Here is a 230686-nt window from a genome sequence, read left to right on the forward strand (position 1 = left end):
CGGGAGCGGCCGCAGGCGACGCGGCGGGGGCCGGGGCAACCGGCCCGGTCGCCGCGGCGACCGCCGCTGCCGCGGCCTGGTGCAGCGACACGGAGGTCTCCGGGACCGGAGCCGACGGGTGGGTCAGTGCGGGTTCGGGCTCGGAAGCCGCTGCGGGCCGGGCGTAGACCGACGCGACGGGCGCGGGGTCGCTGGCGGGGACATCCGCTGTCGCTGTGGGAACAATGGTGGGAATAGAGGCGGTCGCGTAGCCGCCCTGGCGCTCATCACGCACGATCTCGCCGTTGACGAGTTCGATCACTCGGCGCTGCATCTTGTCGACGATGCCGGCCTCGTGGGTGGCCATGATCACCGTGGTGCCGCCGGCGTTGATGCTCGCGAGCAGCGACATGATCTCGGCGCTCGTGGTGGGGTCGAGGTTGCCGGTGGGCTCATCGGCCAGCAGAATCTGCGGCTTGTTCACGATGGCGCGGGCGATGGCGACGCGCTGCTGCTCACCACCGGAGAGTTCGTGCGGGAGGCGCTGGGCCTTTTCGGCCAGGCCGACCATCTTGAGGGTGTCGGGCACGGCTTCCTGGATGAAGCCGCGGCTCTTACCGATGACCTGCAGGCTGAACGCGACGTTGTCGAACACGGTCTTGTTCGGCAGCAGGCGAAAGTCCTGGAAGACCACGCCCATGTTGCGGCGAAAATAGGGCACCTTGCGGTTCGAGATCGACCGCAGGTCCTGGCCCAGGACATGGATGCTGCCGCTGGTCGGTTTCTCCTCCTTGAGCACGAGCCGCAGGCAGCTCGATTTGCCCGATCCGGAGGCGCCGACCAGAAAGACGAATTCGCCTCGCAAAATCTCGACGTCGATCGAGTTCAGTGCCGGCCGAGAGGTGCCGGGATACTTCTTGGATATGTGATCAAAACGGATCATAGCTCTTAGAGCCTAGGCATCCGCGGCCGTTTTCCCTACTGCGACATGCCCCGCGGTGCGCAAGCCCCAGCAACCCTTTAGTCTTCGGGAGCTTTCTTGCGCCAGCGGATGCCGGCCGAAATGAATCCGTCCAGGTCACCGTCGAACACGTTGCTCGGGTTGTTCACCTCGTACTCGGTGCGCAGGTCCTTGACCATTTGGTACGGCGCGAGCACGTAGCTGCGCATCTGGTCGCCCCAGCTCGCCGTAATATTGCCGGCGAGTTCCTTCTTGGTCGCGGCTTCCTTCTCCCGCTCAAGTACCAACAGGCGCGACTGCAGCACACGCATCGCGGCCGCCCGGTTCTGAATCTGGCTCTTCTCGTTCTGGCAGCTCACTACGGTGCCGGTGGGCAGGTGGGTGATGCGCACGGCGGAGTCGGTGGTGTTGACCGACTGGCCGCCGGGGCCGCTGGAGCGGAACACGTCGACACGAATGTCACCGTCTGGCACCTCGATCGACTCGGTCTGTTCGATCAGCGGCACAACTTCGACCGCGGCGAAGGAGGTCTGGCGTTTTCCGGCCGAGTTGAACGGGCTCATCCGCACCAGGCGGTGCGTGCCGGCCTCGACGCTGAGTGTGCCGAAGGCGTACGCGGCGTCGACCTCGAAGGTCGCGCTCTTGATGCCGGCCTCTTCGGCATAACTGATGTCGAGCACGCTCGTGCGCCAGTTGTGCTGCTCGGCATAGCGCAGGTACATGCGCAGCAGCATCTCGGCGAAGTCGGCGGCATCCACTCCCCCGGCGCCGGCGCGAATCGTGATCACGGCGTTGCGTTCGTCGAATTCACCGTTGAGCAGCGTCTGCACCTCGAGCTCACCGAGCAGCTTCTGCAGGCTCGCGAGTTCGACGGCCGCCTCATCGGCCAGTTCCTGGTCGCCCTGGCCGTCGTTGGCCATCTCCACGAGCGTCTCGAGGTCGTCGAGCCTGGTGGTGATGCTCTCGATGCGCGCCAACTGCGACTGACGGTGACTGAGGTCGCTCGTCACCTTCTGGGCGTGCTCGGTGTCGTCCCACAAATCGGGCATTCCGGCCTCACCGCTGAGCTCGTCGATGTCCGCGCGCAGTCGATCGATGTCGATCACCGAGCGGATGTCGCCGAACGTGGTCCGCAGCGCGGCGATCTGTACTGAGAAATCCAAGTCAATCATGTTCTGTTCAGCCTACCGGGCTGGCGTAGCATCGACTCTGATGAGCAATACGCAGCGCCCCCTCAACCTGCGATCCATCGCCCTGACGGCGTTCCTGCCCACCCTGCTATTCTCGGTCGGTGAGGGCGCGATCATTCCGCTGATTCCGCTGGTCGCCAACGATCTCGGCGCCACGCTCGCCATCGCCGGGGTGATCGCCGCCATGATCATGTTCGGCGAACTCGTCGGCGACATTCCGAGCGGCTGGATCGTGGCCCGCATCGGCGAGCGCACCTCGATGATCTACGCCTCGCTGGTCACGATCGGTGCCGTCATCATCTGCATCGTCGCGCCAAACCCGCTCGTGCTCGGCCTCGGAATCTTTCTGATCGGCATCGCCACCGCCGTCTTCGCCCTCGCCCGACACGCTTTCATGACGAGCTACGTGCCGCTCGTCTACCGAGCCCGCGCCCTGTCGACGCTCGGCGGAGTGTTTCGGGCCGGCTGGTTCGTCGGCCCGTTCCTGTCGGCAGCGCTCATCCACCTCACCGGCAGCACCCAGGCGGCGTTCTGGGTGTTCATTGTCTGCTGCGTGCTCGCGGTCACCGTGCTGCTCCTCCTGCCCGATCCCACCCGTGACCTCGCGGCTCCGAGTGCTGGGCCCGAGCACGCCGGGTCGGCGGCGGCATCCGCTTCACCAGTGGATGCCGCACCCACGGATGCCGCCCCGCCCAGCACCGCCGCAGGTCTCTTCCAGACCATCCGCGCCCACCGTCGTGTGCTCGTGCGGCTCGGCACCGGCGCCGCTCTCGTCGGCGCGATGCGGGCCAGCCGCACCGTCATGCTCCCGCTCTGGGCGGTCAGCATCGGGGTGAGCGCACCCGACACGGCCCTGATCATCGGCATCGCCGGCGGTATCGACTTCGTGTTGTTCTACGTCAGCGGCCAGATCATGGATCGCTTCGGCCGCATCTGGAGCGCGGTGCCCTCAATGATCGGCCTCGGCCTCGGCCACGTCGCGCTCGCCTTCACGCACGACCTGCCGAGCAACGTGGGCTGGTTCATCGGCGTTGCGATGTTCCTCTCCCTGGCCAACGGCATCGGCAGCGGCCTGCTCATGACGCTCGGTGCTGACCTCGCTCCGCAGCGGCATCCGGCGCCGTTCCTCGGGGCCTGGCGGTTCACCGCCGACTTCGGCAGCGCCGTCGCGCCGCTCGCCGTGGCGGGCATCACCGCGCTCGCCTCCGTGGCGATCGCGAGCGGCATCATCGGGGTGTTCGGTCTGTTCGGCGCCGTGCTGCTCGGCCGCTACATCCCCCGCTTCGCCCCGCACCGCCCGCGCAGCCTGCTCTAGGAATGTTCCCGACGACCGTGACGTTAGGCCCCGTATGCCCCTCATCGGAGAATACGAACCAAGCACCGCCCAGTGGGTGCGCGACCAGGTCGATCTGTACGAGAAGTCCGGCGGTATCGAGGGCACGACCCTGCGCGGCATGCCGGTCATCGTGTTGACGACGCTCGGCGTGAAGAGCGGCAAGCTGCGCAAGGCCCCGCTGATGCGGGTCGAGCACGACGGCCGGTACGCCGCCGTCGCCTCGCTCGGCGGCAGCCCCAAAAACCCGGTCTGGTACGCCAACGTCGTGGCGCACCCCGAGGTCGAGTTGCAGGATGGCCCGAAGAAGTGGGACATGCGCGCCCGCGAGGTCACCGGCGACGAGAAGGCCGCGTGGTGGGAACGCGCCGTGGCCGCCTTCCCCGATTACGCCGCCTACCAGGTCAAGACCGACCGCGAGATTCCCGTCTTCGTGCTCCAACCCATCGCCTAAGGGTGGCGAAGACCAGCACGCGCACCCGCCACGCATCCATCGACCGCATCACCCTGCCCGACCTGTCCGATGATGACGGCGCACTGCTGCGCTCCGGCGATGGCCGTGAGGCCGAGCGGTACACGGACGTCAACCTCGACGGCCGCGACCTCACCGGCATCTCGTTCGGGGAGTGTAAATTCAACAAGGTCTCCCTGCACGAGACCAGGCTGCGCGGGGCATCCTTTTCGGAATGCCTGGTCACCGACCTGCACGCCCCGGTGTTCAGCGCGCCGCGCTCGAACTGGCGTGACGTGCGCATCGAGCACGCCCGACTCGGCTCGGTCGAAGCGTATGAGGCGACACTACGGTCGGTGCACATCGACGGCTCCAAACTCGACTTCGTGAACCTGCGCAACGCCACCGTCACCGACGTACTCATCAGCAACTGCATCATCGAGGAACTCGACCTCGGCAGCGCCACCGTGCAACGACTCGAACTGCAGAACTGCCGCATCGGCACGCTCGATGTCGGAGGCGCCAAGCTCAAAGACGTCGACCTGCGCTCGAGCGATTTTTCGGCCGTGCACGGCCTCGAGGGCCTGCGCGGTGCCACGATCGACGACGCCCAGCTGAGCCTGCTGGCCCCGCTGCTTGCCGCCCACCTCGGCCTGAAGGTCGAATAGCCCCCGCCCTACAGGATCGCGGTCGCGGTCAGCTCGAGGTCGGATATCGGCCGGTCGCGCTGCGTCGCGATCGCAGCCCCGGCGGCCACGCACACGACGACGATGGCAATCTGCTGCAGCAGGGTGAAGGTCTCGCCCAGCACGAGCGCGCCGAAACCGGCCGCGATCACCGGGCCGAAACTCGTGATGATCGCATACAGGCGCGGGCTGATCCGTCGCAGAATATAGGTGTCGAGCGTGTAGGGAAAGGCCGAGGAGACGACGCCGACGAGCAACAGCAGCCCGACCACTCCCCAGGTGAAGACCGAGAGATCGAGGGTGAACAGCGCGATCGGCACGACGATGACGAGGCTGACCACGCTCGCGATCGAGATGCCCTCGAGGCCGGCGAATTCCGTCGCGACCCGGCGGGTCAGCACGATGTAGCAGAACCACGCGGCTGCCGCGGTGAGCGCCAGCACAATGCCGAGCACGTCGAGCGTGCCGTCTGACCAGGTCAGCAGGAACACTCCCCCGGCGGCGGCCGCTGCGCAGACGAAGTCCAGGATGCGGCGGCTGGTGACGAGGGCCAGGGCGAAGGGTCCCAGAAATTCGATCGTCGCCGCGACGCCGAGTCCGAGCATGCTCACGGCCTGATAGAAGCTGAGGTTCATGACGGCGAGTACGAGGCCGAGGCCGAGGGGAGGCCAGATTCGGGCCCAGGTCAGGTTTTTCAACCGGGGCCGGGCCAGCGGCAGCACCACGATGACCATGACAATCTGGCGAGCCGCGACGACGATCGGCGAGCCGACGACCGGAATGAGCAACCCGGCCAGTGACGACCCGAAATTGATGCTGACCTCGGTGGCGAGCTGGGCTCCCGCGCCGCTCAGTTTCTCCCGCTGCGTACGCACACTGCTCCTGTCGGCGCCGTCCGGGCACCTCTCGACAGTACCGCTCGCGGCATCCGCTCTGAAAATACCTGCGGAGGGCGCCTACAGCTGCAGCGGAACGAACTGGTATTCGCTCGTGAGGTGCTCGTGCTGGCAGGCGCCGCAGTAGAGCACGCCGGATACCCGCATGGCGTCGACCCGCGAGCAGCACTGGATCACCTTGGGACCACAGCAGGGGGAGATCACCAGGTAGCCGCCCGATTCTTCCGGGTCGTGTCCGCTCAATCCGCGATCGTGATGCACGCCCTCGCAGGGCAGAAGAGACTCGAAGTCGAGCTTTTCCACAATCTCATTGTCCAGTAGTACATCCATGATTTCACAGCCGATCTCGGTGGTTCTCAGCCGCCATGCTGGGCCACGTCAACCGGCGGCGACCTTTCCGGATGAACGACGACCAAGATCGTCGGCACTACCAACCGGGGACCGGGGCTGGCACGGTCGACTTCGGTACAAAAGCGTGAAGCCCCCTACGAGGTAGGAGGCTTCCATGTCGACTACGTGTCTGTGCATAGTACGCTTCCATCCTGAAATTACCAGTGCGACTTTGCGCGCACCCGTTTCGCAGAATGCGGCCGGCTAGTGGAACACCGCCCGCGAGACCACCGTCACCTCGAGCGGCACCCCGTCGGGGACCACGAGCGTGAGTACCGGCGGGCGCCACCACGAGCGCAGCGTCACCGACGCGCTCTGCCCGTCAGCGGATGCCGCGCTCGTCACCGACAGCGCCAAGAACGAATCGTGGGGAACGAGGCGCAGGTACTCATCGACCGCTGCCGACACGTCATCCGAGCGCAGTTGGGGCCGCGGCCCGCCGACGCCGACCTGCACCGCCTCCAGGGTGAATGCCTCGGACCCGGCGAGTGAGGCCCCATCGGCCAGGCTCAGCAGCCGCTTGTGTTCGAGATAGAGCGATGTCGCCGACAGGCCCACGAGTACGAGGCTCAGTGCCAGAAAGCCGTAGAAGATGATGAGCAGCAGGGTGGAGCCGTCTTCGTTCGATGCGTGCGGCCGGCGCCTGGTCATCCGCGGCCGCCAAACCGGGAAACGATCTGGGTCGACGCCGCCGCCATCGGAACACTGGCACTCTGGTTCAGGGCGAGTAGGTCGGGAACCAGTGGCAGGGCAATGCTGATGCGCACGGTGACCGTCACGAGGCCCTGGCGGGTCAGGCAGTGACTCGCACCGAAAGCGCATTCGATCTGCACCTCGGCATCACCCGGGTCGAGGCCGTAGTCCTCGAGCGCGAACGCGACTGCGCGGTGGGCCCGCGCGGTAGCGGTGACCGCATCCGGAGACTGCACGTAGACCCGGGCCGCCTGTCGGGCGGCGCCCTCGACGGCGAGCGCACCGCCCTGCAGCGCCGACAGTGCGAGCACCAGGTAGACCAGGGGAACCAGCAGGATCAGGCCCGCCGTGATGAACTCGAGCGACGCCGAACCCGATTCCGAGCCGCTACTCCAGCGTTTCGACCGCGGCACGAGCGACCACCTCCAATCCGCGCGGGGCACCGAGCAATCCCATGAGCGGCAGTGGTGCGGTCACCCGCACTTCGACGGTGGGATACCCGGCGCTCACTCCGTGCTGCGCCACGACATCGGTGGCATAGGTCGCTCCGATGGCCGTCGTGATCAGGTCGCGCGTGCGCTGGGCCCCCGCGGGCAGGCTGCTGTCGGCGAGCGTGGCATAGCGGGCGCCCTCGGCAGCGGCGTCGAGCACGGTGTTGCGAATGTGCAGCGCGAGGGCGAGCTGCATGACCATGAGCGTCAAAAACGTCAACAAGGACACCACCATGACGAATTCGGCCACGGCGGAACCCGACTCGCCGCTGAGCCGCTTGGCGCGCGGCCAGGCGAGGCGGCGCATCCGCTTGCAGTGCGAGTGCATGCCGAAGGTCAGAAGGTGCTGACGCGGTCCATGGCCTGCTGGAACACCCCGCTGAGGGCTGGGCCGGCCAGTCCCCAGATGATCAGAACCAAACCGGCCGTCATCAGGGTGATCAGCACCCAGCCGGGCACGTCGCCCGTTTCATCGCGGAGCAGGTTCTTGAAGCGGAGCATGATTCGGGTCATGTCATTCTCTTTCTCGTGGTGGGACGTGGATGGTGCAGTGGAACGTCAGAACCCGGCCTGAAGCACGACGAGCCCGGGAAAAACAGCGAACAATACGGTCATCGGAAGAATCAAAAAGACCAGCGGCACGAGCATCGCCACTTCTTTCTTGCCGGCCAGTTCGAGCAGCGTGCGCTTGGTCTGGTCGCGGGAATCCTGCGCCTGTGCCCGCAACACCTCGGCGAGCGGCGACCCCCGGTCCAGGGCACCGGTCACCTGGTCGACGAACCGGGTAACCTCCGGTAACTGGATGCCCCGTGACAGCGTCTGCAACGCCGCCCCGATCGGAACCCCGGTATGCACGTCAGCGACCACCCCGGCGAATTCCCGCGACAACTCCCCCGAACTCGTGCGCGACACCCGGCGGATCGAATCCAGGATGCCTTCCCCCGCCGACAGCGACAGGGTGAGAAATTCCAGAATGGTCGGCAGCTCACTGCGCATGCGTGCGAGTCGCGCGTTCGCTGCCCGCTGGAGGAGCCAATCCCGCAGCATGGCGCCGCCGACCCCGGCTACGAACGGCACCACGAGTCGGGCGGGCAACAGCAGCTCGGGCAGCGCCACGATGGTGATCACCGTTCCGATCGCGAAGGCCAGCAACGCCCAGACGAGCTGGACCGAGCGGAATTCCAGGGAAGTTTTCGCCGACCCGGACTGGTGCAGGCGCCGCGCAATGGTGTCGCTGCCCCCGAGAAGACTCGACAGCCCCCGCGTCAGCGCACCCAGCAGTGGTGCGAACAGGCTGCCCAGTACCGGAATCGGGTTCACCGTTCGCCGGGCCACGATGCTGCGCGCTTCCGGGGAGATATCGAGGATGTACGGCACCACCCGGTCCATCAGGCGAGGCCGGGTCAGCCGCGGCGTCAGGCTCACGAGCGACCACAGCCCCACACCGAGGCCGCTCCCGCACAGCACGGCCCAGCCCAGAGCAGACGAACTCAGTGCCGCGCTCATCGGCTGCACCGGTTCACGAGAACCACCGGCGTTCCTCCGGCAGACGGCCGAGGGCGATCATGATGCGATACGCGATGACCGACAGCGCGAGGCCACTCGCGATCACGACGACACCGGCCGGTGAGTTGTACGCGATGGCCGCTTCGGGGCGTGAGGCGAGCAGAACGAGAATGATCCACGGCGCCGCAACGCCGAGTCGGGCCGCGTTCACCACCCAGGACTGGCGGGCTTCCACTTCGAGTCGCACGGCGGCATCCTGGCGCAGCCAGGCAGCGAGGCTGCGCAGCACGACGGTGAGGTCGCTGCCGCCGACTTCCCGCGCCATGCGCAGGGTCTCCAGGATGCGATCGGCGATCGGGTCGGCGAGGGACCGCTTGAGTTCGTCGACGCAGTAGCTGAAGTTGCCGGTGGCCCGGTACTCGCGCTCGAACTGCGCGAACGCCGTGCGGGTCGCGGCCGGACCGGCCTGCGCGAGGCTGCTCACACTGTCGGGCAACGCCAGCCCGGAACGCAGCGCCGATACCAGGTGGTCGACGACATCGGGCCACACCGTGCGATTGGCCCGGCGCCGCGCCGCAGCCCGCCACGACACGATCAGCCACGGCAGCAGCAGCCCGGTCAGTCCGGCGACCGCGCTGAGCGCGAGAACCGCGAAGATCCCGTGCACGAGGGCAGCGGATGCCACCCCCACGATCGCCGACAGCGCCAGGAAGGCGGGCACCGGCACCGACCGCAGCCCGCCTTGAACCAGGCGCACCCGCATCCGTTCCCCCACTCCGGCCCGACGGGCTGCGGAATTCGCCGGCCAGAGGAACGGCGCGAGAACCAGTACCAGCCCGCTCCCGAGCACGCACCCCAGCACGAGTGTCACGCGGCGCCCTGCCGCAACACCGACGCCGGGTCGACGCCGGCCGCACGAAATTTCGCGAGTTTGGTGGGGTGTGAGCCGGTCGGTTCGAGGTGGCCGTGCGGGGAGAGGAACAGGGGGCTCGCCTCGATGGTCGAGCCAGCGAGCTGGCCGCTCGGTGCGATGATCTCGGTGACGCGCCTTCGGCCGTGCCGGTCGATCTCGCAGTGCACCACGATGTCGATACAGCCCGCCACTGTCGGCAGCACGAACGACGAGTCGATGTTGCGGCCGGCCAGCAACGGCAGCGTCGAGAGCTTCGCGAGCGCGTCCCTGGCACTGTTGGCGTGGATCGAGCACATGCCGGGCAGCCCACTGTTCAGGGCGATGAGCAGGTCGAGACTCTCCGCCTCGCGCACCTCGCCGACCACGAGCCGGTCGGGCCGCATCCGCAGGGACTCCTTGATCAGCCGGCGCAGGGTGATCTCCCCTGTGCCCTCGAGGCTCGGCTGACGGCACTGCATCGCGACGACGTCACGGGCCGACAGGTCCAGTTCGAAGGTCTCCTCCACCGTCACGATGCGTTCGCCCGGCCGCGTCGACGAGAGCAAGGCGTTGAGCATCGTGGTCTTGCCGGTCTGGGTGGCGCCGGATACCAGGATGTTCTGGCCGCCGAGCACACAGATCCGTAGAAAGTCGGCGGCTTGTTGGGTGAGGGCGCCGAGCCCCACGAGCTGGTTCAGATCACGGATGCGCCGGGTGAACTTGCGAATATTCACGGCCCAGTATTTGCGCGTTATGTCCGGGATCACCACGTGCAGACGGGAACCGTCAGGCAGCGAGGCGTCGACGAAGGGCGACGAGAGGTCGACCCGGCGACCGGAGGCCTGCAGCATCCGCTCGACCAGGTCACGAACGTCTTGTTCGCCGAGCAGCAGCGTGGTCAGTTCGGGTACCCCGTCGCGGGCCACGAACACCCGAGCGGGGCCGTTGATCCAGATTTCTTCGATCTCGGGGTCGTCGAGAAACGGCTGCAGTACGCCGAATCCGGTGAGCGCTGCCACGACCTCGCGGGTGGCCTGATGCTCGTCGGCGATCATCGGCGCGCTCCCGCCGAGCGCCCGCTCACTGTACCGGCGCAGTTCGTCGCGCACGTACTGCTCCACCAACGCGTCGTTGGCCGCGAGGTCGACGCCCTCGCGGCGCACCCGCTGGCGCACCTGGTCTGTGATGATACGAACGGCTTCGGTCATCCCCGCATGATGGCCTCTTTTGCCGATCTCCGCGCGATCTACTCACAGGGCTTGCTTTTTAGGCCCCTGAACAGCAAAAATTCCGTACAACAAAAGGATCGCAACGGATGCCGGGGCATCCGTTGCGATCACCAGCAGTCTCTCCTGCTAGCGGGCCGACCAGCCGCCGTCCATCGTGTAGCTCGACCCGGTGACCATCGCCGCGTCGTCGGAGGCGAGCCAGGCCACGAGCGAACCGACCTCTTCCGGTTCCACCAGTCGCTTGATCGCACTCTCGGTGAGCATGATCTTGCTGAGCACCTCTGCCTCCGGGATGCCGTGCACGAGTGCCTGGTCGGTGATCTGCTTCTCGACCAGAGGCGTACGCACATAGCCGGGGGCGACACAGTTGCTGGTGACCCCGTGCGCGCCACCTTCGAGGGCCGTCACCTTGGACAGGCCTTCCAGCCCGTGCTTGGCCGATACATAGGCACTCTTGAACGGCGAGGCGCGAATGCCGTGCACCGACGACACGTTGATGATGCGCCCGAACTTCGCCGCGTACATCTGCGGCAGCGCGGCCCGAATCAGCAGGAACGGCGCCTCGAGCATGAGGGTGAGGATGTTATGAAAATCGGCCGGCTTGAAATCCTGGATCGGGTTTATTCGCTGGATCCCGGCATTGTTGACCAGAATATCGACGCCGCTCATCGCGGTGGCGAGTGCGTCGTCGGTCAGGGCGTCGGTATCCATCAGGTTGACGGTCCAGATTGACCCGCCAACCTCCTCGGCCAGGGCGGTAGCGCCCGCCGTGTCGATGTCGGCGACGACGACGTGCGCGCCGCGGGCGGCGAGGGCCCGAACGACGGCGGCGCCGATGCCGCTCGCACCGCCGGTGACGAGGGCGCGACGCCCGGCGAGGGGTTGTCCTTCGGTGCGGCTGTTCGAGGCGGCAGTGGTGAGATCAGTCATGGTGTTCCTTTGGTTGCGCGATCGCTGCGGGGCAGGTCGGCGAGAGGCGGGGTGCCATCGCCACCCCGCCTCTCGCGACCCGCGTTACTGAAGCCGAGCTACTGAAACCGGGTCAGTTGCCGGTCCCCACGGGCTCCAACCCGTGCTTGCGGGCATCCACGGCGTCGACCTCGCGCAGCGACACTCCCTTGGTCTCCTTGAGGGTGACCACGGCGACCACGGTGATGGCGCAGGCGATCATGATGTAGATCGCGACGGGAACCCAGGTGTTGTACTGCTGCAGCAGTGCGGCGGCGATGATCGGGGCCATCGACCCGGCCAGAATCGACGTGACCTGGTAGCCGAGCGATACACCCGAGTAGCGCATGCGGGTCGGGAACATCTCAGCCATGATCGCGGGCTGACCGGCGTACATCAGGGCGTGGAAGCAGAGCCCGACCGTGACGGCGAGAATGATGAGCACCGGGTTCAGCGTGTCGAACAGGGGGAAGGCGAAGAACGCCCAACTGGCACCGAGCACGGCTCCGGCGAGGTAAACCGGCTTGCGGCCGAGACGGTCGGAGAGCCGGCCGACCTGCGGGATCACGATGAAGTGCACGACGTGGGCGATGAGCAGGGCGATCAGGAGCTGGCCGGTGTCGTACTCGTGCACCGTCTTGAGGTAGACGATCGAGAAGCTCACGATGATGTAGTACAGAATGTTTTCGGCGAACCGCAGGCCCATGGCTCCGAGGATTCCCTTGGGGTACTTCTTCACGACCTCGAGCACGCCGTAGTTGACGGCCTTCTCGGCCTCAACCTGCGCGCGGGCCTCGAGGAAGATCGGGGCTTCACTGACGTGCGTGCGGATGTAGTAGCCGATTACGACGATGACCGCGGAGAGCCAGAACGCCACGCGCCAGCCCCAGCTGAGGAACTGATCGGGGGGCAGGATCCAGGTCATGGTGAGCAGCACGAGAGTGGCGAGCAGGTTTCCCACCGGAACGGCGGCCTGTGGCCAGCTCGACCAGAAACCACGGGAGGCGTTCGGGCTGTGTTCGGCGACGAGCAGAACGGCGCCGCCCCATTCGCCACCGACAGCGAAGCCCTGAATGAAGCGGAGGGCCACGAGCAGTGCAGGCGCCCAGTAGCCGATGGTGTCGAAGCCGGGGAGGCAGCCCATGAGGAAGGTGGCGACACCGACCATGATGATCGTCACCTGCAGGGTGTGCTTGCGACCGAGCTTGTCACCGATCTGGCCGAACACGATGCCACCGAGCGGGCGGGCGATGAAACCCACCGCGTAGGTGAGGAAGGCGGCGATGATGCCGTCGAGCTCGCTGCCGGCATTCGGAAAGAAGACGGTGCCGAAGACCAGGCTTGCGGCGGTGGCGTAGAGGAAGAACTCGTACCACTCCACGACGGTTCCGACCATGGAGGCGGCCACGATTTTCTTGAGGCCGGATTTTTCGGTTTCGCTACCGATGCTGCGAGTGGCCTTACCGGAGTCGGCAGCCCCCACGCGTTGATTGACACTCATTGTCTGTCTCCTTTGTGTCGGCGATGACACGTACTTGGCCTGAGAGGTGTGCGGGAAAAAATCGGTCGTCTTAACAGAAGCACGACTTGACTGAGTATTCACGCAGGACGGGCGGGCAACAAGAGCCAAAAAGACAGAGCCCGTGTGCATAATTGCAGATATGACCTTTCCGCCGGCTGGCACCGCCCCCACTCCCGATGATCTGCTCATCTTTTTGGCCGTCGCCCGCACCGGCCGGTTCACGACCGCGGCGGAGAGCCTGGGGCTCAACCACACCACCGTGTCCCGGCGCATCGCCGCCCTCGAAAAGGCCCTCGACGGTCGCCTGCTGGCCCGCGCCGTAGGCGGCTGGGAGCTGACCGAGCTCGGGCATCGCGCCCGGACCGCGGCGGAGGGGGTGGAATCTGCCGTCACCCTGCTGCGCGGTTCCGAGGCTGACGCCCAGCAGCTGTCCGGCGTCGTGCGCATGTCGGCGACGGACGGCTTCAGCGCCTACATCGCTGCGCCGGCCGTGGCCGCCCTGCAGCGACGGCATCCGCTGTTGCGGGTCGAAATCGTCACCGTCACCCGGCGCGCCCTGCAACACCGTTCGGGACTCGACATCGAAATCGTCGTGGGTGAACCGCAGGTGCACCGGGCGGAGTCGATTCTGCTCGGCTACTATAACCTCGGCATGTACGCCTCCCGCCAGTACCTGCAGTCCCACGGTACGCCGACCACGATTGGCGAGCTGACCGAGCATCCGCTCGTCTATTTCGTGGATTCCATGCTGCAGGTCGACGACCTCGACGCTCCGCGGCGATTGGTGCCGCAGATGCGCGAGTCGCTCAGTTCCACCAACGTGTTTGTGCACGTGGAAGGCACCCGGGCGGGCGCCGGAATCGGTTTTCTGCCCTGTTTCATGGCCGACCAACACGCGGATCTGGTGCGTCTGCTGCCGAAGGAGTTTCAGGAGCGGCTGCCGTACTGGATGGTCGTGCGCAGCGAGTCCTTGCGACTGCCGGCGGTGGCAGCGCTCGTGGGGGCGATCCGCGCCCAGATGGAATCGTTCACGGCGGCGCTTCTCGGCCGCGACCCTGCCATCTAGACTGGGTACACACCGGCGGGAGTGGTGGAATTGGCAGACACGCAGGATTTAGGTTCCTGTGCTTTCGAGCGTGGGGGTTCAAGTCCCCTCTCCCGCACATGGTCCAGATTTCAGCACTAGACAGCACGTTGAACGACGTTCTCTCGCACACGGGCGCCGTTCTGTTCTACCTGCTCATTTGGGGCCTGGTCTTCGCCGGAACGGCACTCTTTTTGGGCGTATTCATTCCCTTCATCACCGGCGACTCGCTCCTGTTCGGTTCCGGCCTGGTAGCCGCCTCCACCGGCAACATCAACATCGTGATCCTGGTGATCGGCACCGGCATCGCGGCGTTCCTCGGCGACCAGGTCGGATTTCTGCTCGGCCGTCACTACGGACGCGGCTATCTGGAACGGCACGGCGGCCGACGCACCCAGGCCGCCATCATCAAAACCGAGTCGTTCTATCGCAAATTCGGCTGGTGGTCGGTGGTCATCGCCCGGTTCATGCCGTGGGCCCGGGTGTTCGTTCCCGTCGTCGCCGGGGTCGGCCGCATGAACTACTACAAATTTCTCTCGAGCAACCTGCTCGGCGCGCTGTCCTGGGGTGTCGGCCTCACCCTCACCGGCTACTACGCGGCAACGATCCCGGGCGTCAAGAGTGCGGCCTACATCATCGCGGGGGTACTCATCACGGCCTCGATCGTGGTCGGATTTCGCACCTGGCGCATCGACCGCGCTCAACGCAGAACGGATGCCGCCGCCGGCGACCACGAACGCCTCCCCCATCCCCTGACTACCCCGACTCCGGGGGCGTGACGACCGGCACTTTCTCACGATTAGGCGATACCCTGTGTCTCGGCACCCGCCGTCGCAACCCGATCGTCTGCCCGCACGCCAACAGGAGTTGTCCACGTGATTCACACCGCCTTGATTCCCTGGCTCGACCCGACCCAGATCATTGAATCGGCCGGCCCGTGGGCCCTGCTCGTGGTCTGCGCGATCGTCTTCGCCGAGACCGGCCTGCTCGTGGGGTTTCTTCTGCCCGGCGACACCCTCCTGATCATCACCGGTCTGCTCGCCTTCCCCGCCGCCGGCGTTATCCAGATCGATATCTGGTGGGTCGCCCTGGCGATTGGCTTTGCCGCATTCCTGGGCGGTGAAGTCGGCTATCTCATCGGGCATAAATTCGGTCCACGCGTCTTCGAGCGCAAGGAATCCGGCCTGTTCAGCATCCAGAACGTCGACCGTACCAACGCGTTCTTCGTGCGCTTCGGCGGTGTCGCTGTCATCGTGGCCCGGTTCGTGCCGATCGTGCGCACCTTTGCACCGGTGGCCGCTGGCGTCGGCCACATGGACTACCGCAAGTACACCCTGTACAACCTGATCGGCGCCCTGATCTGGGGTGCCGGCCTCACTTTTGCCGGATACTTTCTCGGGTATATCCCGCCGGTAGCCGATTTCGTCACGACGTACATCGACCTGATCCTGATTGGTGCGGTCGTCGTCACCCTCATTCCCACGGTGTACCACTATGTGCAGTCGGCCGTGAGATCTCGCCGACTGCGCGAACTTCCCGCCACCGCGACGGGCAGCCACCTGCTCGACCCGGAGACGTTCAGGACCAACCATGACGGGCGTCACGAGGTCTGAGCAGGTCAGCCTCTGAAATAGTCAGCGGTGCTGGTGGTCTTCGTGTTCCGCGTGCTCGGCGGGTTCCAGCTGAAAAGTGGAATGCGCGACGTCGAAGTGCACGGCGAGGCACCCGGACAGCTCGTCAAGGAGGGCGTCGGTGCCGGCAGCGAGCACGGCCGGCTCGACGACGATGTGCGCGGTGAACACGTGGGCACCGCTCGTCATGGCCCACACGTGCACGTCGTGTACGGCGACAACGCCGGCGGTACCCAGCAGGTGACGCCGAATCTCACCGACGTCGGTGTCGGCCGGGGTCGCCTGGCTGAACACCCGCAGGACGTCCCGCAGCAGAAAGTAGGCGCGCGGCACGATCATTCCGGCGATCACGAGCGAGGCGACGGCATCCGCTTGGGCGAAGCCGGTGGTCAGAATGATGATGGCGGCGACGATGACGGCGACCGATCCCAGCGCGTCGCCGAGCACCTCGAGGTACGCGCCGCGCATGTTGATCGACCCGGCAGCGGCGGGGCGGAGCAACACCATCGCGGCCAGGTTGGCGGCCAGCCCGATGACGGCGACGACGAGCATCGGGGTGCCGAGCACCTCGGTGTCACTCGGACTGATCAGTCGAAGGATCGCTGCGACCGAGACCACACCGGCCACGACAAGGAGGATCACCCCGTTGATGAGGGCACCGAACACCTCGGCGCGTTGAAAGCCGAAGGTGGCCCGGTCCGTGGCCGGCCGAGCCGCCACCATCGTCGCGGTCAACGCGACGATCAGCCCCAACAGATCGGACAGCATGTGCCCGGCATCGGCAAGCAGGGCGAGCGATCCGGTCAGCCAGGCGCCGATCACCTCGAGCAGCAGCACCGCTGCCACGATGCCAATGGCGATCGACAAACGCCTCCGGTTCGATCCGGTGCCGTGCGCGTGATCGTGGCCCATGGCTCAAGATTAGGGCTGTGCCGGGCCGCTCGCCAGCCGCGCGGCTAGTTGGGAATGAGTGCCGTTCTCAGCATTTCCGTGGCTACGAGCCGAGCACCTCGCGCAGCACCGGAACGAGACCCTCGAAAGCGACCGCCCGATGGCTGACCTGGTTTTTAACGTGCGCCGAGAGCTCCGCGGCCGAGATCGCGTAGCCCTCGGGCAGAAAGATCGGGTCGTAACCGAATCCGTTGGCGCCGACCGGTTCGAAGAGAAGCTGCCCAGGCCATTCACCGGTCACGGCCCGCTCGGTGCCATCGGGCAGGGCCAGCGCCGCGACACAGGTGAAGTGGGCGTCGCGGTGCTGCTCGGGAACGTCGCTGAGCTGCCACAGCAGCAGGCGCAGGTTCTCGCCGGCGTCCTTGGCCGGTCCCGACCAGCGCGCCGAGAAGATGCCGGGGGCCCCGCCGAGGATGTCGACGCAGATGCCCGAGTCGTCGGCGATCGCCGGCAGCCCGGTGTGCGCCGCGGCGGCGCGCGCCTTGATCAGGGCGTTCTCGGTGAAGCTGGTGCCATCTTCGATTGGTTCGGGGCCGTCATAGGCGAGCACCTCGACGCCGGGAAGCTGGGGGGCCAGGATGCGGCGCAACTCCTCGACCTTGTGGGCGTTATGCGTGGCGAGAACGATCTGCATGCTCAACGCTCCCGGGCAGCGGCCAGCGCGCTGGTCTGGAATTCGGTCAGCGTGACAGCGCCTTTCAGGGCGAGGTCGAGCAGCGCGTCGAGTTCGCTGCGGTCGAACGGCGCGGCTTCGGCGGTGCCCTGCACCTCCACGAACTTGCCGCGCCCGGTGACGACGACGTTCATGTCAGTGTCGGCGCGCACGTCTTCGGTATAGGCGAGGTCGAGCATCGGAACCCCGTCGATGATCCCGACGGAGACCGCCGAGACGCTGTCGAGGAGCGGCTGCGCCTTCTGCGAGATGAACTTCTTCGTGCGTCCCCACTCCAGGGCGTCGGCGAGGGCCACATAGGCGCCGGTGATGGCCGCGGTGCGGGTGCCGCCGTCGGCCTGCAGCACATCACAGTCGAGTACGAGCGTGTTCTCGCCGAGCGCCTTCATGTCGACGACGGCGCGCAGGCTGCGGCCGACCAGGCGGCTGATCTCGTGGGTGCGGCCGCCGATCTTACCCTTGACCGATTCGCGGTCCATGCGGCTGTTGGTCGAACGCGGCAGCATCGAATACTCGGCGGTGACCCAGCCCTTGCCCCTACCGCTCATCCAGCGCGGGACACCGTTGGTGAACGACGCCGTGCAGAGCACCTTGGTGCGGCCGTAGGAGATCAACGCCGACCCTTCGGCCTGGTCGCTCCAGCCGCGCTCGATGGTGATCGGGCGCAGTTCGTCATTGGTGCGCCCGTCGGCGCGCAGGGTCTCGGTCACAATGTACTCCTAGTGGTTCGGGTGCAGCGGGGAAAAGGTAGGGGTTGCCAGCGCACTGAGGTTGAGAGTGCCGGTCTCGATCAGGTCGACACGACTGACCTCTGGTCCGATGAGGCGGTGGGCGAGGGCCAGAAAGTCGTCGGCACTGTCGCCGGTGGCCTCGTAACGGTAGCTGGGCGGGCTCGTGCGTGCGCGCTCCAGGCCCTGGCTGACCAGAACCCGGTAGACGTCGTTGGCGGTTTCGGTGTCGCTCGAGACCAGGGTGACGCCTTCGCCCATCACGTACGAGATGGCGCCGCGCAGAAACGGATAGTGGGTGCACCCGAGCACAAGGGTATCGACGTCTGCGGCGCGCAACGGAGCCAGGTATTCTTCGGCAACGGCGAGCACCTCGGCGCCGGTCGTGACGCCGGCCTCGACGAACTCGACGAAACGTGGGCAGGCTGTGCTGAACAGGGAGATCTGCGGCGCTGCGGCAAAGGCATCGTTGTAGGCACGCGAGTTGACGGTGCCGAGGGTGCCGATGACCCCCACCCGCTGGTTGCGGGTGGTTGAAACGGCGCGCCGCACAGCCGGCTGGATCACTTCGATCACGGGCACGCTGTAGCGTTCCCTGGCATCCCGCAGCATGGCCGCGGACGCCGTGTTACACGCGATGACGAGCATTTTGACGTCTTGCGCCACGAGTTCGTCGAGCACATCGAGGGCGAACCCCCGCACGTCGGCGATCTTCTTCGGTCCGTAGGGCGAGTGGGCCGTGTCACCGATATAGAGAATGGATTCGTTGGGCAGCTGGTCTTTGATCGCCCGGGCGACGGTCAGGCCGCCCACTCCGGAATCGAAAATACCAATCGGTGCATCCGTCACGGAAATCAAGCCTAGCCCGACAAGCGGATAAGCTGTGCCGGGTGACCCCGTCCCCCGCTTTCTCCGTGCCGGCACCCCGTGGCGCGGCCGCCCAAATACCCGCACTGCGCACACCAAAGCTGAGCACACCAGCACTGCGCACCGACCGGTATGAGCTCACGATGGTAGACGCCGCCATCCAGAGCGGTACCGCCGGTCGCGAATGCATGTTCGAGGCCTTCGCCCGGCGACTGCCCACCGGCCGTCGCTACGGCATCGTTGCCGGCACCGGTCGTCTGCTCGAGCTGATCCGCCAATTTCGCTTCGAGACCGAGGAACTGACCTGGCTCGCCGAGAACTCGGTCGTGCGCACTCCGACCCTCGATTACCTCGCCGACTACGCGTTCAGCGGCAATGTCTGGGGATACCAGGAGGGCGAAGCCTACTTTCCCGGGTCACCCCTGCTGCTGGTGGAGAGCACCTTCGCCGAGGGCGTCATTCTGGAGACGCTCATTCTCAGCGTGCTCAACTACGACATCTCGGTCGCCAGCGCCGCGGCACGCATGGTGTCGGTGAGTCTCGGCCGTCCAATCGCCGAGATGGGATCACGCCGCACCAACGAGCATTCAGCCGTCGCCGCCGCTCGCGCAGCGTTCATTGCCGGTTTCGCCTCGACGAGCAATCTCGAGGCCGGCCGCCAGTGGGGTCTGCCCACCATGGGAACCGCCGCCCACTCATTCATCCTGCTGCACGACAGCGAGGAAGAAGCCTTCCAGGCGCAAGTGGATGCCTTCGGTTCCGCCACGACCCTGCTCGTGGACACCTACGACGTGCCGGCCGGCATCGCCCTGGCGGTCAAGGTCGCGGGGCCCGAACTCGGCTCGATTCGCATCGATTCGGGAGATCTGCCCACCGTCGTCGCTGCGGCACGCGCCCAACTCGACGCCCTCGGCGCGGTCAACACGAAGATCACCGTCACGAGCGACCTCGACGAGTTCGCCATAGCGGCCCTGTCGGCCAGCCCGGTGGATGCTTTCGGCGTCGGCACCTCGGTCGTCACCGGATCGGGCGAACCGGCTGCCGGCCTGGTCTACAAGCTCGTCGCCCACAAGGGACACGGCGACGACTGGATTTCCGTCGCCAAGACATCGACCGCGAAACTCTCCATTGGAGGCCGCAAAAGCGCACTGCGCCGAGTGGATGCCGTCGGCACCGCCCAGGAAGAGATCGTGGTGCTCGGCGACGGTCCCGACGCCCAATTCGATTCCCGCAGCGGACTGGAACGTGCTCTCCTGGTGCCCCTGATCGTCGACGGCGCCGTGGACGACCGTTACCTGGGATCGGCGGGAACGCTGCGCGCACGCGCGCACAACGCATCCGTTATGCAGGAACTGCCGATCGAGGCGTTTCGGTTGGGGCGTGGCGAGGCCGTCATTCCCACGACCTACCGATAACCGACTACTTGGCCTTCATCTTCTCGTAGATGGCCTTGCAGGTCGGGCACACCGGAAACTTCTCCGGGTCGCGGCCCGGCAGCCATTTCTTGCCGCACAGCGCCTTGACCGGCTTGCCAGAGATGGCCGATTCGAGAATCTTGTCCTTGGGTACGTAGTGCGAAAACCGTTCGTGGTCGCCGGGCTCGATCTGCTCCTGACCCAGGAGTTCTTCGAGTTCACGGTCGAGCGTGGACGTTCCGCCGCCGGGCTGGCCGGGTTCTGCAATGCTCGCACGAAATTCAGTCATGGCACCAGTCTAAGCACTCTGCCCGTTTGAGTCAGGCGCGCTGAGCGGAAGCGATCATTTCCGGTCCGCGCCGGTCGAAGGCGCGCGAGCCGACCCAGATGCCCACGACGACGGCCACCAGCCCGAGGCCGAGGCCGGCGCCGAGTGCGCGCAGATGCCAGACCGGGTCCTCGACGATTCCCAGGTAGGCGAAGACGAGCGCCGGCAGTGCCACGACGATCGATCCGGTGAAGGTGAGCGACTGTACGAGTGCTGAGGCGGTATCCGAGGCCTGCGGCTGGGCGAACGGGCTGTCACCGGGTTTGGTCACTGGGTAGGGAAAGCGGGTGGAGGTGAAGCTCGAGAAGCCCAGACCCGCCAGGAGGATGCACGTGCTCACGCCCAGCATCGAGGGAAGTACCGACCAGTCCCCGTAGACCGAAATGCTGATGGCGGAACCAATGCCGATGAGCGGGATGCCCATGAAGAGCGCGGGAATGAGTCGGCCGATGCGGTCGGCCACGCCGCGCGTTCCCGACGCCACGTGCAGCCAGATCGCGGTGCTGTCATAGGCGACGTCGTTGTGCATGGTCCAGCCGAGAAAAAGACACATGAGTGGGACCGGCACCAGAGCGAGGTAGTGCAGCGGCACCCCGACGAAGCTCAGCGGCAGAATCGCGATGATCGGCACGATCGGAATCATGATCAACGACACCCAGTACCGAGAGTCGCGCGCCCAGTACGTGAAGGTGCGGGCTGCGATCGCGCCGACGGAACTATGCGGCAGCCGGTCGAACCAGCCCAGCCCGGAATACTGCTTCGCCACCGCCTCACGACCGGGCGAGACGAGCATGCGGGCCACGACGAATTGCCAGATCAGCCAGAGGGTGTAGGCCGACACAATGGCAATGAGCAGCTTCAGAATCGCCGCGCCCCAGGCGCCGGTGGAGGCATCACCCGGGACGGCCCACGCTGCGCCGAACGGGGTCCAGCCCAGAATCGCGGCCAGGGTGCCGAGCAGGGTACGGCCGTGACGGCCCCAGTCCGTGCTGAGCAGCACCACGACGACCGGGGAGATCAACACGAGCAGTACGACGCCAATCAGCCCGGTGAACTCGCGCGAACGCCTCGTCGACAGGAGGAAAGCGGCAACGGATGCGCTCACCCGGGACAGCAGGATGCAGGTCACGAGGATCAGCCCGGCAGATATCAGGGCGAGCAGTGTCTGCCCGACGCCCCGCGACCACGTGACAACGGTGCCGAGCAGCACGATCATCAGCGTGAGCGCCGGAACTCCGATCAAGGCCGAACCGGCCAGGCCCAGCGAGAGGGACCGGTTCGGAATACCCAGGAAGGCAAACTTGCGGGGGTCCATGCTGTCGTCGATGCCGACCACGATCGGTATGACCAGGAAGCCAAGTATCACGATGGATCCGGCCACCGTGAGCGCATCACGAATGATGACGGGGTCCCCGACGAACCGCAAGCTGATCAGGGCGATCAGCAGGGCAACGGCAACGCTGAGACCGTAGATCAGACCGATGACGAGGCCGACGACCTGCCAGGGACTACGACGAAACAGATTGGCGAGCAGCCGGAGTTTCAGTCCGAAAAATTGTGCAACCATTCCATGCCCTCCGCGACTTTGCGTCCACCGGCGAGCTCGACGAACCGATCCTCCAGTGTTTTCTGGCCACGAACCTCGTCGATGGTGCCCGCTGCGAGCACGCGGCCCTGCACGATGATGGCGACGTGATCGCACACTCGTTGGATCAGGTCCATGCCGTGGCTGGACAGCACGACCGTTCCCCCGGCTGCCACGTACTTCTGCAAAATCTCGGTGACGTTGACCGCCGATACCGGGTCGACCGACTCGAACGGCTCGTCGAGCACGAGTACGCGGGGGGAATGAATCATCGCGCAGGCCAGAGCGATCTTCTTGGTCATGCCTGCGGAGTAGTCGGCGACGAGACGGTTGAGTGCATCCTCGAGGCCGAACGCCGCGGCAAGGTCAGTAGACCGGCTGCGCACCGTGTCGTTGTCGAGGCCACGCAGGGTGCCGGCATAATACAGGAGCTGTGCGCCGGTCAGACGGTCGAAGAGACGAAGCCGGTCAGGAAGAACACCGATCACTCGCTTGGCCTCGTTGGGCCTGGCCCAGACGTCGATGCCGTGCACCAGGACGGTTCCGGCGCTCGGACGCAGGAGCCCGGTGATCATCGACAGGGTCGTGGTCTTTCCGGCACCGTTGGGTCCGACGATGCCGTAAAATGATCCGGCCCGTACGGTCAGGTCCAGATTCGACACCGCGACATTGTGACCGAAGCGCTTGACGAGGCCGCGAGCTTCAATGACGATCGGTGCGAGCACAACGGGCGTGCGCACAACCGGGGCGACCACGACCGGTACGGCGTACGCTGCCGGCTTCGTCACCGGCTCGGCTGCTGCCGAGGGGCCGATCTTCGGCGTGGCTGCCGGCACGTCGGCCGGTTCCAGCGGAGGCGCAGTTTTCGCGCCCCTCGCGGTCACTACTAGGGCGTCGCGAGTCGCGTACGGCCGAGTCGTCTCGTCGGTCGCATCCTCGGCGAGCACCCGGGCCGTGGCCCTGGCGGCGACAGGTGGCGCTGAAGGGGATGGGGTTGTTGTTGCCGGCGACTTAGGCGCGGCCGGTTTGCGCACGGCTGGTTTGCGAACGGCCGGCTTGGTAATTCCAGCTTCAGTGGCCGCCTTCGCAGCAGCGGGCTTCGCTGTGGCCGACTTGGCCGCAGTCGGCTTGGCCACAGTTATTGTGCGAACGGCCGGTTTGCGGACGGCCGGTGTGCGAACGGCCGGTTTGCGGACGGCCGGCTTGCGAACGGCCGGCTTATCGACCGCCGGCGTGCTGACCGCTGGCTCGGCGGCGGGCGGAGCTTTTGATTCGGCAGCGCGGTCCGCGACGGAGTCGTCGCCGGGTTCGGGGTGGGGCGGCACAAAAGTCACTCCGCTAACCTACCAAGGACCGCTGACCGGGGGGCGCGGACGGGCCGGCAGCACCGGTCTCAACCTGTGAGTACGCTCCACGCCGAGTCACGAAATGGACACGTGCTGAGCCGATTCTCCCCCCGGAACGGCCCGACAGGTTATGGTGAGATTGACATAACGGTGTGTCTTTACGTGAACATGTGGGTGAATCCTAGGCAAACTCTTCAGTACTGATGGGGTTTTCAGGCCTAGCCCCAACCATTCTTGAGGAGATAATCGTGACGACGCACGCAGTCAAAGCGCGGGCAGTTAAAACGCAGGTGGTCATTCTCGCGGCCGGCATGGGCAGCCGCCTCGGGCGCTCCCTCCCCAAGCCGCTCACCGAACTGAACGACGGCCGCACGATCATGCAGCAGCAGTTCGACAACATCGCACACGCCTTCGGCAAAGCCGCCAAGGTCACGATCGTCGTCGGATACAAGCTCGAGCACATCATCGAAGCCTTCCCGCAGGCATCTTTCGTCTATAACGAGGAGTACGACCAGACCAACACCTCGAAGAGCCTGCTGCGTGCCTTGCAGGCCTCGAAGCCCGGCGGTGTGCTCTGGATGAACGGCGACGTGGTTTTCGACCCGGCTATCCTCGATCGCGCTGCGGCGATGATGGCCCGCGACCAATCCTTCGTCACCGTGAACACCGACAAAGTGTCTGATGAAGAGGTCAAGTACACGACGAGTGCCGAGGGTTACATCAAGGAGCTGTCGAAGACCGTCAAGGGCGGCCTCGGTGAAGCTGTCGGCATCAACTACGTGTCGAGTGCCGATAAAGCGACCCTGATTCGCCAGCTGAGCAAGGTGGCCGACCAGGACTACTTCGAGCGCGGCATCGAACTCGCGATCGAACAGAACCGCATGCTGGTGGAGCCGGTCAACATCTCCGACTTCTACGCCGTCGAAGTGGACTTCGCCGAAGACCTCGAGCGCGCCAACCTGTTCGTCTGACCGATACCACCCTGCACCACCCGAAACCCCTGCGCCACGGCGTGGGGGTTTCGTCATCCGCCCCGCCTGCGCGGAACGCTCCCTGCGCTCCCATACGATAGACCGCGTGAGTAGTTACGCCCAGGTGCGCCCCGAACAGCGCACGCCGCTGGCCCGGTACCGGCATTCGTTGTGGTTGCTGACGCAGCGCGACCTGCGGGTGCGCTACTCCACCTCGGTGCTCGGCTACTTCTGGTCTATCCTCGATCCGCTCGTGATGGCCGGAATCTACTGGTTCGTCTTCACCCAGGTCTTCGACCGCAGCGTCGGCAACGAACCATACATCGTGTTCCTGCTGGCGGCCCTGTTGCCCTGGATGTGGTTCAACGGCGCGATCTCTGACTGTACCCGGGCGTTTCTGCGCGAGGCGAAGCTCATCCGCTCGACGCGGATTCCCCGCACCATCTGGGTAAACCGCCTGGTGCTGTCGAAGGGCATCGAGTTTCTCGCGTCCATCCCGGTGCTGGTGTTGTTCGCAATCCTGTACGGCGCCGAACTGGGCATCGACGCCTTGTACTTTCCCCTCGCCATTGTGATTCAGGCGATGTTGACGGCCGGCGTCGGACTGCTCGTCGCCCCGCTCGTGGTGTTCTTCCGCGACCTGGAACGGGCCGTCAAGCTCATCTTGCGCTTTCTGTTCTATGCCTCCCCCATCATCTACGGCACCACCGACTTACCGCCCAACCTGCATTTCTGGGCGGCTTTCAATCCGCTCAGCGGCATTTTCAGTCTCTATCGGGCGGCCTTCTTTCCCGAACAACTCGACTGGTTCGCCGTCATCATCAGCGTGGTCATGTCGCTTGTCTTCCTCGGGCTCGGGCTGCTGGTCTTCCGCCGCACCGAGAGCGCCGTTCTGAAGGAGATCTAGTGGCCCACGTGACAGCGACCCCGCTGACAGCCGCACCCCCGGCACCGGTGATCTCACTGCAGGATGTCGGCATCCGCTTTCGCAGGAATCGGCGTGGGCGTCGCAATTTCAAGGACCTGTTCGGTGCGAGCAGGAGGCGCAGCCGGCCGGGCGAGTTCTGGGCCCTGCAGCACGTGACCTTCACCGTGCAACCGGGCGAGGCCATCGGTGTGGTCGGCCGCAACGGTCAGGGCAAGTCCACCCTGCTCAAGCTCGTCACCGGGGTCGTGCTGCCCGATGAAGGATCGGTACACGTCACCGAGGGTGTTGCGCCTCTGATCGAGATCACGGGCGGGTTCGTCGACGACCTGAGCGTGCGCGACAACGTGTATCTGACGGCGGGGCTGCACGGTATGACGCGAAGGCAGATCACCGAACGTTTTGACGAGATCATCGAATTCGCCGAAATCGCCGATTTCATCGACACTCCGTACAAGCATCTGTCCAGCGGGATGAAGGTGCGGATCGCTTTCGCCGTGATCTCCCGGTTGGAAGAACCGATCCTGTTGGTCGACGAGGTTCTGGCCGTCGGCGACAAGGCTTTTCGGGAGAAATGCTACCGTCGCATCGAAGAACTCCTGGCCGGTGGTCGCACGTTGTTCATCGTTTCCCACAACGAGCGCGACCTGCGGCGCTTCTGTACCCGGGGTCTCTACCTCGACAAGGGCGACCTGGTGCTCGATGCGCCGATCACCGACGTGCTCGCCCGGTACAACGCTGACTACGGCGTCAAACCGGCCGCCTGACCCTGATCGAGCCGTCGCAGGCCTTCCTGGGATCGACGAAATTCAATCGCGAGGTAGCTGTCTCGGGTCGGCGGCAGCTGCTCGACGTCCAGTCCGGCGACGAGTTCGCTGATTTCGAGTTGCAGCACGGCCGCAACTCGAATGAGGGTGTACATCGTCGGGTTGCCACGGCCCCGGTCGATTCGGGCGTAATTGGACACGTTGAGCCCCGCACGCAACGCGACGTCCTCCTGGTTGAGAGCGAGCGCCAGGCGGCGCTCCCGCAGGCGGAGTCCGAGCAGTCGGGACGCTTCTGACTTAGGCGAAAGCATTCCTCAGTTGTAGCGGCACGGGTGAGTCCTGACTAGCGGGTGGACATTTTGCGAAAGATAGTATTTGTAGACGGGCGCGAGGAAGGCGACTAATGGCCAGGAAGAGCACACCGATGCTGTCGTCCACCGGCGGCACTCCGCAGGGCGACGCACTGCCGACCGGGTTCGTCAAGGGAATCGACCGGGTTCTGGCCATTCACCGGCCCGTTGTGCTCGCGCACATCCGCAGCATCCGGCGTCGCAATCCCTACGCTTCCCCCGAACAAATCGTGCGCATCCTGGAGAAGCGTTACCTTGCAATGGTCACGACCGGCGGTGCGGCCGTCGGCGCCACCGCGGTCATTCCCGGCGTCGGTACCGGAATCACCCTCGCGCTGTCGGGCGTGGAAACCGCCGGATTTCTCGAAGCGACGGCACTGTTCACCCAGTCGGTGAGCGAAGTCCACGGCATCGCCGTGGAGGACCCCGAACGTGCCCGCGCCCTCGTCATGACCATGATGTTGGGCCGGGAGGGCAGCGACCTGGTGCGCCAGCTCGCCGGTCAGGTGACCGGCTCGGGAACGGCACGAACCACGTACTGGGGTGAGCTCATCACCAACAATCTGCCCCGGGCAATTCTCGGCCCCCTCACCGACCGGCTGAAGAGTGTTTTCCTGCGTCAGTTCGCCACCCGTGGCAGCGCCAGCCTGCTCGGCAAGGCCTTGCCGTTCGGTATCGGAGCGGTGATCGGCGGTGCTGGAAACCACATTCTGGGCAGCAAGGTTATGCACGCGTCACGGCTCGCGTTCGGTCCGGCACCGGCCGGGTTCCAGCCGAATCTGGACCCGCGCGTGCGGGAGATCTCGGTTCGGGAAAAGCGAGGGGGCAAAGCGGTGCGGGCCGCATCGGCCGAGCCACCGGCCTCCGCTTCATGGCCGCCGGAGCCGGCAGCGACCTAGCGACGCGCGCCCAACTGCTGCACGCGCTGTGAGCGGATGCTTGCGCTAACGGCCTGCCAGGCGCGCGCGCGATTGAGTGCCGCGCGTGCAGTGCACGGCCGCGCCGCCGTTACTTCGCGTCGCCCGTATTCGACGTGGGATCGGGCACAATCGCGATATCGGCGTCGTGCACGGCCGCGAATCTGTCCCACTCGTCCATCAGATGCTGCACGGCCGCGTGCAGTCGTTCCGTCGCGACGCCAGGGGTTGTGTCGCCGAAGTAGCGCTGCACCCAGCCCTGCAGGCGTTCCACCGCCGCGTCATCGTGGGTGAGGCGTTCGACCTGCCCCGCGATGTCGGCGGCCTGCTCGGTCGGTAGCCACTCGCAGTCGGAGAGGTAACCGCTGGTGTCGATCACGGCCGTTGGGTTCACCGGTCGGGTGATGATGAGAGGTTTGCCTGTGGCGAGGCGGTCGTAGACCATGGCGGAGATGTCGACGATGGCGACATCCGCTGCGGCGAGTTGCCAGCCGAGATCGGGGCCGGAGTCGTAGACGTGCTGCGCGCTCGGATCGCGGGCGTTGGCCGCCGCGATGGCAGCGATGATGGTCTTGTTGGCCGCACCGTAGCGGTGGTCGACGACGCCGCTGCGCGGGTGCGGTCGGTAGATGACGCGGTGCGCGCCCGTGGCCAGCAGTGCGGTGACGAGCGCGATCCCGTGGGTCGCGACGGAGCCATAGGCGGCGGCGGCCCTGTCCCCCTCCCAAGTGGGGGCATAGAGCACGACCTGGCGTTGATCGGGCGTGTAGGGCAGCTCTCCGCTGAAATAGTCGGCCTGGGGGCGCCCGATCTTGATCGCGCGCTTGTCGAAGTCGTAGTCCCAGAGCACCCGATCGAGTCGGGCCAACGCGGCGTCCCCGGCGACGAACGAATAGTCGTAGGCCTTGAACTGGTTGGTGATCATGTACATCTTGTCGCTCTCACCGTGGTTGATGAAAACGTGCCAGCAGCGCCCGTAACGCATCATCTGGAAGTTGCGCGGGTTCTGGTTGACGTAGAACACGATGCGGATGTCCTGCTCGGCGACGATCTGTTCGAGCTGGGGTACCGTGCGCGCGTAGGCGACCGGGATCGGCGACTCGTCCATGAGCTGGAGGGTTCCGCCGCCGGTGCGGCTGAGCACGAGTACCGGCCACGTTGTGGCGAGTGTGGCGAGCGGCTGGTACCACTGGCGCATCTGGTACATGTTGACCGGTCCGTCGGCAAAGTACACGGCGATCTTGAAGTGGTTGTCTGCGCGCAACTCCCGCGCTTTCAGCGGGCCGCGGAGCCTGTGCTGGGCCTTGCGGGAGGCCACAACATCCCGGACCAGTTTGACTGCACGCCTGACGTCTTTCCGAATTACCACCGAACAAGACTACCTTTCGTTAGATGATCGGCGGGCGCCCCGCGCGGGTCATGCGCCAGACCGTGCGCGCGCGCAGCGGATGCCGCGGCCCCGGGTCGCTGCGCCACCCTTCGCGCCAGCCGCCGAACCAGGCGCGCAGGGCCGGGCGATTGTTCAGGCCCCAGCGCAGCACCTGGATCGCCGTCCAGGAGCCCACATAGAGCGGCACGAACAGGACCGGCAGGTTGCGGCGGGCCAGCCAGACCCGGTTGCGGGCGTTCAGGCGGTAGTAGTCGGCGTGCCGCGTGGGCAGGATCACCGGATGGTTGGCGACGAGGTCGCCGGCATACCAGGCGACCCGGCCCTGATCCCAGACCCGCCAGGCCAGTTCGATGCCTTCGTGGGCGTAGAAGAACGGTTCGGCCCAGCCGCCGGTGGCGTCGAAGACGGCGCGGGGCAGCAGCACGGCACCCTCCCAGACCGAGAACACGGGTCCGGGCGTGGTGGCCTCGCCCTTGCGGATGCGGGGAATCCACCGCCGGGGTGACTGAACCCCCATCGGGTCTTCGACCCGCGGCTGCAGCAGTCCGATTCGTGGGTCGGCGCGCAGCTTGTCGATCGCCGTGATCAGAAAGTTCGAATCGGGAATGCTCGCATCGTCATCGAGGAAGAACAGGTATTCTCCGGTGACGAGAGACACCCCGCGGTTGCGGCCGGCCGGAATGCCCAGGTTGGTCGGCAGTGCGAGGGCCTGCACGCCGACGGGCAGGCCGGTCGGCTGCCAGCCGTTGCCGACACAGACCACGTCGAGTGTGACGTCCTGCTGGGCCAGCACCGAGCGGATGCCCCGATCGAGATCCCCCGGCCGGGTGCCCTGGGTGAGCACCACGACACCGACCGTGGGCCTGCCGGGCTCAGGAACGGACACGCTTGGACGCCATGATGGCCACGAAATGTCCGATCAGCGACAAAAAGGCGAGCGGAACCAGAACGATGAGAACGGAACGGTCAACGAGCGGCTGACCGACGAACAATCCGATGACCGCTGCGGCGAAAATGACCATGGTCAGTTCGACCGAGTGGTACAACCGGTGGAAGGGCACGAAACGGGCGAGTCGGCGCACTCGGGCGATGACACTCGAGGTCGGTGTCTTCTCACCGTGGGTGTCGGCGAGCTTCGTCAAGCCGGCGTTGGCCCGGGCGACGTGCACCATATCGTTGAGGGCTTTGTTTAGCACGATGATGAGGGCGAGGAGCAGCGCCAGGCTGGTCCACAGAAAATCGTCGGGCGACTCGAACGGGTAGGCCGCCGCGCGAATGCCGAGGGTGATGGGAATGAGCGACTCGGTGGAATAGTGACCGACCTTGTCGAGGAACACCCCGGCGGGCGAGGACGTGCCACGCCACCGCGCCACCTCGCCGTCGCTGCAATCGATGAGCATCTGCACCTGGCTGAGCGCAAGGGCGAGCAGGGCGCCCCAGATTCCGGGGATCAGCAGTGCGGCGGCGGTCGACCAGCCGGCCAGGATCATCAGCGCGGTCACGCCGTTGGCCGAGATACGGGTTTTCAGCAGCATCCAGGTGAGGTACGGCGACAGATCGCGCAGGTACAGGCTTGCCGTCCAGTGCTCTGCGTTGGCGCGCAGGCGCACCTCGGGGGGCTGCGCGACGGCGCGCAGTTGGGCGATCGATTCCGGTCGGGCCGGCCGGTTGGGCCAGACCTGGGGCGAACTGGTCATCTGCTCACCTTCCCGTGTGTGCCGTGATGTTAGTGGTGAGCTTGAGATAACCGAGTACGAACCCGATTCCCCAGCAGAAGTGAATGCAGGGCAAGACTACGAGAAAGTGCAGGGACGCACGAAATCCATCCGGCCGGGCCACCGCGATCGTCGCGATAATGACGATGAGCAGGTACCCGGCGGGAACGACCAGGCCGAGCAGCAGCCACGGCGTAGCACCGAACGCGGCCTGCACGAGCCCGCCGATACCCAGGAGCAGCCCCACAGCGACACCGAGCACCATAGCGGGCGGCGCAAAATAACGGATGCCGTTGGCCGCCGGATAGCGCCGCGCCAGCTCACCGCGCCAGAGCCCGGTAGAGAGCATCTGCCGTGCCAACTGGACCAGGGTCGGTCTGGGGCGATAGAGCACGCGCAGGCGAGGGGTGAACCAGACCTGGCCACCGGCTTCGCGGAGGCGACGGTTCAAATCCCAGTCCTGGCCGCGTTTGACGCCCTCATCGAACAGTCCGACGTTCAGGATGCTCTCGGTGCGGAAACAGCCCAGGTACACTGTTTCGGCGGAGCCTTCCGCGCCGCCAACGTGGTGCGGCGTGCCGCCGAGGCCGATGCGGGTGCCGTAGGCGCGGGCTACAGCCCGCTCGAAAGCGCTGATGCCGCGGGCATCCATGATGCCGCCGACGTTGTCGGCGCCGGTGCGCTCGAGCGTCTCGACCGCGATGCGCGCATAGTCGGGGGGCAAAACGGAGTGGGCATCCACCCGAATGACGACCGCATACCGGGAGGCGCGAATGGCTATGTTTAGGCCGGCCGGCGTCGAGCCGACATCGTTGGGCACCACGCGGATGCGCGCGTCGACGGCGGCCATTTCCTCGACCAGTTCGGTCGTGCCGTCAATGCTCGGTCCGAGGGCGAGGGTGACCTCGAACGGTCCCTGAAAGTCCTGAGCCAGGAGGCTCTCGACAGCGGCACGTACGTGCGTCGCCTCGTTGAGCACGGGCATCACATACGACACTCCGGGAAGAAGTCCTGTACCACGTTGGTGCACCTGGCTGGCCAGCCTTCCGGTTATTTGGGTAGGACGATCGAGCCTACCAGCCCGCCAAATGGCTGTAGCCCCGGTTGCACACGCGCAAAACGCGCCGCCGGCTTGCCGGCGGCGCGTTTCGCGCGATCGTGCTGGAAAGGAGCAGAGGATGAGGACGCGGTTAGCTGGCGAGCTCGCCGACCGTGACCGAGACGGTGATCGACTTGCCGTCGCGCACGTAGGTGAGGTCGGCAGTGCCGCCGGCCGGGAGCACCCGAACCTGCGCGGTGAGGTCGATCGAATCCGTGATCGGGACACCGTTGAAGTTGGTGACCACGTCCCCCGCGGCCAGACCGGCCTTCTCGGCCGCCCCACCCGGGGTGGCTTCGACGATGAGGGCGCCCACCGTGCTGCTGGTGGAACTCGAGGCGTCCTTGACGCTCGCGCCGAGCAGGCCGTGGGTGGCAGTACCGTTGGCGATGATCTCATCGGAAATGCGCTTGGCGAAGTTCGACGGGATGGAGAACCCGACACCGATGCTGCCCGCGGCCGACGATGCGGTGGTGGTGCCGGCACTCGCGATGGCGACATTGATGCCGATCAACGCGCCCTCGCCGTTGAGCAGGGCGCCACCGGAATTGCCAGGGTTGATGGCGGCATCCGTTTGAATGACGGGGAGCGCGATGCTGGCGGTGGCCGACTGGGAACCCTGAGACTGTTCACCGTTCTGGTCGGGGAAGTCGAAGAAGAACGGATTCTGGCTCTCCCCCTCGTCGGGCACCGTTTCGTCGGGCGAACCAGGCGCGGCGGAACTCGCGACGGTGATGCTGCGGTTGAGGGCGCTGACAATGCCGTCGGTGACCGTGCCCGAGAGGCCGAGAGGGGCGCCGATGGCGATGGCGCTGTCACCGACGTTGAGCTCGGACGAGTCACCCCAGGTGATCGGGGTGAGGCCGCTCGCGTCGGTCAGCTTGATCACGGCGAGGTCGGAAATGGGATCGGTTCCGACCAGTGTGGCGGTGTACAGCTTTCCGTCATTGCTCTTGACCTCGATCGTCACGTCCGACGCTGCACCGTCAAGGGTGACGACGTGCGTGTTGGTCAGTACGTAACCGTCCTCGGTGAGGATGACACCCGAGCCGGTGCCGCCGGACGAACCGTTCGCTACGTCGATGGTCACGACGCTCGGCGAGGCCTTGGCGGCGACGGCGGTGATCTGGTTGACGCTCGTGCTGTCATTCACCACGACGTTGCTCGGGCCGGAAGCCTGGCTGACCGGTACGCCGTTGTTCTGGTTGCTCATCATCAGGGCGGTGATGCCGGCCCCGGACGATCCGCCGACGAGTGCGCCGATGGCGAGCGCGGCGATCAGCGCCACGCTGCCCTTGCGCCGACCGGACTCCTTGGGCTTGGCGGCGGCGAAGGGCTGTCCGGGGTAGGCATCCGTCGGGTAGGAATCGCTGGGGTACGTGTTCGCGGTGGCGTAGGCCTGCGGCGCGACGCTCGGAGCGTAGGCGGACGTCGACGCTGCGGGGGTCTGGATCGGGCGGCCGAAGGCATCCGTCGGGTAGGCGACGGTCTGTGCCTGGTCCGGCTGTGCCTGCTCTGCCGCTGATGCGGCCGGCATGGCCGGTGCGTTCACGACCGGTACGTCATCGACCGGCTGTGCATCGGCCGGTTGTGCATCGACCGGTTGTGCGGGCGGAGCCGGCGAGTCTGTCGGTGTGGCCGGCGGGGTGGCCGGCGAAGAGGGTGGGGTCGCCTCGCCGGACTCATTCACGGCGAAGGCGGCGGCATCATCAGCCGGATCGGGGGTGGTGCCGGAATCTTTGTTGTCGGTCATCGGGTGCTCCTTCCAAGCGTTGCCAGCTTTGCGCCCGAACCTGAACGTTCGGTATGTACGTCCTGAGAGCATTCAATGATCGAGCCGAGACCTTGCCGAGGCGATAGTTTGGAACCCATGCGGGACTCAAGACAATCAGGGCAGGACATGACGGGCAATTCAGTGACGATGTCCGGCGCCTGGCGACGCACAGCGCGCGGGGCGGGGCTCCTCGCCGAGGACGGCAGCGTTGCACCAAGTATATTCGCCGAGATGAGCGCGCTGGCCCTGCGCACCAATGCCATCAACCTGGGCCAGGGCTTTCCCGATGAAGACGGGCCGGCCCTGGTGCTCGAGGCCGCCCGCCGGGCGATCAGCGACGGGGTGAACCAGTATCCGCCTGGGCGCGGCCAGCCGGTGTTGCTTGACGCGATTTCCCGGCACCAGCAACGGTTCTACGGCCTGACCGTTGATCCGGGCAGCGAAGTTCTCGTCACTGCCGGGGCAACCGAGGCCCTCGCGGCCACGATTCTGGCGTTGATCGAACCGGGCGACGAGGTCGTCACCTTCGAACCGTTCTACGATGCCTATGGCGGACTGATCGGCCTGGGCGGCGGCATCCATCGCACCGTGCCGCTGCGTGCCCCCGACTTTCAGCCCGACCTCGATGCGCTGCGCGCCGCCGTCACCGACCGCACCCGGCTGATCATCGTGAACGATCCGCACAATCCCACCGGCGCGGTCTTTCCCCTGGCCACCCTTGAGCTGATCGTGGAGCTCGCCCACCGATACGACGCGATCATCGTCACCGACGAGGTGTATGAGCACCTCACCTTCGGGGCGCCGCACATTCCCATCGCGACCCTGCCGGGCGCGTGGGAGCGCACGGTCACCATCTCCTCGGGCGGAAAAACGTTCAGCCTCACCGGCTGGAAGGTCGGCTGGCTCAGCGCACCCGCCGCGATCGTCACGGCCATTCTCGCGGTCAAACAATTTCTGACCTACGTGAATGCGGCGCCGTTCCAGCCGGCCATCGCCGTCGGGCTCGACCTTCCGGACGCATACTTCGCCGGAATCGCCGCGGATATGCAGCGAAAACGCGACGTGCTCGCCACCGGGCTGCAGGCGTCCGGATTCGACATCAGCATGCCGCAGGGCTCGTATTTCATCGTGGCGGATGCGACGCCGCTCGGCTTCACCGACGGCGCCGAACTCTGCCGCCGACTGCCCGAGCTGGCGGGCGTGGTCGCGGTGCCGATAGCGGCGTTCTGCTCCCCCGCCCACCGGGCCGAGTATGCGGCCCTGGTGCGGTTCGCCTACTGCAAGAAAGTAAAGCTCCTCGAGCAGGCGTCGACCCAGCTCGAGGCCCTCTCCCGTGCATAACTCCTGCAATTTCTGCGACCGCGGGTTCTGAACGCCGCAATGACGCGGAACTTTCGCTGACGGCATACGAATTGCAGGAGTTATGCACCCCACTCGCATGGAGGGGGGACGCCGGGTTAGGACGCCAGAGCGGGGTAGTCGGTGTAACCCCGGGCGCCGTCGGCGTAGTAGGTGAGCGGGTTGGGCTCGTTCACCGGCAGGTTTTCCCGCCAGCGACGCACCAGGTCGGGGTTGGCGATGGCGGCACGTCCGATGACGACGGCGTCGGCGACGTCGTCCCGCACAAGGCCGAGGGCCTCGTCGCGGGCGGTGATGGCGCCGAATCCGCTGTTGACGAGGAAGACCCCACCGAATCGGGCTCGCAGGTTCTGCACGAGGTCGCCGCGCGGGTCGGCGTGCAGCACACTCAGGTAGGCCAGGCCGAGCGGGGCGAGCCCATCGACGAGGGCGCCGTAGGTGGCCGTGAGGTCGTCGGAATCCGTTTCGAGGGCGTCCTGGATGTTGTGTTCGGGTGAGATGCGCAGGCCCACCTTGTCGGCGCCGACGGCTTCGGCGACCGCTGTCACCACGTCGATGACGAACCGGGCGCGGTTCGCCGGCGAGCCGCCGAAGGAATCGTCGCGCACGTTGGAGGCCGGCGACAGGAACTCGTGCAGCAGGTAGCCGTTGGCGCCGTGCAGCTCGACACCGTCGAATCCGGCGGCGATGGCGTTCCGGGAGGCGAGCACGAACTCGGCGATGATGCCGGGCAGCTCGTCTTCGGTCAACGCATGCGGCACGGGATAGTCCTGCTTGCCGTCGTAGGTGCGCGTGGTGCCGTCGATGGCGATCGCGCTCGGTGCGACGACCGGGAACCCACCGTTCGTGGCCTCGTGGGTGACACGACCGGCATGCATGACCTGGGCGACGATGCGCCCGCCGGCAGCATGCACCGAATCGGTCACTGCCTTCCAGCCAGCCAGCTGTTCGGGCTCGACGAGCCCGGGCTGCCCGGGGAAGCCCTGGCCGGCATGGCTCGGGTAGGTGCCTTCGCTCACGATCAGTCCGAGCGAGGCTCGCTGCGTGTAGTGCAGGGCTACGAGTTCGCCGGGAACACCCGACTGGCCGGAGCGGATGCGGGTCAGCGGCGCCATGACGAGACGGTTGGGGAGTTCGAGGTCACCCAGGTTCAGCGGGGAAAACAGTTTCACGGGCACTTCTTTCTCAATATTCAGCCGGTCGGTCCGACCGGACACGTTCGTTGGGGAGGCAACAGGTGTCTGCGCCTTCACAGGCGGCAACGGACAGGAGACGCACGATATTCCTGCCTGCCAATCGGCTGCGCGTTTGTCGCCGCGCCGGTAATCCTCATCGGGAACTTCTGGCGGGCAATCCGCTGCGGCTGCGGCAACGAACTACCGGCATGAGCATTTTGATGACCCGACCAGCGATCCGAAACCGCTCGACCCCGGACCGTTCGACCCCGGACGTGGCCGTCGCGTCCATCGGCGCACCGGACTCTCCGAAGCCGGCTCCGACGCCTCCCCGGCCGAAACCGGCTCCGCCCGCGACCGTGCTGGGCTACAGTCCGTTTCCCCTCGATGCTGACGCCCGTCACTTCGGCCTGACCACCAGTACCATGCGCCTGAAGGGGGGAACGGTGCGGGTGCGCCACGGTCGCCGCACCGCCAGCGAGACCGCGACCATCCTGTTGCACGGCGCGGCCGGGTCCTGGACGACGTGGACTCCCCTGCTGCAGGCCGGCGATGCGACCGCCCGCGAACTGACCGATCTCATCATTCCCGACCTGCCGGGGTGGGGCGACTCGCCCACGCCCGCCGACGTGTCGGTACTCGGCGTTGAATCGATGGCCGAGTTGGTGGCCGATCTGGCCCGTTCGCTCGGCTACGAGCGATGGGACGTCGTGGGCCATTCGATGGGCGGGTTCATCGCGCTGCAGCTGGCGGCGAGCGAAACGCGCGCCACGGCATCCGTCGGCCTGGTCTCGGCCACGTCGTTTTCGATCATCGACAGCGTTAGTCATCCGATTCGCCGATTCTCGGTCCTGCCCGCATTCACGGCGCTGCTTCTGACCATGCGGATGCTGCGCGTCGCCGGCCCGATCGGCCGCGGTCTGGTGCGGGCCGTCGCGGGACTCGGTCTTCTGCGCGGGCTGGTCGCTCCCCTCTTCAGCTGGCCGACGGCGATCGACGCCACCGTGGTCGCCGCCCTCGGCGCCGAGGTGCGACCGGCCGGCTTCGTTCTGGCGGCTCACCGTGCCGGCACCTACGACGCTGCCACCCGTTGGGCCCAGATTCGCTGCCCCGTGCGATCGGTGCACGGTGACCACGACGTTTTCGTCACGGCCGACGACGACGAGCGGCTACTCGCCGCGATCTCGACCTGCCGGATCAGCACCATTCCTGGGGCCGGTCACTTCAGCCAGATCGAACGCCCGCTGGAAGTGCTGATCCGGCTGGAATTCACTGTTTCCCAGCCGATACGCACTGCCGCGCGTCTGCTGGGTACTTGCTGAAATCCTTGTATTTGTCCCCCAAACAGTGGACAGTAAGTAGCACTACCCGGTTCCACGCAAAAGTGCAAGCTTCGCTTTCATTCGTTCCGGCTCCAGTGTTTCTGATCGTCAGCGGTAACTGGCGGCAGAGCGTCCGATCGAAGGCAATTATCATGGGTTCTCTCACGTACGACCGTGTCGTCGTGGAATTTGAAGACCGAATGCTGGCCCACCTGCAACTAGTGATCATTCAGAAGCTGCGTCGCGGCGAGAGCTTCCTGCTGTCCTGGCGTGATGCCGCCGTGGTCGGCGACGGTCGAAGCTCCGCCTGGCTGCACCCGGCCATTCCGCTGTACTTCAAGTTCGCTGGCGGCCACGCGCCGACCATCAACCCGAACTGGGTCGCCCAACTCACCCGCTCGGCGAACAGCTCTCAGGGTCTCGTCGTCACCGCCGAGGAGAGCGCCGCGGTTGACGCGAATCTGCCGCCCAAGGTAGAACCGGCTATCGGAATCCGGGCGGCAGCGCAGACCCGCGCGACCAAGGCGAGCGTCACCGAACGCTAGCCGGATCGCAGCCTGGCCGGATCGAGCTCTGGCTCGATCAGCGCGGAACGACCGTGAACCGCCGAAGCGCGAGTGCTGGGTTGATCGCGCGCACCGCGGTGACACGGGCCGGCGCCAGGAACGCGACCGCGACATCCGCTGCCTCGCCGAGGCTTGCCAGTGCAACCCCCATCGGATCGATGATCATGCTGGCACCGACACCGACTGGTGGCGTGTGATCGGCGGCGGCCACGAAGACGGTATTTTCCAGGGCCCGGGCGGTCAGCAGGGTGCGCCAATGCTGTTCCTTGAGCGGGCCGCGCACCCATTCGGCCGGTACGAGCACCAGGGTGGCTCCGGCATCGACGAGCCGACGGGTGACTTCGGGAAAGCGGATGTCATAGCAGGTCTGCAGCCCCACTCGCAGACCGCCGACGGCGAAGGTTTCGGGGTCGGTCACGGTGCCGGGTAGCACCCACTCCGATTCGCGGTCACCGAACGCATCGTAGAGGTGCAGCTTGCGATAGGTCGCCACGAGGTGACCGGCCGGATCGACGGCGACGATGGTGTTCGAGAAACGCGTCGGGTCCTCGCCTGTTTCGAGCATGCCGGCCACGATATGGATGCCGAGCTCGACGGCGAGTTCGGCGAGCGCCGTCACGAACTCTCCATCGAGCCCCTCGGCTGCGGCGACAAAGGACGGCCCGAGTTTCGGCTCGAAGAACGCCGAATACTCGGGAAAGACCACGAGCCGGGCTCCGCGCGCGACGGCTGTGGTGGCCAGCTGCCGCAGCACGGCACGATTGCGGGCACGGTCGGCTGTCGGGGCGAACTGGGCAATGGCCACGCCAACCGCGTCTGCGTGGTCCGGGTCAACGACTGGAGTCATGGCGAAAGCCTAGCTGGCCTCCCGATGCCGGTGCCGATCGGCGACCGGATTGGTGTTTGCAGGCAACTCGGGGCGTTTCGAAGGCTCCCGTTAACCAATGCTGGGTAGGTTGGCAAGGTGACCTCCGTTATCGCTCCGCACCTCGCCGCACCCGTCGTGATGGGGCGACGCCGGATGCGGGTCCTGACACCGGGGCTTTCAGCCGGGCTGGTCGGCCTCGTGGCCTTCCTGGTGTCGTTCGCGTGGTCCTGGCAGCCGTCGTACTGGGGCGACGAGGCGGCGAGCATCATGTCCGCCGAGCGATCGTTAACCTCACTGTCCGGCCTGCTCGACAACGTCGATGCCGTGCACGGCCTGTACTATCTGTTTCTGCACGGCTGGATCGACCTGTTCGGCGCCTCCGAACTCTCCACCCGACTGCCGAGCGCGGTCGCGATCGGGGCCGCCGCGACCGGGACGGTCGTTCTGGCACGGTTCTTCATGGGGACGCGGGTGGCCATCGGCGGCGGACTGATCTTCGCCCTGATTCCCCGGGTCACCTACATGGGCGCCGAGGCGCGATCCACCGCCATCGCAACGGCTATCGCGGTCTGGCTCACCGTGCTGCTGGTGCACTCGCTGCGCAGCAGCACCGCCTCGCGCCGGCGACAGGTCCTGCTGTGGCTGGGATATTCCCTCCTGCTCGCCCTCGGAATCTACGTCTTCCTGTTCCTGGCACTGCTGCTTCCGGTGCACGCGGTGGTGGTTGTGCTGGCGGCGCGCCGGCATCCGCTGTGGCGCAGCGTCGTCGCCTGGTTGGGGGCGAGCGCCCTCGGGCTGCTTCTGGCCGCCCCGATCCTTCTGGCCGGAACCTCGCAGCGTGAACAGATCGCGTTCATTGGCCGACGGCCGACGGTCACGGTCACCGAGGCGGCCGTGATGCAGTGGTTCGATACCATTCCGGTGGCGATCATGGCCTGGTCGCTCATCATCGTGGCCATTCTCGCGGTGTTCCTGCGCCAATCCGGCACGCATCGAACGGCTGGCCTGCCCGGTCGCGCCGGACTGACGATCTTTCTGGCCTGGATGGTCGTACCGAGCGCGATCCTGCTGATCGGCACCCAGCTGGTCACCCCGATGTACGCCCTGCGCTATCTCTCGCTGTGCGCCCCCGCCGTGGGCGTGGTGATCGCGGCAGGCGTGGCGGCGCTCGCCAACAATTGGCTGCGGGCGGCGAGCGTCGTGGCGCTTGTCGCCGTGATCGTGCCGGCCTACGCCGTGCAGCGGGGTGACTTCGGCAAGAACGAGGGAAGCGACTGGCGGCAGGTCGCCGATGTAATCGCGGCCAGGGCCATACCCGGCGACGGCGTGGTGTTCGACCAGAGCGTGCGGCCCTCGCGGGTGCCGCGGCTGGCCATGCACGTGTACCCCGACGCGTTTGTCGGCCTGCAGGACGTGACGCTGACCCGGTCCTATGCCGAGACGGGGTGGCTCTGGGACGACGTCGCACCGCTGACCGACGTGCTGCCGGCCGTCACGGACCTCGACCGGATCTGGCTGCTGCAATACTCAGGCAGTGGGGATTCGCGCCGTGGAACGGATGTCCAGACGCTCACGCTCCAGGGATTCCACGTCGCCGAGACGACACTGGTGAATCGCACCCGCATCATTGAAATGACGAGGTAACCCCATGCCCATTCCCGTGCCGACCACCCTGGTACTGGTTCCGACCTTCAACGAGGCCGAGAACATCACCTCGATCGTGGAACGACTGCGGTCGAGTGTGCCCGCGGTGCACATTCTGGTCGTCGACGATGCCTCCCCCGACGGCACCGGAGCGCTGGCCGACAGCATCGCGGCCCGGGATTCGAGCGTTCACGTGCTGCACCGCACCGAGAAGACCGGCCTCGGCGCGGCGTACCTCGACGGATTCGGCTGGGGGCTCGATCGGGGCTACACCCAACTGGTGCAGCTCGACGCCGACGGCTCCCACCTGCCAGAGCAACTCGCGAGCTTGCTGGCGGCTGCCGCCACGGCCGACGTGGTGATGGGGTCGCGCTGGGTGCCCGGTGGGGCCATCGAGAATTGGCCGTGGCATCGCCGCGCCCTCTCCCGCGGCGGATCCCTGTACTCCCGCCTGCTGCTCCGATTGCCGCAACGGGACGCCACCGGCGGTTACCGGGTCTACTCGGCTCGGGCCCTCGAGCGCATGGACCTCTCGAACGTGGACAGCCTCGGGTACTGCTTTCAGATTGAGATGCTGCTGCACGCCGTACGAGCCGACCTGCGCGTCGTCGAGGTGCCGATCACGTTCGTCGAGAGGGTTCGCGGGTCGTCCAAGATGAGTCCGCGGATCGCCGTCGAAGCGATGGCCCGGGTGACGCTGTGGGGGGTCACGGGCATGGGCATCAGCCGGGCCGGCGCCCGCGCTGCGGCCGCAGCCGCGCGCGAGGCGTAATCGGTTTTCGTCACAAACGGTGTTTGAGTCAATTTGACTATATGATGGGTCCAGCAGTTAAAGTCACCTCGACCTTTACGACTGGACCCCCGTGCTGGACCACCACCTGACCGAGCAGAGCCCGCTCGAACGCGGCAGCACTCAGGCGACCCTGGCCGTATCGACGGTGATCTTCGCCCTGCGACCCGACGACGAGTCGCGGCTCATGACCCTGTGGCTGCCGCTCGTACGCCGCACCCGCGACCCTTTTCTCGGCCTGTGGGCCTTGCCCGGCGGCTGGTTACCAGCCGACGAGGAACTCGCCTCAGCCGCAGCACGCACCCTGCGGGAAACGACCGACCTCTCCCCCCGCTACCTCGAGCAGCTGTACACCTTCGGCGATATCGACCGCTCCCCCGGTGTGCGGGTGGTCTCCGTGGTGTACTGGGCGCTGGTGCGGTCGGAGGTCGCGGAGCGGGCATCCGTTGGTGAGAATGTGCGCTGGTTCGCGGCCGATTCGCTGCCGCTGCTGGCTTTCGACCACAACCGTGTCGTGGAATACGCCCTCTGGCGGCTACGCACCAAGGTGGAATATGCCCGCATCGCGCACGCTTTTCTCGGCGACACGTTCACCCTCGCCCAGCTGCGCGAGGTACACGAGGCCGTGCTGCAGAAGGCACTCGACCCGGCCAACTTTCGCCGGTCGATGGAAGCGTCGGGCAGCGTGATCAGCACCAACCAGCACGTGGCCGGGGCCCGGCATCGGCCCGCCCGGCTCTACCGGTACGACGAACGGGCCGCCGAGCACGACCCGCCGGAACCCACGCTCTAATCTCCTCTTTTCCCTTTCACTCTCTAGGAGCACGACCATGATGATTCCCTCGGTCGAGACCACCATCCGTCTCATCGGTACCGGCAAAGCCGCCGGCAGCACGTGCAGCCCCGACCTGGCGACGCCGCCGTGGGAGTTCGACGCGGGCACTCCCGGCTACGGCCCTGGTTCGTCGATGGGCGACGTGATTCCGGCCGGATCGCCCCGCCAGGGCGCGCTGCCGGAGCGGTACCGCACCGCCTCGCCGGAAGAACTCAGCGCCCGCATCGTCGAAGCCAAGAACGTGCTCGGCGACTCGGTGGTCATTCTCGGCCACTTCTATCAGCGCGACGAGGTGCTGCGCCACGCCGATTTCGTCGGTGACTCCTTTCAGCTCGCCCAGGCTACCCAGAGCCGCCCCGACGCGGCCGCGATCGTGTTCTGCGGCGTGCACTTCATGGCCGAAACCGCCGACCTGCTCTCCGGGCCCGAGCAGGCCGTCATCCTGCCGAACCTCGCCGCCGGCTGCTCCATGGCCGACATGGCCGACATCGACTCGGTCACCGAATGCTGGGAACAGCTCGAAGCGCTCTACGGCACCGAAGCGGATGCCTCCGGCCGGGTTCCGGTGATTCCGGTCACCTACATGAATTCCTCCGCCGCGCTCAAGGGCTTCTGCGGTGAGCACGGCGGCATCGTCTGCACCTCGTCGAACGCGCAGACGGTGCTCGAGTGGGCCTTCGAACGCGGGCAGCGGGTGCTGTTCTTTCCCGACCAGCACCTCGGCCGCAATACCGCCAAGGCCATGGGCGTACCGCTCGATGCCATGCCGATGTGGAACCCGACCAAGCCGCTCGGCGGCAATACGGCCGCCGAGCTCGAAGCCGCCCGGGTCGTGCTCTGGCACGGCTTCTGCAGCGTGCACCGCCGCTTCACCGTGCCGCAGATCGACGCCGCCCGCGCCGAACACCCCGGCGTGCAGGTCATCGTTCACCCGGAATGCCCGATGGCGGTCGTCGACGCCGCCGACTCGGCCGGATCGACCGACTTCATCGCCAAGGCCATCGCGGCCGCCGCGGCCGGAACGACCTTCGCCATCGGCACCGAGATCAACCTCGTGAACCGGCTCGCCGCCGCGCACCCCGAGCATGAGATCTTCTGCCTCGACCCGGTGATCTGCCCGTGCTCGACCATGTACCGCATCCACGCCGGCTACCTGGCTTGGGTGCTCGAGGCCCTCGTCGGCGGCGGTGAAGCCCCTTCCCAGGTGCTCAACCAGATCACGGTGTCGGCCGATGTTGCCGGGCACGCCCGGGTGGCCCTCGAGCGGATGCTGGCGGCCCGGCCGCCGATCCTGGTCGGCGTCTGACATGGCATCGATCCTCGTCATCGGCAGCGGCCTCGGCGGTCTGCTCGCCGCGGTGCGCGCAGCGGACGCCGGCCACCGTGTCGTGCTCGTCACCAAGTCGGTGCTGCCAGAGAGCAACACTCGCTACGCGCAGGGCGGCATCGCCGCTGCCCTGTTCCGTGATGACTCCGTCGACGCGCACGTGCTCGACACCCTGCGTGCCGGCGCCGGCCTGTGCGACCCGGCCGCCGTTCGGGTGCTCTGTGAGGAGGGACCGGCGCGAGTGCGCGATCTCATCCGCTTCGGCGTGGACTTCGACCGCGACGAATCCGGAATGGCCCGCGGGCTTGAAGCCGCCCACTCCCGCTCGCGGGTCCTGCACGCCGGCGGCGACGCGACCGGGGCCGCGGTCGAAGCGGCGCTCGTGGCGACCGTGCGACGCCGGGCCGCCATCGATGTGCGGGAGCACACCATGCTCGTCGACCTGCTGGCCGACGAGGGCGTGGTGCGCGGTGCCCGGGTGCGGGGCCCGCACGGTGTGCAGCACGACATCGGCGCCGACGCCGTCATCCTCGCCACCGGCGGGGCCGGCGCCCTGTACACGCACACCACCAACCCCGCGGTCGCTACCGGAGACGGAGTGGCGGCGGCGTATCGCGCCGGGGCATCCGTTGTCGATCTGGAGTTCTACCAGTTTCACCCGACCGCCCTCGCTGTGCCAGGCACCCCGCTCGTGTCGGAGGCGGTGCGGGGCGAAGGCGCCGTGCTGCGGGGTTCCCTCGGTGAGCGCTTCATGCTCGCCGAGCACCCCGACGCCGAACTCGCGCCGCGCGACGTCGTCGCCCGCGCCATCGCCCGCCAGATGGAACGGCAGGACGGCGCCCCGGTGCTTCTCGACGCGACCGCGCTCGGGCGCGAGCTGCTCGAAACCCGGTTTCCCACCATCACCGCTGCCTGTCGCGCAGCCGGACTCGACTGGGCGGTCGACGCCATTCCGGTAGCGCCGGCCGCGCACTACTGGATGGGTGGCGTCGAAACGGATGACTGGGCCCGCACCACCCTGCCCGGTCTCTTCGCCGTCGGCGAAGTCGCCCGCACCGGAGCCCACGGCGCCAACCGGCTCGCCTCCAACTCCCTGCTCGAGGCGGCCGTGTTCGCCGACCGCGCGGTGCGAGCGCTCGGGACGCCGTGGCCGACAGGCGCTGGTCGAGCCGCTGACCGAGCCGCCATCGAACGGCCAGCCGATCTCGGCACGCTGGCGCCGGATCGAGCCTGTCGAGATTTCGACCGCTCCACGCTCCAACAGCTCCTCTGGGACTTCGCCGGCGTGCACCGCTCCGCCGCCGGCCTGAACCGTGCCGCCGCCACCCTCGCCGAGTGGACCGCGCCGCCGGCGACCAGCACCTCGGTCGCCGCCCTCGAAGATCGCAACCTGCTCGACCTCGCCCGGCTGCTCGTAGCAGCCGCCCTGGCCCGCGAGGAATCCCGCGGCGCACACCACCGCTCTGACTTCCCCGACACCCGGCCCGAACTGGCCCGCTCAGTCTCGCAAGCACGACGCGCACAATCACTCGAACTCGTTCCCCAGGAGGCCATCGCATGCTGACCAGCCACTCCATCACCGTCGTCGTGCAGGCCGCCCTAGATGAGGACGCCCCCTGGGGCGATCTCACCTCGGCCGTACTCATTCCCGAAGACGCCGTCGCGACGGCCAGTCTCGAAGCGCGCGAACCCGGCGTGTTCAGCGGCGGGGCCGTGTTCGCCGCAGCCTTCGCCCTGACCGACCCCCGCATCGAGGTGCACCAGTTCGTCGCCGACGGCGCCCCGTTCTCCCAGGGCGCCACGCTCGCCGAAGTGACCGGCCCGGCCCGCGGCATCCTGCAGGCGGAGCGCATCGGCCTCAACTTCGTGCAGCGGATGAGCGGAATCGCCACCCTGACCGCCCGGTACGTGGCCGAGACGGCTGGCACCCAGGCCCGCATCGTCGACACCCGCAAGACCACGCCCGGCCTGCGCGCTCTGGAGCGCCAGGCCGTGCGCGATGGCGGCGGCCAGAACCACCGGTTCAGCCTCTCCGACACCGTGATGGCCAAGGACAACCACCTCGCCGTGCTCGCCGCCGGACCGCACTGCCTCACCGAGGCGCTGCGCGCCGTGCGCGCACAGCTCTCGCACACCACCCACTTCGAGGTGGAGGTCGACCGCCTCGACCAGATCGAAGACGTACTCGCCGCCGGCATCGATACGATCATGCTCGACAATTTCAGCCCGGAGGATCTGCTGAAAGGCGTCACGCAGGTCGCCGGTCGCGCGATCGTCGAGGCGAGCGGCGGCGTGTCACTGGCGACGGTGCGTGAGATTGCGGCATCCGGTGTCGATGTCATCTCGGTCGGGGCGCTCACGCACAGCGTGCACTCGCTCGACCTCGGCCTCGATATCGCCATTCGGGTGAGCACGCCGGCTGGGTTCGCACTCTAGGCCCATGATCTATCTGGACAATGCCGCGACGACCCCGGTGCGTCGGGAGGCGCTCGAGGCCCTGTGGCCGCACCTGACCGGCAGTTTCGGCAACCCGTCGAGCCACCACCAGGTCGGCGAGGCGGCGGCTGCCGCGCTGCGGGAGGCGCGCACCAGCGTGGCCCGATCGCTCGGGTGTCGCCCCGGCGAGGTTGTGTTCACGAGCGGCGGCACCGAAAGCGACAACCTCGCAATCAAAGGGATAGCCCTTGGCGCACCGCGCGGCCGCCACCTGGTCACCACCAAGATCGAGCACGAAGCTGTGCTGGAATCCTGTGACTACCTGCGCCGGCTGCACGGTTTCGAGATCACGCTGCTGCCAGTGGATGCGGCCGGCCGCGTCGACCCCGCCGGCCTGGCCCGCGCACTCCGCCCCGACACGACCCTCGTCTCGGTGCACTACGCCAACAACGAGGTCGGCACCGTGCAGCCCCTCGCCGAGCTCGCCTCAGAGGCCCGCGCGGCCGGCGTGCCGTTCCACACCGATGCGGTGCAGGCCGGCGGCTGGCTCGACCTCGACGTCACGAGGCTCGGCGTCGACGCGCTGAGCCTGTCCGGCCACAAGCTCGGCGCTCCCCCCGGCATCGGAGCGGTCTTTCTGCGCGGTCGCCTCCCCATCGAACCGCTCCTGCACGGCGGCGGCCAGGAGCGCGGCAAACGCAGCGGCACCGAGAACGTTGCCGGGGCGGTCGCCCTGGCCGTGGCGCTGCGCCTTGCGGTCGAAGAACGCTGTGACGCCGCGAGCCGCACGAGCGCCCTCCGCGACGAGTTCATCGGGACCGTGCTGCGCCAGACCCCGTCCGCCCGGCTCACCGGTCATCCGAGCGAACGCCTGCCGGGTACCGCCTCGTTCGTGTTCCCGGGCACGAGCGGCGAGGCGGTGCTGCTCGAGCTCGAACAGCGCGGCATCGTCTGTTCGAGTGGGTCCGCCTGCGCGGCCGGAAGCAGCGAGCCCTCGCACGTGCTCACGGCGATGGGCATTTCGGCCGACGTCGCCCAGACCGCGGTGCGGTTCACGCTGGGCGCTGGTACGACGGCGGCGGAGGCGGCCGCGGCCGCGGCATCCGTTCAGGCCGCCGTTACCGCGGTTGCCAGTCTCGGTGCCTGAATTACTGACAACGAGAGCATGACCTGATATTGTCATGACAACTGGCCAAAGCTCTTGGCTTTGTCGGCGAAGGGGTCACATGAGCGTGCAGGACGAAAAGACCTTACCCATGGGAATGTTCATGGACCTGGAGCGATCCGGCCCGATTCCCCTGTATTTTCAGGTTTCCCAGCGCATCGAGAAGGCCATCCTCAGCGGCGAACTGCCCGCCGGGTCACGTCTGGAGAACGAGGTCGCCCTCGGCCAGCGGCTGGGCCTCAGCCGCCCCACCGTGCGCCGCGCCATCCAGGAAATCGTCGACAAGGGTCTGCTCGTGCGTCGTCGCGGCATCGGCACGCAGGTCGTGCACGGCCAGGTGACCCGCAAGGTCGAACTGACGAGCCTCTACGACGACCTCACGAACACGCACAAGGTGCCATCCACCCATCTGCTGACCCTGGAATCGCAGCCAGCGGATGCGAAAACCGCCGAGCGCCTCGGAGTCGACGAGGGAAGTCCCACGCTCCACCTGCGCCGGGTGCGCCTGGCCGATGACGTACCGGTAGCCGTCATGGAAAACTGGCTCCCCGAAGACTTCATTGGTATCGAACCCCATGATCTCGTCGAACACGGCCTGTATCAGGTACTGCGTTCGCGCGGTGTGACCATGCGCGTGGCCCGCCAGCACATCGGAGCCCGCAAGTCCACCAACGAAGAATCCGCCCTGCTGGAGATCGAGAAGAACTCGGCCCTGCTCACGATGGACCGCACCGCCTTCGACAACTCCGGTCGCGCGGTCGAGTTCGGCCAGCACTGCTACCGTCCAGACCTCTACTCCTTCGAAGTGACCCTGGTCGAGAAGTAGCAGGATCCAGCATGCGCATCGGAATCGTCGGCTACGGCACGGGCGGAAAACACTTTCACGCACCCTTCATTCAGGCAGCACACGGCATTGAACTCGTCGGCGTTGTCGCCCGATCGGCTGCCGCCCGCGCTGCGGTCGAAGCCGACCTGCCCGGCGTACCGATCTACTCCAGTCTCACGAGCCTGCTGGCAGCGGGAGTTGACGCCGTCACCATCACGACACCGCCGTCGACTCGCCACGAACTGGTCCTGGAAGCGATCGATGCTGGCGTCAGTATCGTCGCCGACAAACCCTTCGCGCCGAACGCGGTCGGCGGGCGCGAGCTGGCCGAGGCGGCCGCCCGCGCCGGCGTCATGCTCAACGTGTACCACAACCGCCGCCGCGACGCCGATATCCTCACCCTCGCATCCGTGCTCGCCTCGGGTCGACTGGGTCAGGTCTGGCGCGTGCACTCGTTGATGGACTTGGACGATCCGGCCACCATGGAGACCGGTCCGACCGGGGGCCTGCTTCGAGATGTTGGCAGCCACCTGATCGACCAGATGTTGTGGCTGCTGGGCCCCGCCACGCACGTCCACGCAACCCTGGACCTGACCGACCGATTCGGAGACGTCACCGACTGCGGCTTCATCGTGACGCTCACCCACTCATCCGGAGTGACGTCAACGGTCTCGTCCAGCAAGCTCAATCACGTATCGACGCGTGAGTTTCGCGCCTACGGGAGCGAGGGCAGCTACGTGTCATCGGGCACGGATGTGCAGGCACAGGCTCTCTTTGCCGGCCACCGTCCCGCGGATTTGCCCCACACGTGGGGATTCGATGCCCCCGAGTATTGGGGCACCCTCGCCACCGCGACCGCGACCCTCACGGTTCCGTCCGAGCAAGGCAACTACGCCGACTTCTACACAGAATTCGCGCGGGCTGCCCGAGGCGACGGTCCCGAACCCGTGCCAGCCAGTGAAGGCGTTCGCACGCTGGAAGTCCTGGATGCCGCGTTCCTCAGCGCCGAGCGAAACTGCATCATCACTCTCTGAGCGGATGCGCCTCGGCGGCGATGGCGATGTGGAGCGTGTCGACCGCGACCCGCAGCCCCTCGAGCCGGCCCAGGGACGCATCCTCGTGTTCGATGGCCAGGTCGGTCTCGGGAGCGACCCGGGCGAGCGTCGCGACGAATCGATTCCAAAATTCCTGGTCGTGGCCCAGTCCGACGGCCACGAAATCCCAGGCTGAGTCCTGCGGCCACTCGCACAGCGTGTACTTACCACCGAGAGACAGTGGATGCTCCGCCGCGGGTACCCGACGGAACCGGTCGTCGAGCACACCGTGGATCGCGACGGCTTCGTTGATTCGGATGTCTTTGGCGGCAGCGCAGTAGACGAGCTCACCGAGGTATTCCATGGCTTTGATCGGATCGATCTGTTGCCAGAACAAGTGTGATGGGTCCATTTCGGCCCCCACGTGGGTCGCATCGATGGCGTCGACGAGGCGCACCAGCGTGGAGGGATTGAAGACCACGTTCTGCGGGTGCATTTCGATGGCCACCCTGACGTCGTGCGCTGCGGCGAACTCGTTGACGCGGCGCCAATACGGAATCACGACTTCCTGCTACTGGTAGTCGAGCGTGTCCATGTCCACACTGTTCCACGGGTTCACAGCCCACGAAGGGTGCAGTCCCCCGGCGTGGGCAGCCGGCAGCCCCGACATCGTGATCACGCGTTTCACGCCGAGTCGATGTGCCACAGAGATTGAGGTGAAGACGTCCTGCCCCTGGACCAGGCCGACTTCGGGATCGGGATGGAGCGGGTTGCCGTTGGAGTTCAGGGCGGTGAGCGTGAGACCGCATTCGTCGAACAATTCCAGATAGTCGTCCCTGGCGCTCTCACTCGCCATGAGGGCGTCGATCGGCAGGTGCGGCGGCGGCAGGAATCCGCCGGAGTTGATCTCGGCACCGTTCTAGCCCAGTTCTACCAGGGCGTCGAGCGCCTCTGGCAGGTCGCGGTCGTGCAGGATTGCCGTGTAGACGCCGAGTTTCATCATCTTCTCCAGAAGTAGTTGTGCGAGCAGGAACAGGTACTGAGAACGCCCAATCGACTGTGGCCCCGGCGTTTCCGCCGGGGCCACAGTCAACAGGGCGTCAGTTAGAACGTTCCCTGACGGAATCGAGCCAGACCGACGGCACCTTCGACGACGGCGGCGGTCAGTTCTTCGACGCTCGTGTCTTCGCGGCGCGCATCCATGATCTTCTTGCCATGGTTCATCACGATGTGGCGGTCACAGACCTGGAATGCATGGTGCAGGTTGTGGGTGACCAGCACGGAGCTCACGCCCTCGCCCTTCAACTGGGTGAGGTAGCCGAGCAGAGCCTCGGTGGCACGCACGGCCAGCGCGGAGGTCGGCTCGTCCAGAATGAGCAGACTTCGCTTGAAGTGCACCGCCCTGGCGATGGCCACGGCCTGCGCCTGCCCGCCCGAGAGTGAACTCACGAGCTGTTTTGGGCTCTTGATTCCCTCAATGGTCACGACGCTGTCGAGAACGTCGGCAGCAACGGCATCCATCTCTTTCATCTTCATGAAGCCGAACCGGTTGGTCACCTCACGGCCCATGAAGATATTCCGGGTGATTGTCATCTGGGGTACGAGAGCGGAATCCTGGAAGATGGTCTCAACGCCCAACCGTTCAGTGACGTTTCGATTCATCTTGTCGATTTTCTGGCCGTCCCAGAAAAAGTCGCCGACGGTCGAATCCACCACACCGGACATGATCTTGACCAGGGTGGACTTTCCGGCACCGTTGTCGCCGAGAAGTCCGACGACCTCGCCCTTACCGATTTCAAACGACACGTCGTTGAGGACGGTGTTCGGGCCGTATTTCTTGGATACGCCTTCAATTCGAAGCAGTGCCTCGCTCATCGCGCTTTCCCTTCCATGAGCTTGTTGAAGATGGCCGCGATAACGATGGTGACGCCGACGAACAGAGTGATGTAGAAGCCGGGCGCCTTCGCTAGCAGCAGACCGTTGCGAATGAGCTCGATCAACGCAGCGCCGACGATGATTCCGATGACGCTGCCGCGACCGCCCGTCAGGGAGGTGCCACCGACGACAGCGGCGGCGATCGCAAAGAGCGTGAAGTCTTCGGTCGCTGTACCACCGGGCTGGATGGAGGAGGTACGCACCGCTATCAAAATGGCCGCGAACCCGACCAGCCCGCCGAAGATGGCGAAGGACATGAGCTTGACTTGCTTGGACTTGATGGAGATGGCCTCGGCCGCGGCCGGGTTACCGCCGACGGCGAAGATGTGGTTGCCGAGTTTGTGCCGGTGCATGAAGAACCAAGCCAGAACACCGATGATGAGCAGCCACACCAGCTGGGACCGGAACGAACCAAAGTTGTGCGCAAACAGGTACTCCATGGTGCCCTCGCGCGATGTGGTCAGCGCGGCGGGTGACGTGCCGTTGATGAAAATACCGGCGCCCATCCAGAAGAAGCTCATGCCCAGGGTGGCGATGAAGGACGGGATCTTCGTGTAAACGACAATGATTCCGTTGACAAGCGCTACGGCGACACCGGTGCCGATGCCGGCGGCGATGCCAAGCCACAAACCGGCAGCTTCCGAGGTCTTGATGAACACGATGGCGCTGAGGGTGATATTCGCACCGAGGGAGAGATCGAACTCCCCGGCAATCATCAGGATGCCGGCGGCGAGACCCAGGATGGCCAGCACCGGCACACTCTGCGAGATCACGCCCGACAGGTTGTTGGGGTTGAGGAAGGCGAAGCCGGTGGGAGAGATCAGGCTCGCGATGACGTAGCCGGCGAGGAGCACGACCAGAACGATGCTGATCTCGAGTGCGCCGCGACCGCGAATGAACTGCAGGTTGTAGTTCATCCGGCCGAAGAACGAGGCGGGCTCACCGGCCGGTTTGCGCCTGACCGAGATCGCTTCGGTCGGAAGCGGCACTTCGAGGATGGGGCCTCTACGGCCGGGGATTTTGTCTGACATGGCTTCTTTCCTTTGAGCACATGAGATGAAGGTGCCGGGGAGTTTCTGAGGTGTGGAGTGCGCCGGGGCCGATCGACGAGGAGACGATCAGCCCCGGCCACTGTCGTGAAAACAACCGACTGCAGCTACTGGCTAGCGGCCAGCCGTGCCGAGCCGATTACCAGCGGATGCCCTGGAGATCCTCTGCCTCGATGTTTTCGACGGTCTCGTCCGTGATCAGACCGAGACCACCGGAGTTGATGTTCGCCGGCGAGAAGCCGAAGTCCAGCGAGAGGACACCCTGCATGGTGGACTGGAAGCCCTGGACGTAGCCCTGTTGGTCTGCGGTGGCGAGGATGACGCCGTCCTTCAGTCCCTGGACGATCTGGGGAGCCGTGTCAAAACCGATGATCGTCACATCGCTGAGGCCAGCGGCCTCGAGAGCAGCGGGCAGGTTGCGGTGCGGGGTGCCGCCGACGGGAATTACAGCCTTGACGTCGGGGTTAGCGACGAGCCACGAAGTCAGTGCGTCGAGCGCGCCGGCATCGTCGCCGCCCACTCGGAGCCACTGGTCTTGCGGAAGAACGCCGATACCGGCCTCGTCGAGAACGTCGAAGGCGCCGCCGCCACGCTGGAGCGCGTAGGGCTGGTCGGGCTCTTCGGCCGTGATGAGCACCTTGTCGCCGGGCGCAACCTTGTCAGAGTCGAGGAGGGCCTGGCCGACGATGCCTCCGACTTCATAGAAGTCCTGGCCTACGAATCCGGAAACGCACTCGCCGGCAGTTTCGGGGGCAGGAACGTTGTACGAGACCACGGTGATGCCGGCATCGTGGGCCTGGCAGGCCACGTCGACCCAGGCTTCGCCTTCGTTGAACGGCATGAAGATCACGGCGGGGTCGGTGGCGATGGCGGTCTGGACCAGGGTCACCATGGTTGCGGGGTCCGCGTCAGCGGTCTGGTGGGTGAGGTTGAGGTTGCCCAGCTTCGCAGCATCCTCTGCGCCGGCGAGAATCTGGGCCCAGAAGGCGTCCGATGCCGGGTTGTAGTAGGTGATGAAGTACGCGTCGCGGTTCTCGGCGCGGGCGCCGAAGCCCGACTCCAGACCGGAAGCGCTGGAGGAGGCCGAGGTCGTTTCGGTTCCGGTGCAGGCGGCCAGGCCGAGCATGGCCGTGCTCGCGACAGCCACGGCGACGAGGCCGCGTTTGGTGGAGAGAGTGAGTTTCACGTCGTTGTGTCCCTTTCAAAAGAACGGAGTGTGAGTTGTGCTGTCCTGCCGGGGGGTGAAGAGCAGCTGCACTGCAAAAAACTGGCGATTTCGGCGGGGACCGGATGGCGACAGATTCTTTGTTAGGACATTCTTACGTCATTAACTCGAGCGGCGCAAGCCCCGAAATTGCCGAGTTGGTTATCCGTTATCAAACGGTGACAAACGGGACGGTGGGATGGGCGGAACTCCGCAAGACGGCGGGGACGTTACGATGAAATTTGCGCCGAAAGGACCCACCGTGATCGACACGTCATCCGCACCATCGCCCCGCGAAGGCGCACGGCCGCCGACGATGGCCGATGTCGCTGAACGGGTCGGCGTGTCTCGCCAGCTCGTTGGGCTCGTGTTTCGAAATGCTGCGGGTGTCGGCGCCGATACCCGCGAGAAGATCTTGGAGGCCGCTCGCGTTCTGGGCTACAGCCCGAACACGGCGGCCCGCGCCTTGCGCGCCGGTTCGACCAAATACATCGGGGTCATCTTCGATCCCGCCCACTCGGCTCCGGTCGAAATCATCGAGTGGCTCTATGCCTTCGCCCATGAATCCGGCTACCGGATCGTGGTCAGCGCGCTGACACCGATCAGGGAGGAGAGCGAGGCGATCACCGAGATCGTTGGCCATCGATGCGAAGCTCTCATCCTGATCGCCCCACGATCGTCACCGGAGTTGCTGCGTCGCGTTGCCGGGCAGATTCCCATTGTCGTCATCGGTCGGGGCATCCCCAACAGTGAATTCGACCTCGTTCGCTCGCAGGGCGCCAGCGGAATCGACTCCGTCGTGACACACCTGGCCGGCCTCGGTCATACCGAAATCACCTACGTGCACGGCGTGGACATGCTGGATGGCGCCTTGCGGCTGTCCGGCTATCGTTCGGCTGTGCAGCGGCTCGCCCTCACCGAGCAAATCGTCGAAATTCGAGGGGACTACACCGAAGAATGCGGGGCGACCGCTGCGCGCATCCTGCTTGCCCGCGCGGCGCTCCCGACCGCCATCGTCTGCAATAACGACCAGGCCGCCCTCGGCCTCAGCCACACCCTCGCGGCCGCCGGGGTGCGAATTCCAGCGGATGTCTCGATCACCGGATTCGACGACAGTCGCGTCGCCCGCCTGTCGTTCATGAACCTCACGACGGTGCGTCAGGACCCCAAAGAGGTCGGCGAAGCCGCCATAGCCGCGGCCATCCGCCGGATCACCGGCAGGGGGGCGACGGGAACCGAAGTTTTCACGAGCGCCCGGCTGGTCGTTCGCGGCAGCACAGCCGTTCCCGCGCGGTAGTCAGCTGCCTTACCAGGCCAGCGCACCTAGACCAGTGCGAGAAGGCCGCGAGCCCATTTAACCGCGCCGTCGTTCGGAAGTGATCCATCGCAGGCGTCGTGACGGCCATAGACCCCCACCCGCTCAGCGCCGAGTTCGGTGAATCGACGGTCGATGATCTCGCTGCCCTGGCTGTAGGTCTCGTAGGTGCTGTTGCCCAGCCCGAACATGGCATAGCGGATGCCCGACAGGTCCGGCTGCTCGCTGCCTAGCGCCTCGAAGAGGGGCTTGGCGCCACCGGGGAGTTCCCCGTCGCCGTGCGTGGAGCAGACGACGAGGTAGAAGTCGTCGGTATTGAAGTCGGCGACGTCAAAATCTGACATGTCGTAGACGGAGACCTCCCGATCTCCCTCCAGCTCGGCGGCCAGGTCTTCGGCGACCAATTCGGCATTGCCGGATTCGGTTCCGTAGAGGATGACGGTTGTGCTCATGAACGTTCCATTCTCGTGGTGGAGGTCAATACGGGCAGTCCGGCGAATCCGGGCTTGCTTGGGGAAAACTCGCCGGCGTCCGCGGCGGCACCGATGGCGTCGGCCACCATCTTCGCGTCGGTACGGTTGGCGGGAATCGTGCCCTGCGGTCCGCGTCGGAGCCAGCCGACGCAATACAGCCCGGCCCCCAGACGCCCGATGTCGAGGTCGGTATCGACGGATTCGTGCAGGTGACGACGCAGCGGGGCATCCTCTGATTCGAGAAAGCCGATGGCCGTGAGCACGGAGTCCGCTGCCAGCCGCACTCTCGACCGGCTGCCGTCCGTGCTGCGCAGCAGTACGCCCTCAACCGAGTCGCCGCCGTCGATTCCTTCCGGCACCCAGCCGAAGTGAAACCGAACGGTGCGGGCATCCGCCTGAACAGATTCTTCGATGAGGCTGACGACGGCGTCCCGCTTCGCAGCGTCCCCACTCGCTGCGTTCTGCGGCTCGGAATCGACCTCGGTCAGCTCATTCGGGTCCGCCAAAAAGCGCACACGGGATATCTTGGCCAGTTCGCGAATCATGGCGGCATCAAATTTGGCCCGGTGCAGGCTGGATCGGCCAATGACATCGATGTGACTGACCGGCCCGGCGGTGATCGCGTTGACCACGTCATTGGGCACGCCATGGCCACGCAGGTCCTGCGCCGACATCAGTAGCATCCGCACCAGGTCGATGGCGACGTTGCCCTGGCCGACGATCGCCACTCTCTGGCCGAACACCACACCCTCGGCACTCTCGTCGGGGTGGCCGTTGATCAGGCGGGTGAGCCGCCCCGAGCCGTAGATTCCGGCCAGGGCGGTGCCGACCAGTGGCACGCCCACCGCCGGGCCAGGGATGTCGAGTGCCCGATCGGCCGACAGCCCGGTGGCGAGCACGACGACGGTGAACGCTGCCCGCAACTGGTCGACGGTAACCTGACGGCCGATTTCGGTGCCCCCGACGAAGCGCACACCGCCCTGTTCGAAGAGGCGGTCAAACTGCCGAGTCACCGCTTTCGTGCCGACGTGATCGGGCGCCACTCCGTAGCGAACGAGCCCGTAGGGCAGCTCCAGCCGATCGAAAATCACGATTTCGGCAGTCGGCCAGCGTTTGCGCAGGAAATGCGCGACATAGCAGCCCGACGGTCCACTACCGACGATCGCGATGGAGTATGCGGCGGAAGCACTCGAGTTGTCCACTGCACTCATTGCTGCTGCTCCTTCGTAGTGTTTGGTGCCGATTCGAACTTTGTCAGGTCAATATAGCATCATTTACTAGCACGTGCTAGTGCGTACTTCAATCGCCGACGAAGAACCGATACGAGGCGCTGAAGCCCACGGCGTTTGCGTTGGCGCCGCAGCGGCTGCGGGCGGCATGGTCCTCCCGACGGTAGGCCAGGCGTCGGGGCGGTCACTCCTCCACGTCGGAGACGGGGCACTTTCGTGCGGATCAACCGCGTCGGCGAGCCGCATTCTGCTTGGCGGACACCGTGTAGATCGCACCGGTCGTCACGTTTTCCTCGAGCTCCTCGAGGGTGCGACCCCGGGTCTCCGGCGTTTGCGTTGCCACGAAGACCAGAGCGACGACCCCGACCGCGGCGAACAGGAAGAACGTCCCTGTGATGCCTGCCGCCTCCACCAGGGTGAGGAAGTACAGCGAGAGAAATCCGTTGGTCAGCCACAGTGCGAAGATCGACACACCGATGCCGAAGCCGCGCATGTGCAGCGGGAAGATCTCCGACAGATAGACCCATATCGCGATGTTGAGAAACGTCTGCACGGCGCCAACGAAGGCCACGACGAGAAACAGGATGATGTAAGGACGGATCGGGTTTCCCACGGGCAGCATCAGCGACGCAAACCCGATCAGCAAGTGGCACGTGGTCGTCAGCGCGAAGCCGATGATGAACGTCTTGCGTCGGCTGATGCGGTCAATCAGGGAGAGGGCTATCAGACCGCCGATCACCGCGATCACCCCGGGAGCAACGTTCGCGATGAGGGCAGCGCTCTGATCAAACCCGGATTCGATGAGTACGGTCTGACCGAAGTACATGATCGAGTTGATTCCGGTGAGCTGCTGGGCGATACCCATTCCAATCCCGATGAGCAGGATGCGCAAAAGGTTCTTGTTGGTAAGGATCGAACGCCAGCCAATTTGATTCGTCTCGCGCTCCGCATTGGTGATGTTCTCCACCTCGGCAAGTTCAGCTTCGGCATGATTCTCCGGGCGAATGGTTCGTAGGATCGTGAGAGCCTCACCGGTTCGGCCCTTCTCGACCAGCCAACGTGGAGACTCAGGCATCCGCAGCATGCCGAAGAAGAGCACGATCGCGGGGACGACGCACACCGCCAACATGATGCGCCAGACGCCCGGCACGTCCCCCCAGATTGTGCCGATGATCGCATTCACGACAAAGGCGGCCAGCTGGCCAACGACGATCATGAGCTCATTGCGGCCCGCAAGCGACCCGCGGATCTCGTACGGCGCCATCTCCGCGAGGTACACCGGCACGACACCGGATGCGCCACCGACCGCGAGCCCGAGGAGAATGCGTCCCCCGACAAGAATTTCGAAGTTCGGCGTAAACACACAGACGAGCGCTCCGACGAAGAACAGCGCCGCAAGCAGAATGATCGTCCTACGGCGACCCCACGAGTCGGCAATGCGACCGCCGACAAGGGCACCGATCGCCGCAGCGAACACGAGCGAACTGGTGACGACACCCTCGGTAAAGACGGTTAGCCCCAGCTCTTCGGACATCGGGCGCAGGGCGCCATTGATAACGCCCGTGTCATAGCCGAAGAGAAGACCGCCGAACGTGGCGATGAGAGCGACGATACCGAGGCGTTTGCGATACGGCCCGGGCGTCAGCGGAGGCAATCCAGGTGTGCTCGACGTTCCAGCGTGAGTATCGGAACTCGTCATCTCGACTCCTTCGTCTGGGACTACGGCGATGAAGCCCAGAATATATTCATATTACCGTCTCATATGACAGTATGTCCTGTCAAATACGCCGAATCTAAGGCAGGGCAGGGACGGCAAGCTCGCCGGTGAGGTACTGCGCGCGACCGAACCCGAAGGACCAGTCCTGCGGGCCGCTCTCCACGTAGCCTATGAACACGTCTTCCCCCGCAACACCGACCGCTGCAAGGCACAGGGCGATCTCGCTGTAAAGAGCCTGCTTCTCCGCGTCGCTGCGACCACGCTGCGTAAAGATCTGGATGATCACCGGATCGGTCCGCTCAAAACCGAGGCCGGCATCCTCGGCGATAATCGTCGCCGCCGGACGAATAGTCACAACCTGGAAGCGGTCACGGACGGGGATGCCGTAGACGGCGACGATGGCGACGTGCACGGCGTCGGCAACGGCGGCGGAGTTCGTGCGGGCTTCACTGTGGTCGATGCGAACGAGGGGCATGGGTTCTCCAATAATTGCAAATTCGGTGCGCTCGAGAGTGCACGGCTCATCCAACCAGAATCAGGATTTCTCAGGGGCCGACCTGCCGGTTGAGGCAATGGCATCCGTCATCGTTTCGCGCTGATAAATGGCCGTCTCGTCCGCCGTCTCGTCCTCCGCGAACACACTTGAGACCATCACGGTGTCTGGCCGGTCGAGAAACCCGATCTCCCTGAGTCCGCCGAAGAACTCGGGCCAGTTCACATCTCCGTCCCCCATTTTAAGGTGTTGGTGCACCCGCACCGCGTTGCCGGGCGGGTTGGTGATGTATCGCAATCCGTGGGAGGCGTGGTGATTCATGGTGTCGGAAACGTGCACCAGGCCGAGCTTGTCTCCGGCCGCGCGCATGATTTCCAGGGGGCTGTTGCCGTAGTGGAACGTGTGCGAGGCCACGTAGACGAAACCGACGTTCTTCGAATTGATGCCACGAATCACCCGCAAGGCCGCGAGGCCGTCTTCGACGAAGTCATCGGGGTGCGGATCGATCAGCACCCGGATCCCCTCACGCTCGATGATGGGCACGAGCTCCTCCATCGACCGGTAGAAGGCGCGTTCCGATTCCTCAGCCAGCTCGGGCCGGCCGCTGAATTCGGTGTTCATCGTCTCAACCCCGAGCTCCACCGTGATCTGAATCGCCCGTTTCCAGTAGCGTACGGCCGCTTCCCGAGCGTCTTCGTCGGGACCAGACCAGCGCAGAACCGGCAGAACGGATGCGACGCCCACTCCGGCATCCGTGCACGCCGTCTTGAATGCCTGCACGAGCTCATCGTCGGCCTTCGGATGGTTGAAGAACGGAATAAAATCGGCGTGCGGAGTGAGCTGCAGCCACTTGTAGCCGAGGTCCGCGGCGAGCCGGGGAAACTCAAGCAGCGCGTGCGAGTGATGGAACGGTGTGGGGTCGAGTGCGATCTTCACGGTGGCCTTTCGAAAACTTGGGGTGGGTGAAGGCTAGTTGTAGAACGCGGGACGCTCGGCGTAGACGACGTCGACGCGCTCACCCGTGGTGAGGGCCGTGACTCCGGCCGCGCAGGCCGCGGAGGCGAGGTAGCCGTCCCAGGCGCTCGGTCCGTCGATCTCTCCGCGCTTGGTGGCGTTCACCCAACGTTGGATCTGGCTGTCGTAGGCGGCCGCGAACCGAGTCTTGAAGCTCGCGTTCTCGACTCCGCCGTAACGGCCGTCCTGCCACAGCGTCATTCCGGTGGTGCGGCCGATCTCGGCGATTGCCTTCTGAAAGACGGCCTCGGTCTTGACCTGGTAACCGAACTGCACGCTGACGTTCATCTCGACGTTGGCCAGCACTCCGCTCTCGGTGTACAGCAGCACGAAGATCGGCTCGTTCAGGTGGTCGGGCGACAGGGTGTTGCGTTTGCCATGCTTGACCTCGATAGCCACGATCGGCGAATCGGTGAGGTAGCGCACCACGTCGATCTCGTGCACCACCGAGTCTTCGATCAGCATGGTATTCGTGTACGAGTCGGGCACCGTTCCGTTCCGGTGCGCGCAGTTGAGGGCGAGCAGCTCCCCCGCGGTGCCACCGGCGATCAACTCCCGCAATTCCATGTATTCCGTATCGAAGCGGCGCATGAAACCTACCTGGATGAGCTTTTTACCGGTCGCCTGTTCCGCTTCGAGAATGCGCAGGGATGCCTCTGGCGTCGGGGTCAGCGGCTTCTCGCAAAGGATCGGGATGCCCGCAGCGAGGGCGGGTAAGAGGACCGGCTCGTGGAACTGGCCGGGTGTGGCGATCAGCACGGCCTCGACGACTCCGGCAGCAAGAGCGTCGTCCAACGTGGTGAAATGCACCGCACCGGGAGCGTGTGCCAGTGCGGCCTGAGCGCGACCCTCGTCGGGTTCGACGATGGCGCTGACCCGGGCACCGGCAATGCGTTCAGTGATGCGGATGACGTGGTCGGCTCCCATGAGACCGGCACCGACGACGGCAATGTTGAGATCAGGCATAGTTCTTCCTTTGAAACGTTTGGGTTGGGATAGAGACGGATGCTGCGCAACTTAACGGATGCGGGCGGCCTGGGTACAGCTGAAGATGTGTTCACGGGTGCGCTGGGCGATCGGGAACGGAAAGTCGATGGCGCAGCCATACATGTCCTGCTCGATGATGGCGAACATGTCCGGGTTGATTTCAGCAGCCTTTTCGATGATCGGTGCCAGCTCCGGCACGCCGTCGAATCCCGGCTCCGTCATGACGCCGAGCGCGACGGCGTCAACGAACGCCATGTCGTTTTTCAGCACATCGGCCAGAATGTCGGGTTCAACCTGCTTGAGGTGAAGGTAGCCGATGCGGTCGGGGTAGGCCGTCATGAGCTTGACGTTGTCGCCCAGGTAGTACGCGAAATGCCCCGTGTCGAGGCAGAGATTGGTGAAGGCCTGGTCGGTCTCCTGGAGAAAACGTTCCACCTCGCGATAGGTGCCAACATGGCTGTCCGCGTGCGAGTGGAATTGCTGCTTGATTCCATACTCTTCGAGCAGGGCCTGGCCGAGCTTGTCGTGGCCGGCAGCGAGCTTCTTCCACTGGTCATTGTCGAGGTTTCGCGATTCGAGCACCTCGGCCGTGGCATCGGAACGCCACAGGTCCGGGATCACAACGAGGTGTTCGACACCCAGCTGGGAGACGAGCCCGGCAACGTCGAGCGCCTGGTCCCAGGCCCGCTTCCATTGGTCCTCACCCTTGTGAAAACCGGTGAAGACGGTGCCAGCCGACAGTTTCAGGTCTCTCTTGGCCAGCTCATCGGCGAGCTGCGCCGGATCGGTGGGGAGATAACCGAAAGGGCCGAGTTCCAGCCAGTGGTAGCCGGCAGCCTGCACCTCGTCGAGAAAACGTTCCCACGGAATCTGCTTCGGGTCGTTCGGAAACCATACGCCCCACGAGTCGGGAGCGGTGCCGATGCGAATCTGGGATTCCGACATGACTAGTTGTTCCTTTCGAGGGCGCCGTGGCCGAGAAGCGGCTTCTGGCGGGACTGGTGTGCAAGATACTCGGTGCGAGCCTGCTGAGTACTGGGCAGGGTGGAGACGGCGGCGACGGGTACGTCCCACCAGCCTTCGCCGTCCGGTGCATAGAGTTGTGGGTCGTTGTTGATGTGGATCATGGTGGCGCGGGTCGAAGCCTTGGCCGTCTTCATGGCGGCGGACAGGTCGGCGATCGCGTTGGCACTGGGTTCGATTGAAATCACATCGAGGCCGTAGCTGGCGGCATTCGCGGCCAGGTCGATCGGCAGGATTTCGCCCTGCTCGAAGTTGTTGCCCGCCTTGTCCTGGTAGCGGTACAGGGTGCCGTAGCGTTGCGATCCGACGTCCTCGCTGAGGTGTCCAATCGAGGCGTAGCCGTGGTTCTGGATCAGCACGATGATGAACTTGATGCCTTCTGCGACAGCCGACACGATCTCGGAGTGCATCATGAGATACGAGCCGTCGCCGACCATCACGATGGAATCGCGGGTCGTGTCGGCCCTGGCGACTCCGATGCCGCCGGCGATCTCGTAGCCCATGCAGGAAAAGGCGTATTCCACGTGGTAGCCGAGGTCGTCGCGCACGCGCCACAGCTTGTGCAGATCGCCCGGGAGCGAACCGGCGGCGCAGACGACGACATCTCGGGGGTCGGAGGCCTGCTGCACGGCACCGATGATCTCGGCCTGGCTCGGCAGTGCCAGCCGGCGGTCCACAAACGACTCATCGACGGCGGCATCCCAGGTGGCCTTCTCCCGGGTGTAGTCCGACTTGAAGTCGGCCGAGACGTGGAATCCCTCGAGGGCCGCGGTGAGTTCAAGAAGCGACTCACGGGCATCCGCTACGACGGGGATGGCGCTGCCGTGCTTGAACGCGTCGAAGGAGGCGATGTTGATATTGATGAATCGCACGTCGTCATGTTGGAAGGCCGTGCGGCTCGCAGCGGTGAAGTCGCTGTAACGGGTACCGATGCCGATGATCAGATCGGCCTGAGCCGCCGCGCGGTTGGCGGCGGTCGTTCCGGTAGCACCGACCGAACCGAGGTTCTGGGCGTGGTCCCAGCTGAGCGAGCCGACTCCGGCCTGCGACATGCCCACCGGAATGCCGGTGGCTTCAACGAATTCGCGCAGCGCCGCGGTCGCATCGGAGTAGATCACGCCGCCACCGGCGATGATCATGGGGCGTCGGGCGCTGGAGATGGCCCTGGCGACCTCGGCAATGATGCCGCGGTCCGGGCGAGGGCGACGAACGTGCCACTCGCGGTCGGCGAGGAATTCCGTCGGAACCTCGACGAGTTCGGCCTGGACGTCTTCCGGAAGGGCGATGGTGACGGCGCCGGTCTCGACCGGGTCGGTCAACACGCGAAGGGCACCGAGCGCGGCCGAAAACAACTGCTCGGGGCGGTTGACCCGGTCAAAGAAGCGCGAGAGTGGCTTGAAGGCATCGTTGACGCTCATGCTCGCGTCGTGCGGAAGCTCGAGCTGCTGCAGTACCGGGTCTGACACGCGGGTGGCGAAGGTGTCGGAGGGTAGCAGCAGCACCGGAAGCCGATTGGTCGTCGCGACCGCCGCGCCCGTCAGCATGTTGGTTGCACCGGGGCCGACGGAGGCCGCGCAGGCGAAAGTGGAACGGCGACGGGTCATGCGGGAGTAGGCGATGGACTCGTGCACCATTCCCTGCTCGTTGCGGGCCTGGTGGTACGGCATCAGGGTGGGGTCCTCGACGGACAGTTGTTTGAGGGCCTGGCCGATGCCGGCGACGTTGCCGTGCCCGAAGATTCCGAAGGTGCCGACGATGGTGCGCTCACGGACGTCACCGTCAACGGTGTACTGGTGGGCGAGGAACTCGATGAGCGCCTGGCTGACTGTCATACGTCGGGTTGTCACAGCGTTGTGTCCTTTCGGTGGTGCCGCGTTCGCGAGCAGGAGAAGTTATGAGGTGTACGGAAGCCGGGAGTCGAATTCCTGGCCGACCCAGGTGTCCCTGATCCAGCCGTGCGCCGGGTCATCGCTGATGCGCCACGAGCGGTCGGGGTCCGGTCCGGCCATGACATTGAGGTAGTAGAGGTCGTAGCCTGGGGCGGCAACGCAGGGACCGTGCCAGCCGAATGGCACGAGTGCGACGTCGCCGGTGTGGACCTCAGCCATGATGTCGATCGCGCCGGCCTCCGAGGAGTACGTGCGCATGAGGCCGAACGGGTTCGCAGTGTCCGGCGCGGTCTGGCCGCGGGTGACGTGGCTCTCGAAGTAGTAGATCTCTTCCAGCTTCGACTCCACACCGTCCCGGTATTCGTCGTGCTTGTGCGGCGGGTAACTCGACCAGTTCTCGGCCGGGGTGATCACCTCACAGACGATCAGTCGGTCGGCATCGAGGCTCGCCGGGGTGCCGAAATTGTGCACCTGGCGGCTCGACCGGCCAGCCCCGCGCAGCTCGATCGGGACATCCGCTTTGGGAATATGAGCCACTGGAAGCGCCTGATCCGTCGGCGCCTCGGCCACCGCCACCCGGCCAGCACCGTCGATCGACAGCGCGGTGCCGGTGGGCAGGTAGAGCGTGTCGGTGGGTCCGTGAAAAACGGATTCCCGCCCCGCGAGCACCTGCACACGCGCCTCGGTCTCCCCCGAGAGCGTGTAGCGCACCGTAAACGACCCGGCCAAGGGAACCACAATACGTTCGACGGCTTCCGCCGCGAGCGACACGGAGTCCCCGTCATTCAGCGCGGCGACGCGGATTCCGGTGTAACGCCATCCGCTGATGGCCTGGTCGACGACGGATTCCCAGCCGTCACGCTCAAGCGTGCCTCGGGCGTAAAACCAGTCAGCGGATGGCGTTGTCACGATCAGGCGTTCTGGGGGAAGCCGAGGTTGATGCCGCCGTGGCTCGGGTCGAGCCAACGGCTGGTGATGGCCTTGCCGCGGGTGAAGAAGTGCACGCCCTCGACGCCGTGCGCCTTGGTGTCGCCGAACAGCGAGTTCTTCCAGCCGCCGAAGGAGAAGTATGACACCGGCACGGGGATAGGTACGTTGATGCCGATCATGCCCACCTCAATCTCGTTCTGGAAGCGGCGGGCCGCGCCACCATCGTTGGTGAAGATGGCGGTTCCGTTGCCGAAGGCGCCGGAGTTGATCAGGTCGACTCCTGCCTCGTAACTCGCCACGCGTACGACCGACAATACCGGTCCGAAGATCTCCTCGGTGTATGCCTTCGAGGTCACCGGCAGGGCGTCGATCAGGGTCGGGCCGAGCCAGAAGCCGTTCGGGTCGCCGTCCACCTCGATACCGCGTCCGTCGACGACGATGTTGGCGCCGTCTTCCTTCGCGATGTCGATGTAGCTGGCAACCTTGTCGCGGTGTACCTCGGTAACGAGCGGGCCCATATCGCAGGCGCGACGGCCGTCGCCCACGGTAAGGGTGTTCATGCGCGCGACGATCTTTTCGATCAGCACGTCGGCGACGGGTTCGACAGCGACGATCACGCTGATGGCCATGCAACGCTCCCCCGCGCTGCCAAAGCCGGCATTGATTGCGGAGTCGGCGACGAGGTCGAGGTCGGCGTCTGGCAGCACGAGCATGTGATTCTTGGCTCCCCCGAGGGCCTGGATGCGCTTGCCGTGGCGGGTGCCGGTTTCGTAGACATACTGGGCGATCGGGGTCGAGCCCACGAAGGAGATGGCCTTCACGTCGGGGTGCTCGAGCAGGCCATCGACGGATTCCTTGTCGCCCTGCAGTACGGTGAACACACCGTCGGGGAGGCCTGCCTCCTTGAGCAGCTTGGCCATCCAGATGGCCGAGCTCGGGTCTTTCTCGCTCGGCTTGAGGATGACGGTGTTGCCGGCCGCGAGGGCGAGTGGGAAGAACCACATCGGCACCATGGCCGGAAAGTTGAACGGGCTGATCACGGCGACGACGCCGAGGGCCTGGCGAGTGGAGTAGACGTCGACGCCGGTGGAGACGTTTTCGGAGTAGTCGCCCTTGAGCAGGTGCGGAATGCCGCAGGCGAACTCCACAACCTCTTGGCCGCGGGAAATCTCGCCGAGAGCATCGGAGAGCACCTTGCCGTGCTCGCTCGTGATGATTTCGGCCATTTCACCCTTGCGGGCGTTCAGCAGTTCGCGAAAGCTGAACAAGACCTGCTGGCGCTTGGCCATCGACAGGTCGCGCCAAGCGGGGAAGGCCGCCTTGGCGCTGGCAATAGCGGCCGTAATCTCGGCCTGGTCGGCGAGCGACACGTTCTTGGTGACCGTGCCGAGGGCGGGGTCGAAGACCGGAGCTGTGCGGCCGGAGATTCCGGGCTGTTCTTTTCCGTCGATCCAGTGCGCGACGAGGGCTAAGTCAGTGGTTGTTCCAGGCATAGTTGTCTTCTTTCTGAACGAGAGTGGATGAAAGTCTTAGGCGTCGTGCACGAGTGCGGCGGCGGTGTCGATGGCCGACTCGACATTGCCATCGTGCGGGTACAGCAGGCTGCGGCCCACGACGAGTCCGCGCACTCCGGGGAGTTCGAGGGCGTGGCGCCAGGATTCGAACGTTTCGGTCTGGTCGCCGACCGGGTCACCACCAAGGAGCAGGGTCGGCAGCGTGGTGGCGGCCATGACGCGGTCCATGTCGGGAACTACCGGCAGCTTCAGCCACGAGTAGGCGCTGGAGTTGCCGAGGCCCTCGGCGATGGCGATCGAGAGGATGACGGCATCCGTTGTGAGGTCGTTCTTGACTCGACCGTTGACCCAGGTGCTCATGAACGGTTCCAGCATGATCGGGAGGCCGGCCGCGGCGGCCTCACTTACTGCGAGCGCCGTCGCCTCGAGTGTGGCGAGCGAGCCGGCATCTTCGAGGTTGATGCGCACGAGGTTCTTGGCGAAGTCGAGGCGGTCGCGCTTGAGTTTGTCGATGTCGTAGGCGGTGTAGCGGTCGTCCATCTCGAATGACGACCCCCACAGCCCGCCGCGGTTCATCGACCCGACCACGATCTTGTCATCGAGCAGTCCGAGCAGTGCCAGGTCGTCGATGATATCGGGGGTGCCCAGCACGCCGTCAACGCCAGGTCGGCGGAGCGCCACGCTAAGGCTCTCGAGCAAGGCGTAGCGGTTGGCCATCGCGTTGGCGTCCTTGCGCACGCCGAGGGCGCCGCGGGCACGGTGATCAGCGGCAACGATGAACAGCCGACCGTCACCGCGAATCAGCTCACGCCGGGTGCGGCTGGCCAGTATCTCGCCGATGCGCGCGGGGTGCGCCGCGCGGGCGTCGCGCAGCGCGTCGAAGTCCAAGCTGGTCATGCTGGCAGTCCCTTCATGATTTCTTCAACCTCACCGGTCGTTGGCATGGCGGTCGAGCATTCCCGGCGGCTGGCAACGATGGCGCCGGCTACGTTGGCGAATTGCAGGATGCGGCGCAGCGGCCAGTCCTGCAGCAGTCCGTAGCAAAGCGCCCCGCCGAAGCTGTCGCCGGCACCGAGGCCATTGACTACGTCGACGAAGTACGGCGGCACTTCGACGGTTTCGGTGCGAGTCTTCGCGAGCACGCCCTTGGGACCCTGTTTGACGATGGCCAGTTCGATGCCGCGTTCCAACAGTGCGTCGGCGGCGCGCGACGGTTCGGTCTCGCCGACGGCGACCTCACACTCCTCCTTATTGCCGACCGCGACCGTTGCGTGATCAAGGGCGAGGGCCACCTGGACGCTCGCCTCCGCCGGCGTCGCCCAGAACATGGGGCGGTAGTCCAGGTCGAGGATCGTCAACGGGCTGCGCCCCCGGGCCTGCCAGGCCGCGAAGTGAGCGGACCGGCTCGGCTCTTCGCTGAGGCCGGTCACGGTCGACCAGTAGATGCGGGCGTTCCTGATGGCTTCGAGGTCGAGTTCGTCGGGGTTGATGACGAGGTCGGGGGCTTTTGGCGCACGGTAGAAGTAGAGCGGAAAGTCGTCCGGCGGAAAGATCTCGCAGAACACGACGGGGGTGTTCAGGTGGGGCACACCGGAGACGTACTCATCGCTCACACCGAGGCGGCGCAGCTCCTGGTGAATGTAATTGCCGAACGGGTCGTTTCCGGTGCGCGTGACGACCGCTGAGTTCAAGCCGTGGCGTGCGGCGGCGACGGCGACGTTGGTGGCGCTTCCACCGAGGTACTTCCCAAAGGTCGAGACGTCTTCGAGGCCGACACCGTCTTGCAGCGGATAGATGTCAACGCTGACGCGACCAATGGTCAGCACATCGTGGGGGAATCGCGGTGAGGTCGTCATGCGGCGATGTACAACTTTCTGAACTAGGAGTGGTCGGCTTGTCGCCGTTTACCCCACAGTAGCCTCCTTTACGCTTAATGTCATGACATATTCACAACAACTTTATTCAGAGCCAGCGCGGAGCGTCGGGAACGGCGCCGCTGGGCGACGAAACTCCTGATCGAGTGCGCCCGGTGGCCCACCCGGTCAGGTCGGCGAGGGAGCCGGAGATTGACGCCTGACCGCCCTGGTCACCGAGGCTCTCCACGGTCGGACCCGTCAGATCAAGACGGATGCCGCCGGCCGGCCACGACGCGACCACGTCGCCCAGCGTGCGCCGCAGCATCCGCTCTGGCAGGGCGTCGAACCCCGCCCCGGCGTTCAGATCGACCCCGTGCACCCAGAGCTCACGGGTGCGCATCCAGAGGGTAGCGGATGCCAGTACCACGCGACCCTGCCCGCCGCGCACCTCATGGGACCACCGCGACTCTGGCAGGGCCAACCAGGCCGCATCGAGCGCGGCAGCACTGCTTCGGAACAGTGCCAGCAGGGCGGCGGGGGCGAGGAGCGCGGTCTCGTCGATATCGCGGTCGCGCACCTCACGGGATTCGTACATCGGCGTCTCGACGCCGGTCTCCGCCCAAGTCACGAGACGACCGACGGCGAGGGCATTCTGGGCCAGGTGGGCGACGACATGGCGACGGGTCCAGCCCAGGAGTAGCGAATCCGCGTCGAATTGGGTGTCGGAGACGCTGTCCAGAAGCTCGGCCACGAACGTGGTGGCCGCTCGCGCATCGGCGAGCTCGGTGGCGATCAGCACGGTGTCTCTTGTAGCTGCAGCGTCATTGCTCATAGCGGCAACGCTACGGCACCAGATGGGGCCACGAAATACCGGCACGAAAAAGCCCCCGGAACCAAGGGTTCCGGGGGCATCTGTTGCGGGGGCAGGATTTGAACCTACGACCTCTGGGTTATGAGCCCAGCGAGCTACCGAACTGCTCCACCCCGCGACGCTGACCGCTTCGCGGCGGTCACCCTTCGAAAGAGTCTCGTCAAATCGGGTATTTTCGATCCAGCTGTTTCCTTTGGTGCTTTCAGTTTACACCACTCTTCGTGATCCTTCGAGCCAGCTGGGCCTCGTTTGGGACGCTATCGCGCCGAGTTTGCGCTGAGTAAGCACCAATTGAGGCACGACCGGACAAAGCGGGCTCGGACACGGTTATATGACTGTACCATCGAAGAAGATCGACGTTCTCAATCAAGCAGTCCAACCCTCCACCGAGTGAGCACGGCCATTCGACCGCTGACGGGCGGGTTCGCACTCGCACCCCCATTCGTCCGGAAAATTCGGGTAATTCGATTCAAATACCTGGCGTGCCGTACGGGAAGTGATCGAGACGAAGACCGGTCAGAAGGCCGGCGTCGCTACGCAATGCGGCCTTATTCAAGGGTTAGCAACATCCAACTCATGGCCAGACAGCGCTAACGTCGAGCCGCGCGCGCAGGCACCGTGGCGTCCCAATGCAGAGGTGTAATGCAGTCTCGGTGCCGGGTCGATTGATGTCTCATGTAACGATAGCGATGATGTCTTCGCAAGTCGGTAAGGTTTGCTGATAGCTCTGTGGGGTCCGGTCGCGCTGTACATGCCGGACTTTTCAGGATACGACAGCGGATTGGATGTCAGATGATTGCCTGGGCCCGGTATCCCTACGGTGGAACGCGTGTGCTCGTGACGGGCGCCGGATCAGGGATCGGTCGTTCGATCGCGCGGGCGTTTCTCGAACAGGACGCTCGGGTGGCCGTCACAGGACGCCGCGCTGGCCCGCTCCGCGAGACGGTGGAGGGTTTCCCTACCGATGACTCGCTCGTGATCGAGGGCGACATGGCGGCGCGCATCGAGGTCGAAGACGCGGTTCGAGCGATCACTGCGGCATGGGGTGGCATTGATGTCGTCATTGCGAATGCTGGCTTGTCGGAGCCGGGCACGATCGATGAACTGTCGGATGAATCGTGGGAACGCATGCGTTCGATCAACATCGACGGCATGGTGCACCTCGCCCGGGCTGTTGTGCCGGCGTTGCGTGAGTCCCGTGGCTCGTTCACCGCGATCTCGTCGATCGCGGGCCTCGGCGGTGACTGGCAGCAGGTAGGTTACAACACGACCAAGGGTGCGGTGAATGCCTTCGTGCAATCTCTGGCTCTTGACCTTGGCCGCGATGGAGTGCGGGTCAACGCTATCGCTCCGGCCTTCACGTCGACGAAGCAGACGCAGGAACGACTGGATGATCCGGTTTTTTGGTCGGCGCTGCGAGACCGTCTGGCGCTGGATCGGCCTGCCCTACCGGATGACATCGCTCGTGCTGCGCTCTTCCTAGCCAGCCCCGACGCTGCATACATTACCGGCGTCATCCTGCCGGTCGATGGGGGCACGACAGCGTCAAGCGGCACCCCCCGGCCTCTCGCCGGCTGAACCCGCAGGTCTTCTTCCTCGACCATCGGCTCGTGCGACACGGTCGATGCGAACGGGAACAGAGCGAACGGCACCTGGAAGGTGCGGGGTAGAACGTCGTAGCCGACCTCTTTGATTCGCATTGGCGCCAGGTTCGCACCAGCACAATCCCTGGTGGGATGTCAGCTGGCGTCACAGCATCGTGGCAGGACTCAACGACGCAGCGACGCAGCGAGTGCAGCATCCGCTCGTAGCAGCACCGCAGACGCGACCTCGAGTCCCTCGATGCGGCCCAGTTCGACATCCTCGTGTTCGATGTTCACGAGAATGTCGGGGTCCACCTCGTAGAGTGCACGAAGGAATTCAGTCCAATACGCAACGTCGTGGCCCTTGCCGAGCGCAACGAAGTCCCACGCGGCTGGTTTCGGCCACTCATTTGCCCACTCGTCACCGCCGAGGTTCGTGCGGGGCTCGTCGGAAGAAAGTCGACGGAAACGATTGTCGAGCACTCCATACAGCGCGGCTGTTTCCGGATTGACACGAACATCCTTCGCCGCGGCATGGAATACCAACGGGCCAAGATCGCGGATGACCGCCACTGGGTCCATCTGCTGCCAGAACAGGTGCGAGGCATCGAGTTCGACACCCACGTTTGTTGCTCCAGTGAGCTCCACGAGCTTGCGTATATCGGCCGGGTTGAACACAATATTTTGCGGGTGCAGCTCGAGAGCGACTTTGACGTCGTGGTCGGCCGCGAGACGGTCGATCTCACGCCAGAAGCCTGCAGCGATGCCCCACTGGTAATCGAGTACGTCGAGCGCGTCCGAATTCCAGGCATTTACGATCCAGTTTGTGTGGAGCGCGCCCGGCTCCCCGCCTGGCAAACCGGACATGGTGACTACCCGATGTTGGCCGAGTCGTTCGGCGAGCCGGATGCTGCGGCGAATGTCTTCCGCGTGTTTGTCGCCGATACGAGCGTTCGGGTGCAAAGGGTTGCCGTTACAGTTCAGGCCAGCAATACCGACCCCGGTGCCCTCGAAGATGCCGAGGAAATCATCGCGTGCTGTGTCGGAGATAAGAATATCGTCGAACGTCGGAATATGGGCCGGGGGAAGGAACCCGCCGGAGTTCAGCTCAATCCCCGTCAGGCCGAGACCGGAAATGATCGAGAGAGCCTCCGGCAGGCTGCGGTCGTGCAAAATCGCGTTGTAGACGCCAAGCTTCATACGAGTTCTCCTTTGAATCGAAACTGATGATGTCAGAGCGTATCTAGGACGTAATGTCCTGTCAAACATACCGTCCTCGAGACCGCTGCGCGATGAGACTCGGTACCCAACTCGGGTAAAGCGTGACTAAATGAGTATGGAAAGTACCATCTCTTATGAAGAATGAGTATTAAGTGCATGACACATTGACGACATGAACGCAAGGCGCACATCCCCACGGACCTGTTGCTGTTCTAACCTTTCGATCACCGGGCGTGCACGTTGGCGTTCGGGTGCTGGCTATCACCGCGAAGGAGCGTCATGACAGAAACTACCGATCTCAAGGATCCCGGCCCAGGATGCCCTCATCACGCGCCCTCCTCGCCTGAGGCAGTCGCCGTCGTCAGCGCGCCAGCTGAAACTGTTTCCCCAGTAACCGCCACAGGTGTCTCGGAACACTTCGTCGCGCTGCCGCTGGACCTCAGTGTTCACTATGACCCGTTGTCGTACGCCGTGTATGACCACCCCTACGACACCTACCGCCGGTTGCGGGATGCTGCCCCGGTCTATTTCAATCCGGATCGGGAGATCTATGTGGTCTCCCGCTATGACGATGTGCGTGCAGGGTTGGCCAACCATACTCAGTTGGTGAACTGTCTCGGCAACGACATCGATGGGACGCACGATTCGTACGGTGCCGGGATGCTCGTTGCCGAGGACCCTCCCCGTCACACCGATCTGCGGGCGGCCATCCGTCGCACCTTCGCCGCCCGCGAGATCCTGGTAAAAGAGGAGGGAGTGCGCGATTTCGCCCGAAGCCTCCTGGCCGACATGCACGCCCAAGGCGGTGGTGATTTCGCGAGCGACTTCGCCCTGCCGATGTCTATCGGCATGGGCATCTCTCTACTCGGCTCTCCACCGGAGGACAACACTGCATTTGTCGAACATCTCTGGCGGGCGATGGAACGAACAGTCGGCAAGTACGGCATTCCGGATGATGCGGCTGTAGCGAATGCGGAGACGGAAGAACTTCTCGCCCGTCGTTTCGCTGATCGCCGCTCCGCGATTGCCGACGGCGCCGATACTTCCGGCTCTGATGCATACACCCAGATCTTGTTGGCTTCCCATAAGGGGAAGGTCTTCGAAGGCGAGCAAGATGGGCTAGCCCATCTCATCCTCTCCGCTGCCAGCGACGCTCCCGCAGCCCTTTTCACCAACCTCGTTTATGTGCTGGATAAGTTTCCGCGCATGCAGGGACATCTCCGTGCGCACCCGGAGCTGATCACAGCCTTCGTCGAAGAAACACTGCGCTATGAAACGCCGGGCCAGAACGTGTCACGTCAGACGACGGAACAGATCGTCATCGCCGAATTCACCATCCCCGCCGACTCCCGAGTGATGTTCTTGCAGGGCTCCGCGAACCGGGACGAACGGGTCTACCCAGACCCCGACAATTTCGACATCAATCGTAAATTCACACCGAAGAACCGAATTATGTCGTTCGGTGAGGGAATCCACGCTTGCATGGGCGCCCCCTTCGCCCGCTTGGCCGCCAAAATTATGGTCGAGGAGCTGCTGAAAGGACCCGACATCCGTATTGTCGGCTCTCCCGTCCGGTGGGTGAAGCAACTGGTTCGCGGGTTCTCCGTACTCCCGGTTGAATTCGCCGAACCCGGCAGCGGTGTCGCCCACCAGCACTTCACTCTAGAAAACGGACGGTAGCCCAATGCAGTATCGCTCTTTTGGTAAAACTGGCTGGGATGTCAGCGAGATCTCGTTCGGTGCCTGGCAGCTCGGCGGCCAGTGGGGCGCTGTTGATGATGAGGAGTCCATCAGCGCGTTACTGCAATCGTACGAGCAGGGCATCAACTTCGTGGATACCGCCGAATTTTACGGCTTCGGGCACAGTGAAGAAGTAATCGGCGAATCACTGCGGCGTTGGCAGGGTGACAAGATCTATGTCGCCACAAAGATTCGCCCCATTCAGTGGCCAAATCCCGATCAGGATGACCCTCAAATGCGTGGCCGCTACCCCGAGTGGTACATCCGCGAGGGTATCGATGCCTCGTTGAAGCGCCTCGGGGTGGAACAGCTCGACCTGCTGCAGCTGCACTGCTGGGCCCCGTCTGCGGCGACCGAGCTCGACTGGCTCGAGACCTTAAACGCACTAAAGATCGAGGGCAAGATCAACAAGATCGGTGTCTCGATTCGCGACTACCGCCCCGACGAAGGAGTCGACCTGGCCAAGCTCGGTCTGGTCGACTCCATTCAGGTCATCTTCAACCTGTTCGAGCAACGCCCGGTCGACGCGCTCTTCCCTGCGAGTGCCAGCAGCAGTACAGCGATCATCGACCGAGTCGCGTTTGACTCAGGCTCGCTTTCCGGGTTGTGGACGCCCGCGACGTACGACTCGTGGGAAGACGGCTCGCAGCAGAAAGAAATGTTCCGCGGCGAACGGTTCTCCGAGACGTACAAGCGGGTCGAAGCGCTGAAAGAACTCGTGTCACCGTACTATTCCTCGCTGGCTGAGGCGGCGGTGAAATACGTGCTGTCGTCACCTGAGGTCTCGACTGTCATCGCCGGAATGAGCAGCAGCCGTAACATCGCGCGCAACGTCGGCTATTCCGACGGCGAGTCGTTTCCCGACGAACTGCGTACACAGTTGACCGACCACGCCTGGATTCGGAACTACTACAAATGAGCCAGCCGACCCCGCGACAAGTCCAAGTCGAGTTTCTTTCCCCCGCTGAACTCAACGCCGCCTTGGCAGATTCACCTATCGTGTACCTGCCGTTGGGGACGATCGAATTCCACAGCTCGCATTTGCCCGTCGGGCTGGACGCCCTCACCGCCCAGGGACTCTGCATCGACGCGGCCCGACGAACGGGTGGCCTCGTCCTTCCGCCGGTTTACCAGGGCACCGGTGGTGGGCATTCCGCCTACCCATGGACGATCATGATGCCGTCAGACACCGCCATTCGGTCAAACCTTCAACACACCCTCGACCGGCTGGAAGAATTCGGCGTGCAGCAGACCGTTCTCTTCAGCGGACATTTCCCCGACGAACAACTCGACCTGATCGACGGGTTCGCCATCGAGTGGAATACCGACCCGGACAAGTCCATGCACGTCCTTGCCACCGGTGTGAACCGGTGTTCTGACGCACCCATCGCCCCCGACCATGCCGGCGTTTTCGAAACCACCCTTTTGTACGCCTTCTGGCCTGAGCTGGTCCACCTCGACCGCCTGCCCTCCCTCGACGCACACCCAGCCATCGACCCGGGTAATGATGATCAGGGACTGCACCGCCACGACAACAGTCATCCGTTGTGGGGAATCTTCGGACCCGACCCCAGAGCCACGGATCTGTCCACCAGCGCAGTCTTACGTGAGTTCCTCACCGCCTGGCTGAGCAACCTCGTCTTGGAACGGATGATCTGATCAGCGGACCGCCACCAGATGGAACGGCACCGATGAATCACGCAGCTGGTGAACCCGTCGCGCTGCAGTGCACAACAATGAACCATGGCCGCTTTCATCGTTGAGCACGACTCGCCCCTGAGCGCGTGGGGACAGGTCCATAGGAACCTGCGCCACCGAATCGACAGCGGAGAGTTTGCCGCCGGTGACCGTATTCCCACGGAGCTCGAGCTGAGCACGGACTACGCGGTCAGCCGGGTGACGATCCGCCGAAGCATCCGGGCCTTGATCGATGAGGGATACCTCCGATCCCGACGCGGGTCCGGCACCTACGTCACCGATAGTACTGTCGCCCTGGTGTGCGAACTCGACCTGGCTCGACCGTGGAAAGAGCAACTCCTCATCGATGGTCATGATGCGCGATCACAATCCGTCCCCAGCGCCCATGACCTGCCGCTCCCCACCGCCGTGGCCCACGCGTTCGGGTGGAGGATACCCCTGATGCAGCTCCACTCCTCCGTGACGCTGCACACCGTCGATGGTGTGCCCATCGGGGTAACCGAGGCCTGGCGGAGCGAGCTTTGGGACGAAACAGCCCTCTCGGCCAACCGCCGCGACAACCCAGCCCCACTGGTCGCCGAATGCTTCGCCGAAGTCGGGTTCGCAACCACGTTCCAAGCACAGCTGTTGCAGTCTCACCTCGACATCCCGCTGATCGTCGTCATCGCGCGAACCCACTTCGAACTGTCCGGAGACATAGCCGAATACGCTCGAACCTCGTGGCTTGGAAGCCGCGTCAAACTGGCATACACCCGGCAACTCCGCGCCAGTCAGATGGATGTCGCCGAACACGACAAATAGCCGAGAATCGGAAGTCCAGATGCATGAACGATCTCGAGCGTTGACGAGGCGATTCGGGGCGCACCTGCTGTCGAGATACAAAAATACCGGCGCAGCCAAGGGCTACGCCGGTATTGCGCCGACTCAGTCATTATTCACCCCCTGTTGAGGGACCAAAAAACTTTATCTGGTCTGGCCTTTTCTGTTGCGGGGGCAGGATTTGAACCTACGACCTCTGGGTTATGAGCCCAGCGAGCTACCGAACTGCTCCACCCCGCGCTACAAGAACAAATTTAGCACACCCTGAAAGCACGGTCGACCACTTTGGGTCGGTATCGCACTGTATTCGCCAAAAGTGTGGCTCTACAGGCATCAAACACCATCGAGCCGAACAACCGCAAGCCCCCACCCGAGACGGGTGAGGGCTTGCGACAGGTCGTGCGGGTGGCGTTACTCGCCGAGCAGGGCGAGCATGCTCGCGATCGTCTCCTCCAGCTTGGCGTCTGCCGTGCCGTAGTCGGCGAAGTTGCCGGCGGAGAGCGCGGCCGCCTTCTCAGCGAGCGCCGTCTTGGCGACAGCGAGCAGGGCCTTGAGCTCGGCATCCGTTGTGGCGTCGCCCGTCGAACCGGTCGGCACATCCGTGCCGCCCGTCGTGTCGGGGTTGGTCGTTGTTTTGCCCCCGTTGTTCGTCGTGGCGTCGTCTGGCACGTCCGTGTCACCGGCCGTCGCACCCGAGTCGCCGCCGAACAGCACGTCGAGGGCACCGTCGAGGGTGTCCTCGAACGCGATCTGGTCACCGAAGGCCACGAGCACCTTCTGCAGCAGCGGGTAGCTGGTCTCACCGGTTGACTTCACGTAGACCGGCTGCACATACAGCAGGCCGCCACCGACCGGGAGGGTCAGCAGGTTGCCGTTCAGCACGGTCGACGACCCCTGTCGCAGCAGGTTGAGCTCGGTCGAGACGGTCGGATCGGCGTTGAAGACGTTCTGCACCTGGCCGGGGCCGGGCACTGTGCCGTCCTTGGGCAGGTTGAGCAGTCTCAGCTGTCCATACCCGTCGGCCCGCACGCCGTCTTCGGCTCCGGCATCGGCGTCCACGGCGAGGTACCCGTAGAGCACGTTACGGCTGGATTCACCGGTGGCTTCCGGCTGGAAGGTCGAGTACAGCGAGAACGACGGCTTGTCCGATCCGGGCACCTGCATGGTGAGGTAGTACGGCGGCTGCAGCGTGGGGTCGGTCGGCGGGGAGTCCGGGTCGTTCGGCGAGATCCAGGCGTCGTCCTTGGAGTAGAACGACCCGGGGTCGGTCACGTGGTACTGGCCGAGGATGGCGCGCTGCACCTTGAACATGTCGGCTGGGTAGCGCACATGGCTCATCAGATCGCCGCTCATGTCGCTCATGGGTTTGAGCGTCGACGGGAAGATTTTCTGCCAGGTCTGCAGCAGCGGTTCTTCGTCGTCCCAGGCATAGAGGGTGACCTCGCCGCTGTAGGCGTCGACGGTGGCCTTGACCGAGTTGCGCAGGTAGTTGATGCTGTCGAGCGCGTAGGGCTGCGGCGGCGTCTGGGTGTCGGCAATGGCCTCACTCAGGCTCACCGGCGTCGAATAGGGGTAGTTCGCCGAGGTGGTGTAACCGTCAACGATCCACATCACTCGACCGTCAACGACGGAGGGGTAGGCGTCGGAGTCGAGCGTCAGGTACGGCGCAACTTTCTGCACACGGGTGACCGGATCACGATCGTAGAGAATCTCCGACTTGTCGTTGACCGAGGCGGCCAGGAAGATCTGCTCGGACTGGAACTTCAGCGCGTAGATGAGTTTCTTGAACGCGTTGTCGAGTTTCGGTCCGCCGTCGCCGGAGAAGGTCGTGTAGGTCTGGCCGGCACCCTCTTCGCCCGACGGATAGTCGAGTTCGATCGGGTCGGCGCCATCCGCGTCACCGACGATGGAGTACTCGGGCGAGGTCTCGCCGAAGTAGATGCGCGGTTCGAAGTCGCCGAGCGCACCGCTGGTGGGGATGCCCGACTCGAGGAACACCGGCTGGCCGTCGACCGAGCGCTGGTTGCCGTAGGCGGCCACCATGCCATAGCCGTGGGTGTAGACGGTCTTCGAGTTGACCCAGGTGTTACCGGTGTTCAAGCCCTCGAGGTCGAGGTCGCGCACGGCGACGACGGTGTCCTGGGACACTCCGTCGATCATGTACCGGTCGACGTTCAGGTTGTCGGGGAACTGGTAATACTGGCGGAACTGCTCGAGCTGACGGAATGAGTCGCTGACCAGGGCCGGGTCGAGAATACGAATGTTCGCGGTCGTCGCAGCGTCGGCGCGCAGGGCGCCCGGCTCGGCGGTGGTCTTCGCGTTGTACGGGATCTCCTCGATGTCGGCGACGCCGTAGGCATCCCGGGTGAGGTCAATATTGCGCTCGATGTATTTGGCTTCGAGCGACTTCGCGCTCGGCTCCACCTGGAAACGCTCGACGACCCAGGGGTAGAGCGAGCCGATCAGCAGGCTTGACACGATCAGCAGTGCGGTACCGATAACCGGCAGGCGCCAACGGCCGATGATAGCCGTGAGAATGAAGAGCAACGCGACGACGGCCGCGATGCCGGCGAGGATGGCGCGGCCTGGGATGGTCGCGTTGACGTCGGTGTAGCCGGCGCCGGTGATGAGTGTGCCCTGGTTGGTCAGGGTGGAATACTGGTCGAACCAGATGCTCACAGCCTGCAGCAGCAGGTACAGGCCCGCCGTGACGGCGATCTGCACGCGCGCGGCCTTGGAGATGAGCACCTCACGGCCGGACACCCGGATGGAACCGTAGAGGTAGCTGGTCGCGACCGCGACGAGTGCCGCGATGAGTACGACAGCGGATGCGAAGGCGAGCACGGCCTGGTAGAACGGCAGGTCCATCAGGTAGAAGGAGATGTCGAAGTTGAACTGCGGGTCAACACGACCGGTCTCGGTGCGGTTGAGCCACATGAGCACGGTCTGCCAGCGGGTGGCGGCGGCGACACCCGCGAAGAGGCCGAGGAGGGCCGGGATGCCGTACATCGCGAGCCGTCGCAGCGGCTCAATGACCTGCTGGTAGCGATCGAGCTGCGAGTTGAGCTTCGCGTAGACCGGGCGCAGGCGATAGGCCAGCTGAATGCTCACCCAGACCGGTACGGCCATGGCGACGAATCCGATGAGAAAGAGCACGGTGCCGGCGATCCACTGGGTGGTCAGCACGCTCAGGAACCCGAGTTGGTCGAACCACAACACATCGGTATACAGTCCGGCGAAGATAAAGAACAGGATCACCAACCCCGCGATAATCGCTGCGGTGATTGCTAGCGGGGCTCGGCTGCGCCGGGGGGCGTTGTCGGCTGCTGATGAACTCACGTATTGGCCTCTTGCGCTCAGTCATTAGGTACAGGGCGATCACTAACCTGTGATCAGGGTCAACCTCTATCTTACTTAGGCGCTCCTGAGAGAGTCATCACTACAAAACTCTCGCTGTACTACCCGGCCGGACAACTCGGCAGATCGCTCGTATCAGCGCCGGACTTGATCGCGTCGAGGGCGGTGAGCGCCTCATCGAGGGTGGCGACCGAGAAGACGGTCAGACCGTCGGGGATATTGCCGGTCACCTCGTCGCAGTTGTCGGCCGGAGCCAGAAACCAGGTTGCATCATTTTCGACTGCGCCGTAGAGCTTTTGCTGGATGCCGCCGATCGGGCCGACCGCACCGGACTGGTCGATCGTTCCGGTGCCCGCCACGTTCTCGCCGCCCTGCAGTTCTCCCGGGGTGAGTTTGTCGATGATGCCGAGCGCGAACATCAGACCGGCACTCGGCCCGCCGACCTTGTCGAGCTGAATCTGAACCTCAATGGGAAAGTCGTAGGCGACCGACACGTTGACTCCGGCGACGATCGTGCCGTCGTTGTCGATCGGGGTGACCTCGACGGTCTCGGCGACGCCGCCGCGCACGATGTCGAGGCTGGCCGCCGTCTCGGCGCCGTTGGTCTGTAGTGCGGCACGCAATTCGGCGACGTTGGCCACCGGCGTCCCGTTCACGGCGGAGATCTGGTCCTCGGGTTCGATCACGCCCTCGGCCGGGGAACCGTCGGGCAGGCTGACCACCGAGACCGTCGTGGGGTAGTCGTAGCCGAGGTGAGTGAGCGCGGCCGCGATGGCATCCTGTTGAGAATTGATCATGTCGGCACTGGCCCGCGCATCCCGCTGTTCCGTGCTGACGTTCGCGGGGAAGACCTGGTCGATGGGCAGAACGGCCTCACTGGGGTCGAACCAGGCTCGAACAACGCTGAGCCAGCTCGGGCGGTTCTCCCGGTTGCCGAGCAGGGACACGGTGAGCAGGTCGAGCGTGCCCTCGGTCGGGTAGACCGTCTCATCCGGGATGGTGATGAGCGCGGTCTCGACGTCGTTCTCATCGGTGGCGGAGCCGAGGGTGTTGTAGACCGGGCCCGGCTTTTCGATGACGTACGGGGCCGGCATGATGCCGAGGATCACCCCGGCGACCAGGGCGAGCAACAGTGCCATCCAACCGATCGATGGGCGGCGGCGCCGTGCACCGTGGGGTGCCGGTGAGTCATCGGTGAAGAGAGCCACCGTGCTCCTTCCGTGTTGGGGTTTCGGGCCGTGTTCGCGACGGGCGCACAGCAAGCCCTTCAGCCTAGGATATTTCCCAGCCCCGGGCGGGCTACTCGCACTAGCGTAGAAGTATGCAACTGAGAGGGGCCTGAAGTGGCCGACGACTCCCTACCCCCGAAAGACCAGAACCCGGGCGAACCTGGTGATAACAACCCCAGCGACGAGTTCCGTGACATGCTCCGCGACATTCTCAGCGGCAAGAGCGGTATCGACCCGAGCCAGCTCGCCGGTGCCGCCGGCCTGCCGAATGACCCGGCCAGCGTGGCCGCCCTCATGCAGCAGCTGCAGGGCGCGATGAACGCTCAGGGAACCGGAGTGGACTGGCAGATTGCGCTCACCCAAGGTGAGCAGCGAGCAGCGAACGGCCAGCTCACGGCGACCGATGAGCAACAAACGCAGCTTCGTCAGGCCTTTCACATTGCGGCTCTCTGGCTCGACGACGTCATCACCGTGGCCGAACTCACGGTCGAACCGCGCCTGATGACGCGCCGTGAGTGGGTGACCGCCACGATGCCGCTGTGGACCCAGCTCGCTGAACCCGTAGCTACGAGCATCTCCGATTCCCTCACCAAGGTGTTCGCCGAGCAGGTGCCCGAAGAGATGCAGGGCATGGTGGCCAATGCGAGCCAGCTCGTGCGCAGCATCGGCGGTACCCTGTTTGCCATGCAGCTCGGCCAGGTCGTCGGCCAGCTGGCCAGTGAGGTCGTCAGCGGCTGCGACGTCGGCATTCCGCTGCTCGGCGAGCAGCAGGCCGCTCTCCTCCCCCAGAACGTTTCCGATTTCGGCGCAGGCCTCGACGTTCCCGCCGACCAGGTACAGATCTATCTCGCCGTGCGCGAGATTGCCCACGCCAGACTGTTTCGGCACGCCCGCTGGTTGCGCCTGCACCTGACCAGCGCGGTCACCGCCTACGCCCGCGGCATCAGCATCGACTCCAGCCGGCTCGAAGAGCTGGCCGGAAATTTCGACCCATCCAACCCCGAAGACCTGCGCCAAGCCATGGTCGATGGTTCCCTCATCCAGCAGAAGTCCGAATCCCAGATCTCGGCCCTGTCCAGGCTCGAGACAATGCTCGCCCTGGTCGAGGGCTGGGTCGACGTCGTCACCGCTCGCGCTACGATCCGACTGCCCAAAGCGGATGCCATCGCCGAGACCGTCAAGCGCCGCCGGGCCGCCGGTGGTCCGGCTGAATCCGCTTTCGCGACGCTCGTCGGTCTCGAACTGCGCCCGCGACGCCTGCGCGAGGCAGCAGCGATGTGGCAGGCCGTGACGGATGCCGTGGGTAACGAAGCGCGCGACGCGCTCTGGTCGCACCCCGACCTGCTGCCGACATCGGAGGATATCGACGATCCCCAGCGTTTGATCGCCCGTCTCGCGAGCGTGGCGCGCGGCGAACCCGAGGTGCTCGACGACGTCGACCAGGCGCTCGAAGACCTGCTGCGCGATGACGGCGCCGAACGCCCGCACGAGGATTAGGGCACTTTCTACCCCGCAACGGGGGTCGCAACGTTGCCGCAACCTTTGCTGATCTACCGTCGTTCAACGGACGAAATGTCCCAAACGAAGGAGTTTGGCAATGACAATAACCGAGAGCACCACGAGCACGTCCACCCGGGTACCGACGACCATGCACGCGGCTGTCGTGCACGAGTTCGGCCAGAGCCTCACCATTGATGAGGTTGCCGTACCCACGCCGGGCCCCGGCCAGGCCCTGGTGAAACTGATCAGCAGCGGCGTCTGCCACACCGACCTGCACGCTGTGGAGGGCGACTGGCCGGTCAAGCCGAGCCCGCCGTTCATTCCCGGCCACGAAGGCGTCGGTCACATCGTCGCCCTCGGCGCGGGCGTCGATGACCTCGCCATCGGCGACCTCGTCGGCAACGCCTGGCTCTGGAGCGCCTGCGGCAGCTGCCAGTACTGCCGCACCGGCTGGGAAACCCTGTGCGAATCGCAGCAGAACGGCGGCTACAGCGTTGACGGTTCGTTCGGGCAGTACATGCTCGTCGATTCCCGCTTCGCCGTGCGCATTCCCCATGGCGCCGACCCGGTCGAGATCGCCCCGGTACTGTGCGCCGGTGTCACCGTGTACAAAGGCCTCAAGATGACCGAGGCGCGCCCCGGTCAGTGGGTGGTCATCTCCGGCATCGGCGGCCTCGGCCATATCGCCGTGCAGTATGCCAAGGCGATGGGCCTGCGCGTTGCGGCCGTCGATATCGCCGACGACAAGCTCGCCCTCGCCCGTACGCACGGCGCCGAACTCGTAATCAACGCGCGCGATGAAGATCCCGTCGCCGCCATTCAGAAAGCCACCAATGGTGTGCACGGCGTGCTCGTAACCGCGGTCCACCCGGCCGCCTTCGGTCAGGCAATCGGCATGACCCGGCGCGGCGGAACCATCGTCTTCAACGGCCTGCCGCCGGGAGATTTCCCCGCCCCGATCTTCGACATCGTGCTCAAGGGCCTCACCATTCGCGGCTCTATCGTGGGCACCCGCCAGGACATGGAAGAAGCCCTGCAGTTCTACGCCCGCGGCCAGATTCACCCCACGGTCTCCGAACGCCGCATCGACGAGGTCAACGAGGTTCTCGACGAAATGAAGCACGGCAAGATCGACGGTCGCGTGGTCATCCGCTACTAGCGGCCACTCGCCGAGGTGCGGGCCGCGTGAACGCTGAATCCCAATATTCGGTGTGAGCGCGCCCGCACCTATCCTTCGCCCCAACTTGCCTGTGGAGAACCGGCTATGCCCGCGACAAGTGCGTCATCATGTCGGCATGGCCCTTCGACTGAATCCTCGATACCCGCTGGTGTGGCGCACACCGCATTGCGTGCAACTCGGCGTCGACGAGGCCATCGTGACCATCGGAGAGTTGACGGTCGCCCACGAAGCCGTGCTCTCAGCCCTCGCCGTGGGGGTGCACCGATCAGGCGCGATGCTGCTCGGAACACTCGCCGGGGCATCCGCTGCCGAGGTGACGCACCTGCTCGAGCTGCTCGAACCGGCACTGCTCTACGTGGCCGACGATGCGGAACCACCGGTCACCCCGCTGCCGCGCACCGTGCTCGTGGACGGCGTCGGACCGACGGCGCTTCGAGTGCGCACCCTGCTCGCCAATCTCGGCATCGAGGAGCCGCCGCCGGGCCAGGACCCTGAGCTCGCCGTGCTGATCGGCCAGTACGTCTTCTCCCCAGAGCGTCACGGGCACTGGTTACGCCGGGACATTCCGCACCTTCCGGTGGTGTTCAGTGACAGCGCCGTGCGGGTCGGGCCGCTCGTCGAACCGGGCTTCGGGCCCTGCCTGACCTGCCTCGAACTCGCACACGTCGATGACGATCCGGCCTGGCCGGCCATGGCCTGCCAGCTCGCCCCGCGGCAAGCCCCGAGTGAAACGGCCAGGCTGAGCTTTGAAGTCGCCGCCCGCGTGGCCGGGCTCGTGCAGGATCGACTGGAGACGGGCCGGTCCACGGTGTTCGCCCGGTCGCTGCGCCTGAACGCCGTGACCGCCACGGTCACCTGGTCTGCGCACCGCCTCCACGAGCGGTGCGGCTGCCAAGCTCTTGGAGAAAGCGGGACCGTTCCCGCGCTGCACGAGCCTGCACGCCCGACGACGACCAGCTCAGCGCGAGTCGTTTTCGGGCCCGAGTGATGCCGACGTAGAGCAGCCGGCGTTCCTCGTCGATCTGCTCGAACGTGCTCGCGTAGCTGATCGGCACGAGGCCCTCACTCAGGCCGACCACGAACACGACGTCCCATTCCAGACCCTTGGCCGAGTGCATGGTGGCGAGCGTCACCGCCGACACCGTCGGTTCGTGCTGGCCGGCCTGCCGTTCCATCAGCTCGTCGGTGAACTGTCGAAAGGTGGTTCCCGGGGCGGCCTGGTCGACCAGGCCCATCAGGGCATTGAGCGATTCCCACCTGGCCTGCACCGCGCCGCGCGTCTCCGGCGCGGTCTGGCTCCAGCCGAGGGAACGCAGCACATCGCTCACCGATTTGAACAGCGGTTCGCCGATGATTGAAACGGATGCCGCGCGCAGGCTCATCACCGCCTGCTTCACCTCGGGCAGGTCGAAGAACCGTTTGGCCCCGCGAATCTGGTAGCTCACCCCCACCTCGGTCAACGCCGTCTCGAGCAGCGCCGCCTGTACGTTGACCCGGAACAAAACGGCCACGTCTTCGGGTTTGGTGCCGGTGTCGATGAGCTGCAGAATCTGCTCGGCGACGCCGCGGGCCTCGGCCATGTCGGAGGCGTACCCGCGCACGGTCGGGTCTGCACCGGTGTCGGACTGCGCGGCGTGCAGGGTCAGGGCGCCGGAACGACCACGCATGAGCTGGTTGGCGGTGGCCACGATCGGCGCGGTGGACCGGTAGTTCTGCTCGAGTCGCACGACCGTCGCGTCTTCGTAGTGCTTGGGAAAGTCGAGCAGGTAGTCGCTGCGGGCACCGGCGAAGGAGTAGATGGTCTGGCTGGCGTCGCCGACGACGCAGAGGTCACGGCGATCACCGAGCCAGAGCGCGAGCAGGTCGTGCTGCAGCGGCGAGACGTCCTGGTATTCGTCGACGACGAAGAAGCGGTACTGCTCGCGCACCTGCAGCGCCACCGAGGGTTCGGCTTCGATCATGCCGGCCATGGCGAGCAGTACGTCTTCGAAGTCGATCTGCTTGCGTTCGTCTTTGAGCTTTTCGTAGGTCTGTTGCAGGGCGACGACCTGGTCGATGTCGAGCCGGCCGGGCAGGCTGCGGCGGGAGATGCCGGCGGCGTACTGCTCGATGGTGAGTCCGCTGGTCTTGCGCCATTCCACCTCCGCGGCGAGGTCGCGCAGGGTGGCCGTGTCGATTTTGAGGTGGAGGGCCTCGGCGGCGTGGCCGAGAATGCGGCCCTTGCCGTCGAGGATGCGGGGTGCCTGCCCGCCGACGACGTGCGGCCAGAAGTAGTTCAGCTGCGACAGGGCGGCGGCGTGAAAGGTGCGGGCGGCCACTCCCCCGGCGCCGAGCTGGCGCAGGCGACCGCGCAGTTCCGCGGCCGAGCGGCTCGTGAAGGTGAGCGCCATGACCCGGTTGGGGGCGTACGCGCCGGACAGCACACCGAGCGCGATGCGGTGGGTGATGGCGCGGGTCTTGCCGGTTCCGGCGCCGGCGAGCATGCACACCGGGCCGATGAGTGCTTCAGCGGCTATGCGCTGTTGTTCATCGAGGCCGTTCAGTAGCGAATCGGTGGTGACCGTGACGGGCACCGTCACGGCCGGATCAGTTCGGGTGCGGCCGGCAGCGGGGCGCCGAGCCAGCGTTCGATCATGGCGTGCGCGATGGAAGACGGGCCGGGCAGCAGCATCCACTCGCCGGCGTCCTGCAGTTCCTGCCGGCTGAACCAGCGCAACGCCAGGATCTCCGCGCCATCGGGTAGCAGGTCACGGGCCTGCTGGTCGTCGGCGAGCCGGGCGGTGAAGCCGCACATGACCGAGGCCGGGAACGGCCACGGCTGGGAACCGACGTAGACCGGATCGGTGACCCGGAGGCCGGATTCCTCGAACATTTCGCGGATCACGGCCGTCTCCAGGGCCTCCCCCGGTTCGACGAAGCCGGCAAGCAGCGAGTAGCGGTTGTTCTCCCACATGGCGTTCGAGCCGAGCAGGATACGGTCGTCGGCGTCGGTGATGAGCACGATCACGGCGGGATCGGTGCGCGGGAACACCTGACTGTTGTCGATCGGGCAGCGGCGCACCCAGCCGCCCTCTTCGACCGCAGTGGCGGCTCCGCAGCGCGGGCAGTGCGCGTGCGAGGCATGCCAGTTGAGCACGCCGAGGGCCTCCGTGACCAGTCCGGCGTCACGGTCGCCGAGCACGGTCGCGACCGTTCGCAGGCCCACCCAGCGGTCTTCGTCGGGTTCGAGGCGGGCAGCGGCGGCGTCATCGAGCTGTACAGCCACGATACGGGTGCCGAATGCTTCGGGCAGGTTCGTGGGCAGCGACCGGCCGAGGTAGACGCGCAGGCCGACGTTTTGTGGGCTCATCTGCAGGCTCGACGGCGGCAGAAGGGCCAGGCGCGGCCCTGTGCCGGGATCGAGCGGCGCGAGCAGTATTTTGCCGTGCCAGACCGGCAGCACACGGGTGGCGGCATCCGCCCAGAGCTGGTCCAACAGTCCGGGAAGGCCGCGGCTGAGGTGGTCGCGGTCGACCGCGTGGCGAGACAGCGGCAACCGCGTCGTGAAAGTGAACGACATGGGTTATCTCCGAGCTCTGCGAGAACGTGCTGTGGAGGCGTGGCGAATAACCACCAGGCCGGAAGTCGATCTAACCTAGTAGGCATGGCCAGAACTCAACTCACTCTAGCCGCGTTAGCCACCTCCGCTGTTCCGGGGCTCGACGTGGCCTACGCCCGTAAGCACAGTGCCGGCGCGCACGGATTGTTTGACTCGGCGCTCGTCATCGACAAAGCCGGGCGGGCGCTGATCATTCGCGTTCCCACGAGCCAGTCGGCCGAAACCGAGCAGTCCGCCGACCTCGTGGCGTTGCGCGCGCTCACCACCGGCAATCGCAGCCGGCTGCCGTTCGACGTGCCGGAATATGTCGGCCAAACACCGATCCAGGGCACACGCGCTGTCGTTTACGAGCTGCTCGCCGGTGACAGCTTCGATGCGGATGCCCTCACCGGGCACGAGGGCGTCTCCGGGTCGATCGGGCGGGCCATCGCCGCGATCCACTCGCTGCCGAGCGCCTTCATCGGCACCGCGGGGCTGTCCCAACAGAGCGCCGAACAGTGCCGCAAGGACGCGATCGATCTGATCGACCGGGCCGCCAACACCGGCTACCTGCCCGCCGCGCTGCTGCGCCGCTGGGAGCAGGCCACCGACGACGAGGCACTCTGGCAGTTCGCACCGGCCGTGGTGCACGGGTCGATGTCGGCCGATTCCATCCTCATCACCGACGATGCCGTCTCGGGAATTCTCGGCTGGTCTGGCCTCGCCGTCGGCGACCCGGCCCGCGACCTGCACTGGCTACTCGCCGCGCGCGGCGACGCCGCCGAACTCGCCCTCGACGCCTACTCCACCGCCCGCCAGGGCAGCGATACCCACATCACCCAGCGCGCCATGCTCTACGCCGAGCTGGAACTGGCCCGCTGGTTGTTGCACGGCGTCAGCAGCCACGACCAGACCATCGTCGATGACGCCGTCGCCATGCTCGATGGCCTCGTCGACACGGTGCACAGCCACACCCAGCAGCCTCTTTCCCCCGAAACCGGACCGATCATGACCGTCGGCGACGTGGAGAACATGCTCGACCACATGCCGCGCGCAGCTCGAGATTACGACCAGCACGCGGCCATGCACACCGACAGCTACAACTTCTCCGGGCTCACCATAGAGCCTGATGATGACTCCGAGTCGGACGTTTCAGGCACCGACGTTTCAGGCACCGACGTTTCAGGCACCGGGGTCATCGCTCCGGACCAGGCAGCGAGCAGGTCAGCCTCCGAGTAGAGCCGCTCGGGGGCGATGATGGTGTCGTCGGCGACGAAGTAGAACACGGCGTCGACAATGCTCGGATCGATCCCCTTGAAGCGGGCGTAGGCCAGCCGATAGAGCGCAAGCTGGGTCTGCTTGAGTTCGAGGTCGGCGGCACTTTTGGGTGCCCGCCCGGTCTTCCAGTCGACCATCTGGTACCCGGTTTCGGTGCGGTAGACCGCGTCGATCTTGCAGACGAAAACCTGGCCCCCGAGCACGTGGTGAATCTCAATCTCGACGTCGACCGGTCGGCGTTCGGCCCACTCTGAACGCTCGAAGGTGGCCTGGAGCAGCGCGAACTGTTCCTGCTCCGGCACGGCGAGGTCACTCAGCGTGCCGGTCCCGCCGCCAGATCCGTCGTCATCACCGAAGTCCAGTTCGTTCAGTCCGGCATCGATGCTGTCGGTTCCGGTGGCACCACCGGCCCGGCGCTCCACCCAAGAGTGGAACAGGGTTCCCAGCCGGGTGGCCCGATAGGGGCGCTGCGGCATGGGGCGTCGCAGTTCCGCGGCGACGCCAGCCGGATCGTCGACGTAGTCCTTGAACCGGGAGGCCGGAATGCGGGTGGGAACGGGGGCCACCCCGCCGCCGGCCAGGCGCAGAGCCCGCTCCTCGAGCAGCAGGGTAACTGCATGGGACCAGCGGGTGGGGGCATCCGCCTCGCTGGTGCGTACCCGGGTCGCAGCGGCCTCCACGAGCCCGCGGCGCGTGCCGAGCGGGTCGAACGGCCACAGTTCGGTGCCGTCGTCGGCGGTCTCGGGTTTGTCGGCTTCGGCGCTCGTGTCGGGCACGGCGGCGATGAGTCCGGCCTCGGAGAGTTCTGTGAGGTAGCGGCTGGGCTTTCGCACGGTTGATCCGGGGCCCCAGAACGAGCCGGTCAGCAGCAGTTCCTGCTTGGCGCGGGTGGTGGCCACGTAGATGAGACGACGCTCTTCGTCATCGTGCCGCGTCGCCAATTCGGCCTTGTAGGCCTGGAAGGCCAGGTCGTAGTCGAGTTGGGTATCGTGCCCGATGATCTCAAGCTCGGGCAGCTCGGAGCGGTCGCCACGAAAGTCGTACGGCAGTTCGCCGAAACGCAGCCAGCCAGCCGTATCGCGGGAGGCCGCGGGCAGGCTCTTCTCCCCGAGGTTGGGAATGGCGACGAAATCCCATTCGAGGCCCTTGGCTCCGTGAATGGTGAGCAGCTGCACCGTTCCTTGCTCGGACAATTCGGCGCGCGGGCCGAGGTCGTCCTGCAGCTCTGCCCGCTTGAGCCAGCGCAGGAAGCTGGCCAGGGTGCCCTGCTCGTCGCTGTCGAGGAAGGCAGCGACCGTGTCGTGGAAGGAATACAGGTTGGCGAGGCCGAGATCGTTGGCCTCGTTCGCGATCAGTTCGATGTCGAGCCGAAATTCTTGCTCGATCAGGCGCACGAAGTCCAGCAGCGGCAGGCCGGCCCGAGAACGCAGCCAGGCCAGCTGTCGGCCGGCCGACTGCACCCGGGCACGACCCAGCTCGCTAAACCCGGCGAACTGGCCGTGGGAATCGGGCGCCGTTCCGAGAAAATCGAGCGCGTCGACAAGGGAGCTGCCCTCATCGCCGGCGACGGATGCCCGCAGCTTGCCCCTCAGGTCGGCCGAGATGGCCTTCTGCGCCCAGTCGTGCCCGGCCAGCCAGCGAGCCACGTCGGCGAGCGCCTGCAGGTCACGCGGGCCGACGCGATAGCGGGCTCCGCTGAGCAGGCGCACCAGTTCGCTGCCGGCGGCGGGATCGTGCACCACCCGCAGCACGCTCACGACATCGGCGACTTCCGGTGTCGACAGCAACCCGCCGAGCCCGAGCACGTGGGCGCGCACGCCGTGCGCTCGCAGCACCTCAGCGAAGTAGTCCATCTCGCGGCGGGCGCGAAACAACATGGCGCCACTGCGTTCGGCTTGACTGTGCTCGCCGCCCAGCCGGGCAGCGAACCAGGCGGCGACCGCGCCGGCCTCCTCTGCAATGGTCTGCGCCATGAACGCGTCGACCGCGCCAGGCCGGGTTTGTGCCGGAACCTTGAGGGTCTCGACCTGGATTCCACCCGGTTTGGCGCGCAGGGCAGCGCTCAGGGGGGCGACGAGGGCGTTCGCGGCGTCGAGCACGCTCGCGGGGTTCCGCCAGGTGAACGACAATGACATGTTCGGGGCTGCGGCTGCGGGGCTGAAGTCACCGCTGTTGAAGTCACCGCTGTTGAAGTCACCGCTGTTAAAATCACTGGCGAAGCCGAGCAGGTTTGCGGAGCTGGCGCCGCGCCATCCGTAAATGGACTGGTGGGGATCACCGACGGCCATGACCGGGTGGTCTCGGAACAGGGTGTGCAGCAGCTCGGTCTGCAACACCGAGGTGTCCTGGTACTCGTCGAGGAGCACGACCCGGTACTGGTCGCGGTAGCGGCCGACCACCGCATCGACCTTCTGGCACACCTGCAGCGCCAGCGCCACCTGGTCGGAGAATTCGATCAGGCCGAGCCGGCGTTTTTCGCTGCTGTACCGGGCGGCGAGCTCGGCGAGCACCGGCAGCGGCGCGACGGCTGCGACGGAATCCAGCACCGAGTCGTATGGCTTCTTCTTGCGCGGGTTTCCGTAGGGCAGGTCGGGCAGGTAGGCGAAGCTGTCGGCCAGTGCCCTGAGGTCGTGAGGGGAACCCGGCGCGCCGCCCAGCCAGGACGGCGGGTTCTCGGCGAGGGCGCGGCTGAGCTGCAGCACGGCATCGGTGACGAGGTCGACGCTTTTGCCGAACGATACCAGCCGACCGTCGCCGTGGTCGATGACGACGCGCCGGGCGAGCAGCCACGCGCTCGTTTCGCTCAGGAGCACCGATTCCGGTTCCCGACCCAGCAGCAGGGCATTGTCGGTGAACAGCCGGCTGGCGAAGGAGTTGTAGGTGGAGACGCTCGGGGTGTTGAACAGGTCGGAGCCGGCGGTGTCATCGTCGCCGGGGTTGGCGTCGGAGGCGGCCGCGGGCGGCATGAGGCCGGCCGCGTCGAGGTCGGTGATGCGCCGGTTGATGCGGTCGCTCAGTTCGCCGGCGGCCTTGCGGGTGAAGGTGAGTCCGAGAATCTGGTCGGGTCGGGCATGACCGTTGGCGAGCAGCCAGAGCACCCGGTTGGCCATGGTCTCGGTCTTGCCGCTGCCGGCACCGGCGACAACGAGTGTCGGCGTGAGCGGCGCCTCGATCACCGCCTGTTGTTCGATTGTGGGCGGAGGCAGTTCGAGCTTTGCGGCAATGTCGAGGGCCGAAACCCGGGTGGCGGTGGAGACAGAACTCATGAGCTGACCTGCTTGATGACGTGGATGCGGCAGGACCCGTGGCTGCGCGGGTCGAGGCAGTGCGAGGTGATCTCGGCGATGAAGGTTGCTCCGCCCATTCCGGCGGCGTCCACACCGACCCTGGCACGAAAGGCATCGAGCTGTTCGGGGGTGAACGCAGGCTGGGTGGGATTGCGGTAGTTCTGTTTGACCGTGCCGGAGGAGACAATGACGAGGCGGGCACCGGCCAGGGCCATGTCCCCGGAAACGCCGTCGATGACACCCTCCTGGAAGGCCAGCTGGTAGGCGCCGAGTTGCGGATGCTCGGCGACGCCGCTGTCGCTGATCGCGTCGCCCTTGCCTGTTTTCAGGTCGACGATAACGGCCCGCCCGTCGAATTGGCGCTCCACCCGGTCGATCGTGCCCGAGAGCACGGCACCGCTCACCTCGAGTTCAAACCGGCCTTCGGCGCTCAGCAACTCACCGCCGCCGTGCTCGAAGTCAAGCAGGTAGGAAGCGAGCCGATCGGTGAGCGCCCGTGCGGCGACTTTCTGTACACGCGACTGCCAGTCGGCGTCGAAGTCGAGTTCGCTCCAGCGGGCCTCCACCCCCTGCCAGAGTGCTTCCGGCCGGCGGTCGGTCGTGTCTTCCATGACCTTGTGGATGATCGTGCCGAGGTTCGCGGCGGTGTTCGAGCTGCCGCCCCCGACCTGGCCGATCAGCCAGTGCAGCGGGCACGTCTCGAACGCGGCCATGCGCGACGGCGACACGCGCACCGGCTGGTCGCCGGCCTCCGGGTCGTTGAGCGGGCGCACGGTGCTCGGATCGGCCAGCCCGTACCATTCGTCGGGCGCGGCGCCCGGCACGCTGTCGCGGGCCAGGCGGGCCAGCGTGGCGGCGGCATCCGCTGCCCGGGAGCTGGTCTCGGAATCGGTGCGGGCCGGCGAGCGCATGGCGCGGGTCAGGTCGCGCCGCAGCCGACCGGCCAGGCCACGCAGGGACAGGGGGTAGCGCGCGAAGTCGTCGATGTCGCGCTCCGGCTCTGGCTGCGGCAGCAACCGCAGGAACGCAGACGGTTCGTTCTCTTCATTGCTGACGGCCGTGACGAGCAGTTCGGTGGTGGCGCGGCTGGCAGCCTGGGCGAACATGCGCAATTCGTCGTGCAGCACCGCGGTGCGGGCGTCGGTGCCGGCGACAGCGTGACCGGGAGCGCCCTGACCGGAGGCGAGCTGGGCGAGGTCGCCCGCGCCGAGCAGGGAGCCACGGATGCGCAGGTCGGGCCAGACGTTGGCCTGCACACCGGCGACCACGACGACGTCGAAATCGCGCCCGATGGTGCCGCTCGGGGTCGAGACGGTCACGGCCGCGCCGAGAGCTCGCGGCGCGAGGGTGTCTTCGGGCACATCGGTGTCGACGAGGTGTTCCAGGAACAACACCGGCGGGGCCGACGGGGTGCGTTCGACGTAGCGTTGCGCGGCCGAGAACAGGGCAACGACGGCGTCGAGGTTGTGGTTGGCTTCGTCGGCGACGATTCCGGTGCCGGTGGACTGGTCTTTCCACTCCCGGTCGAGACCGCTGCGCTGCCACAGGCCCCAGAGCAGCTCTTCGATGGTGGCACCGGCTTCGTATTCGACTTTCGCCTGGCACAGGCTCGCGCCGCAAGCGGCCGCACGGCGGGCGGTGCGGTTGTCGATGGCGGCGAGCAGTTCGGGGTTCTGAAGTGCGGCGACGAGCAGGTCGTCGGCACTGCGTGCGTCGTGGGGCGCGCGCGGGGTGGTGGTGCCGCCCAGCTCCTGTTGGCTGAGCTCGCTCTGGCTCAGCTCCTGTTGACGCAGCGCGGCGCGCAACCGGCGCAGCGTGATCGGTTCGAGTCCGCCGAGCGGACCACGCAGCAGGTCGATCGCCTCCTCAGGACCCAGCGGTTTGCGACCGAGCGTCACCTCGAGAGCGAGAATGAAGGCCTTCACCGCGTATTGGTCACGCAGCGCGGTGCTCGCGGTCGACACCTGGGTCGGCACCTCGAGGGCGGCGAGCCCCTTCGAGATCGACGGCACGAGCGATCCGGTGCGCACGATCACGGCCATGCGCGACCACGGCGTACCGTTGATCACGTGACGTTCGCGCAGCAGCCGGGCGATCACCGCGAGTTGATCGGCTGGACTGCTGGCGACGACGGTGTGCACCGACGGGTCGGGCGGAACAGCCGGGGTTTCAATTTCGATGCTGGCCGCCGCGCGCTGGGTTCCCGCTGCGGCAGCGCCGATCCGGCTCGTGATCTGCGCAATGACCGAGCGGATGCCCGCCCCGTGCCGGTAGACCGTCTGCAGCACGATCGGCGCGGCCAGGTCGGCACCGAACTCCACCGCCAGGTACGAGCCGAGGCGACCGAGGGCATCTGGGTGGGCTCCGTGGAACGACCCGGTGCTGATGTCGGGGTCGCCGACGGCGATGATCGCCACCCCGCGCGCCTGGAACTGGGCCAGCAGGGTCAGCGTCGCCTGGGTGACCTCTTGCGCGTCGTCGAGAATGATGAGGCGCAGCCCGGCGAGCGTGCCGAGCTGCGCGGTTCCGGCCGGTCCGGTCGGAGCGCCCGCCACAATGGCGGCGGCATAGCGGGCCAGCTCGGTGGAGTCGTACTGGCCGGGTCTGGCCTGGTCTTTGGCGTCTTCGTAGCCGCGAATGAATGCGGCGGCCGCGACCCACTCGGGTCGGCCCAGTGCGAAACGCTCGAGCTGACCCGGGGTCACCCCGTATTCCACGGCGCGCATCATGAGGTCGCGCAGTTCGGTGCGAAAACCCCGCAGGCGGCGCACGTCGGGCCCGAGGGTGGCCGGCCACACCGGACCGGTCCCGTCGTCGAGGTGACCCTGCAACAGTTCGGCGATGATCTGGTCTTGCTCGCCACCGGTGAGCAGCGTCGGCATCGGCCCGCCGGCCCGCGCAACAGCGGAACGCACGATTTGAAAGGCCACCGAGTTCGCGCTGCGAGCGAGAGGCCCGTTCGTCGGCACCCCGAGGCGCAGCGCGATGCGGTCGCGCAGGGCGGTCGCGCCGGCGCGGGTCGGCACCAGCACGAGCACCTCGCTCGGCGCATACCCCCGGTTCAGCACCCGGTCGGCCACGAGTTCGACGAGCGTTGTCGTCTTGCCGGAGCCCGGCGCGCCGATCACCGCAACACTCACCCCGTCGGGGAGGTCGAGAACGGCCTGCTGGGCGGCATCGGGATGGCGGTTGATCACAATTCAACGGTATCGGGTTGCGCCGACAGTGAACTCTGTCAGGGCCGCGGCGCGTTCTGTCGTACTCTGATCGCACGGCTACGAAAGGCAATTCTGTGGATATTCGCATTGGTATTTTCAACTCTCCCCGGGAAATCGGTTTTGAGACTTCGCAGCCAGCGACCGAGATCGAGGAGACCGTTGCAGCGGCACTCTCCGGCCAGACCGGCTACCTGAAGCTCAGCGACAGCAAGGGTCGCGTCTACATCGTTCCGACCGTGGGCCTCGCCTACGTCGAACTCGGCAGCGAAGAATCGCGCCGCGTCGGCTTCGTCGCCTAAAGCACATGGAACTTCTGTTCGTCGCGCTGTTCGGCGCGGTCATCGGCCTCGCCGCGCGCTATTTGCTGCCCGGTCGGTCCACGCAGGGTTCGGTGCTGGTTCCGGCGATCGGAACGGTCACGGCATCCCTGGTGTGGGTCGCATTGACCTGGCTCGGCTGGAATTGGGCCGGCGGGTGGATCTGGTGGGTGTCCCTCGGGACGGCTGCCGCGGCATCCGTTGTGCTGAATCTTTTCATCAGCCGACGACGCATTCACGCCGACCAGCGGATGCTGCAGCGCCTCGCCACAACCGGCTCGCCCGGTACAGCGTAGCGGGGCAGGGCTTGGCGGGCAGCTAGGCCGTGAGGCCGAGGCCGTCCATGCGGCGGGTGTGCGCGGCGATGAGCTCGGTGAAGACCGGTTCGATGCGCGCCTCAGTCGCAGTTCCAGGGCCAACCTCGGGGTCGGCTGCGGGCATCGCCGACCGGGCAACGAGCAGGGTATCGCCGACGAGTCGGCGACCCCACATGGCCAGGCGGGAGCCGAGCGCGAGATCATTTTCGATCGCGGTCTGCAGTTCGTGCACGAGTACGTCGGTGCCGGAATCCTCGCCGAGCAACTGTGCGACTCTCGGCCCGATATCGCGCGGAAGGCCGTCGGAGAGGCGGATGAAGAAATCTTCGAGCAAGCCGCTGGCGAGGTAGCAGCTCAGGAGCAGTTCGTGCCAGTCGGCGCCGCTGGTCTTGCGGCGAAACTCGTCGAGGTTTGCAACGAACGGGGCCATCTCCGTAGCCGGTTCGTGACCGCGACGACGAATCTCGGTGATCAGGCCGTGATGCTTGCTGAGGGCTCGACCCGCAGCGGCGCTGAGGCCTTCCTTGACGGCCAGGTTCGGCGAGGTCGCCACGGCGCGAGCCAGGGCTTCGAACTCACCCAGTTCGCAGTACGCGGCCTGGCCGAGAAAATGCTGCACGTCCGGTGCGAGCGAACTGATGTCCACTTTTTCGGTTGGCTGATTCCCTCCGCGGGCGGATGGCCGCGGAGCTTCGTTGCGCTGCGGGCGCCAACCTACGCGAGAGACCACGGGCTTAGCTTAGGACAGCGCGCCTGTGGCCGCGGTCCAGACTGGGCAGTAAGGTGGAATTACGTCGCCGACAAGGATCGGCGACCGCTGCCCGAGACGCAAAAACGGGCGCACCTCGCTTCCAGTTAATGACAGGCATACATTCGTGACTTTCTCCGAACTCAATATCGATCAGGACATGGTCGACTCCCTTGCCGCCAAGGGCATCCTCGAACCGTTCCCCATCCAGACCCAGACCATCCCCCTCGCCCTCGCCGGCCAGGACATCATCGGTCAGGCCAAGACCGGCACCGGCAAGACTTTCGGCTTCGGCCTTCCGGTCATCCAGCGCCTCGGTCTCGATCCAGAGCCCGGCGTGCAGGCGCTCATCGTCGTTCCGACCCGCGAACTATGCGTGCAGGTCTCCGAAGACCTCGAGCTCGCTGCGGCCGGCCGCAAGACCAAGATCGTCTCGATCTACGGCGGCAAGGCTTACGAGGGGCAGATCGAACAGCTCAAGGCCGGCGCGCAGATCGTCGTCGGAACCCCCGGCCGCCTGCTCGACCTTGCCAGCCAGCGTCTGCTGACCCTCGCCAACGTGCGCGAAATGGTGCTCGACGAGGCCGACAAGATGCTCGACCTCGGTTTTCTCTCCGACATCGAGAAGCTCTTCGCGCAGACCCCGTCGACCCGCCACACCATGCTGTTCTCGGCGACGATGCCCGGACCGATCGTGGCCCTGGCCCGCCGTTTCATGAACCGCCCGATCCACATTCGTGCGACCGACCCCGACGAAGGCCTCATGCAGGCCAACATCGAGCACCTCGTCTACCGCGCCCACAACATGGACAAGGACGAGGTCATCGGCCGCATCCTCATGGCTGAAGGTCGCGGCAAGACCATCATCTTCACCCGCACCAAGCGCGCCGCCGCGAAGCTCGTCGAGGAACTCGGCGACCGCGGTTTCAACGCCACCGCCGTGCACGGCGACCTGAACCAGGAACAGCGCGAACGCGCCATGGCCAGCTTCAAGAGCGGCAAGAAGGAAATCCTGATCGCAACGGATGTCGCCGCTCGCGGCATCGACGTCGAAGACGTCACCCACGTGATCAACCACACCATTCCCGAAGATGAGAAGGCCTACCTGCACCGCGTCGGTCGCACCGGCCGCGCCGGCAAGACCGGTATCGCCGTGACCTTCGTCGACTGGGACGACCTGCACAAGTGGTCGCTCATCAACAGGGCCCTCGAGTTCGGCCAGCCGGAACCGATGGAAACCTATTCCTCGTCGCCGCACCTGTACACCGACCTGAACATTCCGGCCGGCTCTAAGGGTCGCCTGCGCGCCACCCCGGTCAAGGATGTCAGTGCCCCTGACGGGCGCGCCGGCGATGCTCGCACCGGCCGTTCCGGCGGGGCCCGCTCGGCGGGTGCGGGAAGCCGTTCCGACTCGGGGCGGTCCGGCACGGCCCGCTCGGGTCGCCCCGAGGGTGGACGCGGTTCCGGCCGTGGCGACTCCACGCGCAACGCCGACCGCGCAGCGACGATCCCGGTGGCCACCGGTGCCGACGAAGCCAGCCGACCCACGCGGTCGCGTACCCGCGTCGGCTCCAGCACCAACCCTGATGCCCCGGCCGCGACCCCCGCAGCCGGCACCCACGATGGCGGCGGAGCCGAGCACCACGACGGCAACAATGCTCCCCTGCGTCGCAGCCGCACCCGTCGTCGGTCGCCGCAGACCGGCAGCGCCATCTAGTCCCTGGTCAAACCATCAGCCGTAGACGGGAGCCGAGCCGCGGCCCTCGGCAATGATGCGCTCGAGCACTTCGGGGGCAGTCGTGTTCTCGCCGAGCCGGTTGGGTTTACCGGTGCCGTGGTAGTCGCTCGACCCGGTCACGAGCAGCCCGAGCTTGGCGGCGAGTTCGTAGAGACGCGCGGTGGGTTCGGGCTTGTTCTCGCGGTGCCCCAGCTCGAGCCCGAAGAGTCCGGCCTCGGCCATGGTCGTCAGCCGCGATTCCGAGACGACGTCGCCGATACCGCGCGTGGCGGGGTGGGCGATGACCGGCACTCCCCCGGCGGCTCGCACGAGTTCAATCGCACGGAGCGGGTCGGGCGCGTAGTGCGGCTGAAAGTAGCCGGCCTTCCAGTGCAGAATATCGGCAAACGCGGCACTGCGATTCAGGGCGTGTCCCCGTGCGACGAGGGCATCGGCGATGTGCGGCCGGCCCACGGTCGCATCGGGGGTCGTCTGGGCGAGCACGTCGTCCCAGCTCAGGTCGTAGTCCATTCCGATGCGGGCGACCATTTGCTCCGCCCGGCTGAGGCGGGCGGCCCGCACCCGTGTCATCTCAGCGAGCAGCGCCGAGTCGGCCGGGTCGAAGAGATATGCCAAAAGGTGCACACTGGCGTACTGCACCCGGGTACTGAATTCCATCCCGGGAATAAGTGTGAGGTGCTCGTCGCGCGCGGCAGTGGATGCCTCGGCCCAGCCGGCCGTCGAATCGTGATCGGTCAGGGAGATGGTGCCGAGGCCGGCAGCGGAGGCCGCCCGAACGAGCTCGGCCGGGGTCTCGGTACCGTCCGACACGCTCGAGTGGGCGTGCAGGTCGATCGGACCCTGAAATTGCCGCGCGACTGCCATGACCCCATGCTAGTTGGCCGCCTGCACCCCGGTCCGTGCTGCTCGCGGCGCTGGGGATTCCCCAGAATACTGATCTAGGGTTCACAACAATGTTCCCCCGACTCCTTCGCGCCCTGATCCTCATCGGCGCCGCCGTTCTCCTGCTGGTCCTGACCTGGCCGCAGGCGTTCGGCCTGCACAACACCTGGGTCGTCGCCCACCTCGTCTCGTTCCGCGCCATCGCCGTGATCGGCGCGGGCGCCGGGCTCATTCTGCTCGGGCTGCTGCGCTTCATTCGCCCGCTGCGCCGAACCCTCGGCATGGCCATGGTGCTGCTCGTTCTGTTCGCTGTCGCCAACGTCGGCATTCTCGCCTCCCGCGGCGTCACCGCGAGCACCGCACAGGTCACCGAGCCCAGCAGCGAAACGGATGCCGGTTCCGTGACGGTACTCAGCTGGAACACGCTCGGCGATGCTCCTGGGGCTGCGGTCATCGCCGATCTCGCGGTGGCCCAGAACGCCGACGTCGTCACCCTGCCGGAGACCACGGAAGAGACGGGCATCCTGATCGCCGAAGCGATGCGCGACGCCGGCCGCCCCATGTGGGTGCACACGCTCGCGTTCGACCTGGTCTCCAAGGCCCGTTCCACAACCCTCCTGATCAGCCCCGACCTCGGCGACTACGTTGTGACCAATGCGGCCGGCTCCGGCCCTCCCGGCAACACCAACGTGCTGCCGACCGTCGTGGCCGAACCGGCGGACGGCACCGGCCCGACCATCGTGGCCGTGCACGCGGTCGCCCCGATCCAGTATGAAATGTCGAACTGGCGTAGCGACCTCGATTGGCTCGCCACCCAGTGCCAGGGCGAGAACGTGATCATGGCCGGCGACTTCAACTCGACCCTGGACCACATGGCGGGCCGGGCCGGCGGGAACGCCGACACTGTTCTGGGCAACTGCGCCGATTCCGCCCTGTCGGCCGGTGCGGCCTCCGTCGGCAGCTGGCCCACGAGCATTCCCGCGCTCTTCGGCAGCCCGATCGACCACGTGATGGCGACCACGAACTGGTCAGTGACCGCGCTGCAGGTGATCGAGTCCCTCGATGACGCCGGCAGCGACCACCGATCGATCGTGGCGACTCTGATGCCGGCTTCCTGACTTCTGAAAGGCGCACCCGGAAGCCGGGGCATCCGCTCGTCCCAGCATCTGCACCCTGTGATCGGCCGCTGCCCAGAGTGCGGTGCGAGAATGGGAAAATGGCTGATACCACTGCTCCCGCACTTATCCCCGCCGCGCGCTCGAACGAGAACCGTTCGACCACTCCGGGATCCACCGGCTTTAAATCGTTCATCGCGAGCGGCTGGGCCGAGCGTACCGACGTGCTGCCGCCGGCCCGCGAGCAGGCGCCGTTCGCCGCCGCGCGCCGCGCCCGCATCTCCGCGCAATACCCGGGCCAACGTCTGATCATTCCGGCCGGCCGGTTGAAGCAACGCTCCAACGACACCGACTACGCCTTTCGCGCCCACTCCGCCTTCGCGCACCTCACCGGCTGGGGCAGCGACAGTGAGCCCGGCGCAGTCCTCGTACTCGAACCAGCTGCTGCCGGTGGCCACGAGGCGACCCTGTACTTTCGGGAACGGGCCGGCCGCGACTCCGACGAGTTCTACGCCAATCCCGACATTGGCGAGTTCTGGATCGGTCCGCGCCCATCGGTCGGCCAGGTGGCGAGCGACCTTGCCCTCGAGGTGCGCGGCATCGCCGACCTCGCTGCCGTGCTGCACGCCGTCGATAGTGGAACCCTCGTGCTGCGGGAGGCGGACCCGACCTTCACCGAGCGGGTCGACGAGGCCCGCCTGCGCTTCGCCGCCGAACGAGTACTCGACAACCGCGCCACCGACTCCGCCTTCAGCATCGAGATCAACGCCGCGCACGAACCCGACGCGGCGCTGGCCCGCGACCTCTCCGAACTGCGGCTCGTGAAGGACACCTGGGAGATCGCGCAGATGCGCCTCGCCGTTGCAGCCACGGCCCGCGGATTCGACGACGTCATCGCCGACCTGCCCCGGTCGAGCCTGCACGCCCGCGGCGAACGCCTGGTCGAGGGCGTCTTCAACACCCGCGCCCGCAGCGACGGCAACACGGTCGGCTACGACACCATCGCCGCCTCCGGCCCGCACGCCTGCATCCTGCACTGGACCCGCAACGACGGCGTCGTCGCTCCCGGTGACCTCATCCTCATCGATGCCGGCGTCGAGCTGGACAGCTACTACACCGCCGACATCACCCGAACTCTGCCGGTCAACGGCGTCTACAGCGAGGTGCAGCGCCTGGTTTACGAAACGGTGCGCGAAGCCGCGGATGCCGCCCTGGCCGTCGTGCGACCCGGCGCGGTGTTCCGCGACGTGCACGCCGCCGCGATGGCCGTCATTGCCCGGCGCACCGCGGAGTGGGGCATGCTCCCGGTCACGGCCGAGGAGGCCCTGCAACCGGAGAACGGCCAGCACCGCCGCTACATGGTGCACGGCACCAGCCATCACCTCGGTATCGACGTGCACGACTGCGCCCAAGCACGCCGGGACATGTATATGGACGGAGTGCTCGAACCTGGAATGGTCTTCACGATCGAGCCTGGCCTGTACTTTCAGCCCGACGACCTCACCGTGCCGGTCAAATATCGCGGCATCGGCGTGCGCATCGAGGACGACATTTTGGTGACCGCGACGGGTGCTGAGAACCTCTCAGCCGCAATCCCCCGCACCGCCACCGAGGTCGAGGCGTGGATCGCGGCAGCACAGCGCTAACCCCTTCCGCTATTCAGAGGTGGTGGGAGACACCGGAGGTTCGGAGTCGCGTTGGCCACCGAGCAGGTTGCGAGCTCGGTTGACCAGTTCGGAGTCGACGATGACCTCGTAGCTCGTCGCGATGACCTGCATCGTCGAGGTGAAGTCACGCCGGCGCCGGTTGATGGCGTAGCTCGCGATGCCGAGCAACATGCCGAACCCGGCCCCCATAATCAGGGCGGCCAACACGAACGGCAGGCTCGACCCGGTCGGTGAGAACAAAAAGAACAGGATCCCGAAGAAGATTCCGAGCCACGCACCGGATGCTGCCCCCGCGAGCGCGACCCGGCCGTAGGTGAGCTTGCCGGTCACCCGCTCGACACTCTTCAGGTCGCTGCCCACGATCGAGAGCTGTTTCACCGGAAAATCGGCCTTCGCGAGGGTGTCCACAGCGCCCTGCGCGTCGGCGTAGGTGTTGTAGGTGGCGAGCACCTCCCCGCGCGGCAACACGGGGGGCAGCACCGGGCGGCGTCGGGAGAAAAGGCTCTGGTTGCTCATGGCGCCATTCTTCCACGCCGACCTGACCATGCGGCGAAATGACGAAGCGTTCGTGGCGGGCCACCAATTTCAGGCCAGTGGCCTACATTTATATTGTGAATGCCACCAGAGTTTTTGTTGCCCGACTGGCCGGGTGCACCGTTTTCGACCCCGCGGGCGACCGCGTGGGCAAGGTGCGCGATGTTCTCGTGGTCTATCGAAAAAACGACCCGCCCAGCGTCGTCGGCCTGATCGTGGAGATCCCAGGCAAACGACGCGTGTTCGTGTCGATCAACCGGGTCACCAGCATCGGCAGCGGCCAGATCATCACGACCGGCCTGATCAACGTGCGCCGCTACGAACAGCGCGGCGGCGAAGTGCGCGTCATCGCCGAGCTGCTCGGCCGCAAGGTGGTCTTCAACGACGGATCGGGCGAGGCCACGATCGAGGACGTCGCGATCAAGGAAGGCACCGAGGCCGACTGGGCGATCAGCCAGCTGTTCGTGCGCCGACCCAAGACCAGTCCCTCACCCTTCGTCAAGGGCGTGACGACCTTCACCACCTGGGCCGAGGTACACGAGAAGGCGACCAAGGGCCAGGCACAGTCCGCCGAACACCTCATCGCGACCTATTCCGACTTGAAGCCGGCCGACCTCGCCAACACCCTGCTCGACCTGCCCCGCGAGCGCATGTTCGAGGTGGCCGGTGAGCTGCCCGACGATCGTCTCGCCGACGTGCTCGAGGAGATGCCCGAAAGCGACCAGGTCGGCATTCTGACCAGCCTCGGTGACGCCCGCGCCGCCGACGTGCTCGACCAGATGCAGCCCGATGACGCGGCCGACCTCATCGCGCAGCTACCGGAGGAACGCGGCGAGCAGCTGCTCGACCTGATGGAGCCCGAAGAGGCCGAGGACGTACGTTTTCTGCTCTCCTACGCCCCCGACACCGCCGGCGGACTCATGACGACCGAGCCGATCATCGTCTCGGCCGACGCCACCGTCGCTGAGGGGCTCGCGCGCATCCGTCGTCACGACCTGGCACCGGCACTCGGCGCGGCCATCTGCGTGACCCTGCCGCCCTACGAAGCCCCCACTGGCCGTTTTCTGGGCATGGTGCATTTTCAGCGGATGCTGCGCTACCCGCCCCACGAACGCCTCGGCACGCTGCTCGATGCCGGGCTGGACCCGGTGACCGCCGATACCTCGGCCGCCGAAGTCAGCCGCATCCTCGCAAGCTACGACCTCGTCTCGGTGCCCGTCGTCGACGAGAACTACCGACTGGTCGGGGTGGTGACCATTGATGACGTGCTCGACTACCTGCTGCCCGACGACTGGCGCAGCCACGACGGCAACGATGATGTGCGGCGCCGTGCCGCCGCGCGCAGCGAGCTGAGAACCGGCAGCATTCCGCTGCCCGGAGCGCAAAGGACGACTCGTGGCCCGCAATAACCGCGCCGACCTGCGCCTGGATGCGCCGAAGGGCCTGAGAAGCGGCAATATCGTGGGCCTGGGTCGAAGCGGCCACAGCCGAGACCGGTTCGGCCGCTTCACCGAGGCCATCGCCCGCGGCATGGGCACGCCGTGGTTCCTGCTCGGGCTCACCCTGTTCGCCGTCGCCTGGATCTCCTGGAACACCCTGGCCCCGGTGGCCTGGCGGTTCGACTCCGTCGCGCTCGGATTCATCGCGCTGACGCTCGTGCTCTCGATGCAGGCATCCTATGCCGCACCGATGATCCTGCTCGCGCAGAACCGGCAGGACGACCGCGACCGGGTGCAGTTCGAGCAGGACCGGCAGCGAGCCGAACGTACCCTCGCCGACACCGAGTACCTCGCCCGGGAGGTGGTGGCCCTGCGCATCGCGATCAAGGACATGGCCTCGAAGGATTTCATTCGCGCAGAACTGCGTGCGTTGCTTGAGCACCTGGACGAGCGCAGTCACCTGGACGAGCGCAGTCATCTGGACGAGCGTTCCGACCACGACAACACCAGCAACACGGAAAGCCGCCCCACCGCATGAATTCTGCCGCAATGACTTCAACGCCCGACAGCATCCGCTCGCGCGTTTTGACCGCTCTGGCCGGCGTGACCGACCCGGAGATTCGCAAGCCCATCACCGAGCTCGACATGGTGTCGGGGGTGACAGTGAGCGACGAGGGGTTGGTGACCGTCCGCATCCGCTTGACCATCGCCGGTTGTCCGGCCGCTGCGCGGATTGAGAGCGACGTTCTCGCCGCCGCCGAATCGGTGTCGGGGGCGGGCCTCGCGAGCGTCGAGGTCGCCGTCATGACGAGGGAACAGCGCACCGCGCTGACCGAGAAGCTGCGCGGCGGCCAGCTGGAACGCAGCGTGCAGTTCGGGCCGGAGTCGCTCACCCGGGTCTACGCGATCACGAGCGGCAAGGGCGGCGTCGGCAAGTCCACCGTCACCGCGAATCTGGCCGTGGCCCTGGCCGCAGAGGGCCTACGGGTGGGGATCGTCGACGCCGACGTGCACGGCTTCAGCATTCCCGGCCTGCTCGGCCTCGTGCACGACGGGCTCGCGGTCAAACCGACGCAGGTTGGCGACATGATCCTGCCGCCGATCGCGCACAACGTGAAGGTCATCTCGATCGGCATGTTCATTGACGATGCGTCGGCCGCCGTCGCCTGGCGCGGTCCGATGCTGCACCGCACCATCAAGCAGTTCCTCACCGACGTCTATTTCGGCGACCTCGACGTGCTGCTGCTCGACCTGCCGCCGGGCACCGGCGACGTCGCCATCACGGTCGGCCAGTTGCTGCCGCACGCCGAGGTCATCGTCGTGACCACCCCACAGGCGGCGGCGGCCGATGTGGCCGAGCGCAGCGGAATCGTGGCTCGGCAGACCGGGCAAAGCGTGTTCGGTGTGATCGAGAACATGTCGGCGCTGGTGCAGCCCGACGGCAGCATGCTCGAACTGTTCGGCTCCGGCGGCGGCGCGGAGGTCGCGCGGCGTCTCTCCGTGGGCCAGACCACGGCGGTGCCGGTGCTCGCTCAGGTTCCGCTGAGCCTGGCGCTGCGGAGCGGCGGCGATGCCGGGCTGCCGGTCGTGCTCGGCGCGCCCGACGACCCGGCTGCCCGTGCCATCCTGGCGCTCGCCCGCAGCATGAAGACGCGCGCCCGGGGCTTGGCCGGACTCAGCCTCGGGCTCACGCCTCGCTAGCGCCCTTACTCCTTCGGCTTGGCCAACGTTGCGGCGTGGTCGGGAACCTGGTGGCTGTCCTCGCGCGGCGGCCGCTCGTAGTCGGAGGCCGGCGGACGCGGCGGAATGTGCACCTTGGGCGGGTCGGTCTTCTCGTAGGGCACGAGCGAGAGCAGATGGTTGATCACGTTCAACCGGCTGGCCCGCTTGTCCTCGCTCTCCGCCACCCACCAGGGTGCTTCAACGATGTCGGTGTGCACGAACATTTCGTCTTTCGCCTTGGAATAGTCAACCCATTTGGTGATCGACAGCACGTCGGTTTCGGAGAGCTTCCAGCGCCGCATCGGGTCGTTCAGACGCGACCGAAAACGGCGTTCCTGCTCCTGGTCGGACACCGAGAACCAGTACTTCACCAGCAGGATTCCGTCTTCGACGAGCATACGTTCGAAAATGGGTGCCTGATGCAGGAACCGGCGGTATTCATCGCTGGTGCAGTAGCCCATGACGCGTTCGACGCCGGCCCGGTTGTACCAGGAGCGGTCCATCAGCACGATCTCACCGGTCGACGGCAGCTGCTCGATATAGCGCTGAAAGTACCACTGGCCGCGCTGGCGTTCGGTCGGCATCGGGAGGGCCACGATGCGGGCGACGCGTGGGTTGAGGTATTCGGTGATGCGTTTGATCGCCGAGCCCTTGCCCGCGGCATCGCGGCCCTCGAAGATCACCACGACGCGGGCACCGGATACCTTTACCCACTGCTGCATCGTGACCAGTTCGGCCTGCAGACGGGCCAGTTCGGCTTCGTAGACCTTCTTCTTGACGCGCACAACCGTCGGGGGGCTTTTCGACATCGAATCTCCTTTGCGAACGGGCTTTAGGTGGCCTCAGAATCGAATGGGGCCGGCTCGAGCGCGGCCAGGGCCGCCTCCCGGGCACGCTTGCGTTTCAGGTAGGCGCCGTCGGGGTTGGGTTCGGCGCGAGAAAGAGTCGCGGACTGTTCCTTGAGCGGGTCTTCGTCGGCGAGGGCTTCCCGGATGATGCGGCGCGGGTCATACTGGCGCGGGTCCAGCTTTTTCCAGTCGAGATCGTCGAACTCCGGGCCCATTTCGTCACGCATGCGATCCTTGGCACCGTTGGCCATGTCGCGCAACTGGCGCACGAGGCGAGCGAGTTGGGCGGCGTAGTGCGGTAGTTTGTCGGGGCCGAGCAAGAAGACAGCGATGATCCCGATCAGAAGAATCTTCTCGAATGTCAGCCCAAACATGTCCTTAGAATAACTGCCCGGCGAGGCATCCACAGACCACACGCGCCCCGGCCCTAGTCTTGACCTAATCATCTACTGGAGTTATTTGTGTCTGACATTGAATTGAACTGGAAATTCTCCGACGACTGTGTCGTGGAGTCCGAAGCCATCGCCCGAGCGCGCCAGCAATCCCTCGAGCTGGGGATCGATGCGATTGCTCCCTCGGTCGGGGCGCAATCGGCCGTTCTGGCCGCGGCCACTGGGGCACGCAGCATCCTTGAGGTCGGCACGGGGGCCGGAGTATCGGGCATCTGGCTGCTGACCGGGGCCCCAGGCGCCACACTCACCTCGATCGACACCGAGGTCGATCATCTGCAGCACGCCAAGGCGAACTTCACCGAGGCGAAGATTCCGGCCAACCGGGTGCGCCTGATCACCGGCAAGGCCGGCGAAGTGCTTCCGCGGATGAATGAGAATTCTTACGACATTGTGTTCATCGACGCCGACCCGCAGTCGGTCATCGAATACGTCGAACACGGGCTGCGTCTGGCCCGTCCGGGTGGAACCGTGCTGGTCGCGCACGCCCTGTGGCGCGGCCGGGTGGCCGACCCTGCCCAGCGCGACGACGTCGCGACCGGGTTCCGCACGCTGCTGACCGAGATCGCCGCGTCGAGCGCCGTGATCAGCGCGCTCTCCCCCGTCGGCGACGGGCTGCTGCAGATCACCAAGCTGCGCGCCTAGCGCGCGCAGACACAAAAGAACGGCTGCTTCCGCAGCCGTTCTTTTGTGTTTCGAGCGTTGTGTGAAAACTACAGGAACACGAGGCTATTTCGCCGCGGCGACAACCCCGGCGAGTGCATCGTGGAGTTCCTTGGCCTCGGCGTCGTTGACTGAGACAACGAGCCGACCCCCACCTTCGAGCGGTACACGCACGATGATCAGGCGCCCCTCTTTTACAGCCTCCATTGGACCGTCTCCGGTCCGTGGCTTCATGGCCGCCATGAACTCCCCTTCCATTCGTCTTTGTCTTTCCATTATCGACTATCTCGGCCCGAGACGTAAATTCGAGTCAGGTTCGGGGTCGGGAACCGCCCCTTACGGTGGCGTCCAGTCGTAGCCGTCCACCCCCCAGCAGATCAGCAGCCAGCCCCACTGGCCGGCGATGAACAGCAGAACGAGCGACACCCGATAGACCCGGCTACGCGGCAGCGCGGCCGCGCCGAGCAGGGGAAACATGGGCATGAGGAGCCGGAACGTGCTCGACTGCGGAAAGAACACCGCGAGCAGGTAGAGGCCATAGCTGGCCACCCACAGTCGCAGGTCCACGCCGAGCCGCCGCACGGCCGGCGTGAACAGCAGCACGGCGAAGGCCAGGATGAGGGCGATGACCACGATGATGCCCCACGGACTGCCCAGCCACCAGACGCCGCTCTGAAACCAGGCGGTGAACGGCACGAGCTCCACGTAGCCGATATACGGTGCCCGCCAGGCCAGCTCGGTGTCGGTGTACGCCATGAGGTCGCCGGTGACAACCCCGGCTGTGATCGGCCAGGCCAGTCCCAGGAGTGCGCTGAAGACGGCAACGGATGCCGCCAGCATCAGCTCGCGAGGTGCAAACGGGTCGCGGGAACGCGTGACGAAGCGATGGATCACGTGCAGGCCGAGCGCCAGGGCGAAGGCGAGCCCGCTCGGCCGGGTCAGCGCCATCACCGCGATCACCGGGTACAGCAGCCAATAGCGGCGCTCCAACAACAGGTAGAGGGCGAGGGTCAGAAAGAACAGGTACATCGATTCGGCGTAGGCGAACTGCAGAATCGGCGACAGCGGGGCAACGCAGAACAGCACGACCGAGAACAACGCCGTCGTCGATGACTGCACCCGCGCCATCAGGCGGTAGAACAGCAGGGCGGTGCCGAGGCTGAACGCGAGCGACACGAACACCGCTACCGGCGCCCACGGCACGTTGGTCAGTTCCATGAGCAGCCTGGCCAGCACCGGGTATCCGGGCATGAACGCCCACGCGCTCTCGCCGATCTGTCCCCCGTCGGTGACCGGCAGCACACTCGGGTAGCCGACAGCCGCGACGATGTTGTACCAGCGGCCATCCCACATGGTCGCGAAATCGGAGTATTTCGGGCTCGCGCCGGTCCACGCGTTCGGGCCCTGCACGCTCGCCAGCACGAGCACGAGACTCGTCGTGACCAGGCGCGACAGCGCCCAGACCACGAATACCCTGCCCCACCACGGGGTCAGCCGGTAGCGGGCGTGCCAGGCGGCCGGCAGCCGGCGCGCCGGTCGGGGGTGGGGCATCCGTTGTTGGTGTGGGATTAGCGAACGGATGCGTTCAGCCAGGCGCGCAGGCCGTTCTCGCACGCCGTGATCTCGGCCACAGCCACACGTTCGTCGTCGGCGTGCGCCTTGAGCGGGTCGCCGGGGCCGTAATTGACGGCCGGAACACCGAGGGCGGAGAAGCGGGCGACGTCGGTCCAGCCGTACTTGGGCGTGGCGACACCGCCGACGGCGGCGAGGAATTCGCGGGCGAGCGGGGGGTCGAGGCCCGGGCGGGCGCCCTCGGCCCGGTCCACCACGGTGAGGTCATAGCCGGCGAACAGCTCGCGCAGGTGGGCGACGGCTTCGTCGCCGCTACGGCTCGGGGCAAAGCGGTAGTTAACGTGCACCATGCACTCGTCGGGGATGATGTTGCCGGCGACGCCGCCGGTCATTCCGACCGCGTTGAGGCCTTCGCGATAGACGAGACCTTCAACCTCAACCTCGCGGGCCTGGTATGCGGCCAGAATATTGAGGATCGGCGCAGCCTTGTGGATGGCGTTCTCGCCGACCCAGCTGCGGGCCGAGTGCGAGCGCAGGCCGAACGTGCGAATCTCCACGCGCAGGTTGCCGTTGCAGCCGCCCTCGATCTGGCTCTTGGTAGGTTCGCCGAGAATGGCGAAGTCACCCGCGAACAGGTCAGGACGATTGCGGGCGAGGCGACCGAGGCCGTTGAGGTCGTCGGACACCTCTTCGTGGTCGTACCACATCCACGTCACGTCGACCCCGGGATCGCTCAGCTCGGCGGCGAGCTTGAGCTGCACGGCCACCCCCGCCTTCATGTCGACGGTGCCGCGGCCCCAAAGGTACTCGGTGCCGTCGATCGTCTCGTAGCGGGTGGGCAGGTTGTCATTGAGCGGCACGGTGTCGATGTGGCCGGCGATGACGACCCGCTGGGCACGATTGAGGTTGGTGCGGGCGACGACAGTGTCTCCGTCGCGAATGATCTCGAGGTGGTCGAAACCTTGTAGTGCGGCGACGATCGCATCGGCGAGGGCGGTCTCATCGCCCGAAACCGACTCCATGTCGCAAATCTGCCTGGTCAGTTCGATTGACGTGGCCGTGAGGTCAAGCACGGTGAGTGGCGAAGGTGCACTGGGGGCCGGAGTCGAAGAAGTCACCCTACTAATCTAGAGGTATGCTCTCCGTTGTTTCTGAAAACGCCCTGCCCGCCTCGTCCACCCAGGCCTGGGGGTACGGTCTCGCAACCATCGCCGTCGACGGCACCGTGCTCGACACCTGGTTTCCGTCCCCGGCACTCGGCGCGCTGCCGACCGGGCGCGATCGCTGGATTGTTCCCGCGGAGTTGAGCGAAGCGGCCGGCGACGATTACCGGCGCGCCGTGCGCCTCGAAGCGGTCACGGTCGAGATCACCCTTGACGCAGCACCGGCCAGCACCTCGGATGCCTACCTGCGGCTGCACCTGCTCTCCCACCTTCTCGTTCTGCCGAACAGCATCAACCTCGACGGCATCTTCGCGTACCTCCCGACCGTGGTCTGGACCAATGCCGGCCCGATGCTTCCGGCTGACTTCGCCCGCCTGCGCCCGGCCCTGCAACGCGCCGGTATCCAGGCGAGCGGCGTCGACAAGTTCCCGCCGTTGCTCGACTACGTCGTGCCGGCCGGCGTGAGAATAGCGGATGCCTCCCGCGTGCGGCTCGGTGCCCACCTCGCCCCCGGTACCACCGTGATGCACGAGGGGTTCGTGAACTTCAACGCCGGGACCCTCGGCTCCTCCATGGTCGAGGGCCGTATCTCGCAGGGTGTCGTGGTCGGTGACGGTGCCGATATCGGTGGCGGGGCATCCATTATGGGCACTCTCTCCGGGGGCGGCACGCAGCGCATCTCGATCGGTGAGCGCGCCCTGCTCGGCGCCAACTCCGGTGTCGGTATCGCGATCGGCGACGACAGCGTCGTCGAGGCGGGGCTCTACGTCACCGCCGGCACCAAGGTCGTTCTGGTTGGGGAACCACGGCTCACCGACGGCACTTTCGCGACGGTGAAGGCGGTCGAGCTCTCCGGCCTGCCGAACCTGCTGTTTCGCCGCAATTCCGTCTCGGGCGCCGTCGAGGTGCTCGCCCGGAGCGGCAGCGGCATCACGCTGAACGCGGCGCTGCACGCGTAACACCTGCGCAGCGGATGTCGTCGGGTTCCGCTAGCATCCCGGTAGCGGCATCCGCTTGGTGGGGATCGCGCGATTCACGAGGGAGTGATGTGGGCACCGACGCACCGCGCAGCAAGGGGCACCGTCGCGTTCGGCGATTGCTGATTGCGCTCGGGGTCATGGTCAGTCTGGTCCTGGTCACCGCGGGGCTCAGCGTGTGGACGGTCACTCGATCATTTCCGACGCTCGCGGGCACCGTCGACATCGCGGGACTGACCGACCGGGTCACGGTCGTCCGTGACCCGGCGGGAATTCCGCAGATCACGGCGAAGACCGCGGCCGACCTCTTTATCGCCGAGGGCTACGTGCATGCCCAGGACCGGTTCTGGGAGATGGATTTTCGCCGCCACGTCACGAGCGGCCGTTTGTCGGAGCTGTTCGGCGAGAGCCAGGTCGGCACCGACACTTTTGTGCGCACACTCGGCTGGCGAGCCGTCGCCGAGCAGGAAGTCGCCCTGCTCGACCCGGTGAACCTCGGCTATTACCAGGCCTACGCCGACGGAGTGAACGCCTACCTCGACACCCACCGGGGCGCCGACCTGTCGCTCGAATATGCCGTGCTGGGCCTGCAGAACCCCGGCTACGAGGTGGAGCCGTGGACCCCGGCCGATTCCGTGGCGTGGCTGAAGGCCATGGCCTGGGATCTGCGTTCCAACCTCGACGATGAGATCGACCGGGCCCTGCTGTCGACGACGCTCACCCCCGCGGAGGTGACCCAGCTGCACCCGGACTTTCCGGCCGGCCAGCACCCCACCATCACCGGCAGCCAGGCTGTCACCGTGCCGTCGGCGGGGGCGCCTGCCGCCGAGCCGAGCGTTGATTCAACGGATGCGCCCGCCGCCCTCGTCGACCCAGGCTCCTACAGCCAGGCCCTCGCCGAGCTGCGAGGGAATCTCGCCGCGGTGCCGGAGTTGCTCGGACCGGCCGGTGGGGAGATCGGCTCCAACTCGTGGGTAGTCTCCGGCGCCCTCACCGACACCGGGCTGCCCCTGCTGGCCAACGACCCGCACCTCGGACCGGCGCTGCCCTCGGTCTGGTATCAGGTGGGGCTGCGCTGCGAGTCGCTCAGCGCCGAGTGCCCGTTCGACGTTGCCGGGTACAGCTTTTCGGGTATGCCGGGCGTCATAATCGGCCATACGGAGCGCATCGCCTGGGGCTTCACGAACCTCGGCCCCGACGTCGCCGACCTCTATGTCGAGAAGGTCACTGGCGATACCTACGAATTCGACGGCGTCGCCAAACCGCTGTTGCTGCGGGACGAGAAGATCTCCGTCGCCGGCGGTGACGACGTGAAGATCGAGATTCGGTCGACGGACCACGGTCCGCTCCTGAGCGGCTTCGCGGGCACCGTCTACCCGCAGATCGCGAGCGACTATCCGGTGGCTGCGGGGCTGCCTCCAGCCCCGGAAGCCGTAGCGGGCACGCCGCCGACGACCTACGAGCTGTCGTTGCAGTGGACGGCGCTGACACCGGGGCGCACGGCATCCGCTATCTTCGCCCTGAACCAGGCGACCGACTTCGCGAGTTTTCGCGCCGCGGCAGCCCTGTTCGATGTGCCGGCGCAAAACCTGACCTATGCTGACGTCGAGGGAAATATCGGCTACCAGGCACCCGGGCTCATTCCCATTCGGGCGAGCGGCAACGGTACCCTGCCGGTGCCGGGCTGGACCAGCCAGTACGGCTGGACCGGCTACATTCCCTTCGACTCCCTGCCGAGCACGTTCAACCCACCAAGCGGATACATCGTCACGGCCAACAACGCGGCCGCCGACCCCGGCTATCCCTATCTGCTGACCGCCGATTGGGATCTGGGCTACCGGGCGAATCAGATCACGGCCCGGTTGAACGAACTCATCGCGGCGAAGACCCCGCTGACCGCGGAGTTGATGAGTGAGATTCAGGGTGACAATTACAGTGCCATCGCGGCGGCTCTCGTTCCCGCCCTGCAACAGGTGCGGCTCAGCGGTGACGCTGCCGAGGCGCAGAACCTGTTCGACGGCTGGGACTACCAAGTCGACGCCGACAGTGCGGCGACCGCCTACTTCAACGTGATCTGGCGAACGCTGCTGCAGGATATGTTCACCGGCAAGATCGATGAAGGTGCCCACCTCACCGGCGGCGACCGGGCATTCTCCGTGGTCACGAGCCTGCTCGATCAGCCCGACTCTCCATGGTGGTCGAACCCCGCTTACGGCACCGTCGGCCAGGACAGCATGCTGCGGCGGGTGATGACGGATGCCGGGGCGGAGGCCGCCGAACTGATGGGCTCGAACCCGACAGACTGGCAGTGGGGCAGCATCCACACGCTCGAGCTGAAAAATGCGACATTCGGCGAATCGGGCATCGCCCCGTTGGAGTGGCTGTTCAACCGCGGCCCGTACGAGCTCGCCGGAGGTTCAGCCGTCGTCAACGCGGTCGGCTGGGATGCCACACAGGGCTACCAGGTGGATTGGGTGCCGTCGATGCGACAAGTGATCAGCCTGGAGAACTTCGACGACTCCACCTGGATCAACCTCACCGGAGCATCCGGTCACGCTTTTCACACGAACTACACCGACCAGGCGCCGCTCTGGCGCGACCAGGAGACCCGCCCGTGGCTGTTCACCCCGGCCGCCATCAATCAGAACGCGGCCAACATGCTGACCCTCAATCCGGCCTCGTAGGCTGCTTCGAAAGTGAGGGCCTAGCCTGATCCCGGCCGGGATACCAGCCTGTGGACAGATTAAATGGGATTGTAGTAATCCGGTCTATGGTGTGCCCATGCGAATTCCGCCGCGGCGCCGCCCCGTGCACAGTGCTGTGCTCACTGCTGTTCTCATATCGCTCGCCGTCGGCGCGTTGAGCGGATGCTCGGCTGCTCCCGTTCCCGCACCCAGCGACACGGCGGCGCCGGTCGCTGAGGCAACCGCCGCGCCGACCGAGACTCCCCCGGTCTTCGCCTCGAACGAGGAGGCGCTGGCCGCCGCGGAGGCGGCCTATGCGAACTATCTCGCGGCGGGGGACATTGCGGGTGCAACAGGTTCCGATTCTTGGAAAAGCTATCTGTCACTCACGACCGGATCTGAGCAAGCTGGGGTGGTCGGCGCCAGGGAAGATCTCGTAAACAGAGGCCGCTCATTGCAGGGCACGACCACGTTCGATTCAATGAGCATCCAGTCCTCAGGGGCGGCGCCAGATTCAACCTGGGAGATCCGTACGTATGTCTGCCTGGACGTAACCGACAGCAGCATGGTCGATGCCACAGGACAATCCGTTTCCACACCCGATCGACAAGTGCGATGGCCGATGGTTGTCGTATTTGTTACCCCAGAAGGCAATGCCCAACAACTGCTAATTTCGGAGTCGCGAGTATGGTCCGGTTCAAACTTCTGCTGACCTTCGGCGTTCTGCTTGCCATCGCGTCGAGCGTAGCCGTCAATCCGCCGTCATATGCTGACGAAGGGTTGTGCACTCCGGCATCAGTACGTGCGGAGACGTGCCCGACCCAAGCAATCGTGGTCGGTCCGAGCGTCGACCTGACAGCGGACACCATTTCGGGCTCCAGCGGCACGGGGGCCTCGAGTCACCCCCGGCGAGGACGCGGCGGGTCGGTCACCACGGCACCACCGCGAGTCTGCGCCAACGGCGACCCGGCAAAACCCGGCATCAAAACAATCCCCTGCGGCAACGGATCATTCCTCCCCTTCGCCACAAATCCCACCCCAGCCGCCCCCTGCACCGTCTGCTCCCCCGACACCATCGTGCGCATCTCCGACCTGCAAAACTTTCCCGCCTACCCCGCCCCCACCGGAATGGAACCGGCCGGCTGGGCGATCGTCGGACTGGCCGCGAATTTCTGGGCGCAAACATCCGCTCAACTCGGCGAAGGCCTCCTTCTCGGCCAACCCGCGCAGGTCATGTTCACCCCGATCAGCTACCACTGGACCTACGACGACGGCGCCACCACCTCAACCGCAACCGGCGGCGCCAGCTGGGTAGCCCTCGGCCTCACCGAATTCGCCACCACCCCCACCAGCCACGTCTACACCGAGAAAGGCACCTTCACCGTCGTGCTCACCGTCGACTACCGAGCCGACTACAGCTTCGGCGACCAGGGCTGGCGGCCCGTCGAAGGAATCGTCACGGTACCGTCCACCCCGTTCACCGTCGTCGCAGCCAACGAATCGGCCGTGCTCGTCGCCGAGGACTGCAACGCCAACCCCCGCGGCCCCGGCTGCTGAAACGGTCACGGCAAACCGAAACGGTAGAGGCTGCCGCTTGTTCGGCGGGCGCTTCCGGTCCAGAAATCGTCGCCCTGGTTTCGGAAGCAGACGCGCTCGCCTTGAAAGCCGAAGCGTTCTGGTCTCGAAAGCAAACGCGCTCTCGTCTCGAAAGCAGCCGCGCTCGAAAGCAATGTGTTCCCTTCTCGGAAGCAAACGTACCAATGGCGGGCGTCGTAGAGCGGGCGCTCCTGTCCTTGGTCGTCCCCATTTCGTTGGTCGACTTGCCGAGACCGCCATCGACCAACCCGCCGCTTTTTGCGGACCCGGCCGCACAGTGCACTACTGCGGCGGGTCGAGCGGCAGGGGCTCCTGCATGAGTGGGTTGTTGCTGGGCAGGGCGATCATGGTCTGCGCGGGGTCGATGTCAACCGGCGGTTGCAGCCAGTACTGGCCGCCTCGGAGAAGGATTTTCCAGTGCCGGTTGTGGAGCAACAGATGGTGCAGGGCGCAGAGCAGAATCGCGTGGTCGATATTGGAAAGTCCGAGGTCAGACCAGTTTTGAATGTGATGCGCCTCCGTCCAGGATGGTGGTTGGTCGCAGCCGGGCCAGCGGCATCCGCCGTCGCGCACGGCCAGGGCCTGGCGTTGTTCCCGGTTGAACAGGCGTTGGTCTCGTCCCACGTTCAGGGGTTGCCCGGCCTGGTTGAACAGAATGCCGAGGTAGCCGGTGTCGCACAGGTGTCGGGCAATCGTCTCCGCCGACACGGGTGCCGGGTTGCCCTCCAGGTAACCGAACGCCCCTCGGGGGCTGGCACCCTTGGTCGTTCCCGTCGTTCCCGTCGTTCCCGTCGTTCCCGTCGTTCCGGTCGTTCCGGTCGTTCCGGTCGTTCCGGTGGTCGCGGTGACTCCAGTCGTTTCAGCGGTTGCGTTCGTCTTAGTCATTCCGTTGATTTCAGGGGTTCCGGTGATTATGGAGGTCCCGCTGAATTCAGGGGTTCCGGTGGTCGACGTCTCGGCCGGACCGGGCCGGGCATTCCCTGCGGCGACCGGGGCTGCGGCAACCCGCGCCGGGGCGACCGGCACGCTCGGGGCGGGCGCGTTGGGGATCGGCAGGCTCGGGCCGGGGATCGTGGTGGGGCGGTCGTGTTCGGTGACGATGACGCGCACGACCGGGCGGCGGCCTCCGAACAGGGTGTTCGGGTCGGCGTCGGCGCCGAGTTTGAGCAGCTGGGTGAAGGAGTCCGCGGCGATCTGATCCAGCGTGCGCGGATCGTCTTTCACGCTCTGCGCCCACGCCGCCCGCTCCGGGTCAACGAACCGCACCCCACCGCGCCGCGGGCTCGTCAGCGCGTCATAGGTCGCGACCCACAGCTCGCCCTGCTCCGGCGGCAGCAAAGCGTGCAGCGTCACCATGCCGTCGGCCCGCCGCCACAACGACCACGTGGTGTCATCACGGGCCTGCTTCTCCCGCGCGCGAATGCCCGCCGCGTCGAGTTCGTCACGCAACCGGCGGGCTCGTTTGAACGCCTCCTCCGTGTTCATCCCCGGAGCCTCCGCCAGCAGCACCCTCAGCGCGGCGGCGAGCTTCTCCGCGGTGATCGCCTGGTCCAGGGTGCCCAGGCCCCGCAGCAGGGCATCGCCCACACCAGGCGAGAACGTACCAGCAGAGACCGCGTGCACGATCGGCGCCTGCCACGGCACCACCACCTCGACCAGCGACGTCGGCACGATCAGCGGGATCGGGGGCGGTGCCGCGACCGGTGGGACGACCGGGACGGCCGGCCTGACCGGGCGGGGCGCGGCCTCCGGCAGTGGCAGGTCGGGGTGGATCTCGGCCCACGCCTCGGCCCGATCCGCCTCCCGCGCCTCCCACTGGGCGGCTTCCCACTCGGCTTGCCGCTGCGCCTGCACCGCAGCGAGAGCCGCAGCCTCCACGGCCGCAGCAGCGGCCGCAGCTGCAGAAGCGGCCGCAGCCTGCGCGAGTCGCTCCGCCTCCCGGGCCTCGGCCGCGCGGCGTTCGGCCGTCTCGGTCTCGCTCATCAACACCCCGACCGCCACCAGCCGGCCCGCCTCGATCCGGCTCAGGCCGGTCGCCTGCTGCACCATCAACGTCGGGTTGCCAAACCCGTGCCGGGCCGCCAACCCGGACTGACCCAGCTGCGGCCGGGACCGCTCGGCGATCGTGCCCGCCAGCAACGCCGCCGCCGTGTTGCTCAGCCGCAACAGCGCCGCGATCGGACCCCGCGCCGCGAGCACCTCCACATCCGACAGGCCGCCGAACTCGGCACTGGACCCACCGAGCACCGCCACGGTGGCCGCCGCCCGGGTGAGCTCCATCGCCAGATTGTTCATGATTCAACCCAACACCCGACCACCGACATTCCCGAGGAAAAATCATGCTTACAAGCACCAAACCGACCACATCCACCAAAGAATACCCAAAGAAATGTTTCGGATGATGCTCTGGCCGTACTCGAGGTGAGATTTAGTAGACACGCCGACCGGATCGAATCCTCCAGTCCGATAGCGGTGTGTTCACACCGCAGGCGGACAAGCCAGGCAGCAGTTCGGCGCCGACGGTTCAGAATTGGAAACACTGTTGCCCACAGTGAGGCGCCTACCTATCCCCGACAGCCTGCCGAGATTGGTCCCGAGCCATCGTGAGCGGCTTTCGGGGTCAGGCCTCGAGGTACGCTACGGCTTCGGCGGCTGACCAACCCTCCGGGCGGGCGTCGCGCAGGGCAATTACCCCGTCCAAATCGGAGCCCAGAGTGACCAGCGGCACCTCCTGGTATCCGTCGCGCCGGGTCTGGCCGAGTCCAACGTTGGCCAAGAGAGCGTTGCACAGGCATTTGCGGCCGGCAGCCTCCTCGCTGGAGCCGCCCTTGCGTACGAAAGTCGCGACCGGTTCTGCCGGGCACCGATAGCCGATCACGCCGGGCGTGCGTTCGTAGGGTACCCGAAGGTATCCGAGGTCGCAGAGGCGCGGCCGCTCTTCGTACAGGGCGGCATCGGACAGGGTTCCGGGTAGCGTCGCGACCTTGAAGGGGAATCCCGTCGAGGACGCGAGTGGGTCGGTGCGAATCTGCAGCCCGGAGCCCTCAAGTTCACCGAGCAGCTGTGCCCGCAGAGCCTCGTCGAGGCCGGACTCCGCAGCGAGGGCGAACAGGGTGCCGACCTGCACGCCAGCGGCGCCGAGCCCTTGGGCGTCACGCACCCGCTCGGGGGTGCCGTAACCGCCGGCGACCCAGAACGGCAGGCCGACCGCGGCGACCTTCGCGAGGTCGGCGTCATCCCGTGGGCCGTAGACCGGTTGGCCGTCGTCGTCAAGGGAACCCCGCCCGCGGGGCGGTGCGTTGTGTCCGCCGGCACGTGGGCCTTCGATGACGAAGCCGTCGGGGCGGGTCGACTCCTCCCGGGTCAGGTACACGGCGAGCACATGAGCGGCGACGATGGCCAGGAACTTGGGGCGGCGTAACGGCGGCAGTCCCCCGCCGGTGAGGGCCTCGGGGTTGAACTCGACGGAGTATCGGGTGGTGGAGTTCTCGACGTGCAGGTCGAGCGCGCGGGTCTCGTGCCGGGCCAGTCCGGTGAGCAGCGCGGGAATCTCGGCCGGGATTCCCGCGCCCATCAGCACGTAGTCGACGCCGGCCAGCATCGCGCCGTAGGCCGCGCTCGGTGTGGCCAGCTGCACCTTTTCGAGAAAATTGATTCCGACGAGCCCGTCGTGGCCCTCCTTGGCCAGCCAGACTTCGGCGAAGTTCGCGACGACAGACAGTTCAAGCGATTTCACGAGCGGATGCTGGCTGGGCTTGGCGATCGGAAGGTACGGAATCCCCGGGGTGCGACCGCCAGCCCGAAAGTACTTCTGCAGCACCCGGTCGGCGAGGGCCGGCACCGGAAAGTGCGCGAGGGCACGGCGCACGTGTCCGGCCTCGTCGCCGTCCTGCAGGCGCCGCGCGATGACCGTGTCGAGGGCGGTACCACTGACGACGCCGAGCTGCCCGGTCTTCGACACCGCGCGAGCGAGCTGCCACGACGAGACGCCAACGCCCATGCCTCCCTGGATGATGGTCGGCAGCGTCTCCGAGTAACGCACAAGCGTGGGCGTGGGCGTCGCGAGTGTCGCGGTAGCAGTCGTCTCGAGCAGAGTCATGGGCGAACCTTTCGGTTACGGACACCACGGCTAGGAGCCCTCACCCAGCGTATTCCGGTGCATATTCCGCCTCGCGAATACGTTCCGCGACGCCGCGGTGGCGGAAGGCGCCCGCGACGGACCGCGTCAGTCCCCCGGGCGCAACGGGGTGACGCGGCGTTGGCGACGGACCGCCGACCAGAAGTTCTTAGGCGCACTTGTCGGGCACATGCGTCACGATGGCCGACGGATGACGCACGGGACATCCGCTCGCGAGGCAGGGCTGCAACGTAGCGGGCAGCGACGGAACGGCCCAGACCCGTACCGGGTGCCGCCTCTGCACTCCCGTGGAACAATCCGCCCGACGGGCGTGCAGAGGTGCTGTTAGCGGAGCGGGTAGTCGCGGGCCGGGGATCCCACGTAGAGCTGCTGCGGGCGGCCGATCTTGGTGGCCGGATCCTCGTTCATCTCACGCCAGTGCGCGACCCAGCCGGGCAGACGGCCGATCGCGAAGAGCACGGTGAACATGCGGGTCGGGAAGCCCATCGCCTTGTAGATGACGCCGGTGTAGAAGTCGACGTTGGGGTACAGGCGACGTTCCTTGAAGTAGTCGTCGTTGAGCGCGATGTGCTCGAGTTCCTGCGCGATGTCGAGCAGGTCGTCCTGCACGCCGAGAGCGGCGAGCACCTCGTGGGCGCTCTCCTTGACCAGGGTGGCACGCGGGTCGTAGTTCTTGTAGACCCGGTGGCCGAAGCCCATGAGCTTCACGCCCTGCTCTTTGTTCTTCACCCGTTCGACGTACTTTTCGACGCCCTGACCGGAGGCCTGGATCTCGCCGAGCATCGACAGCACGGCTTCGTTGGCACCGCCGTGCAGCGGGCCGAACAGCGCATTGATGCCGGACGACACCGACGCGAACAGGTTGGCCTCGGTCGAGCCGACCAGGCGCACCGTCGAGGTAGACGCGTTCTGCTCGTGGTCTTCGTGCAGCATGAGCAGGCGTTCGAGCGCCTTACTGACGACCGGATTGACCTCGTACGGCTCGGCCATGTTGCCGAAGTTGAGCTTGAGAAAGTTGTCGACGAAGCTCAGGGAATTGTCGGGGTAGAGAAATGCCTGGCCGACGCTCTTCTTGTGCGCGTAGGCGGCCATGACCGGCAACTTGGCGAGCAGACGAATGGTCGAAATCTCGACCTGCTCCGGGTCCTTCGGGTCGAGCGAGTCCTGGTAGAACGTCGACAGGGCCGAGACACCCGAGGCGAGCACACTCATCGGGTGTGCCTTGTGCGGCAGGGAATCAAAGAACCGGCGCATGTCTTCGTGCAACAGCGTGTGGTGACGGATGCGATCGTCAAAGTTGGCGAGTTCGCCCGCGCTGGGCAGTTCACCGTAAATGAGCAGCCAGGCCGTCTCGAGAAAGTTCGAGTTCTGGGCGATCTGTTCGATCGGATACCCGCGATATCGCAGGATGCCGGCATCGCCGTCGATGTAGGTGATCGCGGAGCGGGTCGCCGCCGTGTTCACGAAACCATAGTCCAGCGTCGTGAGGCCGGTCTTCTTGGTCAGGGTGGAGATGTCGATGCTCGACACACCGTCCACGCTGGTCAGGATCGGGAACTCTGCGCTCCCGCCGGGAAAAGTGAGGGTGACCTTGGTCGGGTCAGCGCTCATCGGTTCGCCGGATGTTGTCTGCTGCGCGACGTCGGTCACGGAGCCTCCTCGGGTATCACTGCCGGATGAAATGTGGCGACGCGTCACTGAGACGGCCAGTTGTGAAACCGCTGTGGTCGACTCTGTCGCGACTACAGCCTAATCGGCCAGACCGCCTACTGTTGCATCAGCTAAGAGTTCGGGCGGTTCGTTGGCGGAAGTCCACAAGCAGTACCCCTTATTCGAGGCCAGAACGCAGACGCGCCGCTGCGGCACCAATGCGCTCGTCGGTCGCCGTGAGCGAAAACCGAACGTGCTCCGGGTAGACAGTGCCGTAAAACGGACCAGGACCGGCCAGAATGCCAAGGGCGGCGAGCCGTTCGATCGACGCCCAGGCTGGTCGACCCTCGGTCGCCCAAAGGTAGAGACCGGCCTCGCTCCGATCGATGCGAAAACCAGCCTGCTCGAGCGCTGGCCGCAGCACGGCACGGCGAGCCCGGTAGCGCTCCTTCTGCACGGCGACGTGCGCGTCGTCCTCGAGGGCGGCGATCATCGCCGCCTGCAGCGGTGCCGGAAGCATGAGCCCTGCGTGCTTGCGCACGGTCAGCAGGCGCCCGAGCACCCCGCTGCAGCCGGCGGCGAAGGCCGCACGATAGCCGGCCATGTTGGACTGCTTGCTGAGCGAATAGATCGCTACGATGTTGCGCCGGTCTCCCTCGATCACCCGGGGGTCGAGAATGCTGGGGATCGGTTCGGCATCCCACGGGGCATCCCAGCCGAGTTCGGCATAACATTCGTCGCTGACGATGACGGCGTCGAGTTCTCGGGCGCGCGCAACGGCCGCCCGCAATTCGTCCACCGACAGCACTCGGCCATCCGGGTTTCCCGGGCTGTTCAGCCAGATCAGCCTGGTCGATTCGGGCCATTCGGCGGGGTCGTCGCAGGCCAGGGACGCTGCCCCGGCGATTGCGGCCCCGATCGCATAGGTCGGGTACGCTGCCCGGGGGTGCACGATCGTGTCGCCCTCACCGAGGCCGAGCATGAACGGCATGAGCGCGACGAGTTCCTTGGAGCCGATCGTGGGCAACACGTTCTTCGGTTGCAGACCGCTGACACCGCGACGCCGGGCGTACCAGGCGATGATCGCCTGCTGCAGGGCTGGCGTACCAACGGTTTGCGGGTAGGCGTGGGCATCCGTTGCCGCGCGCAGCGCCTGCTGCACCACGTCGGGTGTCACGTCGACCGGTGAACCGATCGACAGGTCGACGATTCCGTCCTGGTGCTGCCGAGCCTGCGTGGCATAAGGGACCATCTGGTCCCAGGGGTAGTCCGGAAGCGGCTTCAGCACGAAATCTGCTTAGTGCGCAGCCTGTGGCGGCAGTGCCGAGATGACGGGGTGGTCCTTGGCGATCACGCCGACCTTGGCCGCGCCGCCCGGGGAGCCGAGGTCGTCGAAGAATTCAACGTTGGCCTTGTAGTAGTCGGCCCACTGCTCGGGCAGGTCATCTTCGTAGTAGATGGCCTCGACCGGGCAGACCGGTTCGCAGGCGCCGCAGTCGACGCACTCGTCCGGATGGATATAGAGGGAACGTTCGCCCTCATAGATGCAGTCCACCGGGCATTCGTCGATGCAGGCACGATCTTTCACATCGACGCAGGGAAGAGCGATCACATACGTCACAGGCTGGGGATTCCCTTCGAGAGCGGACTCCTGATTCTACGCCCCCTCGGTCGTGACCCTTTAGCGGCCGCGCGGCGGCAGTTTCGGCCAGGCCAGCACGAGCGCGGCGATGAGCGCCGGAACGACGGTCCAGAGGGTTCCGGGCAGGCCGGCCGGCACGAGCACCGACCCCCCCGAGCTACGCAGCGACAGCACGAAAATTGTCAGGAGCAGCCCGGCGGCAGCCAGGCCCACCACGAACCGGTCCCCGACCACGAGGCGCAAGCCGAGCAGCAGGGCGCTGATGCCGACGAACGCGATCGTCAGGCCGATCGGCAACGCCGCGCCGAACAGGGTCAGGGTGGCCTGATGCGCGATGGTTCCCAGCACACCGAAGAGGATGCCCAGCAGGAGTCCCCCGAGACCGGCCAGTGACCGATTGGCCAGGGTGGGGCGAGCGGGCACGGGAGCCGGCAGCGCGGGGGCCGGGCGCGGAGCATCCGCTCGCAGGAAAGATTCGGTGTCGGTGATCAGGTCGCTGCTGCCGTCGGCGAGGGTGCGGGCGCGCTCCTGCAGGCTCCAGCGCGCGGGGAAACGGCCAAGCGCGTGCAGCTTCTGCGCGAGGTGATCGCCGACATCGATCGCCACGAGGCGCTGGCCGGGCGCCTGCCGCACCGTGCGTGCCAGGAAGACGGGCAGGCCGGCCTCGTGTGCGGCCGCCGTCGCCGCACTCCGCAGCCCGTCGTCCACGGCGCCGACGACGACCGCGGTCGCGTCCAAATGCTCGATCGCCGCAGCGAGGGCCCGGGTGGTTTCCTGCGAAGTGCCCGGCGGTAAGCGGTGCCAGCTGCGCGCACCGAGGTCGGCCAGTGCCGCGGAGGCGGCCGCCGCATCCGCTTCGTCGACGTTTCCGGCGTAGAGCACAACGACGCGCGCCCCATCGGCGCGCAACCGGGCGATGGTGCCGCCGGTCAAAGCGGCTTCGTCGCCGGGCTGGACGTGGAGGAACAGGATTCGCTCGCCGCTGCCGGACATGACCATGGGCTGACGCACCGTTTCTGCTCAGTTGCCGTACTGGGTGATCTTTCTGCCCCAGATCACATCATAACTAGACACGGTCGTCGCGTTGAGGCTAGAGTCAGCAACGGTAAGGTTAGCCTTACCAAAATTTTTGCCCGAACCGACGAGGAACCCCCGTGCTCGCAAACTACCTGATCGGCCTGCGCGAAGGCCTTGAGGCCGCGCTGATCGTGACGATCCTCATCGCCTACGTCGTGAAGATCGACCGGCGTGACGTGCTGCCGCGCATCTGGCTCGGCATTGGCCTGGCCGTGCTGCTCGCCCTCGGTATCGGCGCCCTGCTCACGTACGGAACCTACGGGCTGTCCTTCACCGCGCAGGAGACCATCGGCGGCGTGCTGTCGATCGTCGCGACCGGCCTGGTGACCTGGATGGTGTTCTGGATGCTGCGCACCGCCCGCGACCTCAAGGGTCACCTGCAGGGCAACATCGACAAGTACCTATTCGGCAGCGGCCTCGGCCTCGTGCTCGTCGCCTTCCTCGCGGTCGGCCGTGAAGGCATCGAAACCGCCCTGTTCCTCTGGGCAGCCGTGCAGGCCACCGGCGCAACGACCATGCCGCTGGTGGGCGCGTCCCTCGGCATCGCGACCGCGATCGGCCTCGGCGCACTGATTTATGCCGGCATGCTCAAGATCAACCTGGCGAAGTTCTTCACCTACACCGGCGCGATTCTCATCATCGTCGCTGCGGGCGTACTTTCCTACGGCGTGCACGACCTGCAGGAAGCCGGCATCCTGCCCGGCCTGCACGCCCTCGCCTTCAACGTGAGCGCCGCCGTGCCGCCGGACAGCTGGTACGGAACGCTGCTCAAGGGCACCCTCAACTTCTCCCCCGCCACCACCTGGCTGGAGATGTTCGCCTGGCTGGCCTACTTCGTACCGACCCTGACGCTCTTCATCAGCAAGAGCCGCCACGGTCGCCGGAGTGCCCGCCCAGCCACACGCGCACCACAGGCATCGGCGCCCGCGCCACTCGCCGCGCACTAACTCGCACGTTTCCCAGTCAAAGGACCTCCATGCCTCGTGTCTTACGTTCTGCCCGCCTGCTCGGCGTCAGCCTGCTCGGTGTCGGACTGCTGAGCGGCTGTGTCGCCAACAACCCGACCGGCGAGAGCGTGGCGCTGACGGTCGAGAGCAGCGCAGACGGATGCACCGTCTCGGCCGCCGAGACGCCTGCCGGTGCCACGAGCTTCAGCATCACCAATATCGGAGACCAGGTCACGGAGTTCTACCTGCTGGGTGATGACGGACTGCGCATCGTCGGCGAAGCGGAGAACATCGGCCCTGGGCTCACCCGCGACCTTGTCGTGCAACTCGCCGAGGGCAGCTACTTCACCGCGTGCAAGCCGGGCATGACCGGCGACGGAATCGGCAAGGCCGCGTTCACCGTGACGCCGTCGACGTCGAGCACCGTGGTCAACGCCGACCTGGACGCCCAGGTGGAGACCGCGAACGAGAACTACGCGTCGTATGTCAAGGACCAGATCAGCCAGCTCGTGACCGGAACGGATGCCTTCGCCACCGCCTACCTGGCCGGCGACGACGACGCGGCCCGCGCGCTCTACGCCGCCACCCGCATGCACTGGGAGCGGGTCGAGACGGTCGCCGAATCGTTCGGCGACCTCGACCCCAAGCTCGACCTGCGCGAGGCGGACCTGGAAGAGGGCCAGGACTGGACCGGCTGGCACGCGATCGAGAAGGACCTCTGGCCCGAAGACGCCGAAGCCGGCTTCGAGGCGTACAGCGCGCAGAAGCGCGCCGCCCTCACCGAGCAGCTCGTCGCCGACACCGCGACCCTCGACGAGAACGTTCAGGAGCTCAGCTTCACGCTGTCACAGCAGACCAACGGTGCCATCGGCCTGCTCGACGAGGTCGCCACCGGCAAGGTCACCGGCGAAGAAGAAGCCTGGTCGCACACCGACCTCTGGGATTTCCAGGCCAACATCGACGGCGCCAAGGTACTCTACGCCGGGGTGCGCGACATTCTGCTGGAGGAAGACCCTGACCTGGCCGACGGTCTCGACACCGAGTTCGCGTCCCTGCAGGCGCTGCTCGACGCCCAGCGCGAAGGCTCCGGATTCACCCTCTACACCGACCTCACTCCGGCTGAGATTCGTGCCCTCGCCGACCAGGTCAACGCGCTCGGCGAGCCGCTGAACCAGCTCACCGCCGCGCTCGTGTTGTGATTCGCGCTGTGACCCGCCGAACATCGACCGAGTCCGCGGATTCGGTCACGCCGGGGCGCGGCTTGTCCCGGCGCGGGCTGCTCGGCCTCGCCGGAGCCAGCGTCGCCGGCATCGGGCTGGGAGTGGCCGGGGACCGGGTCGCGCTGGCGGCGGCGACGCCGGGAGCGGCATCCGCTTCGACGGTCTACCCGTTCTACGGCAGCCACCAGGCCGGCATCGTCACGCCGGCGCAGGATCGACTGCACTTCGCCGCGTTCGACGTTTCGGCCGGCGTGACCCGGACCGAACTGATCGAGCTGCTGCAGGACTGGACGGTTGCCGCCGCCGCGATGAGCGCCGGCCAGGACGTGGGCGAATACGGCGCCACCAGCGGCCCCTACGACGCACCGCCCGAGGACACCGGCGAGGCCCAAGGCCTGGCCACGGCCGGCCTCACGATCACGTTCGGGTTCGGCCCGACCCTGTTTAAAACAGCGGATGGCGAAGATCGCTTCGGCATCATCGGCCGCCGGCCGGCCGATCTGACGCCGCTTCCGCATTTTCCCGGCGACGACCTCGATACCGGGCGCAGCGACGGCGACCTGTGCATCCAGGCCTGCTCGAACGACCCCCAGGTGGCCGTGCATGCCATTCGCAACCTGTCGCGGATCGCGTTCGGGCGGGCCGCCCTGCGCTGGTCCCAGCTGGGTTTCGGGCGCACCTCGTCGACGTCGACGACCCAGGCCACCCCGCGCAACCTGTTCGGGTTCAAGGACGGAACGGCCAACATCAAGGCTGAAGAGCCCGACGTCGTGGCCGACCAGGTCTGGGTCTCCGCGGCCGACGGACCGGCCTGGCTGGCCGGCGGCAGTTATCTCGTGGCGCGGCGCATTCGGATGACCATTGAAACCTGGGATCGCACGAGTCTGCGTGAGCAGGAGGCGGTCTTCGGCCGCACGAAGGGGGCCGGCGCGCCGCTCTCCGGCGGCACCGAGTTCAGTGAGCCCGACTTCGCGTTGGCCGGCCGGGAAGACCAGCCGCTCATCGGCGCTGCAGCGCACGTGCGGCTCGCACATCCGACCCAGAACCAGGGCGCGAAACTGCTGCGCCGCGGCTACAACTTCGTCGATGGAAACGATGACCTCGGCCGACTCGAGGCCGGACTGTTCTTCATCAGCTTTCAGCGGTCCCCGGCCCAGTTCACGACGGTGCAGCTGAACCTCGCCAAGCACGACGCGCTCAACGAGTACATTCGGCACGTCGGCAGCGCCCTGTTCGCCGTTCCGGCCGGCATCGCCGATGGAAGTTACGTGGGCGCGACCCTCTTCGCTTAACAGGCATCCGCTTGTCGGGTTAACGCGGAAATCCCCGCAGCCGAAGCTGCGGGGATTTCTGTTGGTGCGGGTTAGTTCGCGTCCATCTTCTTCACGCGCGAAACCTGGCGCGAGCGGGCGGCTGCGGTGAGCTCAACCTTGCGAATACGCACGGCGGCCGGGGTGACCTCGACGCACTCGTCTTCGCGAGCGAACTCGAGGCACTGCTCGAGCGAGAGCTGCTTGGGCGGCGTCATCGACTCGAACGTGTCGGAACTGGACTGACGCATGTTGGTCAGTTTCTTTTCCTTGGTGATGTTCACATCCATGTCGTCGGCGCGCGAGTTCTCGCCGATGACCATGCCCTCGTAGACCTCGGAGGTCGGCTGCACGAAGAACGACATGCGCTCCTGCAGGTTGATGATCGCGAACGGGGTGACCGCACCGGAACGGTCAGCCACGATCGAGCCGTTGGTGCGGGTGTTGATGGTTCCGGCCCAGGGCTCGTAGCCGTGCAGGATCGCGTTGGCGATGCCGGTACCGCGCGTGTCGGTGAGGAACTGCGTGCGGAATCCGATCAGGCCGCGCGACGGAACGATGAATTCCATGCGGACCCAGCCGGTGCCGTGGTTGGCCATGTTCTCCATGCGACCCTTGCGGGCGGCGAGCAGCTGCGTGATCGCGCCGAGGTACTCTTCGGGCGCGTCAATGGTGAGGTGCTCGTAGGGCTCGTGAATCTTGCCGTCGACGCGCTTCACGACTACCTGCGGCTTGCCGACGGTGAGTTCAAAACCTTCACGACGCATCTGCTCGACGAGGATGGCGAGGGCCAGTTCTCCACGGCCCTGCACCTCCCAGGCGTCGGGGCGTCCGATATCGACGACTTTGAGCGAGACGTTACCGACGAGCTCGCGGTCGAGACGGTCCTTGACCATGCGGGCGGTGAGCTTGTGGCCCTTGACCTTGCCCATGAGCGGCGAGGTGTTGGTGCCGATGGTCATCGAGATGGCCGGGTCGTCGACCGTGATGGTCGGCAGGGGGCGCACGTCGTCGGGGTCGGCGAGGGTTTCACCAATGGTGATGTTCTCGATACCGGCCACGGCCACGATGTCGCCGGGGCCGGCGCTCTCGGTCGGGTAGCGGTCCAGCGCCTTGGTGATGAGCAGCTCGGTGATCTTCACGTTGCTGACGGTGCCGTCCTGCTGCACCCAGGCCACGGTCTGGCCCTTCTTGATGGTGCCCTGGAAGATGCGCAGCAGCGCGAGGCGGCCGAGGAACGGCGAGGCGTCGAGGTTGGTGACGTGCGCCTGGAGCGGGTGCGTGTCATCGTAGGTCGGTGCCGGAATGTGCTTGAGGATCGCGTCGAACAACGGCTCGAGGTCGTCGTTGTCGGGCAGGGTGCCGTCTTCGGGCTTGTTCCAGCTGGCTGCACCGTTACGGCCGGACGCGTAGACGACGGGCACGTCGAGGACGGCGTCGAGGTCGAGGTCGGGGAAGTCGTCGGCCATGTCGCTCGCGAGGCCGATGAGGAGGTCCTGGCTTTCGGCGACGACCTCGTCGATGCGCGCGTCGGGACGGTCGGTCTTGTTGACCAGGAGGATGACGGGCAGCTTGGCCTCGAGCGCCTTACGCAGCACGAAACGGGTCTGCGGCAGCGGGCCCTCGGATGCGTCGACGAGGAGGACGACGCCGTCAACCATGGACAGGCCTCGCTCGACCTCGCCACCGAAGTCAGCGTGGCCCGGGGTGTCGATCACGTTGATGGTGATGGGACCGTCAGCGGCGTGGATGCCCTTGTACGAGACCGCCGTGTTCTTGGCGAGAATCGTGATGCCCTTTTCGCGCTCGAGTTCGTTCGAGTCCATCGCACGCTCTTCAACGTGTGAGTGGTCCGCGAAGGAGTCGGTCTGCTTGAGCATCGCGTCAACCAGCGTCGTCTTACCGTGGTCAACGTGAGCAACGATTGCAACATTTCGGAGGTTATTGCGTGTAGCAATCGCCATAAAAATAGATCCTTACGAAGAATGAGTGCCGCAGAGTCTCGCGCGCGACGAAGAATGGATACCAGGGGTCATAATGTGACCCAAAGTACTATCCTACCGTATTATTTGACCCCGGCTGGTGGAGCGTACCCGGCTATACGTCGTTCCCAGCGGCCAATAGTTCGCGGCGCAGCTCCCGACGGGCGCGCTGTTCGGTCGGGTCGGGGACCGGTACGGCAGCGAGCAGCCGCTGGGTGTACGGGTCCTTCGGATAGCGCAGGATCTCATCCCTGGTTCCGGTTTCGACGATGCGGCCGTGGTGCATGACGGCGATACGGTCGGCGAGTACGTCGATGACGGCGAGGTCGTGGGTGATGAACAGACAGGCGAAGTTCATCTGCTGCTGCAGCGACTGGATCAGCTGCAGTACCCGGGCCTGCACCGACACGTCGAGAGCGCTGGTGGGTTCATCGGCGATGAGGACTTTCGGCTCGAGCGAGAGGGCGCGGGCGATGCCGACGCGCTGCTTCTGCCCGCCGGAGAGCTCGTGCGGAAACCGACTGCGGTAGGCCCGCGGCAGCTCGACGCTGTCGAGCAGCCGTTCCACCTCGGCGCTGAGCCCGGCCCCCTTCAACCCCTTGGCGAGCTTGAGCGGTTCCCCGATGCTGTCGCCGATAGGCATCCGTGGGTTGAGCGAGGAAGACGGGTCTTGAAAAACGATGCCGACACTTTTGTGCAGCCGGTGGATCTCCTCACGGCTGGCCTTGGAGATGTCCTGGCCGGCCACGTAGAGCCTGCCCTCGGTGATCGGCAGCAGGGCAATGGCGGCGCGGCCGAGCGTGGTCTTGCCGGATCCTGACTCCCCCACGAGCCCGAGCACCTCCCCCTGGCGCACATACAGGTTGACCTTGTCGACGGCGCGAAAGGCCGCGACGCGACCGTGCTTGGGGTACTCGATGACGACATCCTCGAATTTGACGACCACTTCGCGGCGGTCATTTCGGGCCACCGTGGCCGCCTCATTTGCCAGCCGCTCATTGACTTCAATGCGGGCCGCGAGCACGGCGTCCACCACGATGTCGGTGCCGATGGCGAGCGCCGCGGTCATGTCGATCGCTTCGTCGCCGCGCTGACCCAGGTGCGGAACGGCCTGCAGCAGGGCGATTGTGTAGGGGTGGGTCGGCGCGTTGAAGATCTGGTCGACCGTGCCGCGTTCCACGATGACGCCGCGACGCATCACGGCGATGTCATCGGCCAGGTCGGCGACCACGCCCATGTCGTGGGTGATCAGGAGGACGGCGCTGTCGAGTCGGTCGCGCAGGCTGCGCAGCAGGTCGAGGATCTCCGCCTGCACGGTCACATCGAGAGCGGTCGTGGGTTCGTCGGCGATGAGCAACTGCGGGTCGCAGGAGATGGACTGGGCGATCATGGCCCGTTGGCGTTGGCCTCCGCTCAGCTGGTGCGGGTAGGAGTTGAACGCTTTGAGCGGATCGGGCAGCTCGACCATGTCGAGCAGCTCGAGCGCCCGCGCCTTGGCCTGCGAGGGCGACATGCCGAAGTGGGCGCGCAGGGTCTCAATGATCTGGAACCCGATTGTGTAGACGGGGTTGAGTGCCGTCATCGGCTCCTGGAAGATCATGGCGATCTGGCCGCCGCGCACCGTGTGCATCTGCGCGGGCTTCAGCCCCATCAGCTCCCGGCCGCTGAGCTTGACACTGCCGGAAATGCGGCTGTTCTCGGGCAGCAGGTCCAGAATGGCCATCGAGCTCGCGCTCTTGCCGGAGCCGGACTCGCCGACGATGGCGAGCACCTTGCCGCGCTCGATCGAATAGTTCAGGTTGAGCGCGGCCGGCACCCACACGTTGTCCACGCCGAAGTGCACGGTGAGCTCGCGGACCTGCAGCACCGGGCCGGAGAAAGTGGTCGTCACCTGGTCGGTCATGAGGTCCTGCTTTCGTCGATCGTGCGATTTCTGAGGTCAGAATCTGGCAGCATGTCTGCATGCCCGTCGCTGCCGACCCAAATGTCTTCTACTCGCGGTTCAACCGCATCATCGCCACCCTGTTCACCACGATGGCCGCGCTCAGCGCGCTGAGCCTGTTCCTGCTGCCGACCGCATCGAACCGCGCTCTGGTCGTGCCAGCCCTGTTCGCGATGGCGTTCGTTTGGGAGGTGCTCTGGCGCCCCGACCTGCGGGTCAGCGACACGGCCGTGACCATTCGCAATCCGCTGCGCACGATCGTCGTGCCATGGGCGGCGCTCGTGCACGTCGACACCAAGTTCTCGCTCACCCTGTACACGCCGGGTCGCAAGTTCGCGGTGTACTGCGCCCCAGCCCCCGGCCGCAGTCTGACCAGCGCCGGACGCCGCAAGACCACCGACCCGGTGCCCTACGTCATCGGTTCCCCGCGGCCGGGGGACCTGCCGGGTAGCGAGTCCGGGGAGGCTGCGCAGCTGGTGCGCGCACGCTGGGACCTTCTGCAGAAGAGCGGTCGGGTGGATAGCGGGCTCGCGGCGCAGACGCCCGTGTCGGTCACGTGGGCCTGGGGTCGCGCTGGCATGCTGGCGGCTGGCGCTGCAGCATCCGTTGTGGCGATCTTGCTGGCTTAACTGCGCGAGCTGTCGTAGCATCAGGGCAGCTCCGGTTCCGGCCGGGTCTCCCGCATCTTGCTGAGCTTGAACCGGCGGTGCCGCGGGTCGAAAGCGTCGCGCAGGCCGTCACCGACGAAGTTCACCAGCAGTGCGAGCGACACGATGAACGCGCCGGGCCACCAGAACAGCCACGGCCGGGTCTGGAACGCCGATTGGTTCGAGCTGATCAGCAGACCGAGCGACACGTCGGGCGAGCGGATACCGTAGCCGAGGTAACTCAGCGCCGTCTCGAGCAGAATGGCCGAGGCCATGATGAGCGTCGCCGACACGATGACGACACCCATGGCGTTGGGCAAGATGTGTTTGAAGATGATGCGCATGTCGGAGGCACCGGCCACACGGGCGGCCTCCACGAATTCGCGTTCGCGCAGTGACAGGAATTCGCCGCGCACCAGCCGGGCGATTCCCATCCAGGAGAAGAACCCCAACATGATCGCCAAAACCGGGGCGCCGAGGCTGCCGAACCATTGGCCGACTACCGAGCCGATGACGAGCGCGGGGATGACGATGAAAACGTCAGTGATACGCATCAACACGGCATCGACCATGCCGCGGTAGTAGCCGGCGACTGCGCCGACCACCACGCCGACGACGGTCGCGATGAGACCGAGCACGACCATCACGAGCGCGGAGTTCTGGATGCCCCGCATGGTCATGGCGAAGTAGTCCTTGCCGATGCGGTCCTGGCCGAACGGATGCTCCCCCAGCGCAACTCCGTTGCCGCCGAGAAATTGCGGCACAAGCGAGAGCGTTGGATCTCCCCCGTTAACCTGCGGGTTGAGCTCCTTGAATCCGAACTTCCACCAGCCGGGAATCGGGCCGAGGCCGATGGCCGAGAAGGAGAACAAGATGATGGCCAGGAGAATGACGATCGACGCCACGGCCACCTTGTTGCCGATAAATCGGCGCCAAATCAGGCGTCCTTGACTCTCGGGCACCGAACTCGCGACGGCGAGTTCGTCAGCGGGAAGCTCGGGCGGCGTCGGCCCTAAACCAATCGGTGTGGACATTTAGCGGATCCTCACTCTCGGGTCGAGCCCGGCGTAGGCCATGTCAGCCAGAAAATTGAAGGTGATCGCCATCGCAGCCACGATCAGGAAATAGCCCATGACCGGGTTGAGGTCGCCGCGGAACAGGCCAGCGTTGAAGAGGCTGCCCATACCGGGAATGGCGAAGATCCGTTCGGTGATGATTGCGCCACCGAGCAGGGCCCCGACATCAAAAGCGACGAGAGTCGTCAGCGGGATGAGCATGTTGCGGAACGCGTGCCGCACGATAACCGTGCGCTCCGGAAGCCCCTTGGCGCGCGCGGTACGGATGTAGTCGAGGCTGAGTACCTCGAGCATGCCGGCACGAGAATACCGGGTGTACCCGGCGAATGAAATTAGCAGCAGGGCAATAATAGGCAGGGTGAGGTGGACGAAGGTGTCCAGGCCGGCGAGCCACACGTCCCCGGACAGTCCCGGGGTCTTAGAACCAACGGTGGCGATCGGGCGCCCGTTGGTGGCCGCCAGCAGATCACCCCAGGACTGCATGAACCGGTCAACGAGCACGACCGCGCTGGACAAGAGCGCGGTGACGAGACCGACCCGCATATTCTGGCCACGATCGTAGCCGCCGGCCAAGAACCCGCTGACCAGCCCCACCGCGATCGTGGCGATCGCGAGGATGAACAGCGTTCCGGCGCTCGAAACGTCGAAGAGGGGCTGGAGCACAAAGTACGCCGCGATGGCGATCGCGCCGTTGATACCGGCCGTTATCAATGCCCGGCGGTTGCGCAGTCCGGCCAGCAGGGTCGCCGCACCCAGGGCGATCGCCGCGACCAGCAGTATGACGGGGATCGGCCCCAGGCCCGGATTCATAAACCAGCCGGTCGCGCTCATCAGGAGCAGCACCCCAGACGTTGCCAGCCCCGACACCAGGAATACCACCAGTCGACGTCGGCGGTCACCGCCGAGCAGTGATTGCCAGATGGCACCGACGACGATGCCGATAGCGACCAGTGCTCCGGTGCCGATAACAGGATCGCGGAGAAAGTCGTTGAAGCCGATTGCGATGAACTCTTTCAGGAGCACGGCCACAAGAAATACCGGCAATGAGTATAAGAAGAAGCTGACGAAGGTGACGGTGTTGTCGAGGCCGCTGTACTGACGCAGGGCGGTGATGATACCGATCGTGACGCCGAGCAAAATGGCCAGTACTAGGGCGAAGGTGACCAGCTGCACGGTCGCGGCCAGGGCATTGGGAAGAATATCGACAACCTGCGCGTTCGAGATCGTCGACCCAAGGTCGCAGGCATTAGCGAACGGGATCGCGCACTTGGCGACGCCGCCGAGCCAGAGTACCCAGCGCAGCGGCGGGGGCACGTCGAGGTCGAGGAGCGCCACGCGGGCGTCGATGAGCTGCTGCTTATTAGGAGAGTTGCTGCCTTCCAGGTCCTGGAGCGGCTGCGCCGAATAGCCGACCATGACGTACATCAGAAACGATGCGGCGATCAGGATGAGGATGGAAACAAGAATTCGTCTCAGGATGAAGCTCACCATGCCTGGGCTACCTCACTGTAGGGGTGGTTCGTACTTCTGGATTGGCGCGAAACGCGCGTGGAACGGATGCCGCCATACTCACGTGTTGGGCTCCTGGGCGCACCCAGAAGCCCAACGACGCAATCGAGTTACCTACTCGTTGACGGACCAATCCCAGAAGTTCCAGAACGGGCCGGTCTGGTTGCCCATGTACTCCACACCGCTGACGCGCTTGGAGACCCCGAACACGCCGGGTGCCTGAAACAGTGGCAGGCCGTAGGCATCCTCGAACATCTGCTTGTCCATCCGCTTCTCAATCTCGATCAATTTGTCGGGATCGAGGGTCGTCTGGGTGAGGATGGCGTCGTCGTTGGTTCCCTGGTACTGGTTGTAGTTTCCGCCACCATCGGTGGAGAAGATCTGCGCGATGCCGGTGGAACCGACGCCGGGGCTGATCCAGCCGAAGAGGGAAGCGTCGTAGTCACCGCCCTCGAGCAGGGAACTCCAGTCGGGTGAACCGGCATCGACAACCGTGATCCCGGCCTTGGCGGCCGACTCCTGAATGGCCTGGAACTCGTCCACCCGGTTGGGGTTGTTGGTGTTGTAGAGGATGCGCACCGAGGGTGTCGCGCCGGCCAGCAGCTCGAGGGCACCTTCAATGTCGACCTCGTCGTAGGCGCTCGATCCATTGTTAGCGACCGAATCGTCGTAGGGAGCGTTGGCCGGGACCCAGATCTGCGAGTTCAGCACGTTGGCGTCGGGGTTGACCGGCGTCACGATCGAGTCGAGGATCTGCTGCCGCGGAACCGTCTTGAGGAACGCCTGGCGAACGGCGAGGTCGGCGAACACCGGCTGGTCGAACCGCAGGTCCAGGTGGTCGTAGGAGACCTGGTCGCCGGTGAGTACGTCAGCTCCGGTGTTTTCCAGGGCCGTCAGGGTGTCAGCGGATGCCTGCGGGTTGATGATGTCGACCTCGCCGTTCTGCAGGGCGGTCACCTGGGCGTTGGCGTCGGGAATGACCCGCAGGATGACCTTGTCAACCTTCGGAATCATGCCGCCGACATAGAACTCGTTGCGCTCGAGCGTGAACGACTGACCGGGAGTCCAGCCGGTCGGCACCATCGGGCCGCTGGAAACCAGCAGGTCCGGGTCGGTGGGGAACGCGGTCACGTCGTAGCCGGTGTTGACGAAGTCCGCAGCGGCCTTGAGGGTGGGATCGGCCGCGACCGGGTTGGCCGCGTCGCCCTTGGGCAGGCTCTGGAGCAGCTCGGTCAGTTCGGTCGCCGAGCCGAGTCCGGCCTTCTTCGCCACAATGTGCGCCGGCTGGGCGATGGGGTTGACCAGCTCCCAGTCCACGTACGGCGTTCCGTAGACGAGTGTCATCGACATATTGTCTTCGCTGATCTCCGGGAAGGTGGTGGTGTCAAGGCCGGCGGTGCTCGCGGCGATTTCGAAGTACGTGGTGCCGGTCGTCACCTCGCCTGAGTCCGCGTCGACGGTGGAGTCGTTGTAGTACCCCGCGCCGATCGCCCAGGCGAGCACCATGTCGTCAGCGGTGACGGGTTCGCCGTCGGACCACTTGTTCTCGGGGTTGAGGGTGTAGGTGACGGTTTGGGGGTCGTCGCTGGTCTTCTCGAAGGTTCCGAAGCCCTCTTCGCGCACGATGTTGAACTCGTTGTCAATGTAGGAGAACGCTGATCCGTAGTTACCCATGAGGTAACCGACCTGGCCATTGGTATCGAGGTTGGCCTGTGGGGTCTGGTTGTTGAAGGACGTGAAGTCGTTGACCACCGCGACAGTGATAGTGCCGCCGCTGGACGCGGTATCGGTGTTGGTGTCGGTACTTCCGGTCGTGGTGCATGCGGTCAGGGCAAGAGCAGCGACGCCGAGTACGGCGACCCCGCTGAGGCTCTTCCTGAACAGTTTTCCTCTGATGGACAAGATTCCTCCTGGGCGAAGTGATCGTCGGAGCGCGGCTGGACGCCGCGGGCCGATCGTGGTTTGTTACGACCCTAGAGAGAAACCCCACCTTTGCCAATCAAATGACCGAACTGTTATGAAATAGCTCCATTCTTTTTCGTTGAATTCGGGCATTCTGCACAAAATCCGCGTCTGCTGGGCGAAAACGCAGAGTTTGGGTCGCTGAGCGACACCGCGGCACCAGATCCGCGCATCGCACCGTCCGACTACCCTCCGAACTCGAAGTTTGCTCCGGGGATTGCCGCGAGCAGCTCCTGGGTGTACAGCTCCCTGGGGGTGTCGAACACCTCGTCGGTCGACGCCGCCTCGACGATTCGACCCTCCTGCATGACACAGACGTTATCGGCGACCAGCCGCACGACCGCGAGGTCGTGCGTGATGAACAGGTAGGTCAGGCCCAGCTCGGTCTGCAACTCGGTGAGCAGAGTGAGAATCTGTCCACCGGTCTGGTACAGCGGCGCGAGGAAGTTGTACAGCGAGGGGTAGTCCGCCTGCCAGCCGGCCGCGTGCCGCCGGGTCCCCGGCCAGCTCGTACGGGCCATTGCCGATGGGGTTCTCGCCAAAGGCATCCATGTCGTCGAACGCCACGGTGGGCAGCGGCGAGTAGGCCGAGTAGCCGAGGCGCAGCGGCCAGTCGGCCTCGGCGCCGGACAGCTGCACGGTGAAGGTCGTGTCGTCGACGACCGTCAAACCCGACATGGTCTCCGCGAGCGGGTCAGGAATCTGCAGGGCCGCACCGGAGTCGTCGGTGGCTCCGGTTGGGTCGTCCTTGGTGTTCGCGACGTCGGAATAGCCGACGATGTTGTTGAATAATCCGGACGAGCCCTGCGCGTTGGTGACGAGCGCGCCGTAGTTCCAGGCGTCGACGAAGGACGAAGCGGTGACCGGCTCGTCGTTGGTGAAGGTCCAGTCATCGTTCAACGTGACAGTCCAGGTCGTGGCGTCATCGGACTCGATCGACTCGTGCACACGCGCAATCTATCCGGCAACTATTGAGCGTCACGCAACGCAATCTTGCACGGATGTTGCGGGCTGCTCCCGTTCCGGGCGCGCGCTGGCGGTGGTCATGCGTGCGTTGCCGGGTGGCAGGATAGAGCCATGCCGTCAGCATCCGTTCTGCCTACCGCGCGGCTCGACCGTCCCCGGCTGTACTGGGAGCTCGGTATCGTGCTCGCGCTGTCCCTCGGGGCGTCGGCCGTGTACTCGATCGTGTCGATCGTGGCCCGGCTGACCGATGAGACCCCGCTCGCCGACCAGTCGGCGACGCTCAACGGCTCACAGTCACCGCGTGAGTGGCTCGACTTCACCTACCAGTTCCTCGGCATCGTCTTCGGGCTCGCCGCGGTGGCCCTGGTGCTGTTTCTGCTCTGGAAGCCCGGGCAGAACCCGTTCAGGCAGCTCGGCTTCGACCTGACCCGGCCGGGCAAGGACGTACTCGGCGGGTTCGGGCTGCTACTCGTGATCGGCATTCCGGGGCTCGCTCTCTACCTCGCCGGACGGGCGTTCGGCTTCACCGTGGCCGTGGTGCCGTCGCCGCTCGACACCTTCTGGTGGACCATCCCCATTCTCGTGCTCGCCGCTCTCAAGGCCGCGCTGCTCGAGGAGATCATCGTGGTCGGCTACCTGTTCACGCGGTTGCGCGAGCTCGGCTGGTCGCCCTGGACCATCATTCTGAGCTCGGCCGTGCTGCGCGGCAGCTATCACCTGTACCAGGGCGTCGGGCCGTTCTTCGGCAACGTGGCCATGGGCGTCATGTTCGGCTGGTGCTACAACCGTTGGGGGCGCACCATGCCGCTCGTGGTGACGCACTGGCTGCTCGACATTCTCTCGTTCGTCGGTTACCCCCTCGCGCTGGCCTGGTGGCCGGGCCTGCTCGCCCCGGCCACCTGACTCGCCGGTCGAGGCGCGAGGCAGGAGAACCGCCGGTCGAGGCGCGAGGCACGAGCGATCGAGACCAGCGGGGCCGGGTCTCGATCGCTCCTCCGTCGCGCCTCGACCAGCGTGTCGCGCCTACTCGAAGGCTTCCGGCGGCGGGCAGGCGCAGACCAGGTTGCGGTCGCCGTAGGCGTTGTCGATGCGCCGCACCGGTGGCCAGTACTTGTTCCGAACGAGCGAGGCGAGCGGATACACGGCGGCAGCCCGGTCGTATGGATGCTCCCACTCCCCCTCGATCACCGATTGCGCGGTGTGCGGGGCGTTGTGCAGCGGGTTGTCGTCGGCGGGCCAACGGCCGGCGGCGACGGCATCCGCTTCGGCCTTGATCGCGATCATCGCGTCGATGAAGCGGTCGATTTCGCCGAGGTCTTCGCTCTCGGTAGGTTCGACCATAAGCGTGCCGGCCACCGGAAAGCTCATGGTCGGCGAGTGGAAGCCGTAGTCGACGAGGCGTTTGGCCACATCGTCGACGCTCACCCCGGTGGCCGCAGTGAGCGGGCGCAGGTCGAGGATGCACTCGTGTGCGACCAGTCCGTTTTCGCCCGAGTAGAGCAGCGGATAGCTGTTCTCGAGGCGTTTGGCGACGTAGTTGGCGGCGAGCACGGCGGCGCCGGTGGCCTGCTTGAGGCCGTCGATTCCCATCATGCGCACGTAGGCCCACGAGATGGGCAGGATGCTCGGGCTGCCATACGGCGCCGCCGAGACTGGCCCGCCGGCGTGCACGACGGTCGCCGTGGCACCCCCGCTGCCGAGCAGGTAGTGCTCGTCACTCTGTGCAAGCGGATGCCCGGGCAAAAACGGCGCGAGGTGCGCCTTGGCCGCGACCGGGCCGACGCCGGGCCCGCCGCCACCGTGCGGGATGCAGAACGTCTTGTGCAGGTTCAGGTGCGAAACGTCGCCGCCGAAATCGCCGTAGCGGGCGAATCCGAGCAGCGCGTTGAGGTTGGCGCCGTCGACGTAAACCTGGCCGCCGGCGGCGTGCACGGCCGCACAGATGGTGGCGACCTCGTGCTCGTAGACACCGTGGGTGGACGGGTAGGTGATCATGAGCGCGGCGAGGGTCTGGGCGTGCTCGGCGATCTTGGCGTGCAGGTCGGCGAGGTCGACGTTTCCGAGGTCATCGCAGGCCACGACGACAACACGCATACCGGCCAGAACAGCGGATGCCGCGTTGGTGCCGTGCGCGCTCGACGGGATCAGGCAGACCGTGCGGTCGACCTGCCCGTTGGACCGGTGGTAGCCCCGGATGGCGAGGAGGCCGGCCAGTTCGCCCTGGCTGCCGGCATTGGGCTGAAGAGACACGGAGTCGTAGCCGGTGACGTCGGTGAGCCAGGTTTCGAGCTGGCGCACCAGGTGCAGGTAACCCTCGACATCCGCTGTGGGCGCGAAGGGGTGGATACCGGCGAATTCGGGCCAGCTGACGGCCTCCATCTCGCTCGCCGCGTTGAGCTTCATGGTGCAGGAGCCGAGCGGGATCATGCCGCGGTCGAGCGCGTAGTCGTAGTCGGCGAGGCGCTTGAGGTAGCGCATCATGCTGGTCTCGGAGCGGTGAGTGTTGAACACCGGGTGGGTGAGGTACTGGCTCTCGCGAACGAGATCGCCCGGCAGCCCGTGCTGCACGGCGTCGAAGTCCACGTGCCCGAATGCGTCGCGGCCGCCGAATGCTCCGACAATGTACGAGAGGTCGGCGAGGGTGGTTGTCTCGTCGACCGAGACGCTGATGGTGTTCGCATCGACCTGGTGCAGGTTGTAGCCGCTCACGGCTGCCTTGGCCACGACCTCGGCGGCGCCCGCCGGCACGTTGATCTGGAACGTGTCAAAGAATGCGTCGGTGAGCACGTCGACGCCAAGGGCGCGCAGCGCGGCGACGAGTGCGCCGGCCCGCTCGTGCACCCGGGTCGCTATCGCTTTCAGGCCTTGCGGTCCGTGGTAGACAGCGTACATGCCAGCCATGACGGCAAGCAGCACCTGGGCGGTGCAGATGTTCGAGGTGGCTTTGTCGCGGCGAATGTGCTGCTCGCGCACCTGCAGGGCCAGGCGGTAAGCCGGATGACCGGTGGCGTCGACGCTCACGCCGACCAGGCGGCCGGGCAGCTGGCGTTCAAGCCCCTTGCGAACCGCCATGTAGCCGGCGTGCGGTCCGCCGAAGCCCATCGGCACGCCGAAACGCTGGCTGGTGCCGACGGCGACATCGGCGCCGAGGTCTCCGGGCGACTTGAGCAGGGTGAGGGCGAGCAGGTCGGCCGCCACGACGGCGAGTGCCTTGTGTTCGTGGGCCAGGTCGATGACGACCTGCGGGTTCCAGATGCGACCGGATGCCGACGGGTACTGCACGAAGACACCGAAATAGTCGCCGAGATCCTCCGCCGTGGTCTGCTCGTTCAGAGCGACCTGGGCGAGCTCGATCCCGAGCGCTGCGGCGCGATTGGCGAGCAGCGCGTGGGTCTGGGGAAAGGCATCCGTGTCAACGATGAAACGACGCGAGCCCGACTTTGAGGCGCGCAGGGCGAGCAGCATGCCCTCGACGACCGCCGTGGACTCGTCGAGCATCGACGCGTTCGCCGTGGTCAAACCGGTGAGGTCGGCGATCATGGTCTGGAAGTTGATCAGCGCTTCGAGCCGGCCCTGGGAGATCTCGGGCTGGTACGGCGTGTAGGCGGTGTACCAGCTGGGGTTCTCGAACACGTTGCGCTTGATCACGGCGGGCGTGAACGTGTCGTAGTAGCCGAGGCCGATCATGGAGCGTTTGACCGTGTTGCGGCCGGCGAGGGCGCGCAGTTCGGCGACGGCTTCGTTCTCGGTCGCGGCGGGCGGCAGGGCGCTGTCGCCGTCCTGCCGGAACAGGTCGGCGTGGATCGACGCCGGCATGGCAGCGGAGACGAGGTCGTCCACCGAGTCGTAGCCGAGCGTCTCGAGCATCTGGGACTGGGCGTCGATATCGGTACCGATGTGACGCTGGGAGAAAGCCTGGGTCATGTTGTGCGTTACTCCCCGATCAGGGCGGAATACTCGGCAAAGGTGAGCAGGGTGGGAAGGACCTCGAACTCGACCTTGATCAGCCAGCCCTCGCCGAACGGGTCGCTGTTGACCAGTTCCGGGCTGTCGATGACCTGGTCGTTGGTGGCCGTGACGGTGCCGTTGACCGGGGCGAACAGTTCTCCGACCGACTTGGTCGATTCGATCTCGCCGACGACGGTGCCGCTGGCGACGGTGCTGCCTACCTCGGGCAGTTCGACGAAGACGACGTCGCCGAGCTTCTCAGCGGCGTAGGCGGTGATGCCGACGGTAGCGATGCTCCCCTCGACCAGGACCCATTCGTGTTCGGCGGTGTACTGGAGCGTTGATGTGTCTGTCATGGTGTTGCCTTTCGCAGGTTGCGCAGGTTGCGCGGGTTCAGGGCTGTTTCAACAGGGTGGTGTTATTTGACGCGCGTATAGAAGGGGAGAGACGTGACCGTAGCCGGAATGCGGGTGCCGCGCACGTCGACGTAGACCTCGGTACCGAGGCGGGCCAGGTCGGGGGTGACGTAGGCCATGGCGATCGGGTAGCCCAGGGTCGGCGAGAGCGCGCCGCTCGTGATCACGCCGTCGGCGGTGGTCGCGTCGAGGCTGCGGAAGATCGCATAGTCGGCCCGCCCGGCCCGTTTGCCCGCGGCGATCAGACCCACCAAAACGGATGCCCCCGCCGCCGGTCCGGCAACGCTTGCGGCCCGGCCGACGAAGTCGTTCTCCTTATTCAGGTTGACCACCTTGCCGAGGCCGGCCTGCGCCGGAAAGGTGGTGAGGGTGAGTTCGTGGCCGTAGAGCGGCATGCCGGCTTCGAGCCGGAGGGTATCGCGGCTGGCCAGCCCGGCCGGAACCAGACCGTGATCGGCGCCGGCGACAACGAGGGCATCCCAGAGTTCGCGGGCCTGGTCGGCCGCGAGGTAGAGCTCGAAGCCGTCTTCGCCGGTGTACCCGGTGCGGGCGACCAGCAGCGGGTGGCCGCGGAAGAAGGCATCCGTGATGCGGTAGTACTTCATGAAGTGCAGGTCGGTGCCCAGATCGGTCACGCCCGCGGTGGCGTCGAGGATGGCGAGGGCGTTCGGTCCCTGCACGGCGATGAGGGCGTAGTCGTCGCTCTGGTCGACGACTACGACATCGAAGTCGGCGGCACGCGCGAGCAGCGCATCGAAAGCGGGGAACCGGTTCCCGGCGTTGGCCACGACGAGGAACTTGGCGTCACCCCGGCGGTAGACGACGAGGTCGTCGATGATGCCGCCATTTTCGTTCAGCAGCAGGCTGTACTTGGCCTGCCACAGCTCGATGACGGAGAGCTTGCCGGCGAGCGCGTAGTCGAGGTAAGCGGCGGCATCCGGGCCTTCGACCAGGATCTCGGCCATATGGGAGAGGTCGAACAGTCCGGCCTGGTGGCGCACGGCGTGGTGCTCGGCCAGGTCGCTCGAATAGCGCACCGGCATCTGCCAGCCGGCGAAGTCGGTGAAGCTCGCACCGGCGTCGACGTGCGCCTGGTGCAGGGGCGAGAACCGTTCGGTGCTGGAGGCGGGGGTGCTGGAGTCGGCCGAGGTCATGAGTTCTCCGGGGGACAGGGCCGAACAGGAGCGGCCGCGTGTGTGCGGGGCTCGGTTGAGCCCCGTGGGAACTCCCCCTCTGTCGCTCGTGCCTGAGAGCTTCACCAGCGCGTGCGCTGACTTTCACCGTGGGCGAGACCGGCAAGCGCGCCCGGTCTTCTTTTCAGAGTGGCCAGTCCGATGCGGTACGAGTACCTGAGAGATTGTCGGGGAGGATTGCTCCTTCGGTGTTCGCACGCTTTCGCGTCGAACTCTCCCGCATCGACCATACGGCCCGATATTCAGTTGTGACGTGGTGCCAGCCTAGCCCGCCGCGCGGGCTGTTTCTTCCTCGACGTACGTTCAACCGTAAGGAGAACTGGACGTTCGTTGAATGTTATGTGAACCAGGAGTTTAATGAGTGTCCCTATCTCCGCAGAGAGGCGGCAGCATCATGGACACAAGCTTGCTCATCTGGCTAATCGTCGGCGTCATCGTCGTGGTCGCCATCATCGGGATCGTCGTCTTCAAGTCGCGTCGGCGCCGGGAGGCCAAAGCACAGGCGGACCGTCACCAGGCGGAAGAATTGCGCTCCCAGGCGAAGGATGCCGACCTGGCGGCCCGCGAACGCGAGGCAGTGGCGACGAAGGCGCGGGGCGATGCGCTCCAGGCCCAGGTCGACTCGGAACGTCTGCACCGGGAGGCCGCGCAAGGTCAAACGGAAGCGCAAGGCATCCGCCACCAGTCGGAGGAAAAGCTTCAGGAGGCAAACAAAGTCGATCCCGATATCCACTCCAGTGGCGAGGCCGACCCGCGACCTGACCGTCGGCGTGACACCGACCTACACTAACCGCTGGCCTCCGAGGTTCTGACCCCACACCCCCGAGGTTCCACGCCGATGGCTGTCGAGCAGGTGGGTGTCGATCATGCCGATCGCCTCCATCAGCGCGAACATCGTGGTCGGGCCGACGAAGACGAAGCCGAACTTTTTTAGCGCCTTCGCCAGTAAAACGGATGCGTCGGAGCTGGTCGGCACGTCGGCCTGCGTTCGCGGCTCGGGAGTTGTGGCCGGCTGGAACCCCCAGACGAAGTCGACCAGTCCGCCCTGCTGGCGCAGCGCAACCGTCGCCCGTGCGTTGGTGATCGTCGCGCGAACCTTCAGGCGGTTGCGCACGATCTGCTCATCCTGGAGCAAGCGCGCCACGTCGTCCTCGTCGAAGGCGGCGACCCGGTCGGGGTCGAAGTCGGCGAAAGCCTGGCGGAACCCGGGGCGCTTCCGCAAAATGATGGCCCAGGACAGCCCGGATTGGAACGCCTCAAGGCTGATGCGCTCGAACAGGGCGTGCTCGGTGCGCACCGGCACTCCCCACTCGGTGTCGTAGTAGTCGCGCAGCATCGGGTCGACCGAGGCCCAGGCCGGGCGGGCGAGACCGTCGGGGCCGACGATCGCGCCGGAGAGTGGTGGGGCGGCATCCGCTGGTGAAGTCATCTAAACCATTAGACACCGGCCGCTCGCCGACACGTCAGTTCTGGCGATTTCTAGCGATTTTGGCGTCGAAACTCACGGCTCGGTGGCTGGGCGACGCTAAAATCGCAGCCAGAGCCAAGGAGCTACTATGAGTCACGCTGCACTCGGACACTCCACCGATATTCGCGGTGACGGCACCTCGCCGGGTGCCGCGATCGAGGTGGTCAACCTGGTGAAGCGGTTCGGGCACAATCGGGCTCTGAACGGTGTCAGCTTTCAGGTGCCGCGCGGCACCGTGTTCGGCGTGATCGGCCCAAACGGTGCCGGCAAGACCACGATCATGCGAGCGCTGCTCGACATCATTCGGCCCACCTCTGGCCAGGCAACGGTGCTCGGCACCCCGTCACGGAACGCCGGCCCTGATCTGCGCCGACGCATCGGGTACCTGCCGGGCGAGCTCGTTCTGGAGGGGCGCACGAGCGGGCGCCGCCTGCTGCAGCACTACGCGGATATTTCGGGTCCGGTCACGGCTGGCCACGTGAACGAGCTCGCGGAGCGCCTGGGGCTCGACCTTGACCGGCCGGTGCGCAAGCTGTCCAAGGGCAATAAACAGAAGCTCGGCATCGTGCAGGCGTTCATGCACCAGCCGGAACTGCTCGTACTCGACGAACCCACGAGCGGTCTCGACCCGCTCATGCAACAGGAATTCTTGAGAATGGTGCGCGAAGCCCGCAACCGCGGCCAGACCGTCTTTCTCTCGTCCCATGTGATCAGTGAGATTCAGCAGGCCGCCGATGAGGTCGCGATTTTGCGCGACGGGCGCATCGTCACGATCAACAGCGTCGAGGAGCTGCGCACCACCGCTATTCGGCACCTCCGCCTTGTCGCGAGCGGCATCCGCCCGACCGACCTGGCCGCGATTCTCGGCGCTCTCCAGGGCGTCACCACCCTCGATTGCACCCTCACCGCGACCGGTGATGCGGAAGCCGTCGCGACCCTGAGCGGTGCGATCGCGCCGTTCGTGCAGGCGATCGGGGCCCTGCAGGTGCGGGATCTGGTGTTGGAAGAACCCGACCTGGAGGAATCCGTGTTGAAACTGTATTCCGCACCGGTAGCCGCCGCGGTGGTGACGAAGTGACCGCGCTTCAGGACCGACCGCAAAACGTGCGTCGGGCACCGCTGCCGCTGTTTGGCAAGGCGTTCTCCGATTCCTGGCGGGGACTGCTCGGCTGGGGCGTCGGGCTCGCCGCCGCCGCTTTTCTCTACCTGCCGATCTACCCGAGCATGAGCGGCGCGTCGGGCATGCAGGAGCTGCTCGACAACCTGCCGCCCGAGCTGATCAAAACCCTCAATTACGACCAGATCGGCACCGGCGCCGGTTACACCCAGGCCACCTTGTTCGGCCTGCTCGGGTTTCTGCTGCTGAGCATCGCGGCGACCGGCTGGGGTGCCGGTGCACTCGGCGGCGACGAGGAATCCGGGCAGCTCGAGCTCACGCTGGCTCACGGGGTGACGCGCGTGCAGGTGGCGATGGCCCGGTTCTTCGCCATTGCCGTCAAGATCCTCGCTCTGTCGGCATTGCTGTTCCTGGTCGTTCTCGTGCTCAACGATTCCGCCCAGCTTGAGATCGAGGTGGGAGACCTGCTCGGGACCAGCCTGATTTTCGCCGGCGTGTCGCTGCTGACGGCATCCGTTGCGCTGCTCGGCGGTGCACTGACCGGGCGACGCATCGGCGGGATCGCGGGTGGAACCACCGTGGCCGTGCTGGGCTACGTCTTTAATGCGCTCGGAAACCAGAGCGCGAGCTTGGAGTGGCTGCACACCCTGAGCCCGTACTACTGGGCGTTCGGCGACAGCCCGCTGAGCACCGGGGCGAACGTGACGACCACTATCGTGTTTTACGCCGCCTCACTCGTGCTCGCGGCCGCTGCGGCCATCGCCCTGCGCCAACGCGATATCGGCGTCTGAGGTCGCTAGGCCCAGGTCTCGGCCGCACCCTGCGTGAGCTCGATAATGTTATCCAGCAAGACCGACATGGTGTCCGAGCGCAGCAGTGCAATCTGATCGAGCGGCCCGACCGGAGCGATCGCCGCGAGCTGCCAGGCTGCCGCGGTCGGATCGTGCGAGAGCGGCACATCGGGCGACCACTCCTGGTCGGAGAATTCGCTCGCGAGCGACAGGGTGCGGCGCACAAGTTGCTCCGCCTGTTCACGGCGCGGCAGCAGCGCATCGTCCCATTCCAGGTCGGGCAGCACACGAACCGTGGCGAGCGGATGCGGGTCCTCCGGCATCCACTCGGTCACCTCGATTCTGCGCTCACCCTGCACGACCAGCCCGAGGTAGCCCTCGGGGGCTTCGAGCTGGGTGACCCGGGCGACGGTGCCGATGCTGAACCGACGTTCGCCGCCGCCCACTTCCTGGCCGCGTTCGATGAGAACAACGCCGAACTCGGCCGGCTCGGCGTCGAGCACCCGGGCCATCATCACCAGGTACCGGTCCTCGAACACCCGCAGTTGCAGCGGCATGTACGGGAAGAGCACGGAACCCAGGGGGAACATCGGCAGGGTCGTCATGGTTCCAGCGAACCACGTCGGCGGCGTTGCGCCAACCCTCGTAGGTGGAATGGGTCGCATCCGACGCGTAGCCTAGAAGGTCTACCGCTCCATTTGCGGAAGAACGAGAGGCTGTTTGTGGACATCACCCTGCTAGGACACTTCGTGGCCGCCGCCGAGGCTCCCGATTTTGCCCGCGCCGCGCAGGCACTGGCCATCTCGCGCGACACCCTCAGTGCGTCGGTCAAGCAGGTCGAGGCCGAACTCGGCTACGCCCTGTTCGACCGTGCCGCCGAGAGCACGACACTGACGAAGATCGGGGTGGCCTTTCTCGCCGACGCCCGCATGGAGCTCGCGCAGAAGGCTGCCCGCAGCTCGCAGCCCGGCGGCGGTTCCGGCGGAGGCAAGGCCAAGGCTAACAAGGGCAAGGGCCGCGCCCCCGCGGTGAAGGGCCAGCCGAAGCTCGGCAAGAAGCGCCAGTCGCGGTAGCCTGCGCACGCGGCCCTTCGGCAGGACGTACGCCAGCTACCGCGCGGAGGACACTAGCTCAGCGCGTTGAGCTTGAAGCCGAGTTTCATATGCACCTGAAAGTAGTCAACGGCGCCGTCCACAATGTGGCCCCTGATCTGCACAACCTCAAACCAGTCGAGGTTCTGCACCGTCTCAGTAGCGCGCTTAACCGCGTTGGCGATGGCCTCGTCGGAACCAACCTTCGACGTTCCGACCACTTCGATAACACGATAGGTATTGTCAGTCATTGTGAGCTCCCTGGCTGTTCGACGGTGAACGGATAGGGCCACGGTACCGCGGACGAACGACGGGCAATAGGTAGCCCGGTTTTTCCGTCCACCGGATGCGCTCCGGTCGCGGGAATCGACCGGAAAGTTACAGCTCGGTGACCTGCCCAGCCTCGACCTGCCAGTGCCGATCGGTATGCACGTTCTCGAGCATGCGCCGATCGTGGGTGACCAACAGCAGCGTGCCCTCATAGCTGTCGAGTGCCTGTTCGAGTTGTTCGATCGCCGCGAGGTCGAGGTGGTTGGTGGGTTCGTCGAGCACGAGCAGGTTGACGCCGCGCGCCTGCAGCAGCGCCAGACCGGCGCGGGTGCGCTCCCCCGGCGACAGCTCGTCGACCGGGCGGTTCACATGGTCAGCCTTGAGACCGAACTTGGCCAGCAGGGTGCGCACTGCGGCGGGCGAGAGGTCGGGAACGAGAACGTCAAAGGTCTCAGCGAGGGGCCGCGCGCCAGCCAGAAGCGCCCGGGCCTGGTCGATTTCGCCGATCGCGACGCTGGGGCCGAGATGAGCGCTGCCGGCATCCGCTTGTTGGCGGCCGAGCAGGGCGCGCAGCAGGGTGGACTTGCCGGCGCCGTTGGGGCCGGTGATGCCGATGCGTTCGCCGCCATTGACCTGCAGCGAGACCGGGCCGAGCACGAAGTCGCCCTGCCGAAACTCGGCGTTGTTCAGGGTCGCCACGACGGCGCTCGAGCGCGGGGCCGAACCGATGGTGAACTCGAGCTGCCACTCCTTGCGGGGCTCCTCGACCTCGTCGAGGCGCGCGATGCGGCTTTCCATCTGCCGCACCTTCTGCGCCTGCTTCTCACTGGACTCGACCGAGGCCTTGCGGCGGATCTTGTCATTGTCCGGGGCCTTCTTGATAGCGTTGCGCACGCCCTGGCTCGACCATTCCCGCTGGGTTCTGGCCCGTCCGACGAGGTCGGCTTTCTTCGCGGCGAACTCGTCGTAGTTCTCCCGGTTGTGCCGGCGGGCGGTTTCGCGTTCCTCGAGATAGGAGTCGTAGCCGCCGCCGAACACCCGGTTGGCCCCCTGCGCGAGGTCGAGTTCGAGCACCCGGGTGACGCAGCGGGCGAGGAATTCGCGGTCGTGGCTGACCAGCACGACGCCGCCGCGGAGGCCGGTGACGAAGGCTTCGAGGCGTTCGAGACCGTCAAGGTCGAGGTCGTTGGTGGGCTCATCGAGCAGCACGATATCGAAGCGGGACAGCAGCAGGGCGGCGAGTCCCACGCGGGCCGCCTGCCCGCCGGAGAGCGCCGTCATCAGGCTGTCCGCGGTGAGGGTGCCGCCGAGTGCGAGGCCGAGGTCGGCGAGCACGAGCGGCAGCCGCTCATCGAGATCCGCCGCTCCGCTGGCCAGCCAGCGCTCGAGCGCGGTCGAATACGCGTCGGCCGGGTCGATTCCGTCGACGGGTGGCTGGGTGTCTCCGAGAGCGGATGCCGCGGCATCCAGCTCAAGGGTCGCCTCGGCGCAGCCGGTGCGCCGGGCGATGTAGCCGCCGATGGTTTCGCCGGGAACCCGCTCGTGTTCCTGCGGGAGCGCGCCGACGAAGGCATCCGCTGGGCTGAGCGTGATGGTGCCGGCCTGCGGTTCGCCGAGCCCGGCCAGTAGGCCCAGCAGGGTGGATTTGCCGGCGCCGTTGGCACCGACCACCCCGACAACATCGCCGGGGGCAACGGTGAGGTCGAGCGATTCAAAGAGGGTTCGGTGTGCGTAGCCGCCAGCCAGGCCTCTGGCCACGAGTGTTCCGGTCATTACTCCATATTCTCATTGCGGCGACGCGGCCGGCGACCGCCCGCTATCTCAGCGGCAGGTGCACTGCTCGCTGGCTGGAATACCCGCCATGACATCTTCGACGTGCTGTCCGCAGCCGGTCCAGCCGATTTTCGAACAGTTTTCGCAACGGATGGGACTGCACATGGTGTCTCCTTGATCAATGTGGGTGGTGGTGGGGTGGGGGTTACCGGGCGGTGACGATGGCCAGGCCAGTGGATGCCGCGGCGTCCGACATTCCGCCGGCGTCAGTCAGGCCGGTGAAGCCGAGGTCAGCCATGCGGGTGACGGCCGAGGCCGACCGATTGCCGGAAGCACAGTAGACGACGTAGTCGCCGTCGGCCGGAAGAGCCGACAGCTCCGTGTCGAACGTCGCCGACTGCACGTCGATGTTGATGGCGCCGTCGAGGTGGCCGGCCGCGTATTCGCTCGGCGTGCGCACGTCGACGATGACCGTGCCCGCGGCCAGCTCAATCGGTTCGGCCGTGGCTGAGCAGGCCGACAGCCCGAGCGCGACGGTGACGGCGATGGCCAGGGCGGCGAGGGTCTTCTTCATGAGCTGCTTTCGATGGGTGCTGCGGCTGGGGGCCTGATTTACTTATACCCTATGGGGTATTCTGCACAGAGGCAAGTCCGGTCACCTGAACGCTCGCTAGAGTGTTTTCAGGCGCTCGCCACCGGTCGAGGCGCTGGCCCATCAGGGCCGCAACTAAGGGGAACGATTGTGAACGAGGACACGACACACGCCGAAGCGGCAGCGCCACACACCGAGCACACCGACCTGCAGAAGCGCGTCGTGCGGGTACTCATCACCGGCCAGATTCTGGGCGGCATCGGCATGGGTGCAACGCTGTCACTCGGCGCGCTGCTCGCCGCCGAGCTGTCGGGGTCGAGCGCCTGGTCGGGCATGGCCGCGACTATGAGCACCCTCGGCGCCGCGGTCGTGGCCGTGCCGCTTGCCCGCCTGGCGCAGGCACACGGGCGTCGCGTGTCGCTCGCGACCGGCTCACTCGTGGCCGGCGCGGGAGCCGTGCTCGCGATCACCTCGGTCTCCATCGACAATTTCGTACTACTGCTGGCCGCCCTGATGCTGCTCGGCGCCGGTTCGGCGACAAATCTGCAGGCAAGATTTGCCGCAACCGACCTCGCCACCTCGCGCTTTCGCGCCCGCGACCTGTCGATCGTGGTCTGGTCCACAACGATCGGTGCCGTGCTCGGCCCGAACCTGTTCGGACCGGGCGAAGCGCTCGGCGCCGCGCTTGGACTGCCGGCGATGACCGGAGCCTTCGCGTTCTCACTCGCTGCCACGGTCGCCGCGGCCGTGGTCTACGCGCTCGGACTTCGACCCGACCCTCTGCTGACCGCGCTGGCCGCACGCTCGGGGAGCGCGGGCATCCGTCGGGCCAGCGGTGGCCTGGCCATTCTGCGCGGCAATGCGGCGGCTCGATATGCGGTCGTCGTCATCGCGCTCAGCCATGCCACCATGGTGGCGCTGATGTCCATGGCGCCCGTGCACCTGCGCGACCACGGAGCGACCCTCACGATCGTGGGGCTGACCATAAGCCTGCACGTGGCCGGCATGTACGCCCTCTCCCCCGTGTTCGGCGCACTGTCCGACAAAGTGGGGCGACTTCCGGTCATTCTCGGCGGGCAGTCGATGCTGCTGGTCGCCCTGACCGTGGCCTGGCTCAGCGACGGGTCGCAGGGCACGATGACGCTGAGCCTGATCATTCTTGGACTGGGCTGGTCGGCATCCGTTGTGGCGGGTTCGGCGCTCGTGTCGGAGGCCGTTGAGATCGAAGATCGATCGTCACTGCAGGGGTTCTCTGACCTGTCGATGAACGCGGCCGGCGCGCTCGGCGGAGCGATTGCGGGGCCGATTCTGGCTCTGGCCGGATACTCCGGGCTCGGCCTCGCCGCTATGGCGCTCGTCGCCGTCGTAGTCACCTGGTCGGTGCTGCGACTGCGCGATGCGCACGCCTGACGACTTCCGCAATATACCCCCATGGGTATATAGTCACACCATGGCCACCATAGACATCACCGAAAAAACGTTCGACGCGACCATCACCGACAACGCCATCGTGCTCGTCGACTTCTGGGCCGGCTGGTGCGGACCGTGCCGCAACTTCGCCCCGACCTTCACCGCGGCGTCGGAGAAGCACCCCGAGATCACCTTCGCCAAGGTGGACACCGAGGCCGAGCAGGCGCTCTCGTCGGCGGCCGGCATCCGCTCTATTCCCACCCTGATGGCCTTTCGCGACAAGGTACTGGTGTTCTCGCAGCCCGGGGCGCTCAATGCCGCGAGCCTCGACGAGCTGATCGTCAACGTTCAGGCTCTCGATATGGTCGCGGTGCGTGCCAGCCTGGCTGCGCGCTGACCCGGTGGCAGTTTCGGCCCCGATCTTCGGCGAGCTCGTGGACGGCATCGACATACCCGTCTTCAACGAGCGTGCCATTCGCGCAGCCGCCGGCCTCCTCTTTCTGGTCGGCATCATCGCGTTCATGATCGCGGCGCTCACCGGCTTCTTTCAGCCCCTGCGCGCCTTCGGATTTCTCTTCATGGTCGACATGATGCTGCGCCTGTTCGTGAGCGCCCGGTACACCCCCAGTCTTCTGCTCGGATCCCTCGCGGTGCGACGTCAACGCCCGGAATGGGTCAGTGCCGAACCGAAGAAGCTCGCCTGGAGTCTCGGGCTCGGAATGGCTTTCTCATCCTGCCTCGCCATGGGACTTCTGGGCCTCGATCCCCTGATCACCCTCGCACTGTGCAGCGGGTGCCTCACCCTGCTCTTCCTGGAGACGGCCTTCGGCATCTGCGTGGGCTGCGAACTCTCCCGTGTCTTCTCCAGGACGAAGCCGACGCTGTGTCCCGGCGACACCTGCAACTACACGCCGCCGCCGCGCGGCCGCAACGCCACAGTCGCACCGAGACCCTAACGAGCGGATGCCGCCGGCTCCGACTACGAGTCGGTGACCGTGATGCCGAAGCTTTTGAGCTTGCGGTAGAGGGATGACCGGGCGATTCCCAAGGACTCGGCCGCACGCATCCGGTTGCCGTCGGCTTTGTGCAGCGCGCCGACGATGAGGTCCCGCTCCCCCGCTTCGAGCGCCGACAGAAGCCGCGGCGAACCGCCGTGGCAGTAGGCGGGCAGATCTTCGGCCTGAATGGCGCCGACCGGTCGGGTGAGCAGGGCAATGTCAAGCGCTTCCTCGAGCTGCCTGATGTTGCCCGGCCACGGGTAGCGGGAGATCACCCGCATCGCTCCGGCGCTGACGGTGGCTGGGCGCAATCCGGACCGGCGGGCGAGGACCCGCGTGACGATGTCGGGCAGGTCGTCGATGCGATGCCGCAGGGGCGCGACCGTGACGGAGGTTTCAAAATGGTGCAGCAGGCTCGTGTATGCACGATCGGCCACCAGATCGGCCTGCAGATCGGGTTGGGACACGGTGACGGCGATGCCACCCAAGTTGGCGTGGGCCTCCCGGGTAACGAGAAATGCGTCCAGTTCTGCGGCGACCGCCGCGCTCAACCGATCGAAATTGCGAAAGATGTACAGCGTGGGCCGAGCCCCGGCGTTGACCAGGTCGTTGCCCAGGAGGGATTGCAGACCGTGCTCGTTGAGCGTTTCCGCGCCGAACACGACACTCCGACCCAGCGGAACAATCTGACGGTAGAGTTCGGCGAGGAGCGAGACTTTGCCGCCGCCGGCCTCCCCCAACACGAGCAGGGCGGCCCCGGCAGTCAGCGCGGTGACGACGCTGCTCGAGGCGCGTTTGCCGAGCAGGGATGACACATCGTGGAGGATCGCCGACGGTGACAGGGCCAGACCCGATGCGCGCACCGGGAGAGGCGCCGGTTCGCTCTTGATATCGACGACCACGACGATTCCGGCGACGTCTGGGCCCACGACGACGCGCTTGCCCCGAATCTGCACGATTTTGCCGGACGAGAGTTCGATCTCATCGACCGGCTGTCCCGGTGAGATCATCAGGTAGCGGGCATGCTCGTGGATGGTCCACTGTTCATCGGGTGCGAACAGGCTCTGCGCCACGGCGTTGCCCATCACGACGGTGCCGCCGATCGCCATGACGGCACCGCGGGTGCGGGAATCCACCCGCACATAGGCCTCGAACAGGGCCTGTTGCCGCTGGCTGCGGTCGACGAGCAGGTTGCGCTCGATCTCGTGGGCGGCCGACCGCACCAGGGAATGCATGAGGGGGCTGGCATGCTCGCTCAGGCAGCTGATGTCAAGCACCCCCTCCACCCGGCCGGAGAGCGGGTCGCGAATGGGGCTCCCCGCGCACGCGAATGGCTGCAGGTGCTCCAGGAAGTGTTCGGGACCGACGATGTAGAGCGGTTGGCCCGACTCGAGCACCGTGCCGATGCCGTTGGTTCCCACGCTGGCCTCGGCATAGTTGAAGCCCGGCGCGAGCGACACCTCGTCAAGGAGGGTTCCGATCGTCGTGTCGGTTTCGGAGCGACTGAGAATTCGCGCCTTGTAGTCGGTCAGCACGATCGACAGCGGCATCTGGGCCATCTCGTCGCTCAGCCGGGCAATCACCGGTTCGGAGCAGCGCATCAGCCGACCGGTGAGATCCAGGTCGCTGTGGAACACCGCCTGCGATGACGAGGCGTCGACGCCGGCCGAGAAGGATCGCTGCCAGGAAGCCGCCACCGGTCCAGGAACCGATTGGGTTTCGGCGTGGCCGAACCGCAGAAAATCGGCGCGAGCAGCAGCAATCTTGATTCGCCGTTCCGCGATCCTATGCATATCTACTCCCTTGTGGACTCTGCAAGCATGCCCTCTGCGACCCCGCGAGCGCTAGCCGTGCGGTGTCCCAATGTGGGACACGCCACCGTGGGAACGCGGGGTCATTCTTACTGGAGCGGCTCCCCCGGGAGCCTCGGTCACTCACAACTGCAACGCAAAGGAGCGCTCATGGAACGATTGATCAACATCGACAACGGTGGAACCCTCACCGACATTGTCGTCGCCAGCGGCACGGATTTCACGTTCACCAAGACCCTCACCACCCCGGTCGACCTGTCCCAGTGTCTCTTCGACGCGATGACCAAGGCATCCGCCCAGCTGTTCGGCGAGGCGAACCTGGCTGAGCTGCTGCACTCGACCCAGCACATCCGCTATTCATCGACGCAGGGCACCAACGCCCTCGTGCAGCGCAAGGGTCCGCTGATAGGGCTGATCACCGACGATCCCACCCTGCCGGACTCGCTCAGCCGCGAGGAGGAGACGGCCGCGCTGTTCGCGGATCTGATCGGTGCGCGCGTCGGCATCGTCGCCGCCGACGGCACCCCGGAAGGCCTCTCCCAGCAGCTCGTCGCCGAGATCAACCGCCTGACCACCGCCGGGGCCGAGCGCCTCGTCGTCGCCGGCCTGAGCGCCGAACGCGAGCACCTGTTCAAGCGCACCATGCTCAAGAATTTTCCTCGGCACCTGCTCGGCTCGGTGCCGATCCTGTTCTCCCGCGAGTTCGCCGCGGACACCTCCCGCGAGCGCCAGGTCTGGTCGGGCATTCTCAACTCCTTTTTGCACCCGACGGTGGAACGTTTTCTGTACAGCGCCGAACACCGACTGCGCGCCTACAAGGTGAAAAACCCGTTGCTGATCTACCGCAACGACGGCGCCTCCTCCCGCGTGGCCAAGTCGGTCGCGCTCAAGACCTACTCCTCGGGACCGCGCGGCGGGCTCGAAGGCACGCGCGCCCTCGCCGAGGCCTACGGGCTCGACAACGTACTCATGATCGATGTCGGAGGCACCACAACGGATGTCGGCGCCGTCGCCAACCGGGAAATCGCCGTCGACCGGCGCGGATCGATCCAGGGCGTCGAGATCTCCTATGAGATGAGTGACGTGCGTTCGACCGGAGTCGGCGGCAGCTCGATCATCGCTGTGCACGACGGCGAGATCACCGTCGGACCGGACAGCGTCGGAGCCGCGCCCGGACCGGCCTGCTTCGGGTTCGGTGGCACCTCGGCGACGATCACCGACGTCAACCTGCTGCTCGGCGTACTCGACCCCGCCACCTATCTGAACGGCGAGATGGCCCTCGACGCCGAGCGCTCCCGCACGGTCATCACCAGGACCGTCGCGGACCCACTCGGAATCAGCCTCGAGGAGGCGCTGATTCGCATGGAGGCCAGCTACTCCAGTCATCTGGCGCGGGCCTTCGCCGACCTGGTCAGCACGACGGGCGAGACGACGGTCGCCGCGTTCGGCGGCGGCGGACCGATGAACGCCTGTAGCGCCGCCCGCATTGCCGGCGTGCACCGGGTGCTCGTGCCGCGGCTCGCCGCGGTGTTCTCCGCCTACGGCATCAGCTTCTCCGACATCGCGCAGTCCTACGAAACCAGTGTCACCAGTTTCTCGGCCGCCGAGATCGGCGCGGCGCGCACCGCGATGCAAGCGGATGCCGGCAAGGACATGTTCCAGGAAGGGCACGACCTGAGCGAGTGCGAACTCGATTGGTCGACCCGGGTCGAAGACGGCGAAGAGATTCTCGCGCTCAAGGCCACCTTCCGGCTGCCGCACCCGACGATTGCCAGCGGAGTGCCCGCTGCGGCGAGCGCTGCCGTAGCCGCCGGAACCCGGCAGGTTCGGTCGACGCCGACGCAGATCGACAGCGTCTTGGTCTACCGGCTCGACGACCAGAACCCCGGTGCCACGGCAACCGGACCGGCCATTGTCGAGGGACCGTTCTTCACCGCGCGAGTGCCGCTCGGCTGGACCCTCACGGTCTCCCCCGCCGGCGACCTGCAGCTCACCGACACGATCTAAACCACTCACCTCAACCCGCTGTGTTTCCCAAGGAAGGTACAAACAAAATGCGCGTTCCCATGACCGAATACCTGCTCATCGACCTCGACACGGAGCGGTGGATCTGCCGCGTCTGCGCCCACGATTTCGGCGACGCCCGCGGCAACTACAAGGAAGGCACGCTGGTCTACGACCGGGACCCGCGGGAGATCCACCCGCCGGTGATCGACCCGGAGAAGTACGAGTTCACGTTCTCCCCCGACCCGACCTTCTGCCGAATCCTGGAGTTCTACTGCCCCACCTGCGGTACCCAGATTGAGGCGGAATACCTGCCGCCGGGGCATCCGCCGACCGTCGACATGCTCTGGGACATCGATTCCCTGCGCGAAAAATGGGAAGTCCACGGCGGCAACCCCGAAGAGGTCGTCAACTACGGCCCCGGCGAGAACGCCGAGACCGACCTCAGCGCCCGGTTCGATTCCGTCTCCGCACATTCCCACTCCCACTCGCACGCCGACACCACCGAAGGGCACTGACCGTGAAACGCATCTCCGTAGACATCGGCGGCACATTCAGCGACTGTTTCTTCGTCTGGGACGACGTATATATCGAGTCGAAGGCGCTGACCACCCACCACAACCTCGCCCTCGGCTTCAACGAAGCCCTCGACCGGGCCTGCGAGCGCGCGGGCATCAGCCGGGAAACCGCGCTCAAAGAGGTCGACTCGGTGCGGTACGCGACCACCCTCGGCACCAACGCCCTGATCGAGGGCAAGGGTCCGCGGGTCGCTGCGATCGTCACCCACGGCTTCGAAGACACCATTCCGCTCTCCCGCGGCCGTGGCTACGGCGAAGGACTCGACGGGGTCAAGCAGGGCGACATGCCCGATGCCCAGCGCCCCGACCCGCTCGTGCCGCGCCGTCTCATCCGCTCGGTGAAGGAACGTATCGACTCGGTCGGTGAGGTGCTCGTGCCGCTCATGTACGACGACGTGCGCACCCAGGTGCGCGAACTCGTCGACAACGGAGCAGAGGCCATCGTCATCGCGCTGACCAACGCCACCGAGAACTCGGTGCACGAGGATCGAATTCTCGAGATCATCCTAGACGAGTACCCCACTCACGAGCTCGGGTCGATTCCGGTGTTGCTGAGCAGCCAGGTCTCTGGCCGCAAGGGCGAATATGTGCGGGCCATGGCCACCGTCGTTGACGCTTTTCTGCACCAGACGATGTTCCACGCGCTCAACCAGCTCTCCAACAACTTGCGTGACTCCGGTTATGAGAAGCCGATGCTCGTCATCCACAACTCGGGCGGCATGGCACAGCCCAATTCAACGGATGCTCTACAGACGATTCACTCCGGACCGATCGCCGGCGTCGGCGCGGCCCAGCACCTGTCGGAATCGACCGGGCTCGGCGACGTCGTCTCGATGGACATGGGCGGTACCTCGTTCGATATCGGCCTGGTGCCGGAGGGCGGGGTACGACACTACGACTTCCAGCCCACCATCGGACGCTGGATGGTCTCGGCGCCGATGATCCACCTCAACACCCTCGGTGCCGGCGGCGGCTCGATCGCCGCCTACAACCGCATTCACCACGCCATCCAGATCGGTCCGGAATCGGCCGGCAGCGATCCGGGCCCGGCCTGCTACGACCGCGGCGGGCTGCGCCCGACCGTGACCGATGCCGACCTCGTGCTCGGCTACCTCGACCCGGACAACTACGCCAACGGGCACATCAAGCTGAACAAGAAGCGCTCGATCTACGTCATCGACGAGACGCTCAGCGACGAGCTCGACCTCGACGCGGTCGAGGTCGCCAAGGTGATCAAGAAGACCGTCGACGAGCAGATGGCGATCGGAATCGAGAAGGAGCTGCGCTCGCGCGGCGGCCTGATCGAGGACTACACCATGCTCGCCTACGGCGGCAACGGACCGCTGCACGCCTGCGGCATCGCGGCGAGCGCGGGCATCAGCCGGATCCTGTTTCCGCCTTTCGCCTCGGTGTTCTCGGCGCTCGGCGCCGGCAACATGCGACCGCTGCACATTCACGAGCGCAGCGCCTACGTCGTGCTCTACGAAGCCATCAAGCGCAGTCTGTACAACCAGTACGACGCGCTCAACGGCTACATCGAGGAACTCGAAGCGAAGGGCGCCGAAGACCTCGTGCGCCAGGGCTACGACCGCGCCGACGTGCGCTACCGCCTCGAAATGGACATGCGCTACGGCAACCAACTCGTCACCACGGCCGTCGCGTTCGACATCAACCGGGTCAACGGCGTCGCCGATGTGCTGCACCTGATCAAAACGTTCTCCGAGATCTTCGGCGAGCGCTACGGCGAGGGAACCCAGGCACCGGAGGCGGGCATCCGCGTGCAGACAATTCGAGTCGCGTCCTACATCGAGGGTGAGGTGATTCAGTTCGAGTCGATCAAGATCGGCGGCGAGAAGACCAAGCCGGCCCCGGTCTCGCATCGGTCGGTGCACTTCACGAGCATCACCGGAGCGGTGGACACGCCCGTCTACGACGCCGAGGCGCTCAAACACGAGTACGTGATCCACGGACCGGCGATCGTGACGACCGAGAACACCACCTACCTGGTCGAGCCGGGCTGGCGCCTGGAACCGACCGTGCAGGGCGCCGTATGGCTACTGAGCGACTGACCGCCCCTCCCACCCCCGCAACACCTCGTATAAGCAAAGGAGCTTGAGCACCATGACACTGACAACCGACGAGTTCGTGCCCACCAGCGGAAACGACGACGACGCATCGCAGCTACTGACCGACCAGGAACAGCAGTGGGTAGACAAATTCATGGACGAGACGACCCTCTTTCTCGGACCGGACCCGGCCATCATGCGCCACCACGAGATCATGCCGCGCACCGCCTATGAGGAGGAGTGCATCGCGCAGGGCATCGACCCGCTCGAAATCGACCGAATCCGCAAGCGCCTGGCCGGCGCCCTCGACGAGGCGTTCGAGATGTGCGAGAGCATGGGCGCGGCGCCCGGCGCCAAGTGGGCCGATCTGTCCTGTGCCGTCTACACCGCCGAGGGCGACGTCACCTACCTCTCCAACCGCGGCGTGATCGCGTTCTCCGCGGTGCTGCACCACCCCATCCGCTACATCATGAAGAACTGGAAGGACGAGCCCACCGTCGGCATCAACGAGGGTGACGGTTTCTTTCACAACGACTCGCGTTTCGGCATGGTGCACAACACCGACCAGTCGATGCTCGTGCCGGTGATTCGCGGCGGCATCATCATCGCCTGGGTCGGTGCGACCATCCACGAGGGTGAGAACGGCGCCTGCGAGCCCGGCGGCATGCCGAGTGGCTCTGAGACCCCGTTCGACGACGGCCTGCGGGCCTCGCCGATCAAAATCGTCGAGAAGGGCCACCTGCGCCGCGACCTGCTGACCTTCCTGCAGCACTCGACGCGTGACCCGAAGCTCATGCTCGCCGACATCAAGGTGAAGATGGGCGCCGTCAAGCGCATCATGGACACCGTCGACCGCCTGATCGACGAAGTCGGCCAGGAAACGTTCGTCGCCTCGCTGCGGGTCACCGTGGAAGACGTCGAGACCGAAGTACGTCGCCGCATCGGCGAACTGCCCGACGGCACGGTGACCTTCAACCAGTTCGTCGACTCCACCCTCAAAGAGAACATCCTGATCAAGTTCGCCTGCAAGATCACCATCAAGGGCGAACGCATGATCGTGGATCTCACCGGCACCGGCCCCGAGATTCTCAACCGGGCCATCAACTCACCCCTGGCCTCGACCAAGTCGTTCATGGCCCAGGCCATCCTGTCGTATTGGTGGCCCGACCTGCCCCGTTCGACCGGTGCACTGTCACCGATCGAGGTCATCACCGAGGAGCACAGCTGGGCGGATGCCGGTTACGACGCCCCGGTAGGCCAGTCGCTGCAGGCTTCCTTCCGCGGCTTCTCGGCCCTGCAGACGGCGTTTGCCAAGATGCAGTTCTCCTCTCCGCAGAAATACTCCAACGTCGTCGCCCCCTGGTTCAACCAGATCAACGACTTTCTCTGGGGCGGCACCACGCAGAACGGTGAACAGGTCGGCAACCTGTGCGCCGACCTGAACGGCATGGGCGGCGGCGCGAAAGCGTTCCGCGACGGCGAAGATGCCGTAGCGCCACTGTTCTGCGCGATGGCCGACATCGGCGAGCAGGAAGTGATGGAAGAGGAAGTCCCCTTTCTCCAGCTCGTGAGCAAGCGCCTCGTGCGCGACAACCAGGGCTTCGGCAAGTTTCGTGGAGGTATGGGTTATGAGATGATCGTCGCCTCCCGCGGCACCCCGAGCTGGGGTTTCATGACCGTCACGAGCGGGTCGAAGTTCTCGTCGGTGCCCGGAATGTTCGGCGGCTACGGCTGCCCGGTCTACCCGCTCGCGATGGTGAAGAACGTCAATATCTACGACATCATCCAGAAGGACCCGACCCAGTTCAACCTGTCGATGGAACGGGTGATGAACGAGCAGCCGTTCGAGGGCGGCGACTACCAGTCCGCGCACATGGGCCTGCAGTTCGATGTGGCGAAGGAGGGCGAGCTGTATATGATCGCCCAGGGAGCCGGCGGCGGCTACGGCGATGTGCTCGAACGCGACCCTGAGCTCGTGGTGACCGACCTCGAACTCGACCGGATCAGCGCCCACACCGCGTCGACCATGTACGGCGTGGTCTGGGAACCCGGCACCTACGTCGTGCACGAGGATCAGACCGTGGCGTTGCGGGCGCAGATGCGCCGGGACCGCATCAGCCGCGGCACCCCGTACAAGGAGTTTGTGAAGAATTTCGTGAAGGAGGAGCCGCCGGCCGACCTGCTGTACTTCGGTTCCTGGGGTCAGGACGACGACGAAAACCTGATCGCCACCCACTGGGGCGGACTTGAGCCGGAACGGGTCAAGGGCAAGCTCGAGGAGCTGCCGCTGATCATGGTTCCCGATCGTCGGGTGCTCAAGATCAGCAAGCTTGAGGCCCGCGTGCGCGAACTCGAGGAGAAGTACGGCGAGGTGGTCGACCACAAGTCCTGACCTTCCCATGCTGACCCGGGCTGCGGGGCCGTCTCCTTACGGCCCCGCAGCCGCTGGTCGAACTGCCTGATTCACTGATTGATTGATTGATGGGAGACACCGTGACACTTTCGCTGACCGACCTACTGGCTCTGCCGACGTCGGGCCGCCGCCGGGCGGTCGTGCTCGACAGCCATGACTACGCCCAAACCGTCTTTTTGCAGGGCAAGCCGGTTCCGTGGCAGGAGCCGATGGCGTTCGCGAACTTCTTCGGCCAGGTTCAGGGCGTGCTGGGGTCTGACCTCGCGCTGCTCAGCCTCGACCGCTTCTACGCCCAGCGAGTCGCCGCCGACCCGACCCTGCGAGCCGCGATGGGCGCCAAATCCCGCACCGGCTACGCCCTGCGCACCCTGCTCGGCGACGCAGACGCCACGGCGGCCGTCGTCGAACTGGCCACGGTGTTCAGCCAGACCCAGCGGGTGCCGGTCGTGCTGCAAATTCCGTCGCCGATGCAGTGGCTGGCGCGCACGCATCCGTTTTCGGGGTCGGACGACGTCTCGGGGCTTGACGCCGACAATGCCGAGAACGCCTCCATGTATGTCGCCGACTGGCTGCGCGGATTCGCCGCGCTTCCCCTGATGGCGGTACTGCTCGATGACCGCGGCCCGGCTCTCGGCGCCGAATCGGTGCCGCTGGAGACGTATTCGCCGATCGCCAACGTGACCGACCACTACCGGTGGGCGCTCGGCCGCCGGCACGAGGATCGGGTCGAGCTGCACGGCAGCGCGCTCCGCGGGGCGGTGATCGGCGCGGGATTCTGGTCGACCGACACCGAATCCCTGCCGGACGGCGATTTTCTGGTGGGCGAGGTGCCGCACCAGGCAGTTCCGGAGCAGGTGCTAAGCCGAATTGCGGCGCTGATCTAGTCGACGGGGTGGTTGGCGAAACTACGCCTTCGCTGCAGCCTTCGCGGCCCGCTTGGTTTCGCGCACCCGGGTCAATGATTCGGGATCGACGATGTCGGCCACCGACCGGTACGCGCCGTCCTCGCCGTAGGGAGCGGATGCCTCGCGCCAGCCGTCCGCGTCGACCCCGAGCCGTTTGCCGAGGAGGGCGAGGAAAATCTTTGCCTTCTGCTCGCCGAACCCGGGGAGGGCTTTGAGCCGACGGAGGATTTCGGCGCCGCTGGGGTGGTCAGCGGTCCAGATAGAGGCCGTGTCGCCGTTCCAGTTGCTCACGATGACCGCGGCGACCTCCTGCACGCGTTTGGCCATCGAGCCCGGAAAACGGTGCACGGCCGGCGACTGGCGGAACACGTCGACGAAAGCATCGGCGTCGTAGTCGGCGATCGTGGCCGGGTCGAGCGCGCCGATGCGGTCTCGAATCTTGGCCGGGCCGGCGAAGGCGGTTTCCATGGCGATCTGCTGGTCGAGCAGCATGCCAACGAGCAGGGCAAACGGGTTCTCGCTGAGGAGAGCGTCGGCGTCGGTATCGCCGGTGAGGTGCAGGGTCATTCGCCCATTGTGCCACTGCGGGCGCGCGGCGCACAGAAGGAAATTAGACGAGAAACTGACCGAAATTCCTGGACACAACTATGCTGTGCTTACCACCCCACACGGGGAAATTAGACGATACGCAGGAATGGCGGTGGGCCCAATGCGCGGACGCGGAACAGGTCTTATCGGGATCATCTATCTCGTCATCGGAATAGTGGTCGCCGCCACGCAGGGGTATCTGGTGGCGTGGAACATTCCCGGCAACATTCTGGAGGGTTTGGCGGCCATCGTGCTGTGGCCGCTCGTTCTCTTCGGGGTTGATCTGCACTCCCTGATTGCCTAGTGCGCCATCCCAGTCGCAACGACAGACGCAACACGCTGCCAACCGGAGGGCTCTAACTCACGGATTTGAGCCTGAACCCCAGCTTCAGGTCCACTTGACAGTGGTCTACGGCGCCGTCCTCAATATGACCTTTGATCTGGACGACCACGAACCAATCCAGGTTCTCCACCGTCTCGCTGGCGCGCCGAACCGGGTTGGCGATCGCCTCGTCGGAACCAACTTTCCACGTGCCGACCACTTCGACAACACGATAGCTATTGTCAGTCATTGGCAGCCTTGCGGCCGATCACAACAGCACCACGTCACGCCGGATGTCATCGTCCATCTTCGGTTTCAAACCACCGTAGCGGCGTGGAAACGTCGTGTGATGATTGCGCCATCGACTCGCAACGACAGCGCATGCAGTAAGCGACCGCGCGGTCGACAGGATTCAGTCGGTCAAGCGGCCGCTCGGGTGGTGCTAGCTACACGTTGGTGCGGAACTCCACAACGTCGCCGTCCCTGGCTCTGCCGGGAGCTGTGTCCGACTCACACGATTCGCTCGAACACCATCGTCGCTTGGACACGATCGCCGCCTCCGAAGCCCTTGCTGCCCGACGCCGCGGTTGTAATGGTGTGCAATCGATAGCCGAGCGAGGCCTGTGAATTAATCGCGTTCTCCAGCTCCGTGAGATTGCCGGAGCCGGTGCCCAAAAACTTCTCCTTGAGGACGATCTGGATTACTACATATGTGCCGCTGGACGCCATCTGTGCTTTACCTTTCACCGCTCCGCAGTCGGAGCATCATTAGTGGAAAGGTTACAGGTGTTGCACCCCATCGCCGCCCAGTCCATCTAGTCACCCACGAACAGCTGGAGCACCGTCCATCGGTGTCGATCGAGGCCGAGCCTGGGCAGCCATCGGTGGTGACACGGCTCATCCCGTGGCGAGTATCGCCCGATGCTGCGTCCTACTCTCTGCCGTCCTCAAGCGGGATCAGCATGGTGCGGAACGGACCGGCAACGGCGTGGAGGTCCCAGATGCGATCGGCGACCCCGTCGATGCCGTTGGCAAGCTGAAGCTGTGGGATGCCGCCGGGAATCACCAGTTGGTTGACACGGATTCCCTCATCCTCGAGGGCATCGTGGAGCATCTCGCCGTAGGCGCTCTCAGCCGGGAAGGCGACCGATGTGCCGGCGAAGTCGGCGCGGGCCTTCACCGAGGTTCCGCCGTTGATCATGATGATGCTGCCGCTACCTGCCTGCTGCATCGCCGGGAGCACCGCACGCACCGCGTGAATGAGCCCGAGAGCCGAGAATTGCAATGCTTCCAACGCCAAGTCTGGAGTCAGGTCTAGCACCGGCTTCAGATAATCACGCGACGGAAGCGGGCTGTACTGCAGCGCGGTGATGGGCCCGAGCTCTGCCGCGGCACGCGCAAGGGCGGCCTCGAGCGACGCCGGCGTGCGGACATCCGCAGCGTAAGCAGACGCGGTGAAGCCGGCAGCGGTGAGCTCGGCTGCCATAGCGTCCAGCTTCGACTGGTTCCTGGCGACTAGGGCAATTGAGAAGCCCTCGCGCCCGAACCTTCGCGCAACTGCTGCACCGAGTCCCGGTCCGGCTCCGATGATGGCGATGACAGGCACGATAATCTCCCTGGATTCATGCGGCGGTGACGACAACCGCGAGGAGTCCGAGCCTAAACGTTAAACCTGAACTCCACCACGTCGCCGTCCTGCATAACATATTCCTTGCCCTCGATGCGCGCCTTGCCCTTGGAGCGGGCCTCGGCGATCGAGCCGGCGGCCATGAGGTCTTCGAACGAGAAGATCTCGGCCTTGATGAAGCCCTTCTGGAAGTCGGTGTGGATGACCCCGGCGGCCTGCGGCGCGGTCCAGCCCTTGTGGATGGTCCAGGCGCGGCACTCTTTCGGACCGGCCGTGAGGTAGGTCTGCAGGCCGAGGGTGTCGAAGCCGATGCGGGCGAGCTGGTCGAGGCCGCTCTCGGCTTGGCCGGTGGAGGCGAGCATCTCTGCGGCGTCTTCGGCGTCGAGTTCGCTCAGTTCGCTCTCGAGCTTGGCGTCGAGGAATACGGCGTTCGCCGGGGCTACGAGCGCAGCGAGGGTGTCGAGCTTCGCCTGGTCCTGCAGCACGGCCTCGTCAACGTTGAAGACATAGATGAACGGCTTCGCGGTCAACAAACCGAGCTCACGAATCGGCTCGATGTCGAGCGTTGCCGAGGACAGCGGCTGGCCGCCGTCAAGGATGGCCTGCGCCTTGAGCGCGGTCTCCAGCACGATGGCAGGCAGCTTGCGTCCCTTGACCTCTTTCTCGAAGCGCAGCACGGCCTTCTCGAGGGTCTGCAGGTCGGCGAGGATCAGCTCGGTGTTGATGGTTTCCATGTCGCCGGCGGGGTTGACCTTGCCGTCGACGTGCACCACGTCGGGGTCGGCGAATCCGCGAATGACCTGGGCGATGGCATCCGCTTCGCGAATGTTGGCGAGGAACTTGTTGCCGAGCCCTTCCCCCTCACTCGCGCCACGCACGATGCCGGCGATGTCGACGAACGACACCGGTGCAGGCAGCAGGGTCTTGCTGCCGTAGATGGTTGCGAGGTCGGCCAGACGCGAATCGGGAAGGTTCACGATTCCAACGTTGGGCTCGATCGTCGCGAACGGGTAGTTCGCCGCGAGCACGTTGTTCTTGGTCAGGGCGTTGAAGAGGGTGGACTTGCCCACATTGGGGAGTCCGACGATTGCAATAGTAAGAGCCACGAGAGACCATTCTACCGGCCACGCCGCTGTCGGCCGTGTCGACGGCCTCGTCGGCGGCTCCTGTCGGTGGCCCGTGAGATCATGAGACGTGCTGAACTTCACCGCGATCGATTTCGAAACCGCCAACTCCTCGGGCGCCTCGGCGTGCTCTGTCGGCATGGTTAGGGTGCGTGACGGCGTGGTCGTTGATTCGGCCTACTGGCTCATCCAGCCTCCGCCCGGCCACGATACATTCTCGGAGTGGAACACCCGCATTCACGGCATCACCGCAGCGGATGTCTACGGTGCCGACACATGGTCCCAGCAATTTCCCCGGCTGGTCTCCTTCGTCGGTGATGACTATCTGGTCGCCCACAACGCCGGTTTCGACCTCGGTGTGATCAAGACGGCGTCGCTCGTGACCGGACAGCCGGTGCCCGACTTTCGCTACGTTTGCAGCCTGCAGGTGGCCCGCCGCACCTACCACCTGGAGTCGTATCGCCTGCCGGTCGCGGCCATGGCGGCAGGCTTCGAGGACTTCTCACACCACAACGCGCTCGCTGACGCCGAGGCCTGCGCTGCCATCATGATTCACTCGGCCAAGCGCCACGAAGTCGATACGATCGAGCAGCTCGCCCACGTGACCCGCGTCAAGGTCGGTGTGATCGGACCGGTCGCCACCCAGGAGCACGCGTCGACGCACGGGCCAATGGCGCTCAACTAGACCCGTCGTCAGCATGATCGACCGCAGCATTCAGGCTGGTCCGAGTGTCATTTCGGCAATGTCGGTGGGCGCTGGCAGACTTAAACCATGGATCCACTGCTGAGTTTGATCGTCGGTCTCGTCGTCGGTGTCGCCTTGGGCGCCCTGTTGGCCACGGTGCTGCTGCAACGTCGCCGCGCCAAGATTCCCGCCCAGGGCGCCATCGACCCCGCCGTGGTCGAGGCACGTCACCAGGTTGCTCTCGCCGAGGCGCGTGCGAGCGAGGCAACTGTTCGCGCCGCTCTGCAGAGTGAGTTGTCGGCCGCCCTGGCCACCGTCGACGGACTCACCGCCCAGATCGAACACGACCGCGCCACGGCGCGCGACACCATCGAACGGCAGCGCTCCGACCAGCAGTTGCAGTCCGAGCGGGAAAAACGCGAACACCTCGTACTGGAGGCTCTCAGCCCAGTGCGGGAGACCCTGCGCATCATGCAGGAGAAGGTCACCGAGCTGGAGACGCAACGCAGCGAACAGTACGGCTCCTTGTCAGAGCAGCTCAAGCAGGCGCAGATTTCGGACCAGCAGCTGCGGGTGACCACCGAATCGCTCGCAAGCGCACTGCGCTCCAACAGCACCCGCGGTGTCTGGGGCGAAACGCAGCTGCGTCGCGTCGTCGAAGCGGCCGGCCTCGCCCAGTACGTCGACTTCAACACCCAGACCAACATTACGACGGATGCCGGCCTCGGCCGACCCGACATGGTCGTGCGCCTGCCCGGCAACAAGTCGATCGCTATCGACGCCAAGGTGCCGCTCGAGCACTACATCGAGGCGAGCACCATCCCCTACACCGCCACCGGCGAGGAGGGCGCACGCCGCAAGCTATTGATCGACAAGCATGTGAAGGCTGTGCGCGCCCATATCGATGCGCTCGCCAAGAAGACCTACTGGGAAGGCTTCGATGCCAGCCCGGAATTCGTGATCGCGTTCATTCCGAGCGAGTCGCTGCTGTCGGCGGCGCTCGAAGCCGATCCGTCGATTCTCGACTACTCGTTCGGCAAGCGGGTGGCCCTGGCGTCGCCGGTGAACCTGTGGGCGGTGCTCAAGACGGTGGCCTTCACCTGGCAGCAGCAGGCGGTCACCGACGAGGCGCAAAAGCTGTTCGACCTGGGCAATGCCCTGTACCAGCGGCTCGGTGCGCTGAGCGGGCATGCCGAGTCACTGCGCAAGGCGCTCGAACGCACGGTGGACAGCTACAACAAGTTCGCCAACTCGCTGGAATCCCGGGTGCTCGTGACCGCCAGGCAGTTTCCCGGGATCGACGAGACCAAGATCGGGCTGCTCACCGAACCGGCCCGTATCCACGATTCCCCGCGCAAGCTGACCGCGCCCGAGCTGGAGCCCGGGCCGCCCGAGGCGCCCGACTTGCCCGTCGAATTGGATGGCGCCGAGTTGAACGAAGCGAAACACAGTGCCATCAAACTGCGCCTCGCTGATGTCGACGAATCGGATCTCGAGAACGATTCTGATCTCGAGATCCGAGTGTAATTCGCAGACCTCGAAGGGAGGCGCCGGCCGCGCAGGACCCAAAAACTGCACGCCCCGCGTCTGAACGAACAGACCCGAGGCGTGCAGTTTCCGATACAACCAGGAAGTAGTGCTTACAGCCACTTCTCGGCGAGGTGTTCCGCGATGACGCGACGAGCCGTGCCCGAACGTGAGCGCAGCACGATGCTTTCGGTGCGGATCATCGGGCCCTTGCGACGTACGCCGTCGACGAGTCCGCCGTCGGTGACGCCGGTTGCCACGAAGAACGTGTTGTCGCCGCTGACCATGTCGTCGACTTCGAGCAGCTTGTCGATGTCGAGGCCAGCCGCAACGCCGCGGGCACGCTCAGCGTCGTCCTTCGGGGCGAGGCGTCCCTGCATGTAGCCGCCGAGAGCCTTGAGGGCGCAGGCCGTGGTGATGCCTTCCGGGCTTCCGCCGATGCCGACGCACATGTCAATGCGGGTCTCGTAACGGGCGGCGTTGATACCGCCGGCCACGTCGCCGTCGAGCATGAGGCGAGTTCCGGCACCGGCGCTGCGAATCGCATCGATCAGGCCAGCGTGGCGCGGGCGGTCGAGAACGGCAATTGTCATTTCCCCGATCGGCTTCTTCATGGCCATCGCGAGGTCACGGATGTTCTCGGCAATTGACTGGTCGAGGCTGACGACGCCGCGCCCGGCCGCACCGGTGACGATCTTGTCCATGTAAAAGATTGACGAGGCGTCGAGCATCGTGCCGCGGTCCGAGACCGCGATGACGGAGACGGCGTTCTGGCGGCCGGCGGCCGTGAGACTCGTTCCGTCGATGGGGTCGACAGCGATGTCGCAGGCGGGGCCGCGGCCGTTGCCGACGTGCTCGCCGTTGAACAGCATCGGCGCTTCATCTTTTTCACCCTCACCGATAACGATGAGCCCGTCGAAATTGACGGTACCGAGGAAGGCGCGCATGGCGTCGACGGCGGCTTTGTCTGCGGCGTTCTTGTCGCCGCGGCCGATGAAGGGCACGGCGCGGATGGCTGCGGCCTCGGTGGCACGCACGAGCTCCATAGCGAGGTTACGGTCGGGGTGTTGAAACAGAGTGGCGGTCTCGGTGCTGTTCAAAAGGTCCTCCCGGACGTAAGTTCGACTTCGAATACGACGGATGCGCGGCGGGTCGCGCGGATTGTCCGCCCGAGTCACCTTATCGCGACCGACCGCGCCGAGGCGGGCTTGGCTAGACTCGGGTCACACCCCCGCACACTCTCGAGGAGAAGCAATGCCCATCGCAACCCCCGACCAGTACGCCGCCATGCTCGACAAAGCGAAGACCGGCGGGTTCGCCTACCCGGCGTTCAACGTGTCATCGTCGCAGAGCATCAACGCCGTTCTCCAGGGCCTCACCGAAGCCGGATCCGACGGCATCATCCAGGTCACCACCGGTGGTGCCGACTACTTTGCCGGCCACACCGTGAAGAACCGGGCCTCCGGCGCACTCGCCTTTGCCCGCTTCGCGCATTCGGTCGCCGACAACTATCCGATCACCGTGGCTCTGCACACCGATCACTGTCCGGAGGGCGCGCTGGGTGACTTCGTCATTCCGCTCATCGAGGCCTCGGAGTCGGCGGTGGCCGATGGCGGCCACCCCATCTTCCAGTCGCACATGTGGGACGGTTCGGCCATCGCGCTCGACAAGAACCTCGAGATCGCTACCGACATCCTCAAGCGCACCCGCGCGATCAACGCCATTCTCGAAGTTGAGATCGGCGCCGTCGGCGGCGAGGAAGACGGCGTTCAGGCCGACGTGAACGAGAACCTGTACACGACCCTCGATGACGCGATCAAGATGGTCGAAGCCCTCGGCCTCGGCGAGCAGGGCCGTTACATGGCCGCGCTCACCTTCGGTAACGTGCACGGCGTGTACAAGCCCGGCAACGTAAAGCTGCGCCCGGAACTGCTCAAGGAGATCCAGACCGGCCTCTCCGCCAAGTTCGGGCGCGCCGCGCTGCCGCTCGACCTGGTCTTCCACGGTGGTTCCGGCTCAACGGATGCCGAAATCGCTGAAGCCGTCGCCAACGGCGTCGTCAAGATGAACATCGACACCGACACCCAGTACGCTTTCACCCGCTCGATCGCCGACTACATGCTGAAGAACTACGACAGCGTGATCAAGGTCGACGGCGAAGTCGGCAACAAGAAGGTCTACGACCCGCGCGCCTGGGGCAAGGTGGCCGAGTCGGCCATGGCCGCCCGCGTCGTCGATTCCACCCGCCAGCTCGGCTCCGCCGGGCACTCAAACAGTTAGAGCAATGACAGAGAACCCGGACTCCGTTCCACCCCCCGCGAAAGACCCACGCCCGCGCCCGCGCCCGCAGTACGGCGAACTCGCCCCTGAAGGCTGGACCTGGCAACCTCCGCAGGACGAAGACCGGGTTGACCCCGCTCCCTCCCCCTCTGTTGGGGCGGGAGCGGGAGCACCACCACATGCGTCGACCCCGACTTTCCAGTCTGCGCCCGGACCGCGTAGCGTGCCCGCCTGGGATCGCCCGTGGACCGTCGGGCTATTGGCCTTCGGGCTTCTCGCCACCGTCTACGGCGTGTTCTCGCTGGGCGGATTCCCGATCGCTATGCAGGCCTTTTACACCGATCAGGGGTTGGGGACCTACACTCCAGCAGTGTCCATCGGCACCATCACGACGGTCGGAGCGATCACGCTCGTTTTCGTCTGGCTGGTCGCGACAGCGGTATCCGTGCGACTGCTCTTACGGCGGCGACGCGCTTTTTTCGTACCTATCATCGGTGGTGCGGTGTCGCTCGTGGTGCTGTTTGCCTTCACGATAGCCGCGCTATTCAGCGACCCGACCCTGATCGAGTTCCTCAGCCGCCAGTAGCCGTTACGGCCGAGCTGGTTACTCGGCCGGGGCGGCTCGACCACCGAAGGCGCGCGCATCCGTTTCGCCGGAGAGGTCCTTGCGTAGTTCCTTGGGCAGCGAGAAAATCAGGTCTTCTTCGGCGGTCTTGACCTGTTCCACGTCGCTGTAACCGGCGTCGGCGAGGGCTTCGAGCAATTCGTCGACGAGTTCCTCGGGAACGGATGCCCCGCTCGTCACCCCGACGGTCGTCGCGTTGTCGAGCCACTCCTGTTTGACCTCGCTCGCGAAGTCGACGCGATACGCCGCTTTCGCGCCGTATTCCAGGGCGACCTCCACCAGGCGCACCGAGTTGGACGAGTTGGCCGAACCGACCACGATCACCAGGTCGGAGTCGCGGGCGACTTTCTTGATGGCCACCTGACGGTTCTGGGTGGCGTAGCAGATGTCGTCGCTCGGCGGATCCTGCAAGTTGGGGAACCGCGCCCGCAGCCGACGCACTGTCTCCATGGTCTCGTCGACGCTCAGCGTGGTCTGCGACAGCCAGACCACCCGGTCGGGGTCGCGCACGACGACGGTATCGGCTTCATCGGGACTGCCGACGAGGGTGGTGTGCTCGGGGGCCTCACCGGCCGTGCCCTCGACCTCTTCGTGGCCTTCGTGGCCGATCAGCAGAATCTGAAAGTCGTCGCGGGCGAAGCGCACGGCTTCGCGGTGCACCTTGGTCACGAGCGGGCAGGTCGCGTCGATGGCTTGCAGGCCCCGTGCGGCGGCAGCGTCGACGACGGCCGGGGAGACGCCGTGGGCGCTGAAGACGATGTGCGCGCCGTGCGGCACCTCGTCGACCTCGTCGACGAAGACGGCGCCCAGGTTTTCAAGCTCGGACACCACGTGGATGTTGTGCACGATCTGCTTGCGCACGTAGACAGGGGCGCCGTAGTGCTCGAGCGCCTTCTCGACGGCGATGACGGCGCGGTCGACTCCGGCGCAGTAACCACGCGGGGCCGCGAGCAGCACCCGCTTATGTCCGACCACCGGGGTATCCTTAAGCCTGTTGCGAGCGCTGGGAATGCGCGGCATACCCAGGCCGATAGCGGTCGGCTTACTTTGGGTGTGCATGCTGGTGTTCACCGCCTCAGTCTACGCACGCACGACCGAAGAACTCTGGGAGGACCCGCCTGTGCCCCACGCCAGCGCCACGCCAAGGACCACCGCATGACGGATGCCCCCGCCACCGTCGAAACACCGTGGCCGGTCGCCCTGCTCTCCAATAAGATTCGCGGCTACATCGAACGGCTCGGCATGGTCTGGGTCGAGGGCGAGATCACCCAGTGGGGCGCGAGCGGCGGCAACGTCTACGGCAAGCTCAAAGACCTGACCGAAGACGCCACCGTGAGTTTCACGATCTGGTCGTCGGTGCGCGCCAAGCTCACCGCAGACTTCAAAGCGGGTGACCGCGTCGTCGCCCTGGTCAAACCCAATTTCTGGGTCAAGGGCGGCACCCTCACCATGCAGGCCTTCGAAATGCGCCATGTGGGGCTCGGCGATCTGCTGGAACGGCTCGAACGGCTCCGCAAACAGCTTGCGAGCGAGGGCCTGTTCGACGCCTCCCGCAAGAAGCGGCTGCCGTTCCTGCCGCACTGCATCGGCCTCGTCACCGGCAAAGATTCCGACGCCGAGAAAGACGTCATTCGCAATGCCCAGCTGCGCTGGCCGGCCGTGAACTTTCGCATCGCGCACGCCGCCGTGCAGGGCGATCGGGCCGTCGGCGAAGTCACGAGCGCGATCCAACGACTCGACGCCGACCCCGAAGTCGATGTGATCATCGTCGCCCGCGGCGGCGGCGACTTTCAGAACCTGCTCACCTTCAGCGATGAGGGCCTCGTGCGCGCCGCTGCCGCCTGCCTGACGCCGCTGGTCAGCGCGATCGGGCACGAGGCCGACCGTCCGCTGCTCGACGAGGTGGCCGACCTGCGGGCGTCCACCCCGACGGATGCCGCCAAGCGCGTCGTCCCCGACGTCAGCGACGAACTGAACCGGGTGCAGCAGGCGCGGGCGCGTCTCAGTAGCCGGCTCACCGGCATCCTCTCGTCGGAAATCGACCGGATCTCGCAGCTGCGCAGCCGACCGGCGCTCGTCGACCCGCGCTGGATCATCGATTCCCGCAGCGAAGACCTCACCCGCTACGTGGCGCGCGGCGCCGAACTCACCGGTCGCATTGTCGAACGCGCCGGGGCCACCGTCGTGGAACTACGCTCCCAGCTGCGCGCCCTGTCACCCCAGGGCACCCTCGATCGTGGTTATGCGATCGCCCAGCTGCCGGGCGGCAACGTACTGCGCAGCTCCGGCGACGCCCCGGCCGGCACCGAGCTGCTGCTCACCCTGGCCAGCGGAACGGTGCCCGTCACCGCGAACGCCGCCGTGTCCGCCAACGTGCCCGCCACCGCACTGACCTAAATAGAATGGATGCCATGACCTCGCTTGCCCAAGACATCAGTGATCTCAGCTACGAACAGGCCCGCGATGAGCTCATCCGCGTGGTCAACGAGCTCGAGCAGGGTTCGAGCACGCTGGAGCAGTCGCTCGCGCTGTGGGAGCGCGGCGAAGCCCTCGCCCGCCGCTGCGAAGAATGGCTGATCGGGGCCAAGTCCCGACTCGATGCCGCCCGTCTGGCCCAGGCGGCGCCCGCGGGCGAAGACGCCGCGACCACCAGATGAGCCGCGCCCCCAAGCCGCCGCGCGTCGTCGCCGAACTGGGTCGGCCGGAGACTCCGCAGGAGACCGCCGACCGACTCGCCGAGAACTCGCGCAAGTACCGCTCGCACAAGACGGTGAACAATCTGGTGCTGTCCCTGCTCGTGACGGTGGGTGCCGTGCTCGTACTGGTGCTGCTGGTGCCGCGTAACGACAACCCGATCACTCGCGACATCGACTATGCGAGCGTGGCCGCCCAGCTGCAACCGGTCGTCGACCATGCCCTCGCCAGCCCCGAGCTGCCAGATGGTTGGAGCGCCAACGTCGCCGAGTGGCAGGCCGGAACCAACGGCCAGGTTCCGTCCTGGTACATCGGGCTGCTCACGCCCGACAACCAGTACATCGGTTTCAGCCAGGCCTTCGACGCCAACCCCACCTGGCTCGCCCAGAAACTGCCCGACTCGCCCGTCGTTGACACTGCCAGCATCGCCGGCGTCACCTGGGACGTGTACCGCAACAGCGCGGCAGAGGCCGATCGGGGCAATTTCGACTACGCCCTCGTCACGACCGCCGGCACGAGCACCTACGCGCTGATCGGCACGGCCCCCACCGGCGACTTCGAGACCCTGGCGACCGCGCTCGCCGCCAACGTGGCAGAGAACGCCGCCGAATGAACCGCGAATCGACGGCAATCCCGACTCCGGCCGAGGCTTGGAACGAACTGCGTGAGGGCAACGTGCGCTTCGTCGCCGGCACCCCCCGGCACCGGCAGGACGTCGACCGGCGCGCTGAGCTCGTCGGCCAGCAGACCCCGCACGCCGCACTGTTCGGCTGCAGCGACTCCCGCCTCGCCGCCGAGATCATCTTCGACCAGGGCCTCGGCGACCTGTTCGTCGTGCGCAATGCCGGCCAGGTCATCTCCACATCGGTGCTCGGTTCGCTCGAGTACGCGGTCGCCGTGCTGCACGTTCCGCTGATCCTCGTGCTCGGCCACGACGAGTGCGGTGCGGTGCGCGCCGCCATCGATTCGCAAGACACGGATGCCCCGGCTCTGCCCGTTCACATCGCGCACATCATCGAGAAGATCGTGCCGGCGGTGCGTCGAGTAAGCGGGCGAGCGGTATCCGCTCTCGTCGAACCGACAGAGGTGGATGCCGGCCAGGTGGGCCGGGAGCACCTCAAAGACACGGTCACCGAGCTGCTCGAGCAGTCCGAGGTGATCAGCGCGGCCATCGCAGAAGGTACATTGGCTATCGTCGGTGCGAACTACGTTCTTCACGAAGGGCACGCCGATCCTCACATCAAAGTGGGCCTGATCTAGGCCCACCGGGTTTCTTATCGCGCACCCGTTGCGCACAGCACGACTCTCATACAGCACCGAAAGGGAATGCACATAGTGGTGGACACCTCCGCAAACGCCGGTTACCGGATCGAACACGACACGATGGGTGAGGTCCGGGTTCCGATGGACGCACTCTACGGCGCCCAGACGCAGCGAGCCGTGGAGAACTTCCCGATCTCGGGCTCCACGCTCGAGTCCGCGCAGATCGCGGCCCTGGCTCGCATCAAGAAGTCTGCGGCCCTCGCCAACGCCCAGCTCGGCGTGCTCGATGCGGACATCGCCGACGCGATTGCCGCGGCCGCCGACGAGGTCATCACCGGCCAATACGACACCGAGTTTCCGATCGACGTGTACCAGACCGGCAGCGGCACCTCCTCGAACATGAACATGAACGAGGTCATCGCGACCCTCGCGACCCGCGCCCTCGGCCGCCCGGTGCACCCGAACGACCACGTCAACGCAAGCCAGTCCTCCAACGACGTGTTCCCCACCTCGGTGCACATCGCCGTCACGAGCGCCCTGATCGACGAACTCATCCCCGCGCTCGATCACCTCGCCGTCTCGTTCGAGGCCAAGGCTGAACTGTGGAAAGAGGCCGTCAAGGCCGGGCGCACGCACCTGATGGACGCCACCCCGGTCACCCTCGGCCAGGAGTTCGGCGGCTATGCCCGCCAGATGCGCCTCGGCATCGAGCGCATCCGCACGGCGCTCCCCCGCGTCGCTGAGGTTCCGCTTGGCGGCACCGCGGTCGGCACCGGCATCAACACGCCGTACGGTTTTCCGCAGCTCGTCATCGAACTGCTCGTGGCCGAGACCGAACTGCCGATCACCGAGGCCCGCGACCACTTCGAGGCCCAGGCCAACCGCGACGGCCTCGTCGACGCGTCGGGCGCCCTGCGCACCATCGCCGTCTCGTTGACCAAGATCAACAACGACCTGCGCTGGATGGGTTCAGGCCCCAACACCGGGTTCGGCGAAATCAACATTCCCGACCTGCAGCCCGGCTCGTCGATCATGCCCGGCAAGGTCAACCCGGTCATCCCGGAGGCCGTGCTCATGGTCTGCTCGCGCGTCATCGGCAACGATGCGACCATCGCCTGGTCCGGTGCTTCGGGCTCGTTCGAGCTCAACGTCGGCATCCCGGTCATGGGAACCGCTCTCCTCGAGTCGATCCGTCTGCTGTCCAACGCGACCCGCGTGCTCGCCGACAAGACCGTCGACGGCCTCGTCGCCAACCTCGAGCACGCTCGGGCGTTGGCCGAGAAGTCGCCGTCCATCGTCACGCCGCTCAACCGTGTCATCGGTTACGAAGCCGCCGCGAAGGTGGCCAAGAAGGCCGTTGCCGAGGGTCTCACCGTGCGCGAGGCTGTCATCGCGCTCGGCCACGTCGAACGCGGTGACCTCACGCTCGCCGAGCTCGACACGGCGCTCGACGTGCTGAGCATGACGCGTCCCCCGCAGAAGAAGTAGCAGCACCACCCACACAAACCGCCCGGCCCCTGACAGGAGCCGGGCGGTTTGCTGTATCAACTACATGACCTCGTTGCCCTCCAGCATCTCCGTCACGAGCGCTGCGATCGCGCTGCGCTCCGACCTGGTCAAGGTCATGTGCGCGAACAGCGGATGCCCCTTCAGCGTTTCGATCACGCTGGCCACGCCGTCGAAGCGGCCGACCCGCAAATTGTCACGCTGGGCGACGTCGTGCGTGAGCACCACGCGTGAGTTCTGACCGATGCGGCTCAGCACGGTCAGCAGCACGTTGCGCTCGAGGGACTGCGCCTCGTCGACGATCACGAAGGCATCGTGCAGGCTGCGGCCGCGAATGTGGGTGAGCGGGAGCACCTCGAGGATGCCGCGCTCCATCACTTCCTCAACCACGTTCTCCGACACGATCGCGCCGAGCGTGTCGAAGACAGCCTGCGCCCACGGCCCCATTTTCTCGCCCTGGTCACCGGGCAGAAAGCCGAGGTCCTGGCCACCGACCGCATACAGCGGCCGGAACACCATGATCTTGCGGAATTGCTGCCGTTCCAGCACGGCTTCCAGCCCCGCGCACAGGGCCAGGGCCGATTTGCCGGTTCCGGCCCGCCCGCCGAGCGAGAGAATGCCGATGTCCGGGTCGAGCAACAGGTCGATGGCCAGACGTTGTTCGGCCGACCGACCGTGCAGTCCGAAGACGTCACGGTCGCCGCGCACCAGCTTGAGGGTGCCCCGGCTGGTCACCCGGCCCAGGGCCGACCCGCGGTCGGAGTGAATGACGAGTCCCGTGTTGATGGGCATGTCCTGCACCGTGCGCGAGTCAAGCGTCTCCTTGTCGTAGAGCACGCTCATCTGCTCGGCGCTGAGAGTGATCTCGTCCATACCGGTCCAGCCGGAATCAACGGCGAGTTCGTGGCGGTACTCATCGGCAGCGAGACCGAGCGACGCGGCCTTCACCCGCAGCGGCAGGTCTTTCGACACCACGGTCACGGTCATTCCGTCGTTGGCCAGGTTGAGAGCCACCGCGAGGATGCGCGAGTCGTTGTCACCCAATTGCAGGCCAGACGGCAGCACCGACATGTTGGAGTGGTTCAGTTCCACTCGAAGGGTGCCGCCCTCGCCGACCGGAATCGGAAAGTCGAGGCGCTCATGCTTGAGCCTCAGTTCGTCCAGGTTGCGCAACGCCTGCCGGGCGAAATACCCGATCTCCGGGTCGTTGCGCTTGGACTCCAGCTCGCTGATCACCACCACGGGCAATACAACGGCGTGCTCGGCAAAGCGGAAAATCGCTTTCGGATCTGACAGAAGCACCGAGGTGTCCAACACGTAGGTGCGCTCGGTTTGCGAAGCGGATGTCTCCACCCGGTCAGTCGCATTAAGGTCGGTTCGATTAGCGGTCACAGCCACTCCCACCCTGCGCCACGAGGACGCGGATCACTTTGGCGAGCTGGCCATCAAGCAATTCTCGAGCCGTACTTATATGGCCGTCTCGATCAGGTGCCGTACCTGATGCAACAGACGCTACGACGTACGGGCGCAAAATGGAACCCGACACGCCCACTGAAATCTGTCGTTCACCTTACGTTGGGGCAGACGCTCGGTCTGCACCAGGAGAAATGCTAGTACGTGGCGGTGAGAGCGTAAGAGGTGAGGGCACCCCTCAGCATGGTCACCGTGTCGGGGTCGAGGGCCGCGTGCACACTCAAGCGCACCGTGGCACCGCGGGTGGTCGCGGTGATGCCGTGGTTGTGCAGGCTGGCGACGAGGGTGGTCAATAGTTCCGCCGGCGGCTCGAGCACGACGATGCCGGCGCGCTCCCGAGCATCGCGGGGTGAGACGATGTCGATGACGAATTCGTCGACGAGTTCGATGATCTGGGAGACGTTGTCATTCATGGCGGTCTGGATCGCGTTTACCCCGACCGTAGCGGTCTGCTCCAGGGCCGCAGCGAACCGGGCCTGGGCGATGGCGTCTCCGTTGGTCACCCGAAAGGCGCGGGCGCTGTGGCTGGGCGGAGTGACCTCATCCCACGGGACGTCGGTGTCGGTGCCGACGTAGCCAGAGTACACGGGAACAAGGCGTTCGATCGCCCGCTCACTGAGGGCCAGAAACCCGGTGCCCCAACCGGCCCTGGTCCATTTCTGACCACCGGAAGCGACGACATCCGCTGCCTCGTAGGCGGCATCGACGACGCCGAAGCCCTGGATCGCATCGACGATCAGCAGACGATCGCCGATGACCTGACGGATCCCGTCGAGGTCGGTGCGATAGCCCGTGCGGGAATCGACGAGGCACACAGCGACGGCGGCGACGGCCGGGGTGAGCTGGTCCCGGATCTGGCCGGGGGTGACGCGGCCTCGCACGGTCTCCAGCCAGATCGGCGTGACGACGTGCAGTGCCTCAGCGGCCCGCACTGCGGCGAAGGGCACGCTGGGAAAATCCCCGGCTGACAGCAGCACGCCGCCGGTCAGGCCGAACATCGCTTGCATGAGACCCGAGCTGGTGTTGGGCTGCAGCACGATCTGGTCGGGCGTGAAACCGGTGAGAGCGGATACCGCGGTGCGGGCCCGCAGGTCCTGTTCGACGAGGTGGTCGAGACTGCCGTGCCGGGCGCGGGAGAGCACCTCGGTCTGGCCGAGAGTCTCAGCGACGACGGCCTCCGAGAGCGGGCCGACCCGGCCGAAGTCGAGGTACCCGGGCTCGTCACGAAAGCCGTCGGTGAAGCTCAGGAGCGAATTCATAGAAGCGGGTCCAATCGGTTGTCAGAAAATACTTCCCCAGCTGGTCTCCCCCACGAAACGCGGTCTAGCCACCGAACCGACGCTGGCGGCGAGAGAAGTCACGCAGGGCACGCAGAAAGTCGATCTGCCGCAGGTCGGGGCCGAGGGCTTCCACGAAGTAGAACTCGCTGTGTGCGCTCTGCCAGAGCATGAAGTCGCTCAGCCGCTGCTCGCCCGAGGTGCGAATGACCAGGTCGGGGTCTGGCTGACCACCGGTATACAGGTGCTGGCCGATCAGCTCGGGCGTGAGGGTCTCCGCGAGGTCCTCCAGGCTGCCGCCGTGCGCGTGGTGGGTGGCGACGATGCTGCGCATCGCGTCCGTGATCTCGGTGCGACCGCCGTAGCCGACCGCGAGATTCACGTGCAGTCCCGTTCGGTCGCTGGTGCGGGCATCCGCTGCATCGAGCGCTGCGACCAGCGGAAGGGGCAGTCCGGCCTTCGACCCCACCTGCTGCACCCGCCAATTGCGATAGTGCGATAGCTCTTCGGCGAGGTCGGCGATGATCTCGATCAGGTCGGCGAGTTCGTCACTCGGGCGTTGGGTGAGGTTGTCGGAGGAGAGCAGGTACAGGGTGACGACCGAAATTCCGAGGTCGTCACACCATTCCAGAAATTCGCGCATCTTGGCGGCGCCGGCGCGATGCCCGTGCGCGGCCGTTTGAAAGCCCAGCTGCCGGGCCCAACGCCGGTTGCCGTCGATGATCATGGCGACGTGGCGGGGCAGGTGCTCCGCCGTCAGTCCGCGCTTCAGCCGGCGCTGATAGAGCCTGTAGAGGAGGCCGCGCGCTGAGGGGACTTGGGGTTTCTGCACACAGTTACGCTAGTCCACTCCGGCGAGGGTTCGGGGCAGGCGGGCCACGCCCTGTCGTATCCTTGCAGCATGGCCACCGAGCACGATATCCCTAATCTGCCACTGATCGAGGCGGCTGACGCCCATCCGGAGGACGTCAAACCGACCTGGCGTGGCTGGATTCACGCCGGAACTTTTCCCGTGACGATCGTGGCCGGCATCGTGCTGCTCCTACTCGCCGAAGGCTCGGCAGCGAAGATCAGCTCGGCCGTGTTCGTGCTCAGTTCGATGCTGCTGTTCGGCAATTCGGCGCTGTACCACCGCTTCAACTGGCAGCCGCGCACCCGCATCATTCTCAAGCGCATCGATCACGCCAACATCTTTCTGCTGATCGCCGGCTCGTATACGCCGATCACCGTGCTCGCGCTGCCGCCTACGAGCGCAACGCTGCTGCTGTGGCTGGTGTGGGGCGGAGCCGGGCTGGGCATCCTCTTTCGAGTGTTCTGGATCCACGCCCCACGCTGGTTGTATGTGCCGCTCTACCTGGTGCTCGGCTACGGCGCCTTGCTGTTCATCGTGGATTTCTTCCAGGCCAACGCCACCATGATGACGCTGATCCTGGTCGGCGGGCTCTGCTACACCGTCGGCGCCGTCGTCTACGGGCTGAAGAAACCCAACCCGGTGCCCGGGGTCTTCGGCTTCCACGAGATCTTCCACACCCTCACGGTCGTGGCATTCCTGTGTCATTTCACGGCGATCCTGTTGGTCGCCACGCATCCGCTCTACCCGTAACGGGCCGAGCGCGACTACTCGGTCTTGTCGTCTCTTGCTGAGTCAGGGTCGGCGTCGCGGGCCGCGATTTCGGCGTCGAGACGTTCCTTGATCTCGGCGCGATAAGTGGTGCGACGGATGCGACGGACCACGTCGAGACACAGCAGCAGAGTGGCCACCGCGATCAGGAAGAAGACCACGAACCCGACGACACCGGGGGTGACGGTGTTCGGGTCGAAGTCGGGATCCGGGGTCGGGGTGACGGCGAGCACGACGGTGATCAAAGACATCATTCTTCGTCCTGAATTCCGGCGAAAAGATCAGATTCGGGCATTGCGGTGTCTACTTTCGATTCGACGAGTTGAAAATCTTCATAGGGCCAGGCCTCGCGCACCAGATCATTGGGCCAGAAGAAGAAGCTGCTGTCGGGTGAGACCTGGCTCGCGTGCGAGCGCAGCGCGGCATCGCGCACCTCGAGAAATTCGCCGGCCGGAACGTGGGTGGTTGCCAGCTTCGGATAATTCTCCATGCGCTCCCGTGCTGCCCCGAGCGGTTCGAGGAGCGGAGAATCTGGCTCAGCCACGCTCAGCGCGAGGTACATCGCATCGATGCGCTCGAGGTTGAAGATGCGGTCGTAGTACAGCTTGTCAATCTGCCACGGCGCACCGGAATCCAGGTACCGGTCGGGGTCGGCGGCCGCACGAAACGCTTCGAGGGAGACTTCGTGGCAACGAATATGGTCGGGGTGCGGGTAGCCGCCGTTTTCGTCGTACGTGATCAAGACCTGGGGCCGGAACTCGCGCACGAGGGTGACCAGCGGTTCGGCCGAATGTTCCAGCGGGATAGCGGCGAACGAGTTCGGCGGCACCGACTTGTCGTCGTTCATGCCGGAATCTTCGAAGCCGAGCCAGCGGTGCTGCACCCCAAGGGCCTGCTGCGCCGCCCGCATCTCGATGCGGCGCAGGCCCGTCATGTCTCGTTCGGCCATGGCATGACCCTCAAGGGCAGGGTTCAGGATGCTGCCACGTTCGCCGCCGGTGCAGCTCACGATGAGCACCTCGACACCGCGGCTGCGGTAGTAGGCGTAGGTCGCAGCACCCTTGCTCGACTCGTCGTCGGGATGGGCATGCACAGCCATCAATCGCAGCGTCACCATACTCCTCAGGAATGCCGGATAACCTTAGGCCAGATAACCTAGTTACCAGCCTAATAGCTCCCGTGAAAGTGTGAATCACCAGTGCCCCTCAACAGCACGCCTGCCAATGTTCAGCCGAGTCCCGAGCCCTACCGCCTCGACGAATCGGACGACTCAGCGGCCCCGGCGCCGATCGAGAGCGGGGCGATTCAATCGCGGTACGGGCGCACGCCTTCCCGCAACCGACGCGACCGCCGAATCCTCTGGGGCCTGGGCGGCATTTTTGTGCTGGTGTTGGGAGCGTGGGTGCTGTGGACCGGGCTCGACGGGGCATCCACTCAGATCGAGGCGCGCGATATCGGGCACACCATTATCGATGAGCACACGGTGAGCGTCACCTTCGAGGTGGCGCTTCCGGTGAACCGCACGGCGAGTTGCGCGGTTCAGGCTCTCAACGAGAGCTATTCTGTGGTCGGTTGGAAGATCATCGATCTGCCGCCATCGACGCTGTACAACCGCTCTTTCACCGAGATTCTGCGCACCACCGACCTGAGCAACACGGGTTTGATTTACGACTGCTGGCTGACCTAAACTGACGTATTCGCCTCGGCAATCGCCGGGGCGTCGAGTATATCCGCGCGGCCCCAGGGCCTGTCCGCGCTCGAGCGTAATAAGGGAGATCACTCGTGACAACCGACACAACGGTCACCTGGCTGACTCAGGAGGCCCACGACCGCCTCGCAGCGGAACTGGCGACACTGAGCAACTTCGGCCGGGGCGACATCGCGAAGAAGATCGAATCCGCCCGGGAAGAAGGCGATCTCAAAGAGAACGCCGGCTACCACGCGGCAAAAGAAGAGCAGGGCAAGATGGAGGCGCGCATTCGTACCCTCACCGTGCTGCTGCGCACCGCTGAGGTCGGCCACGCCCCCGAAAGCAACGGCATCGTCGTGCCAGGCACGGTCATCACCGCCACGATCGCCGGCGACGAGAGCCGTTTTCTGATCGGCAGCCGCGAGATCGGCGCGAACAGCGACCTCGACGTGTTCAGCGAGCAGAGCCCGCTCGGCGCGGCCATCATCGGCCTCAAGGTTGGCGCGAGGACGAGCTACACCACGCCGAACGGCAAGGAGATCACCGTGCACATCTCCAACGTGGAGACGTTCACCGGCGCCTGACTCGGTTACACTCCGAGCGGCTAGTCGATCTGCGGGTCGTAGCCGGCCGCGCGCAGGGTGTCGACGACGTGCTGGCGGTGCTCGGGTCCGCGCGTCTCAACGCTGACATCGAGTTCCACCTCGCTGATCTGCAGACCGACACCGTGCCGGGTGTGCAGCACTTCGATGACGTTCGCGGTGGCCTCAGCGAGGAGCTCGGAGATGCGGGCCAGTTGGCCGGGGCGGTCGGGCAGCATGATGCGCAGGGTCAGGTAACGACCCGACGCGGCGAGTCCGTGGCTGATCACCCGCTGCATCAGCAGCGGATCGATGTTGCCACCGGAGAGGATGGCCACCGTCGGCCCGGTCGGAGTGACCTTGCCGGCCAGGATGGCCGCGACGGCCACGGCTCCCGCCGGTTCGACGACGAGTTTGGCACGTTCGAGCAGCACGAGTAACGCACGAGCGGTGTCGTCTTCGGTGACGGTGACGATCTCGTCGACCGTGTCGCGCACGATCTCGAAGTTGAGCAGACCGGGCTTAGCGACGGCGATGCCGTCTGCGATGGTCGGCAGGATACTGATCATGACGGCCTCACCGGCCTCGAGGGACGGCGGATAGGCGGCTGCGTTCTCGGCTTGCACCCCGATAACCCGGATGTGACGCCCGTCCCGGGCTGCACGTTGCTTGAGCGCACTGGCGACACCGGAGATCAGCCCCCCGCCCCCGATGGGAACGATGACGGTTTCAAGATCGGGAACCTGGTCGAGGATTTCCAGGCCCAGCGTGCCCTGCCCGGTGACGACATCCGCGTGATCGAACGGCGGAATGAGTATCGCGCCGGTCTCACGGGCGTACTCGGCCGCGGCGAGAAGAGGTTCGGTGACGGTCGTGCCGCGCAGAATCACCTCGGCGCCGTAGTCACGCGTGGCCGACAGCTTGGGCAGGGCTACGCCGACCGGCATGAAGATGGTGGCCTTGATGCCCAACTCGCGGGCGGCGAAGGCCACACCCTGGGCGTGGTTGCCGGCCGAGGCCGCAACGACGCCGCGAGCCTTCTCCTCGTCGGTGAGTTTGGACAGCCGGTTGTAGGCGCCCCGAATCTTGTACGAACCGGTGCGCTGCAGGTTCTCACACTTGAGGTAGACCGGCGCGCCCAGCACGTCAGCCAGGTACCGCGAGCTCTCCATCGGGGTGACATCAGCGACCTGGGCGACAACGGCGCGGGCGGCCTCGAATTCGGCGAGGGTGGGTGCGGCGAGGGTGGTCTCTGGCATGTCTTAGTTCTCCGAACTGTCGTGCGGGGCGCGAGGTGCGCTCAAATCTGAGGGTGTGCTGCGAGCGGACCCGTTCCGGGTCGTGCGGATGCTCCGCGGTCGCACCCGTGCGGCGCGGGCCGGTGCGCCGGTCGGTCGGTAACCCGGTCGGCTCTGCGGCACCGTCTGCCACAGGACTGATCCACTCGGAGACACCGCCGCTGGCGGACTCGACCGCCAGGTACCGCCGGCGATGTAGCTCGTCATCGCGTTCAACACCGCCGCGACCGGCACGGCGAACAGCGCCCCCGGAATTCCGGCGAGAAGCGCCCCGGCGGCTACCACGAGCACGACGGCCAGCGGATGCACCTTGACGGCGGTCCCCATGATGAGCGGCTGCAGAACGTGCCCCTCAACCTGCTGCACGAGCAGCACGACACCGAGCATGGCGAGGGCGACGGCCCAGTTGTTGAAGATCAGGGCGATGACAATGGCGACGGACCCGGTGGCTACCGCCCCGACAATGGGAATGAACGAGCCGAGGAAGACCAGGATGCCGATCGGGATGGCCATCGGCACCCCGAGCAGGGCAGCTCCGACTCCGATACCGACCGCGTCAATCGACGCGACCAGAATCTGCACTCGAGCGAAGTTGCCCAGGGTGGTCCAGCCGGCGATACCGGCGCCGTCGACAGCTGCCCGGGCGCGCAGGGGAAAGAGTCGCACAATCCAGCCCCAGATCGCCTTGCCGTCAATGAGAATGAACAGCAAGCTGAACAGGGCGAGCAACACCCCGGTGAGCAGGTGTCCGAGCGTGGTACCGACCGAGAGAGCGCCGCTGATGAAGACAGCACTATCGTTCTGGATGGCCTCCCAGGCCGCCTGCACGTAGGTGTTGATCTCAGTTTCGGACAATTGCAGCGGCGAGCCGGCCAGGAACGCCTTGAATGCGTCGAAAGATGTCGTGAGCCGATCGCTGAGCCCAACCGTTCCTTCGGCGATCTGGGTGGACGCCAGGGTGACGAGCCCGGCGACGAGTACGAGCGTACCCACCATGGCCACAGCAACGGCGAGGCCTTTAGGCCAGCGGTGCCGCACCAGAAAGGCGACGAGGGGAACGAGCAGGGCCGACACCAGCACCGCGACGAGCAGCGGAATGACGATGAGCCGCAACTGAATAACCAGGAAGATCAGGATGGCAATGGCCGCAGCGATCACGATCAACCGCCAGGACCACGCACCGGCCAAACGGATGCCCGACGGCAGGTTCTCGTCGACGCCATTCGGCGTCGGTGCCAGCACATCGACCGGCGTCACGACGAACTCGGCACCGACCTGATCGGCACTCTCGGGAGCTCCGTCACGCGTTTGCTCGGCGGAACGTCGACGCTGCAGCCGCAGCCGCGCGCGCGCGCCAGGATTACCGGTTGATTCGCTCACCGGATCAGTCTAGGACTGCAATCAGGACTGGTGCGGCGCCACACTCGCTGCCTCCAGCGGCTCGGTCGATACCGGGGCCCCGGTAAATTTGAGAAACACGCTCTCGCCCGATTTCGGGTGGATGCGCACGCCGTGTTGCAGCAACACGATGCTGCCGTCGGGAAGGCGCACCGTCGTGCGGCGAAGCGAGCCGAGAAAGCTTGACGCGACGACGAATGCCGCCAGGCCTTCGGCCGCGAACTCGATGTCCTCCGGACGCACCGAGACGCGCACCGGGCCCTCCGTCACTGCCGGGTCGATGAGGGGCAGGCGTGTTCCGTGCACCTCGGCGTGGGCGTCACGAACGATTCCGACAACGCGGTTACTGAGTCCGACGAAATCGGCGATGAAGGGTGTGGCCGGCCGAGAATACAGTTCCTCCGGCGTTCCGACCTGTTCGATGTTTCCCGAGCGCATGACCGCAACGCGGTCGGCGATCGCGAGGGCCTCATCCTGATCGTGGGTCACGAACAGGGTCGTGATACCCAGCTCGGTCTGAATGCGGCGAATCTCGTCCCGCAATTGCACCCGCACCTTTGCATCGAGCGCGGAGAGTGGTTCGTCCAGCAACAACACACGCGGTTCGGTGACGAGCGCCCGGGCGAGCGCAACACGCTGTTGCTGGCCACCGGAAAGCTGGTGCGCAAATCGATCAAAATGGTGCTCGAGTCCGACCAGGGCCAGGGCTGCGGAGGCCCGACTCCGCCGTTCGGCCGGCTTGATCTTGCGCATTCGCAATCCGAATTCCACGTTCTCTCCGGCGCTGAGGTGCGGAAAGAGTGAGTAGGACTGGAACACCATGCCCATGTCGCGCTTGCTCGTCGCGAGGGCTGACACGTCGATGCCGTCGATGGTGATGCTGCCGGCATCGGTCGATTCCAATCCAGCCAGGACACGCAACGCGGTGGTCTTACCGCTTCCGCTCGGGCCGAGCAGGGCGACGCACTCGCCGGCGTGCAGGGTGAGGTTGAAGCCGTCCAGGGCTCGCAGACCGGAGAATTCCTTCACCACGCCGGTGAATTCAACGACAGTTCCCGATCGGGTCTGGAGTAGGGGCGGCTGCGAGATCATGCGGGGCCTTTCACGGTGGTACGACGGCGGAGCGTTTGGGTACGCGGTGCGCCCAACCGTCCGATGACGAGGAGCAGCACAAAAGCGAAGGCGAGGGCCAGCAGTGACAGGATGACGGCCGTATACGGATCGACTTTGCTGACCACCACGAGCGCGGTCTGCAAGTTGACCCGGTTGAGCAGGGACGCAATCGTGAATTCGCCTAGCACGACGGCTACAGCGATGAAGGCTCCAGCAAGGATGCCCCGGCGCAGGTTGGGCACGAGAATGCGCACCAGCACGCTCCCCCAGCCTGCCCCCAGGGTTCGGGCCGCCTCGGTGAGCGTCGTCACATCGACGCCGTCGATGTTGGACTGAATGGCCCGGTAGGCGAACGGCAGGACGGTGATGCCGTAGGCAAGGGCGAGCGTCCAGACGCCGCTGCCCAGCATTCGGGCCACAACGGTGTAGACCGGCGCGAGCCCCACGACGAGCACGATGGCCGGAATGGTGATGGGCAGGATGCAGATGAATTCCAGCACCCGGCGCAGGTAGGGAAAACGGATGTGGACCAGCAGCATCGTGGGGACGAGCAACAGCAGCACGATGATGACGGTGCCGATGGCCAGCACCACGGAGTTGCCGAGCGCGACGAGCACCGGCCGGTAGACCCCGGTGAAACCGCTCTGGAACAGCGCGACCCAGCGGTCGATATTGTAGCCCCCGACCAGCCCCGCGCGCAGGGTGAATTCGATCATGGCTGCGATCGGCAGGGCGAAGATCAGCCCGATGAGACTGAGAATAGTGACGCGAACCGTGCGCGACGGCGCGTGCGCGACGCCGTTGGCCGTGAAGCCGCCGGTCACTGCTGCCACCGTGCAGCCCGTGATTGCAACGCTGAATAGCCGACCATGACGACGGCCATCACCACGATCATGCCGAGGGCCAGCGCGCCGGCGAGGTTTTCCCGACCGAGAAGGGTTTCGCTCGTCAGCGCTGCGCGAATCTGCAGGGGCACGATCTGTGATCCCTGGCTGACCAGCGCGGCTGCCGTGGCGTAGGACGAAAACGCGTTGGCGAAGAGCAAAAGCAGGCTGCCGAGGAAGGAGGGGGCGAGCACGGGAAAGGCGATGCGCAGCCAGTAGCTTGCGGTGGTGCCACCGAGGGTGGCATTCGCCTCGGCCCACTGCGGTTTCAACGCTTGCAGGGCAGGCATGAAGGTGATGATCATGAGCGGCACCTGAAAGTAGATGTACGGCAAAATGAGGCCGGTCGTGGAGTACAGCCAGACCCCGTTCTCGAAAATGTCCAGGCCGAATGTATCGCGCAGATACACGGTCACCATGCCCTGAATGCCGATGGTCGCAACGAAGGCGAAGGCGAGCATGACCCCACCGAACTGGGCAAGCACTCCGCTAAGGGAATCAACGGTGCTGCGCAACGCACCGTCCAAGCGGGTACCGAGCAGCGCATAGCAGACCAGAGCGCCCACGACAGCGCCGACGACTGCCGTCAGTGCCGACAACCAGAAGGAGTTGAAGAAGGTGGTCAGCACCACCGGGTCGCCGAGCGCGGCGACCGTGGCCAAAGTGAAGGCGCCGGTAGTGTCGAAGAAGCCCGTTCCGATGGCGATCAGGGTCGGTACGGCCAGGAACAACACCACGTACACCGCGAAGGGCAGCAGCCCGAAGGCTGCTGCCCGACTACGGATGTTACTGGACAGCCGCAGCCCACTTCTCGCCGAGAAGCGCGGCGGCCGCCGTGCTCTGATCTTCGGTCGGAACGACGGTGTCGCTCGGCGCCTGCGGCAGCGCGTCAAACAGCTCGGTGTCGATGGTGCCGGCCGTGGCCATGGCCTCGGCTCGCGCCGGACGGGCTCCGCCGGCAAGCCACAGGTTTTGTGCCTCATCGCCGTACAGGAATTCCTGCCAGAGCCGCGCGGCCGCCGGGTGCGGAGCATCCTTGCTGATGGCCTGGTTGTAGTAGCCCGCGTAGCCGGTGCCGTCGAAGACGACGACTTTCCAGTTGCGCTGACCCTCAAGCTGAGCGCCGTAACCGACGTTCAGGTAGTCCCAGTCGAAGACCACCGGAGTCTCGCCGGAGGCGACCGTAGCCGTCGTCGGGTTGACCTTCAGGAAGTTGCCGGCCGCATTGAGTTCGGAGAAGAAGTCGATGCCGGGCTGAAAATCATCGGCGGTGCCGTCGCTCTGCACGGTAGCCAGACCGACTGCCGCAAACGCCGCACCGGCCTGGGTCGGGTCACCGTTGATGGCGACCTTGCCCTTGTAGTCAGCTCCGAGAAGGTCGGAGAGTTCTTTCGGCTCCGGCACAGCATCGGGGTCGTAACCCACCGACAGGTATCCGCCGTAGTCGCCGACGTACAGTCCGGACTCTTCCTTGAGCGCGTCCGGAATGTCCGACCAGGTCGCCACCTGGTAGGGAGCAAACCGGTCAGTGCTGGCGAGGGCAACAGCCAGGCCGAGGTCGAAGACATCCGGTGCCGTGTCCTGACCCTTGAGATTGTCAGCGGCCTGGATTTCCTCGGCACTTGATCCGTCGGGAGATGCCTCGGTGATCGTGATCTCGGGGTACTTTTCGGCGAACAGATCGAGGATGGCGCCGTAATTTGCCCAGTCGCGTGGCAGCGCGATCACGTTGAGGGCGCCTTCCGCCATGGCGGCTTCTTCAAGTCCGGCCAGGTCGCCGAAGGCGCTCAGGCTCGTGGCGGTCGCGGCGTCAACGTCCGACGCGGGGGCTTCGGCCGAGGTGGAGCAAGCCGTGAGGGTGAGCGCCAAGGCCGCTGCTGCTGCCAAAGACACCGTCAGGGTGCGTTTAATAGACATGTTTCCTCCATCGTGACCGGGCCCGGAAAGTCTGATTACTGTGGCAGCCGTTCCGGATGAACAGGATGTGGGCGGTGCTTGCCGGTCGCCCGACAGTACAAAAGCGACATGGACGCCAGACCCTGCCGGTCTGAACGTCACGTGAACGCGGCGCAGCTAGAGTGTGTCGAATGGTCGACACGGTCTCTGCAGCATTGGCGCGGCGAATTGCGCTGGCCGCGCAGGGTTTCGGCGCGCGCCCTACCACTCCCGTTGGCATCCGCCAGCTGACCGCCCTCGTGAACCGGCTCGAACTCTTGCAGATCGACTCGGTCAATGTCTTCGAACGCAGCCACTACATGCCGGCCTTCAGCCGGCTCGGCCCCTACGACAAGGCCCAGCTCGACCGGCTTACGACCGGGCGGGAGGCCCGCTTCACCGAATACTGGGCGCACGAGGCATCCTTTCTGCCGGTCGACGTGTGGCCACTGTTCCGCTGGCGCATGCAGGAGAATCGGGATCGTTCTGCACGGACCGTTGGCAGCTGGTCGAGTGCCAACCAGCCGATGCTTGACTGGCTCCTCGCCGAATTGGCCGCCAACGGGCCGATGCGGGCGAGCGAGATCGAGCACGACGCGAACAAACGCAGCGGGCCGTGGTGGGGCTGGTCCGACGTGAAGACCGCGCTCGAAATCCTGTTCCGCTGGGGCGATGTGGTGAGCGCTGGGCGCCGTCGCTTCGAACGGGTGTATGCCCTGCCCGAGCAGGTGTTTTCCCCCGAGTTGCTCGGGCAAACAATTTCGACAGCGGATGCCCACCGCGAGCTGGTGCGCCGCTCCGCCCGCGCACACGGTATCGGAACAGTGAAGGATTTCGCGGACTACTTTCGGCTGAAGTCGGCGCCGACCCTGGTAGCTATTCGCGAGCTGGCCGAGGCCGGCGAACTCCGTCCGGTGGCGGTACCGGGCTGGGGGCCGGGTGGCGGGGCGGGCGCGGCCTGGCTGCATCGGGACGCCCGGCAACCCCGGGCGATGGACGCGCAGGCGGTGCTGTCGCCGTTCGACCCGGTGGTCTGGGAGCGCGCCCGCGCGCTGCGCCTGTTCGACTTTCACTATCGCATCGAGATCTACACGCCGGAACCGAAACGGGTGTTCGGGTACTACTCGCTGCCGATCCTGCTCGGCGACAGGGTCGTCGGCCGGGTCGACCTGAAGAACGACCGCCAGGCGGGTGTGCTGCGGGTGCAGGCGGCCTGGGCCGAACCGGCTGCTCCAGCGGATGCGGCTGGTCGGCTCGCGCAGGTGCTGCGGGAGGCTGCTGTGTGGCAGGGGCTCGATGAAATCGTTGTGATTCCCCGGGGCAACCTGGCTGACGGCTTGGCCGCCGAGCTCCGGTAGGCGGGCCGTCGCGGCCGAGGGTCACCGGCTCCTCGCTCAGACATTGAGGGCTTGTGGGACCACCGCGAAAAGCGTGCGGCGGCCCCAAAGGCCCTCAAGACTCGCAACCTGCGCGGATAACCCTCGTCCGCGACTCGTGCTACGGCAGTCAGGTTAGAACTTGCTGCCCATCGCGGTGAGCCGCTCGATGCGGTCTTCCAGGGGCGGATGCGTGGCGAACAGCTTCGCCATGGCACCCTTCTTCAGCGGGTCGGCGATCCACAGGTGCGCCATCGAGGTGTTCTGCTTCTTCATCGGACGGCCATACTCGCCGAGTTTGGCCAGCGCCGAAGCGAGGGCGTCGGGGTGCCGCGTGGTCAACGCACCCGTCGCATCCGCCAGGTATTCCCGCTGCCGGGAGACCGCGAGCTGCACGACCGTCGCGATCAGCGGAGCCACGATCATGGCGACGAGTCCGAACACCATCACGACCGGGTTGCCGTTGCTGTTGTTGCTGCGGCCGAAGAAAGCCATGCGCAGAAAGATGTCGGACACGAATCCGATCGCGACGACCAGGCCGAACACGATCATCGACAGTCGAATATCGTAGTTGCGCACGTGGCCCATCTCGTGGGCCATCACGCCCTCGAGTTCGGCGTCATCCATGATGTCGAGCAGGCCGGTGGTGGCGGCGACGATCGCGTGCTTGGGGTCGCGGCCGGTGGCGAAAGCGTTCGGCGCCGGATCGTTGATGATGTAGACCTCTGGCATGGGCGTGCCGGTCGTGATCGACAGGTTCTCGACCGTGCGCCACAGCCGGGGGTGATCAGACTGGCTGTTGACCCGAATGCCGCCGCTCATCGAGATGGCCTGGCGGCCCGCCGCGAAGTACTGGATCAACGCGTACGCGGAGGCGATCACGAGAGTCAGGATGAGGGCGGTGTACCCGTTCATGCCATAAGCCACACCCGCAAGCCAGCCGAGGCCGGTGATCAGGGCGAGAAAGAAAATAATGATGAAGACGGTGTTGCGTTTATTCTTGGCGATCGCGCTATACATCTAGGGCTCCGTTAGAACTGCACGCGGGGCGGCTCCGCGATCGCTGCGGAGTCGGCCACCTCGAAGAATTCGCGTTCGGTGAAGCCGAGGTTGACGGCGAACAGGTGGTTTGGGAACACCTTGATCTTGGTGTTCATCTCACGCACGCCACCGTTGTAGAACCGGCGTGCGGCCTGGATCTTGTCTTCGGTGTCGACGATCGCGCCCTGCAGCTGCAGGTAGTTCTGGCTGGCCTGCAGTTGCGGGTACGCCTCGGCCACGGCGAAAATGCTCTTCAGCGCGGTCTGCATGTGGTTCTCAGCAGCGGATGCGTCGGCCGGGCCTTGTGCAGACAGCGTCTCGGCCCGCGCCTTGGTCACGTTTTCAAAAACGCTCTTCTCGTGTGCTGCGTAGCCCTTGACCGTTTCGATCAGGTTGGGCAGCAGATCTGCACGACGCTTGAGCATCACCGTGATGTCGCTCCACGCTTCGTCGACGCGCACGTTGAGCGTCACGAGGGAGTTGTACGTCGACCACAGGTAGATACCCACGATGGCGACGAGTGCGACGACGATCAAAACCGGGATGAGCCATTCCATGGCAGCGTCTCCTTGCAAATTGGCACGATGTGTAGGTTGGCACGGAGACATGAACTGGCCAAAGCGACCCCCCGTGCGTACCTGCCTATACTAACCGCGACCCCGGAGGCTCCCACCCGCTTCCCATGACACTCCAAGCAAGCTCTGGGCGCGCAGGGAAGCAGGCAACCGCCCATTGTGGGCTTGACAGGGAGAGCGCAGCGGCGGAGAGTTCGCACATGGTGAACACATCCGCCCCCGCGGTCGACGTGACCGATCTGCACGTGCGCCGGGGGAAGCATCCGGTGTTGCACGGGCTGTCGGTCAGTGTTCCCAGCGGAGTCGTGGTGGGGCTGCTCGGCCCGAGCGGATGCGGCAAGACCACACTGCTGAGAACAATTGTCGGCGTGCAGGTGGTGCAGTCCGGCACGGTGACGGTGCTCGGCCAAGATGCCGGGTCGGCGTCGCTCCGGCACCGGGTGGGCTATGTGACGCAGGACGCGAGCGTGTACGACGACCTCACCGTGCGGCAGAACCTGCAGTATTTTCGGGCCGTTCTGGGTGCCCCGCGCGGGGACGTCGACCGGGTTCTGGCCCTCACCGACCTCACGAGCCAGGCGGGGCAGCTCGTCGGATCGCTCAGTGGCGGGCAGCGCAGTCGGGTGTCGCTGGCCGGCGCCCTGCTCGGCTCTCCCGACCTGCTTGTGCTCGACGAACCGACCGTCGGCCTCGACCCGCTGCTGCGGGTCGAGCTGTGGACACTGTTCCATCACCTCGCCGCCTCGGGAACGAGTCTGCTGGTCTCCAGCCATGTGATGGACGAAGCCAGCCGATGCGACCGGCTCCTGCTCATGCGCGACGGCGAGATACTGGCCGATGACACCCCGGCGGGGTTGCTCGCCGCGACCGGCACCGAGGATACCGAGGGGGCGTTTCTGGCGCTGATCCAGCGGCATCCGCTCGCTGACGATTCACGAAGCGGCACGACCGGCGGCAACGACTCATGAACCCACGGCGTACGCTCGCGACCGCCGGCCGGGTGCTCAGCCAGGTGCGGCACGACCCGCGCACGATCGTGCTGCTGCTCGTAGTTCCGAGCCTGCTGATCGGGCTGCTGGCCTGGATTTTCTCTGACACGCCCGTGTTCGCCACGATCGGGCCGGGCATGATCGCGCTGTTCCCGTTCATCGTGATGTTTCTCGTGACGAGCATCACCACCCTGCGGGAACGCCGCACCGGCACGCTCGAGCGGCTGCTGTCGATGCCGCTCGGCAAGGGCGACCTCATTCTGGGCTACACGCTCGCGTTCGGGCTGCTCGCGGTGGCGCAATCGGCCGTCGCCGTGGGGTTCGCGGTGTGGGTGTGCGGGCTTGAGATCAGTGGATCGATCTGGCTGTTGCTTGCGGTCGCGGTCGCCGATGCGGTGCTCGGCACGACTCTCGGCCTGCTCGCGAGCGCGTTCGCCCGCACCGAGTTCCAGGTGGTGCAGTTCATGCCGGCGCTGGTGTTTCCGCAGATTCTGCTCGGCGGTATCTTTCTGCCGCGCGAACAACTGCCCGATGTGCTCCGCTCTGCCAGCGACTGGCTGCCGCTGTCCCACGCGATCGACGCGCTGCAGGCGGTCGCGACCGACTCGCAGGATGCCGCCTATGTCGGCGGGGAGCTGCTCATCATCGGCGCGTGGATCGTGGGAGCGGTCGTGCTGGGGTCGGTGACGCTGCGGCGGCGCACGCCTTAGCTTTCTGGCTTCGGATTTGTACGTTATGCCGGTAAATGTGCGACACGCCGGTAAAATCCTGCTGAGATCACGGCGTGTCGCGAAATTTACCGGCATTAGGTACCCAGGGCTCGAGTCAGCGGTTGGCCAGGGCGTGTTGCAGCCAGCGATAGCTTGATTTGGGGGTGCGCGTGCGGCGGTCGTTGCTGAAGTCGACGTGCACGAGGCCGGTCGGCTGGGTGTAGCCGGCGTCCCACTCGAACGCGTCGAGCAGGGACCAGAAGGTGATGCCGGCGAGGTTGACGGCGGCGGCCGAGGCTCCCGGCGCCGTCGCATCCAGGGCGGCGACGAGGTGTTCGGCGAGGTAGTCGATGCGGGCGGGATCGTGCACGGCGTGGCGGGCATCCGCTTGGTCGGAGAAGGCGCCGCCGGCCAGTGAGAGGGAGACGGGAGGCAGGTCGGGGTAGCGCTCGGCCAGTTCGGCGAGCGCCACGGCCACATAGTCGGGTGCGTTGACGGCGCCGGCCGACGTGGTGGGGTGCTCGCGAAAGGGCTCAAGGTGGAACGGCCACGACGTGGTGGGGATCGGCTGACCCTCGGGGGTTTTCCGCACCGTTGGGCCGGCGGCAATACGGGCAGGCTCGATGTAGTTCAGACCGTAGAAGTCGAGCGGCTGGTGAATCGTGCGCAGGTCGGCGGGGTCGGCTTCGAGCATGCTGCGCAGCTCCACGGCGAACGGTTCGAGCGGGTCGGGGTAGTGACCGAGCAGCACCGGGTCGGTGAACAGACGGTTCCGTAGCAGGTCGTAGAGCGCAGCAAAGGAGCGGTCCTGGTCACGATCAGTCGCGGACTGCACGGGGGTGTGGGAATTGACGATGCCGATGCGTCCGCGCACGTCGGCGGCGCGCAGCGCCTGCACCGCGAGTCCGTGGGCGAGCAGCTGATGGTGAGCGCTCGGCAACGCGTCGAACAGCAGGGTGCGGCCAGGCGCATGGGTACCGAGTGCGTACCCCTTCGTCGTGACCGTGGCCGGCTCGGCGAGGGTGATCCAGGCGTCGATGCGGTCGCCGAACGCCTCCCCCACCGCGTGGGCGTAGTCGGCGAAGCGGCCGGCAGTGTCGCGGTTCAGCCAGCCGCCGCGCAGGGCTGCCGGCGTGTCCCAGTGCGAGAGCGTGGCGGTCGAACGGATGCCGTCGGCCAGCAACGCGTCGAGCAAGCGATCGTAGAACGCGAGTCCGTTGCGGTGGAGGGCCCCACGACCGTCCGGCTGCAGCCGGGTCCAGCCGAAGGAGAACCAGTAGGAGTCGACGCCGAGGTCGCGCAGCAGGGCGGTATCGTCGGCATAGTTTTTCACGTGGTCGGCCGAGACGGAGGCGTTGGAGCCGTCACGGATGCGTCCCGGTGCCTGACTGAATGCGTCCCAGACGCTGTCGCCGCGGCCGCCGTCACGGGCAGCACCCTCGATTTGAAAGGCGGAGGTGGCCACGGCCACCTCGAACCCGGTGGGCAGGCGATCGCCGAGTTCGCCGGCGCGGTGTTCCCAGTCGCGGGCGGCGACGGCGCGAGTCGAGGGTGATCTGGGCGTGGGATTCATCAGGGTGCGGCTTTCCTCGGCGGTCTCGTGCTGGGCATCCGCTTCGCTTAAGGGTGTCACGTTTACGGGCGGGAGGAGGCGCCGCGAAGAATTCCCATGGTTTGTTACGGGATTCCGGGCGCGGAAGGTTGACATTCTCGCTGTCTGCCCCTCAAATTGGGGCAGGGGGTGACTTGTGTCCGAATCGGCTCGACTCGAGGGATCGGGCGCTTCGGCGCGCCCGCGACACTCTCGCAGCGTGGTTATGGTCGCGGCCCTGCTGCTCAGCTGCGCCCTAGCCCTCGCGGCGCCCGCACTGCCGACGGCCCAGGCCGAAGAGACTCCGACGCCTGCCGCGGCCGAGTCTGCACCGGCGGCGACCGAGGAGCCTGTGCCGAACTCGAACATCGCGCTGAGTCCGCAGATCGAAACCCCCGGCGACGCACAATTCATCGGCAGTAACCGCACGACCGTGTCGGGGTCGAAGGCCGCCAACCAGGAGATCCAACTGCTGTCGCCGCGCGGCGGAGACCCGCTGTGCATCGTCAGCGACTCGTCGACCTCGTGGAGCTGCGGCAACGTCTATCTGCAGAACGGCCCGAACATCAAGCTGCGGGTGGTCGCGACCGGTTCGAGCCTCAGCGACGAGATTGCCGTGGCCGTGCTCGGCGCCCCGACGGTGCTCGGCGGCCTGACCGGGCCGGAATCCAACGGCTGGGTGCGGGGAACCGGGCACCCCCAGGCCACAGTGACCGCGACGCTGCCGAACGATGACACCTGCACCAGCACCGTCGATGGTTCCGGTGCCTGGGCCTGCCTGTTCTCCGGCCTGAGCGACGGCAGCAGGGACGTAACGGCGAACCAGAGTGCATCGTTCAGCCGCCCGTCATCGTCGAACTCGAGCGAGCCCGTCACGATCATGTTCGATGTCACCGCACCGGATGCCCCGGTCGTGACGGCTCCCGTCGCCGGTTCGCAGATTCCGGTCGCCGGCACCCAGTACACCGGCACCGGCGAGACCGGCGCCACGGTGACGGTGTTCGCCGGCGCCTACTCGGTCTGCTCCGCCCCGGTCACCGGCGGATCCTGGAGCTGCACGGCTGGCGGCGTGGCCGCCGGGTCGTACGCGGTCATCGCCGTGCAGAAAGACATCGCCGGCAACGTCGGCCCTGGCAGCACGGCCCGGTCGGTCAGTTACGTCGCCGAAACAACGCCGACGCCGTCTGAGTCCGCCTCGACAACGCCACCGGTCACGCCGACCCCGAGCCCAGTGACCTCGCCGTCACCGGAGGGTTCGGTGGCCGTGCCCGGCCCGACGGCCGAGCCTTCGCCGCCGCCGGGACCTGGTGCTGACTCTCCGGATCCGGAAGCGGCGGAGCCGGACGCGGCGGGGGCATCCGCTTTTCCCGGCCAGTGGAATGACCCAACCCGTTTTGCCGCAGCCATCGGCCCGACCGGCAACGGCTCGCCGTTTCCCTGGTTGCAAGCCGGCTTGCTCGCCCTCGGCGCGCTGGTGTTGATCGCGGTGCCCCTGCGTCTGCTCGGTGGCACAATTTCCCGCACGCGCGGCGGCCGACCGCTGCGGCGACTGCCGTCCCTGGCGGGACGGAATCGGGTTCTCGAAGAATTCGAAGTCGCCCCGACGGTGCGCCTCAACCGTTGGTTGCGCGGCGGGGCAGCGCTGGTGGCCGCTGCGACGTTCGTCATGCTCTCCGGGCCGATCGTCGACCAGCCGGCCTACCTGCGACTGCTCATCGCCGTGGTCATCGGGCTGGGGCTCGTCAACGCTGTGGCCATTCTGGTTCCGCTGTGGTGGAGCTCACGCGTGCTTCGGCTGCACGGAACGGTCACTTTTCTGCCGCGCTACCTGCTGCTGATTGCGGCCGCCGCGATCGCGTCCCGGGTGTTCGACGTGCACCCCGCCCTGCTGTTCGGGCTGCTCGGCAGCGTCACCTTGACCACCACAACGGATGCCGCGGGCCAGGCCGGTGCGCAGCAGCAGCCCACGACAGCGCAGCGCGGCCAACTCGCCGCCGTGCGGGTGGGCGCTCTCGCCGCATTCGCCGTGCTCGCCTGGTCGCTCGGGTCGCTGCTGCCCGGCGCGAGCAATTTCGCCACCTCACTCGCTGCGGAAACGGGCAACACGATCGTGCTCGCCGCCATCGGCTCGGCGGTGCTGATTCTGGTGCCCGTCGGTCATACCAGCGGGCGACGCATTCTGGCCTGGTCACCGGCGCTGTGGACCGGCCTGACCGTCGTCGCCTATGGCATCCTGTTCGCGGCGCTCGCTCCCATGGTCGAACAGTGGCAGAGCGAGGGCACCGGGATGGCACTCTGGATCGCCGCCGCAACCTTCGCCGCACTGTGCGCAAGCGCGTGGGTATGGCAGCGGTTCGTGGCACCGAACCAACGCTAGGGCGCTGCAGGCTGTAACGTACACATGTGCGCCTAGGAGTTCTCGACGTCGGTTCGAATACCGTCCATCTATTGGTCGTTGACGCGCACGAAGGCGCTCCGCCCGTGCCGATGGCCGCCGACAAAAGTGTGCTGCGTCTCATGCGCTACATCACGCCCGACGGCGCCATCAACGACGAAGGTGTTGCCGCCGTTTTGACTTCGGTGCAACATGCAGCGGATGTCGCGGAGCGGCACAATATCGACGAGCTGCTGCCGTTCGCCACCTCGGCACTGCGCGACGCGAGCAACGGCCCGGAGCTGCTGGACCGGGTTGAACGGGAAACCGGGGTCGCTCTGCAGGTGTTGTCGGGTGAAGACGAAGCCCGGCTGACCTTTCTGGCGGTGCGACGCTGGTACGGCTGGTCGGCAGGCAACATTCTGCTGTTCGACATCGGCGGCGGGTCGCTGGAGATCGCGGCCGGTGGCAGTGAGTTTCCCGACGTCGCCCTGTCGCTCCCGCTCGGCGCGGGGCGCAGCACGATCGGGTTTTTGCACCACGATCCTCCGCTGCCGGAAGAGGTGTCTGCGCTGCGCAAGCATGCGGCATCCGTTCTGCGCGATGCTGTCGGTGCGTTCGCGCAGTTGCCGGCGCCGCACCACATTGTCGGGTCGTCGAAGGCTATTCGTTCGCTGGCGCGGCTGGCCGGCACGACGTCCGATGGCGTCGGAGCCGCGGATCGGCTGCGGCTGGGCCGCACGGAACTCGACGACTGGGTGCCCCGTCTCGCCCGCATTCCGGCCGAAGCCCGCCCGGCCCTGCCAGGCATCACCGCCGACCGCACCTTTCAAATCGTCGCCGGCGGCATCGTGCTCGGCGCGGCGATGGCCGCGTTCGGGGCTGCGGAACTCGAGGTATCGCCGTGGGCCCTGCGCGAGGGTGTCATTCTGCGTTATCTCGACCGACTGCGCTGATCGGTACTAGCATTTCACCGACCTTGGGAGAACGCCGATGCAAACCCGAGAAGGAGAACACCACAGTGACCGCGTACCCCACACCGATCACCGCCCCGGAATTCCCCATCCGGGACCTCACGACCCCCGACGTCACCGCCCCCACCCTCACTGACGGCCCGCCCATTCCCGCCGACCTCAACCTGTCCGAGGTGTTCGCGGCGGCTCACAGCGACTGGAAAGCCACCGCCACCCCCGACGGCACCCTGAACTGGACCAGCCCCGCCGGCAAGCACTACGCCACCGACCCCGCCACCCGCATCAGCCCCCACCTCCAACAAGCACCACCACCAGCACCGGAACCGCCCATAGGCCGGATCATTCCCGACCCCTGGACCTCCGCAACCACCCCGAACTTCGACGCCCCCAACGTCGACAACCCCAACCCCGTACCCTTCTAGGAGCGCGGACGGGCCACGCCCTGAGGCTGAACCTCGACTGTCTGAACTAGTTCTGACTGCGAAAAACGCGGCTGCGCTGCCTTGATCACAGTCCAGCGAGTTGAGTCTTCCAATATGCCTTGCACTCGACCGCCGCCTCGGGCGAGACAAGTTGGCTGTGTTGCACTGCAACCCGACACTTGCCGGGTGCCGTTTCGTTGACAGTGACATTGACCCGCGAGTCATCCTCCAATTGGCAACGCCAATAACGCCACTTCGCGGTCGCGGAAGTGCTGGGCTCGTCCGTCACGTCAAGCCCGTTAAACGAGGTGCGCCCGCCGACCAGGGCTATCCAGGCAGCAATTGCCGCATCCATCGAGCCCGATACTGATTTGCTGGCACTGGCGGCAAAGGTGCCGTCCCCTTGCTGTCCAGGAATGCGGCGCCCGATGTGCTGTTCGTATGCGATCGTTATGCCCTGCGCCCACCACCCGTGATTCTTCAGATCCAGATGCGCGATCACACCCTGCACCAGCGGCACGATGTCGGGATGAGCAAGTTCCCTTCCGCCCATCTCGTCGATCAGGGCAACCCACTCCGGCCACCCGCGTTCCGTCACTTTCACGTACGGGCCGACACCTTGTGGTTTCGTCATAGGCCGAATCTACCCGATGACGGTGTCTCGTCCCGGGCACGAAACAAGGGCACCGCGAAGAGCAGGGAGCAGCCCGAGGGGCACGGTGAACGCGCACTGCGGAGCGAGCGCCGCTGACGGATGCCCTTTCGGTAACGCGGTCGGGCCGTCGTGACCCCGCCCCGCGCGGCTGAGCCTTCCGAGCGTGCTGAAGGACCTCGACCTGGTGACGGCGTTCTTCGTCGGACTCGGCCTCGAGATCGAGGGCAGAGCGTTCGTGGAGGGCGAATTCATCGACACGGTGATAGCGATCCCTGATTCCCGAATGAGGGTGTCTGGCGCATGGCCTACGTGCGTGGCCCGGAGGGAATCATTGTGGCTGTGGCCGAGCGAATCGGTTGACCACCGCGTAACGGCTTCGGCCGGGTCCCCGTCGAGGCTCACGATCGGACGCTCGGTCAGCGCGGCAGAAACGGATCCGTGCCGGCGACCCTGATCCATGCACCGGTCAGTGATTTGCGGCCATCGCCTGACCGATGATGCGGGCTCCGTCCGTAAACGCTCCGGGATTTGGCCCGGAGTAATTAAGTCTGATGAAGGGACCGGTGGCCTCGGCCGGGAACCAACTCGAGCCGGCAGCGATCAAGACGCCCGCGGCTTCGCAGTCTGAGACCAGCCGGTCAAGGTTGGTTGCGTCGGACAGGCGAGCCCACAAATTGAGTCCACCAGCCGGAACAGTGGCAATGTGCGCGTCGGGCGCATGTTCACGCAGACTCGTCAACAAGAGATCGCGACGCGCCCGCAGTTGCGGGCGAAGGTTCCGGAGGTGAGTCTGCCAACCCGGTTGAGTAACGATGTCGAGTGCTGCGGCTTGCAGAAGTCCGCTGACGTACATCGATTCGGCCCCGCGGTCGGCGAGGATGCGTTCCTTGGCTGGACCGCGGGCAATGACCGCCGCGACGCGAAGGGACGGCGAAACGCTCTTGGTGAGTGATCGCACGTAGACCACGTGGCCACCGTCATCACGAGCGGCGACGGGGTGCGGGTCCGTGTCGATGCCGAAGTCATGGGCCCAGTCGTCCTCGACCAGGAACGCGCCGTGCGCCCGGACGACGTCGAGGATCTGCGCCGTGGTGGAAGCTGACCACTGCGCACCAGTCGGGTTCGCGTAAGTGGGCTGTGCGTAGAAAACGCGCGAGCCGGTTTCCTGGAATGCCCGGTCGAGCTCGTCGGGATCGGGTCCCTCGGGTCCCGATGGAACCGGGACAATATCGACCCCGGCTTGGGCCGCAGCCTGGATCGCGCCCCAATAGGTGGGCGATTCCGTCAGCAGGGGCTGTCCGGTGGTGACGAGGGCACGAAAGATCGTTGCGAGCCCACTTTGGCTTCCAGGCAGCACAATGACATCGCTCGGCACGGGCGGGGTCACACCGACCGGTGTCGCGGCGCCGAGCTCCTGGGCGAACCAGGATTGTAGTTCCGGAAGGCCCGCCGCTGGTGAGCGCGTGACCGCCGCTTCGCTCCGGCCCGCCCGAACCAGCGCCGACCGGATCAACCGTTCCGGCAACAGCTCCCGGTCGGGATACCCGGCGTGCAGTGCGATGCTTCCCTGCGGTGCGGCACGAAGCGCGGGACTCAACCCGGTGAGGTGGCTATTCGGGGAACGCAGGGCAGCGGTCTGCCAGCTGAAGTCGAGCGGGCGGGCCGTGCGCACCGAACGAACGAAGGTGCCAGCGCCGGGCCGGGTTTCGATCAGGCCCTGCCCCACGAGAGTGCGCAGTGCTTTCTGCACTGTCACCGGGCTCGCCCCGTACTCGGCGACGAGCATCCGGCTGGTGGGCAGCCGAGTGCCTGGCGCCCGGCCGGCGATCCACTCGCGCAGTGCGGCTACGATCCGAAAACTGCTATCGTTGTCCATGTCAGATCATAATAGCGCTATCAAGCGGATGCTCGCACCGCTATCCCCTTCCCGGGCCGGTCTCGCTTGGGGGCTGCTGGGTGTCGCCGCGTTTTCCTTCACCGTGCCGTTCACCCGCGTGGCCGTCGAGAGCATGTCCCCGCTCTTCATCGGATCCGGCCGAGCTGTCATCGCTGCCGTACTCGCCGCGGCCGCCCTGATCATCACGCGCCAACACCTTCCGCGCGGCAACCAGTGGCTTCGTTTGGCCGTCGTCGCGGGCGGCGTCGTCGTCGGCTTTCCCCTCCTGACATCATTCGCCCTCACGACCGCGTCGGCCAGTCACGGCGCCGTGGTCATTGCTCTCCTCCCGGCCGCGACGGCCGTCATGGCCGTCATTCGAGGCAAAGAGCGACCACCCCTGCCATTCTGGATCATGGCGTCCGTCGGGGCGCTGGTGGCCGTTGCTTTCGCGTCCATTCAGGGTGGCGGAAGCATCCGCTTGGAGTGGTCGGATCTGCTTTTGTTCGGCGCCGTTGTGGCCGCCGCCATTGGCTACGCCGAAGGGGGCCTGCTCGCGCGCGAGATTGGATCGTGGCAAACGGTGTCGTGGGCCCTCGTTCTGGCCGCGCCCCTCATGGTCGCCTTGACCATGATTGCTATTGTCGACCAGCCTCCGACCGGCACACCTATTGACTGGGCGGCGTTTGCCTATCTCGGAGTGGTGAGCATGTTCCTGGGATTTTTTGCCTGGTACCGCGGACTGGCCATCGGGCCCATGACCCGCGTCAGCCAGGTACAACTCACCCAACCAGTCCTCAGCATCCTCTGGGCCGCGCTCATCCTCCGAGAACAGCTCACCTGGCAGACCATCATCGGCGGCATCGCCGTCATCCTCAGCGCCGGCATCGCCGTGCGAACGCGCCTCTATCGCACCCCGAGCGCCTACTCCGAGGGCCCTGAAGTTGAATCAGCGCCAATTGACGTAACACCCAACGCCGTCACTGGATCAGGTCCGGCCGCTGCAGGCTGGTCCTTCCCGGCATGACTTACGCCAGATCCTTTCGAAACCAGTGGTTCGCGTATGGGTCTGAATTGTGCGGCTCCCCCTCGACGAAGCCGAGGGACACGTAGAGGCCCCGCGCCTCAATGAGGTCGGTGCGGGTGTCCAGCCGGAGCGTACGGATCCCCATTTGGCGTGATTTGCGTTCCAGTTCTTCCATCAGCAGACGCCCCAAACCGTTGCCACGTGCCGCCGATTCCACAAATACTCGGGTCACCTCACCGATGGACTCAGGGCGAACCCGCATACCTGCGCAGCCGAGCACCGCGAGCCCCTGGCGGGCGAGCAGAAAAATCCCCGTGGGAGCGAGAAGGTCATCGTCGGGGTATCCGGCTTCGGCATCAAGAACTTCCTTCCGAGTGGCGGGACGCCGGTGATACCGGCCCACAAGGTCCTCGTAATACCGAGTCGAAACGCGCTTGGCTTCGGTGGACGTCGGTGATGCTGTAGTGATCCGGATCGGTAGGACTGGGAGCATGCGTCCACATTACTTCTCTGGGAGAAAGCAGCTCTGGCAAGAACCGAGACATCTCGAATTGAGTGTCAGCCTCGGTGAGATCAATGTGGCGATCGGAGCTGCGCGGGGTCTTGGAGCGCTGTGCCGGGATGGCAGCCGAGTTCTCCCGGCTCTAACAAGATGGGGGCCGGCATCACTCGTGAAACGACGCCGTCGATACGGGACACGAGAACGCAGTCGTCCGGCGTGTACCCCATCGCCACGCCCACGTTTGCCTTGTCAACGATCACGGTCGGCGGGGCGACCTGCTGAAATTCGCCAACCGGTGCGTCGAGAAGGGCCAAGATCCGTGCAGTGATATCACTGCCGACCGGTTCGGAGGGTGAGGTCTCGTCGGAGAGAACCTCTGTAGCCGCAGCCTCGGCGTTGTCGGCCACAACATAGTGGATGCTCGTGTCAACCGATGGGGTGACCGGAGCGACACTCGTGGAACACGACTCCTCGCGAAGATAGTCAGAGCTCTCCCATATTCGCTCGTCACTCACACCGTAGTAGTCGAATTCCACCTCGAAGCAGGCGTCGAACGGTCCCTCACTCTGCACTCCAGTTTCGCCTGCCGCCAACTGCACTTGAAACGTCAGGAAATCAGGGACGGTTCAATGTTCGATTTCGCTGGGCATTGGGCAGGTCTTCAAATCGCAGCGAGTTGTTGAGCGACGAGGCATTGGATACCGCTCTGGACACTGTGGCGGGAACGTCAAGGCCCTTCGACGGTGTCGCGTAGACGGCCGACCCGGCGCGGCGGATAACCAAACCGGAATGGGGCTCAACTTGATCAAGAGTCTGGTGGCCGCTCGTCATGGTCGTGTACCCGGCTGCGGCCTCAGCACGCCCCCGACGACCCAGCGCAAAGCTGAAACAGATGATAGTCAGGACCGGGATCCCGAATAACGCAATAAGGGTGGGGATGTTTTGCCCGCTCAGGTCGGAATCGCCCTCGCCTTGAAGAAAGAAGAAAACAAGGACGCCCACAGTGACCGCCATCACACCCACCACCACGCTCATCACGCGCGATAAGCGGTACGCCGAGACCCCCGTGACCAGTAGGTGCCTGTCAAGATCTGCATCGGCGGAAGTCATCCGACGAGCCTAGCCGTGGTGTGGGCCCGCTGTGGGCACCATCTGCCCACAGAGCGAACGTCTTGCGGGACAATCACTATCCGAGCACTCGTGACGGCACGGGATCCTCATTGGTGCTTCGAGGGCGGTTGGAGATGAGCGGACTTAGTTCGCGTCCAACACGAAAAAGATGAAGCTCACGAATGACCTTCGGCCCTTGAGGTGCGGTGGGAGCAGCTCTCGCGGAGTTTCGGCTGAGACGGGCGGCTCGCTGACGACGGCGACCCGGAACCCCGCTGCGGTGAAGGCATCCGTCATCGCGTGCAACGGTCGGTGCCAGTAGGAGAGGACGGCAGGCTGGCCACTGAAGGTATAAGCGTCCGACCACTCGGTCAGAGCGAAGTAGTCGGCCTCGGGGTTCATCAGCTTGAAGATGAGGGGATGGTGCACCGACAGGATGAGTCGGCCATCTGGCCTCAGTACTCGCCGTAGCTCAACGAGTGGCCCGGTCCAGTCCTGCAGATAATGAAGGACTAGCGAGGCGACCACGTCGTCGAATGCACCATCGGCGAACGGAAGCGGCTGACCAAGGTCAGCTACGTGAAGTTCCGCCTCCTCGCCAAGCCTCTGCCGTGCCAGCTCAACCATCGCCGCGCTGGAGTCGAAGCCCGTCACGGTGGCGCCCCGAGTCCGGAGGGCCATAGCCAGAGGCCCGGAGCCACAGCCAGCGTCCAAAATTTGGCGCCCGTGGACGTCTCCCGCAAGAGCCAACATCGCTGGTCTTTCGTAATGACCATTCACGAGATTGGTCTCATTGTCCGCTGAGTAGGCCTCGGCGAAACTGTCGTAGTCGTTGGCCTGCACTTTGCCTCCACCTTCGCCAGCTCTCGGAGCAACCGAGCCGGGCCTTGAGGCTATCAGTGCCAAATCACCGTCATGGTGGGAAAGCGCGGCACCTGCCCGTAAGGGGAACCCTCTACGGGACACAATCTCGTTTTCCGCTGGTGGCATCGCACTTGGTGCATCTAGACGCGCTGCTCCTGTGTTTAGCGCTTGTCGTAAACCTCGCGACGGTGTGCGACCTCTACGACGAGGATGAGGATTTGGTCGTCGTCAATATTTGTGAGGATTCGGTAATCGCCGACTCGGTACCGCCAGAATTCGTTGTTGACGAGCTTTTTTCCGAGCTGGCGCGGATTATCAAGTTGGGAGAGCTTCTGCTCAAGAAAATCACGGATCCGTTTCGCGGGGGCCGAGTCGAGTTTCCTGACCTGTTTTGCAGCTCTCGGGGTGAATCTGATCGTGTAGCTCACACAGGCCAGACCACGTCGGCGAGGTCAATCGCGTCGTCGTTGGACTGAGTGAATTCCTCAAGCGCATCCTTGGCCAGGAGATAGTCTTCGTTCTCATCCAGATACTGGGTCAATGCTTCGGTCGCATAGAACGTTTTCGACCGACCCGTGCGCTCCGACAGGTACTGCAGGCGATGTTCTGTTTCATCGTCGACGCGGAGATTGATTTGCGGCATATGGAATCCCTCCTCAGGATGCTATACAAATATAGCATCATATGGGTCGCATAAACCGAACGTCTTGCGAGACGGTCCGTCAGACTTCCACTTAGACGGCGGGGGCCGCCATTCAGAGAATCAGCTTCGGTCGTTTATCTGGCGTCTGGCCGAATCGAGCAAAGAGCATGAGCACGAGGGCTGTGCCCGACAACACCCCGTCTAACAGGCCAGCGGGAAGCAGGAAAACCATCAGCGCCAGCGTCACAACGCAATTGATCAAGGAAAGCGCAAGGCCCCACAATCTGTTCCTCAGAAGCCCGACCGCGCCCATCACGCGCAGAGCCGCGAAAATCCCGCTCATAGCCATCATGAGATAGAGGTTTTCTTGCAGATAGGGAAGGACGAAGACATCGGCATTTTCGACGATGGTCGTTTGCGGAATTCTGAGAGCCAAGAGGACAAGGACGCCAATGAAGACGAGCCCCTCCATAAGGACGCCTTGAACTAGGAGCAGCCCGGCCGCCCAGCGGTATTGCAGCCGCTGAGTAGTGTCCATTCCGCAACCATATCGGCCACACGACGGTTCGCATGTCGAACCCCCTACGGGGCGCTCGTTCGTCTTGATCCTCGCCAAGCGCAAATGGATTCGGCGGTCGGTCCAGTTGACCGAACTCAGCACGGTTTGTGTCAACACGATTAGATGGGACGATGAATGCAAATTATCGGTTCTCATCTGACCTTGCTGAGATCGACCGCGATCAGGTGCACCGCTGGATCAGCGAGCTGTCCTATTGGGCGCCCGAGCGATCACGCTCACGGCAGGACGCAGCCATTGACGGCTCACGCAACTTCGGCATGTACGACACTGTCTCTAATCGGCAGGTCGCCTACGCGCGCGTCATCACGGACGGCGTCACGTTTGCCTGGCTCTGCGATGTCTTCGTCGACCCCACAGTTCGCGGTCACGGCATTAGCAAAGCCCTCATCGCGGGGATTCTCGAGGAGTGCGATCCCCTGGGACTGAGGCGCATCGCCCTCTCAACCAACGATGCACACAGCCTGTATTCCAACCTCGGGTTCTCCACCTTGATCGCCCCGGAGACGTGGATGGAGCGCATCGTTAACCCCGGCGTTTAGCCGAGAGACGACTACTGACTGTTCCCGTAAGTGAAACCTCTACGGGCGCGTTCAGCTCGGCACCGGTCTCGGCGTCGTCTCCCGTTCAATGCATATCAGCGCGGACCGGAGCGGCCGAACGTTTCACGACTGCGATGCCGGCGGGGCGTCCGGATACGAACTTGTGCAGCGTGGCGTTGACGCTCGCAATTTCCACGGGGCTCAGCGACTGCTCGATGAAGCCGTGGAGTGTTGCTTCGACCTCTCGAATGCTGACTTCTTTCTCCCGGCCGGCGTCGGTCAGGGAGAGGATCACCCGCCTCCGGTCACCGACTGCTGGCATCCGCTCGAGTAGTGTCGCCGCTACCAGGCCATCGACCAAGCGGCTGGGGCTCCCGGTCTCACAGACCAGCAGCAGGCCGAGGTCGACGAGGGAGAGCGGCCCGTGATCGGCCAACACGCGAATCACTTCAGCCTGGGACGGTGACACACCAACAGGCCGGAGGAGATCGAGCAGGATGCGGTTGCCTTCGCGCTGGGCGGCAAGAACGAGAAAGCGGAGCTGTTCGGCGGGCTTCACGAGGCGACACTGTTAGGCGACACGTCGACGGACTGCAGGCTATCCAGGAAAGCGCGGATCGTGTTCGAATACAGGGTCGGATGCGTGAAACGGAACATGTGGCCAGTTTTCGGCAACACGACTTCTGACGACTGACGGATACCATCCAACAGTTGGCGCGCAGCATCCGCGCCAACAAGTCGGTCATCGGCCGGCGTGAGCACGAGCGTCGGCACCCGAACCAGCGCCAGGTCGTTGAGCAGATTGAGTTGTGTGACGGACGTCACTCGTGCGGTGTAGCTCGATCGCGGAGTGTTCTGAACAAACAGGTGTCGGTAGTCGTTTTGAGTGTGCGGCACTTCTGCTGCCGCGTCGAAATGCGAAGCGAGCTGGGAGGCGTGAAACCGCAGCGTGCCGTGCCGATAGAGGGCGCCGTTGGCAAAACGTGACAGCGTCGCGGCGACGCCCTTCCATCTCGGAAGAGGGTTCGCGGCGAAACCTCCGGAAAGTACGAGTCCCACGAGGCCTTTCGGCGGGCGGATGGCGAGCGCGAGGCTGATGACAGCGCCGAAGGAATCGCCCACGAGGACATAGGAGTCGAGGTCGTGAACCTGTTCGGCCAGAAAGTTGGCGTAAGCGTCGACATCCGCGAGGTCCTCGGGCAGTCGCATAGTGCGAGTGGGAAGACCATCGAGACCGATGAGGACCTCGAGGTCCCACGGTGCACCTGAAAAGCACGGCACGCACACGACTGTAGGGAGCGCGGTCACATCGAATTTAGATGACGTGTTATTGAATGACATGTCATCAATATAGCTGACGGAGAAAGACTCGAAAGTCGATGCACAACTCCAGTCTCAAAGCTGCGCCGAATGACCAACCCTGAATGGGACTTTTAGAGAGTCACTGGGCGGAGCACCAGCACGTGTCCAAAGGAGTTTGCTGGTCGCCGCGACAAAATCGAATAGTTGAAATCGGTAGTCTTATCGCGGCGAATGCTTGCAAGGGACCCCCCGGCGGGTGACCTTTTTGATCACCACCCGTTTCGGAGGCCAGTTAGCCGTGACAACGACAGACGTAGAGGCGCTATACGCCGCTGAGCGCGACCGATTCGCTGAGGATCTCGCCGGTCTCGATGACGCATCCTGGCAGACGCCGAGCCTGTGCCGAGGGTGGACAGTGCGCGACTTGTGCGCGCATCTGCTCATGCCCTACGAGCTAGGATTTGGCAGCTTCATTGTCGGTGTCGCGCAAGCGCGCTTCAACTTCGACAAGTTCGCTTATCGCTGGGCTAGGACTGACCGACGAACTGGCGCCGAGCTGACGCGCTTGATCGCAAAGACCAGTGTTGCCGGTTTCGCGGTCCCCGGCGCGGGAGAACTCGCCCCACTGGCACACTTGGCCATTCACTCCGGAGACGTTCGTCGGCCGCTCGGCCTTGCTGGTCGGATTTCTCCTGAAGCGGGCTGGATGGTGCTCAATGAGCTGACGAGCGGCAGGCACTCGGTCGGTGACGATCTCCTTCGTGGACTGCGCTTCCAAGCCACCGATACCGACTGGTCGCTGGGTGGAGGACCCGAAGTCAGTGGCGATGTCGCTACTCTCCTCAGCGCACTCAACCGCCGTCGTACGGCCGCGGCTGACTTGGCGGGCGCCGGTGCAGACGAGTTCCGGTCCCGCTTGGGAAGGGTGAGTGGACGCTGATGCACGTCGAGCGAATCGGAATCGTGCATAAATGTTTGTTCGCGAAATTAGCTGGCACCTGGCTTGTGTCGACTCCGGCCGAGAGTGCCGCTATGAGATGTGCTCGCGCACGGCGACGCGAAGGTCGAGGAGTTGTTGAGTGTGGACGGGAACGTGGTCCTCAGCGAGCCCGTCGATGAGGCTTGCAAGGGGGATGGGCTGATCTAGCACGAGCGCGTCGTTAGACAGCAGGAGCGCCGGGATCAGCACGGAGGAAGTTTGGTCGTTGAGTTGATCGGCGATGTCGCACAACATCGTGGCTTGATTTCGAACGTGGTCGATCAAGTTGGACCTACCTGAGTGGGCGGCGATGATCCGGTCCAGGTTCCAGGAATCGAGAGAAATCCGGTTGTCGAAGCTGGGACGCGAGCCCGCAACGACTCCGAGCGCAACCGCCGCGATAGCGGCATCCACGCTGAGGAGATGAGCCAATATCTGATCGGCGTTCCAACCCCCGTCACCATCTTCGCCGAGGTCGGGAATGGATGCCGTTTCGAACAACTTCTCGTAGGCGCTTCGAAGGGCTGTAGTGATCATGAGGTGCTTCCTCTACGTCTTGTTTTGTCGGCCGGGATCAGCGTCTTGGCGACGCTGGATTGTTTCGGCGATCTGGGTGATCCGTTGTAACCGTGCGTCCCACGACGCCCCGACGGTGGAGAGCTGCGCTACCGCGCGAGCGAACTGTGCATCGTCCAACCGGTAGCACATCTCCCGTCCGATGGGCGCGGCGTGCACCAAGCCAACACGGTGGAGTATTCCAAGGTGTTTTGCAACGGCCTGACGCGTCACGGGAAGTTCGTGGCTGAGGCTGGTTGCCGTGCCACCGCCAGCAGCCAAGAGCATGTCGAGCATGCGCCGCCGAGTCGGGTCGCCGATCGCAGACCACAGGTCATCGTCGATTTCCGCAGTCATTGGGCGGCAACCAGCTGCCCGAGATAATCGCGAAGGCTGGCAAAGTGCGTATCCCAGCCGACGGAGTGCTCCTTGTATTGTTCCTCGAGGACGGCAGCCTCCCAACCCATTTCGCGGAATCCCACCTCGGTAAGACGAACCACGGTGCCAGTGCCAGACGGCACGAGTTCAAAGGTCACCAGCAACGAGTTAGCAGGGGTCGCGACCTCACCGAGGGGATAGACCCAACGGAAGGAAAACAAACGAGGCTGTTCAGCATCAACCACGGTGATAGAAGCGACCTCCGCCTCAGCTTTGGCTTTGTCTCCCCAAACAAGTTCACCGACAGCACCTGAGACAGGCTCCAGGAGAGCTTCAGCATGCCACCATTCCCGGATGTGCGCGGGACTGCTGATGACTTTGTAAACCACATCGGGCGAGGCGTCGATGCGGAACTCGCGTTCGATGCGTCCGTACTCCATTTTCGTCCGACCTTCTGCAATCTTTGGTTGCACGTCACCATAACCCCACACACCCGCTTCGCGCAACCGAAGGTTGCTTGAGTGAGCGAAAATGCCGGACGTTATCGACCACGCGAGCACCCGAAAGAGGGACCTCGACCGGGACGGTACAACCCGCGGTCGTGTTCCGCGGAGAGCCATATGAAGGCTAGGACCTTCATTCCCGTAAGACCCGCCCGAGAAAATGCCCGGTGAAGGGGCTAACCGGGGCAGAAAATATCGCCTTTGATTCGTTGCCCGGGACTTCGATCCGTGCCTCTTGAATGACGGCCATCGGGAGCGGCCAATCGTAGCTCGAGGCACTTCGACCGATGCTTCCCCCGATAAGTCAGACGCGGGTTCCGGCAGATCTGTTCCAGTCAGCGGGTCCGTCGAGCTGCGTCGCGGCCGCGAGCTGGACGGCATGGTCGCCAGGGTCGCCAGGGTCGCCAGGGTCGCCAGGGTCGAGGTTGGGGCCGATCCAGATGCCGCGGACGTCGAGGCAGGGGTAGGAGACCAACCGTGGGCGTTCGGTGCGCACGAGTCGTCTGTCGGCTTCGCGGGTGATCGCGATGGGCGTCGGCCGTGCAGAAGTACGCGACCCGGTCGACGTCCTCGTGCACGAGACGGTAGCCGTGGTTGGTCACGATCTTCTGATACCGCTGCCGCGTGAAGCCCTGCGCCAGGTACCGCGCCGACACCGTCGCAACGGCAACCTCGTGCCGCGTGGCCTGCCGAAACAGGCTCGGCGGCGTCGAATTGCACAGGCACGTGCCGCCCGTCTGGGTGCGCGTCGAGGACGGCCGCGCTCTGCGTTGACGCGGGGCATTGGGCCTGCAGGCGCTCCATCCCAGCCGGTGGCGATCATTCTAGAGAACGCCCTGCCGACCGATGTCGCGGCTCGGTTGCGCTCAGCACCGCCGCCAGCGAACGGGGCCAGAATGGCATTCTGAGCTACTTTACCGTGTGCGTTACCGCAGACCCGACCACAGCCAGACGGACAAACGAGACTTCAAGACCAAGCGGTCCGCCCAACTGTTTCTTGCCTCCACCGAGGTGTCCAAAAGTCGCGGCGAGTACATCGAGGACTCGGCGGGCCGTGCCACCATCGGCGCCCTGGGACGCTCGTGGCTGGCCGCTCAGACGCATCTCAAGCCCTCGGCGTACGCTGGGGTGAAGTGACCGGATTACGGGTGAGAGACGTGGACCTCGCCCGCAGGCGTCTGGCGCTACGGGAGAACGCGGTACGTGTCGGCGGCAAGATTCTGCTCGGCAACGGGCTCTCGCACCAGCGCACACCGTCAACCCGGGACGGCTGGCTGGTCTACGCCCTCAAACGCGCCCGGGAGGTCGATCCAACCTTCCCGCGCGTCACTCCCCACGACCTCCGGCACACCGCCGCCAGTCTCGCCGTGTCCGCCGGGGCGAACGTCAAAGCGCTGCAGCGGATGCTCGGCCACGCCTCGGCCGCGATGACCCTGGATGTGTACGCGGACCTCTTCGACGACGACCTGGACAGCGTTGCAGTGGCCCTCGATCAGGCCCGAATGATTTCAAGTGTGCGCAAAATGTCGGCAAACGGGGCACCTGAGGCACCTGTTACGAAGTTAAAGCCCAGATCAGCCTGTAAAAATGCGCGGTGCCCCCACTGGGACTTGAACCCAGACTGTGACGATTTTAAGTCGTCTGCCTCTGCCAATTGGGCTATGGGGGCGTGCCCGAAGACGGGCAGTTACAGCGTAGGTGCTGCCGGGCGACGATATCGCCTGGCAGCACCTACCGAGAGTGCTACTTCGAAGCGGATGCCTCAGCGGCCGCCTTCTCGGCGACCGGCACCTTGACGGCAGGCTGTGACGCGGGAGCCTTGGTAGCGAGAGCAGCGGCATCCGCTGCAGCAGCCTTGACCGTGGGCTTGCGCGGCGCCCGGGGCGCTCGCGGGGCCGTCGGCGCCTTGGCGGCGGGAACGGCGGGCGCAGCGGGGGCCGCGGCCGGTGCCGGCGGCTTCGGACGCGACGCGAACTCTTCGAACACGGCACGCGGGTTCTCGGTGGCGCTCAACGAGACGACATCGCGGCCGAGGAACACGTTGTTGACCCAGCCCCAAACGACGCGCAGCTTGCGCTCCCAGCTCGGCATGGCCAGGCCGTGGTAGCCCCGGTGGGCGAACCAGGCCGGCATGCCCGTGATGGCGAGGTTGCCGCTCTGGAACACGCCGACTCCGATGCCGAGGCCGGCGACAGCACCCATGTTCTTGTGCAGGTACTGCACCGGCTCTTCGCCGCGCAGCACGGCGACGAGGTTCTTGGCGAGCAGCTTGCCCTGGCGCACAGCGTGCTGGGCGTTAGGCACGCAGTTGCCGCCGACGCCACCGCCGCTCAGGTCGGGAACGCAGCTCACGTCGCCGGCGCCCCAGGCGTCAGCGATGATGTCGTCTTCGGTTCCGACGCGCAGGTCAGCGCGAACCTGCAGGCGACCACGCTCTTCGATGGGAAGGTCGGTGTGGCGCACGATCGTCGGGTTGGCCATGACGCCGGCGGTCCAGACGATGAGGTCGGTCTCGAAGGTCTCGCCGGTGGAGAGTTCGATCTTGCCGTCGATCGCGCTGGTCAGCTGCGTGTCGAGGTGAATCTGGGCACCGCGGCCGGCCAGGTTATCGATGACCCACAGGCTCGTCTTGAGCGAGACCTCGGGCATGATGCGGCCCATGGCTTCGATGAGGTGAAAGTTGGTCTCTTCGAAGCTGATCTCCGGGTACAGGGTGAGCAGCGAGGTCGCGAAGGAGCGCAGCTCGGCGAAGACCTCGATCCCGGCGAACCCGCCACCGACCACAACGAAGGTGAGCAGACGCTCGCGCTCGGGGCCGGCCGGCAGGGCGGCGGCCTGGTCGAAGTTGGTGAGCACGCGATCGCGAATGGCGACAGCCTCTTCAATGGTCTTGAGGCCGATGGCTTGGTCGGCGACGCCTGGGATGGGGAACGTGCGCGACACGGCGCCGGCGGTGACCACGACGATGTCGTACTGGAACTCGTACGGCTCGCCGGTCGGCGGCGTGATCGTGGCGGTCTTCTCCGCGTGGTTCACGTGCGTGACCTTGGCCGAGATGACGTTGGTCTTCTTGAGGTGGCGACGGTGGGACACGACCGCGTGACGCGGTTCGATGGATCCGGCAGCGACCTCCGGCAGGAAGGGCTGGTACGTCATGTACGGCAGCGGGTCAACGATGGTGACCTCGGCTTCGCCGGATCGCAGCCATTTCTCGAGCTTCCACGCCGTGTAAAAACCGGCGTAGCCGCCACCGACAATGAGAATTTTGGGCACGATGAGAAGGCCTCCTACATGATTATGATTGTGCGAAATCTTTGGGGTTGCGCCGAATTCGCTTGATATGCCGAGTGGCCCCAATGCCGAACAGCGTTACTAGGATACCAAACCCCACGAGCACAGCGAGCGGAAGGCTGATATAGGTCAAGGTCAGTTGGTTAGGGAGCCACGCGGTGAGCGCGTTCCGGGCCGGCAAAGCCGGGTCTTCGTCGGCGGCAGCCGGCGCCTGTTCGACGGGCACCTCGGTGGGAACCACCTCGATCTCGGCACGACGATGCAGCGTGATCCACTCCGTCAACAACTCTGTGGGGGTGGCGTCTGTCGCCGGAGCGACCGAGCGGGTCACCGCGGCGGCGGCATCGATCAGGCCGTTCCCGTAGATCGGGCTGGGCACCGACTGCCCGTTCGCGTTCGCGGTGGCGATGACCCGGTTCATGACGCCCGCCGCGTCCAGGTCGGGGTAGGCGGATCGCACCAGGGCCACCAGCCCGGACACGATCGGCGCGGCCGCACTGGTACCGTCCCACTGCACATAGGTCGAATCGGGCATGACTCCGACCAGTTTCTCGCTCGGCGCCGATACTGCGATCGTGATGCCCTGGGACGAGGCATCGAAGCTCGCCGTTTTGTTGCGATCCACCCCGCCGACCGCCAGCACCCCGGGGATCGTCGCGGGAGCGCCGACCTCGGTGGTGCCGCTCCCCCGGTTGCCAGCCGCGGCCACGACGACGACATCGTTCTCAAAGGCGTAGAGGAAGGCATCGTCCCAGCTCTCCGGCCAATACAACGTGTTGCGGGTCAGGGACATGTTGATGACGTCGGCGCCGTTGTCGACAGCCCAGCGGATGCCCTGCGCGATCTGGTCATCGTTGGTCACGGTGGATCGGGTGCTGCCGAACCCGACCGACACGGCGAGGATGGAGGCCTCCGGAGCCACGCCGATAAGGCCGGTGCCGTCACCCGTGCCACGACCCGCCAGCAGGGAGGCCACGAGGGTGCCGTGTTCGCCGTCATCGTCGTCGCCGGCGACCGGAGTCTGGCCGTCGGCAGAGCCGAGACCGGAAACATCCGTTCCGCCGGTCACCACGCCGTTCAGCTCGGCAACGCTGCCGTCGACTCCCGAATCGATCACGGCCACGGTGACGCCGGCGCCCCTGGTCGTATTCCAGGCTTCGGTGAACCCGTAGTCGGTGAGCCAGTATTGCAGATCGCGAATCTGGTCGGCGTGGGCGGCGGGTGCATCGAGCACGACGGAACCGGCGACGGTGCCGCCGAACAGGGCGGTGGCGAGCACGAGGCCAACGCTCGTGCCGAGCCGACGGGTGGTCACAGTCACGCCGGAGCCGACCCGGGTTCGCTGGCAGACGCCTCGGCGGAATAGTCCAGGCAGACGCAGACCGTGGGCGACCAGGTCGCACGCTCGAGCGCCAGATCGCCGATCGGGTTGACGCCGGGACCGGCGGCCAGCGAGTGGGCGGCGAGGGCGTGCAGGCACTTGACCCGGCTGGGCATGCCGCCGGAAGAGATTCCGGCGATCTCCGGCACGCTGCCGAGCTGGTCACGATCGAACAGAAAACTTTCGTGCGCGCGCTCATAGGCGGCGCGCACGTCGTCATCGGCGGCGAGCAGGTCGTTGTACTCGTTCATGACCTGGGTGGCCTCGAGCGAGGAGATCGCCGCAGTCGCAGCCGGGTGGCAGAGGTAGTACAGGGTGGGAAACGGGGTGCCGTCGGCGAGGCGCGGTGCGGTAGCGACCACGGTCGGTGCGCCGCAGACGCAGCGCGCCGCGATGCCGACGACGTTGCGGGCCGGGCGACCGAGCTGGGCCGAGACGAGGTCGATGTCCGCGGGAGTGAACGGGTCGAAGGGCGGCCGGGTCACGGAACCACGGTTTCCGGGTTCGCTGGCGCTGCGGCTTGCGGAGCCAGACCGGCGGTCATGGTGGAGGCGAACAAGGAACCCAGCCAATCAATTGTGGTGCTTTGAATATTGGTGCTGACCGGGCTCGCATCCGCTTCGAGCGGTGCGACGACCGGCAGGTCGTTGATGACGAGAAAACTGATATCGCCGGGCAGCACGTAGGAGAGTCTTTCGCGTGCCTGCGTCGTGACGTAGGTGCGGTCGTTCCAGCGTTCCCGCTGGCTCGTGAGCTGGTCGACCTCCGCCTTCTGGTCGGCCACGGTGGCGCTGAGCTGGCTGATCTGCTGCCGCTGCTCGGCGTAGGTGCGCAGACTCGGCGCGAGCACCACGACCGCGAGCACCAGAACGACCATCATCACGAGTGAAAATCCGGAGAAGCGGATGCTGCGCAGCCAGCCGCCGGCCGGCGTCTCCGCATCCGAACTGACGGGTTGCCGCTGGGCCGGCTGAGGGGATTTCCGTGGAAAGGAATCCGGTCTTTTGTGGTCCATGGCAACTCCTTTCCCTGTTCGAAAATGGTATCGAGTGTAGCTGTGGGCTCCCGACCATCCGAAACTTCGGTGGTCGGGAGCCCCGCGTGCCGCTGCTGCGCGGTTAGGCGGTGAAGCGGGGGAACGCGGCGCGGCCGGCGTAGACCGCGCCGTCGCCGAGTTCTTCTTCGATGCGCAGCAGCTGGTTGTACTTGGCGACACGCTCGCTGCGTGCCGGGGCGCCGGTCTTGATCTGGCCGGCATCCGTCGCGACGGCGAGGTCGGCGATGAAGGTGTCTTCGGTTTCGCCTGAGCGGTGCGAGATGATCGCGGTGTAGCCGGCGCGCTGGGCGATGGAGACGGCATCCAATGTCTCGGTCAGGGTGCCGATCTGGTTGACCTTGACCAGGATGGAGTTCGCGGCCTTGAGCGTAAGGCCCTTGGCCAGGCGCTCGGGGTTGGTCACGAACAGGTCGTCTCCGACGATCTGCACCTTGTCGCCGAGCTCGGCGGTGAGGTGCACGTAGCCGTCCCAGTCGTCTTCTTCGAGCGGGTCTTCGAGGGAGACGAGCGGGTAGTCGGTGACGAGTTCGGTGTAGTAGGCGCTCATTTCCGCGGCCGAGAGCTTCTTGCCCTCGAAGTTGTAGCTGCCGTCCTTGAAGAATTCGCTCGCGGCGACGTCGAGGGCGAGGGCGATGTCCTTGCCGGGAACGTAGCCGGCGTTTTCGATGGCTTCGACGATGAGGTCGAGCGCGGCCCGGTTGCTCGGCAGGTTGGGGGCGAAGCCACCCTCGTCACCGAGGCCGGTGGACAGGCCCTTCGACTGCAGCAACGCCTTGAGGGAGTGGTAGGTCTCGACGCCCCAGCGCAGGGCCTCGCTGAACGACTCGGCACCGAGCGGGACGATCATGAATTCCTGGATGTCGACATCGTTGTCAGCGTGCGAGCCGCCGTTGATGATGTTCATCAGTGGCACCGGAAGGGTGTGCGCGTTCGGGCCGCCGAGGTAGCGGAACAGCGGCAGGCCGGCCGAACTCGCGGCGGCCTTGGCCACGGCCAAGCTCACGCCGAGGATGGCGTTGGCGCCGAGACGCTCCTTGTTGTCGGTGCCGTCGGCTTCGATGAGCACGAGGTCGACGATGCGCTGGTCGGTCGCGTCGATGTCCTCGACCGCGGGGCCGAGATCGTCGATGACCGCTTCGACAGCCTTGAGCACGCCCTTGCCCTGGTAGCGGGCCTTGTCGCCGTCGCGCAGCTCGTAGGCCTCGAACACCCCGGTGGACGCGCCGGACGGCACAGCGGCACGGCTGACGGTTCCGTCGCCGAGCAAAACCTCGACCTCGATGGTCGGGTTGCCGCGGGAGTCGAGAATTTCGCGTGCGTCTACTGCCTCAATTAGGGCCACAACTGTCTCCTGATTTGTCGGGGTGAACGTCTCTGCAGACGCCGGGGTATGGGTCGGGGTATAAGTGGGGGTGTGCCCGTTGGTCCGGGCGAATTCAGTCTAACCAAACGCGTCGGCCGTTCGTTGGGCCGGCCGCGGCTTAGACGCCGAGCGGTTTGAAGTCGAGACCGGCGGCCGCCTCGGTGTCGGCCGTCACGAACGCGAAGCGGCCATAGCCGGCCTCGCCGGCCCGGTCGAGCAGGGCCTTGAGGTTCTTGGTTCGGCGTTCCAGCCGCACCCGCAAACCCCCAGCGACGAGGTCGCGCTTGAGGGCGACCAGGCGGGCCGGATCGGCGTCCTTCTCGTGTACCAGCACGACCGCGTTGAGAGCGGATGCGGCATCCGCTTGCAGCAGGTCGACGATGCGTTCAAAACCGATGGAGAATCCGCAGGCGGGCACGTCGGTGCCGAGGAACCGGCCGATCATGCCGTCGTACCGGCCGCCGCCGCCGAGGGAATAGGCAAGATCGGGGTGGGAGATTTCGAAGATCGTGCCGGTGTAATAGCCCATGCCACGCACCAGGGTGGGGTCGAACCTGAGGTCGACGCCGGGCAGGGCGGCGCGCAGGGCTTCGAGGTCGGCGAAGGCCGCCGGGTCGAGCCAGGCGGGCGCGCTGCCTTCGACAGTATCGTCGCCTAAAACACCGGCGCCGAGGGCCCAGCCGCCCGTGCCGAGCTCGGTGAGCAGCGTGGCCAGGTCGGGGGCGTCGATGCCGAGCGTGCCGAGCTCGGTCACGACGCCATCGACACCGATCTTGTCGAGCTTGTCGATCACGATGAGGGCCCGCTCGGTCAGCTCGGCGGCGACGTCCCAGTGGGTGAGCAGTGCCGAGAGGATGCGCCGGTCGTTGATGCGGATCGAGCAGCCGTCGAGGCCGAGGTTGTCGAGCGTCGCGGCCGTGGCGGTGATCAGCTCGATCTCGGCGAGCGGGCCGGCCTCGCCGATGATGTCGATGTCGCACTGCATGAACTGGCGGTAGCGCCCCTTCTGCGGGCGTTCGGCCCGCCAGACCGGCGCGATCTGAATGGACCGGAACACGGTCGGCAGCGCGGCGCGGTGGGTGGCGTAGAACCGAGCGAGTGGGACTGTCAGGTCGAACCGCAGGCCGAGGTCGGCCAGGGACAACAGGTCATCCTGCTCGGCCGCCGCCGCGACATCTGCTGCGCTGAGGCCGCGCTTGAGCACCGCGAAGGCGAGCTTCTCATTGTCGCCGCCGAGGCCGGAGTGCAGGCGGGCGGAATCTTCCATGACCGGGGTTTCGATCTCGTCGAAGCCGTGTGCCCGAAAACTCTCGCGGATGATGCCGAGGGAACTCTCGCGCACGGCCTTGTCGGCGGGGAGAAAATCGCGCATGCCGCGCGGCGGGGTCACTGCAATAGCCATGGGGCCAGTCTCGCAGGTTCTGGCCGGTGACCGCCCCGGGTCGGTTAGAGCACTCCGCCGGCGGCGCTGGGAGCATCCGCTTCGACGCCTCCGTCGCCCACGTGCTCGCGGGCGATGAAATTCTCGATGTCGAACAGGTTGTCGCCGGCGCGTTCGGCGATGGTGAGCAGGGTCGACATCGAGGCGATCTCTTCGACCTGTTCCTTGAGGAACCAGAGCATGGCCTGTTCGCCGAGGGCATCGCCGTCGGCGCGGGCGGCCCGAAACAGTGCTTCGATCTGCGCCGTGACCTGGCGTTCCTGCGCGAGTGCGAGACTGATCGGTTCAACGGCGTTGACGAAATCGTTCTTGACGGCGGGGATGCCGGGAATGACAACCTCCAGGTCCCGGTCGATGCGGTACTGCACGAGCATCATCGCGTGGTTGCGCTCCTCGATGGACTGGCGGTAGAAGTGCCCGGCGAGCTGCGGCAGGGACTGGGTGTCGAACCAGACGGCGATCGCGATGTACTGCTGTGATGCAGCGAATTCGTTGCCGATCTGGTCGGACAGGAGCGTATTGAAGGAGGTGGCGGTCATGCCTTGACGTTACCCGGCCTGTTCGCGGTGTGCCAGCACGGGGTACCCCTAGACTCGGGGTCAAGGGGGTACGCATGTCTGTCAGGCGAGTTTTCGAATCAGCGGCAGAATCAGGCGGGATCGTGTCGAGCGGGATCACGGTGACCGGGGTCAGCCGGTCGTTCGGCGCGGTCTCTGCGCTGCTGGACGCCACGTTGACCGTTCCGGCCGGATCGGTCACGGCCCTGATCGGACCGAACGGCTCGGGCAAGACGACACTGCTCCTCATACTCGCCACGCTGCTCACCCCCGACGCGGGCACCATTCGCATCAACGGTCACGACCCGGTCACCGAGCCGGAACGCGTGCGCGCCCTCCTGGGCTGGATGCCGGACACCCTCGGGTCCTGGCCAAGCCTGAGTGCCCGCGCGGCCCTGCAGACCACCGGGCGCATGTACCGTTTGACCCGCGAGCAGGCCGCCGTGCGCGCCGACGAATTGATCGCACTGACCGACCTCGGAGACTTCGCCGATCGGCCGTCACGGGTGCTGTCGCGCGGCCAGAAACAACGCCTGAGCCTGGCGCGGGCGCTCGTGCACTCCCCCGGGGTACTGCTGCTCGACGAGCCGGCTTCCGGCCTCGACCCAGCCGCCCGCGCCGCGCTGCGCCACCTGCTGCGTCGTCTGGCCGGCGAGGGCACCGCCATCCTCGTGTCCAGTCACGTGCTCGCCGAGCTCGACGAGATGGCGGATGCCGCGGTGTACCTCGCGGACGGCCGCACCGCAAGCCCGGAGCAGGTAGCCGCGGCGGGCGCGAGCGCCCGGGCGTGGCGCATCCGCTCTCTTGATGAGGCGGCGCTGGAACGCGCCCTCGCCACTCCCGGAGTGGTCGGCGCGCTCGTGCAGGTGCGCGGCGTCGACCAACTCGGCACCCTGGTGCAGGTGGAGAACGAGGCCTCGGCCGCGGCCCTGCTGCACAATCTGGTGCTGAGCGGGGTTCCGGTCTGCGATTTCGGGCCGGCCGTCGGCAACCTCGAACACACCTTTCACGACCTCACCCGAGCTGCCCTGCCGACTGGATCGGAGGCGCGGGAATGACCGCTGCACGCAACCGCATATTTCTCTCCGGGCTCTGGCTCATCGTCACCCTGGAGCTGCGCCAGCGCGTGCGCGGCGTCTCCTGGTACGTGTTGCTCGGCGTGTTCATGCTGCTCGTGGGCGTGGTCACGTTTCTGCTCTGGTTGGCGACGTCGGCCTGGCTGTCCGGCGGCGGTGGGGTGTTCTCGACCATCATCTTCTTCGTGCTTCTGCTCGGAACGCTGGTCTCACCGGCCCTGTCTGGCAACGCCGTCAACGGCGACCGGGATGCCGGCACCCTCGCCACGACGCAGGTCACGCTCATCTCCACCGGGCAGCTCGTGCTCGGCAAGTTTCTGGCCGCGTGGATCACCGCGCTCGCCTTTCTCGCGGCGGCCCTGCCGTTTCTCATCTTCGCCGTCGTTCTCGGCGAGGTCTCTCTGGCCACCATTGCCGTCTCGGTGCTCGTGCTCGCCGCCGAACTCGGCGTCATCGCGGCCGTCGGTGTTGGACTCTCCGGCATCCTGACCCGACCGCTGTTTTCAATCGTGCTGACCTACCTGGTCGTCGCGGCGCTGAGCCTCGGCACCCTCATCGCCTTCGCGCTGCTCGGCACCGCCACCCAGCAGCAGGCCACGAACGTGAACTACTACGTGGTGTCGTCGACCTTCGACGAGAAGACCGGGACGCAATCGGACATCGTCTGTTCGACGGCGCAGACCACGACGCGCAACGTACCGCGCTTCGACTACTTCTGGTTCTTTCTCGCCGCGAACCCCTACGTGGTGGTCGCGGATGCCGCCCCCGGCAGCTTCAACGACGCCGGCTACCCGACCGACCTGTTCGGGCAGATCGCCGTCGGCGTGCGCAGCGCGCAAGCGCCGCCGGAGCTGTTCACCGAATCCAACGGCTGCGAGCGGGCCGCACAGGGCAGCTACCGTGATACCACTTTCAGTGACAGCGAAGCCTATTCCGGCCAGGCCTACGACCCAGGACCGACGGCGCAGGAGATCTACGACGGTGCGGTGCCGAGCTGGTTCATCGGCCTCACGATGCACCTGCTGCTCGCCGCGGGCGCCCTGGTCTGGGCGTGGCGTCGCACCCGCACCCCCGCGACCCACCTCCCCACCGGAAGCCGCATCGCCTAGACGCAGCATGATGTCAGGAGGGAAGGGCGATCACTCCGGCGTCGAAGGCATCGTCATCGGGGGCTTCCGCTGCGCGAATCTCGGACTGCAGGTCGCGCACGGCGGCGCGCAGCGCCCGCTCGGCGTCGAGCCCCTGGGCCCTGGCCGAGGCCACGATGGCCAACAGCAGGGGGCCGAGATCGGCTTCGGATTCGATCGGAAGGGGGAAGCCGGCATCCGCTTCGATCAGGCCGAGCTTTTCGGCGCGGCCGAGCACCTTGTCGGCGAGGGCGAGCGCCGGCATGCCGGCCGGAATACCGTCGAGAACACTCGTACGGCCCGGCTTCTCCTCGGCTTTGAAGCCGTCCCAGGCGGCCGAGACCTCGGCCGCGGTGTCGAGGGTGACATCGCCAAACACGTGCGGGTGCCGGCCGACCATTTTCTCGGTCAGGCGAGCGGCGACATCCTGGATATCGAAGTTCTCCGCTGGCGTGTGCGCGGCCAGATCCGCGTGGAACAGCACCTGGTAGAGCACGTCGCCGAGCTCTTCAAGCAGATCGTCGCGGCTGCCTTCTTCGATCGCCTCGATCAGTTCGTGAGTCTCCTCCACCAGGTGGCGTACGAGCGAGGCGTGGGTCTGGTCGGCGTCCCACGGGCATCCGCCCGGCGCGCGCAGTTGCGCGACCGTGGCGATGAGGGTGTCGAGCGAGGTCTGCGGTGCTCCTGCCGGGCTCAGGTCAGAATCTGGCGCAGGAGCGGAGGAAAACAGCGGGTTCATCATGGTCGGCACTCCTGGATCGGTTCCATCTTTCGTCCATCGTCGCATCAATCACACGGGGCCGCCCGGATGCGCTCAGGTACGTCGTGTATTCTGGTCCACGGTGAGCCGGGAAGTCTGGTCGGCATATGTTTGTGCGCGCCCGAAAGACCAGAGGATACTGATGACCGAACCATCCAACCTGCCCACCGTCCGTGCGGTTCCCCCCGCACCCTCGACCGCGACCGTGCTGCGCCGCGGCAGCCACCGTGAGTTCGTGCGCATCTCCGCCATCCTGCGTAAGGAAACCGTCGGCGGCGCCATTCTGCTCGCCGCGACCGTAGCCGCGCTCATCATGGCCAACTCCGGATTCTCCGACGCCTACTACGCCTTTCGCGACTACAAGATCGGCTACGCACCCTGGCACCTCGAGCTGAGCCTCGGCGCCTGGGCGGCCGACGGCTTTCTCGCGATTTTCTTCTTCCTGGCCGGACTCGAACTGAAGCGCGAGTTCGTCGCCGGTGACCTTCGCAGCGTCAGCCGGGCCATCGTGCCGGTGGCCGCCGCTGTCGGCGGCGTGATCATTCCCGCGCTCATCTATGTTCTGATCAACACGGTACTCACCCGTACCGAAACCGGCGCCGAGACGCTGCACGGCTGGGCTATTCCGACGGCGACCGACATCGCGTTCGCCCTGGCCGTGCTCGCCGTGATCGGTTCGAAGCTGCCGCCCGCGCTGCGCATCTTTCTGCTGACCCTCGCCGTGGTCGACGACCTGCTCGCCATCGCGATCATCGCCTTCTTCTACACCACCGACATGAACGTGCCACTGCTGCTGCTCGCGATCGTGCCACTCGTGTTGTTCTGGATCGTCACCCACCGCTTCTCGCACTTCTTCAAGAGCCAGGCCTGGGCCGCCTGGGTTCTGCTGCTCCCGCTCGGCTTCATCGCCTGGGCGCTCGTGCACGGCTCCGGTGTGCACGCGACCGTCGCCGGCGTTCTGCTCGGCTTCGCCGTGCCGGTGTTGCGCAGCAAGCGCAGCGGCGGCCCCGACGCCGGGCCAGGGCTGGCCGAGGTGCTCGAGCACCGCATCCGCCCGCTGTCCAGCGGGTTCGCCATTCCGGTGTTCGCGTTCTTCTCCGCCGGCGTCACCCTCGGCGGGGCCGACGGCCTGTACCAGGCCATCACCGACCCGGTAGCGATCGGCATCGTCGTCGCTCTCGTCGTCGGCAAGCCGATCGGCGTGCTGCTCGCAACCTTCATAGTGACGAAGACCACCAAGGCCACCCTCGACCCCGATCTGGCCTGGATAGACGTGATCGGTGTCTCGTTGCTGGCCGGCGTCGGTTTCACGGTCTCGCTGCTCATCAGCGAGCTCGCCTTCGGCCAGGGCAGCCCGCACGACGACCACGCCAAGGTCGCCATCCTGTTCGGCTCGCTTCTGGCCGCCCTCCTGGCCACGGCAATCCTGCGGTCGCGCAACCGTCACTACGGCCGCATCGCCGAGAAGGAAGCCATCGACAGCGACAACGATGGCATTCCGGATGTCTACCAGGCCGAGCAGGCGCGCTAACAGCCGACACCGGGCCGGCTCCGAGCACCACTTGGGTTGGACGCGCAGGACCTGCGCCAGTGCGCGGGAGTTCCGGCAGCGGGCATCCGTTCGGCCGCATCGCCTGGCGCGGGAGTTGACGCAGAGGGTGCGCGCGAGTTCCGGCACCGATGGGGTCCGACCGAGCACGCTGCGCGGGACCTGCGCCAGTGCGCGGGAGTTCCAGTCTGGCCAGAACTCCCGCGACGCTACGCCTTCGCGGCGACGCTCGGCACGGTGGGCGGGAAGATCGCCGTGAGCAGCGCCTTGGTCCCCTCGATCAGGGCGTTGTCGCCGAGTGGTTCGCCGTTTGGCCGCGGCATCGGCACGCTGAGCGCCCTGGTGGACGACACGTAACGCGAGCCGGGGTACATCCGCTGCAGGCGCACCTGGATCGAGTCGGCCAGCTCGGCCGGCGCCACGCGCAGGCTCGACCCCATGGCGACGACCTCGAGGTCGCTGGGGCTCGTCTTTCCTACTGGGGGGATTCACTCCCTTCCCTGAAGCAAGCCGCGCCAATACGGCCCGGTGCCATGCGATTCGGCCCGCAACCGATGAAGCACCGGGGCTTCGCCTCGCTGCTGTTCAATTTCGTGCAGCGCTGTTCAATAGCTGAAGCCCCCGGCGACGTGCCGGGGGCTGTGCTGCTTCCTATCAATCAGTGTTACTGAACGGCGACAAACACCTTGTCGTCGAACAGGTCCAGTGTTACCGCGAGGACGCCTTGGCCGGCGGTGGCGGACGGCACTTCGAAGGCCGTGTTGCCGGTTGCGATGCCGTCTGTGTAGAGAGTACTCGTTGTGTCGATGGGCTCCGGTGCGAAGATCATCTTGTCGAACGCGTTAACGGTCGTTCCGTCGACCGTCACGTATCCGATCGTCACGAAGGCGGGCATTTGGCCGTTAGGATCGACGCCGAGGTAGGTAGCGGAGTAGTTCACCAGGATGTACTCCGACCCCTCAGTCGGTGGCTCGTTATACGATTCCGCCGCGAGAATGGTGTCCGTAGCGCCGAGGCTGACCGAGTTGATCACGACGCGCCAGTCGTCAGACTCCATAACGGAGCCGATCGGGTATGGGTTCTCGCGGGTTCCGGCTTCGACGGTCGGCTCTTCCGCTGCTGCTCCGTCATCGGCCGCTGTATCGTTCGACGGTTCGACGACGGTGACGTCGCCGCTGTTGAATGCGTCATCGACCGACGTCACGAGGACGGCAAAGAATACGATAACCCCTACGATCGTTCCCACGATTGAGACGATCAGGGCGGTGATGCCCATCCACTTAGCCCTGCCCTTGAGGAACAGAGAAACAATAGCCAAAACGAATGCGATCGGCAGGAGTATCCAGCCGACAATGAGGGCACCAGGGATGCACGCGAAGATGAACCCGAGCACCGCCGCGATGAGCGCGATGAGTCCAATTTTGTTCAACTGCTGCTGTGCCTTCGCCGGCTCGGCCGGGAGCGTCTGAGTTGGCGCCGAGTAAGCCGGCTGCCCGAGCGGTGGTTCTTGTGGCTGGAGGGGCGCAGGCTGCTGTGAGTCCGCCCCAGGGATCTCTGGTGTAGTCATGTCTGGATTATGGCAGAAATCAAGGCCTTGAAATTTCGCCACGAGTTGGCTATGAATGGGCAGCCGAAAAGGATCGCGCTCCGGAATCGTCCCAGGGCCATGCTCGCTCCGCGACTAGACCCGCTACGCCTTCGCGGCGACGCTCGGCACGGCCGGCGGGAAGATCGCCGTGAGCAGCGCCTTGGTCCACTCGATCAGGGCGTTATCGCCGAGTGGTTCGCCGTTCGGCCGCGGCATCGGCACGCTGAGCGCCCCGGTGGACGACACGTAACGCGAGCCGGGGTACATCCGCTGCAGGCGCACCTGGATCGAGTCGGCCAGCTCGGCCGGCGCCACGCGCAGGTTCGACCCCATGGCGACGACCTCGCTGAGGTTCGCCTGCTGGGCCTGCCAGCGCAGCCGCGACACGGCCACGAGGTTCTGCACCGGCACCGGCGGTTCGCCGTAGCGGTCGGTGAGTTCGTCGAGCACGAGATCGATCTGGTCGTCGGTCGCGGTCGGCGAGCTCGCACTGGAGAGCTTCTGGTAGGCCTCGAGCCGCAGCCGTTCGCTGTCGACGAAGTCGTGCGGAATGTGCGCGTCCACCGGGAGCTCCAGCCGCAGTTCGGTCTGCCCCTCGGCGACGTCGCCGCGGAAGGTGCTCACGGCTTCACCGATCATGCGCAGGTACAGATCGAAGCCGACACCCGCGATGTGCCCGGCCTGCTCACCACCGAGCAGGTTGCCGGCACCGCGAATCTCGAGGTCTTTGAGCGCGACCTGCATACCGGCGCCGAGCTCGTTGTTCGCCGCGATGGTGGCGAGTCGGTCGTGCGCGGTCTCCGACAGCGGCTTGTTCTCGTCGTAGAGAAAGTAGGCGTAGGCGCGTTCGCGTCCACGCCCGACCCGGCCGCGCAGCTGGTGCAGCTGGCTCAGGCCGAACTTGTCGGCGCGGTCGATGATGATGGTGTTGGCGTTGTTGATGTCGAGGCCGGTCTCGATGATCGTGGTGCAGACCAGGATGTCGAACTTGCGCTCCCAGAAATCGCCGACGACTTGTTCGAGCTGCGCCTCGGGCAGCTGCCCGTGTGCGATGGCGATACGCGCTTCCGGCACGAGCTCGGCGAGCTGCGTGGCGATGCGGTTGATGCTCGTGACCCGGTTGTGCACGAAGAAGATCTGTCCCTCACGCAACAGCTCACGACGGATCGCCGCGGCCACCTGCCGCTGCGAATACGGTCCGACGAAAGTCAGGATGGGGTGCCGGTCCTCCGGCGGCGTGGCCAGGGTCGACATCTCACGGATGCCGGTGACCGCCATCTCGAGGGACCGCGGGATGGGCGTCGCACTCATCGCGAGAATGTCGACGTTGGTCTTGAGTTTCTTCAGGGCATCTTTGTGCTCGACGCCGAAGCGCTGTTCCTCATCGATGATGACGAGGCCGAGATCCTTGAAGATGATCGACGGCGACAGCAGCCGGTGCGTGCCGATGACGACATCGACGGTGCCGTCGAGCATGCCGGCGATGGTCTCCCGAGACTCCTTGTCGGTCTGGAACCGTGACAGGGCGCGCAGGTGGATGGGGAACCCGGCGAAGCGTTCCTTGAACGTCTCCATGTGCTGGCTGACCAGCAGGGTGGTCGGCACGAGCATGGCCACCTGTTTGCCGTCCTGCACCGCCTTGAAGGCGGCACGAATGGCGACCTCGGTCTTGCCGAAACCGACGTCGCCGCTGAGCAGCCGGTCCATCGGAATGGGCCGTTCCATGTCGGCTTTGACCTCGTCGATGGTGGTGAGCTGGTCGGGCGTCTCGACGAACGGGAAAGCCTCTTCGAGCTCGCGCTGCCACGGGGTGTCCGGCCCGAAAGCGTGCCCCTTGCTGGCCATGCGCGCCGAATACAGTTTGACCAGTTCAACGGCGATGTCGCGCACCGCTTTACGTGCCTTGGTCTTGGCACTGGACCAGTCACTGCCGCCCATCTTGCTCAGGGTCGGCGCCTCACCGCCGACGTAGCGGGTGACCAGGTCAAGCTGGTCGGTCGGCACGTACAGCCGGTCGCCGGCGTGGCCGCGCTTCGACGGCGCGTACTCCAGCACGAGGTATTCGCGGGTGGTCTTCACCGGATTGCGACCGCCGCTCGACACCTCCCGCTGGGTGAGTTCGAGAAAACGACCGATACCGTGCGTCTGGTGCACGACATGGTCGCCTGGCACGAGCTGCAACGGGTCGACGACGTTCTTACGGCGGCTCGCAAGCTTCTTGATCTGCCGCTCGGAATAGCCGACGGTGCGCCCGTAGAACTCGCTCTCGCTGATCAGCGTGAGCTTGCTCTGCGGCAGTTCGAAACCATGATCGACGGATGCCTTCACCAGGTAGGCGATACCCGGTTCCGGTTCCAGCGGCCACACGTCCACCACCCGCACCGGCAGCTCACGCTCGGCGAGCACCTGGGCGGCCCGTTCGACCAGACCGGCGCCCTGGGCGACGATGCCGACGACCCAGCCGTCGTGCAGCCGGGAAGCGACGTGACCCACGGCGCCGTCGACGCTGCCGGCGAAGGTGGGAACGGCATCCGCTTCGATGCGGATGGTGAGGAGCTCATCGAGCTCGAGGTGTTCGGGCAACACCGGCGCATCGGTCGGCGCGGCCTGGAAGGTGCTCAGGGTCCACCAGCTGTGCCCGGAGGCCGGCGCACCCGGCGCCGAGTACTTCACGCTGTCGCGCAGGCGGCCGAGGGTGAGAAAATCGCCCGATTCGAGGTCGATCGGCGCGTCGGCGCCCGCCGTGGCGGCGCTCCAGGCGGCGCCGAGAAACTCGCGGTTGGTCTCGGCGAGGCTGATGGCGCGGCTCGCAACCCGCTCCGGGGAGATCACCGCGATGGCGGCGTTGACGGGCAGGTAGTGGGTGACCGGTACGAGCCGGTCGACCAGGGCCGGCGCGAGGCTCTCCATGCCCTCGACCGGGATGCCCTCGGCGATCTTGGCGAGCAGGCCGGACAGGCTGGGAAATTCGTGCTGCATCTCGCGGGCGCGCTGCCGCACTGCGGGGCTCAGCAGCAGTTCCCGGCTGGGCGGCAGGCTCACCGAGGCGACCGGTTCGGGCAGGGAGCGCTGGTCGGCGACGCTGAACAGGCGAATCTGTTCGACCTCGTCGCCGAAGAACTCCACCCGGTACGGGTGGGAGGCCACCGGCGGGAACACGTCGAGGATGCCTCCGCGCACGGCGAACTCGCCGCGTCGGGTGACCATGTCGACGCGGGCGTAGGCCACATTGACCAGTTGCAGCACGATCGCCGCGAGGTCGTGGCCGCGCGCGCCGACCGTGAGTTCGATCGGTTCGTAGTCGGTGAGGTTGTCGGCGACCGGCTGCAGGGCGGCCCGCACCGAGGCGACCACGATGAGCGGATGCCGGCTGGCCGGGTCTTGCTCCTGCCACTCCCGCATGCGGCGCAGGGCGTGCAGACGTTTGCCGACGATCTCGGCACTCGGGCTGAGCCGTTCGTGCGGCAGGGTCTCCCAGGCCGGGAAATCGACGATTTCAGCACTGGTAGCGAAGCAGCCGAGGTTCTCGCGCAGCGCCTCGGATTCCCGACCGGTCGCGGTGATAACGAACAAGGCCTGGGCGTCGCCCGGCCGCAGGTCGAGCAGCGCGGCGAGCAGCGGGGCACGCAGTCCCTCGGTCAGCGAGAAATCGGCGTCCCGGCTGGCGTAGGCAAGGGCGTTGTCGAACGTGGAGGCGCGCGCGAGCGCTGCGATTAAGCCCTGAAGGATCACTGAACGAGTCTACCTACGCGGGCGAGTGGAACTTCTGCTGCGCGGCCACGACGCCGTCGGAGGCGATCAATTCGATCGCGTCAGCGGCATCCGCTATCAGGTTGGGCAGAATGCTGCGCTCGGCGGAGGCAAAGTCGTGCAGCACGAAATCGGCCGCATTCTGGCGGCCGGGCGGGCGCCCGATGCCCATGCGGATGCGAATGAAATCGTTGGTTCCGGTGGCGGCGATGATGTCACGCAGACCGTTGTGACCGCCGTGACCGCCGCCGACCTTGATCTTGAGCGTGTCGAAGGGCAGGTCGAGGTCGTCGTGCACCACGATGAGCCGGCCGACGGGCAGCGAATAGAACCGCAGCAGCGCAGCGACCGGGCTGCCGGAGACGTTCATGAACGTGGTGGGCTTGGCCAGCACCAGTTTGGGTCCATTGGGGGAAAGCCGCCCCTCGGCGACGAGGGCGGCCGTTTTGTGACGCTTGAAGTTGGACGGGAGACGCTCGGCGAGCTGCGCCGCCACCATCTGCCCGACGTTGTGCCGGTTGCCGGCGTAGTCGGGCCCGGGGTTGCCGAGCCCGACTACGAGCCACAGGTTCGTTTCCAGGGGATTCCTCCGCTTGAGTGTTGGAAAGCCCTGGGCGAACCAGTTGAAGATGAGTGCTACGCGGCGGGCGTGGCGGCCGGGGTGCCGGCCGTGATGACCTCGGTCTCGGCCTCGGCTTCGTCTTCGCCACGCGGGGTGTGGATGTAGACGACGAGGGCATCTTCGTCGGAGATGAGAACGGCGCCGTCGGGCAGCGGAACGTCCTTGGCGTGGATCTGGGCGCCGTCTTCGAGGCCTTCGATCGACACGGTGACGTTCTCGGGAATGTTGGTCGCTTCGACCTCGAGCAGCAGGGTCTTGGTGTCGAAGTCGGCGATCGTGCCGGCGAAGGACTCGCCCGACATGTGCACCTGAACTTCAACCTGAACCTTTTCGCCCTTGCGCACGACGACGAGGTCGATGTGCTCGATGATGGCCTTCACCGGGTCCTTCTGGACGTCCTTGACCAGCACGAGCTGCTTGGCGCCCTCGATGTCGAGCTCGAGGAGCATGTTGGCGCGACGCAGCAGCAGCGCGATGCGGTGGGCGGGC

At 65.7% G+C, this 230686-nt stretch carries 218 protein-coding genes, 4 tRNA genes, 3 pseudogenes and 2 riboswitches (1 of these 227 cut by a window edge); of the genes and pseudogenes, 89 read left to right on the forward strand and 136 right to left on the reverse strand.

The window, feature by feature from the left end; translation table 11 throughout:
- Both ftsE and prfB read right to left on the reverse strand, forming a co-directional pair.
- A partial coding sequence (ftsE, locus tag E3O06_RS12120) for a cell division ATP-binding protein FtsE (RefSeq protein ID WP_166788205.1) occupies positions 1-922 on the reverse strand: 922 nt, incomplete at its 3' end.
- Between the two features lie 77 nt (positions 923-999).
- Positions 1000-2112, reverse strand: coding sequence for a peptide chain release factor 2 (gene prfB / locus E3O06_RS12125; RefSeq protein WP_134503651.1), 1113 nt, complete (start codon positions 2110-2112; stop codon positions 1000-1002).
- Between the two features lie 40 nt (positions 2113-2152).
- Here prfB and E3O06_RS12130 point away from each other — a divergent pair, with 40 nt between their 5' ends.
- The 3 genes from E3O06_RS12130 to E3O06_RS12140 are packed head-to-tail and all read left to right on the forward strand — an operon-like array spanning position 2153 to position 4582.
- Complete coding sequence (locus tag E3O06_RS12130; protein ID WP_134503652.1) at positions 2153-3445, forward strand: MFS transporter; 1293 nt, start codon at positions 2153-2155, stop codon at positions 3443-3445.
- Positions 3446-3479: 34 nt separating this feature from the next.
- A complete protein-coding gene (locus E3O06_RS12135; protein ID WP_134503653.1) occupies positions 3480-3917 on the forward strand; it encodes a nitroreductase family deazaflavin-dependent oxidoreductase in 438 nt (145 codons plus the stop codon).
- 2 nt (positions 3918-3919) lie between these two features.
- On the forward strand, positions 3920-4582 hold the full coding sequence (locus E3O06_RS12140) for a pentapeptide repeat-containing protein (protein WP_241980130.1): 663 nt from the start codon (positions 3920-3922) through the stop codon (positions 4580-4582).
- An 8-nt stretch (positions 4583-4590) separates the two neighbouring features.
- Here E3O06_RS12140 and E3O06_RS12145 read toward each other — a convergent pair whose 3' ends face one another.
- The 11 genes from E3O06_RS12145 to E3O06_RS12190 form a co-directional block, all read right to left on the reverse strand.
- Positions 4591-5475 (reverse strand): EamA family transporter, encoded by an 885-nt coding sequence (locus tag E3O06_RS12145; protein WP_134503654.1) that lies wholly within the window; start codon positions 5473-5475, stop codon positions 4591-4593.
- Between the two features lie 81 nt (positions 5476-5556).
- On the reverse strand, positions 5557-5826 hold the full coding sequence (locus tag E3O06_RS12150; protein ID WP_134503655.1) for a hypothetical protein: 270 nt from the start codon (positions 5824-5826) through the stop codon (positions 5557-5559).
- A 264-nt stretch (positions 5827-6090) separates the two neighbouring features.
- Positions 6091-6537 carry a pilus assembly protein TadG-related protein gene (locus tag E3O06_RS12155; protein WP_134503656.1) on the reverse strand — a complete coding sequence of 149 codons (447 nt, stop codon included), beginning with the start codon at positions 6535-6537 and terminating at the stop codon, positions 6091-6093.
- On the reverse strand, positions 6534-6992 hold the full coding sequence (locus E3O06_RS12160) for a hypothetical protein (RefSeq protein WP_134503657.1): 459 nt from the start codon (positions 6990-6992) through the stop codon (positions 6534-6536). Before E3O06_RS12160 ends, E3O06_RS12155 begins: the two co-directional genes overlap by 4 nt.
- The gene (locus E3O06_RS12165) at positions 6967-7398 is read right to left on the reverse strand and encodes a TadE family protein (RefSeq protein ID WP_241980131.1); all 432 of its coding nucleotides are present in this window, start codon (positions 7396-7398) and stop codon (positions 6967-6969) included. Before E3O06_RS12165 ends, E3O06_RS12160 begins: the two co-directional genes overlap by 26 nt.
- A gap of 8 nt (positions 7399-7406) precedes the next feature.
- Entirely contained in the window at positions 7407-7583 is a 177-nt protein-coding gene (locus E3O06_RS17595; RefSeq protein ID WP_166788206.1) for a hypothetical protein, read from the reverse strand.
- A 45-nt stretch (positions 7584-7628) separates the two neighbouring features.
- Positions 7629-8576 (reverse strand): type II secretion system F family protein, encoded by a 948-nt coding sequence (locus tag E3O06_RS12170; RefSeq protein WP_134503658.1) that lies wholly within the window; start codon positions 8574-8576, stop codon positions 7629-7631.
- Between the two features lie 13 nt (positions 8577-8589).
- Positions 8590-9447, reverse strand: a complete 858-nt coding sequence (locus E3O06_RS12175; RefSeq protein ID WP_134503659.1) for a type II secretion system F family protein — start codon at positions 9445-9447, stop codon at positions 8590-8592.
- Complete coding sequence (locus E3O06_RS12180) at positions 9444-10676, reverse strand: TadA family conjugal transfer-associated ATPase (RefSeq protein ID WP_134503660.1); 1233 nt, start codon at positions 10674-10676, stop codon at positions 9444-9446. Before E3O06_RS12180 ends, E3O06_RS12175 begins: the two co-directional genes overlap by 4 nt.
- Positions 10677-10823: 147 nt before the next feature.
- Entirely contained in the window at positions 10824-11627 is an 804-nt protein-coding gene (locus E3O06_RS12185; protein WP_134503661.1) for a 3-hydroxybutyrate dehydrogenase, read from the reverse strand.
- A 112-nt stretch (positions 11628-11739) separates the two neighbouring features.
- Entirely contained in the window at positions 11740-13146 is a 1407-nt protein-coding gene (locus E3O06_RS12190; RefSeq protein ID WP_134503662.1) for an MFS transporter, read from the reverse strand.
- Between the two features lie 160 nt (positions 13147-13306).
- Here E3O06_RS12190 and E3O06_RS12195 point away from each other — a divergent pair, with 160 nt between their 5' ends.
- The 4 genes from E3O06_RS12195 (at position 13307) to E3O06_RS12210 (ending at position 15864) form a co-directional block, all read left to right on the forward strand.
- Positions 13307-14233, forward strand: coding sequence for a LysR family transcriptional regulator (locus E3O06_RS12195; RefSeq protein WP_134503663.1), 927 nt, complete (start codon positions 13307-13309; stop codon positions 14231-14233).
- 15 nt (positions 14234-14248) lie between these two features.
- Positions 14249-14330: transfer RNA gene (locus E3O06_RS12200), tRNA-Leu, on the forward strand.
- 31 nt (positions 14331-14361) lie between these two features.
- Complete coding sequence (locus tag E3O06_RS12205) at positions 14362-15030, forward strand: DedA family protein (RefSeq protein WP_241980132.1); 669 nt, start codon at positions 14362-14364, stop codon at positions 15028-15030.
- Between the two features lie 99 nt (positions 15031-15129).
- Positions 15130-15864 carry a DedA family protein gene (locus tag E3O06_RS12210; RefSeq protein WP_420898883.1) on the forward strand — a complete coding sequence of 245 codons (735 nt, stop codon included), beginning with the start codon at positions 15130-15132 and terminating at the stop codon, positions 15862-15864.
- 21 nt (positions 15865-15885) lie between these two features.
- Here E3O06_RS12210 and E3O06_RS12215 read toward each other — a convergent pair whose 3' ends face one another.
- The 4 genes from E3O06_RS12215 to murI all read right to left on the reverse strand — a co-directional run bounded on the left by E3O06_RS12215 (position 15886) and on the right by murI (position 19083).
- Positions 15886-16794: a cation diffusion facilitator family transporter gene (locus tag E3O06_RS12215; protein WP_134503666.1), complete on the reverse strand. Its 909-nt coding sequence runs from the start codon at positions 16792-16794 to the stop codon at positions 15886-15888.
- Between the two features lie 82 nt (positions 16795-16876).
- On the reverse strand, positions 16877-17467 hold the full coding sequence (rdgB, locus tag E3O06_RS12220) for an RdgB/HAM1 family non-canonical purine NTP pyrophosphatase (protein WP_134503667.1): 591 nt from the start codon (positions 17465-17467) through the stop codon (positions 16877-16879).
- Between the two features lie 2 nt (positions 17468-17469).
- A complete protein-coding gene (rph, locus tag E3O06_RS12225; protein WP_134503668.1) occupies positions 17470-18216 on the reverse strand; it encodes a ribonuclease PH in 747 nt (248 codons plus the stop codon).
- A 9-nt stretch (positions 18217-18225) separates the two neighbouring features.
- Positions 18226-19083 carry a glutamate racemase gene (gene murI / locus E3O06_RS12230; protein WP_134503669.1) on the reverse strand — a complete coding sequence of 286 codons (858 nt, stop codon included), beginning with the start codon at positions 19081-19083 and terminating at the stop codon, positions 18226-18228.
- Positions 19084-19187: 104 nt separating this feature from the next.
- Between murI and E3O06_RS12235 the strand changes: the two genes are divergently transcribed.
- Complete coding sequence (locus tag E3O06_RS12235; RefSeq protein WP_255453631.1) at positions 19188-20516, forward strand: nicotinate phosphoribosyltransferase; 1329 nt, start codon at positions 19188-19190, stop codon at positions 20514-20516.
- Between the two features lie 4 nt (positions 20517-20520).
- Here E3O06_RS12235 and E3O06_RS12240 read toward each other — a convergent pair whose 3' ends face one another.
- From E3O06_RS12240 to E3O06_RS18455, 3 genes are read right to left on the reverse strand one after another with little or no spacing between them, the layout of a single operon-like run.
- Positions 20521-20805 carry a DUF3039 domain-containing protein gene (locus tag E3O06_RS12240; protein WP_134503670.1) on the reverse strand — a complete coding sequence of 95 codons (285 nt, stop codon included), beginning with the start codon at positions 20803-20805 and terminating at the stop codon, positions 20521-20523.
- Positions 20806-20836: 31 nt separating this feature from the next.
- A complete protein-coding gene (locus tag E3O06_RS12245) occupies positions 20837-22411 on the reverse strand; it encodes a hypothetical protein (protein ID WP_134503671.1) in 1575 nt (524 codons plus the stop codon).
- Complete coding sequence (locus E3O06_RS18455) at positions 22387-23763, reverse strand: ATP-binding cassette domain-containing protein (RefSeq protein WP_420898881.1); 1377 nt, start codon at positions 23761-23763, stop codon at positions 22387-22389. Before E3O06_RS18455 ends, E3O06_RS12245 begins: the two co-directional genes overlap by 25 nt.
- Before the next feature lie 260 nt (positions 23764-24023).
- Between E3O06_RS18455 and E3O06_RS12255 the strand changes: the two genes are divergently transcribed.
- The 3 genes from E3O06_RS12255 (at position 24024) to E3O06_RS12265 (ending at position 26438) form a co-directional block, all read left to right on the forward strand.
- Positions 24024-24746 (forward strand): phosphocholine cytidylyltransferase family protein, encoded by a 723-nt coding sequence (locus E3O06_RS12255; RefSeq protein ID WP_255453626.1) that lies wholly within the window; start codon positions 24024-24026, stop codon positions 24744-24746.
- 106 nt (positions 24747-24852) lie between these two features.
- Complete coding sequence (locus tag E3O06_RS12260) at positions 24853-25653, forward strand: ABC transporter permease (RefSeq protein WP_241980133.1); 801 nt, start codon at positions 24853-24855, stop codon at positions 25651-25653.
- Between the two features lie 8 nt (positions 25654-25661).
- Positions 25662-26438 carry an ABC transporter ATP-binding protein gene (locus tag E3O06_RS12265; protein WP_241980206.1) on the forward strand — a complete coding sequence of 259 codons (777 nt, stop codon included), beginning with the start codon at positions 25662-25664 and terminating at the stop codon, positions 26436-26438.
- On the opposite strand, the gene E3O06_RS12270 is transcribed toward E3O06_RS12265, so the two are convergent.
- Complete coding sequence (locus E3O06_RS12270) at positions 26414-26749, reverse strand: helix-turn-helix domain-containing protein (RefSeq protein ID WP_134503673.1); 336 nt, start codon at positions 26747-26749, stop codon at positions 26414-26416. The two genes, E3O06_RS12265 and E3O06_RS12270, sit on opposite strands and share 25 nt — an antisense overlap.
- Before the next feature lie 92 nt (positions 26750-26841).
- Here E3O06_RS12270 and E3O06_RS12275 point away from each other — a divergent pair, with 92 nt between their 5' ends.
- Positions 26842-27687 (forward strand): hypothetical protein, encoded by an 846-nt coding sequence (locus tag E3O06_RS12275; protein WP_174843225.1) that lies wholly within the window; start codon positions 26842-26844, stop codon positions 27685-27687.
- 109 nt (positions 27688-27796) lie between these two features.
- Here E3O06_RS12275 and E3O06_RS12280 read toward each other — a convergent pair whose 3' ends face one another.
- From E3O06_RS12280 to E3O06_RS12300, 5 genes are all read right to left on the reverse strand, one after another.
- The gene (locus E3O06_RS12280; protein WP_134503674.1) at positions 27797-29074 is read right to left on the reverse strand and encodes a CDP-glycerol glycerophosphotransferase family protein; all 1278 of its coding nucleotides are present in this window, start codon (positions 29072-29074) and stop codon (positions 27797-27799) included.
- 19 nt (positions 29075-29093) lie between these two features.
- Complete coding sequence (locus E3O06_RS12285) at positions 29094-29981, reverse strand: glycosyltransferase family 2 protein (protein ID WP_134503675.1); 888 nt, start codon at positions 29979-29981, stop codon at positions 29094-29096.
- Entirely contained in the window at positions 29968-30792 is an 825-nt protein-coding gene (locus tag E3O06_RS12290; protein WP_134503676.1) for a CDP-alcohol phosphatidyltransferase family protein, read from the reverse strand. The genes E3O06_RS12285 and E3O06_RS12290 overlap by 14 nt, the downstream gene beginning before the upstream one ends.
- Positions 30793-30796: 4 nt before the next feature.
- Positions 30797-31852 (reverse strand): glycosyltransferase family 2 protein, encoded by a 1056-nt coding sequence (locus E3O06_RS12295; protein WP_420898884.1) that lies wholly within the window; start codon positions 31850-31852, stop codon positions 30797-30799.
- Between the two features lie 148 nt (positions 31853-32000).
- Entirely contained in the window at positions 32001-33662 is a 1662-nt protein-coding gene (locus tag E3O06_RS12300) for a S1C family serine protease (RefSeq protein ID WP_134503678.1), read from the reverse strand.
- Between the two features lie 162 nt (positions 33663-33824).
- On the opposite strand from E3O06_RS12300, the gene E3O06_RS12305 reads away from it, so the two are divergent.
- Positions 33825-35024 carry an aminotransferase class I/II-fold pyridoxal phosphate-dependent enzyme gene (locus E3O06_RS12305; protein WP_134503942.1) on the forward strand — a complete coding sequence of 400 codons (1200 nt, stop codon included), beginning with the start codon at positions 33825-33827 and terminating at the stop codon, positions 35022-35024.
- Positions 35025-35140: 116 nt separating this feature from the next.
- On the opposite strand, the gene E3O06_RS12310 is transcribed toward E3O06_RS12305, so the two are convergent.
- Entirely contained in the window at positions 35141-36214 is a 1074-nt protein-coding gene (locus tag E3O06_RS12310) for an alkene reductase (RefSeq protein WP_134503679.1), read from the reverse strand.
- A 212-nt stretch (positions 36215-36426) separates the two neighbouring features.
- Here E3O06_RS12310 and E3O06_RS12315 point away from each other — a divergent pair, with 212 nt between their 5' ends.
- Positions 36427-37539 (forward strand): alpha/beta fold hydrolase, encoded by a 1113-nt coding sequence (locus E3O06_RS12315; RefSeq protein WP_134503680.1) that lies wholly within the window; start codon positions 36427-36429, stop codon positions 37537-37539.
- 152 nt (positions 37540-37691) lie between these two features.
- Positions 37692-38084, forward strand: coding sequence for a DUF7882 family protein (locus tag E3O06_RS12320; RefSeq protein WP_241980137.1), 393 nt, complete (start codon positions 37692-37694; stop codon positions 38082-38084).
- A 37-nt stretch (positions 38085-38121) separates the two neighbouring features.
- Here E3O06_RS12320 and E3O06_RS12325 read toward each other — a convergent pair whose 3' ends face one another.
- Positions 38122-38952 (reverse strand): carbon-nitrogen hydrolase family protein, encoded by an 831-nt coding sequence (locus E3O06_RS12325; protein ID WP_134503681.1) that lies wholly within the window; start codon positions 38950-38952, stop codon positions 38122-38124.
- Positions 38953-39069: 117 nt separating this feature from the next.
- On the opposite strand from E3O06_RS12325, the gene E3O06_RS12330 reads away from it, so the two are divergent.
- The 9 genes from E3O06_RS12330 (at position 39070) to E3O06_RS12370 (ending at position 49030) form a co-directional block, all read left to right on the forward strand.
- Complete coding sequence (locus E3O06_RS12330; RefSeq protein ID WP_134503682.1) at positions 39070-40617, forward strand: glycosyltransferase family 39 protein; 1548 nt, start codon at positions 39070-39072, stop codon at positions 40615-40617.
- Positions 40618-40621: 4 nt separating this feature from the next.
- Positions 40622-41389: a polyprenol monophosphomannose synthase gene (locus E3O06_RS12335; protein WP_134503683.1), complete on the forward strand. Its 768-nt coding sequence runs from the start codon at positions 40622-40624 to the stop codon at positions 41387-41389.
- A gap of 91 nt (positions 41390-41480) precedes the next feature.
- Positions 41481-42200, forward strand: coding sequence for an NUDIX hydrolase (locus tag E3O06_RS12340; protein WP_241980139.1), 720 nt, complete (start codon positions 41481-41483; stop codon positions 42198-42200).
- Positions 42201-42240: 40 nt separating this feature from the next.
- Entirely contained in the window at positions 42241-43548 is a 1308-nt protein-coding gene (gene nadA / locus E3O06_RS12345) for a quinolinate synthase NadA (RefSeq protein ID WP_420898885.1), read from the forward strand.
- A gap of 1 nt (position 43549) precedes the next feature.
- Entirely contained in the window at positions 43550-45133 is a 1584-nt protein-coding gene (gene nadB, locus E3O06_RS12350; RefSeq protein ID WP_134503685.1) for an L-aspartate oxidase, read from the forward strand.
- Positions 45127-46005, forward strand: coding sequence for a carboxylating nicotinate-nucleotide diphosphorylase (gene nadC, locus E3O06_RS12355; protein ID WP_134503686.1), 879 nt, complete (start codon positions 45127-45129; stop codon positions 46003-46005). The genes nadB and nadC overlap by 7 nt, the downstream gene beginning before the upstream one ends.
- Before the next feature lie 4 nt (positions 46006-46009).
- Positions 46010-47152 carry a cysteine desulfurase family protein gene (locus E3O06_RS12360; RefSeq protein ID WP_134503687.1) on the forward strand — a complete coding sequence of 381 codons (1143 nt, stop codon included), beginning with the start codon at positions 46010-46012 and terminating at the stop codon, positions 47150-47152.
- A 79-nt stretch (positions 47153-47231) separates the two neighbouring features.
- The gene (locus E3O06_RS12365) at positions 47232-47996 is read left to right on the forward strand and encodes a GntR family transcriptional regulator (RefSeq protein WP_134503688.1); all 765 of its coding nucleotides are present in this window, start codon (positions 47232-47234) and stop codon (positions 47994-47996) included.
- An 11-nt stretch (positions 47997-48007) separates the two neighbouring features.
- On the forward strand, positions 48008-49030 hold the full coding sequence (locus E3O06_RS12370) for a Gfo/Idh/MocA family oxidoreductase (protein ID WP_134503689.1): 1023 nt from the start codon (positions 48008-48010) through the stop codon (positions 49028-49030).
- On the opposite strand, the gene E3O06_RS18295 is transcribed toward E3O06_RS12370, so the two are convergent.
- From E3O06_RS18295 to E3O06_RS12390, 6 genes are all read right to left on the reverse strand, one after another.
- The gene (locus E3O06_RS18295; RefSeq protein WP_338144859.1) at positions 49020-49592 is read right to left on the reverse strand and encodes a sugar phosphate isomerase/epimerase family protein; all 573 of its coding nucleotides are present in this window, start codon (positions 49590-49592) and stop codon (positions 49020-49022) included. The two genes, E3O06_RS12370 and E3O06_RS18295, sit on opposite strands and share 11 nt — an antisense overlap.
- A gap of 9 nt (positions 49593-49601) precedes the next feature.
- Entirely contained in the window at positions 49602-49886 is a 285-nt protein-coding gene (locus E3O06_RS18300) for a hypothetical protein (RefSeq protein WP_338144860.1), read from the reverse strand.
- A 63-nt stretch (positions 49887-49949) separates the two neighbouring features.
- On the reverse strand, positions 49950-50123 hold the full coding sequence (locus E3O06_RS18305) for a hypothetical protein (protein ID WP_338144861.1): 174 nt from the start codon (positions 50121-50123) through the stop codon (positions 49950-49952).
- A gap of 11 nt (positions 50124-50134) precedes the next feature.
- Positions 50135-50905: an ATP-binding cassette domain-containing protein gene (locus E3O06_RS12380; RefSeq protein WP_134503690.1), complete on the reverse strand. Its 771-nt coding sequence runs from the start codon at positions 50903-50905 to the stop codon at positions 50135-50137.
- Positions 50902-51996 (reverse strand): ABC transporter permease, encoded by a 1095-nt coding sequence (locus E3O06_RS12385; protein ID WP_134503691.1) that lies wholly within the window; start codon positions 51994-51996, stop codon positions 50902-50904. Before E3O06_RS12385 ends, E3O06_RS12380 begins: the two co-directional genes overlap by 4 nt.
- Before the next feature lie 157 nt (positions 51997-52153).
- Positions 52154-53200 carry a substrate-binding domain-containing protein gene (locus tag E3O06_RS12390; RefSeq protein ID WP_134503692.1) on the reverse strand — a complete coding sequence of 349 codons (1047 nt, stop codon included), beginning with the start codon at positions 53198-53200 and terminating at the stop codon, positions 52154-52156.
- A 280-nt stretch (positions 53201-53480) separates the two neighbouring features.
- Between E3O06_RS12390 and E3O06_RS12395 the strand changes: the two genes are divergently transcribed.
- Entirely contained in the window at positions 53481-54515 is a 1035-nt protein-coding gene (locus tag E3O06_RS12395; protein ID WP_166788207.1) for a LacI family DNA-binding transcriptional regulator, read from the forward strand.
- A 26-nt stretch (positions 54516-54541) separates the two neighbouring features.
- Here E3O06_RS12395 and E3O06_RS12400 read toward each other — a convergent pair whose 3' ends face one another.
- The 14 genes from E3O06_RS12400 to E3O06_RS12465 all read right to left on the reverse strand — a co-directional run bounded on the left by E3O06_RS12400 (position 54542) and on the right by E3O06_RS12465 (position 68647).
- On the reverse strand, positions 54542-54985 hold the full coding sequence (locus E3O06_RS12400) for a flavodoxin domain-containing protein (RefSeq protein ID WP_134503694.1): 444 nt from the start codon (positions 54983-54985) through the stop codon (positions 54542-54544).
- Positions 54982-56217, reverse strand: coding sequence for an FAD-dependent oxidoreductase (locus E3O06_RS12405; protein WP_134503695.1), 1236 nt, complete (start codon positions 56215-56217; stop codon positions 54982-54984). Before E3O06_RS12405 ends, E3O06_RS12400 begins: the two co-directional genes overlap by 4 nt.
- 241 nt (positions 56218-56458) lie before the next feature.
- Positions 56459-57934, reverse strand: coding sequence for a sugar porter family MFS transporter (locus E3O06_RS12410; RefSeq protein ID WP_134503696.1), 1476 nt, complete (start codon positions 57932-57934; stop codon positions 56459-56461).
- Positions 57935-58028: 94 nt separating this feature from the next.
- Positions 58029-58427, reverse strand: a complete 399-nt coding sequence (locus E3O06_RS12415; protein ID WP_134503697.1) for a tautomerase family protein — start codon at positions 58425-58427, stop codon at positions 58029-58031.
- Positions 58428-58487: 60 nt separating this feature from the next.
- Positions 58488-59381 (reverse strand): sugar phosphate isomerase/epimerase family protein, encoded by an 894-nt coding sequence (locus E3O06_RS12420; protein WP_134503698.1) that lies wholly within the window; start codon positions 59379-59381, stop codon positions 58488-58490.
- 33 nt (positions 59382-59414) lie between these two features.
- Positions 59415-60425, reverse strand: a complete 1011-nt coding sequence (locus tag E3O06_RS12425) for a Gfo/Idh/MocA family protein (protein ID WP_134503699.1) — start codon at positions 60423-60425, stop codon at positions 59415-59417.
- Positions 60426-60476: 51 nt separating this feature from the next.
- Complete coding sequence (locus E3O06_RS12430) at positions 60477-61391, reverse strand: sugar phosphate isomerase/epimerase family protein (protein WP_134503700.1); 915 nt, start codon at positions 61389-61391, stop codon at positions 60477-60479.
- 2 nt (positions 61392-61393) lie between these two features.
- Positions 61394-63301: a 3D-(3,5/4)-trihydroxycyclohexane-1,2-dione acylhydrolase (decyclizing) gene (gene iolD, locus E3O06_RS12435; protein WP_134503944.1), complete on the reverse strand. Its 1908-nt coding sequence runs from the start codon at positions 63299-63301 to the stop codon at positions 61394-61396.
- A 60-nt stretch (positions 63302-63361) separates the two neighbouring features.
- The gene (gene iolB, locus E3O06_RS12440) at positions 63362-64267 is read right to left on the reverse strand and encodes a 5-deoxy-glucuronate isomerase (RefSeq protein ID WP_134503701.1); all 906 of its coding nucleotides are present in this window, start codon (positions 64265-64267) and stop codon (positions 63362-63364) included.
- Between the two features lie 2 nt (positions 64268-64269).
- Complete coding sequence (locus E3O06_RS12445) at positions 64270-65781, reverse strand: CoA-acylating methylmalonate-semialdehyde dehydrogenase (RefSeq protein WP_134503702.1); 1512 nt, start codon at positions 65779-65781, stop codon at positions 64270-64272.
- A 36-nt stretch (positions 65782-65817) separates the two neighbouring features.
- Entirely contained in the window at positions 65818-66699 is an 882-nt protein-coding gene (locus E3O06_RS12450) for a Cgl0159 family (beta/alpha)8-fold protein (protein WP_134503703.1), read from the reverse strand.
- Entirely contained in the window at positions 66696-67658 is a 963-nt protein-coding gene (iolC, locus tag E3O06_RS12455) for a 5-dehydro-2-deoxygluconokinase (RefSeq protein WP_134503704.1), read from the reverse strand. Before iolC ends, E3O06_RS12450 begins: the two co-directional genes overlap by 4 nt.
- Positions 67659-67764: 106 nt before the next feature.
- Positions 67765-68490: a maleylpyruvate isomerase family mycothiol-dependent enzyme gene (locus E3O06_RS12460; protein WP_134503705.1), complete on the reverse strand. Its 726-nt coding sequence runs from the start codon at positions 68488-68490 to the stop codon at positions 67765-67767.
- 83 nt (positions 68491-68573) lie between these two features.
- Positions 68574-68647 (reverse strand) — tRNA-Met (locus E3O06_RS12465).
- A 674-nt stretch (positions 68648-69321) separates the two neighbouring features.
- Between E3O06_RS12465 and E3O06_RS12470 the strand changes: the two genes are divergently transcribed.
- Positions 69322-70107 (forward strand): SDR family NAD(P)-dependent oxidoreductase, encoded by a 786-nt coding sequence (locus tag E3O06_RS12470; protein ID WP_134503706.1) that lies wholly within the window; start codon positions 69322-69324, stop codon positions 70105-70107.
- A gap of 191 nt (positions 70108-70298) precedes the next feature.
- Here E3O06_RS12470 and E3O06_RS12475 read toward each other — a convergent pair whose 3' ends face one another.
- Positions 70299-71312: a sugar phosphate isomerase/epimerase family protein gene (locus E3O06_RS12475; RefSeq protein WP_134503945.1), complete on the reverse strand. Its 1014-nt coding sequence runs from the start codon at positions 71310-71312 to the stop codon at positions 70299-70301.
- Between the two features lie 300 nt (positions 71313-71612).
- On the opposite strand from E3O06_RS12475, the gene E3O06_RS12480 reads away from it, so the two are divergent.
- The 4 genes from E3O06_RS12480 to E3O06_RS12495 all read left to right on the forward strand — a co-directional run bounded on the left by E3O06_RS12480 (position 71613) and on the right by E3O06_RS12495 (position 75572).
- Positions 71613-73013, forward strand: a complete 1401-nt coding sequence (locus E3O06_RS12480) for a cytochrome P450 (protein ID WP_134503707.1) — start codon at positions 71613-71615, stop codon at positions 73011-73013.
- Positions 73014-73017: 4 nt separating this feature from the next.
- Entirely contained in the window at positions 73018-73992 is a 975-nt protein-coding gene (locus E3O06_RS12485; RefSeq protein ID WP_134503708.1) for an aldo/keto reductase, read from the forward strand.
- Positions 73989-74732 carry a creatininase family protein gene (locus E3O06_RS12490; RefSeq protein WP_134503709.1) on the forward strand — a complete coding sequence of 248 codons (744 nt, stop codon included), beginning with the start codon at positions 73989-73991 and terminating at the stop codon, positions 74730-74732. The genes E3O06_RS12485 and E3O06_RS12490 overlap by 4 nt, the downstream gene beginning before the upstream one ends.
- 84 nt (positions 74733-74816) lie before the next feature.
- Positions 74817-75572 carry a GntR family transcriptional regulator gene (locus tag E3O06_RS12495; protein ID WP_134503710.1) on the forward strand — a complete coding sequence of 252 codons (756 nt, stop codon included), beginning with the start codon at positions 74817-74819 and terminating at the stop codon, positions 75570-75572.
- A 184-nt stretch (positions 75573-75756) separates the two neighbouring features.
- Here the strand turns inward: E3O06_RS12495 and E3O06_RS12500 are convergent.
- The 3 genes from E3O06_RS12500 to E3O06_RS12510 form a co-directional block, all read right to left on the reverse strand.
- A tRNA-Met gene (locus E3O06_RS12500) sits at positions 75757-75830 on the reverse strand.
- 171 nt (positions 75831-76001) lie between these two features.
- Entirely contained in the window at positions 76002-78929 is a 2928-nt protein-coding gene (locus E3O06_RS12505) for a UPF0182 family membrane protein (protein ID WP_174843226.1), read from the reverse strand.
- Between the two features lie 119 nt (positions 78930-79048).
- The gene (locus E3O06_RS12510) at positions 79049-80155 is read right to left on the reverse strand and encodes a YlbL family protein (RefSeq protein ID WP_174843227.1); all 1107 of its coding nucleotides are present in this window, start codon (positions 80153-80155) and stop codon (positions 79049-79051) included.
- Positions 80156-80371: 216 nt separating this feature from the next.
- Between E3O06_RS12510 and E3O06_RS12515 the strand changes: the two genes are divergently transcribed.
- Positions 80372-81673 carry a zinc-dependent metalloprotease gene (locus E3O06_RS12515; RefSeq protein WP_134503948.1) on the forward strand — a complete coding sequence of 434 codons (1302 nt, stop codon included), beginning with the start codon at positions 80372-80374 and terminating at the stop codon, positions 81671-81673.
- Positions 81674-81824: 151 nt separating this feature from the next.
- Positions 81825-82835: an alcohol dehydrogenase AdhP gene (gene adhP / locus E3O06_RS12520; RefSeq protein WP_134503949.1), complete on the forward strand. Its 1011-nt coding sequence runs from the start codon at positions 81825-81827 to the stop codon at positions 82833-82835.
- Between the two features lie 872 nt (positions 82836-83707).
- On the opposite strand, the gene E3O06_RS12525 is transcribed toward adhP, so the two are convergent.
- Positions 83708-85435, reverse strand: coding sequence for an ATP-dependent helicase (locus E3O06_RS12525; protein ID WP_241980142.1), 1728 nt, complete (start codon positions 85433-85435; stop codon positions 83708-83710).
- Positions 85432-86415 (reverse strand): NAD(+) diphosphatase, encoded by a 984-nt coding sequence (gene nudC / locus E3O06_RS12530; protein ID WP_134503711.1) that lies wholly within the window; start codon positions 86413-86415, stop codon positions 85432-85434. The genes E3O06_RS12525 and nudC overlap by 4 nt, the downstream gene beginning before the upstream one ends.
- Before the next feature lie 84 nt (positions 86416-86499).
- On the opposite strand from nudC, the gene E3O06_RS18070 reads away from it, so the two are divergent.
- Complete coding sequence (locus E3O06_RS18070; RefSeq protein ID WP_134503712.1) at positions 86500-87672, forward strand: phosphotransferase; 1173 nt, start codon at positions 86500-86502, stop codon at positions 87670-87672.
- A gap of 11 nt (positions 87673-87683) precedes the next feature.
- Here the strand turns inward: E3O06_RS18070 and E3O06_RS12540 are convergent.
- Together E3O06_RS12540 and E3O06_RS12545 are read right to left on the reverse strand one after the other, a co-directional pair.
- Positions 87684-90977, reverse strand: a pseudogene (locus E3O06_RS12540) (UvrD-helicase domain-containing protein); the annotation flags it as partial.
- Complete coding sequence (locus tag E3O06_RS12545) at positions 90974-94195, reverse strand: ATP-dependent helicase (RefSeq protein WP_241980144.1); 3222 nt, start codon at positions 94193-94195, stop codon at positions 90974-90976. The pseudogene E3O06_RS12540 and the gene E3O06_RS12545, both read right to left, overlap by 4 nt.
- Before the next feature lie 95 nt (positions 94196-94290).
- Between E3O06_RS12545 and E3O06_RS12550 the strand changes: the two genes are divergently transcribed.
- Both E3O06_RS12550 and E3O06_RS12555 read left to right on the forward strand, forming a co-directional pair.
- A complete protein-coding gene (locus E3O06_RS12550) occupies positions 94291-94515 on the forward strand; it encodes a DUF3107 domain-containing protein (protein ID WP_092108379.1) in 225 nt (74 codons plus the stop codon).
- A gap of 5 nt (positions 94516-94520) precedes the next feature.
- Positions 94521-94829 (forward strand): hypothetical protein, encoded by a 309-nt coding sequence (locus tag E3O06_RS12555; protein WP_134503715.1) that lies wholly within the window; start codon positions 94521-94523, stop codon positions 94827-94829.
- 22 nt (positions 94830-94851) lie between these two features.
- Here the strand turns inward: E3O06_RS12555 and E3O06_RS12560 are convergent, their stop codons facing one another.
- Positions 94852-95496, reverse strand: coding sequence for a ferritin-like fold-containing protein (locus E3O06_RS12560; protein ID WP_134503716.1), 645 nt, complete (start codon positions 95494-95496; stop codon positions 94852-94854).
- Positions 95497-95725: 229 nt separating this feature from the next.
- On the opposite strand from E3O06_RS12560, the gene E3O06_RS12565 reads away from it, so the two are divergent.
- Positions 95726-97315, forward strand: coding sequence for a DEAD/DEAH box helicase (locus tag E3O06_RS12565; RefSeq protein ID WP_134503717.1), 1590 nt, complete (start codon positions 95726-95728; stop codon positions 97313-97315).
- Between the two features lie 15 nt (positions 97316-97330).
- Here the strand turns inward: E3O06_RS12565 and E3O06_RS12570 are convergent, their stop codons facing one another.
- Positions 97331-98200: a PHP domain-containing protein gene (locus E3O06_RS12570; protein WP_134503718.1), complete on the reverse strand. Its 870-nt coding sequence runs from the start codon at positions 98198-98200 to the stop codon at positions 97331-97333.
- Between the two features lie 89 nt (positions 98201-98289).
- Here E3O06_RS12570 and E3O06_RS12575 point away from each other — a divergent pair, with 89 nt between their 5' ends.
- Both E3O06_RS12575 and E3O06_RS12580 read left to right on the forward strand, forming a co-directional pair.
- Complete coding sequence (locus tag E3O06_RS12575; protein ID WP_134503719.1) at positions 98290-99336, forward strand: endonuclease/exonuclease/phosphatase family protein; 1047 nt, start codon at positions 98290-98292, stop codon at positions 99334-99336.
- Between the two features lie 98 nt (positions 99337-99434).
- Entirely contained in the window at positions 99435-100979 is a 1545-nt protein-coding gene (locus E3O06_RS12580; protein ID WP_134503720.1) for an aminopeptidase P family protein, read from the forward strand.
- A 9-nt stretch (positions 100980-100988) separates the two neighbouring features.
- Here E3O06_RS12580 and E3O06_RS12585 read toward each other — a convergent pair whose 3' ends face one another.
- Positions 100989-101516, reverse strand: coding sequence for a YflT domain-containing protein (locus tag E3O06_RS12585; protein ID WP_134503721.1), 528 nt, complete (start codon positions 101514-101516; stop codon positions 100989-100991).
- 95 nt (positions 101517-101611) lie between these two features.
- On the opposite strand from E3O06_RS12585, the gene E3O06_RS12590 reads away from it, so the two are divergent.
- The 3 genes from E3O06_RS12590 to E3O06_RS12600 are packed head-to-tail and all read left to right on the forward strand — an operon-like array spanning position 101612 to position 104674.
- Complete coding sequence (locus tag E3O06_RS12590) at positions 101612-102943, forward strand: magnesium transporter MgtE N-terminal domain-containing protein (RefSeq protein WP_134503722.1); 1332 nt, start codon at positions 101612-101614, stop codon at positions 102941-102943.
- The gene (locus tag E3O06_RS12595; protein ID WP_134503723.1) at positions 102930-103511 is read left to right on the forward strand and encodes a DUF1003 domain-containing protein; all 582 of its coding nucleotides are present in this window, start codon (positions 102930-102932) and stop codon (positions 103509-103511) included. The genes E3O06_RS12590 and E3O06_RS12595 overlap by 14 nt, the downstream gene beginning before the upstream one ends.
- A gap of 11 nt (positions 103512-103522) precedes the next feature.
- Positions 103523-104674, forward strand: a complete 1152-nt coding sequence (locus E3O06_RS12600; protein WP_134503724.1) for an Mrp/NBP35 family ATP-binding protein — start codon at positions 103523-103525, stop codon at positions 104672-104674.
- A 5-nt stretch (positions 104675-104679) separates the two neighbouring features.
- On the opposite strand, the gene ppk2 is transcribed toward E3O06_RS12600, so the two are convergent.
- Positions 104680-105504 (reverse strand): polyphosphate kinase 2, encoded by an 825-nt coding sequence (ppk2, locus tag E3O06_RS12605; RefSeq protein WP_134503725.1) that lies wholly within the window; start codon positions 105502-105504, stop codon positions 104680-104682.
- A gap of 23 nt (positions 105505-105527) precedes the next feature.
- Positions 105528-105917, reverse strand: a complete 390-nt coding sequence (locus E3O06_RS12610; protein WP_134503726.1) for a sec-independent translocase — start codon at positions 105915-105917, stop codon at positions 105528-105530.
- An 87-nt stretch (positions 105918-106004) separates the two neighbouring features.
- Between E3O06_RS12610 and E3O06_RS12615 the strand changes: the two genes are divergently transcribed.
- A complete protein-coding gene (locus E3O06_RS12615) occupies positions 106005-106637 on the forward strand; it encodes an O-methyltransferase (RefSeq protein WP_134503727.1) in 633 nt (210 codons plus the stop codon).
- Positions 106638-106721: 84 nt separating this feature from the next.
- On the opposite strand, the gene E3O06_RS12620 is transcribed toward E3O06_RS12615, so the two are convergent.
- From E3O06_RS12620 to dapE, 3 genes are all read right to left on the reverse strand, one after another.
- Positions 106722-106898 carry a DUF3117 domain-containing protein gene (locus tag E3O06_RS12620; RefSeq protein ID WP_092108645.1) on the reverse strand — a complete coding sequence of 59 codons (177 nt, stop codon included), beginning with the start codon at positions 106896-106898 and terminating at the stop codon, positions 106722-106724.
- Between the two features lie 93 nt (positions 106899-106991).
- Positions 106992-108206: a hypothetical protein gene (locus tag E3O06_RS12625; RefSeq protein ID WP_241980146.1), complete on the reverse strand. Its 1215-nt coding sequence runs from the start codon at positions 108204-108206 to the stop codon at positions 106992-106994.
- A gap of 17 nt (positions 108207-108223) precedes the next feature.
- Positions 108224-109345 carry a succinyl-diaminopimelate desuccinylase gene (dapE, locus tag E3O06_RS12630; protein WP_134503728.1) on the reverse strand — a complete coding sequence of 374 codons (1122 nt, stop codon included), beginning with the start codon at positions 109343-109345 and terminating at the stop codon, positions 108224-108226.
- A 17-nt stretch (positions 109346-109362) separates the two neighbouring features.
- Here dapE and dapD point away from each other — a divergent pair, with 17 nt between their 5' ends.
- From dapD to E3O06_RS12650, 4 genes are all read left to right on the forward strand, one after another.
- The gene (gene dapD, locus E3O06_RS12635; RefSeq protein WP_134503729.1) at positions 109363-110349 is read left to right on the forward strand and encodes a 2,3,4,5-tetrahydropyridine-2,6-dicarboxylate N-succinyltransferase; all 987 of its coding nucleotides are present in this window, start codon (positions 109363-109365) and stop codon (positions 110347-110349) included.
- Between the two features lie 89 nt (positions 110350-110438).
- Positions 110439-113051: a penicillin acylase family protein gene (locus E3O06_RS12640; protein ID WP_241980148.1), complete on the forward strand. Its 2613-nt coding sequence runs from the start codon at positions 110439-110441 to the stop codon at positions 113049-113051.
- Between the two features lie 97 nt (positions 113052-113148).
- Positions 113149-113763, forward strand: coding sequence for a hypothetical protein (locus E3O06_RS12645; protein ID WP_134503731.1), 615 nt, complete (start codon positions 113149-113151; stop codon positions 113761-113763).
- Complete coding sequence (locus E3O06_RS12650) at positions 113739-114608, forward strand: hypothetical protein (RefSeq protein ID WP_134503732.1); 870 nt, start codon at positions 113739-113741, stop codon at positions 114606-114608. The genes E3O06_RS12645 and E3O06_RS12650 overlap by 25 nt, the downstream gene beginning before the upstream one ends.
- 321 nt (positions 114609-114929) lie before the next feature.
- On the opposite strand, the gene E3O06_RS12655 is transcribed toward E3O06_RS12650, so the two are convergent.
- The 6 genes from E3O06_RS12655 to E3O06_RS12680 form a co-directional block, all read right to left on the reverse strand.
- On the reverse strand, positions 114930-116942 hold the full coding sequence (locus E3O06_RS12655; protein ID WP_134503733.1) for a DUF222 domain-containing protein: 2013 nt from the start codon (positions 116940-116942) through the stop codon (positions 114930-114932).
- 325 nt (positions 116943-117267) lie between these two features.
- A complete protein-coding gene (locus tag E3O06_RS12660; protein WP_241980154.1) occupies positions 117268-118746 on the reverse strand; it encodes a nitronate monooxygenase in 1479 nt (492 codons plus the stop codon).
- Between the two features lie 363 nt (positions 118747-119109).
- Positions 119110-120396, reverse strand: a complete 1287-nt coding sequence (locus E3O06_RS12665) for a citrate synthase (RefSeq protein ID WP_134503952.1) — start codon at positions 120394-120396, stop codon at positions 119110-119112.
- A 217-nt stretch (positions 120397-120613) separates the two neighbouring features.
- Complete coding sequence (gene dapC / locus E3O06_RS12670) at positions 120614-121723, reverse strand: succinyldiaminopimelate transaminase (RefSeq protein ID WP_277612260.1); 1110 nt, start codon at positions 121721-121723, stop codon at positions 120614-120616.
- Between the two features lie 9 nt (positions 121724-121732).
- The gene (gene fdxA, locus E3O06_RS12675; RefSeq protein ID WP_134503734.1) at positions 121733-122056 is read right to left on the reverse strand and encodes a ferredoxin; all 324 of its coding nucleotides are present in this window, start codon (positions 122054-122056) and stop codon (positions 121733-121735) included.
- A gap of 60 nt (positions 122057-122116) precedes the next feature.
- Positions 122117-123088 (reverse strand): PIG-L deacetylase family protein, encoded by a 972-nt coding sequence (locus E3O06_RS12680; RefSeq protein WP_134503735.1) that lies wholly within the window; start codon positions 123086-123088, stop codon positions 122117-122119.
- A gap of 143 nt (positions 123089-123231) precedes the next feature.
- On the opposite strand from E3O06_RS12680, the gene efeU reads away from it, so the two are divergent.
- The 3 genes from efeU to efeB are packed head-to-tail and all read left to right on the forward strand — an operon-like array spanning position 123232 to position 126613.
- The gene (gene efeU, locus E3O06_RS12685; protein ID WP_134503736.1) at positions 123232-124101 is read left to right on the forward strand and encodes an iron uptake transporter permease EfeU; all 870 of its coding nucleotides are present in this window, start codon (positions 123232-123234) and stop codon (positions 124099-124101) included.
- Positions 124102-124130: 29 nt separating this feature from the next.
- Positions 124131-125300, forward strand: coding sequence for an iron uptake system protein EfeO (gene efeO / locus E3O06_RS12690; RefSeq protein ID WP_134503737.1), 1170 nt, complete (start codon positions 124131-124133; stop codon positions 125298-125300).
- An 8-nt stretch (positions 125301-125308) separates the two neighbouring features.
- Positions 125309-126613 carry an iron uptake transporter deferrochelatase/peroxidase subunit gene (gene efeB / locus E3O06_RS12695; protein ID WP_198415818.1) on the forward strand — a complete coding sequence of 435 codons (1305 nt, stop codon included), beginning with the start codon at positions 125309-125311 and terminating at the stop codon, positions 126611-126613.
- Positions 126614-126684: 71 nt separating this feature from the next.
- On the opposite strand, the gene typA is transcribed toward efeB, so the two are convergent.
- Together typA and E3O06_RS12705 are read right to left on the reverse strand one after the other, a co-directional pair.
- Positions 126685-128595, reverse strand: coding sequence for a translational GTPase TypA (typA, locus tag E3O06_RS12700; protein WP_134503738.1), 1911 nt, complete (start codon positions 128593-128595; stop codon positions 126685-126687).
- A 133-nt stretch (positions 128596-128728) separates the two neighbouring features.
- Positions 128729-130516: a dipeptide ABC transporter ATP-binding protein gene (locus tag E3O06_RS12705; protein WP_134503739.1), complete on the reverse strand. Its 1788-nt coding sequence runs from the start codon at positions 130514-130516 to the stop codon at positions 128729-128731.
- A gap of 59 nt (positions 130517-130575) precedes the next feature.
- Between E3O06_RS12705 and E3O06_RS12710 the strand changes: the two genes are divergently transcribed.
- Positions 130576-131184: a PH domain-containing protein gene (locus E3O06_RS12710; RefSeq protein ID WP_134503740.1), complete on the forward strand. Its 609-nt coding sequence runs from the start codon at positions 130576-130578 to the stop codon at positions 131182-131184.
- 20 nt (positions 131185-131204) lie between these two features.
- Here the strand turns inward: E3O06_RS12710 and E3O06_RS12715 are convergent, their stop codons facing one another.
- From E3O06_RS12715 to E3O06_RS12735, 5 genes and pseudogenes are all read right to left on the reverse strand, one after another.
- Entirely contained in the window at positions 131205-132236 is a 1032-nt protein-coding gene (locus E3O06_RS12715; RefSeq protein ID WP_134503741.1) for an ABC transporter permease, read from the reverse strand.
- Positions 132237-133769 carry an ABC transporter permease gene (locus tag E3O06_RS12720; protein WP_134503742.1) on the reverse strand — a complete coding sequence of 511 codons (1533 nt, stop codon included), beginning with the start codon at positions 133767-133769 and terminating at the stop codon, positions 132237-132239.
- A 132-nt stretch (positions 133770-133901) separates the two neighbouring features.
- Positions 133902-135689: an ABC transporter family substrate-binding protein gene (locus E3O06_RS12725; RefSeq protein ID WP_134503743.1), complete on the reverse strand. Its 1788-nt coding sequence runs from the start codon at positions 135687-135689 to the stop codon at positions 133902-133904.
- A gap of 245 nt (positions 135690-135934) precedes the next feature.
- Positions 135935-136165, reverse strand: a pseudogene (locus E3O06_RS12730) (ABC transporter ATP-binding protein); the annotation flags it as partial.
- Positions 136068-136697 (reverse strand): ABC transporter substrate-binding protein, encoded by a 630-nt coding sequence (locus E3O06_RS12735; protein WP_241980156.1) that lies wholly within the window; start codon positions 136695-136697, stop codon positions 136068-136070. The pseudogene E3O06_RS12730 and the gene E3O06_RS12735, both read right to left, overlap by 98 nt.
- Positions 136698-136826: 129 nt before the next feature.
- Here E3O06_RS12735 and E3O06_RS12740 point away from each other — a divergent pair, with 129 nt between their 5' ends.
- A complete protein-coding gene (locus tag E3O06_RS12740) occupies positions 136827-137618 on the forward strand; it encodes a CPBP family intramembrane glutamic endopeptidase (RefSeq protein WP_134503745.1) in 792 nt (263 codons plus the stop codon).
- 120 nt (positions 137619-137738) lie between these two features.
- On the opposite strand, the gene gcvP is transcribed toward E3O06_RS12740, so the two are convergent.
- From gcvP to gcvT, 3 genes are all read right to left on the reverse strand, one after another.
- On the reverse strand, positions 137739-140639 hold the full coding sequence (gene gcvP, locus E3O06_RS12745; protein WP_134503746.1) for an aminomethyl-transferring glycine dehydrogenase: 2901 nt from the start codon (positions 140637-140639) through the stop codon (positions 137739-137741).
- An 8-nt stretch (positions 140640-140647) separates the two neighbouring features.
- Positions 140648-141019, reverse strand: coding sequence for a glycine cleavage system protein GcvH (gcvH, locus tag E3O06_RS12750; RefSeq protein ID WP_134503747.1), 372 nt, complete (start codon positions 141017-141019; stop codon positions 140648-140650).
- A gap of 62 nt (positions 141020-141081) precedes the next feature.
- On the reverse strand, positions 141082-142233 hold the full coding sequence (gene gcvT, locus E3O06_RS12755; RefSeq protein WP_134503748.1) for a glycine cleavage system aminomethyltransferase GcvT: 1152 nt from the start codon (positions 142231-142233) through the stop codon (positions 141082-141084).
- Positions 142234-142305: 72 nt separating this feature from the next.
- A riboswitch (glycine riboswitch) is annotated at positions 142306-142405 on the reverse strand.
- Between the two features lies 1 nt (position 142406).
- Positions 142407-142502: riboswitch (glycine riboswitch) on the reverse strand.
- A gap of 164 nt (positions 142503-142666) precedes the next feature.
- Between gcvT and E3O06_RS12760 the strand changes: the two genes are divergently transcribed.
- Positions 142667-143062, forward strand: coding sequence for a hypothetical protein (locus E3O06_RS12760; RefSeq protein ID WP_134503749.1), 396 nt, complete (start codon positions 142667-142669; stop codon positions 143060-143062).
- On the opposite strand, the gene E3O06_RS12765 is transcribed toward E3O06_RS12760, so the two are convergent.
- Positions 143054-143701, reverse strand: coding sequence for a DNA-3-methyladenine glycosylase I (locus E3O06_RS12765; RefSeq protein WP_134503750.1), 648 nt, complete (start codon positions 143699-143701; stop codon positions 143054-143056). The genes E3O06_RS12760 and E3O06_RS12765 overlap by 9 nt on opposite strands.
- A 127-nt stretch (positions 143702-143828) precedes the next feature.
- Here E3O06_RS12765 and E3O06_RS12770 point away from each other — a divergent pair, with 127 nt between their 5' ends.
- Entirely contained in the window at positions 143829-144818 is a 990-nt protein-coding gene (locus tag E3O06_RS12770; RefSeq protein ID WP_134503751.1) for an ABC transporter ATP-binding protein, read from the forward strand.
- Positions 144815-145648 carry an ABC transporter permease subunit gene (locus tag E3O06_RS12775; RefSeq protein ID WP_241980158.1) on the forward strand — a complete coding sequence of 278 codons (834 nt, stop codon included), beginning with the start codon at positions 144815-144817 and terminating at the stop codon, positions 145646-145648. Before E3O06_RS12770 ends, E3O06_RS12775 begins: the two co-directional genes overlap by 4 nt.
- A gap of 5 nt (positions 145649-145653) precedes the next feature.
- On the opposite strand, the gene E3O06_RS12780 is transcribed toward E3O06_RS12775, so the two are convergent.
- Entirely contained in the window at positions 145654-146253 is a 600-nt protein-coding gene (locus E3O06_RS12780; RefSeq protein WP_134503752.1) for an LON peptidase substrate-binding domain-containing protein, read from the reverse strand.
- Between the two features lie 117 nt (positions 146254-146370).
- Here E3O06_RS12780 and E3O06_RS12785 point away from each other — a divergent pair, with 117 nt between their 5' ends.
- On the forward strand, positions 146371-146721 hold the full coding sequence (locus E3O06_RS12785; RefSeq protein WP_134503753.1) for a LysR family transcriptional regulator: 351 nt from the start codon (positions 146371-146373) through the stop codon (positions 146719-146721).
- Positions 146722-146774: 53 nt separating this feature from the next.
- Here the strand turns inward: E3O06_RS12785 and E3O06_RS12790 are convergent, their stop codons facing one another.
- From E3O06_RS12790 to E3O06_RS12800, 3 genes are all read right to left on the reverse strand, one after another.
- Positions 146775-146990: a dodecin gene (locus E3O06_RS12790; RefSeq protein WP_134503754.1), complete on the reverse strand. Its 216-nt coding sequence runs from the start codon at positions 146988-146990 to the stop codon at positions 146775-146777.
- A 127-nt stretch (positions 146991-147117) separates the two neighbouring features.
- Positions 147118-148782: an ABC-F family ATP-binding cassette domain-containing protein gene (locus E3O06_RS12795; RefSeq protein ID WP_134503755.1), complete on the reverse strand. Its 1665-nt coding sequence runs from the start codon at positions 148780-148782 to the stop codon at positions 147118-147120.
- Positions 148783-148987: 205 nt separating this feature from the next.
- Positions 148988-149356, reverse strand: a complete 369-nt coding sequence (locus tag E3O06_RS12800; RefSeq protein ID WP_134503756.1) for a rhodanese-like domain-containing protein — start codon at positions 149354-149356, stop codon at positions 148988-148990.
- A 168-nt stretch (positions 149357-149524) separates the two neighbouring features.
- On the opposite strand from E3O06_RS12800, the gene E3O06_RS12805 reads away from it, so the two are divergent.
- The 3 genes from E3O06_RS12805 to E3O06_RS12815 are packed head-to-tail and all read left to right on the forward strand — an operon-like array spanning position 149525 to position 151740.
- A complete protein-coding gene (locus tag E3O06_RS12805; RefSeq protein ID WP_241980160.1) occupies positions 149525-150784 on the forward strand; it encodes an MFS transporter in 1260 nt (419 codons plus the stop codon).
- 40 nt (positions 150785-150824) lie between these two features.
- Positions 150825-151181: a thioredoxin family protein gene (locus E3O06_RS12810; protein ID WP_134503758.1), complete on the forward strand. Its 357-nt coding sequence runs from the start codon at positions 150825-150827 to the stop codon at positions 151179-151181.
- Positions 151159-151740 (forward strand): DUF4395 domain-containing protein, encoded by a 582-nt coding sequence (locus E3O06_RS12815; RefSeq protein ID WP_241980162.1) that lies wholly within the window; start codon positions 151159-151161, stop codon positions 151738-151740. Before E3O06_RS12810 ends, E3O06_RS12815 begins: the two co-directional genes overlap by 23 nt.
- A gap of 23 nt (positions 151741-151763) precedes the next feature.
- Here E3O06_RS12815 and E3O06_RS12820 read toward each other — a convergent pair whose 3' ends face one another.
- A complete protein-coding gene (locus E3O06_RS12820) occupies positions 151764-153575 on the reverse strand; it encodes a sigma-54-dependent Fis family transcriptional regulator (RefSeq protein ID WP_134503759.1) in 1812 nt (603 codons plus the stop codon).
- 168 nt (positions 153576-153743) lie between these two features.
- On the opposite strand from E3O06_RS12820, the gene E3O06_RS12825 reads away from it, so the two are divergent.
- The 5 genes from E3O06_RS12825 to E3O06_RS12845 all read left to right on the forward strand — a co-directional run bounded on the left by E3O06_RS12825 (position 153744) and on the right by E3O06_RS12845 (position 161538).
- Positions 153744-155600, forward strand: coding sequence for a hydantoinase/oxoprolinase family protein (locus E3O06_RS12825; RefSeq protein WP_134503760.1), 1857 nt, complete (start codon positions 153744-153746; stop codon positions 155598-155600).
- Positions 155601-155647: 47 nt separating this feature from the next.
- Positions 155648-156115: an acetone carboxylase subunit gamma gene (locus tag E3O06_RS12830; protein ID WP_134503761.1), complete on the forward strand. Its 468-nt coding sequence runs from the start codon at positions 155648-155650 to the stop codon at positions 156113-156115.
- A 2-nt stretch (positions 156116-156117) separates the two neighbouring features.
- On the forward strand, positions 156118-158244 hold the full coding sequence (locus E3O06_RS12835) for a hydantoinase/oxoprolinase family protein (protein ID WP_134503762.1): 2127 nt from the start codon (positions 156118-156120) through the stop codon (positions 158242-158244).
- A 52-nt stretch (positions 158245-158296) separates the two neighbouring features.
- Complete coding sequence (locus E3O06_RS12840; RefSeq protein ID WP_134503763.1) at positions 158297-160633, forward strand: hydantoinase B/oxoprolinase family protein; 2337 nt, start codon at positions 158297-158299, stop codon at positions 160631-160633.
- 101 nt (positions 160634-160734) lie between these two features.
- On the forward strand, positions 160735-161538 hold the full coding sequence (locus tag E3O06_RS12845) for a hypothetical protein (RefSeq protein ID WP_134503764.1): 804 nt from the start codon (positions 160735-160737) through the stop codon (positions 161536-161538).
- A 21-nt stretch (positions 161539-161559) separates the two neighbouring features.
- Here E3O06_RS12845 and E3O06_RS12850 read toward each other — a convergent pair whose 3' ends face one another.
- Positions 161560-162126: an HhH-GPD-type base excision DNA repair protein gene (locus E3O06_RS12850; RefSeq protein WP_134503765.1), complete on the reverse strand. Its 567-nt coding sequence runs from the start codon at positions 162124-162126 to the stop codon at positions 161560-161562.
- Positions 162127-162253: 127 nt separating this feature from the next.
- On the opposite strand from E3O06_RS12850, the gene E3O06_RS12855 reads away from it, so the two are divergent.
- Positions 162254-162451: a hypothetical protein gene (locus E3O06_RS12855; protein WP_198415819.1), complete on the forward strand. Its 198-nt coding sequence runs from the start codon at positions 162254-162256 to the stop codon at positions 162449-162451.
- A 52-nt stretch (positions 162452-162503) separates the two neighbouring features.
- Here E3O06_RS12855 and E3O06_RS12860 read toward each other — a convergent pair whose 3' ends face one another.
- The 4 genes from E3O06_RS12860 to ychF all read right to left on the reverse strand — a co-directional run bounded on the left by E3O06_RS12860 (position 162504) and on the right by ychF (position 165202).
- Positions 162504-162719, reverse strand: coding sequence for a dodecin (locus E3O06_RS12860; protein WP_134503766.1), 216 nt, complete (start codon positions 162717-162719; stop codon positions 162504-162506).
- 260 nt (positions 162720-162979) lie between these two features.
- Positions 162980-163198, reverse strand: coding sequence for a DUF4177 domain-containing protein (locus tag E3O06_RS12865; protein WP_134503767.1), 219 nt, complete (start codon positions 163196-163198; stop codon positions 162980-162982).
- A gap of 202 nt (positions 163199-163400) precedes the next feature.
- The gene (locus E3O06_RS12870) at positions 163401-164075 is read right to left on the reverse strand and encodes an SDR family NAD(P)-dependent oxidoreductase (protein WP_134503768.1); all 675 of its coding nucleotides are present in this window, start codon (positions 164073-164075) and stop codon (positions 163401-163403) included.
- A 53-nt stretch (positions 164076-164128) separates the two neighbouring features.
- On the reverse strand, positions 164129-165202 hold the full coding sequence (gene ychF, locus E3O06_RS12875) for a redox-regulated ATPase YchF (RefSeq protein ID WP_134503769.1): 1074 nt from the start codon (positions 165200-165202) through the stop codon (positions 164129-164131).
- Positions 165203-165290: 88 nt separating this feature from the next.
- On the opposite strand from ychF, the gene E3O06_RS12880 reads away from it, so the two are divergent.
- Positions 165291-165905, forward strand: coding sequence for an exonuclease domain-containing protein (locus E3O06_RS12880; protein WP_134503770.1), 615 nt, complete (start codon positions 165291-165293; stop codon positions 165903-165905).
- Between the two features lie 87 nt (positions 165906-165992).
- Positions 165993-167432, forward strand: a complete 1440-nt coding sequence (locus tag E3O06_RS12885) for a DNA recombination protein RmuC (RefSeq protein WP_134503771.1) — start codon at positions 165993-165995, stop codon at positions 167430-167432.
- Positions 167433-167545: 113 nt separating this feature from the next.
- On the opposite strand, the gene glpX is transcribed toward E3O06_RS12885, so the two are convergent.
- Positions 167546-168478 carry a class II fructose-bisphosphatase gene (gene glpX, locus E3O06_RS12890; protein WP_134503957.1) on the reverse strand — a complete coding sequence of 311 codons (933 nt, stop codon included), beginning with the start codon at positions 168476-168478 and terminating at the stop codon, positions 167546-167548.
- A 208-nt stretch (positions 168479-168686) separates the two neighbouring features.
- Here glpX and fbaA point away from each other — a divergent pair, with 208 nt between their 5' ends.
- Both fbaA and E3O06_RS18075 read left to right on the forward strand, forming a co-directional pair.
- The gene (fbaA, locus tag E3O06_RS12895; protein WP_134503772.1) at positions 168687-169712 is read left to right on the forward strand and encodes a class II fructose-bisphosphate aldolase; all 1026 of its coding nucleotides are present in this window, start codon (positions 168687-168689) and stop codon (positions 169710-169712) included.
- A gap of 4 nt (positions 169713-169716) precedes the next feature.
- Positions 169717-170298 carry a DUF6264 family protein gene (locus tag E3O06_RS18075; protein ID WP_134503773.1) on the forward strand — a complete coding sequence of 194 codons (582 nt, stop codon included), beginning with the start codon at positions 169717-169719 and terminating at the stop codon, positions 170296-170298.
- A gap of 18 nt (positions 170299-170316) precedes the next feature.
- Here E3O06_RS18075 and E3O06_RS12905 read toward each other — a convergent pair whose 3' ends face one another.
- Positions 170317-171357 carry a 4-hydroxy-3-methylbut-2-enyl diphosphate reductase gene (locus E3O06_RS12905; RefSeq protein WP_134503958.1) on the reverse strand — a complete coding sequence of 347 codons (1041 nt, stop codon included), beginning with the start codon at positions 171355-171357 and terminating at the stop codon, positions 170317-170319.
- 135 nt (positions 171358-171492) lie between these two features.
- Between E3O06_RS12905 and xseA the strand changes: the two genes are divergently transcribed.
- From xseA to E3O06_RS12930, 5 genes are all read left to right on the forward strand, one after another.
- A complete protein-coding gene (xseA, locus tag E3O06_RS12910) occupies positions 171493-172734 on the forward strand; it encodes an exodeoxyribonuclease VII large subunit (protein WP_134503774.1) in 1242 nt (413 codons plus the stop codon).
- Between the two features lie 5 nt (positions 172735-172739).
- Entirely contained in the window at positions 172740-172994 is a 255-nt protein-coding gene (locus E3O06_RS12915; RefSeq protein ID WP_134503775.1) for an exodeoxyribonuclease VII small subunit, read from the forward strand.
- A complete protein-coding gene (locus E3O06_RS12920) occupies positions 172991-173644 on the forward strand; it encodes a DUF4245 domain-containing protein (protein ID WP_166788208.1) in 654 nt (217 codons plus the stop codon). Before E3O06_RS12915 ends, E3O06_RS12920 begins: the two co-directional genes overlap by 4 nt.
- A complete protein-coding gene (locus E3O06_RS12925) occupies positions 173641-174291 on the forward strand; it encodes a carbonic anhydrase (protein ID WP_134503777.1) in 651 nt (216 codons plus the stop codon). The genes E3O06_RS12920 and E3O06_RS12925 overlap by 4 nt, the downstream gene beginning before the upstream one ends.
- Positions 174292-174357: 66 nt before the next feature.
- Positions 174358-175782, forward strand: a complete 1425-nt coding sequence (locus E3O06_RS12930) for a class II fumarate hydratase (protein ID WP_134503778.1) — start codon at positions 174358-174360, stop codon at positions 175780-175782.
- 60 nt (positions 175783-175842) lie between these two features.
- Here the strand turns inward: E3O06_RS12930 and E3O06_RS12935 are convergent, their stop codons facing one another.
- The 3 genes from E3O06_RS12935 to E3O06_RS12945 all read right to left on the reverse strand — a co-directional run bounded on the left by E3O06_RS12935 (position 175843) and on the right by E3O06_RS12945 (position 179382).
- Entirely contained in the window at positions 175843-177192 is a 1350-nt protein-coding gene (locus tag E3O06_RS12935) for a PhoH family protein (RefSeq protein WP_420898882.1), read from the reverse strand.
- A gap of 218 nt (positions 177193-177410) precedes the next feature.
- Positions 177411-178532 (reverse strand): aminotransferase class V-fold PLP-dependent enzyme, encoded by a 1122-nt coding sequence (locus E3O06_RS12940; protein WP_134503779.1) that lies wholly within the window; start codon positions 178530-178532, stop codon positions 177411-177413.
- A gap of 64 nt (positions 178533-178596) precedes the next feature.
- Positions 178597-179382, reverse strand: a complete 786-nt coding sequence (locus E3O06_RS12945; protein ID WP_134503780.1) for an isoprenyl transferase — start codon at positions 179380-179382, stop codon at positions 178597-178599.
- Positions 179383-179451: 69 nt separating this feature from the next.
- Here E3O06_RS12945 and trhA point away from each other — a divergent pair, with 69 nt between their 5' ends.
- Positions 179452-180153 (forward strand): PAQR family membrane homeostasis protein TrhA, encoded by a 702-nt coding sequence (trhA, locus tag E3O06_RS12950; protein ID WP_134503781.1) that lies wholly within the window; start codon positions 179452-179454, stop codon positions 180151-180153.
- A gap of 14 nt (positions 180154-180167) precedes the next feature.
- On the opposite strand, the gene E3O06_RS12955 is transcribed toward trhA, so the two are convergent.
- Both E3O06_RS12955 and mca read right to left on the reverse strand, forming a co-directional pair.
- Positions 180168-180425, reverse strand: coding sequence for a hypothetical protein (locus tag E3O06_RS12955; protein WP_134503782.1), 258 nt, complete (start codon positions 180423-180425; stop codon positions 180168-180170).
- Positions 180422-181270 carry a mycothiol conjugate amidase Mca gene (gene mca / locus E3O06_RS12960; protein ID WP_134503783.1) on the reverse strand — a complete coding sequence of 283 codons (849 nt, stop codon included), beginning with the start codon at positions 181268-181270 and terminating at the stop codon, positions 180422-180424. Before mca ends, E3O06_RS12955 begins: the two co-directional genes overlap by 4 nt.
- 99 nt (positions 181271-181369) lie before the next feature.
- Here mca and E3O06_RS12965 point away from each other — a divergent pair, with 99 nt between their 5' ends.
- Positions 181370-181858: a DUF4307 domain-containing protein gene (locus E3O06_RS12965; protein WP_134503784.1), complete on the forward strand. Its 489-nt coding sequence runs from the start codon at positions 181370-181372 to the stop codon at positions 181856-181858.
- Positions 181859-181953: 95 nt separating this feature from the next.
- Positions 181954-182445 carry a transcription elongation factor GreA gene (gene greA / locus E3O06_RS12970; protein ID WP_134503785.1) on the forward strand — a complete coding sequence of 164 codons (492 nt, stop codon included), beginning with the start codon at positions 181954-181956 and terminating at the stop codon, positions 182443-182445.
- Positions 182446-182465: 20 nt separating this feature from the next.
- Here greA and ilvA read toward each other — a convergent pair whose 3' ends face one another.
- The 6 genes from ilvA to E3O06_RS13000 are packed head-to-tail and all read right to left on the reverse strand — an operon-like array spanning position 182466 to position 189052.
- On the reverse strand, positions 182466-183701 hold the full coding sequence (gene ilvA / locus E3O06_RS12975; protein ID WP_134503786.1) for a threonine ammonia-lyase: 1236 nt from the start codon (positions 183699-183701) through the stop codon (positions 182466-182468).
- A 3-nt stretch (positions 183702-183704) separates the two neighbouring features.
- Positions 183705-185120 (reverse strand): AI-2E family transporter, encoded by a 1416-nt coding sequence (locus E3O06_RS12980; RefSeq protein ID WP_241980164.1) that lies wholly within the window; start codon positions 185118-185120, stop codon positions 183705-183707.
- A gap of 21 nt (positions 185121-185141) precedes the next feature.
- Positions 185142-186230 carry an ABC transporter ATP-binding protein gene (locus E3O06_RS12985; RefSeq protein ID WP_134503787.1) on the reverse strand — a complete coding sequence of 363 codons (1089 nt, stop codon included), beginning with the start codon at positions 186228-186230 and terminating at the stop codon, positions 185142-185144.
- Positions 186227-187075, reverse strand: a complete 849-nt coding sequence (locus E3O06_RS12990) for an ABC transporter permease (protein ID WP_241980166.1) — start codon at positions 187073-187075, stop codon at positions 186227-186229. The genes E3O06_RS12985 and E3O06_RS12990 overlap by 4 nt, the downstream gene beginning before the upstream one ends.
- Entirely contained in the window at positions 187072-187938 is an 867-nt protein-coding gene (locus E3O06_RS12995; protein ID WP_338144866.1) for an ABC transporter permease, read from the reverse strand. Before E3O06_RS12995 ends, E3O06_RS12990 begins: the two co-directional genes overlap by 4 nt.
- On the reverse strand, positions 187922-189052 hold the full coding sequence (locus E3O06_RS13000) for an ABC transporter substrate-binding protein (protein ID WP_134503788.1): 1131 nt from the start codon (positions 189050-189052) through the stop codon (positions 187922-187924). Before E3O06_RS13000 ends, E3O06_RS12995 begins: the two co-directional genes overlap by 17 nt.
- Positions 189053-189222: 170 nt before the next feature.
- On the opposite strand from E3O06_RS13000, the gene E3O06_RS13005 reads away from it, so the two are divergent.
- Entirely contained in the window at positions 189223-190428 is a 1206-nt protein-coding gene (locus E3O06_RS13005) for a winged helix-turn-helix domain-containing protein (RefSeq protein WP_134503789.1), read from the forward strand.
- Between the two features lie 153 nt (positions 190429-190581).
- On the opposite strand, the gene E3O06_RS13010 is transcribed toward E3O06_RS13005, so the two are convergent.
- The gene (locus E3O06_RS13010; protein WP_134503790.1) at positions 190582-191466 is read right to left on the reverse strand and encodes a M48 family metalloprotease; all 885 of its coding nucleotides are present in this window, start codon (positions 191464-191466) and stop codon (positions 190582-190584) included.
- A gap of 11 nt (positions 191467-191477) precedes the next feature.
- The gene (locus tag E3O06_RS13015) at positions 191478-192044 is read right to left on the reverse strand and encodes a LemA family protein (RefSeq protein WP_092108227.1); all 567 of its coding nucleotides are present in this window, start codon (positions 192042-192044) and stop codon (positions 191478-191480) included.
- 218 nt (positions 192045-192262) lie between these two features.
- Between E3O06_RS13015 and E3O06_RS13020 the strand changes: the two genes are divergently transcribed.
- Complete coding sequence (locus tag E3O06_RS13020; RefSeq protein WP_134503791.1) at positions 192263-193030, forward strand: ABC transporter ATP-binding protein; 768 nt, start codon at positions 192263-192265, stop codon at positions 193028-193030.
- The gene (locus tag E3O06_RS13025; RefSeq protein WP_134503792.1) at positions 193027-193761 is read left to right on the forward strand and encodes an ABC transporter permease; all 735 of its coding nucleotides are present in this window, start codon (positions 193027-193029) and stop codon (positions 193759-193761) included. The genes E3O06_RS13020 and E3O06_RS13025 overlap by 4 nt, the downstream gene beginning before the upstream one ends.
- Before the next feature lie 115 nt (positions 193762-193876).
- Here the strand turns inward: E3O06_RS13025 and E3O06_RS13030 are convergent, their stop codons facing one another.
- Complete coding sequence (locus tag E3O06_RS13030) at positions 193877-195394, reverse strand: glycoside hydrolase family 1 protein (RefSeq protein ID WP_241980167.1); 1518 nt, start codon at positions 195392-195394, stop codon at positions 193877-193879.
- A 178-nt stretch (positions 195395-195572) separates the two neighbouring features.
- Between E3O06_RS13030 and E3O06_RS13035 the strand changes: the two genes are divergently transcribed.
- From E3O06_RS13035 to E3O06_RS13045, 3 genes are all read left to right on the forward strand, one after another.
- Positions 195573-197729: a hypothetical protein gene (locus E3O06_RS13035; RefSeq protein ID WP_134503793.1), complete on the forward strand. Its 2157-nt coding sequence runs from the start codon at positions 195573-195575 to the stop codon at positions 197727-197729.
- 26 nt (positions 197730-197755) lie between these two features.
- Positions 197756-198682, forward strand: a complete 927-nt coding sequence (locus E3O06_RS13040; RefSeq protein WP_134503794.1) for a Ppx/GppA phosphatase family protein — start codon at positions 197756-197758, stop codon at positions 198680-198682.
- A gap of 65 nt (positions 198683-198747) precedes the next feature.
- A complete protein-coding gene (locus tag E3O06_RS13045; RefSeq protein WP_134503795.1) occupies positions 198748-199122 on the forward strand; it encodes a hypothetical protein in 375 nt (124 codons plus the stop codon).
- Positions 199123-199207: 85 nt separating this feature from the next.
- On the opposite strand, the gene E3O06_RS13050 is transcribed toward E3O06_RS13045, so the two are convergent.
- Both E3O06_RS13050 and E3O06_RS13060 read right to left on the reverse strand, forming a co-directional pair.
- A complete protein-coding gene (locus E3O06_RS13050) occupies positions 199208-199756 on the reverse strand; it encodes a hypothetical protein (protein ID WP_134503796.1) in 549 nt (182 codons plus the stop codon).
- Positions 199757-200243: 487 nt separating this feature from the next.
- Positions 200244-201653 carry an aminotransferase-like domain-containing protein gene (locus E3O06_RS13060; protein WP_134503797.1) on the reverse strand — a complete coding sequence of 470 codons (1410 nt, stop codon included), beginning with the start codon at positions 201651-201653 and terminating at the stop codon, positions 200244-200246.
- Here E3O06_RS13060 and E3O06_RS13065 point away from each other — a divergent pair.
- On the forward strand, positions 201652-202680 hold the full coding sequence (locus tag E3O06_RS13065; protein ID WP_198415820.1) for a DMT family transporter: 1029 nt from the start codon (positions 201652-201654) through the stop codon (positions 202678-202680). The genes E3O06_RS13060 and E3O06_RS13065 overlap by 2 nt on opposite strands.
- 1 nt (position 202681) lies before the next feature.
- Here the strand turns inward: E3O06_RS13065 and E3O06_RS13070 are convergent, their stop codons facing one another.
- The 7 genes from E3O06_RS13070 to E3O06_RS13100 form a co-directional block, all read right to left on the reverse strand.
- Positions 202682-203173, reverse strand: coding sequence for a GNAT family N-acetyltransferase (locus tag E3O06_RS13070; protein WP_134503798.1), 492 nt, complete (start codon positions 203171-203173; stop codon positions 202682-202684).
- Positions 203174-203253: 80 nt separating this feature from the next.
- A complete protein-coding gene (locus E3O06_RS13075) occupies positions 203254-203754 on the reverse strand; it encodes a hypothetical protein (protein ID WP_134503799.1) in 501 nt (166 codons plus the stop codon).
- A gap of 43 nt (positions 203755-203797) precedes the next feature.
- Entirely contained in the window at positions 203798-204292 is a 495-nt protein-coding gene (locus tag E3O06_RS13080) for a hypothetical protein (RefSeq protein ID WP_134503800.1), read from the reverse strand.
- Positions 204293-204436: 144 nt separating this feature from the next.
- On the reverse strand, positions 204437-205135 hold the full coding sequence (locus E3O06_RS13085) for a class I SAM-dependent methyltransferase (RefSeq protein ID WP_198415821.1): 699 nt from the start codon (positions 205133-205135) through the stop codon (positions 204437-204439).
- Positions 205136-205317: 182 nt separating this feature from the next.
- Positions 205318-205584 carry a type II toxin-antitoxin system RelE family toxin gene (locus E3O06_RS13090; RefSeq protein ID WP_134503802.1) on the reverse strand — a complete coding sequence of 89 codons (267 nt, stop codon included), beginning with the start codon at positions 205582-205584 and terminating at the stop codon, positions 205318-205320.
- Positions 205581-205799, reverse strand: coding sequence for a type II toxin-antitoxin system RelB family antitoxin (gene relB, locus E3O06_RS13095; RefSeq protein ID WP_134503803.1), 219 nt, complete (start codon positions 205797-205799; stop codon positions 205581-205583). Before relB ends, E3O06_RS13090 begins: the two co-directional genes overlap by 4 nt.
- A 112-nt stretch (positions 205800-205911) precedes the next feature.
- Complete coding sequence (locus tag E3O06_RS13100) at positions 205912-206337, reverse strand: hypothetical protein (RefSeq protein ID WP_241980168.1); 426 nt, start codon at positions 206335-206337, stop codon at positions 205912-205914.
- 152 nt (positions 206338-206489) lie between these two features.
- Between E3O06_RS13100 and E3O06_RS13105 the strand changes: the two genes are divergently transcribed.
- A complete protein-coding gene (locus E3O06_RS13105; RefSeq protein WP_134503804.1) occupies positions 206490-206918 on the forward strand; it encodes a GNAT family N-acetyltransferase in 429 nt (142 codons plus the stop codon).
- An 85-nt stretch (positions 206919-207003) separates the two neighbouring features.
- Here E3O06_RS13105 and E3O06_RS13110 read toward each other — a convergent pair whose 3' ends face one another.
- Both E3O06_RS13110 and E3O06_RS13115 read right to left on the reverse strand, forming a co-directional pair.
- Positions 207004-207477: a MarR family winged helix-turn-helix transcriptional regulator gene (locus tag E3O06_RS13110; RefSeq protein ID WP_134503805.1), complete on the reverse strand. Its 474-nt coding sequence runs from the start codon at positions 207475-207477 to the stop codon at positions 207004-207006.
- The gene (locus E3O06_RS13115; protein WP_241980171.1) at positions 207474-208127 is read right to left on the reverse strand and encodes an alpha/beta fold hydrolase; all 654 of its coding nucleotides are present in this window, start codon (positions 208125-208127) and stop codon (positions 207474-207476) included. Before E3O06_RS13115 ends, E3O06_RS13110 begins: the two co-directional genes overlap by 4 nt.
- 349 nt (positions 208128-208476) lie before the next feature.
- Between E3O06_RS13115 and E3O06_RS13120 the strand changes: the two genes are divergently transcribed.
- Positions 208477-209160 carry a maleylpyruvate isomerase family mycothiol-dependent enzyme gene (locus E3O06_RS13120; RefSeq protein ID WP_166788209.1) on the forward strand — a complete coding sequence of 228 codons (684 nt, stop codon included), beginning with the start codon at positions 208477-208479 and terminating at the stop codon, positions 209158-209160.
- A 90-nt stretch (positions 209161-209250) separates the two neighbouring features.
- Here E3O06_RS13120 and E3O06_RS13125 read toward each other — a convergent pair whose 3' ends face one another.
- The 4 genes from E3O06_RS13125 to E3O06_RS13140 form a co-directional block, all read right to left on the reverse strand.
- Positions 209251-209736: a hypothetical protein gene (locus E3O06_RS13125; RefSeq protein ID WP_134503808.1), complete on the reverse strand. Its 486-nt coding sequence runs from the start codon at positions 209734-209736 to the stop codon at positions 209251-209253.
- A gap of 12 nt (positions 209737-209748) precedes the next feature.
- Positions 209749-210111 (reverse strand): ArsR/SmtB family transcription factor, encoded by a 363-nt coding sequence (locus E3O06_RS13130; RefSeq protein WP_134503809.1) that lies wholly within the window; start codon positions 210109-210111, stop codon positions 209749-209751.
- Positions 210108-210605, reverse strand: a complete 498-nt coding sequence (locus E3O06_RS13135) for an SRPBCC domain-containing protein (protein WP_241980173.1) — start codon at positions 210603-210605, stop codon at positions 210108-210110. The genes E3O06_RS13130 and E3O06_RS13135 overlap by 4 nt, the downstream gene beginning before the upstream one ends.
- Positions 210606-210939: 334 nt before the next feature.
- The gene (locus E3O06_RS13140; protein WP_134503810.1) at positions 210940-211131 is read right to left on the reverse strand and encodes a hypothetical protein; all 192 of its coding nucleotides are present in this window, start codon (positions 211129-211131) and stop codon (positions 210940-210942) included.
- A 661-nt stretch (positions 211132-211792) separates the two neighbouring features.
- On the opposite strand from E3O06_RS13140, the pseudogene E3O06_RS18310 reads away from it, so the two are divergent.
- Positions 211793-212032: pseudogene (locus tag E3O06_RS18310) on the forward strand (site-specific integrase); the annotation flags it as partial.
- 198 nt (positions 212033-212230) lie between these two features.
- On the opposite strand, the gene E3O06_RS13150 reads toward E3O06_RS18310, so the two are convergent.
- From E3O06_RS13150 to E3O06_RS13185, 8 genes are all read right to left on the reverse strand, one after another.
- A tRNA-Leu gene (locus tag E3O06_RS13150) sits at positions 212231-212304 on the reverse strand.
- Positions 212305-212378: 74 nt separating this feature from the next.
- Positions 212379-213908 (reverse strand): NAD(P)/FAD-dependent oxidoreductase, encoded by a 1530-nt coding sequence (locus E3O06_RS13155; RefSeq protein ID WP_134503811.1) that lies wholly within the window; start codon positions 213906-213908, stop codon positions 212379-212381.
- Between the two features lie 22 nt (positions 213909-213930).
- Complete coding sequence (locus E3O06_RS13160; RefSeq protein WP_338144863.1) at positions 213931-215247, reverse strand: S8 family serine peptidase; 1317 nt, start codon at positions 215245-215247, stop codon at positions 213931-213933.
- Entirely contained in the window at positions 215244-215792 is a 549-nt protein-coding gene (locus tag E3O06_RS13165; protein WP_134503812.1) for a DUF501 domain-containing protein, read from the reverse strand. The genes E3O06_RS13160 and E3O06_RS13165 overlap by 4 nt, the downstream gene beginning before the upstream one ends.
- A complete protein-coding gene (locus tag E3O06_RS13170) occupies positions 215789-216322 on the reverse strand; it encodes an FtsB family cell division protein (RefSeq protein ID WP_134503813.1) in 534 nt (177 codons plus the stop codon). The genes E3O06_RS13165 and E3O06_RS13170 overlap by 4 nt, the downstream gene beginning before the upstream one ends.
- A gap of 103 nt (positions 216323-216425) precedes the next feature.
- Positions 216426-217706 (reverse strand): phosphopyruvate hydratase, encoded by a 1281-nt coding sequence (gene eno / locus E3O06_RS13175; protein WP_134503814.1) that lies wholly within the window; start codon positions 217704-217706, stop codon positions 216426-216428.
- 139 nt (positions 217707-217845) lie between these two features.
- A complete protein-coding gene (hisS, locus tag E3O06_RS13180; RefSeq protein ID WP_134503815.1) occupies positions 217846-219129 on the reverse strand; it encodes a histidine--tRNA ligase in 1284 nt (427 codons plus the stop codon).
- Between the two features lie 44 nt (positions 219130-219173).
- Positions 219174-219707, reverse strand: a complete 534-nt coding sequence (locus E3O06_RS13185; RefSeq protein WP_134503816.1) for a ferritin — start codon at positions 219705-219707, stop codon at positions 219174-219176.
- Positions 219708-219781: 74 nt separating this feature from the next.
- Here E3O06_RS13185 and E3O06_RS13190 point away from each other — a divergent pair, with 74 nt between their 5' ends.
- Positions 219782-220783, forward strand: coding sequence for an ABC transporter ATP-binding protein (locus tag E3O06_RS13190; protein ID WP_174843228.1), 1002 nt, complete (start codon positions 219782-219784; stop codon positions 220781-220783).
- The gene (locus E3O06_RS13195) at positions 220780-221910 is read left to right on the forward strand and encodes an ABC transporter permease (RefSeq protein WP_174843229.1); all 1131 of its coding nucleotides are present in this window, start codon (positions 220780-220782) and stop codon (positions 221908-221910) included. The genes E3O06_RS13190 and E3O06_RS13195 overlap by 4 nt, the downstream gene beginning before the upstream one ends.
- A 13-nt stretch (positions 221911-221923) precedes the next feature.
- On the opposite strand, the gene E3O06_RS13200 is transcribed toward E3O06_RS13195, so the two are convergent.
- Positions 221924-222670, reverse strand: coding sequence for a nucleoside triphosphate pyrophosphohydrolase (locus tag E3O06_RS13200; RefSeq protein ID WP_241980179.1), 747 nt, complete (start codon positions 222668-222670; stop codon positions 221924-221926).
- Positions 222671-222830: 160 nt separating this feature from the next.
- Between E3O06_RS13200 and nhaA the strand changes: the two genes are divergently transcribed.
- Entirely contained in the window at positions 222831-224219 is a 1389-nt protein-coding gene (gene nhaA, locus E3O06_RS13205) for a Na+/H+ antiporter NhaA (protein WP_134503817.1), read from the forward strand.
- A 227-nt stretch (positions 224220-224446) separates the two neighbouring features.
- On the opposite strand, the gene E3O06_RS13210 is transcribed toward nhaA, so the two are convergent.
- The 5 genes from E3O06_RS13210 to E3O06_RS13230 all read right to left on the reverse strand — a co-directional run.
- Positions 224447-224677 carry a hypothetical protein gene (locus E3O06_RS13210; RefSeq protein WP_134503818.1) on the reverse strand — a complete coding sequence of 77 codons (231 nt, stop codon included), beginning with the start codon at positions 224675-224677 and terminating at the stop codon, positions 224447-224449.
- A gap of 224 nt (positions 224678-224901) precedes the next feature.
- Positions 224902-225666 (reverse strand): hypothetical protein, encoded by a 765-nt coding sequence (locus E3O06_RS13215; protein ID WP_241980181.1) that lies wholly within the window; start codon positions 225664-225666, stop codon positions 224902-224904.
- A gap of 261 nt (positions 225667-225927) precedes the next feature.
- Positions 225928-229557, reverse strand: coding sequence for a transcription-repair coupling factor (mfd, locus tag E3O06_RS13220; RefSeq protein ID WP_134503819.1), 3630 nt, complete (start codon positions 229555-229557; stop codon positions 225928-225930).
- A 13-nt stretch (positions 229558-229570) separates the two neighbouring features.
- Entirely contained in the window at positions 229571-230155 is a 585-nt protein-coding gene (gene pth / locus E3O06_RS13225; protein WP_134503820.1) for an aminoacyl-tRNA hydrolase, read from the reverse strand.
- A gap of 56 nt (positions 230156-230211) precedes the next feature.
- Positions 230212-230686, reverse strand: the 3' portion of a protein-coding gene (locus E3O06_RS13230; RefSeq protein WP_134503821.1) for a 50S ribosomal protein L25/general stress protein Ctc. It continues 137 nt past the right edge of the window; only the last 475 of its 612 coding nucleotides appear in the window; its start codon lies off the right edge, out of view — the gene reads right to left on this strand; its stop codon occupies positions 230212-230214.

The sequence above is a fragment of the Cryobacterium glaciale genome, assembly GCF_004402535.1.
In the GTDB taxonomy this organism is placed as follows: domain Bacteria; phylum Actinomycetota; class Actinomycetes; order Actinomycetales; family Microbacteriaceae; genus Cryobacterium; species Cryobacterium glaciale.

Coding starts and splice junctions, on each gene's coding strand:
- prfB (WP_134503651.1), bottom strand. CDS start 2,112: ATGATTGACTTGGATTTCTCAGTACAGATCGCCGCGCTGCGGACCACG.
- E3O06_RS12130 (WP_134503652.1), top strand. CDS start 2,153: ATGAGCAATACGCAGCGCCCCCTCAACCTGCGATCCATCGCCCTGACG.
- E3O06_RS12135 (WP_134503653.1), top strand. CDS start 3,480: ATGCCCCTCATCGGAGAATACGAACCAAGCACCGCCCAGTGGGTGCGC.
- E3O06_RS12150 (WP_134503655.1), bottom strand. CDS start 5,826: ATGGATGTACTACTGGACAATGAGATTGTGGAAAAGCTCGACTTCGAG.
- E3O06_RS12155 (WP_134503656.1), bottom strand. CDS start 6,537: ATGACCAGGCGCCGGCCGCACGCATCGAACGAAGACGGCTCCACCCTG.
- E3O06_RS12165 (WP_241980131.1), bottom strand. CDS start 7,398: ATGCACTCGCACTGCAAGCGGATGCGCCGCCTCGCCTGGCCGCGCGCC.
- E3O06_RS17595 (WP_166788206.1), bottom strand. CDS start 7,583: ATGACCCGAATCATGCTCCGCTTCAAGAACCTGCTCCGCGATGAAACG.
- E3O06_RS12170 (WP_134503658.1), bottom strand. CDS start 8,576: ATGAGCGCGGCACTGAGTTCGTCTGCTCTGGGCTGGGCCGTGCTGTGC.
- E3O06_RS12180 (WP_134503660.1), bottom strand. CDS start 10,676: ATGACCGAAGCCGTTCGTATCATCACAGACCAGGTGCGCCAGCGGGTG.
- E3O06_RS12185 (WP_134503661.1), bottom strand. CDS start 11,627: ATGACTGATCTCACCACTGCCGCCTCGAACAGCCGCACCGAAGGACAA.
- E3O06_RS12190 (WP_134503662.1), bottom strand. CDS start 13,146: ATGAGTGTCAATCAACGCGTGGGGGCTGCCGACTCCGGTAAGGCCACT.
- E3O06_RS12195 (WP_134503663.1), top strand. CDS start 13,307: ATGACCTTTCCGCCGGCTGGCACCGCCCCCACTCCCGATGATCTGCTC.
- E3O06_RS12215 (WP_134503666.1), bottom strand. CDS start 16,794: ATGGGCCACGATCACGCGCACGGCACCGGATCGAACCGGAGGCGTTTG.
- rdgB (WP_134503667.1), bottom strand. CDS start 17,467: ATGCAGATCGTTCTCGCCACGCATAACGCCCACAAGGTCGAGGAGTTG.
- E3O06_RS12240 (WP_134503670.1), bottom strand. CDS start 20,805: ATGACTGAATTTCGTGCGAGCATTGCAGAACCCGGCCAGCCCGGCGGC.
- E3O06_RS12245 (WP_134503671.1), bottom strand. CDS start 22,411: ATGGTTGCACAATTTTTCGGACTGAAACTCCGGCTGCTCGCCAATCTG.
- E3O06_RS12270 (WP_134503673.1), bottom strand. CDS start 26,749: ATGCTTTCGCCTAAGTCAGAAGCGTCCCGACTGCTCGGACTCCGCCTG.
- E3O06_RS12275 (WP_174843225.1), top strand. CDS start 26,842: ATGGCCAGGAAGAGCACACCGATGCTGTCGTCCACCGGCGGCACTCCG.
- E3O06_RS12290 (WP_134503676.1), bottom strand. CDS start 30,792: ATGACCAGTTCGCCCCAGGTCTGGCCCAACCGGCCGGCCCGACCGGAA.
- E3O06_RS12300 (WP_134503678.1), bottom strand. CDS start 33,662: ATGACCGACAACAAAGATTCCGGCACCACCCCCGATCCGGCTGATGAT.
- E3O06_RS12315 (WP_134503680.1), top strand. CDS start 36,427: ATGAGCATTTTGATGACCCGACCAGCGATCCGAAACCGCTCGACCCCG.
- E3O06_RS12320 (WP_241980137.1), top strand. CDS start 37,692: ATGGGTTCTCTCACGTACGACCGTGTCGTCGTGGAATTTGAAGACCGA.
- E3O06_RS12325 (WP_134503681.1), bottom strand. CDS start 38,952: ATGACTCCAGTCGTTGACCCGGACCACGCAGACGCGGTTGGCGTGGCC.
- E3O06_RS12335 (WP_134503683.1), top strand. CDS start 40,622: ATGCCCATTCCCGTGCCGACCACCCTGGTACTGGTTCCGACCTTCAAC.
- nadA (WP_420898885.1), top strand. CDS start 42,241: ATGATTCCCTCGGTCGAGACCACCATCCGTCTCATCGGTACCGGCAAA.
- nadB (WP_134503685.1), top strand. CDS start 43,550: ATGGCATCGATCCTCGTCATCGGCAGCGGCCTCGGCGGTCTGCTCGCC.
- nadC (WP_134503686.1), top strand. CDS start 45,127: ATGCTGACCAGCCACTCCATCACCGTCGTCGTGCAGGCCGCCCTAGAT.
- E3O06_RS12360 (WP_134503687.1), top strand. CDS start 46,010: ATGATCTATCTGGACAATGCCGCGACGACCCCGGTGCGTCGGGAGGCG.
- E3O06_RS12365 (WP_134503688.1), top strand. CDS start 47,232: ATGAGCGTGCAGGACGAAAAGACCTTACCCATGGGAATGTTCATGGAC.
- E3O06_RS12370 (WP_134503689.1), top strand. CDS start 48,008: ATGCGCATCGGAATCGTCGGCTACGGCACGGGCGGAAAACACTTTCAC.
- E3O06_RS18300 (WP_338144860.1), bottom strand. CDS start 49,886: ATGGCGAGTGAGAGCGCCAGGGACGACTATCTGGAATTGTTCGACGAA.
- E3O06_RS12380 (WP_134503690.1), bottom strand. CDS start 50,905: ATGAGCGAGGCACTGCTTCGAATTGAAGGCGTATCCAAGAAATACGGC.
- E3O06_RS12385 (WP_134503691.1), bottom strand. CDS start 51,996: ATGTCAGACAAAATCCCCGGCCGTAGAGGCCCCATCCTCGAAGTGCCG.
- E3O06_RS12400 (WP_134503694.1), bottom strand. CDS start 54,985: ATGAGCACAACCGTCATCCTCTACGGAACCGAATCCGGCAATGCCGAA.
- E3O06_RS12405 (WP_134503695.1), bottom strand. CDS start 56,217: ATGAGTGCAGTGGACAACTCGAGTGCTTCCGCCGCATACTCCATCGCG.
- E3O06_RS12410 (WP_134503696.1), bottom strand. CDS start 57,934: ATGACGAGTTCCGATACTCACGCTGGAACGTCGAGCACACCTGGATTG.
- E3O06_RS12415 (WP_134503697.1), bottom strand. CDS start 58,427: ATGCCCCTCGTTCGCATCGACCACAGTGAAGCCCGCACGAACTCCGCC.
- E3O06_RS12425 (WP_134503699.1), bottom strand. CDS start 60,425: ATGCCTGATCTCAACATTGCCGTCGTCGGTGCCGGTCTCATGGGAGCC.
- E3O06_RS12430 (WP_134503700.1), bottom strand. CDS start 61,391: ATGTCGGAATCCCAGATTCGCATCGGCACCGCTCCCGACTCGTGGGGC.
- iolD (WP_134503944.1), bottom strand. CDS start 63,301: ATGACAGTCAGCCAGGCGCTCATCGAGTTCCTCGCCCACCAGTACACC.
- E3O06_RS12445 (WP_134503702.1), bottom strand. CDS start 65,781: ATGCCTGGAACAACCACTGACTTAGCCCTCGTCGCGCACTGGATCGAC.
- E3O06_RS12450 (WP_134503703.1), bottom strand. CDS start 66,699: ATGACCAGCTTGGACTTCGACGCGCTGCGCGACGCCCGCGCGGCGCAC.
- iolC (WP_134503704.1), bottom strand. CDS start 67,658: ATGACGACCTCACCGCGATTCCCCCACGATGTGCTGACCATTGGTCGC.
- E3O06_RS12460 (WP_134503705.1), bottom strand. CDS start 68,490: ATGAGCAATGACGCTGCAGCTACAAGAGACACCGTGCTGATCGCCACC.
- E3O06_RS12470 (WP_134503706.1), top strand. CDS start 69,322: ATGATTGCCTGGGCCCGGTATCCCTACGGTGGAACGCGTGTGCTCGTG.
- E3O06_RS12475 (WP_134503945.1), bottom strand. CDS start 71,312: ATGAAGCTTGGCGTCTACAACGCGATTTTGCACGACCGCAGCCTGCCG.
- E3O06_RS12480 (WP_134503707.1), top strand. CDS start 71,613: ATGACAGAAACTACCGATCTCAAGGATCCCGGCCCAGGATGCCCTCAT.
- E3O06_RS12485 (WP_134503708.1), top strand. CDS start 73,018: ATGCAGTATCGCTCTTTTGGTAAAACTGGCTGGGATGTCAGCGAGATC.
- E3O06_RS12490 (WP_134503709.1), top strand. CDS start 73,989: ATGAGCCAGCCGACCCCGCGACAAGTCCAAGTCGAGTTTCTTTCCCCC.
- E3O06_RS12495 (WP_134503710.1), top strand. CDS start 74,817: ATGGCCGCTTTCATCGTTGAGCACGACTCGCCCCTGAGCGCGTGGGGA.
- E3O06_RS12515 (WP_134503948.1), top strand. CDS start 80,372: ATGCTCCGCGACATTCTCAGCGGCAAGAGCGGTATCGACCCGAGCCAG.
- adhP (WP_134503949.1), top strand. CDS start 81,825: ATGCACGCGGCTGTCGTGCACGAGTTCGGCCAGAGCCTCACCATTGAT.
- nudC (WP_134503711.1), bottom strand. CDS start 86,415: ATGTCGTTCACTTTCACGACGCGGTTGCCGCTGTCTCGCCACGCGGTC.
- E3O06_RS18070 (WP_134503712.1), top strand. CDS start 86,500: ATGGCCAGAACTCAACTCACTCTAGCCGCGTTAGCCACCTCCGCTGTT.
- E3O06_RS12555 (WP_134503715.1), top strand. CDS start 94,521: ATGGAACTTCTGTTCGTCGCGCTGTTCGGCGCGGTCATCGGCCTCGCC.
- E3O06_RS12570 (WP_134503718.1), bottom strand. CDS start 98,200: ATGGCAGTCGCGCGGCAATTTCAGGGTCCGATCGACCTGCACGCCCAC.
- E3O06_RS12575 (WP_134503719.1), top strand. CDS start 98,290: ATGTTCCCCCGACTCCTTCGCGCCCTGATCCTCATCGGCGCCGCCGTT.
- E3O06_RS12580 (WP_134503720.1), top strand. CDS start 99,435: ATGGCTGATACCACTGCTCCCGCACTTATCCCCGCCGCGCGCTCGAAC.
- E3O06_RS12585 (WP_134503721.1), bottom strand. CDS start 101,516: ATGAGCAACCAGAGCCTTTTCTCCCGACGCCGCCCGGTGCTGCCCCCC.
- E3O06_RS12600 (WP_134503724.1), top strand. CDS start 103,523: ATGACTTCAACGCCCGACAGCATCCGCTCGCGCGTTTTGACCGCTCTG.
- ppk2 (WP_134503725.1), bottom strand. CDS start 105,504: ATGTCGAAAAGCCCCCCGACGGTTGTGCGCGTCAAGAAGAAGGTCTAC.
- E3O06_RS12610 (WP_134503726.1), bottom strand. CDS start 105,917: ATGTTTGGGCTGACATTCGAGAAGATTCTTCTGATCGGGATCATCGCT.
- E3O06_RS12620 (WP_092108645.1), bottom strand. CDS start 106,898: ATGGCGGCCATGAAGCCACGGACCGGAGACGGTCCAATGGAGGCTGTA.
- E3O06_RS12625 (WP_241980146.1), bottom strand. CDS start 108,206: ATGCCCCACCCCCGACCGGCGCGCCGGCTGCCGGCCGCCTGGCACGCC.
- dapD (WP_134503729.1), top strand. CDS start 109,363: ATGCTCTCCGTTGTTTCTGAAAACGCCCTGCCCGCCTCGTCCACCCAG.
- E3O06_RS12645 (WP_134503731.1), top strand. CDS start 113,149: ATGCGAATTCCGCCGCGGCGCCGCCCCGTGCACAGTGCTGTGCTCACT.
- E3O06_RS12650 (WP_134503732.1), top strand. CDS start 113,739: ATGGTCCGGTTCAAACTTCTGCTGACCTTCGGCGTTCTGCTTGCCATC.
- E3O06_RS12655 (WP_134503733.1), bottom strand. CDS start 116,942: ATGAACAATCTGGCGATGGAGCTCACCCGGGCGGCGGCCACCGTGGCG.
- E3O06_RS12660 (WP_241980154.1), bottom strand. CDS start 118,746: ATGACTCTGCTCGAGACGACTGCTACCGCGACACTCGCGACGCCCACG.
- E3O06_RS12665 (WP_134503952.1), bottom strand. CDS start 120,396: ATGAGCGCTGACCCGACCAAGGTCACCCTCACTTTTCCCGGCGGGAGC.
- efeO (WP_134503737.1), top strand. CDS start 124,131: ATGCCTCGTGTCTTACGTTCTGCCCGCCTGCTCGGCGTCAGCCTGCTC.
- typA (WP_134503738.1), bottom strand. CDS start 128,595: ATGGCGATTGCTACACGCAATAACCTCCGAAATGTTGCAATCGTTGCT.
- E3O06_RS12705 (WP_134503739.1), bottom strand. CDS start 130,516: ATGACCGACCAGGTGACGACCACTTTCTCCGGCCCGGTGCTGCAGGTC.
- E3O06_RS12710 (WP_134503740.1), top strand. CDS start 130,576: ATGCCCGTCGCTGCCGACCCAAATGTCTTCTACTCGCGGTTCAACCGC.
- E3O06_RS12715 (WP_134503741.1), bottom strand. CDS start 132,236: ATGTCCACACCGATTGGTTTAGGGCCGACGCCGCCCGAGCTTCCCGCT.
- E3O06_RS12720 (WP_134503742.1), bottom strand. CDS start 133,769: ATGGTGAGCTTCATCCTGAGACGAATTCTTGTTTCCATCCTCATCCTG.
- E3O06_RS12740 (WP_134503745.1), top strand. CDS start 136,827: ATGCCGTCAGCATCCGTTCTGCCTACCGCGCGGCTCGACCGTCCCCGG.
- gcvP (WP_134503746.1), bottom strand. CDS start 140,639: ATGACCCAGGCTTTCTCCCAGCGTCACATCGGTACCGATATCGACGCC.
- gcvH (WP_134503747.1), bottom strand. CDS start 141,019: ATGACAGACACATCAACGCTCCAGTACACCGCCGAACACGAATGGGTC.
- gcvT (WP_134503748.1), bottom strand. CDS start 142,233: ATGACCTCGGCCGACTCCAGCACCCCCGCCTCCAGCACCGAACGGTTC.
- E3O06_RS12760 (WP_134503749.1), top strand. CDS start 142,667: ATGGACACAAGCTTGCTCATCTGGCTAATCGTCGGCGTCATCGTCGTG.
- E3O06_RS12765 (WP_134503750.1), bottom strand. CDS start 143,701: ATGACTTCACCAGCGGATGCCGCCCCACCACTCTCCGGCGCGATCGTC.
- E3O06_RS12770 (WP_134503751.1), top strand. CDS start 143,829: ATGAGTCACGCTGCACTCGGACACTCCACCGATATTCGCGGTGACGGC.
- E3O06_RS12780 (WP_134503752.1), bottom strand. CDS start 146,253: ATGACGACCCTGCCGATGTTCCCCCTGGGTTCCGTGCTCTTCCCGTAC.
- E3O06_RS12790 (WP_134503754.1), bottom strand. CDS start 146,990: ATGACTGACAATACCTATCGTGTTATCGAAGTGGTCGGAACGTCGAAG.
- E3O06_RS12795 (WP_134503755.1), bottom strand. CDS start 148,782: ATGACCGGAACACTCGTGGCCAGAGGCCTGGCTGGCGGCTACGCACAC.
- E3O06_RS12800 (WP_134503756.1), bottom strand. CDS start 149,356: ATGAAGAAGACCCTCGCCGCCCTGGCCATCGCCGTCACCGTCGCGCTC.
- E3O06_RS12810 (WP_134503758.1), top strand. CDS start 150,825: ATGGCCACCATAGACATCACCGAAAAAACGTTCGACGCGACCATCACC.
- E3O06_RS12820 (WP_134503759.1), bottom strand. CDS start 153,575: ATGCATAGGATCGCGGAACGGCGAATCAAGATTGCTGCTGCTCGCGCC.
- E3O06_RS12825 (WP_134503760.1), top strand. CDS start 153,744: ATGGAACGATTGATCAACATCGACAACGGTGGAACCCTCACCGACATT.
- E3O06_RS12830 (WP_134503761.1), top strand. CDS start 155,648: ATGCGCGTTCCCATGACCGAATACCTGCTCATCGACCTCGACACGGAG.
- E3O06_RS12840 (WP_134503763.1), top strand. CDS start 158,297: ATGACACTGACAACCGACGAGTTCGTGCCCACCAGCGGAAACGACGAC.
- E3O06_RS12850 (WP_134503765.1), bottom strand. CDS start 162,126: ATGACCCTGCACCTCACCGGCGATACCGACGCCGACGCTCTCCTCAGC.
- E3O06_RS12855 (WP_198415819.1), top strand. CDS start 162,254: ATGGCGGTGGGCCCAATGCGCGGACGCGGAACAGGTCTTATCGGGATC.
- E3O06_RS12860 (WP_134503766.1), bottom strand. CDS start 162,719: ATGACTGACAATAGCTATCGTGTTGTCGAAGTGGTCGGCACGTGGAAA.
- E3O06_RS12865 (WP_134503767.1), bottom strand. CDS start 163,198: ATGGCGTCCAGCGGCACATATGTAGTAATCCAGATCGTCCTCAAGGAG.
- E3O06_RS12885 (WP_134503771.1), top strand. CDS start 165,993: ATGGATCCACTGCTGAGTTTGATCGTCGGTCTCGTCGTCGGTGTCGCC.
- glpX (WP_134503957.1), bottom strand. CDS start 168,478: ATGGAGCTCGTGCGTGCCACCGAGGCCGCAGCCATCCGCGCCGTGCCC.
- fbaA (WP_134503772.1), top strand. CDS start 168,687: ATGCCCATCGCAACCCCCGACCAGTACGCCGCCATGCTCGACAAAGCG.
- E3O06_RS18075 (WP_134503773.1), top strand. CDS start 169,717: ATGACAGAGAACCCGGACTCCGTTCCACCCCCCGCGAAAGACCCACGC.
- E3O06_RS12905 (WP_134503958.1), bottom strand. CDS start 171,357: ATGCCGCGCATTCCCAGCGCTCGCAACAGGCTTAAGGATACCCCGGTG.
- xseA (WP_134503774.1), top strand. CDS start 171,493: ATGACGGATGCCCCCGCCACCGTCGAAACACCGTGGCCGGTCGCCCTG.
- E3O06_RS12915 (WP_134503775.1), top strand. CDS start 172,740: ATGGATGCCATGACCTCGCTTGCCCAAGACATCAGTGATCTCAGCTAC.
- E3O06_RS12920 (WP_166788208.1), top strand. CDS start 172,991: ATGAGCCGCGCCCCCAAGCCGCCGCGCGTCGTCGCCGAACTGGGTCGG.
- E3O06_RS12925 (WP_134503777.1), top strand. CDS start 173,641: ATGAACCGCGAATCGACGGCAATCCCGACTCCGGCCGAGGCTTGGAAC.
- E3O06_RS12930 (WP_134503778.1), top strand. CDS start 174,358: ATGCACATAGTGGTGGACACCTCCGCAAACGCCGGTTACCGGATCGAA.
- E3O06_RS12940 (WP_134503779.1), bottom strand. CDS start 178,532: ATGAATTCGCTCCTGAGCTTCACCGACGGCTTTCGTGACGAGCCCGGG.
- trhA (WP_134503781.1), top strand. CDS start 179,452: ATGGCCACCGAGCACGATATCCCTAATCTGCCACTGATCGAGGCGGCT.
- E3O06_RS12955 (WP_134503782.1), bottom strand. CDS start 180,425: ATGATGTCTTTGATCACCGTCGTGCTCGCCGTCACCCCGACCCCGGAT.
- mca (WP_134503783.1), bottom strand. CDS start 181,270: ATGGCTGTGCATGCCCATCCCGACGACGAGTCGAGCAAGGGTGCTGCG.
- ilvA (WP_134503786.1), bottom strand. CDS start 183,701: ATGCCAGAGACCACCCTCGCCGCACCCACCCTCGCCGAATTCGAGGCC.
- E3O06_RS12985 (WP_134503787.1), bottom strand. CDS start 186,230: ATGATCTCGCAGCCGCCCCTACTCCAGACCCGATCGGGAACTGTCGTT.
- E3O06_RS13000 (WP_134503788.1), bottom strand. CDS start 189,052: ATGTCTATTAAACGCACCCTGACGGTGTCTTTGGCAGCAGCAGCGGCC.
- E3O06_RS13005 (WP_134503789.1), top strand. CDS start 189,223: ATGGTCGACACGGTCTCTGCAGCATTGGCGCGGCGAATTGCGCTGGCC.
- E3O06_RS13010 (WP_134503790.1), bottom strand. CDS start 191,466: ATGTATAGCGCGATCGCCAAGAATAAACGCAACACCGTCTTCATCATT.
- E3O06_RS13015 (WP_092108227.1), bottom strand. CDS start 192,044: ATGGAATGGCTCATCCCGGTTTTGATCGTCGTCGCACTCGTCGCCATC.
- E3O06_RS13020 (WP_134503791.1), top strand. CDS start 192,263: ATGGTGAACACATCCGCCCCCGCGGTCGACGTGACCGATCTGCACGTG.
- E3O06_RS13025 (WP_134503792.1), top strand. CDS start 193,027: ATGAACCCACGGCGTACGCTCGCGACCGCCGGCCGGGTGCTCAGCCAG.
- E3O06_RS13050 (WP_134503796.1), bottom strand. CDS start 199,756: ATGACGAAACCACAAGGTGTCGGCCCGTACGTGAAAGTGACGGAACGC.
- E3O06_RS13065 (WP_198415820.1), top strand. CDS start 201,652: ATGTCAGATCATAATAGCGCTATCAAGCGGATGCTCGCACCGCTATCC.
- E3O06_RS13060 (WP_134503797.1), bottom strand. CDS start 201,653: ATGGACAACGATAGCAGTTTTCGGATCGTAGCCGCACTGCGCGAGTGG.
- E3O06_RS13070 (WP_134503798.1), bottom strand. CDS start 203,173: ATGCTCCCAGTCCTACCGATCCGGATCACTACAGCATCACCGACGTCC.
- E3O06_RS13080 (WP_134503800.1), bottom strand. CDS start 204,292: ATGACTTCCGCCGATGCAGATCTTGACAGGCACCTACTGGTCACGGGG.
- relB (WP_134503803.1), bottom strand. CDS start 205,799: ATGCCGCAAATCAATCTCCGCGTCGACGATGAAACAGAACATCGCCTG.
- E3O06_RS13100 (WP_241980168.1), bottom strand. CDS start 206,337: ATGGACACTACTCAGCGGCTGCAATACCGCTGGGCGGCCGGGCTGCTC.
- E3O06_RS13105 (WP_134503804.1), top strand. CDS start 206,490: ATGAATGCAAATTATCGGTTCTCATCTGACCTTGCTGAGATCGACCGC.
- E3O06_RS13115 (WP_241980171.1), bottom strand. CDS start 208,127: ATGCGACTGCCCGAGGACCTCGCGGATGTCGACGCTTACGCCAACTTT.
- E3O06_RS13125 (WP_134503808.1), bottom strand. CDS start 209,736: ATGATCACTACAGCCCTTCGAAGCGCCTACGAGAAGTTGTTCGAAACG.
- E3O06_RS13130 (WP_134503809.1), bottom strand. CDS start 210,111: ATGACTGCGGAAATCGACGATGACCTGTGGTCTGCGATCGGCGACCCG.
- E3O06_RS13170 (WP_134503813.1), bottom strand. CDS start 216,322: ATGGACCACAAAAGACCGGATTCCTTTCCACGGAAATCCCCTCAGCCG.
- hisS (WP_134503815.1), bottom strand. CDS start 219,129: ATGGCTATTGCAGTGACCCCGCCGCGCGGCATGCGCGATTTTCTCCCC.
- E3O06_RS13185 (WP_134503816.1), bottom strand. CDS start 219,707: ATGACCGCCACCTCCTTCAATACGCTCCTGTCCGACCAGATCGGCAAC.
- E3O06_RS13190 (WP_174843228.1), top strand. CDS start 219,782: ATGTCTGTCAGGCGAGTTTTCGAATCAGCGGCAGAATCAGGCGGGATC.
- E3O06_RS13195 (WP_174843229.1), top strand. CDS start 220,780: ATGACCGCTGCACGCAACCGCATATTTCTCTCCGGGCTCTGGCTCATC.
- E3O06_RS13200 (WP_241980179.1), bottom strand. CDS start 222,670: ATGATGAACCCGCTGTTTTCCTCCGCTCCTGCGCCAGATTCTGACCTG.
- nhaA (WP_134503817.1), top strand. CDS start 222,831: ATGACCGAACCATCCAACCTGCCCACCGTCCGTGCGGTTCCCCCCGCA.
- E3O06_RS13210 (WP_134503818.1), bottom strand. CDS start 224,677: ATGGGGTCGAGCCTGCGCGTGGCGCCGGCCGAGCTGGCCGACTCGATC.